Below are 230,686 nucleotides of genomic sequence, written 5' to 3'. Positions count from 1 at the left end.
GTATTAAGCCTATATTCAGTTCTGGTAACGCCGTCTGTAATTGAGCAACTGTATCTACGGCAGTTTGCAATTGCAGTACTTCAGATTCTTCAATTAACGGACAGACCCAGTATACCTGCCGGCCTTGTGCACAGGTATGCTTTACCAGTTTTTCAACTTCCTGACGGCGGGCCGTGTTTACCAGACGGGTTATAACAGGTGTTCGTCCGGGAGGCAGTTCATCAATGACAGAAACATCCAGATCGGCAAAAAAACTCATTGCCAGTGTGCGGGGTATTGGTGTGGCGGACATCATCAGCTGATGTACATCTTCACCTTTATTTTTTAATGCCAGACGCTGGGCAACACCGAATCTGTGCTGTTCATCAACAATAATCAGACCCAGATTATGAAAAGTAACATCATCCTGAAATAGAGCATGCGTACCTATTGCCAGCTGAGCAGTACCATCTGCCAGTTCTTTCCGTGCTTCATCACGGGCTTTTTTGCGCATACTGCCTGAAAGTCTGGCAATCTGGATTCCTAAAGGTGAAAACCATTGTGTAAATTTCAGATAATGTTGTTCAGCCAGAATTTCTGTGGGCGCCATGACCGCTACCTGAAAACCGGCTTCTATTGCTATTGCCGCTGCCAGAGCACAAACAATGGTTTTACCGCTGCCCACATCTCCCTGTAGTAAACGGTGCATCGGGTGTGTCTGGGCTAAATCATCAGTGATTTCAGCAAGAGCACGCTGCTGAGCTTCTGTTAAGGTAAAACTCAGATTAGCCAGTAAATGCTCACTAATATGGCCGTTACCAGTTAAAGCTTTTGCATGCCCGTTTAAGCGTTGCTGGCGTGCCAGCCTCATGGATAACTGCTGAGCCAGCAATTCATCAAATTTCAGCCTTTGCCATGCTGGTAAAGTACCTTCATGTAAATCACGCGCAGTGTACTCTGGCGGTGGGGAGTGCAGAAAAATCAGGCTTTCCAGCAGAGGAGGTAATTGTAACTGCTGTAATAATTCAGCCGGCAGTGTATCATCTGCCGGCAGATGCTTGAGTGCAGCCTGAATCAGCCGGCGAAGGGCAGGCTGGTTTAGTCCGTTAACGGTGGGATAAACGGGAGTGAGGCTTTCTGCCAGTCCTTTATCAATATCAGTGCGAATTTTTGGGTGCACCATTTCATCGCCAAAAAAACCATGTCTGATTTCACCCAGAGCCCGAATCACATTACCTTCTGCCAGTTGTTTTTGCTGATTAGGATAAAAATGCAAAAATCGCAGGTACAAGACATGTCCGGATACGTCCTGAACTTGTACTACCAGCTGTTTACGCGGACGAAATTGTATTTGCTGATGAATAACAGTCGCTTCAATCTGTACCGGCACCCCGTTCTGTGCATCAGCAATCGGCGTAATATGTGTCTCATCTTCATAGCGTAACGGTAAGTGTAAAGCCAAATCCCAAATATTAGTAATATTAAGTTTGGTCAGTTTGGCAAGCGTATTGGCACTTACTGGAAAGGGAAAATCAGCAGCAGACATAGTGACAAACAGTAAAAGCATATTACAACATGGTTACGATAGCATGTTTGCACATATAGCGCTAATCTGACCACTTTAATCATATTTAAAGAATTGATCAGAATATCAAATTAATACACTGTGTATTTTGATTAAAAAATAAACCCGTTTCGCTATCCAGACAGCGAAACGGGTACTCTGACAGAATGAATTAATCTTGTCGCTCTACCTGTGTTACATCACGTACAGCACCGGTATCAGCACTTGTAGTCATGGCTGCATAGGCACGTAAAGCAACAGAGACATGACGCTGACGTTTAACAGGTTTCCATGCACGAGCACCACGACTTTCCATTTCTGTGCGGCGTTGTACCAACTCTGCATCAGATACAGCCAGATGTATCCGGCGTTCAGGAATATCAATTTCGATAATATCTCCTTCCTGTACCAGCCCGATATTGCCGCCTTCGGCAGCTTCAGGAGAGGCGTGGCCAATCGAAAGCCCCGAGGTGCCCCCGGAAAAACGACCGTCTGTAAGCAGAGCACATGCTTTACCCAAACCTTTAGATTTCAGATAACTGGTCGGATAAAGCATTTCCTGCATTCCGGGACCGCCTTTAGGACCTTCATAACGGATAATAACCACATCACCAGCTACTATTTGATTACTTAGAATGGCTTCAACAGCCTCATCCTGACTTTCAAACACCCGGGCGCGGCCGGTAAATTTAAGGATACTATCATCTACCCCAGCCGTTTTAACTACACAGCCGCGTTCTGCGAGATTACCGAATAACACAGCCAGACCGCCGTCCTGAGAATAAGCATGCTGTTTATCACGGATACAGCCATTTTCACGATCCAAATCCAGAGAAGGCCACATCGCGTTTTGTGAGAAAGCCTCAGTTGAACGGATGCCGCCCGGTGCAGCCCGATATCGTTGTATTGCCTCAGTATTGTTCTGATTGCTTACATCCCAGTGCTTAATCGCATCTGCCAGTGTAGGCATATGTACAGTATGTACACTGGTATCTAGTAAACCGGAATGATTAAGCTGGGATAAAATGGCCATAACACCACCGGCACGATGCACATCTTCCATGTGATATTTCTGTGTAGCCGGAGCCACTTTACACAGGCAGGGTACATGGCGGCTTAACTGATCAATATCAGCCATTTTAAAATTAACACCGGCCTCGGTGGCGGCTGCCAGCAAGTGTAATACCGTATTGGTAGAACCACCCATAGCAATATCCAGACTCATAGCATTATTAAAAGCTGCCTTAGTTGCAATACTGCGCGGAAGCACACTACAGTCATCCTGTTCATAATAGCGTTTGGCTAATTCAACAATACGCCGGCCTGCTTCAAGAAAAAGTTCTTTACGTAATGCATGAGTAGCGAGTAAAGAACCATTACCGGGTAAGGATAAACCCAGAGCTTCAGTCAGACAGTTCATTGAATTAGCTGTAAACATACCAGAGCATGAACCGCAGGTAGGGCAGGCACTACGCTCCACTTGTGCAACCGTTTCATCGCTGATTTTATCGTTACCAGCCTCAATCATTGCATCAATCAGATCCAGCTTGCGGATTTGTTGCTCACCATTGGTGGCAGCGATAATTTTACCCGCCTCCATCGGACCACCGGAGACAAAAATAGTCGGAATGTTCAGGCGCATAGATGCCATCAGCATTCCCGGAGTAATTTTGTCACAGTTGGATATACACACCAGTGCATCAGCACAATGTGCGTTGACCATATATTCCACACTATCCGCAATCAGGTCGCGTGAAGGCAAGCTATAAAGCATTCCTTCATGTCCCATAGCGATGCCATCATCAACAGCGATGGTATTAAATTCCTTGGCAATACCGCCAGAACGTTCAATTTCACGTGCTACCAGCTGACCTATATCGTGCAAATGCACATGTCCGGGAACAAACTGGGTAAAAGAATTGGCTATGGCAATAATCGGTTTACCAAAATCACTATCAGCGACACCTGTTGCACGCCAGAGCGCACGTGCACCGGCCATATTGCGCCCATGTGTAGAAGTTTGTGAACGGTATTGTGGCATTATGCATTCCCTTGTATTGGTTTTTATCTGTAAATGTAAAACAACTGCCAGCATGGTACGCAGGCAGTTGATGTTTGTAAACTTAGAACTGAATTGATTATATAATTTTAACAAGTTAATTTCAGACTACACAGAAATTAATATTGCTGAAACGACATATCAGTATGTAATATTCTTAAGTATATAAAATTATTTTTTTATGACAATTGTTTTGGCCAAATAATCTTGGAGAGTACGACGATTGGCCTCTGTTCTGAACAGCATAAAAAAACAAATAAATGTAATTAAATAGTTAAATATTTTCTCAGTAGATTCAGGATTAAGGTTGAAAATTTCAATCAATAAGTATGAAAAAATAATGATAATTGTTTGAAACAAAATTTCACGAATTAATACAGTACCGACAAATCCCGGATTGCGTCCGTCAAGGTTAATAACTTTAATTTTCATAATGCGCTTACCAAATGACTGACCAGTTTTACTCATCATAATCCATTGTGCTGTGATAAATGGTATTGAAGGTATTAAAATACATATGATCAAAGCTAGGTAATCTAGGTAATTTATTTGCATAGATACTGACTGGGAACCCTCATGAAATACATATAGCAGTGCAGCCAAAAATATACATAGAGAATATAAAACAGCGTTAATTATATACGCAGCGCTCCTTTCCCATGGACTGGCAAGTTCAACTTCTATTTCCGAATCATGAAAATCATCATAATCATAATTATTCTTTGAAAAATTCTTCTGAGTATTGGGCATAGTGTATTTCCTTAAAATTTGTTAAAAAAGTATTAAAGAAATGTATTGTTGCTCAAACATTAGTCGTAAGTACTTTTATAAAAACAAATTTAAATAATATTAAATTATAAATAGGTTAAATGTAGTAAATTATTTTATTTTGTTCCCTGTCAATCGTCAATCATTTGTTTTCAATATTTATTTTTCTATTTGTCATGAAAAAATATTCAATTAGTGAATTTTTAGCAAATTTTTTAATAATATATAAATATTTTATTTATTATTTTAAAATATTCAATTTATATCAATATCAAATAAAATGAATTAATTTGAGGTTAGCTTGAGTAAGATACAGGATTTTACAAAAATACAAGGTTTGAATGAAAAAGATGATATTTCTACACAAGATTATCTTGTTGCAACTTCATTACAACACGTGATAGCAGGTATGATCAATATACAATTATTTCTCGCTCCTGCAATTGTCATGTATATTATTTTATATATTCGTCCTTATTCTAATATTTTTTTCTATATTACTTTTGTTTGTATTATATTTTTAATAATTTTTCCAGCCTGGGAGAGTTACCGGATGCGGACACAGTGGCAGTTTATAGGTAAAAAGATAATGGGTTCAGGGTAATACGCCTTAATAATAGGTCGTCTGATTTTTGGATTAATGTGATAAAAAGGGAGATCATTTATTATTTATATATATTTTTTCTTGTAATAACTATTTTTTATTTACCAGGTCTGCATAATGAGGGTTTTTGGACCTTTTTCTTAGTGACGTTACTTAAGCTATGGTCATCAATAACGACACTTCCGTTATTATTTATCATTCTTTTGGTAAATATATTCAATTTGACGTGTCTATATCGCTTATTTCAGAATAGCTTTATAAAAAAATATATTAATATTATTTGAATAGTTTTAAATTTAGTCAGCCTCAAGAAATTTTAATTTTTCCCGAGGCTTCTTAGTTATTTAATTTTTACAACGATTGTATTAGCCAAAAAGTCTTGCAGTGTACGATAATTTGATTTTCTTATAAATAACATAATTATACAAATAAAAAGAAATAGAGTTGAAAATTCAGTGAATATACTTAAAATCCTATATAAATAATCTAAAAATTTATCAATAAAATTCAGATAAATACCAACATTTTTAGCAGATTCCATTTCACTGAAATATACATATATTCCTACTAATTTAAACAAAAGGATAAGAGTTATGAATGTATAAAAAATTTCACGGACTAATACTGCATTGAAAAAGCCAGCTTTCTCACCATTCTTTTTAATAACTTTGATTTTCATTAATCGCTTACCAACAGATTGGCCTGTTAGACTCATTTGTATAAATTGAAATACAACATAAATGAGTAAAGGTAATATGATATATAAGAATATTCGTAATGGTTGATGTACACCTCCCTCAAAATTATCATCCATAAATAAGAATGAAAAAATAGATCTTATTGGCTTATCAGTTTCATAATCTGCAAAAATCCATAATTCAAAAGGATTTATAATATTTTGTGAATAATTTGATTCATAATCAGTTTGAAAATTATAAACATGTAAAGAAATGTAAAATATAAAATAATATATTACATAATTAATCAGATATGCTGTAACTCTTTTCCATGGCGGAGCCAGTTCAACCAGGCCGCCTTTTTCTGTCATTAAGAAATTATGTTTATCATTTAATGCTGAAGATTGTTGAGTACGGGACATAAATCTATAAATCTCTTAGTGTGAAATCAAATTCAATATGCTTATAAATCAGAAATATTTTAAGTTAATTTTTATAAAAAATAATATTATATATTTACATAATATTATCTGGTAATAATATCAGGATTTATTTATATTTCATTAGATTTATTTGGTAAATATGGTTTTTTATAAATAAAAACAGATATTTTTAAATAAAATATCTGTTTTATGATATAGCTAATCCGTTTTTATATCATGCAGGTGTTCTCAACTCAGCTGAGAGTTTATCCAGAATACCATTAATGAATTTATAGCCATCGGTACCACCAAAGGTTTTAGTAATTTCGATAGCTTCATTGATAATTACCGGATGGGGTGTTTCCGGCATGGCAGAAAGTTCATGGCAGGCCATCAGCAGTACAGCCCGTTCAACCGGATTAAGCTCATCTTCGTGGCGGTCCAGCAGAGGACGGATCCGTTTCATGTAATCACGCTGATTGTTATAGGCACCAAAAAATATCTGGGTAAACAATTCTTCATCAGCTTTGGCGAAATATTCATTATCACGAATATTCTGCGCAATAATAGCAGCTGATTCTTCGTTATTCAGTTGTGCCTGATATAAAGCCTGAACAGCAAACTGACGGGCACGACGACGTGGTGTAATCATTGACATGTATACAATGTCCTTGTTTAATAAATAATCAATATTGAATTTTAAGCAGATTGGCCATTTCTACTGCAACTATAGCCGCTTCACTGCCTTTATTGTGCATACGCGCCAGTGCCTGAGCATCGTTCTCGGTAGTCAGTATGGCATTGGCAATGGGTATATTGTGATCCAGACTAACTCGGGATACACCTGCGGCAGCTTCGTTGGACACCAGCTCAAAATGATAAGTCTCACCGCGGATAACCACTCCGATGGCCACCAAAGCATCAAATTTGCCGCTACCAGCCATGCTTTTCAATACCAGAGGTACTTCTAAAGCACCCGGTACAGTAGCCAAAGTTATATCGCTGTCTTTAACCGCCAGTTTAATTAAGCGGCTGCAACAGGCTTTGACCAGCTCTGCTCCGATAGGATTAGTAAAGCGTGCCTGTACAATGCCTATACGCAGGCCAGAGCCGTTATGTTCCGGGGTGATGGTATTCATTCAGTTTCCTTTTTTCATCTGTTACGCCTCAAGCACCATTGCATTGTCCGGAATAAAATACTTACATCACAGACACACAAGTATTTATGCTTAGCATTCTGATTTTACCGAATTTGCCAATAGGGTGGAATGTTTAAACCGTTTTTTTCTGTTTGTGTCTGGGCTTAAGTGAGCCCAGATAAATGGCCAGTAAGGTCAGTGCAGTACCAGTCCATTGCACAGTATTTATCGGTTTATTCAGCAAGAAAAAATCGATCAGAATCGCAGCAACAGGTTCACTTAATAGTAATAAACCGGTTAAAGTCAGTGACAGCAAAGGTACGGCATAAGCAATTAACCCCCAGGCAAAACACTGCATGACCACACCGTAAATCATGATCAGAAGAATGTCTTTTGTGTTAGTAGGCCAGAAATGACCTGAATCAATGAGAATACTTGGCACAATTAATGCACCGACTGCTCCGACACTGACCAGCAGCATTAGCGGAAATAATGCAACCGGCTCTGCCAGATGTGCCTGACGAATACATGCCATGGAGGCAGCCATTGCTGCACCGGAAATCAGACCGATAAAAATACCATAACCACCATGTGAATTGTGTCTGAGTTCAGGGTGGGCGATCAGTAAAATACCGATTACAGACAATATCATGCTGAATAGTTGTAATTTGCTCTGTCGTTCACCGAAGAAAAACCAGGCAATTGCCGCCAGAAAAAAAATCTGCATACTGTTGAGCAGAGTAGAAATTCCCGGACCTACTGCATGAATGCTTTCATGCCAGAATGCCAGATCAAAACCTAAAAATACACCTGATAGCATACAAAACCGTTTTGCTTTATTGCTTTCAGGCAGTTTCTGACCAAAATAGCGACTTAAAAACAGAAAAACGATACCACCAATGAATACACGCCATAATGCAATGGCATAAGAACCAATAGATACAAATTTAACAATCAGACTGCCGAGTCCGAAAACAATGCAGCCGAAAGTTAAACCGGAAGCAGCCCATTTTTGCGGGGTCAGTTGCATTAGATACCATCCTTAAATAACAGCCATTACAATAGGCTGTCGGAAAATACCCGATGCCGGTATTCCATGGCAACAGATAATTCAGACAGCCTGAGGTGGGGTATTGTATTTAATTGTGTTACTAAAATATATACTTGTTTAGTAAAGAATTATTATCGGGATGGTTCTTCAAACCCAGTAACTTCCAGACCAAATCCATTCAGGCCGGTAAAGGCAGAAGGCTTACCCATTACCCGCATGCGTTTGACTTTTAAACCAGCCAGTATCTGAGCACCGATACCATAAGTTTTACTATCCCACTGTCTGGTCTGATGAGTGCCTTTGGGTAAGGTGCGGTCTAATAAAGTGGCTCCGGTTTCAGTACGGTGCATCAGTATAATTATACCGGCATCAGCTTGCTGTATACGTGCCATAGCTTCAGGTAGTGGCCATGTATGCAACTGATCCGGTTGCAGAAAATCCATGGCGCTAAATGGTTCATGTACTCTTACCAGTACTTCACCGGCAGTTTCCGGATCGCCTTTAACCAGTGCCAGATGGGTTTCACCGGATAATTGATCAACATATACATGCTGAGTAAAATCTCCCCATGTTGTATGGATAGTATTTACTCCCAGTTCTTCTATCAGACTTTCGTGACGGCTGCGATATTCAATCAAATCAGCAATAGTGCCAATTTTAATATCATGTTTTTCAGCAAAAACCATCAGCTCCGGCATACGGGCCATAGTGCCGTCGTCATTAATGATTTCACAGATAACGGCTGCCGGAATCAGGCCGGCCAGTTTGGCTAAATCAACGCTTGCCTCAGTGTGTCCGGTACGAACCAGAACGCCGCCTTTTTGTGCACGTAATGGAAAAATATGACCCGGCTGGACAATATCTTCTGCTTTGGCTGTAGGGGAAACTGCTGCCTGTACAGTATGGGCTCGGTCTGCTGCGGAAATACCGGTAGTAATACCATGTGCTGCTTCTATGGAAACCGTAAAATTAGTACCATACTGAGCGCCGTTATTCTGTGTCATCAGTGGTAAGCGGAGGCGATCTACTATTTCCTCTTCCAGAGGCAGGCAAACCAGACCCCGAGCATATTTAATCATGAAATTGATGGCTTCAGGTGTGACAAACTGTGCAGCCATGATTAAATCACCTTCGTTTTCACGGTTTTCTGCATCAGTAATAATAACCATTTTACCGGCTTTTATGTCGGCAATAATTTCAGGAATGGTGGCAATACTCATGATAGTAAACAACGCTCCCTTAATAAAATAAGGGTTATTTTACTCTGGATTACCGGGTCTGGTGCGCTTTTATCTTGGCGTTATTCGAATGCCGGCTACGAAATTACCGGAATAAAAAAATTAAAATAAACTGATTAAGCTGCAATATCATTAATCAGGCAGGAAATTATATAAATAATAATGATTTTTTGCTCAAGTTACAGAATAGATAGTGAGATAATAAAATTTTACTCGCAGGCATTATTGATGAATAAAACATGAGTCAGTCGCTTGCTTTATTTATTCAGGTACTGGCAAGTTGAATTTTTGAAAAAGGTAAGGTTCAGTCAGTTAGCGAATTTTTCTCACAAAACTTGCCCAAACTAACCAACAAAAATTATTCTGTCAGTCATAAGATTGTAAAATCTGCTATAAAGCAGATTCATAAAATAATTCTGCATGTTCAGATTAAAGTGGAAATTTCTTTGAAAGTAACAACAGAATAGTATGGTAAATAATATTACGTAGTATATAAAAAAATGTTTATAAAGGTTTCTGTTTCAGATTAAGTGAGTATATAGTGAAACATAGCAGTAAGCCGTTTTGAAAATAGATTAAATGTAGAAGGGGGATAAATAAAGACTTGGCGGAACAGCTTTTATCATCGAGATAAAATAATATTTAATTATATTTTCTATTCTTTTAATTAAATACCTTGTAGACAAGAATTTTTTAATCAGCTGCACTTTATGGAAAACATTTTCGGGAATAAATTTTGAGCCGGATTTTACCTGATAAATATCTATACAAAGCCAGTGATTGGCTCATCTGATTTGATTCGATATCAATATTATTCCTGAACTTTAATAGTATAGATTTTTTAAATTTGCTTCCCGTACACATCGTGCCGTAAGCCATATCTGCAAGCTCAATGGTGATTGTCCCGGTCATTTCTTATTTATATAGTCAGAATAAATAAATCTTATAATTACAAAAATAAAGTATCCGATAAATTTGTTAGCTATTAAATTCAATTTTTTATTAAAAATTTCATTCCAGATATAAATTTGTCTGAATAGGATAGTATTGCCTTAAATACCTTATGAATTAAACTTAGAAGACATAATGTTATATATCAATTGATGTCTGAATATATGTATGTATTTAAACAAATTAATCTGGATTTGTCTGAAATAATAAAAAATTAAATTGTAGTTTTTAGAATAAAAAATAATATTGAAAATCCAAGTTATTAAAGTTATAATTTGTTTATAAATGTAAATAAAAGTTTATTTATGAAAATATAGGAATAGTAATGATCTCTTTTACACCAACAGTATTTTTTCGCGTTTATGTTCTTCTTTAGCAATTATAATTTGCTATGAATATCCAATATTGTTGTATATCGGATTAATTTATAAAGAAAACAAAAATAATGATTTAATTCTGCTTTTGTTATCAGTCTACTTTATACTTACTATACTTGTTTTAATGATTTTAGGATGGGCTCTTAACTGTAAATCAAATATTTGGATTAAGACAGTTGTCATCTTCGCGTCATGTTGTGCTATTCCTCATTTATTATTCAGTTTGGTATTTCTGCTAGGTATTTTCAGCCTCCCTTTATACATATTTACTTATTACCTAGCTTATTGGTATTTGAAAGGTGGTGCAAATTACCAGCCCACAACAAAGCCAAAGAGAATTAGGTTAAAGGTAATCAGCTAAAATATGTCATCAATAAAGTTATAGTATGATTTAGTTTTTATATTTAAAAAATATCTATTAAAAAAATATCTATTAAAAAAATATAAAATATCAGTATGATAACTGGCCGTGAAATATTTCATTAATTAAAACTAATGGCCACATCTGCTGCTCGTATTGAGTTTGTTAAATAAGTTAATAAATTTAATAGATGTATTACATTTTTAATCAATATTATTACAGAGGATAACTACTATGGATAAAGAATATACTATGGCTACATTTCTGCGGCGTTTTATTATTTCTGTCATGTGCCTGATTATAGGATCACCATGTTTCTTTCTAGGTATTGTAGGTGATGATAAAGCATTTCCTTTTTTACGTTTATTGCATATTATGCCTATGCCGGAAAATATGAGCAGTGATGAAATTTTTTATTTCACATTGGGAGTAATGGCTTTTTTAGCCACAGTAATATTATTAATTATGATGTTTGTATGGATATTTGATATTTCTACTAATCGTTTTCTGAAAATATTGGTGCTTATTGGCTGTTGCTGCGGTTTTCCTAACGCTGCATTGTGTTTGAGTTTTGGTGCCCTGATAGGAATAGGATTATTAATTTTACCTGCGACAATATTATCTATATATCTGTCACTTAGGTACTTTAATATTTTCGATTAAACTCAGTTTAAAGATAAAATTAATAACAAATAATTATTTATAGCCGAATATTTTGAAACTGATTATTACTTATTAGGATAAATAGTAATCAGTTTCTGTATATTTATATAACATATTTTATATATAAGCAAATTTATAATTAATTTTTTACTTTATTTATATACTGTTGCATATATTTCTGCACAGTATCAACGATTGCCTGTGTCTGAGCATCCACTTCAAGATTGATGCGATCATTTACCTGACAGCGTCCAAATAAAGTCCGGTTCATGGTTTCGGGAATCAGATGAACGTTAAATTCAGTAGCGGTTACCTCGCCGATCGTCAGGCTGCAACCGTTCAGCCCGATAAAACCTTTAGTAAGGATATAAGGGGCTGCACTTTCAGGGAGATTAAACCAGACAGTACGATTATCAGGGGTGTCTTCAATTTTATTAATGGTGGTCGTAGTAAAAATATGACCACTCATAATATGACCGCCAATTTCATCCCCATAGCGTGCAGCCCGTTCAATGTTTACCGCATCACCTACTTGTAGTTGTCCTAAATTGGTTTTGGCCAGACTTTCCGCCATGACATCAAAACATACTTCATCACCTTTAATAGCTGTAATGGTCAGGCAGCAGCCATTATTGGCAATAGAAGCACCGATAGTCAGGTTGTCACAGGCTCCCTCAGGGAGACGTACCTGTATTGTGCGCAATTGTTCATACTCTTGAATAGAGGTAACGGTACCTAAACCGCAGACAATTCCTGTAAACATTTATAATCCCTTTAAACAGATCAGGCAGATTGTGTATGTCCGGTTTTTGCAGCCTTTAACCGGGCTTCTTTGCGAATGGCTCCTTCCTGAAAACGGCGAGCCTCTTCTTCGCTGGCAATACACAGCGGCGGTACAACTGTAGGTTTGCCGTTTTTGTCTACAGCAACCATGCTGAAATAACAGCTATTAGTGTGACGTGCACTGCGATGCTGGATATCCTGTGCTTCCACGCGAATACCAACTTCCATAGAAGTTCGGCCGACATGGTTGACTGACGCATAAAAAGTAACGAGTTCGCCCACGTGAATTGGTTCTTTGAATATTACCTGATCAACTGATAATGTTACTACATATTCGCCAGAATAACGACTGGCGCAGGCATAGGCTACCTGATCCAGTAGCTTGAGTAAATCTCCGCCATGTACATTTCCGTGAAAATTTGCTAATGCCGGAGTCATAAGTACAGACATGGAAAGCTGATGCTGCGCACCTTGCGGTGGTAAAGGTGTAGGTTTCATGGAATAGCCTCTGATGTGTGTTTCTGTGTTAATTATTGTCTTTCTATGAAGACTGGTTGTTATTATAGAATCTATTGATAGTTATAACCAGCGCCGTCTGTAAAAATAAATTAATAAGCTAATAATTATAGTCGCCATAAGGCCGAGTACCACAAAATAACTATAATGCCAGTGTAATTCAGGCATGTTATCAAAATTCATCCCATAGATACCGGTAAGGACATTCAGTGGCATGACGATGATAGTGATAACGGTAAGCATGCGCATTTGTTCATTCAGATGGTTTGACTGATAGGATAAATGCACATCCATCATGCCCATTACAGTATCTCGTGCACTGTCGAGCGTTTCCATTAATTGCTGGGTATGGTCATACACGTCAAGTAAATAAACATGGGTATTCTGACTGAACATGGAAAATTCACCATGTACAATTCGGCCGACAATATCACGGATGGGGGAAAGGGTACGGCGCAGATTGCTGGCATCACGTTTTAACTGGTGGATTAAAATCAGTAAGTTTTTATTACTGTTGCTAAACAGACGTTTGTCTACACCTTCAACCCGATTGTCAAATTCATCTACAGTAACGAAATAATCATCAATGATACGATCCAGCAATGAATACGCCAGAAAATCAATTCCTTTGCGGTAGATATCGCTGTAATTATGCTGAATATATTTACGGATAATATGCAGTAATCCGAGCGGTTCAAACTGGAAAGTAATAATATAATTCTGACCAATGATGATATAAATCTGGTTATATTGCAGTTTTTGTTTTTTATAAACAAAAACTCGTGCGGCTACAAACAGATAATGTCCGTAGTCTTCAATTTTCGGACGCTGCTTGCGACTAAGCATGTCTTCCATGGCCAGTTCATGGATATTAAAAGGCTGTAATAGCTGATGCAGCTGTTCGTTATCAGTAATACCAATCAGGTGAATCCATGTAAGACAGTCTGTATCAGGTGCCGGTATGTTTTTACTGCATATATCGTCGCCGGTGAAGCTATGATTGATTAGTTGCTTTTCTTTAATCCGGATAATAGTCATGGATTGTGCCGGCATGTTGCTGACATTGCTGCGATGTACCAGACTAGGCAGATTATGGGTCTGAGCCAGTTTGTTACTGGAAACATTCGGCGTTGTACTCATGGGACATCCTTGACTGATTTCTGGTTTACATGGCTTTGATTTCTAACTGTAATCCAATTTTCTGCCATAAAACAGATTCCTGCAATAAGACACTGTCAGTAAGCGGATTGTGTTTTAACCATTCTTTACCCAGGCTGATGGTCAGTTTCCTTAACTGTTGGTCATAGTGAATGTCACAATGATTCACCGGTATCTGAATGTCTTGCCGTGCCCGGCAGAACAGTGCAGCCAGCCGTAGTGACAATATACCCAGCCAGAGCATTTCCTGCTGACTGAATTCGGCTATTTTGCGCAGGTCGCCGCGCTGTCCTAATACCATTGTGGCCAGAATATGCTGTTCTTTACGTGAAAAACCGGGCATATCAGCCTGATCGAGAATATAGGCTGCATGCTTATGAAAACCAGTATGGGAAATATCCAGACCAATTTCATGTACCAGCGCAGCCCAGTGTACATATTGCTGCCATTGTTCCGGATGATCAGGAGAGACAGAGGCGGACAGATGATTAAATATCATTTGAGCCAGCACGGCTACCCGTTCTGCCTGGATGGTGTCAACATGATATCGCTGCTGAAAATCAGCTATAGTCTGGTTGCGCATATCATCACCAAGTTGTCGTCCGATCATGTCGTAAAACACACCATCCCGCAGTGCGGCATCGGTTACTGTCATTTCGCTGATATTCAGTTCGGCAAAGGCGGCAATCATTACAGCCAGTCCGCCGGCAAAAACCTCTGTCCGGTCTGATTTTAAGCCTTCCAGTTTGGCTTTTTTGGTGCTTCCGGCTGCAATAATATGATTGGCAATTTTGTGCATTTGTGTTGCGGTAATTGCATCAATGGTTGTGTCGCCGGCTGCAATCACATCGCGAATAGAGCGGGCAGAGCCGGAGGTACCAATAGCGTGATGCCAGCCAATATTTTTGAGTGCGACGGAAATACGCTGAATTTCTGCCCGTGCATTGTTGACTGCGGCCTGAAAATTTTTATGGTGTATTTTACCGCGCGGGAAGAACCGCATACTGTAGGAAACACAGCCAAGATTCAGGCTTTCAGTAATGGCAGGCTGTAAATCCTGTCCGATAACAAATTCAGTAGAGCCGCCACCAATATCTATTACCAGCATGTTTTCACCCTTAGGCGGTAAGGTATGAACCACACCGGTATATATCAGTCTGGCTTCTTCGCGTCCGGCAATAATATCAATCGGAAAACCCAGTCTGGCTTCGGCAAGCGGTATAAACTGGCTGATATTTTTAGCAACGCGAAAAGTATTGGTTGCAACAACTCTTACCTGATCGAGATTGAAACCACGCAGCCTTTCTCCGAATCTGGCCAGACAATCCAATGCGCGTTGCTGAGAATCCTGATCAAGATTTTTTTGTTCGTCCAGTCCTGCTGCCAGTCTTACCATTTCTTTGATGGAATCAATGACCTGTAAATGGCCGTTCTGATTGTGGCAAATCTGGAGACGAAAACTGTTAGAGCCTAGGTCTACAGTAGCGAGCATGTCTTGCGTGGTCATAATAAATATTTTTTTAGTTCAGATAGACACAATGTTACCGTATCCCTACCGTAACTGCCATGAATGGCTGTTTTACAAAATGCTGCCGGCGAAAATGATACACAAGTAACAGTGAATTTTATTTTTGGATAAAAATAAAAGGGGAAATTTGCGATTAAATGTACTTAAGTATTTTGGCAGAGCTGAATACTTTTCACTTTACGCCCAAACAAATATAACCATCCTTTACCAGTTTAGTTTAAAATAAGTGAGATCCATTACACAGACAATAATAATTTTCAAATTACCATGCTTGTTAGTTTTTTTGGAAAATCATGTTTTGAGTAGTATATGAAAATAAAATTATTAATTAATGATATTAGAGGCTTCAAATTAAGCCCCAATAAAGGTGTTAGTTTTTATATTGAAGATGATAATACAAAAATTCTAATGGATTGTGGATCTGAATGGAGTGAGAATTTAACTCTAAATAATATAAATTATATAGTTTTATCACACGGTCATTATGATCATTCTGGTGGAATAAAACATGTAAATATAAATCAGGATGTATTAGAAAAAATAACGCTGATAGCACATCCTGATGCATTAGAAAAAAGATATGCCATCAATCCATTAAAAACTCGATCGGATGGCAGGTTATCTTTGGAAAAATTGAAAACAAAATTTGATATAAAGTTAACAACAGAAGCTATTTGGTTAACAAAAAAAATGGTATTTCTTGGTGATGTTGGTGGATGCAAATTACCCACAGGAATTATTAAAACTGATAATAAAATAAGGTTAGACTATATTAATGATGATTCTAGTTTAGTTTATTGTTCAGAAAAGGGATTAGTCATTATTACCGGATGCAATCATGCTGGTTTGAAGAAACATATAAATAAAGCTATCAGAATAACTGGGGATAAGAGAGTTTATGCAATAGTTGGTGGATTACATTTTAATGGGCTTTCGGTATTAAAATTACCATTCGTGCTTAGAATTTTAAAAAAAACAAATACGACTAATTTTTATACATGTCATTGTACAGGTAAAATTGCAGAAAAAATATTAAATTCAAAAAAAATGTCTACTGGTGATATATTAGAGTTTATATAATCTATATTTTTTGTCTTAATGATAGTGCTGTTATGTTAAAAACTTTAAATATGTGATGGCTTGTTTGTCGACCAATATCATAGAAGAGACATCTGCCCACTTTTTTGGCGAAGATCGCTTAACACTAGGATATTGGTGTACCAGTGAGGTCATAGAAAATGACGGCATGATGTATTACTCTCTCAAAAGAGAATAAATGGGCAAGAAATGGTACAAAGGGTATACTAATCATATTTGCAAAATTGAATATGAAAATTTTTTCATTCTTAAAGACTTAACATTTGCTATTATGCTGACAGATTGCAGAAGTGTATAAAGCTTGAGTCAGTTAAAATCCGGATACAATTCAGACCGCTTTATCCTACAGATAAAGCGGTCTGAGAATCAGCTTGATACTAATATCTTATAGACTGTAATACATTTCAAATTCAAGCGGATGTGGTGCCATACGGATGCGTTTTACATCATCGCTCTTGAATTCAATATAGCTGTCGATCCAGTCCTGACTGAATACGCCGCCACGGGTTAAAAATTCGTGGTCTGCTTTCAGTGCTTCCAGTGCCTCTTCTAAAGAAGCACATACAGTTGGTACCAGAGCATCTTCTTCCGGTGGTAAATCGTACAGATTTTTATCTGAAGGATCACCCGGATGAATTTTATTCTGGATGCCGTCCAGTCCCGCCATTAACAAAGCGGTGAAAGCCAGATAAGGATTAGCGGTTGGATCCGGGAAGCGAGCTTCGATACGGCGGGCTTTTGCACTGGCAACGTACGGAATGCGGATAGAAGCTGAACGGTTTTTGGCAGAGTAGGCCAGTTTGGTCGGGGCTTCAAAATGCGGTACCAGACGTTTGTAAGAGTTGGTTGACGGATTAGTCAGCGCATTCAGTGCTTTAGCATGTTTAATGATACCGCCGATGTAGTATAAAGCCAGATCAGACAAGCCGGCGTAGCCGTCACCGGAAAACAGATTTTGTCCGTCTTTCCAGATAGACTGATGTACATGCATACCGGAACCATTGTCACCCAGAATAGGTTTTGGCATGAAAGTAGCAGTTTTGCCAAAGTTGTGCGCTACATTCTGGATGACATATTTCATATCTTGTGTCCAGTCAGCACGGCGCACCAGTGTATTGAAGCGGGTACCGATTTCCATCTGACCGGCTGTGGCAACTTCGTGGTGATGTACTTCTACCGGAATGCCGATCGCTTCCAGTGTCTGAGTGCAGGCAGAACGTAAATCCTGACCGGAATCAACAGGTGCTACAGGGAAATAGCCGCCTTTAACGCCCGGGCGGTGTCCGGTATTCTGACCGTCATATGATTTACCGCTAGACCATGCGGCTTCTTCAGAATGAATTTTGTAACGGGTACCGCTCATATCGGTTTGCCATTCTACGCCGTCAAACACGAAAAATTCCGGTTCCGGACCAAAGAATGCAGTATCACCGATACCGGTTGATTTCAGATAAGCTTCGGCACGTTTTGCGATGGAGCGCGGATCACGGTCGTAACCCTGACCATTAGCCGGATCGATAACATCACAGGTTAAAACAACTGTGGTGTCATCATAGAAAGGGTCAATAAATGCTGTCGATGCATCTGGTCTCAGAGTCATATCGGAAGCCTGAATTCCTTTCCAGCCGGCGATGGAAGAACCATCAAAAGCCTGACCGTTTTCAAACCATTCTTCAGGGTCTTCCAGCACAATTCTGGCTGGTACGGATACGTGCTGCTGTTTGCCTTTTGTATCGGTAAAGCGCAAATCAATGAATTTGGCATCATTTTCTTCAATCAGGCTAACTACTTTTTTTATTGACATATTTAAGGCTCCCATTAAGGTCTGGAGAGTGACAAACTCTCCGGCAAGTTAAGGTGATTCTGCCACATTCAATTTGTAAAAAAAACGCATTGATGTAAAAAAAGCCGGTTTTTTATAACGGATTAAATTAATTTATTTAAAAACATGTTGTTATATATATCTATTCTGGTTTATATCAGAATTTGTGAACTATCAGATTTAGATATTCACTACAGAAAAATTTAATAAATCAAATATTGTCAGGAAATAAGGAAGAGCCAGGTTGATGTATCAGGCAGAATATTAACGGTAAATAAAAGGCGTTATTTCAAATTTTCTTATGTTATTGATTCGGAATGCTGATATTTGAATCGAATTGTATTGATTTGTTTCAGCCCGTAAGTTATCTATCAACTCATAATTAACGGGCTGAAATGAATAAATATTAATTATTTATTTGATTTTTCCGTATTTTTTCAAAATAGCTAACAGTTGATCCTGCGGTAGTGCCTGAACCAGATTGTGGTCACGACCTTCCATGGTTTCAGCTGCACATAAAGCATTTAATACTGCTTCTTCAACTGCTTCTACTGTAGCAATATAAAGCGGATCAATAATTTCATCACTCAGCATATCAATTTTGCTGATGCCCAGACTGTAAGCATTTTCATTAGCGGTAGAGAAAGCCAGAAAAATGTCGCCGGAACCGTTATCACCATAAGCACCGAGTAAGCCGATGCCAATAGGGACACGTTTGGTGAGTTTACTCAGTTGCCAGGGAAGTAACGGGGCGTCGGTAGCCAGAATCACAATGATAGATCCTGTTCCCGGTTTGGGGGCAAAAGTATTAATTACTGGCATGGTTTCAGGGCCAAATTCATCTTTCAGCGGAATACCGCAAATTTGAAAAGTATCACGCATCCCATGGTTGGCCTGTACCAGTACACCCAGAGTAAATTCACCGGCTTCTGTGCTGACTATACGTGATGCGGTGCCGGTACCGCCTTTGAAATCATGGCAGATCATGCCGGTGCCACCACCGACGTTACCTTCAGCAATGGCACCTGCGTGTGCATTATTTAAAGCCTCAAGTGCATGTTCAGGTCTGATATGAAAACCATTAATGTCGTTTAATAACCCGTCCCATGTTTCGCCCACTACCGGATAAAAATATCCTACGCCGTCTACAGGCTGACCATTGTTAATATATGGAAAATAAAAGTGATTATCTATCATCCATTTGCTGGTGGTATCACGAACAATACCTACGCTGTTAGTATTGGTTGGGCTATTTATTTTTTATGATTTTGATTATTCCAAGTCAACTATATTGTTATACTTATATGAGTAAACTCACATGCAGTTAATTTGTATTTTCTATATCCAACATCTTTAGGAGATTATAATGAATAGAGAAACATTATTTAACTATGCCAAAAAACATTTTCATTCAGAACCTAACTATCTTTGGGAAAATTTACCTAACTATGCAGTATTGCGCCATCATCAGGATGGTGATAAATGGTATGCTATTGTTATGAATGTATCTGGTTCAAAACTTGGACTAAAAGACGATAAAGAGATTGATGTTCTGGATATTAAAGCAAGACCTGAACATATAGGCTCTTTAAGGAAAAAAGAAGGTATTTTGCCTGCATATCATATGAATAAAGAACATTGGATCAGCATTATTCTTTCTGGACATTTATCAGATAAAGAAATATTCGATTTACTGACTGAAAGTTATCACTTAACTTCAAAGTAATTTTAGCCTTAGCCTTAATATATTTGTTTATTTCCTTAAGCATCTATTTTGTTTAATACAAAAAACCGCCAATCAGGCGGTTGATATATTGATTATAACTTTAACGAAATAATTCACGTTTAAAGATATCTAGTATTTCAGCTTCTACATCTTTGAAGCCCTCATTTAGAAAATCTTTTTTAGCAGTAGGGCGCTTAAATTTCATTTTTATAGATGGGTCTGCAACATAAGCCGCGTAATTTGCAGTGTAACCAACTCTACCAGTGATACGAGTGCTATTAATGACGACCTCCCGATATTGTGAGTTAATTAATGTTGATGTGTCTATAGGAGTGTAGATTGCCGCTTGTGTAGCTCCTACAATCATTGACGCGTGCATCGCTCTAACCGCATTTTTTGTTGTTCTGTTTATAGTTTTATCAAAGCTCTTTATGCATCTATCAATGCCCGTTACTTTTATTCCCATATTAGCCCTATTTTATTCTTGTGCAAATAGCCTCTGCTTTTATTCGTAATGCCTCAATATCATCTTCTGAATCATATTGTTCATAATGAGTACCGGACCATGCATTAAACCTGAATCATCCAGCCAGTGCGTGCCGGTTAATTCTCCATTACCGTTTAAATCATGCCTGCCGACGAATACAGCACTGCGTTGTTTACCTCTGGGCAAAATAGCGGTTACGCCAGTACGGGCAAAGGCTGAACCAGGACCTGTATAATCATCTGGTGTACCATAGATAACGGTACTGTAGCCAACTTCAATGCCGCATACATCGGTTATCGCATTGTTTTTGCCAGCGGTGCCGGTTAGAGGAATTCCTAATTCCCGTGCACGTTTCTTAGTCATAATATTTCTCCTTTTTTACATGTATCATGTTGTTTATCTTGATTATATTGTAAAAATCAACTTTTGCAGTATTTTTACAATAGTTGTTTGAAATTACTGGTGGTGTACGGCTGCTGCTCTTTTTTTGCTTTAAGAGCGGTAAGTAATGCCTGATAACGGCTGCGGGTCAGTGGATAACCAATGGCACACAGTGCAGCAATAATACCGGCTAATGCATGAATCCATGTGTTTAATTCCAGAATAGCCTGTTGTGCCAGTGGTGGCTGAATAATGGTTTCCTGACCTGTGGATGATATATATCCATGTTTCTCCAGATAAAAACCAATAAACCAAATGGCCAGTGCACTACCGAATTTTTGTAAGAATGACATCAGGGCTGTAATTGCTCCTTCTCTTCGTTTGTTGTTAATAAAATCATCCAGCTCACTAATGTCGTACATCATGGAATAATATATAGTCCAAAAATAACTATTACCAAGTTGCAGCAGAATTAAAAAAATTATCAGCATAGTTCTGTTAGGAAATCCGCAAAAAAAGAATACGCCTGTGCCTATTGAGCTGATGAGCATAGACAGATAATAGACATTTCTTTTATCAAATTTCTGTGCGGTATAATTTACAGCGGGGAGCCAGGCAAGAGCCAGTAAGCTGTAAATCAAAAAACAGATCGCAGCATCTTTTTCGCTGTATGCCATGTTGTTTAAGAATAAATAATATAAGGCTCCGGTACTGAGCGCGTAAGCAGCCGACCAGAAAAAAACTGATGCGCCAAGAAATTTACTTGATGAAAGACGCCAGATTTCAATCATATTACTGATAACTTCGCGAATAAAAGCCAGAAGCCGGTTTCTGCTGTGTATTCGGCTTGTTTTTTGCCGGACAGGCAGTTCATAACCACGAGTCAGAAACCAGCAGGTGAGTCCGCTCAGTAAAGTCAGAACAGCAAATATCACACTCACGCCGTGCCAGCCGCTGCTGACACTGAATCCATGATCTACAATCCATTTAACAATCAGCGGCGGAGCGCAAGAAGATACAAGAACGGCTGCATTAAGTGCATAACCCGCCCATACCCGAACCGAAGTACGTTCATCAAAGTTATTGGTCATTTCTGCACCTAAAGTGTAGAAAGGTATGACGTAAATTTTGTAAGCAGACCAGAACAGAATGGCAATTATGGTGAAATAAACCGTTTTCTGATTGGTGCTGAGAGATGAAATATCAGTATAGAGCAGTAACAATAGCAGGGTATATGGCAGAATAGCTGCCAGCATTAATGGTCTGCGCCGCCCCCAGTGTGAACAGATATTATCTGAAAACTGACCTACCAGCGGATCAGCTACAGCATCCCAGATAACAGCAATCAGAACAATGGTACCTGCCTGAGCAGCAGGAATGCTGGCAACGTTTGTCAGAAAAAAAAGATAAAAAACATAAAAAAGATTATAGGCAAGTGAATCAGCCATTTGTCCGATGGCATACCCCAGTTTAACGTGTAAGGGTAATTTATTGAATGTGTGAAGAAGTGACAGGCCGGCGAGTATGCATGATTCATCCTGATAAAAACTATATCAATTGGCATTGCAATATGCATTGCATAAAAATTTTTGCTTCAGATGCTGGCCTGATATCAAATTATTTTTTGAACGTGCTGATTGATTAAATGCCAGCTGATTGATAAGTAGTTTTGTGTTTACCTGGATGTAATCAGGTTTTATTACAGCTAATCGATAATCCGAAAATTAAAGAGTAAGCGTGGGTAAATCATACGGTAAATTGAAGTTAAATAAAAATAAATTTTTACAATTGTTGCTAATTGGTCTGGTTTTCAGGCTAAAAAACTAATTTTATTCAGTCAGTAATTTATTTAGTGGCCAGATATGCATGCGTATGAAAGTCAGAGTCTGCTTATCATGAAAGAAAAATTAATGGTTTTATGATAGGGTTTTGCCTTTGACCGGTGTAGTCTGGATAATGGCAACAGTTATTTACATCGCAGAGGGGAGTCAATGAGTATATTTGCAGTATTAGGTAATCCTGTAGCGCATAGTCGTTCTCCGCAAATTCATCAGGCTTTTGCTGCTCAGCACAGTCAAAAGTTAATTTATGAGCGGCGTCTGATTGCTTTAGATGATTTTGCTGCACAAGCCAGAGAATTTTTTAAAGCTGGCGGAACCGGGGCTAATGTTACTGTGCCTTTTAAACATGAGGCTTATATTCTGGCTGATGTGCTGACTGAACGGGCTAAAGCAGCAAAAGCTGTTAATACCTTATTCTGGCGCAACGGACAGTTGCTGGGAGACAATACTGACGGTATCGGTCTGGTGCGGGCAATTGAAGAATTATTGTCTTTTTCTCTGAGTAATAAACATATATTACTGCTGGGAGCGGGTGGAGCAGCATGTGGTGTCATTCAGCCGCTTTTACAGCAACTGCCGGCTTCACTGACCATTGCTAACCGTTCAGTTGAAAAAGCGCAGCTGCTTGCTCAGGAGCATAATGTAAACTGGTGTGCGGTAACGCAGATAAAACCGGAATATGATGTCATTATCAATGCTACCTCAGGTAGTTTACACGGACAGAAATTATCTGTGTCTGCGCCAGTACTGGCAAGAGCGCAACTGGTTTACGATATGATGTATTCGGCAAAGCTCACCCCTTTTTTGCTTCAGGCTCATGAAGCAGGGTGCCGGAATCTGGCTGATGGTCTTGGTATGCTGGTAGCGCAGGCAGCAGCATCATATGCATTGTGGCATGGTTTTAATCCTGATATCCGGCCGGTAACCGAGCAGATACGTAAAGAAATGGAACGGTCATGAAAATCGTGCGTAATTTGTTAATTGTGCTTGTTACGCTGTTTTTGCTGTTTAATGTTTATATTTATGGCAGTCTGTTAATCTATCGGACAGTGGCGCCGCACCGTACCATGTTTATGTTGTTACGTATGCATGAGCTGGCTGAAACCCGTCCGGATACGCAGTTGAATTATCAGTGGGTAGCTTACAACCGTATTTCGCCCAATCTGAAAAAAGCGCTGATTGCCTCAGAAGATGCGCGTTTTGCCGAACATGATGGTTTTGACTGGAATGGTATCCGTACGGCAATTAAAAAAAATGAACGTCAGGGTAATATTAAGGCTGGCGGGTCAACCATCAGTCAGCAGCTGGCTAAAAATCTGTTTTTATCTGAAAGTCGCAGTTACTGGCGTAAGGCAGAAGAAGCAGTGATTACTTCGCTGCTTGAAGCTACAACCAATAAAGACCGGATTTTTGCGATATATCTGAATGTAATTGAGTGGGGATATGGGGTATACGGTGCCGAAGCGGCCAGTGAAACGATTTATGGACGAACCGCCATGCAGTTGTCTCCGCAGCAGGCAGCCAAACTCGCTGCGCGTGTACCCAGACCGCTGTATTACATTGATCATCCGCGAGATAAAGAAATCCGCCGTAAAGCCAATGTTATTTTACGGCGAATGGGTTCTGCACAATTGCCGGATAATGACCAGTAACTGCAAAGAGTATTGGTTAATTACTCACTCCGGATTAACCGCGTCGGCGTAAATCTTCTACTTCATCCAGTAATTGCAGAATCAGTGCAGTGGCACTCGCACTGGCATCAAAATCACGATGAATACGCCATGCGCGGCGGGCAATAGCCATATGGTAGCCACTATAGCGCGCCAATTGCGGTTCTTGTTCAACAGGAATAACGCTTTCAGCAATCAGGCTTAATATCCAGTTACTCTGATTGTCACAGGCACGAACCAGATCATCAAAGCTTAATTCAATATCTTGTTGATTTTTATTCATTCTTCGCTCCTGTTATCAAACATGATTCTGTGGTTTAAAACCGGCGTAATGCGTGGCAAGTGCCTGCCATGCGGCACGGTCTGCTTCGTTACTGGCTTGTGGCAGCACAATATTTATCAGCAGATACAAATCACCGGTTGCTTTTGCCGGTATACCTTTACCTTTCAGGCGCATTTTCTGCCCGTTGTAGCTGTTGGCAGGAATATTGACACTCAGTTTGCCGGCCGGAGTAGTAATATCTGTTTTACCGCCCAATGCAGCAGTCCAGGGAGCAACGTTGATACGCTGGTAAACATCTTTACGGTTCTGGACATATAAATTATCCTGATTACGGAAACTGATTTTTAAATATAAATCTCCGGATGAACCACCGTTAAAACCAGGTAATCCCTGACCGCTAAGCCGGATTTGCTGACCTTCAGTAATCCCTGCCGGAATTTTTACATTGAGTGTTTTACGCTCATAAGCCATTTGCCCCTGAGCATTCAGTGTAGGCATATCCAGGGATAAATTACGCTGTGCTCCCTGATAGGCTGCGGCAATATCAATAACCAGCTCAGCATGCTGGTCTTCTCCGCCTACCGGACCGCTTCGGCGTTGTTGAAAGCCTTGTCTTGCACTGCTGCCGAAAGCAGAGAATAAGTCGTCAAAACGAAAATCGCCATTGCCAAAGGCTCCGTTCTGACCAAAGTGACTTGGGTCAAAATCATACTGCTGATAACTGTAATCACCCTGGCTACCTCCAGCCTGCCGGCTGCTATGCCGGAACGGATTGTCCAGCATTTCATCATATTCAGCCCGTTTTTCCTTATCATGTAAGGTTTCATAAGCAATATTGATTTCACTAGTTTTGGCTACGGCATCAGGATCTTTACTCACGTCAGGGTGATATTTGCGAACTAGTTTACGATAGGCTTTTTTGATATCGTCTTCGCTGGCCTTTCGATCAACACCGAGAATTTCATAATAATTGCGTTCAGCCATATTTTATCCTTTGCTGAAATTTCTATTCGTTTTCAAAATACTATTTAAATCAAAATAAGGTCAAATGATTAAGATTTAAAGTACTTATTTTAGGTAGTAAAAACAATTAATAAAATGTATATTTGTGTTTTAATTATAGATAAATAAAAATGAAATGATTAATTTTTGAAGTCTGAAAGAAATTAAAACTTGATTTGATAATGCGGTAAAGAAAAATTGTAATAATCCAGCTAATATAATATTGATTAGATTAAATAAATTATAAATTGAGATTGAAAATAACAGAATGTGAAATAATTTTATGGGATCAATTTATGATAATTATTTAACATTAAACTATAAATAAAATTCTAAAGAATTAAAACTAAGATAAAAAATAAAGAAAATTTCATTTGTCTGAGTAAAACTGATACTGATAACTTGATTTAGGTTTGGTTGTTTAAAGCAGCGAATAAACAAATTGATTACTCAGTAATAGCGTTTGTATAAAATAAAATTTATTAGTTAATAAATGTCAATTAATGTGCGGAAGTTCAAAAATAATTTCAATTCTGAATTTATTAATAAAAAATAGTTTTTGTTAATGATAATTACGTATTTGGTATTAATATAACTTATTATATTTACTTTTGTTTTATATAATTACCTGTTTTTGGCATAGTAAAAATCATTTACCACATTCTGATAAACTTTCTGTGATGATTTGTTTATTTGTTTTAAATCAGAAAATTGGTGTAAAAATACATTGCTGTTTAGGTATTACGCTGGTACGATTTAAACGAAAATACAGTATGTTGCATCACAATAATATATGCTTTTATTCAACTAAGATTATGCAGATTTATTGTAAGTTATTTGAATTTATTTGTATTTCTTTTAATTAATTTGGTAAAGCATCTGGTTAATAAAGAAAATAATAAATGAAATAGCAACAACATAAAGTGTTTTGTTCATGACTCAATCCCAAATGAAAGAGGATATTGCTATGTCTGCTGACTTCCATGATCAAGATATCGATCCGATTGAAACCCAGGAATGGCTGGATTCACTCAGCTCGGTGCTGAAAGAAGAGGGACCTGAACGTGCGCATTATTTAATGGAAAGCCTGGTGCGCTATATCCGCCGCCGAGGCATTTATATGCCGTTCAGTGCCACAACAGCCTATCTGAATACTATTCCTGTTGGTAAAGAAAAAAAATCACCGGGTAATCATGAATTAGAGCACCGAATCCGATCACTGGTGCGCTGGAATGCAGCAGCACTGGTATTAAATGCCAGCAAAAAGAATCTTGAGCTGGGCGGGCATATTGCCAGCTTTCAGTCTTGTGCTACTTTATATGATGTTGGTTTCAATCACTTCTGGCATGGTAAAACAGATAATCAGGAAGGCGATCTGGTATTTTTCCAGGGTCATAGTGCACCTGGTTTCTATGCACGTGCATTTGTTGAAGGCCGCTTAACTGAAGAACAGATGAGTAATTTCCGTCAGGAAGTACATGGTAATGGTCTGTCTTCTTATCCGCATCCGTGGCTGATGCCTGACTTCTGGCAGTTCCCGACAGTATCTATGGGTCTGGGACCAATTCAGGGTATTTATCAGGCCCGTTTGCTGAAATATCTGGAATCCCGTGGTCTGGCGAAAACTCAGGGCCGTAAAGTATGGGTATTCTGTGGTGACGGCGAAATGGATGAGCCGGAAAGTCAGGGCGCAATTGCACTGGCTGCCCGTGATGGTCTGGATAATCTGATTTTTGTTGTTAACTGTAACTTGCAGCGTCTGGACGGGCCGGTACGCGGTAACGGTAAAATTATTCAGGAATTGGAAGGCAATTTCCGCGGTGCCGGCTGGAATGTACTGAAAGTAATCTGGGGCAGTAAGTGGGATGCACTGCTGGCTCAGGATAAAGATAATTTGCTGAAAAAACGCATGGAAGAATGTGTTGACGGTGATTATCAGATGTATAAATCACAGAATGGCGCATATGTGCGCGAACATTTCTTCAATACGCCTGAACTGAAAGCCATGGTGGCTAATATGTCAGACGATGAAATCTGGTCACTGAACCGCGGTGGTCACGATCCGCATAAGGTGTATGCCGCTTACTATGAAGCTGTTAATAATCCGGATGGCCGTCCGACTGTAATTCTGGCCAAAACCATTAAAGGTTATGGTATGGGTGCTTCTGGTGAGGCACAGAATACTGCTCACCAGGCTAAGAAAATGGATATGAAATCTTTGAAACAGTTCCGTGATCGTTTCCAGATTCCGGTAACTGATGAAGAGATGGAGCATACTCTGCCATTCTTCCGTCTGCCTGAAGACAGCGAAGAAATGAAATACATGAAAGAGCGCCGTGCTCAGCTGGGTGGTTTCCTGCCTTACCGTCATCCTGATTCTGAGCAACTGACAATTCCGCCATTAAGTGAATTTGAAGCTCAGTTGCAGGATAGCGGAGACCGTGAATTCTCTACAACAATGGCCTTCGTACGTATTCTGAGTACACTGCTTAAAGATAAAAATATCGGCAAGCGGATTGTGCCGATTGTGCCGGATGAAAGCCGTACATTCGGTATGGAAGGTTTGTTCCGTCAGTATGCTATCTGGAATCCAAAAGGTCAGATTTACACCCCGCAGGATCACGACCAGCTGATGTTCTATAAAGAATCTAAAAATGGTCAGATTTTCCAGGAAGGTATTAATGAGCCGGGTGCAATGAGCTCATGGATTGCTGCTGCAACAAGCTATTCCAATAATGATTGCCCGCTAATCCCATTCTATATTTATTATTCAATGTTTGGTTTCCAGCGTATCGGCGATCTGGCCTGGGCTGCCGGTGATCAGCGTGCCCGCGGCTTTATGCTGGGTGGTACTTCCGGCCGTACAACTCTGAACGGTGAAGGCTTGCAGCATCAGGATGGTCACAGCCATATTCAGGCTGAGCTGATTCCGAACTGCATTTCCTATGACCCGTCCTTCTCTTATGAAGTTGCTGTCATTATTCAGCATGGTCTGCAGCGCATGTATGTAGATCGTGAAGATGTGTTCTATTACATCACTCTGATGAACCAGAACTATAAACATCCGGCTATGCCGCAGCGTGAGGGAATCGAACAGCAGATTCTGAAAGGTATGTATCTGTTGCAGGAAGGTAGCAGCGGTAAACTGAAAGTGCAGTTAATGGGTTCCGGTGTTATTTTGCAGGAAGTGATTGCTGCAGCAGAATTGCTGAAACAGGATTTCGATGTTGATGCCAATATCTGGAGTGTGACTTCATTTAACGAACTGTACCGTGATGGTATTGATATCGAACGCTACAACCGTCTGCATCCGACCGATACTCAGAAAGTACCTTATGTGACTCAATTACTGTCTGGTCATGAAGGTCCGATTGTGGCTTCAACCGATTATGTACGTCACTTTGCTGACCGTATTCGTGCTTATGTACCACAGGATGTGTTCACAGTTCTGGGTACAGATGGCTTTGGTCGCAGTGATTCCCGTGACAATTTGCGTGAGTTCTTTGAAATCAACCGTTACCACGTGGCTGTAGCTGCTCTGAATGGTCTGGCTGATGAAGGCAAGATCAGTAAACAGGTGGTACAGGATGCCATCAATAAATATGGTATCAAGGCTGATGTAGAACCGAGCTGGGCACGTTAATAAACCCAATGCCTGAAGTTCATTCGGATTTCAGGCAGGTTTTGCTGGCTGTGCAAGCTAATGATTGTCGGACGCAGGCTTAAGCCTGCTGTCATCAAAGGACATAATGATGAGTCAGATTGTAGAAATAAAAGTGCCTGATATCGGTAATTATACCGGTGTCGATGTTATTGACGTGGCGGTCAAAGTTGGCGATAGCATTGCGGTAGACGATACCCTGATTACGCTTGAAACAGATAAAGCCACTATGGACGTTCCTGCTGATAAGGCTGGTGTGGTGAAAGAAGTCTTGGTTAAAGTAGGTGATAAAGTATCTGAAGGTAATGTGATTGTGAAAGTAGAAACTTCTGCTGCCGCAAGTGCATCTTCATCTGCTGGTACCACTACTGAAGCTCCGGTTAAGGCAACAACTACCGAAGCAGCCGGTACAGCTGCTCAGTCTGTTGCTGTGAACGTACCGGACATCGGTAATTTCTCGAATGTTGATGTAATTGAAGTAGATATTAAGGTTGGTGATGATGTGGCTGTTGATCAGACACTGGTTACCCTGGAAACTGATAAAGCGACGATGGATGTACCGTCTACTGTTGCCGGTAAAGTAACGGCTGTACATGTAAAAGTTGGCGATAAAGTATCAGAAGGAAGTGCTCTGATTGAAGTGTCTGTTGCTCCGGCAAGTGCTGCTGCACCGTTAACACCGGAACAAAAAGAAGCTTCTGAAATCAAAAAACAGGTTGCTGCCACACCATCTGCTGAAAATAATGAATTACGTGCCGAAATTAAAAGCCACGTGCCTCAGGCTTTTGGCAGCTCTGATATTGATGAGAAAGGTTTTGAAAAAGCCCATGCCAGCCCGTCTGTACGCAAACTGGCTCGTGAACTTGGCGTAGATTTAGGACGTGTGAGTGGTAGTGGACGTAAAGGGCGCATTACCCCTGTTGATCTGCGTGAATTTGTTAAATCGGTTATGCAGAAGGTTGAGCAGGGTGGTAGTGGTGCTTCTCTCGGAGGCGGGCTGGATTTATTGCCATGGCCTAAAGTAGATTTCAGCAAATTTGGTGAAATTGAAGTTAAAGAACTGTCACGAATCAAGAAAATCTCCGGTCAGAATCTGGCTCGTAACTGGGTAATGATTCCTCATGTTACCTTGCATGAAGATGCAGACATGACAGATCTGGAAGCTTTCCGTAAACAGCTGAATAAAGAATGGGAGCGTGCAGGTATTAAAGTATCTCCGCTGGCTTTCATTATTCTGGCCTGCGTGAAAGCATTACAGGAATTCCCTGAATTTAATTCTTCGCTTGATGGTGATAACCTGATTCTGAAGAAATACATTCATATCGGCTTTGCCGCTGATACGCCGAATGGTCTGGTTGTGCCGGTTATTAAAAACGCTGACCAGAAAGGTCTGAAAGAAATCACGCAAGAACTGGCTGATATGAGTAAGCGTGCCCGTGAAGGCAAGCTGAAACCTCAGGAAATGCAAGGCGCTTCTTTCACCATTTCTTCTTTAGGCGGTATTGGCGGTACAGGCTTTACGCCTATTGTTAATGCACCGGAAGTGGCTATTCTGGGCGTTTGTAAATCACAGATCAAACCGACCTGGAATGGTAAGGAATTTGAGCCGAGCTTACAATGCCCGCTGTCTCTGTCTTTTGACCACCGTGTGATTGATGGTGCGGCCGGTATGCGTTTTCTGGTATTTATCAGCCAGCTGCTGGCTGATTTCCGCCGCGTATCTCTGTAAGTTTTTAAATAACAGGCTGCCTGAAAACAGATTGGTTTCTGGCAGCCTGTATACATGAAATACAGGCAATTACTGTTGTATCTGATGCAACAGTCAGGCAAAAGGTAAGACCATGAGCTTAATTGAATTGAAAGTACCGGATATCGGCAATTATAAAGATGTCGATATTATTGCGGTAGAAATCAAACCGGGCGATACCGTTGCGGTAGATGACACACTGATTACGCTGGAAACAGATAAAGCCACGATGGATGTACCGGCAGAAACAGCCGGTGTGGTGAAAGAGGTTAAAGTTAAAGTTGGTGATAAAATTTCTGAAGGTGGTGTGATTGCAGTAGTAGAAGCTGCAGCTAAACCTGCAGCAAGTGCTCCTGCAGCTGAAAGTGCACCGATAGCAGCACCTCAGGCAGCCAGTTACTCCGGCAGCAGTGATGCTGAGTACGATGTTGTTGTACTTGGCGGCGGCCCGGGTGGGTATTCTGCAGCTTTTGCCGCAGCTGATGAAGGCCTGAAAGTTGCCATCGTGGAACGTTATGCAACTTTGGGCGGTGTTTGTTTGAATGTTGGTTGCATTCCATCCAAAGCTTTACTGCATAATGCAGCTGTAATCGATGAAGTTAAAGAACTGAAAGCCAATGGTATTGAGTATCCGGCACCAAAAATTGATATCGACCAGTTGCGCAGCTACAAGGAAAAAGTAGTAGCGAGAATGACCGGCGGTCTGGCCGGCATGGCTAAAACCCGTAAAGTTGATATTATTCGCGGTAATGGTCGTTATATTGATCCGCATCATATTGAAGTCAAACTGACTTCAGGTGAAGGACGTGTTGAAACCGGTGAAACCAGAACACTGGCTTTTAAAAATACCATTATTGCTGCCGGCAGTCGCGTAGTTAATTTACCGTTTATTCCTGAAGATCCGCGCATTGTTGATTCAACAGGCGCTCTGGCACTGAAATTTGTGCCGGAAAAAATGCTGATAATCGGCGGCGGTATTATTGGTCTGGAAATGGGTACAGTGTACAGCACACTGGGCGCACGTCTGGATGTGGTAGAAATGATGGATGGTCTGATGCAGGGTGCTGACCGTGATATGGTCAGAATCTGGCAGAAGAAAAACGAACATCGTTTTGATAATATTATGCTGAATACCAAAACCACAGCTGTTGAAGCTAAAGAAGATGGTATTTACGTGACATTTGAAGGCGCTAAAGCTCCGACACAGCCGCAACGCTATGATCTGGTTCTGGTTGCGGCCGGTCGTGCACCCAATGGCAAACTGATAGGCGCAGAAAACGCTGGAGTGGCCGTTACAGAACGCGGATTTATTAATGTAGATAAGCAGATGCGTACTAATGTACCGCATATTTTTGCCATAGGTGATATTGTGGGTCAGCCGATGTTAGCGCATAAAGCTGTACATGAAGCCCATGTGGCTGCTGAAAATTGTGCCAGTCATCAGGCGTATTTTGATGCACGTGTTATCCCCGGAGTGGCTTATACCAATCCGGAAGTTGCATGGGTAGGCATGACAGAAGATCAAGCGAAAAAAGACGGGGTAAAAATCACTAAATCTGTATTCCCTTGGGCTGCTTCCGGCCGTGCTGTAGCCAATGGTTGCAGTGAGGGTGCAACTAAGCTGATTTTTGACGCCGACAGTGGACTGATAATCGGCGGTGCAATTGTTGGTCCGAGTGCTGGCGATATGATTGGTGAAATCTGTCTGGCTATTGAAATGGGTTGTGATGCAGATGATATCGGTCGCACCATCCATCCTCATCCGACGCTGGGTGAATCAATAGGTATGGCGGCTGAAGTCGCTATGGGTACGTGTACTGATCTGCCACCACAGCGTAAAAAGTAAGAACTAAAATTCTTATGTCACAAGCTGTCCGATTTTTCCGGACAGCTTTTTTATTGGAAAAAGGGTAAATTCGGAAACAATTGATTAAATCAGCTGGTTAAATTGAATAATATTTGCAAAAAAATATCAGTATCTGATACGTAAGTTACATTTAGACATTCCAGTACTGCGCTTATTCAGCTATTATCAAAATAAATATGCTGATAAATCACTATCCGTGTATTGCTGTGAGCTTATATTTTTATTAATCAGTATGAGTGTAATTGAATGAATATGAACAGCAAAACCTCTTCTGGTATTGCCCCCTGGATTATAGGAGGGTTGGTACTGCTGGCAACCATCGGTCTATTTGTAGGGCTAAAACCGATTTTAATGCCTTTTGCCGCAGCCGGAGTACTGGCCTATATTTTAAATCCGCTGGTAGTAAAACTGCATAGTCTAAAAATTTCCCGCTCGCTGGCAGCAATGCTGGTGATGTTTCTGGGACTGAGTGTTATTGTGATTTTGCTGCTGATTGTGATACCGATGCTGATTAATTTGCTGGACAGTATTTATGAGAAACTGCCCGCATTTCTTGACTGGGTGCATCACCGGCTTGTTCCATGGCTTAATCAGACATTTCATATCCGTATCCGCTGGGATGCGGATTATATGTCCAAGTATGTAGCACAATGGATTCAAACTCATAATGCCAGTATTAAAGATGCCGCTTCCAAAGTTTTACCTGTAGTATGGCAGCATAGCAGTGGTATGGTAGAGTGGGTGACCAATCTGCTGTTACTGCCTTTTCTTTTATATTATTTTCTGCTGGACTGGAATCGCTGGACCTCCGGTATCCGGCATCTGATTCCGCGCCGTGCCTTACCTACTTATAATCGTATCGCTACCAATATGGATACGGTACTGGGCGAATTCCTTCGCGGCGAACTGCTGGTAATGGTAATTATGGGCATGGTTTATGGTCTGGGGCTGGCATTGGTAGGGCTGGAATCCGGATTTGCCATAGGTATGATTGCCGGTTTGCTGGTGTTTGTACCTTATCTGGGTGCTTTTACCGGTTTGCTGCTGGCCACGCTGGCAGCATTGTTGCAGTTTGATGGCTGGACAGGACTGTTACTTGTCTGGGGTGTGTTTGCCATTGGTCAGTTTCTGGAAAGTTTCTTCGTCACTCCGAAAATTGTAGGCGACAGAATTGGTCTGTCTCCGTTCTGGGTTATTTTCTCATTGATGGCATTCGGGCAGTTACTTGGTTTTGTCGGTATGCTGCTGGCGTTACCACTGGCTGCAATATGTCTGGTATTGATTCGGGAAGGAACTCAGGCGTACTGGAGAAGTGATTATTTCCGCAAATTGCCGGAAAATAGCATAATCAAGGATGAAAAAACACAGCAGGACAGGTAATCTTGGCTTCTTGTTTTTATATGTTGCCTGCTGAAAAAACAACACCGGTACTTGCATTTATGCTGTGAAGTCATTAAAATTCTGCGTTTCATGATTTGTATATGTATGTTAGGAGATATTGATGGCCAATAGTGCACAATCTCGTAAGCGCGCCCGTCAGGCACTGAAACAACGTGCCCATAACGCTAGCTTGCGTACCGCTTTTCGCACTGCGGTTAAAAAAGTATTGAAAGCCGTTGAAGCTGGTGATAAAGCAGCTGCTCAGGTTACCTATAGCGAGAGCGTTAAAGTGATTGATCGCATTGCTGATAAAGGTGTTTTCCATAAAAATAAAGCTGCACGTCATAAAAGCCGTCTGGCTGCCAAAATCAAGGCTATGGCTGCTTAAGCTGATTTTTGTCATTGCATGAGACGATTCTCATGATTGCTATTATCACGAGGCTGTTCCCATTGTGGGCAGCCTTATGTTCTATCTTTGCCTATTATAATCCTGCCGTTTTTATTCCTCTGAAATCTTATATTTCTGAAATGTTGATGCTGGTGATGCTATCCATGGGCATGACGCTGAGAATTGAGGATTTTACCCGGGTATTGAAGCGGCCGGCGCCTATTGCGGCAGGTATTGGTCTGCATTATCTGATTATGCCACTGGCCGCATGGCTGATTGCCAGATTGCTGAACATGTCGCCAGAATTGCAGGCAGGAATGGTGCTGGTAGGGTGTGTGGCCAGTGGTACTGCTTCGAATGTGATGGTGTTTTTATCCAAAGGTGATGTTGCACTGTCTGTCACAATCAGTGCCTTGTCTACTGTAGTGGGCATTTTTGCTACACCACTATTGGCAAAACTTTATATAGCAGCATCAATTGAAGTACCTGTCGTAAATATGCTCAGGGAAATTTTGCTGATTGTTGCCTTACCTATTGCTATAGGGGTAAGCATTAATTATTTTGCGCCGAAACTGGTAAAAAAAATTATACCTTCACTGCCACTGATAACGATGTGTATGATTATTATTGTGCTATCAACTGTGGTGTCATTAAGCAGCGATAAAATTGGAATAAAGACGGTAATTGTTGTTATTGGTGTGATTTTGCATAATGCTTTAGGGCTGATTGGCGGTTACTGGGGGGGACGGTTGTTTGGTTTTGATAAATCCATCTGTCGCACACTGGCTCTGGAAGTAGGGATGCAGAATTCTGGTCTGGCAGCAGTATTGGGATCTAACTTTTTTGGTTCTATGGCTGCTTTACCGGGCGCAATATTTTCATTATGGCATAATATTTCCGGTTCATTTCTCGCCAGCTATTGGTCGGGAAAGCCTACAGGTACAAGTAACGACCATGTGAAACGTGAAGATGTTAGTTTACATTAATTAATTTGATATACCAAAAAGCCCGGTTATTAGTCCGGGCTTTTTTATTGAATAATGCTTTGCTGAATTAAGTGTACAGGTATTGATTTTGTATGTATATAGACGAAATTTTGTATTTTTAGGATGTGCAGTCAGTACCTGGCATTATAATCAGTATTCATCTTCGTCAGGCAGCGAAGTATCAGCCCACGCCTGGCGGATAGCTGAGTGAATAATATCCATACTAAAACCGCGGTAAGCAAGAAAATGCATACATTTATGTTTTTCTTTTAAGTCAGCGGGAGGCTGACGATATTTTTTTTGCAAAACAGCTATAGCATTATTTATCTGTTGTTCTCTGTCTGGTAAATAATCTGCAATCAGAGCTGCATCCACACCTTTTTGCTTCAGGCTTTGCTCTAAACGCAGATTACCATGCAGCCGGCTTTTACTATTGATATAAGTTTCCGTATATCGCTCATCTGATTGCCAGTGCTTTTGTGCCAGTTCATCCAGTAATGCTTCAAGATTGTCGTTTTCATCTGCATAAGGATGCAGTTTACGTGCCAGCTCAGCTCTGCTGATTTCCCGCCGTGCCAGTAGGGCAATGGCACGGGCACGTAAACTGATTTTTTGCTTCATGCACGGATTTCGCTGTTAGCATGATGACGTATGCCATCATCAATCTGAGGCAGATGATCAACAATAATGTCCGGTTTAGTCTGTGTGTTTTTTGCCAGCTGTGCCATATCTGCATAACCCCATGTGACGCCACAGCTTAAAGCTCCGGCTGCTTTAGCTGCCAGAATATCATTAGCAGAGTCACCAACCATCAGTAAATTTCCGACGGGTACGCCTAATACTTCTGCTGTGTGCAATAAAGGCATAGGAGAGGGTTTTTTTTCAGCCAGTGTATCACCACCCACAACCAAACTGAATGAATCAGCCAATCCAAGCTCACATAATAATTCCACTGCCAGAATTTCATTTTTATTTGTGATTACTGCTAAAGGCAAACCACGGGCACGGAATAATGCCAGTGCGGTTTCTACTTCAGGATAGGGGCGGGTGTGAACACTCAAATGAGTACGGTAATAGGAAATAAAAGCAGTAAATCCCTGTGTCCAGATTGTTTCATCCACCAGACCGTCCCGATCACCACTGAGAGCCCGGTGTACAAGGCTGGATAAACCGTCACCTACATAGGTAGTCAGTTCAGATTCTGGCAGTGGTGACAGTCCTAGTTCCGCGCGCATATGATTGGCAGCAGCACATAAATCGGCGATTGAATCGACCAGGGTACCATCCAGATCGAATGCTATGGCATGAATATCATTCCATTTCATGATTGGCTTATTGATTGGGTAAAAGACATGTTTATTTTATCATGTTCAAATAACCAGTAAGGCTGCCGGTAGCAGTATATTTACTCTGTTTAGCAATTCGGTATTATTTAGGTTCAGACATAGCTGGATAAAACTACAGGCAATTCATCCGGTTGCAGTTAGTTTATAACTGGCTGAATGGGATCACGGCTGAATATATAAGCTATATGCTGTTTAAACTTTGTACCGGCATGCAGAATATTATTCGGAAATGCATGGTGATTCGGAGCATCTGTATAGCCTTGTGGTTCAAAACAGATTGCTGCAAATGGCAGAAGTGATTTACGTGCCGGTATTTGCTGCTCAGGCAGATTTTGGGCATTATAGACCACCATTACAGGCGCATCTGTTTTTACCGCCATGGACAAACCGGTATCCGGAGCACTTAAGCGCGCAACAATGTTGTTTGCTGAATTTGGAGGTAATACATACGCAGTATCAATAATACTGCTGCCTATGGGACGTGCTGAATGGAAATCAAGCGTTGCCGGTGCTTTATGAATAACACCAGTTGGTATCATATCTTTATCAGTCACAATGATTTCTTGCGGTAACAGCCATAACTGATGTTCGCTGATCGTGCTTTCTCTCAGAGCCAGATTAAAATAACTATGCTGAGTCAGATTAATTAAAGTATCACGATCTGATTCAGCGCTGAAATCAATATTCAGTTCGTTATTTACTGTCAGGGTATAGCATACCTGTACATTCAGGTTACCCGGATAGCCTTCTTCACCATCGGCACTAAAAAGATGCATGGTAACCGAAGCGCAATGTTCATCATTGTGGGTAGCACATACTTTCCACCATTTCTGATCAAAACCAGTATATCCGCCATGCATATGATGTTCTCCCTGATTAGCAGTCAGGTGGAGCAGTTCATGGTTGAGCGGTGCATGGGCAAAGCTGATGCGTCCGGCATGCCGTCCGATTACAGCGCCCAGATGGGGATTGTTGGTACGATAACTGGTGCTGGCATAATCCTCAGCATTATTGAAACCCAGAACACATTGCACAGGATTACAATCTCTGTCAGACATGATGATCGAGGTAACTATGGCACCGAAATCCATAACAGATACCTGCATCCCCTGACTGTTTGTCAGTGTCCACAATGTGGCACTTTCACCGTCTACCAAACCGAATGGCTGAGTACTAATCGTACATAATGAATGATCATTTGATTTCATTCTGTCCGGCCTCTTCATCAAGATTATGTAAGAACGCCAGTTTTTCGGCGATTTTAATTTCCAGCCCGCGAGTTACCGGCTGATAGAATGCCGGTTCATCCATCCCTTCAGGCATGTAGGTTTCTCCGGCCGCATAGGCATTAGGTTCATCATGGGCATAGCGGTATTCACGCCCGTAGCCCAGCTCTTTCATTAACTTAGTCGGTGCATTGCGTAAATGAACCGGTACTTCATTGGAAGGGTGTTTTTTGACAAAAGCACAGGCTTCGTTATACGCAAGATAACCGGCATTGCTTTTTGCCGCACACGCCAGATACAGTACTGCCTGTGCCAGAGCCAGTTCCCCTTCAGGGCTGCCAAGTCGTTCAAAAGTCTGCGCTGCATCATTGGCTATTTGCATCGCTCTTGGATCAGCCAGACCAATATCTTCCCATGCCATACGGATTATACGTCTTGCCAGATAGCGGGGATCAGCACCACCATCCAGCATCCGGGTAAACCAGTACAGAGCGGCATTTGGATGAGATCCGCGTACTGATTTATGCAGTGCAGAAATTTGTTCGTAGAAGCTGTCGCCGCCTTTATCAAAACGGCGTAATTGCGTGCCAAGACTGCCGGCAGTTAACTCTGCGCTAATTTCAGTTTGCTGCTGTGCTTGTGCGGTATGAATCAGTTGTTCCAGTAAATTCAGAAAACGCCGGCCATCACCATCAGCGCTGTTAAGGATTAATGTCTGTGCATCCGAACTGATACTGAATGAGTGAAACTCAGGCAGGCTGAAAACTTTATTTTGCAATTGTTTCAGTTCTTCAATGCTGAGTGAGTGCAGGGTATACACCTGTGATCGGCTTAGTAGTGCCGGATTAACCTCAAAAGAAGGATTTTCTGTTGTAGCGCCTATAAAAGTAAATAAGCCGTTTTCGACATAAGGTAAAAATGCATCCTGCTGTGATTTATTAAAGCGATGTACTTCATCGACAAAAAGTATGGTGCGTTGTCCCTGTTGTAAAGCCAACTGAGCTTTTTCAACCGCAGTACGGATTTCTTTTACTCCGGAAAAAACCGCTGATAAAGGAATAAACAGAGCATTAAAGCTTTGTGCCAGAATCCGTGCCAGAGTGGTTTTACCCACGCCGGGAGGACCCCATAACAGCATGGAATGCAGATGTCCGGTTTCTACAGCAACACGCAGAGGTTTACCTGCACCAATCAGGTGTTGCTGCCCGATTACTTCGTCCAGATTTTTCGGGCGTAACTGTTCTGCCAGTGGTGGTAAAGGTTTCTGATTAAATAAATCCATAACGTGTCATTCAGTACACGATAATTCGTGTAATATATTGTACCTGATTATGAAAACTTTGCAGGGCTGGTAACCATTGGATTATAGGTATAATCAGTATGGTTATATATTGTATAAATAAGAAAAGTTGTATTCTAGACTTAAATTTAATCCAACTGAAGAAATTGTATGAGTAAAATATTGTTTTTTCTGGTTTTTGTAGTTGTAGTGATAGGGGCTTATATAAATTATGACAGAAAATCAGAATACGGGCTGATATCTGGTATTGGCAGATATATGATCGATCAGGAATGTCAGCGTCAGTTTGGTCAATCGGTAAATAAACAGTTGACAGAATTATTTATCATCAAAAGAATCAGTCAAAAGGATTGTAACTGTATTGCAGTACATGCAAGTCGAAAACTCAGCATTAAAGAAATTGCAAAAATGGTCGATCCGCAGGTTCGTCAGCAAAGAGTGCGTGAATTTACTGTATCTCAGGCCAGAGTATGCAGGATAAGATTCCAGCGTTATTAACTATAGCTCAAATATGATTAAATCATACGGGAGAAACAATGAAATACATTAGTACCAGAGGGCAGACCGCGCCAAAAAGTTTTAGTCAGGCATTAATGGCAGGTCTGGCAGATGACGGTGGTTTATTATTACCACAAAGCTATCCGCATATTGATACATTTACTCTTCATGAGTGGCGGTCATTAAGTTATGCTGAACTGGCTATGCAGATTATCAGTCTGTTTGCTACTGATATTCCTAAAGCAGATTTACAGAAGATAGTTAATAAGACATATACAAAAGAAATATTCGGAAGTAATGAGATTACTCCGGTCAGAACTTTGCATGATGGAATTCTGATTGAAGGACTTTCAAATGGTCCGACGCTGGCATTTAAAGATATGGCCATGCAATTATTGGGTAATTTGTTTGAGTATGTGCTGGAACGTGAAAACCGCTTTCTGAATATTATCGGCGCCACCAGTGGCGATACCGGTTCTGCTGCTGAGTATGCTCTGCGCGGCAAAAAGCGGGTAAATGTATTTATGTTGTCGCCATATGGAAAAATGAGTGATTTTCAGCGTGCTCAGATGTATAGCCTGAAAGACAATAACATTTTTAATATTGCTGTTAAAGGCATGTTCGATGATTGCCAGGATATTGTAAAAGCGCTGCAGAATGATCATGCTTTTAAGGCATACTATCATTTAAGTACAGTTAATTCTATCAACTGGGGTCGTATTGTTGCGCAGGTGGTGTATTACTTTAAGGGCTATTTTGCGGCTACCAGCACAAATGAACAGAAGGTTTCATTCTGCGTACCCAGTGGTAATTTTGGTAATGTGCTCGCAGGGCATATTGCCCGAAGCATGGGGCTGCCTATTCATCGCCTGATTGTTGCTACAAATGAAAACGATGTGTTGAATGAATTTTTCAATACTGGGCATTATCGTCCCCGTGATGCGGCACATACATTTGTTACTTCAAGCCCGTCTATGGATATTTCCAAGGCTTCCAACTTTGAACGCTTTGTTTATGATTTGCTTGACCATGATGGTTCCCATGTGCAAAAACTCTGGCAGCAGGTTGCAGCTGGTGAGGGATTTGATTTAAGCCATATGCTGAATAAAATTCAGCATCAGTATGGTTTTGCTGCTGGTAAAAGTACTCATGCTGATCGTTTGCAAACCATTGCTCAGGTGTATCGGGAAGACAATGAATTGATTGATCCGCATACAGCAGATGGCGTAAAGGTAGCGCGACAGTTGCGCGAAGCCGGCGAAATCATTGTGTGTCTGGAAACTGCTCTGGCAGCTAAATTTGCACAGACCATTCATGAGGCAGTTGGAAGTGATGTAACCATACCGCGCCCTGATAATCTAGACGGACTGGAAGATTTACCACAGCATGTTACCGTGATGGATAATGATGCGGCTGCGGTTAAACGGTTTGTGGAAAAACAATTAGGTAAATAAAAGTAGATGTAAGCGTTTTTAAATATTAAAGGCCGGCATGGTTATGCCGGCCTTAGTTTTTCAAATTAGAAATTATCCGGATTTTCCAGTTTATCTACTTTCTGTTTTAATTCTTCAGGAGTCAGCGCAATTTCTTCACTTGGATTAGCGGCCGCAGTGGCTACTGCAACAGGATTATAAACAGAAATGTATTCTGATCCGTCAGAACGATCCTCAATAGTGTACATCACTCCGCTGCGGTTGAAACGGTGGCACTGGCGCTGATACCAGCCTCTGAACCCGGTTTTAGGTTCATTCGGGTTGTAATAGAATGCGTTGAGTATTTCAGGTAAGCCAAGGCCACATACCACACCGGAAAGCAATACACAGATAAATGTATAACCAACCAGAATATCGCTGTATTTAGCCAATGCCGGCATATTGGCTACAGCCAGTATCAGGGCGAGAGAGATACCACCGCGTACACCCCCCCAGGACAAAATGGTAAGGCTGCCATGGTAGCTTTTCTTATATACTTTCGGAAACAACATAAATGCCAGTATGTTTCCGGCAAAACGGCTCAGATGCAGTAATACGAAAGCTATAATACCGCCGATAACCAGAGTTTTACTCATATCAACGATAAAGAGTTCCAGACCGATTAAGGTAAACAGAAATGAATTGATGATGCCTTCTACAGCGTGCCAGAAGTTATTAACATCATCTATTTCTTTTTTCTGTAAAACTTCCTGCCATTTATTTCCAACGATCAAACCGCCGACAACACAGGCAATCGGGCCGGACGCATGAGCGAAATAAGCCACCAGATAAGAACCGGAAGCCAGCAAAGCTGTTGTCAGAATCAGTGATTCATTTTCATGTTTGCCATGCAACAGGCGCAATGCGCCAATGCCGAAAATAAACCCGATAATAACGGCAACAACAATTTCATAGAAGAAATTTTCAATAACACCTAAAGGAGATACGTGCTGACCATTAATCAGAGTAAGAATGGTCATAAATACAACGATACACATGGCATCATTAAATAATGATTCACCTTCCAGTTTAACCATTAAATGGCGTGGGGTACGTACTGAGCTCAGTACGCCTTTAATCCCGATAGGGTCTGTTGCACCCAGAGCAGAGCCCAGTAACAGCAGAACCAGCAGAGGAACATGATCGCCGACCAGAAACTGAAACCCATAAAGCAGACCGCCAAACAGCACTGAGCACAGCAATAATCCCAGAGTGGCCAGAATCAGAATTTGTCTCCAGTAACGCTTTAAATCAGAAATCTTAAATTTAAGAGCAGAGGAGGTCAGAATAAAGCAGATTACGCCGTTTACCAGAAAATCATAAAAATTAATATGACTTACGGCTGCCTTTAAGGCCATGATATCTACATGGATAAAATGATTGCGTCCGAATAAATTCATGCCCCATTGCAGTGCAAATACCAGAATGGCTGAAACAATCGGTACACCAATGGCCTGCGGCATATCAAATAAGCGTTTATTTAATAATGTGGTGACAATAGACAGTGAAAAAATAACCGTTATTGCCTGTAAAAAAAGTACACTACCCATGCAAACAGTTTTCCTTTATTTAAGTATTGTAATAAGTTGCTGATGAATCGAATCTGTCGCAGTTTGTAGCAGGTTCCCCTTGAATCAAAACTTGCAATAATAACTTACGAATCAAATTCATCCAGTAAATCAGGTGCTGGAATAAAATAGAGACTGCCGCTTACCGGTGTGCTGAAATCCAGCAGACGGTCTACGTGACCTTCGTCATTTCCGGTAAACATATGCTGCAGCATTTGGCGTGTTACTGCAAATGAACGTGCATAACCGATAAAAAACGTACCGTACTCATTTTTTGACGGATGAGCAAATGCTACATTGGCACGAATAATTTTCAGTTCATTGCCTTGTGCATCATAAGCCTTACTCACGTTACTATGTGCAGTTTTCGGCTTTTCTTCATCAGAAAGCTCAATGTCATTAAAACGGCGCCGGCCAATGACTTTTTCCTGTTCTTCTACTGATAATTGCCGCCATGCCTGCATGTTATGCAGATATTTCTGAGTAAAAGCATAACTGCCGTTGCGAAATAACGGATCTTCATCACCCACCAGAGCATATTCTGCTTTGGATACATCTTCCGGATTTTCGGTACCGTCAACAAAACCGATGATAGCGCGACCATCCAGATAACGGAAACCACTTACTTCATCAATGGAATAAGTCGCATCAGCCAGTAATTCATCAATCATTGCGGCCATTTCATAACAAATATCCTGACGATCGGCACGGATATGAAAGAAAAGATCGCCAGCTGTCGCTACAGCAGTATGTTTTTCGCCTTTAATAGCAGTAAAAGGAGTCAGTTCCTTAGGCTTTGGTTTGCCCGGCCGCAGCCTGTCCCAGGCTTCCGAACCAATCCCCATTAATGCATTAAAATTTTCATCATGAAACCGGCCATGCATACTGCGTACTAACGCTGAAAAACCAGTAATAAATTCGAGTACCTTGGTAATCGCTGCCTGATTATTCTGTATCCCTAACGTAATAAATAAAGCACTTTTACCCGGATAAGCTAATACTGAAGGTGTTCTGTATATTGTCATTAATAAATACTTTCCTAAACCATTATTATAATGAAATCAACGTACATTATTAAGTACAAACTGACATGAATTTAAATATTTTTAACTATGTCATAAAAAATCGCCTGTAAATACGTTCAGCACAGTAAACCGAACCGAGTAATAAATCCGGCTTTTCTCACTGCCTGTATTAGTAACGCAATTAGTAAATGGGGATACTTATACATAAGATATGAAAATTATCGATAAAATATGATAATTATAACCTAAAAGCGTATAAAAGCTTTTATTTGCTGATATTTTTCCGCTAGTATAGATTACTTACTATTATTTACTATTACCCTGAGAAAGCAATGCATCACTCATTTCCATTGGTTGAAACCATCGTAGGTGGTTTATTTTTCGCCTTTGTGCTCGGTTATATCGCACATAAGCTGCGTATGCCCCCGCTGGTCGGCTATCTGCTGGCCGGCATAATTGTCGGACCGTATACCAAAGGATTTACTGCAGATATGCATTTATCACAGCAGTTGGCCGAACTGGGCGTGATTTTGCTGATGTTTGGGGTGGGACTGCATTTTTCCATTCGCGATTTACTTGCGGTTAAGCGGGTAGCAATACCAGGCGCACTTATCCAGATTATTCTGGCTACTTTACTTGGCTGGCTGCTTGCTTATCTGGCTGGCTGGACAACAGGTGCCGGTATCGTCTTCGGATTGGCTCTATCTTGTGCTTCAACTGTTGTCTTAATAGCGGCTTTACAGCGCTGGCATTTGGGGGATTCTACACAGGGGCGAATTGCCACCGGCTGGCTGATTGTTGAAGATATTGCCATGGTGTTTGTGCTGGTGATGATTCCGGCTCTGGCGCCGGTTTTATCAGGAGAGGGAGCTGTTTCCAGTGCAAATTTGCTTTATTTGCTGGGTAAAACCGGAGTACAAATCATTGCATTTATACTGGTTATGCTTTTTCTTGGTCGCAGAATAATTCCATGGTCTTTACAGCGTGTAGTGAGCACCGGAAGTCCTGAGTTGTTTCGTCTGGCTGTCATTGCTATTGCTTTAGGCTGTGCCATACTGGCCAATTATTTCTTTGGTGTGTCGTTTGCTCTGGGTGCTTTTTTTGCCGGAGCCATCATCAGCGAAACCAGTATGAATCACACTGCTGAAGAAGCATCCGGCGGCTTACGTGATTTTTTTACCGTACTGTTTTTTGTTTCAGTGGGTATGCTGTTTGATCCTAGTATTATTGTCCGTAACCCACTATTACTCTTAGCCACTTTATTGGTGGTAGTAATAGGTAAAAGTGCGGGAGCATTTTTGATTGTGCGTGTATTCGGCTATCCGCCTCAAACTGCACTAACAATTGCTGTTGCGCTGGCTCAGATCGGTGAGTTTTCCTTCATGATTGCCAGTCTGGGCGCGGTATACAATATTTTGCCGCAATTAGCCAGTGATCTGATTCTGGGTAGTGCACTAATATCCATAATCTGTAACCCGTTTTTATTTGTCTGGCTGAACCACTATCTGGAAAAACAGTCACAGCAAAAAACTTCTGCTACAACCATTGTGTCCGAGAATAATCGATTATCGGATAAACCTCATGCAAAAGTAGCTGCACCGATTAAGCCGGTTTCAATCTATTTTGTAGATGAAGATATGGCTATTGCTCCTGCGGTGAGCGATCATACAGTGTTGGTGGGTGCAGGCCCGGTCGGACAAGAAATAATCAGACATTTGCACGCACGTAATGAAACAGTCTATGTACAGGAAAATCGTTTAGAAGTTGTTACAGAGTTGCGTGCACGTCAGATACCCGTTGCCTATGGGCATGCATTATCAGATGGGATGCTGGACGCTGTATTTGTTGCTCAGGCTAAAAATCTGATTATTACTATTCAGAATAAAACTGAAGTGATATCAATTATAAAGGCTGCCATTGCACTTAATCCGCAACTGCACATAGTCACATTCAGCAGATATGAACAGGACAAACAGTTGTTTATTCAGGCAGGGGCAACCAAAGTTGTTGACAGTCAGCTCGTGCTCGCCAATGAAATTATGCAAGCATTCGGACAGGTCTGAAAACTGACATTGATTCCAATAGAAAAATATAATTTTTTTATTAGTTTTTAAAAATAATCCAGTATCCTGAAAATGATATTTTCTGAAACAGGCGTAAATCAATAATTATCTAATATTGGTTTGCGCCTGTTTTGGTTTAATTACTTATGGTATCGATGAATACTTCCAGTTGTTCACGGTTAGTAATTTTGCTGTCTATTTTGATATATATACTGTGTTCTTCAGGAATAATCAGTACCTGATGTACACCAGCCTGTTCAAGTAATTGTTGTCGGGCATTGTCAGGTAAAACACGACCTTGTTTCAGGATAATGCGCAGACTGGCCAAATAGGGTGGTTCGTGCATTGTCAGGCTCAGCAGAAGCCAGATAAAAGTTAATCCTGTGCCGAAGATAAAAACACTATGTGCACCGGTATGTGCAGCCAGCCAGCCTCCGATTGTTCCTCCGCAGGCTACGCCCAGAAATTGTCCGGTAGCATAGATGCCCATTGCAGTGCCTTTATAACCTGCCGGTGCTTCTTTACTGACCCATGAAGGCAAGAGTGCTTCCATCAGATTAAAAGCAATAAAGAATAATAAAACACCTGTGACAAGCGGCCAGAAAGAAATATTAGCCAGCCATAATACACTTTCAGCAATTAATAGTCCGGCAACACACAAGATAAACACTTGCTTCATTTGCCGTTTGCTTTCAGCGTATATAATTGGTGGCAGAACAGTAATGAAAGCAATCAGCATCGTGTATAAATAAATCTGCCAATGTCTGGCTGCCGGAAAGCCTGCCTGTTCCAGTTGTATAGGCAGCGCGACAAAAGTCGACATAAGCAGAAAATGCATGCAGAAAATACCGATGTTCAGCTTAAACAGGGCAGGGTTGCGCAGTACAGTACCAAAACTGCCGCGTACAATGCCTGATTCACGGTTAAGTACATGAACAGTACTGTCGGGTACAAAAAACAATGTCAGGCCGATAGCAGCCAGTGCCAGTATCGCAATAACCCAGAATAATCCGTGTAAACCTATTGCATGTGTAATGATAGGGCCGCAGACCATGGCAATTGCAAAAGTGATACCAAAGCTAATACCAATAAAAGCCATGGCTTTGGTGCGGTTTTGTTCGCGCGTCAGGTCAGATAATAATGCCATTACAGCTGCTGCGATAGCACCACTGCCTTGTAATGCACGTCCCAGTATGACTCCCCAGATAGAGGATGTTAAGGCAGCAATAAAGCTGCCCAGAGTGAAAATCAGCAAGCCGCCTACGATTAAAGGTTTACGCCCGAAACGGTCAGACCACAAACCAAAAGGAATTTGCAATATAGCCTGCATCAGGCCATAAATTCCGATTGCCATTCCGATCAGGCTTTCACTTGCTCCCTCTAATTTCATACCGTAAGTAGTCAGAACAGGAAGAACCATAAACATGCCCAGCATGCGTAGCGAAAAGACTGCCCCTAACCCCCAAGTTGCACGCCTTTCGGCAAGATTCATGTGTGTATCGATGTTGTTCTTGGAATTCATGTTTAATACTGCTTAAAAGAAAAACCTGCCTATTGTAAAAGAAACAAAGGCAGGTTGGGTTGGTTTGCGTATTGTTATATATTTATGTCACGGTATCAGCCAGCAAAGCTTAATACAGTTTGTGAGGCCGGAGTCATAAAATCTACCGACATCATTATGCTTAAGGTAGTGATAGCAATAATCGAAAACACAAACAGTTTGCGTGCCCATATACGATCATTATTCTGTGCTTTATAGCCGGATAATGCCATACACAGCCACCACACGCTGACAGCAGCAGCAACGACCAGATATTTGTAGCCGGCGTAGCCGCCTATTGACAGCATCAATGTTGCAAACATAAAGGCAATAATATAAAACGTGATATGGTGTTTTGCTACAGCAATGCCTTTTACTACCGGTAAAACCGGAATATTAGCCGCCTGATAATCCTTAAAGCGGTAAATCGCGATTGCATAGGAATGCGGCATCTGCCAGAGACTAAAAATCGCCAGCAGAATAAGTGCACCTGCATCAAAATTATTGCTTACAGCGCAATAACCGATTACTGGTGGTGCAGCACCCGACAGACTGCCAATTAAAGTTCCGTAAACTGAATGCCGTTTCATATAGAGACTGTAAATCCCTACATAAACCACAAAGCCCATTACAGATAACCACATGGCTAAGGGATTTGCGCCAAAATAAAGCACAACAAATCCGGCAATACCCAGTATCGTGGCCAGTGCAAATGTTACGCGGGCAGATGCTAAGCCCCGCACAAGCACACGATTCTTAGTACGCTCCATTTTCGGATCAATATCACGGTCAATCAGATTATTAAACGCACAGCCGGAGGCTACTACCAAAGACACGCCCAGCAGGGTAAGGATTAGCAGGTAGCCGTTTATGCTGCCTTTTGACGCCAGCAAAAACCCGCCGACAACCGAAATCAGGTTGCCGACGATAATACCTGGTTTTGTTACTTGCAGGTATGGCTTAATCATGAACTGCCTTTAACCTAACACCATGTTTGCGTTCAGGCTCCACATAATCCAAATGGAAAGACCTACTAGCAATACAATCACAATAGCAGTGAAGATAAATGAAATCAGATTCCAGCGTTCTTCAGGGTTACTGCCAAGATGCAAAAAGCATACCAGCTGAACAATAAGCTGCAAAACGGCAGTAATGACAATCACGGCAAACAGAGTTTGTTTATCAGCGGACTGATTCATTACCATCATAAATGGAATCAGAGTTAAAACTACAGACAGGATAAACCCGATAATGTAGTTTTTAGCACTGCCATGTTGTGGGATATGGTCTTGATGGTTTGACTGACTCATAACGCTACCCCCATCAGATATACAATTGAGAACACGCAAATCCACACGATGTCCAGAAAGTGCCAGAACAGGCTCAGGCAGTTGATGCGCATACGGTTAACACTGGTAAGACCGCGTGAAGCTACCTGAATCATCATTACAGCCATCCAGATTAAACCGGCAGTAACGTGCAGACCGTGGGTGCCGACCAGAGCAAAAAAGCCAGAAAGATAACCACTGCGGTCAGGACCCATACCACTTGTAATCAGGTGATGAAATTCATACAGTTCCATCCCGATGAAGCATGCACCGAATACAAAAGTAATCACCAGCCATAATAAAACCTGACTCTGATTATTGCGATTCATTGCCAGCACGGCAAAGCCGTAAGTAATGGAACTCAATAAAAGAGCAAAAGTTTCTACCAGCACAAAAGGCAGCTCGAAAATGTCTTTGCCGCTTGGACCACCTGCTGTGCCCGGCAGGAGCACGATATAGGTGGCAAACAGACAGGAGAACAAAATCAAGTCACTCATCAGGTAAATCCAGAACCCGAATACCTTCAGTGAACCGTTGTCGTGGTGAGCGTGCTCATGCGCACTACCGTGAATCAAGGTTTCAGTTGACATTATTTCAGTCCTGCTTTAGTTAATTCATTAAAACGTTTGCTTTCAATAGCTTCGATTTCAGCAACCGGAACGTAGTAATCCACATCCGTGTCAAAGCTCTTGACAATAATGCTGATAATCATGCCGGCAAAGCCAACGATAGCCATCCACCAGATATGCCAGATCAGGGCAAAGCCGCAAATCATTGAGAACACTGCAATCACCAGACCGGCAGCAGTATTTTTCGGCATATGAATTTCTTCATATTTGGCTGGTTTCTTGTAAGCAATACCTTTTTCTTTCTCATCCCAGAATGCATCACGGCTTTCAACCTGTGGCTGCACAGCGAAATTATAGAAAGGTACAGGGGAAGAAGTAGACCATTCCAGAGTACGACCATCCCACGGATCACCCGTAACATCAAGGTTTTCCTTACGATGCAGGCAGGAAACTACAACTTGAATCACCATGCATACTACACCCAGAGCGATAATGGCAGCACCACTGGCAGCAACGCACAGCAAATTATGGTAAGCCGGATCAATGTGCTGACTCAGACGGCGGGTCATACCCATGAAGCCCAGTGCATATAAAGGCATGAATGCTACAAAGAAGCCGATAAACCAGCACCAGAAAGCCCGTTTGCCCCATTTTTCATCCAGCTTAAAGCCGAATGCTTTCGGGAACCAGTAGTTAAGTGCTGCAAACAATCCAAACACTACACCACCGATAATGGTGTTATGGAAGTGAGCGACTAAGAACAGACTGCCATGCAATACAAAATCCGCACCCGGCACAGCAAGCAGTACACCGGTCATGCCACCTACAGAGAATGTAATGATAAAGCCTACAGTCCACAGCATCGGCACATGGAAGGAAATACGACCTTCATACATGGTAAACAGCCAGTTGAAGATTTTTACCCCGGTCGGGATAGAAATAATCATGGTTGCGATACCGAAGAATGCGTTGACATTGGCACCTGAACCCATGGTAAAGAAGTGGTGCAGCCATACGATAAAAGACAATATGGTGATACACACAGTTGCCCATACCATTGAAGTATAGCCAAACATGGTCTTGCGTGAGAATGTAGCTGTAACTTCTGAATACACACCAAAGATTGGCAGTATCAGAATATATACTTCCGGATGACCCCATGCCCAGATCAGGTTGATGTACATCATCATGTTACCGCCCAGTTCATTAGTAAAGAAGTGGGTGCCGAGGTAACGGTCTAATGTCAGCATGGCAACAGAGGCTGTCAGGATAGGAAAGGAAGTCAGAATCAGAATATTGCTACAGAAAGATGCCCAGCAGAAAATAGGCATTTTCATCATAGTCATGCCCGGTGCACGCATTTTCAGGATAGTAGCTATAAAGTTAACAGCACTAACCGTTGTCCCGATACCTGATATCTGCAAACTCCATATCCAGTAATCAACACCTACCCCCGGACTGAATTCCAGACCAGACAGCGGCGGATAGGACAACCAGCCGGTTTGTGCAAATTCACCGATTCCCAGTGATAAGTTAACCAGTACCACACTTACAGCAGTAAACCAGAAACCCAGATTATTCAGGAATGGGTAGGCCACATCGCGCGCACCCAGTTGCAGCGGGATGACAAAGTTCATCAGGCCGATTACAAAAGGCATGGCAACAAAGAAAATCATGATTACACCGTGAGCGGTGAAAATCTGATCGTAGTGATGTGGTGGCAAAAAGCCGTCACTGGTACCTGATGAGGCTAAAACCTGCTGACTACGCATCATCACTGCATCGGCAAAACCACGAACCAGCATCACAATAGCGACAATGATATACATGATACCGATGCGTTTGTGGTCAACTGTAGTAAACCATTCTTTCCACAGATAGCCCCATTTATGAAAATACGTAATTGCACCTACCAGCGCCAGACCAATGACGATGATAGCTGTAATCGTTACCATGACAATCGGTTCATGGAACGGTATCGCATCTAAAGATAATTTTCCGAACATTGTTTATTTCCTCGCAAGCTTACTCAGCACTGCTGGCTGCACTGGCCTGTAGAGCAGCAGGCATATTGTGATTGGCAAATTTAGCAATCACGTTGCCGTACAAACTCGGATTTGCGCTGGAGAAATATTCCACTTTATGGAATTGACTAGGCGCAGCCAGTTTGTTGAATGAAGCCATGTCATTAAGTGTATTGGGCGACTGTTTCACCTTATCCACCCACTGATTGAAGCTGGCTTCATCCGGTGTCGCAATGGCAGTAAATTTCATGCCAGAGAAACCGGCACCGCTGTAGCTGGATGAAATACCTTTGTATTCACCTGCTGTATCAGCAACCAGATGTAATTTGGTTTGCATACCAGCCATAGCATAAATCTGGCTACCCAGCTGCGGAATAAAGAATGAATTCATCACTGTATTGGAAGTGATTCTGAATTCCACCGGGGTATCTTTCGGAAAAGCAATTTCATTAACAGTGGCAATACCCTGTTCAGGATAAATAAACAGCCATTTCCAGTCTAATGAAATTACTTCGATTACCACCGGTTTTTTATCACTTTCCAGCGGACGATAGGGATCCAGAGAGTGAGTGGTTTTCCATGTGATTGTTCCCAGAATGAGAATAATCAGGATAGGAATACCCCAAACTACGGCTTCGAGTTTGTTGGAATGCGCCCATTTCGGTGAATATTTGGCATTACTACCCTCTCTGAATTTCAGAGAAAATAAAACTGCCATGATAATCACCGGAATTACGACTATCAACATCAAGCCTAAGGCTGTCAGTATCAGTGTGCGTTCTTCCTGACCTATATGGCCTTTAGGGTTTAGCAGAGCTGCATCACAGCCGCTTAAAAAAAGCGAACCGATCAGCATCGTCAATACTATCCCTGAGAGCTTACTTAATTTCATGTAACGACCTCAACATTACGGGAAACACGATTAACGTTTGTAAAAAACGGGTGCTACTATTTTAAGACAATGTAGCTGAACTGTATATTGCAGTATTCAACACATTATTAAAAAACATAGCGGAATAAATAAAAAATTTTTAAAAAATTTTTTATTATTTATTATATAAAACAAATATGTATATTAAAAAATTACTTTATATTTCTTTGTCGTGAAGATAAGAATACTGCTTTGATTTCCGATAAAATCCGTTTATTAACACATAAATGTCATCTTGAAAATTAGTTTAATATTTAAATTTATCATGAATAAACTTAAATTTTTATTAAATATAAAATGCTGATTTATATAGATAAATATAGGGTGTATGTTTTAAGAAAAAAATAGCAAGCTTTTTTTCTGAAAAAAAAGAAGATAAATGTTAAGATTATAAAAAGGTTAATCTGTATCAATTTTGTGTGAATTATTTTAAAAAATAATTTTTTTAAAATAATTTCAACAATAATTAAAAGCCAGATCGTCTAATTGTTGTATTTAAAATTTTGTATTATATGGTTTTTTTATGAACTCGTTTTGAAATAAACAAATATTCGGGTGTTGTAAAGGTATCGACTGAAATAAAATATTGATTGATTTCTTTTTGCAACATGGTTTAAATAATATAACTAAAGTAAACAATATAATTCAAATTAGATAATTATTATCTTTATTGTTTTTATGCTTATTTTCCTTACTTGTTAACATTTGAGTAAATGTTTAGCAATTTTCATACCATTTTGCATATTTTCTGTATTGAATTCATATTTATTGTAATTTCTCAAAATAATCATTAAGTGTTTTAACTATCTGATTATCTATATTGTTAATGATATTTGTATGATGGTATAGAAGAATCAGTGATCAAATTCAAAATAAATCAGCATGCATTCAAATATAAATATATAAATGCATCAGTTTGCTTTCATACCGGCTGGGTTGATTGCAAACTGATGCATTCCTGATGGCTATATATCTTTTTATTCTAGCTATTTTGTTGTAATTGCTGCGCTGCTTGCAAGGCAAAATAGGTCAGAATACCATCTGCACCGGCTCGTTTAAATGCAAGCAGGCTTTCTAAAATTACTTTATCAGCCTCGAGCCAGCCATTACTGATGGCTGCCTGCAGCATGGCGTACTCACCAGATACCTGATAGGCGTATGTAGGAACGCCAAATTCATCTTTAACCCGTCTGATTACATCCAGATAAGGCATACCCGGTTTAATCATTACCATATCTGCTCCTTCAGCTATATCAAGTGCTACTTCATGCAGTGCTTCATTGCTGTTAGCAGGATCCATCTGATAAGTATATTTATTACCTTTACCCAGATTACCGGCACTGCCTACCGCACTGCGAAACGGACCGTAAAAAGCTGAAGCATATTTGGCAGCATAAGACATAATCCGGGTATGAATAAAACTATTTTCTTCCAATGCTTCGCGGATAGCTCCGATACGTCCATCCATCATATCGCTTGGAGAAAGAATATCCGCACCGGCTGCTGCATGTGAAAGTGATTGTTTGATAAGCGCTTCTATCGTTTCATCATTTTTAATATAACCATTTTCATCCGGCAGGCCATCCTGTCCGTGGGTTGTATAAGGATCGAGAGCCTGATCTGCCATTACACCCAGCTCAGGAAAACGGGATTTCAGAGCACGGATAGCACGCTGAATGATACCGTTTTCATCCCATGCCGCCCGTCCGTCAGCGGTTTTGCTATCAGGATTGGGAACACCAAATAAATCCAGAACCGGTACGCCCAGTTTTAAAGCCTGTTCCGCAACTTTTAATAATTCATCAATAGATAAACGTTCTACTCCGGGCATGCTGTCAACAGGCATACGCCCAGTTTGTTCATGCACAAATACCGGCAAAATAAAATCATTGGCTGTCAGTATGGTTTCACGCATCATTCGCCGTGAAAAATCATCACGTCGCATACGCCGCATACGTGTATTGGGCATAATTCGAGGAGGAAAGTTCATAATAGTAATCCTGATTTTTAATAATTACAGCCACCTATAAGCTGGCTAAAATCACGTTCTGTAAAGCTTAGTGAAATTTGGATTGTTATTCTAAACCCTTTCAGGCAGGACTTCTAATGACATAATTCTGTACTGATTATTAATAAAAACTATTAAATTTTGGTTTGTAATTAAAAGTGTATTTATAAGATGTAATTAGGAAAAAGCATAATTGCTTTTAAAATTCCTTCTGTTTAGTATTTAATTAAAATTGATAAGCAGTAAATATTTGAAACAAAGTCTAAATGAGTTAGTTGATAGAATAATTTTTTATTGCTGAAAGAAAGCTGATTTTTCAATGAATTTAGCGTTCAATGTGACTATTTAATGAAAATCAAGCTAAAACTTATACTCCACATAATAACGCCTATAACTAAGTCTAATATCTTCCATGAAAGATTTTGATTAAATAAAGGAGATAAAAATTTTGCACCATAGCCTAATGAAAAAAAGAACAGCCATGAGGCAAGCATAACTCCAAGTGTAAATAGATGAAGATTATCTTTGAATGATACTGATATCGAACCAACTAAAATCACTGTATCCAGATACACATGTGGATTTAACCATGTAAAAGCCAGACATACTCCAATAACTTTCATTAAGGAACTTTTATCAATCAGGCTTGTTTTCAGCGCTAAATTTTGATTCAATGCAGAATAAAAACTTCGTATGCTATAAATAAATAAAAAAGTAGCACCAAAATATTTGGCATAAATAATAATTTCCGGATAGCGGTTAAGTACTTTAGCAAATCCGGTTACCCCTAAATAAATCAGAATAGTATCTGATACTGAGCAGATTAGGCATACCCAGAAAACATATTGCTGCTTTAAACCTTGCTTTAAAACAAATGCATTTTGGGCACCAATAGCTATAATTAATGAAAAGCCAAGGCTTAGTCCTGATAGTAAAGCAAATATTGAGTTTAACCTATTAAACTATTGAAATGTAAAATAATTAACGCAATTTCTATTACTTGTTATATTAAAGTATATTTATATAACAAGTTTATTTTATTAATAATTTTGCTGAAAGCTTTATTAATTCAATAGATACGACGGTTTTTAAAATTATTCGGAAAATGTCTGGATAAAAATAGCTTAGATGAAATCCAGCTTAGGATTAATGATTTAGATTCATTTGAAAACAGGTTATTAAGTTTTACTCAGAGGGCTGACAACTGCGTACAAAGGCAGATGGTCGGAGAGTTTTTGCCATGGCAGACCTGTTAATGGTTTTGCTTCATGTATTTCCAGATGGCGGGTAAAGATTCTGTCGAGACTTAAAATAGGCAGGCGGGCGGGAAAAGTTTTCGGTGCATGGCGATAAGCATAAAATGCATCATGCAAATTTAATTTTAAACCTAAAGTATCGTGGGAACGCTGGCGCCAGTCGTTGAAATCGCCGGCTAAAATTAATGGATTGGCCGGATCTATTTCACTTTGGATATAGTCATAAATAGTCTGATACTGTTTTATTCGGTCTGGTTCACGTAAGTTTAAATGGGCACACAGGCATACCAAAGGTCGTGTCCAGTGCGGGGGCTGTATTTCACAATGTAACAGTCCTCGTTGTTCAACACTGTTTACACTTATATCCAGATTATGACAGGTTACAATTGGCAGCTGACTTAAAATAGCATTACCATGATCGCGGTATTTATAACGAGCATTACGTCCGTAACTGACGTTATAGGCTAACTGTTCGCCGAGTACCTGGTAATGGGGTTTTTTGGGAAAATCCGGCATATTTTCTGCCCGTTTACTATTGATTCCTTGTACTTCCTGCAAAAACAGTATGTCTGGTGCCAGCTGATGCAGTGCTGCCGCCATTTGAGGAAGCTGTACTTTTTTATTAAGTGCTGACATGCCTTTATGTATGTTATAGGAGGCAATAGTGATTTTATTCATGAAAATGGCCGGTGATTTTAAATTACCAGTGTTGGGGTAGTTGCAGTATTGCTGAACGGTTCGATGGCGAAAATACTTTTTCCGCAGCCTGTTCAGGCGAACACCATATATAGTCTATATGTTCGCGTGGAGACAGAAGAATAGGAGTTTCTGCTGCAATACACAGGGAAAAGATATGCTCGGTATTATGAGTAATTCCGGGAGCATAGCGATGACGCCAGTGCGGATAAATTTCGTAGATAGTGGATTGCTGCCAGTTAAGAATATCATTGCTATAAATGCCGGTTTCTTCTGCCAGTTCTCGTTTTGCAGTCTGCTCAATTGTTTCTCCCGGTTCCAGACTGCCAGTTACAGATTGCCAGAAATCCGGCTTATCTGCGCGTTCCAGTAGCAGTATCTGCCGGTTGTTATCATAAATAACAACCAGTACAGATACAGGTTGTTTATATGGTTTATTGTTAATCATGATGCTGTTGATGAGCTGAGCGATAAGATGAAACGCTTAATGCGGTGGGTAAGGGCTCCGGATAAGCTGAAGCAGTTTCAGTTTTTACTGAACTGGTTATGGTATCGCAGGTAATCGGATCTTCTTTATCATTGAGAATACGTATTTCCTGCTGCGGAAATGGAAATTCTATACCAACTTCTTTAAAACGATTCCAGATTTCCAGCAAAATTGCAGAATTGATACTTAGAAAACCATTTTCTGGATCACGAATCCAGTAATTAATATACAGATTAATTCCGGAATCAGCAAAGCCGGTAACATAACTGTTTGGTTTAGGATCATCGCATACTCTTGCCTGTTTGGCTGCAGCTTCTTTTAGTATTTCCAAAGCCTGAGGCAGATCTGTATTGTAGGCTACCTGTAAGGTCAGGTTGTTGGACATAATTTTACTGGAATAAGAATCATTGATAACCGTATTGGAAACAAAGGTATCATTCGGAATCAGGGCTTCTGAGCCATCACTGCTGCGTAGTACTACAAAACGGGCAGTTATCTTGGTTACATAGCCGGTGAAATTATTAATATTCAGCCTGTCGCCAGGACGCACGGAATGGTCTGCCAGAATGATAAAACCGGATACATAATTGCTGGCAATTTTCTGTAAACCAAGTCCGAGACCAACACCCAGAGCGCCACCAAAAACAGAGAGAATAGTTAAGTTAATTCCTACCATTGGCAGGGCAATCAGTACGGCAACCACTACCAGTAATGTTTTGACAATTTTTACCAGTACATAACGCAGATTGACGTCGAGTTTTTCTGCTTTAAGAATACGTTTTTCGGTAAATCGGGACAGCCACATAGCAATAATAATGGCAATCCCGACAATAATACTACCGGTGATTACTGTATACAGGCTCAGACTGGTTGAACCTATGGGCAGAGCCAGTGACTTGAGCAGGCGGATAATAAAAGTATCCAGACTGGTGAGCCATAGAATAAAACATACCCATAGGAATGTGGATAGTGAGCGCTCATAATGCTCATTAAAACGGTTATTCGGGATAGCGTTGTGCAACACGGCCATAATGATGCGAATCATCAGTAACCAGCGCGCAGTAAAAACAGTTATTTGTAACCATAATACCGACTCACCTGTGCCGGCACGCCAGATAATCATTGCAATAATAGTGCAGATAAATAGCAATACGGGCCATAGCAGGCGTGTAAACAGGTGGTACAGAAACGGAAATTTAATGTTGTTCTGGTTTTCAGTACGTTTGGATACGGCCGACAGCATTTGCAGGCTGAGCCAATAAGTACCAATCATAATCACCACTGCACAGGCCAGTTCCAGCCAGCCGGTAGTGGTTTTTAAACTATGTACTATCAGGCGTGCTAGAAATTCTTTGCGGGCAAACATGGAGTCAAAGTAGTTATTCATGGTAGGGCAAAGAAAAAAATTTTAAAATTGACCTAATGGTAGGCGTTCTAATTGGTTTCTGTAAACTGTCGTTATTAAAATTATCAAATATAGATAACTTAATCTGTGCATATGATAGGGGTGAATAATACTTGTAAGAATGATGGTTTATTTAAAATTGTTTATAAAAAACATATTTTTGTTGTGATTTTAATAAATCTGCTTAAGCAGGCAACTTATTATTTGATTCTGAATACAAAGATGCTTATAATAATCGGTTTTCCAACCTTGCCCTTTGCACTTTCGCATGGTAAAGGGATCGATTAGCCACAAGGAGTACTCATGCGTCATTATGAAATCGTGTTCATTGTCCATCCGGATCAAAGCGAACAGGTCGGTGCTATGGTTGAACGTTACAAAACCATGATTACCGAAGCTAATGGTAAAATTCACCGTCTGGAAGACTGGGGTCGCCGTCAGCTGGCTTACCCGATCAATAAAATTCATAAAGCACACTACGTGTTAATGAATATTGAAACCACACCTGAAGTGATTGACGAAATTGAAACAGCATTCCGCTTTAATGATGCTGTATTGCGTCATCTGACTGTAAAAATGGACGCAGCAGTGACTGAAGCTTCTCCAATGATGAAAGACGAGAAGTCTAAAAATCTGTTAGCAGGTAACAGCACTGAAACTGCTTCAGAAGAAGCAACTGAAGCCTGATTAATTTACTGAGGCCGGTTTGCTGAATCAAATATGCCTGTGTGCACAGATTAAAAGTCTGGACAATTTACGCTATACGCCAGCCGGTTTGCCGGTTCTGACCATGTGGCTTACCCATGAGTCATGGCAAACGGAACTGCAACAGCAGTATCTGGCAAAAGTAGAAATTCAGGCGAAAGCACTGGGTGATTTAGCTGAAAACTGGTCGTATCAGCCGGGAAATATGGTCGAAGTCAGCGGATTTCTCAGCCAGAAAGGTATATACCACTCCCGTCCGGTACTGCATATCCAACAAATTCGTGAATATAAAGGTTAAACGACATGGCTCGTCAATCATTCAAACGTAGAAAATTTTGCCGCTTTACTGCGGAAGGTATCAAACAAGTAGACTATAAAGCAGTTGATTTGTTAAAAGATTTTATTACTGAAAATGGTAAAATCATTCCGGCACGCATTACCGGAACCAAAGCACATTACCAGCGTCAGCTGTCTACAGCTGTAAAACGTGCCCGTTTTCTGGCTTTGCTGCCTTACACCGATCAACATAAATAATAAGGAAGAGTTATTATGCAGATTATTTTGTTAGAAAAAGTCGGTGGCCTGGGTAATCTGGGTGATCTGGTTAATGTAAAAAACGGCTATGCCCGTAACTTTTTGATTCCTCAGGGTAAGGCTCAGCGTGCCAATGCTGCCAATCTGGCTGCATTTGAAGAAAAACGTGCTGAATATGAAGCACATCAGGCTGCTGTTCTTGCTGATGCTGAAGCACGTAAACTGAAACTGGATGGTCAGAACATCAGTGTAGCGCAAAAAGCTGGTGTTGATGGTCGTCTGTTTGGTTCTGTAACGACTCATGATATTGCAGAAGCTATTAAAACTGCTATTGGTGTTGAAGTAGTTAAAGCTAATGTGCGTTTGCCTAATGGTCCTTTGAAAGCCATTGGTGAATATGAAATCGAAGTAGCTCTGCACAGTGATGCTGTTGCTGCTATCACAGTAACTGTTGTAGCTGCTGCAGAATAAATATAACTGACACACATCAGGAAAGCGTAAGCTGTTCGGGTTAATCCGGACAGCTTTTTTGTTATTGATGGTAAAATTAGTTTAAACTGTGCATGAAGCATATGCTAGGAACCATAATAATGAAATTAGTCAGGATGATAAGTGCAGCTTTGTTTCTGTCTGCTTGTCAAAGTACCCATCCAATTCAGGAAAAACCACTTCAGCCTACTGCTACAACCAGTGTATCGTCACCAGCTGATAATAAAGTGTTTGCTTTGACGGACAGTGGAATAGATTTACTGAAACGTAATGATGTAAATCGTTTTATTGATTTTGAAGTTAAGCGGGGACAATATAGCAGGGCTCAATTGGAAAATTTTTTCCGGCAGGTAAGCTACCGGCCAAGTATTGTTCGTGGTATGGATAAACCGGGAACATCCTTACCGTGGTATACATTTGTACAGAATAATGCCAATAATGTTCGTATTAATACCGGAAATATCTTCTGGAAAAATAACACCGGAATAATTCAGGCAGTATCAAAACGTTATGGAGTAGCGCCGCAATTGCTGGTGGCGATTGTCGGGATTGAAACCAATTACGGCAATACTATGGGCTCATATCGGGTTGCTGATGCACTGACAACATTGGGCTATCACTATCCACGGCGGGCTGAATATTTTCAGCGTGAGCTATCTGAATTTTTGCAACTGGCTTATGAAGAAAAGCAGGATCCATTAAGCTTTAAGGGCAGCTTTGCCGGGGCAATGGGTATGCCACAGTTCATGCCATCCAGTTTTCGCCAGTTTGCCGTTGACTGGGATGGTGACGGACATCGGGATATCTGGCGTAATTCCGGTGATACACTGGCCTCAGTGGCCAATTATATGAAACAGCATGGCTGGCAGTCCGGAGCGCCGATTGCCGTTCCGGTAAATATGCAGCCAACACCGCGATTACAGCAAATCATTGATGAACCTACTTCGCTTAAATACACCGCAGGTCAGTTGCGTCAGTTAGGCGTAGTCATTCCCGCGCAGATTAAAGATCAGGAAAAGGGTATTTTATATCGTCTGGAAAGATCTCCCGGCGAATATGATTACTGGTTTGGTCTGAATAATTTCTACACTATCTGGCAATATAACCATAGCCGGCATTATGTGGCTGCCGTTCGTCAGATTGCGAATAATTTGGCAGATGCCAATGCTAATTTATAAATGAGTGTTCATTTGCAATCATCAGCCATCTTGTTATACAGATGGCTTTTATTTTGCTATGGTAAGTAGTAATTGATTAAAATAATTATTAAAAAATTTAAATAAAGATGAAACTAATCTGGTGTAATTTTTACCTGTATTAATATTGCAGGATATTCAATTAAACCATAGTCAGATTTATCATTGAAATGAAGATGAATGTCTGATTAATGATTATTAAATTAGTTATAATAGAAGCTATAAATATTAATTTATGTGTTCAAATAAGTTTTTATCTTTCATTGCCGATAACGCTGATTTGAAATTTTATCTAAATATGGCTATTCGTGTTTATTAGATAATGAGTAAACTAGTGATTTACCTGCATTTCCTCGATAACACTTTCTATAATCTGATAAGCCAGTTTAGCTGCATCTAATTTTTGATTGATAGAATTTTGATCATCATTATCAGGATTATTCTTATAATTAATTGTAAAAGAGTATAAGTAGGAAACTTCCCAATTATTAGTAAAATCATGAGTTATATAGCATTTTAAATCATAATCAGTCGGGCAATTAATAACAAGAGGTTCCGTTACAGATGGTAACCAACCGGGATTGGGAACGGTTATGACATTATAGTAGTGATCAAAAAACTTAAACATTTGTACTTGATTATCAAATTTTAAATTTTCAATCAATTCAGTGTGATGATTCACTATTTCATAATTTATTTTTTCTTCTTTAGTATAAATATATTTATTATCCAAATCATGTTGAAATTGTTGCCAGGGACTTTTAGTATTCTTATCTTTTTTTATCAGTTCGAATTTAAGCCATTCAAATTTTATTTGTCTGGTTGCCAGATTTTCGCAATAGCCGGCCATTTTTTTTGAAATCGGATGTTGGCATAAAGTATTTAAATCAATATTTATTTTACCAATGGAGTCGATTAAAGTTGGTTGTGAAGCTGAAAACTGCCTGCAAAAATTCTTTTGAGCGGTATTAAAAATATAATCTTCTAACTTAGGAGCAAGGCTTCTAATCCAAAATGATGGATATTTGGAGATCGGGTAAATACGTAAGTTAATATCTTCTGATAAAGCCACTAATCGGCCATTTTGTTTGCATTCACTGTCTGGACGGTTTTGCCAGTATTCTATTAACGGCGGAGCGACAAGATAGGCTGGCCAGAAAAAGGTACATAAGAATGGCAAAACAATATAAACAATAACAGAATAAAATTTTTGCTTAATGCCTTGAAAATGAGCGGTGAAGGATTGACAGTAGCGAAGAATAACTGGAAAAAGTGCTCCTGTTATTGAAAATAAAAAAATATAGATGTCAGCAAATATCAGGCTGAAAACTAACCATCCGGCAATAATAATGGCAAAGCCTATTTTGATAAATTTATAAATTTTTCCATAAACAATTATCAGGGTAGGAAGAAAAACGATGTAGAAAAAAGGCAGTATAAATATCCATACAAAAACATAACTATCAGTGTGATAATAAGGATGATCCATGTACAGGCTCACTAAAAATATCTTTTTAAAATTATATTGACCCTGTTATTAATATAAATTAATTATTTTATTTAAAACAAATAATATTGATATATTGTGTATTTATATCAAATTATTGGTAGGTTAATTTGTAAATATGAACTCTTTTGACAAGGATAAATAAATCTCTGGTAATTTTTTACTCATCCAAATGCTTAGATTAAGGGTAAAAATATTTAATATTGGAATAATGTGATTGTTAAACGAGGCTGCTCAAGTAATGTTATATATTTCATAAATTAAGATTGATTTATAATTAAGCATACAGACTAAGTGCGTGTTTACATGTATTCAGATAATTTTTCATGTAGCAAATGACTTTTTATTTGTTTTTATTTTCGCGTAGTTATATTTACTAAGAGCGATTTGTGTAAAATATTTGTACTTTAATTTATTATTGATGATTTAAGCATATTAAATATATATTCTGCAATCTTAACTATTTAAAGTAATAACAACAGATGTTAAAGCAAGTTGAGGTTGTTTCATCTGATTGTTTCACCTGGTTTGTGGCTTTGGTATAACCTTTTATGCTGGTTTTTGGTTACAATAAAGTGCTTGTTTAGATTGCACTGAACAAGATTTATTTTGCCTTTAAGTTTTGCTGTGGCTGGCAGTTGCGGATGGTTATGACTTATCAAGTATTGGCACGAAAATGGCGACCAAAAAAGTTCGCCGATTTAGTAGGACAGGAGCATGTAGTCAGGGCATTGTTAAATGCGCTTGATAAAGGACGTTTGCATCATGCTTATATGCTTACAGGGACTCGGGGTGTAGGTAAAACCACCATTGCCCGTATTCTGGCCAAAAGCCTGAATTGCCAGCATACTGAACATGGTGAGCCATGTAACCAATGTGATTCTTGTCGCCAGATTGATGCCGGCCGTTTTGTTGATGTGCTGGAAATTGATGCTGCTTCCAATACAGGAATTGATAATATCCGCGAAGTACTCGAAAACGCACAATATGCGCCAACGATGGGGCAGTATAAAGTCTATATCATCGACGAAGTGCACATGTTGTCGAAAAGTGCTTTTAATGCCATGCTCAAAACTTTAGAAGAGCCGCCTGAACATGTGAAATTTATTCTGGCGACAACAGATCCGCAGAAAGTACCGATTACGGTTTTAAGCCGGTGTCTGCAATTTGTCTTGCGCAATCTGAATAGTACTCAGGTACATGATCATCTGGTTTATGTATTACAGCAGGAACAAATTGCTTATGAAGATCCGGCATTATGGCTGTTAGGCCGGGCTGCTGCCGGCTCAATGCGTGATGCACTCAGTTTGCTTGATCAGGCTATTGCCATTGGTTCAGGAAAGGTAACTGAATCTGATGTGCGGAATATGATTGGTGCGGTTGATAAAAGTTATTTGTATGCGCTTTTGGAAGCCTTGGCTGTACGGGATGGTCAGGCATTACTGGCTAAAGCGGAGGAAATGGCCAGTTGCGCGGTAGGATTTGATAGTGCGTTAACTGAGCTGGCTCTGTTATTACAGCGATTAACAATACTGCAATCTGTTCCGGCAGTCGGCGCTGATGATCCTGAGTATGCGGCTTTAACTCGTTTTGCGGGTTTGTTTTCAGGAGAGCAGATTCAATTATATTATCAGTGTGTATTACGAGGTAAGGCAGATTTGCCGCTTGCTCCGGATGAGAAAGCTGGGTTTGTCATGACCTTATTGCGGATGCTTGCATTTGCACCTCTGGCTGCACTGAATACACAACGTTTGCATGGACAAATCGACGGTACACAGTTGCATGATGTGCCAGTAAACAATAAGCAGATGGATAATATACCAACTGTTTCTGAAGAAAATAGTCCAGCTTTAGTATCTGAAGCACTGTCAGAGACAGCATCTGATGCAACTACTGAAGTACCGGTAACATTAGAAACTGAAATAATCGAAAAAAAATCGTCGTCGATAACAGCTGCTGATAGCAAGATATTAAATGATTCTTCACCTGCTTTGCAGGAATCTCAGTCTGTAACGATTAGTGATGAGCCTCCGCCACCTTGGGAAACAGGTGTTGATGACATATCTTATGAGGCTGTGAGTGTGTTTGAGTCTGTAAAATCAGTCAATGCAAACGCGGCAGAAAAGTATGATGAAAATACGGATATATCCGCAGAAAAGCCCAGAGATGATCAGAATTTAACTCTGGTAAAAAAGGCTTTTCCGCCATTGACGGCAGAGAACTGGCCGGAAATTTTAACTTTGCTGGCACATCGTCTCGGTGCAGTACAGTTGTTCAGTCAGCATACGGCGATTGTTGCTTATGATGAAAATAGTGGTGATTTAACTATTGCTCTGGCTGAGCAGGGTGAGCCGACAGCCAATCGTGAGTTATTAAACCGGCTGGCTGAATCGTTGTCAGAAGTTTATCAACGGCCGATACATCTGCATACCTGTAGCTGGCAGGAGCAGAGTATGCCGGAAACACCGCAAATGCGTCAGCAGCGATTACATGCAGAACAACAACAGCAGGCAAAGACAGTGTTAGAAGCGCAGCCCGCTGTAAAGATGCTGATGGAAACTTTTAATGCAGAATGGATACCGGAAAGTTTACATCTGGATAAAGAATAATTGCCATTATTTGTTTAATTTTTTCTCTCTATTTAATTGACGTGTAAGGAAAATATTATGTTTGGAAAAGCAGGTTTGGGTGGTTTGATGAAGCAGGCGCAACAGATGCAGGAACGTATGAAAAAGGCGCAGGCTGATCTGGCTAATGTAGAGGTGGAAGGTGAATCTGGGGCTGGTATGGTTAAGGTAACCATGAATTGTCACTATGGAGTAAAACGTATCCATATTGATGACAGTTTGCTTGCAGATGCTGCTGATGACAAAGAGATGCTGGAAGATTTGATTGCAGCTGCGGTTAATGATGCTGTACGTAAAGCTGAATCAACTTCTTCAGAACGTATGAGTCAGTTTACTCAGGGTATGAATTTACCAGCAGGTATGGGAGATTTATTTAAATAATTACGCCAATAAAAAAGGTAACGGTTACGTTACCCTTTTTTATTGTTTTTAGTTTAAGTTGTTATCATTAAAACCTTTGTTTTCTGCTTAGTTATGAAACTAAGCAGATAAAATGTTATATTGAAGTTCAGAAGTCAGTATGATAAGTGATCCGGATTAGTCTGATGGTAATCTTACATGGTATACAAATGTTAGGTTGGGTAAGGTAAAGATATTTTGTCTGAGTTGGTGAAGCCAGTTCCGTTTCTTCTGGTTTGATGTGAGTTTAATTACCTGAGAGCTATATAAAATAGTCTATAGTTTTTATGGAATAGCTTCGGGCAGTCAATCAGTGAAAACGGGCTGGTTTTATGTATGACTTAAGAGTTTGTTACAGGTAAAGAATGAGTACAAAACAAGTGGACGCATTTAGCCGCTTAACCAATGCATTAAAAGTATTGCCTAATGTTGGCCCTAAAACAGCGCAGCGCATAGCTTATGAATTATTACAGCACCAGCGTCAGGGCGCAGAAGAGCTGGTGGAAGCAATTCAAGCTGCTTTATTACAGGTACAGCATTGTCGTTTATGTAATACTTTCTGTGAAGGTGAATTGTGTGCAATTTGTTCTGATGAGCAGCGTGACACTAGGCGATTAATGATAGTACAAATGCCGGTGGATGTAGCCAGTATGGAATCAGCACATTGCCATGATGGTATGTATTTTGTATTGATGGGACAGGTTAGTCCGGCTCAGGGAGCAGATTTGCAGGCCATTGCTTTGGATAAACTGGTAACGCGATTACAGCATCATGAAGTAGATGAGATTATTATTGCTACCAATTTTACTGCTGAAGGAGATGCTACTGCGTATGTGCTGGCACAATTACTGGCTGAGTTTCCGGCAAAAGTTACGCGTCTGGCGCGAGGTATGCCACTCGGAGCAGAACTGGAATACATAGATGCGGGTACTCTGGCTCAGGCTGTTTATGAACGCCGTAATGTAAAGTAAACAGTATAATTTACAGATAAAATCGGCTTAATTGCAGAATGGAGAATAAAAATATTACTAGGAAAGATTAAGCCAGTTACAGATTCATTTAAGAAATCAGACAGAGTAATTTTAGCAATTACTCTGTCTGTTGTTTTGTGGTTGTATTTCTGATTAATTATCAGGGGGTGGGGGATTCGCTCAGAAATAGCTGATAAGCGGCATTGTGAGTTTGTTCCTGATAGATATAACCCACATTATCCAGAAATGCATAAAACTTTTCTGTATCAGCCGGGGGAATATTCAAACCAACCAGTACGCGGCCGAAATCGGCTCCGTGATTGCGATAATGAAACAAAGTAATGTTCCAGTCGGATTGCATATGTATCAGAAAACGTCTCAGGGCACCCGGTCGCTCAGGAAATTCAAAACTAATCAGACGTTCATTAGCCACTTTGCTGGTACGACCACCTACCATATACCGGATATGCAGTTTGGCCATTTCGTTATGAGTGAGATCCAGCGCCGGCAAACCATTGTTGTTCAGTTCCTGTACGATAGTCTGTAAATCAGCGGTATCATTGCTTTGAATACCAACAAATATATGGGCTTTCTGGTCATCACCATAGCGATAATTGAATTCGGTAATATTTCTGTTACCGATTAGATCAATGAAAAAACGAAAGCTACCGGGTTTTTCCGGGATGGTTACCGCAAAAATTCCTTCATGTCCCTCTGTCAGTTCACAGCGTTCAGAGACGTGGCGCAATTGATGGAAATTCATATTTGCACCGCTGGTTACTGCGATTAGATTTTGATGCTGACATTGATTCCGGGCAATATAGGCTTTTAATCCGGCAAGAGCCAGTGCACCGGAGGTTTCAGTAATACTGCGGGTATCATCGAAAATGTCTTTAATTGCAGCACAAATACTATCGGTATCTACAATAATAATGTCATCCAGTAAGTCTTTGCATAGTGTGAATGTTTCTTCACCTACCAGTTTAACTGCAGTACCATCCGCAAACAGACCTACTTCTTTAAGTTCTATGCGTTTGCCGGCAGCAATAGATTGCTTCATAGCACAGGCATCTTCAGTTTCTACGCCGATTACTTTGACCTCCGGACGTACATTTTTAATGTACGCCGCCACTCCTGCAGCCAACCCGCCGCCACCAATAGCAACAAATACAGCATCAATAGGTTTCGGATGCTGACGTAATATTTCCATACCGATGGTACCCTGTCCGGCAATGACATCCGGATCATCAAACGGTGGAATATATGTGAGGCCACTTTGGGCAACCAGTTGCATAGCATGGTTGTAGGCATCATTATAGGACTCACCAGCTAGTACTACTTTGCCACCGCGTTTTTTTACAGCATCGATTTTAATTTGTGGTGTGGTTTGTGGCATAACGATAGTTGCTTCACAACCCAGTTTTTGTGCTGAAAGCGCTACGCCCTGAGCATGGTTGCCGGCCGAGGCCGTGATGACACCTTTTTTCAGGGCATTTTTATCTAGTTTGGCCATTTTGTTATAGGCCCCGCGGATTTTGAAAGAGAATACTGGTTGTAAATCCTCCCGTTTCAGCCAGATGTGATTGTTGAGTCGATCTGACAGATTAGCAGCATAATCCAAGGGTGTTTCAATGGCCACATCATATACTGCGGCAGTAAGAATGCGGGTAAGGTAGTTTGTGTGATTGTTCATAATGTAGAATGAAAAGACTGATTTTATTTTGCAGATTATCTGCTTAACTGAATTAATCAAAATTTAACGATAACGCGGCTGTTTTTTTTATGCAAGTAAATTTGCCAATATTGCTTCTCTTGTGCAGACTACTGTTTATAATAAGCGGTTATGGAAGTAGTTAATCGCGGTTAATTCAGATTTAAATTTGATAATAGAAATGATGAGAAATTTTTTTCGCTGGTTCATTACAGCTGTGCTGATGGGTGTTTTGCTACCGGCACATGCTGTAACTATGCCTGAAATTAATGCTGCTGCATATGCAGTGGCAGATCAGCAAAGTGGTACAGTTCTGGCTAGCCGTGATAAGGATGCCCGGATTGAACCGGCAGCACTGACAAAGCTAATGACAGCTTATCTGGTATTAGATGCTTTGCATACGGGTAAACTGAAAGCGCAGCAACCGCTGAAAGTTTCCGCTACCGGCTGGCAGGCAGACGGTAGCCGGATGTTTTTACAGCAGGGTGTTCCGGTAAATGTGGAAACCGTTGTGCAGGGTATGCTGGTTATCTCAGCTAACGATGCAGCAATTACGCTGGCTGAGGCTGTGAGCGGAAACGAAAAAGCATTTGTGCGCAAGATGAATGCTGAGGCGCAAAAAATGGGACTGACAAATACCAATTTTGTCAATTGCACCGGATTACCGGCAGAGGGACAATATAGCAGTGTGGGGGATCTGCTGCTGCTGGCTCAGGCTTTGGTGCGCGATTTTCCGCAATATCAGAGCTGGTTTGCTAAAAAATCTTTTGCTTATAATGGTGTTACTCAGTTAAACCGTAATTTGCTCCTATTCAGAGATGATCAGGTAGATGGTCTGGCAGTCGGCTATACTATACATGGTGGCTACAATTTGGTTGTAAGCAGTAAACGCAATGAACGCAAAATTGTAGCTGTACTGGTAGGAACTGACAGTAGTGAGGCCAGAGCAGCAGAGGGAAGTAAATTATTAAGCTGGGCTCTGACTAATTTTAATACGGTCAGATTATATCCGGCCGGACATAAAGTAAGTGATATTACTGTTTATAAAGGTGCACACAGGAAAGTAGCAGCAGGTTTTTTAAGTGATGCTTATGTCACTTTACCTTCTGGTAGTGCTAAACAATTATCTGTAGAGCTGGAAGCTGTTCAACCAGTGGTAGCACCGGTGTACAAAGGTCAGAATATCGGAACTTTAAAATTTCTGTCAGGTAAACAGGAAATTGCCCGACAGAATGTTGTGGCACTGGAGAATGTGGGCGAAGCAAGCGGGTTTGGTCGCTGGCTGGATGGTATCGCCATGTGGTGGCATAATCTTTTTAACTGATAAAGCCGGCTGTTTTTTGAGTGATAAGCATTTATCTAAGCGACTAATTAATCAGTTTAAAGGTAATATGTGCTGAATTGATTGATTTGTTTTAAAAATAAACCCATCAGCTGATGGGTTTATTTTTAATTTCAGTTATTCATATGGATGACGGAGCAGAATAGTTTCTTCCCGATCAGGACCGGTAGAAATCATGGCAATCGGAGCACCGCAAATTTCTTCAATACGTTTCAGATAGGCTTTAGCATTGTCTGGTAGTGCGTCGTATGATTTCAGACCAAAAGTGCTTTCCTGCCAGCCCGGCATTGTTTCATAAATAGGCGTACAGGCAGAAACGGCGTCGGAACCACAAGGCAAAATATCTATTTTTTGCCCGTTATAATCATAACCGACACAAATATTGATGCTATCCATGCCATCCATAACATCCAGTTTAGTTAAACATAAGCCGGAAATACCATTGACCTGGATAGACCGTTTCATCAGAGCAGCATCAAACCAGCCGCAGCGGCGCGGACGTCCGGTTACTGCACCAAATTCATTGCCGCGTTCTGCCAGACCTTCACCCACACTATCAAAAAGTTCGGTCGGGAATGGTCCGGAACCAACTCGTGTTGTGTATGCTTTGACAATACCCAGTACGTAATCAAGTTTAGTCGGTCCTACACCAGAACCGACAGCTGCCGCTCCGGCAATGCAGTTAGAGGAAGTAACGAAAGGATAGGTACCGTAATCAATATCAAGGAAAGTACCCTGAGCACCTTCGAACAGCAAGGATTCACCACGGGCATTCATGTCGTTCAGTTCACGGGAAACATCTCCGACCATTGGTTTTATCTGATCGGCCAGTTCCAGAGTCTGCTGGTAAATTTTTTCAGCATCAAGTGCTTCCTGACCATACAGGCCGGTAAGCTGGCAGTTATAAATGGCTACTGCATCTTTAATTTTCTGCTGTAAAACATCAGGATGGAATAAATCCATAATACGAACTGCACGCCGGGCAATCTTGTCTTCATATGCAGGTCCGATACCGCGACCGGTCGTACCGATTTTCTTATCGCCTTTAGCTGCTTCACGGGCATGATCCAGAGCGATATGATAGGGAAGAATTAAGGGACAGGTCGGTGCAATAGTTAATTGTTTGATTACATCAATACCAGCCTGCTGTAATTCAGCCATTTCGCTAAGCAGAGCTTCTGGTGATACGACAACGCCAGAACCAATAAAACAACGTTTACCTGTATGTAAAATACCACTGGGAATCAGACGCAAAACAGTTTTTTTGCCATTGACCACCAGAGTATGCCCTGCATTATGTCCGCCCTGATAACGTACCACGCCGGAGGCACGTTCAGTCAGCCAGTCTACAATTTTACCTTTGCCTTCATCACCCCACTGGGTGCCGACAACAACGACGTTTTTTGCCATATGGTTTTACCTGCTCATACTAAGGGTTAATTATTGCTACAAAGGAATCAGCTGCCAATGTTGGTTTTGCCATACCAGCTGGCGGTCGCATCCTCTGATATCGTTACATTCGGGAGTGTAATCAATAATGACACACTCACCGGCTGAACGCAGTTGCTCTATTTCGGTTTTTGCAGCAGAGGCATCTTGTACGCTGACTTTTATGCCGCGCAGTTTTTCTACCGGAGGCAGATGCCCGATTAAATCACGTAAATCAAAACTAAAACCGGAAGCAGGGCGGTTACGGCCAAAATATTTACCCAGACCATTATAACGTCCGCCTCGTGCCAGTGCGTCCGGCCAGTCTTCGCTATAGGCGGCAAACAGCAATCCGGTATGGTAGTTGTCTACCCGCAATTCACTTAAATCAATAAATATATTATGGTTTGCAAATGCTGTGCAGATTTGCCGGAGCTGCTGTAATGCTTCACTTATTTCCGGCAGGTCTGGCAGACAGTCTGCGGCAGTCTGCAATACTGTCTGGGTTCCATATAATGCAGGTAAAGCGACGAAAGCTTTAATCCACTGCTCAGAAAGCTGCCATTGTTGTACACACTGCTGAACTGCGGCTGCATCTTTAGCCTGCATCAGCTGTAATAAAGTTGCCGCTTGTTGTGTAGTCAGGCTGGCAGCATTAGCCAGTGTATGAAAAATACCGATATGTCCAAGTGAAAGTGTTGGTTTGGGTACTTTGACAATGGCCAGGCTTTTGAGCATTAAATCAATAAGTTCGATATCGGCTTCGATACCCGCATATCCATATAATTCAGCGCCGATCTGTAAAGGCTCCCGGGTACTTAAAAAGCCGTCAGGTCGTGCATGTAAAACCGGACCGGCGTAACACAATCGGTTAATCCCGCTATTGGCTGACAGCAGATGAGCATCTATACGGGCAACCTGGGGTGTGATATCTGCGCGCAGACCAAGCTGCCGGCCACTAAGCTGATCGACAACACGGATGGTTTTTAGTGACAGCCCTTCATCAATACGGGTAAGTAAGGACTGGCTGTATTCAAGTAAAGGGGGGCTGACAAGTTCGTAGCCATGGACGCGATAAAGTGCTAACAGCTGTTCTTTGGCGCTTTCAAGCTGGCGCGCCGCTGAAGGTAGAATGTCGGCAATATATTCGGGCAATTGCCAAGACTGCATTGGGATTCCTCACAAAATACAAGCCACACTGACCCTGACGGAACAGTGTGACGTGGACGTGGAAAGGCAGCTGAATGCTGTGCCTGAGGTCTTTTAAAATATCACTTTATCACAATTTAACGTTTTTATACCAGAGACAATTAGATTCTGATTACCATTTTACCCAGCCTGTAGCCCAGGTAACTAAAATGATACCGCCAAATACAATTCGGTACCACGCGAAAGGAATATAATTTTTATGGGCAACAAAACGCAATAAAGCTTTCACTGCAACCAGAGCAGAAAGAAATGCGGCAACAAAACCAATTGCAATCAGCAATAGATCATCCCGGGTAAATTCATGTAGATGTTTAAGCATGTCGTAACCGGTGGCAGCAATCATTACTGGTACGGCCAGAAAAAAAGAAAACTCTGTTGCTGCTTTGCGCTCAATTCCCCAAAGCATGCCGCCCATAATTGTACTTCCAGAACGAGATGTACCGGGAATTAATGCCAGAATTTGCGCCAGTCCGACGATAAGTGCATCGCGAGGCCGCATGTCCTCAACAGTTTTAACTTTTGGTTCGGTACGGCTCTGACGTTTTTCAATCCAGAGAATCAGTAAACCGCCTATTACAAGTGCCGTAGCAACAGTAATTGGATTAAACAGATAATGCTTGATTTGTTCACTGAACAGTAAGCCCATGATGGCAGCGGGAATAAAGGCTATAGCCAGATTGAGAACAAAGCGGTTGGTAGCCGGTTCTTTACCAATATGGGTAATGATATGAGCAAATCGGTGTTTATATTCAAAAACAATGGCAAGAATTGCACCAAGCTGAATCGTAATGTCGAATACTTCACCTGTAGTCTCAAATTTCAGCAGATTACCGACTACTATCAGATGTCCGGTACTGGAAACAGGCAGAAATTCGGTCAAACCTTCTACAATGCCCAGAATCAGGGCTTTTAAAAACAAGACAATATCCATTTTATTTACTGTATTTGTGTATTTAAGCCATGAAATTTATACAAAACAATAGTGTGTTTAAGGTTAAACACACTATTGTTTTGATCGAAGACCAGAGTCTATCGATTGGCAGAGGCTGCTAGTGAGGCACCTATGCTTTTGGGTAGTTTACGTGTGCTTGCAGCATGTGCGCTATTTTCATTGCGTACTTTTTCAATTAGTTCATTCATTGTTTTCATTCCTGCTGCAAATCCTTTCGGAAATTTAAGTACGTATTTGCCGCCTACAATAACAGTGGGTGTTGACGTAATATTGTATTTTTCGCCCATTTTACGCATGCTGGTGGCCGTAGCTGAATTTTCCAGACTGTTATAGGCTTTTACCAGTTTTTGCCCGTCAAAAGCAGTCTGTTCTACTGCCCATTTATTGAATACGTTAGGTTGCCATAATTCGATGTGTTTATTAAAAATAGCATCAAAGATTAATGGGTCTGCCTGTAATTTCATGCCGGTACTGTTTACTGCTGCAGCTACACGGGCAAGATTGAAATAAACGTCATCATCCCAGACAACATGAACGGGACGCAGATAGGTATCAGGCGCAAAAGACTGCATTTCTTTAAGCATAAATGGCTCAAGATGTGAGCAGTGGACACAGCTGTAGGAAAAAAATTCCAGAACTTCTACTTTGTCTTTATGCAGTTGCGGAATGGGTTTATCCAGTACATCATAATCTATTTTTACTATTGCTGCCTGTGCTATGCCAGTGACAAAAGCCATTGCTGTCACCATGGTAGTAATGATTTTTTTTAGCATGTTAATTTCCTGTTATGAAACTGACTGACTCAGGATGCTGTTCTGGTCAGGCTGTCGATATTGTGCTGCTGTAAAGTTTGTTTAATCTGTTTTGCCTGATTCTGACTCAGATTATCAGTCTGAACACGATATTTGATTGTACCGTTCACTTTAGCACTATGCACGCTGCTGTTAATTCCCAGCATCACTAGTTTGGCACGCTGGGCATCAGCATCAGTACGGTTGTTATATGAACCGATTTGTAAAAAAACTTTGTCTTCACTATGCTGCTTTGCTGCAGCACGCTGAGCTTTTTCAAGACTGCCGTTATTCAGAATTTGTTCCGGAGTTATATCTGTATGACTGACTGCGGGTGCTTTTCTGGGTGTTTTTTCTGGTGTTTTATGTGGTATGGGTGGTTGTGTTGTCGGTGTGTGTTCAATAGTAATGTCATTTTCAATCCCTCCCATATTGACCGGTTGTGAAGCCGGTATAGTCTCCGGAGTTTCAACGGTGGTTCCTGAAGATGCAGGAGTATCAGGAATGAAAATTTGGGAAGATGCTGTTGTACTATTAGCCGGAGTAAGTATTTCCGGTTGTGGCGGAACAGAAGCAGCGGGGTTATCAGGATTTTTAAAATCTGATTTGCTTTTATTCAGGAAGAACAGGATACAGGCAATGATTAAGGTTGCCAGAAGCAAACCTATTATAAAGCTGACAAGCCCCTTACCTGCCTGACGAAGTGGTGTGTACATATGCATGTTAAAAGCCTTTATGTTTGGCATTATATACGGCAAATTCTGTTCAGAACCGGAAGTTATCTGTATAGATAACATTATCAATTTCAATTCTGCTGATATTATAAAGCACGGCGGAAGCTTATGGCGCGTAAAATGTGACTGGCTTCAACATCATGTATATCATTCATATCTGCTAATGTACGTGCAATACGTAAAATACGATGAAAACTGCGTGCTGACAGCGACAATTTTTCCATCACACTGGCCAGGGTTTGTTTGGCTTCAGGGGTGATTCGGGCTATATCATCCAGTTCACGGTTGCTCAGTTGAGCATTGATTTTACCCTGACGCTGATACTGGCGCGAGCGTGCTGTTCTGACACGCTCACGAATACTGCTGCTGTTTTCGCCGTTTGCCTGCTGTAACAGATCACTGGCTGGTAAACTGGGCACTTCAATGATCAAATCTATACGGTCAAGCAACGGACCGGAAATTTTATCACGGTAACGGGTTATGGCTTCGGGTGTACAGCGACATGGTTTAACAGGATGTCCGAGATAACCACAAGGGCAGGGGTTCATTGCTGCTATCAGCTGGAATTCAGCCGGATAAGTAGCCTGACGTGCTGCGCGTGAGATATGAATTTCTCCGCTTTCCAGTGGTTCTCGCAGAACTTCAAGAACTTTCCGGTCGAATTCCGGCAGTTCGTCCAAAAATAAAATACCATGATGTGCCAGTGAAATTTCACCAGGTCGGGGATCGGAACCGCCACCTACCAGAGCAACAGCTGAAGTACTATGATGGGGCGAGCGAAATGGCCGGTTCAGGCGGTATTTTTGCTGTCCGTGAGGCAACAGTGACTGTAATGACCAGACACTGACGAGTTCTTTGGCTGTAAGTGGCGGTAAGATACCGGGTAGGCGCTGTGCCAGCATAGATTTACCGGTTCCAGGCGGTCCGGACATGAGGATGCTGTGACCGCCGGCTGCGGCGATCTCCAGTGCCAGTCTGGCTGTTTGCTGCCCGCGGACATCGGCCATATCAGGATAGTTTGTTTCATCAGGTTGTTGTTGTATATGTTGTACATCAACAGGGGAAAGTGGTTGATCCTGATTAAGATGAGCTGCTACTGCCAATAATGTATCAGCGCCATATACATGCGCATCAGGTAACAGTGCAGTCTGAAAAGCATTATCTGAGGGCAGAATAAATGAACGCTGGTGCTGTCTGGCTGCTTCTGCCATGGCGATAGCCCCGCGGATAGGCCTGATCTGACCGGACAGGCCAAGTTCTCCGGCCAGTTCATACTGATCCAGATTAGTACCATCAATCTGACCGGATGCTGCCAGTATGCCGATAGCTATCGGTAAATCAAACCGGCCTGATTCTTTGGGTAAATCAGCAGGTGCCAGATTAACGGTAATTTTTTTAGCCGGAAAGTCAAAACCGGACTGAATAATAGCCGCTCTTACCCGATCTCTGCTTTCTTTAACTTCTGTATCCGGCAGACCAACAATGCTGAATGCAGGTAAGCCGTTGGCCAGATGAGCTTCTACCTCTACGAGTGGTGCTGCCATGCCAGCCAGAGCACGACTATAAACAACTGCCCATGACATGGCGTAATTCCTTAGTCAGACAAATCAGTATGATTATCTGTCGGAGCGACCGGATCGGTGGTTTCATGGTTGTTATTATTTTGTGCTAACAACGCTTCCAGCGCGATCACTCTGCTTTCCAGCTCAGCCAGTTTTTCCCGGGTTTTTAGTAAAACCTGTTGCTGAATATCGAATTCTTCACGTGTAATCAAATCCATCCGGTTAAAAGCACTGCCAAGCATGGATTTAACATTTTTTTCCATATCTTTAATGGGACTGTTACTGATGGTATCGCCGAGTTTATCGCTGATGTCTTCAAAAAATTTTTTGCTGATCATGACCTGAATCCTTTTAATGGCAAGGTAATCAATGTCTGTGATTGTACGGGTGAAACAGTCTGAGATGCAATGCTTATATGCTGTGCTGTTTACGGTGCAGTGAACACAATATTGTAATGCTTGCCGTCAACAGTTAAATCACCAAGAAAGTCATTACGTTCGTCAACACATACGGGCAATACGGCACGGTAAGCTGTCCATACCCCCTGTCCCTGCGGTTTGAAGTCGGTACGATTAAAACCCAGACTCATATTGCGCATGGTGAAATGTATGCTGATTCGTTTTACAGAAGCAGGTACTTTACGCATGCTGATATCAAAAGGTTTAGTGATATCTGCCGGAGGCGTAAATTGAATGACAGCTCCTCCGGGTAATATGCAGCCGGTACGGACATTACAGTTACTGAGTGTGCTCAAAGCATCGGTACGGGTGTTATGCCAGAAAACTATGCCAATAATAAGCGGAACAGCTATGATAAAAATAAGTAGTCCGATGATAACAGCAGTTGATTTTTTTGCGGGCTGATTCATAAGATTAGCTGACCAATATAAATTAAGAAAAATTATCTGGTAATTGCAGTACAGGTGGTCGTGAATACACAGAGGTTGTAATACTTATTATTGTTGTTCCAGTATGATGCCATGAACACCCAGAGTCATCCAGTCTGGCTGTGCGATGAGCTGAGCGTTTGTTTGCTGTAAAACCATAACGGGTACAGAGGAAGGCTGATTATGCAGCAGATGAAGCAGCAGCTGAATATCTTCATGCTGGCCAACCGGCCAGATTATCGCTGCAGCTGCTTGTGCCTGTAGCCACTCTTCACTGTTATGACATATAGCCCAGATGGCGCTGACAGGATGCAGATTCGCCAGTTGCTGTAGCTGATCTGCTGGTGTGTAAATAATTGATCCTGCTGCTATTCCTGAGTGATAAGGGTATATTTTTAAGGCAGGTTCCTGCTTTGCCGCGGTATGAAAACCTGTATTTAAATTTCCGCTCATATGAGCAGGAATGGCTAATGCGGCCAGAATAGGTGCATTAGCAGGTAATATGGGGGTAACAGTAAGACAACCTGGCTGCTGCCAGCTCCAGCTTTGCTGTTCTCGTGCAGTTAGTTGTCCCTGCCACTGATCGGCTGCAATGCGATAAAATTGCAAATGTACGTGGGCATGTTCGTAACGATGAGTTTTGATTATCCATGGTGTAGCTGAATTAACGGTTATGCCTAGTTCTTCGGCAAATTCCCGCTGCAATGCCGCCAGCGGACTTTCCCCTGATTCTACTTTACCGCCTGCAAATTCCCAGTACCCCGCATATGCTTTACCTGCCGGACGTGAACTAAGCAGAAATTCACCGCGCTGGTTATAAAGGACACCGGCAACTACTTCGATGAGATTATCCTGCGTCATTTAGCATACTCTGCTACAGCAAAAGCCACTATGTAGTCGTCTTCATCTGTGAGACTCAGATGGATACGGCCAATGTTTTTTTGTTTGAGCCATTGTGCTAATGGCTTTTCAACAATAAATTCAGGCCGGCCCAGTTCATTATGACCAATTCCGATATTGCGTAGGGTCACCGGACTGCGCAGACCGGTATGGACAGCTTTGGCAAAAGCTTCTTTAGCGGCAAAGCGTTTGGCCAGAAACTGTACAGGATGATTGGCTGAAGGCCACTCTAGTGCTTCAATCCGTGACAGCATTTTTGCTGCTACGGCATTAGCACCATAGGTTTTACACATTTTGGCAATACGTTCAATTTTAACTAAATCTGTACCTATGCCGTAAATCATGTTGTTCCTTTTGCTGGTAAAAGGTTAGGTTAATAAGGAAGGCTGCGTGCACGGAAAATAGTGGTCTTCATTTGTTCAATGGCTTGTGGTAAGCCGATGAAAATAGCCTGAGCAATCAGGGCATGACCAATATTCAGTTCGTTTATAGCCAGAATTTTAGCAATAGGGGTGACATTGTGAATATTCAGACCATGGCCGGCATTAACAATTATGCCCATTTCACTGGCCTGATGAGCTGCTTCTTCGATTCGTGCCAGCTGCTGCCGGCGCTGATGCATTTCAGGTGCATCAGCATAAGCACCGGTATGCAGCTCAATAACTGGTGCACCGACTTCCTGACAGGCCTGTATCTGCCGGCTATCAGCATCAATAAACAGTGATACGCGTATCCCCGCAGCTGTCAGTTTCTGGACATATTCTGCTACTTTATCCTGTTGTGACAGAACATCCAGTCCGCCTTCTGTGGTAATTTCCTGTCTTTTTTCCGGTACGATACATACGTCGGCAGGCTGAACAGCCAGAGCGTTGTCAAGCATTTCCGGGGTAAGTGCCATTTCCAGATTAAGACGGGTGCTGATGGCATTTTTTACGGCAAATACATCAGCATCATGAATATGGCGGCGATCTTCACGTAAATGCATGGTAATCAGATCGGCACCATGTGTTTCGGCAAGCAGTGCTGCTTCCAGCGGGCTGGGATAGATACTGCCGCGAGCGTTACGTACTGTTGCTACATGATCTATGTTTACGCCAAGTAACATAAGTTTTTACCTAGTGCTGAGTTAAATGGATGTCACGATACTTTATCTTTTTCCGGCGGTAAAGATAACCGGTTTAACTTTATTTATCTGCAAATAAATCGTTGTCAAAAAGGTCTGGATTGTGTTCCGGTGTATCGGTTCGAAGATGGCAGACCAGATGCAAATCGGTTTTTACCTGACAGCAGCAGGGAAGTATCTCTCCCGGGGCGATAAAGGCCAGCGGCTGTTCTGCATAACTGACCTGCCCGGATAGCAGTTTGAGCCGGCATGAACCACAATAACCGCTGCGACACTGATATTCAACTTCATGTCCGGTACGTTCCAGACCTTCCAGCAGGGTTTCATCCTGCTGAAGAGTGAATGTTTTGTCGCAGGTGGTGATTAAGCTCATTTTAGCTGAAGCTGCTCCGGTAGATTTTGTTGAAAACTGAGTTCAGACAGAAATTTTAAAGTTCAAAATCGCTTAAGTCGTCTTCATTAAGTTCGGCATCAATCTGACCAACCAGATATGAGCTGACTTCTACTTCTTGTGGTGCTACCTGAACATTGTCGGAAGACAACCATGCATTAATCCACGGAATAGGATTTTGTTTGGCGTGTTCAAAAGCCGGCGGTAAGCCTACAGCCTGCATACGCAGATTGGTGATATATTCGACATACTGACCAAGAATATCTTTGTTCAGACCAATCATGGATCCGTCTTTAAATAAATATTCTGCCCAGTCTTTTTCCTGTATGGCAGCACGACGGAAAAGCCGGAAACATTCCTCTTCTGTTTCAGCCGCTATCACCGCCATTTCCGGATCATCTGCACCGGTACGCATCAGGTTAAGCATTTGCTGGGTACCTGTGAGGTGTAAAGCTTCATCACGGGCAATCAGTTTGATGATTTTGGCATTGCCTTCCATCAGTTCGCGCTCAGCAAAAGCAAAGGAGCATGCAAATGAAACATAAAAGCGGATTGCTTCCAGTACATTGACACACATCAGGCACAGATACAGCTTTTTCTTCAGCTCATGTAAATTGATTACAATGGTTTTACCGTTAATCTCATGTTCACCTACGCCCAGTAAGTTGTAGTACTGGGTATATTCGATTAAATCATCGTAGTAACAGGCAATTTCTTCAGCACGGGCAATAATGTGCTTGTTTTGTACAATATCATCAAACACAACCGAAGGATCATTCACGATATTGCGGATAATGTGAGTGTAACTGCGTGAATGAATGGTTTCAGAAAAAGACCATGTTTCAATCCATGTTTCCAACTCAGGAATAGATACCAGAGGCAGTAAGGCAACATTAGGACTGCGCCCCTGAATGGAATCAAGCAGAGTCTGATATTTCAGATTACTGATAAAAATATGCTTTTCATGCTCTGGTAAATTGGCATAATCGATGCGATCACGCGATACATCTACTTCTTCAGGGCGCCAGAAGAATGAAAGCTGTTTTTCAATCAGTTTTTCGAATATATCAAATTTCTGCTGGTCATAACGGGCTACATTAACCGGCTGTCCGAAGAACATCGGTTCTGTCAGGGCATTATTCGGTTTTTGACAGAATGTACTGTAATTCATAGACAGATGTTCACAGGCCATGGCGATACTCTTTATTTAATTAATGTAGAAAAAGGAGATAAGGGTGCTGATGCACCCTTGTTTAATCAGATTTTGCAAGCACCGCTGGCGCAACCGTCATCCTGAATACTGGTTTGCATATCATCGGCACCATCACGGGTATTCTGGTAATACAAAGTTTTCAGACCAAATTTATAGGCGGTCAGCAAATCTTTGATTAATTGCTTCATCGGGACTTTTTGTCCTTCAAAACGCTGCGGATCGTAATTGGTATTGGCAGATATCGACTGGTCGATAAATTTCTGCATAATACCGACTAAATGCAGATAACCTTCATTATTCGGCATATCCCAGAGCAATTCATACTGGTTGTGCAGACGTTCGAATTCCGGTACTACCTGTTTAAGAATACCATCTTTGGACGCCTTCACCGATACCAGCCCACGCGGTGGTTCAATACCGTTTGTAGCATTGGCAATCTGGCTGGATGTTTCTGATGGCATAAGTGCCGTCAGAGTGGAATTGCGCAGACCGTGTTTAACTATATCGGCACGCAATGATTCCCAGTCCAGATGCAGAGGTTCCTGACAGATTTTATCCAGATCTTTTTTGTATGTATCAATCGGTAATAAACCCTGAGCATAAGTAGTATCGCTGAATTTAGGGCATGCTCCCAGTTCCTGTGCCAGTTTGACAGAAGCTTTCAGCAGATAATACTGAATGGCTTCAAAAGTCCGGTGGGTAAGGTTTATGGCAGAACCATCACTGTATTTAACGCCATTTTTAGCCAGATAGTATGCAAAGTTAATGACACCGATACCTAATGTCCGCCGGTTCATGGTAGCCAGTTCAGCTGCTTTGATAGGGTAGTTCTGATAATCCAGTAAAGCGTCCAAAGCACGGGTAGCCAGCTCGGCCAGTTCTTCGAGTTCTTCCAGACTTTCCAGTGCACCCAGATTAAATGCTGAAAGGGTACAGAGAGCTATTTCTCCCTCAGGGTCTTTAATGTCATTTAACGGACGGGTAGGTAAAGCAATTTCCAGACACAGATTTGACTGACGAACCGGAGCCAATTTCGGGTCAAACGGGCTATGGGTATTACAATGGTCGACATTCTGAATGTAAATGCGTCCGGTACCGGCACGTTCCTGCATTAATAATGAAAATAAATCCACGGCCGGAATACTGCGGCGGTTGATGCTGTTGTCTTTTTCGTATAAAACATAAAGACGTTCGAATTCGTCCTGATCAGCAAAAAATGCATCATATAACCCCGGGACATCTGAAGGCGAAAACAGACTGATATTTTCACCTTTAATTAGGCGGGTATACAGCAGGCGATTAATTTGTACACCGTAGTCAAGATGTCGTACGCGGTTTTCTTCAACTCCACGGTTGTTTTTCAGTACCAGCAGATTTTCTACTTCCAGATGCCACAAAGGATAGAACAGGGTAGCAGCACCACCGCGGACACCGCCTTGTGAGCAGGATTTCACAGCTGCCTGAAACATCTTATAAAATGGAATACAGCCTGTATGCTGTGCCTCTCCGCCACGGATTTCGCTGCCCAGTGCACGGATCCGGCCAGCATTAATGCCAATGCCTGCGCGCTGAGATACATACTTCACAATTGCACTGGTAGTTGCATTGATGCTATCAAGACTATCATCACATTCAATCAGTACGCATGAAGAAAACTGACGGGTCGGGGTGCGAACACCTGACATAATTGGTGTTGGCAGGGAAATTTTAAAAGTACTGATGGCATGATAGAATTTTTTTACATAAGTCAGTCTTGTAGCCTGAGGGTAACGGGCGAACAGGCACATTGCTACCAGCATGTATAAAAACTGCGGACTTTCAAAAATTTGTTTGGTAACACGGTTCTGAACCAGATATTTGCCTTCCAGCTGTTTAACTGCAGCATATGAGAAAGTTAAATCACGGTTATGTTCGATGCAGTCATTCAGTTCATCAAATTCAGCACGAGAATAATCTTCTAAAATATGTTTATCGTACTTACCTGATTCTGTCAGCTTACTCACATGATCATACAGGTGAGGCGGCTCAAACTGGCCGAAAGCAATTTTACGCAGATGAAAGATAGCTAAGCGGGCTGCCAGATACTGATAATCCGGTGTTTCTGTGGAAATCAGGTCGGCTGCTGCTTTAATAATGGTTTCGTGAATATCGTCAGTACGAATACCATTATAAAATTGAATGTGTGAGCGCATTTCGACCTGAGATACGGATACATTATCCAGGCCTTCTGCAGCCCAGGTAACGACCTGATGAATTTTATCCAGATTGATGTCTTCCAAACTACCATTACGTTTGGTTACTTTAAGGTTGGCAACCGCATTCATGAGTTATTCTTTCTAGCATAATTAACGCAGAAAAAAACAGTGCCAACACAAAATGTAGTGGTCAACTGTTATTCCAGACACAATATACTGGTTTTTTGCTTTAAAAAAAAGACTTGTCAAAACTGACTATATCCGCTTCTTGATAATGGTTGGGTTAAGTGAAGTAATGATTTTTGTTGATTGACAAGTAGTTTGCTTTGATTTGTCTCAATTTGAATAAAATTGTAAAAAAAATTATTAATTTTTTTGTTTTATTAGTTTTTTTATATCAGGGGATAAGTTTATGCTGTATATATCTACATTTACAGGAAAAAAGAAAAACTGCCTAAAATATAAGCTCAGCACAGCTTCGTTTAATTTCAGGCAGCAATGACAACGATTAGTATCTAGTGTTGCAATAGTGACTCATCTAGTTTTAAGTCATTGTTGTAATTGATACTAATCTGACTTTCAAGAACTGTTCGGGCAATGGACTTGGCTTCTTCGAGTGAATGCATGGTATAGCTGCCACACTGATAGCGGTTAAGTTCAGGTATGCGGCTCTGATCAGTTACCGCAAGCACATCCTGCATAGATTCCGCCCAGGCTTTGGCCACAGTTGCTTCATCAGGTGTTCCGATTAGACTCATATAAAAACCGGTGCGGCAGCCCATTGGTGAGATATCAATAATTTCTACTTGATCACTGTTAAGATGGTCGCGCATGAATCCGGCAAACAAATGCTCAAGAGTATGCATGCCTTTTTCAGGCAGTATAGTCTGATTCGGTTTGCAGAAGCGTAAATCAAATACAGTAATGTCATCTCCTTTGGGTGTGGTCATATTCTTAGCCACACGTACCGCCGGAGCATGCATACGGGTATGGTCTACAGTAAAACTGTCGAGTAATGGCATGATGATTCCCTCGCAATTATCAGTTTAAAATTTTTCGTGCATTGGCAAACAGACGGTACCAGCCGGACATTTCCGGCCAGTCACGCGGAGCCCAGCTCATTTGCGCTGTCTGGAATACCCGTTCAGGATGCGGCATCATAATGGTGACGCGACCATCCGTACTGCTGACACCGGCAATACCGGCCGGAGAGCCATTCGGGTTGAGCGGATATATATCCGTTACCTGATTTTGACCATCAACATACTGGAGCGCAACAGAAAGATCTGCCGGTATGGTTTCATTGGTCAGGTGAGCAAAATCTGCACGTCCTTCTCCATGACTCACTACTACCGGTAAACTACTGCCGACCATATCAGCCAGAATTAATGATGAGGAAGCCGGAATAGTGACCATACTCAGGCGAGCTTCAAACTGTTCGGAAATATTGCGCCGAAAGCGTGGCCAGTTATCTGTACCCGGGATGATTTCAGCCAGATTACTGAGCATCTGGCAGCCGTTACACACGCCTAGTGTCAGGGTATCCTGTCTGTCAAAGAATTCTGCAAACTGTTGTCGCAGCTGTTCATTAAACAGAATACTTTTTGCCCATCCTTCTCCGGCGCCCAGTACATCACCATAGCTGAATCCGCCACAGGCAGCCAGCAGTTGAAAATCACTTAATTTAACCCGTCCGCTTAGTAAATCACTCATGTGAACATCGTAAGTTTCGAAATTAGCGCGGGTAAATGCAGCTGCCATTTCTAATTGTCCGTTGACGCCCTGTTCACGAAGAATGGCAACTTTAGGCTGTTGATGTCGATGAATATAAGGTAAAGCAATATCTTCTGCCGGGTTAAAGCTCAGGCTGGCAAATAATTCTGACAGCTGTTCCTGCTCCAGTAAGGCAAATTCACTGTCTGCACAGCAAGGATTATCGCGTAAGCGTTGCATTTGATAGCTGGTTTCACTCCAGCTCTTTTGCAATTCAACCCGGTTTTCATTGAGTAAAACAGTATTACCATGCTGAACCATTAACCGGTCAGTTGTATTGATGTGACCAAGCACATGTAAAGTTTCAGCCATGCCGGCAGAGGCAAAAGCATTCTGAATGCCGGCAAGGTCATCATTGTGTACCTGAATAACCGCACCAAGCTCTTCTGTAAACAGACTGCGTACAGCGGCATCTTGCAGCTTCTGATTCTGGCTGTGCTTATTGGTTTGCCGGATGAGAGATGCAATATCAATAGTCACCCCGATATGGGCAGCAAACATCATTTCAGCCAGTGTTACTACCAATCCGCCATCACTGCGGTCATGATAGGCCAGAATTTTATTTTCCTGAATCAATGATTGAATAAGGGTGAAAAATTTAGAAATGATTTCGGGATTGCTGATATCCGGAGCTAAGCCGCATAGATTTTTCCATACCTGCTGCAAGGCACTGCCACCCATTCGGCTGTATCCCTGACCGAGGTCAATGGCCAGCAGGGTAGTATCTGCAATATTCTGTAGCTCAGGTGTCACAGTGTTGAGCACATTCTGAACCGGTGCAAAGGCTGTGATGACAGCAGATAAAGGCGAAACTACCCTTTTTTCTTCACCGGCATCATGCCAGCGTGTTTGCATTGATAATGAATCTTTGCCTACAGGTATACTGATTTGCAGTTTCTGGCACAGTTCGGATACGGCTTTGACAGTCTCATACAGACGGGCATCTTCTCCGGCAAAACCACAGGCAGCCATCCAGTTGGCAGAAAGTTTAATTTTGCCCATTTCTCCGATGTCTGTGGCAGCAATATTGGTTAATGCTTCACCAACTGCCATACGCCCTGAGGCTGCACCGGAAAATAAAGCTACAGGTGATTTTTCACCCATACTCATGGCTTCGCCACGTAAGGTATTAAAGCCCATTTTGGTTACGGCAACGTCTGCAACCGGTGTCTGATATCTTCCAATCATCTGATCGCGATGCGTGAGGCCGCCAACACTGCGGTCGCCAATAGTAATCAGAAATTGTTTGCTGGCTACAGCAGGCAGACCTAATACTCTGTACAGACTTTCACGAATATCCAGTTTACTTCCGTCAAAAGGAGGAATCTCTTCAATAACGGCAGAATCTGTACGGGTCACTTTAGGTGGTTTGCCCAGTAACACGTCCAGAGGAATATCTACCGGATTGTTATTGAATAATTCATCATGTAATTGCAGCTGGCCATCATTAGTAGCTGTGCCGACAATAGCAAACGGACAACGTTCACGCTGGCATATGGACTGAAATATTTCCAGATTTTCAGGCTGTACTGCCAAAACATAGCGTTCCTGAGCTTCATTACACCAAATCTGCAACGGATTAAGGCCATGTTCTTCAAGTGGTATGCAGCGTAACTGAAAGATTGCCCCGCGGCCGGCATCGTTGACCAGCTCCGGAAAAGCGTTAGATAAACCACCTGCACCAACATCATGAATGGATATAATCGGATTTTCTGAGCCAAGTTGCCAGCAGCGGTCAATAACTTCCTGTGCACGCCGCTCAATTTCAGGATTACCACGCTGTACTGAGTCGAAATCCAGATCAGCATGATTTGCTCCGGTACTCATGCTGGAGGCTGCTCCGCCACCCAAACCGATCAGTAAGCCCGGTCCGCCCAACTGAATAAGTAATGCACCTGCGGGAATATTGTCTTTGAAAACCTGCTGTGCCTGTATATTACCTAGTCCGCCTGCAATCATAATAGGTTTATGAAAGCCGCGCATAGTACCACTGAATAATTCTTCAAAGGTACGGAAATAGCCGAGCAAATTAGGACGACCAAATTCATTATTAAAGGCCGCGCTACCGATTGGGCCATCCAGCATGATATCCAGCGCACTGCTAATATGTGCTGGCTTACCGTACTGATTACGTGTAGTTGTATATTGTTCCCATGGCTGAGTAAATTCGGGAATACATAGATTAGAAACACTGAAACCGCTTAAACCTGCTTTAGGACGTGCGCCTTTTCCTGTAGCGCCTTCATCACGGATTTCCCCGCCGGAACCGGTAGCAGCGCCGGCAAATGGTGCGATAGCGGTAGGGTGGTTATGGGTTTCCACCTTCATCAGAATATGTGTTTCTTCAGTGCTGAATTGATATTTCTGTTGTTGATTTGCCTGTGGGTAAAAGCGTTCTATACTGGCCCCGGCAATGATTGATGAATTGTCTTTGTAAGCGACCAGTGTACCTTCAGGGTGCGCCTGATGCGTAGCCCGAATCATGCCAAACAGAGATTCAGGTTTGGCTTCATCATCAACAATAAATTTGGCATTAAATATTTTGTGTCGACAATGTTCTGAGTTTGCCTGAGCAAACATCATCAGTTCTACATCGGTAGGATTACGTTGCAGTTGCTGATAATTTTCAACCAGATAATCTATTTCATCTGCGGATAATGCCAGCCCCATTTGCTGGTTAGCTGCTTGCAGAGCGGTTTTGCCATTTGCCAGTATGTCAATACTGGTAAAACTTTTTGCCGCAGTTGTGTGAAACAGTTGTGTAGCGTCCGCTACAGCAGTTAGTACACTTTCTGTCATGCGGTCGTGTAGTATGGTTTGCCAGCTATCCTGTTCCTGCTGACTAAGCTCGCGCGAAAATGAATACAGGATGCCGCGCTCAATGCGCTCAATTACGTTTAGTCCGCAATTGTGAGCAATATCGGTTGCTTTGGATGCCCACGGTGAAATAGTGCCCAGACGGGGTGTAACCAATAATTGCGTGCCTGTCAGAGTATTGCTGTTCTGATGGGTAGCACGTAAAAGTTGAAGCAGTTTTTGCTGTTGACCAGAATCAAGTTCGGTAGCTGAAGCCACAAAATAGCGATATTCGCTGTTGATCTGAATATTACAATCCAGTTGTAATCTGGCTGCCTGCTGTAACAATTTTTCGATACGAAACGGGGATAGTGCGGCCTCGCCGCACAGTGACAGAACAACTGACATGATGAGAGTAGCTCACTTTAGTAGTGGGTTTTGGCTGAAACGCAATTTTACGCGAAAAATAAGTGCTTTGCTTAAATTTATGTTATTAAATCATGGTAGTTTGAGTTTCAGATAAGGATATGGTAGTTTTTAGCACTGTAGATACAGTAAAAAGGAACATGGCGGCATGAAAAAAATTGAAGCAATTGTTAAACCGTTTAAGCTGGATGATGTACGTGAAGCTTTGTCTGATGTAGGTTTCAGCGGAATGACTGTGTCTGAGGTAAAAGGTTTTGGTCGGCAGAAAGGACATACAGAAATTTATCGCGGCGCTGAATATGCAGTAGATTTTCTACCCAAGGTAAAAATTGAGCTGGTATTACCGGATGACAGAGTAGAACAGGCGATTGAGGTAATTATTGCCGCTGCTCATTCCGGCAAAATCGGAGATGGTAAAATTTTTGTATTGCCGGTAGAAAGCGCTATTCGTATTCGAACTGGAGAGCGGGACGATACGGCAATTTAAAAAAATAGTCAGAATAAATAGAAAACCGTCTGAGAATAGCAGTAATAACATAACTCAAGTATGTTAGTACAATATTTTAGTACGGTTTTCTTATCTTTAAGATATTAGCTTGGCTTTTTACCAAATTGCCACAGAGTGAACATAATAGCCGCAGCAATAAAAAATTTTAGTAAATCAAAACCGGCAAATGGCAGATAGCCTAATTGCAATGCATGATAAATACTGGTATGCAAATAAAAAGCCAGATAAAAAACACCAAAGACAAATATAATCTGATGAGCAAGTGCAAAGGCGCATAATCCGCTGAAAAAATGTCGGTCATAGCCTCTTTCAGCAGCCCAGCCGGCGATATACGCACTGAATATGAAACCGTACAGATAACCGGCAGAGGCTGATACCAATACATTTATTCCGCCATGCCCGCCCGCAAAAAAGGGCAGACCGCAGGCGCCGAGCAGCAAATATTCAAGTAAGGCTAATACAGCGAGCTTTCGCCCTAAAAATGCACCGAGCAGTAAAACTGCCAGTGATTGCAGCGATAAAGGGACGGGGTGCAGAGGAATGCTTATATTGGCTGATATAGCCATTAATAATGCTGCTAATGTAGTTGCAAGTAATTGGTGCGACCACTGGGTTAACCTATAGTGCTGCAAAAGATAAGGCTGATAGGTTTGCGATAAAATTGAGGTCATGGATTGGTTATATTTAGTTGAATATCAGGGAGAAAAAAGAGGTTCGCAATTAATAAAATAGCGGCCGAAGCCGCTTGAATATAGTATTACAATACGTAACGAGCCAGATCCTCACGTTCAGCTATATCCTGTAAACGTGCATCAACGTAAGCTGCATCAATGGTTATATCGCCGGCTGGCGCATCAAAGGAAACTTCTTCAAGTAATTTTTCCATAACCGTATGTAATCGGCGTGCACCAATATTTTCAGTTTTTTCATTAACCTGAAAAGCGATTTCAGCAATACGGGCAATGCCGTCATCAGTAAATTGCAGATTGACATCATCAGTAGCCAGTAAAGCGGAGTACTGTTCAGTCAAATTAGCATGGGTCGTTGTCAGAATGGCTTTAAAGTCGTCTACACTCAGATTATCCAGTTCAACACGAATCGGAAAGCGCCCCTGTAATTCAGGGATTAGATCACTAGGTCGATTAAGATGAAATGCGCCAGATGCAATAAATAAAACATGATCAGTTTTAATCATGCCATACTTGGTTTGTACAGTTGTCCCTTCAACCAGCGGCAGTAAATCACGCTGCACACCCTGACGTGAAACATCTCCGCCATGGCGACTGCTGTCAGTAGCAATTTTATCGATTTCATCCAAAAATACGATGCCATTTTGTTCAACTGACTTAATTGCCTGTTCACGTAATTCTTCTTCGCTTACCAGTTTAGCTGCTTCTTCATCCAGCAGTAATTTCATGGCAGCGTTTACTTTCATTTTCTGAGCTTTGGTTTTACCATGCCCCATGCTGCTGAACATATCTTGCAATTGATTCGTAAAGTCTTCCATTCCTGGAGGACCCATAACAGACATGGTCGGAGAAGGATTAGCGGCAACCTCAATCTCGATTTCCTTATCGTCAAGCTCGCCTTTACGCAGCATCTGACGGAATTTCTGCCGGGTATGATTTTCCGGTTGAGCTTCCTGTGGCTCACCAGCAAAACCGACACTGCGTGGCGGAGGCAGCAGAGCATCCAGAATACGGTTTTCTGCGGCATCCTGAGCACGGTCGCGGTTTTTAGCGATTGTCTGGTTACGAATGTTTTTCAGGGCAATTTCAATCAAATCGCGAATAATACTGTCAACATCACGGCCTACATAGCCTACTTCAGTAAATTTGGTAGCTTCTACCTTAATAAAAGGTGCGTTGGCCAGACGGGCAAGTCTGCGGGCTATTTCAGTTTTACCTACACCAGTAGGCCCGATCATCAGAATATTTTTCGGAACGATTTCGCTTTGTAAGGGTTCGGCAACGCGACTGCGGCGATAGCGGTTTCTCAGCGCTACTGCTACTGCACGTTTAGCCTGGGTTTGCCCGATAATATGATTATCTAATTCATGAACGATTTCGCTCGGGGTCATTACAGATGTACTCATCTTGTTCCAATCTTGAGATATGACCGTTTTAAAATACAAATTAAACGGCCAATAAAATTACAAGGTTTCAATAGTGTGGCTCTGATTTGTGTAAATGCAGATGTCACCGGCAATCTCGAGGGACTTTTTAACTACCTCAGCCGGTTCAAGCTCGGTATTTTCCATTAATGCACGTGCTGCCGATTGGGCAAAAGCACCACCGGAACCAATAGCTGCAATGCTTTGTTCCGGTTCGAGCACATCACCATTTCCGGTAATTACCAGTGTGTTTTTTTTATCTGCCACAATTAACATTGCTTCCAGACGGCGTAATGCGCGATCGGTACGCCATTCTTTAGCCAGCTCAATTGCAGCCAGCATCAGTTTACCCTGATGTTTTTGCAATTTACTTTCAAATAGTTCTATCAGGGTAAATGCATCGGCGGTACCACCGGCAAAACCCGCCAGCACCTGATTGTTATACAGTTTGCGCACTTTGCGTGCAGTCCCTTTAATAATGGTATTACCCAGTGTCACTTGACCATCTCCACCGATGGCGACGTTTTCACCGCGGCGAACGGAAATAATGGTTGTACCGTCGAATTGTTGCATGTCTCGTGATCCTTTGCTGACCAGCAGCCGGATAGCTGCCGGAGAAAATAACTGCATTTAAATAAGGGCAGTTATTACTGCTTTCAAGTTAAACCATGATTTATTCTGATTTATTAGAATTTGTCTGTTACTCCGACTGGCTAGTGCAGATACGAAGTAGAAGAGTTTTTTATTCATATATAAAATAAAAACGGCAACCTGAAAGGTTGCCGTTTTTCAAAATACAATCAATTATTTTTTGCGTTTGTATACTTTTTTGGTAGTAACAGTTTTGGTGGTTTTAACAGTTTTGGTTTTAGCCGGAGCTACTGCCACTGTACCATTATCTATTACGCAGTTCTGGGTAACGATTTGCGGAACAATTTTTTCCTGACCGTTAATCACCTGTTTGCTTGGCTGTAACAGACCCAGAGCACCAACTTTATCTACAGTATCGCTGTTGGCAATAGCGGTTTTCCAGGTAATGCCTTCGGGAGAAACGAAAGTATTGTAGTTAACATCACGTGCATCACGCATCATTACAGGAGAAAGTCTGCCCTGATAATTTACCTGAGCTGCCACGACATTCTGACCTTGCAATCCGTACATTACAGTCAAACGGTTTTTGGCTGCTCCAGTACCGCATAAATAAGCTACTTCTTTACGTGCATCTATCTGTACATTCGCTGTAGTTGCAGCAGGTACGACTACTTGTGCAGAAGGTGCTTTATGATGATGTTTTGATGCACAGCCGGTAACAGCCAGCATCAACAATACAGCCGGGACAAGAACTTTTTTCATGACAACTCCTTATAAGCATTTATGAATAAATCTTCTGATAACATAAACCATCATACTTGGCTTAGGTAAAGATGCAATAGCTGTATCTTAGTCTTTTTTAGCTAATGTAGGGTAGTATTAAATAATACAGTTTAAACGTTATCGTTACTATGTTAATAGTACATGAATAAAAAATTCTTCACAACAACATGTTTCAAGTGAAATATTTGCTTTCAAGGTCAACTGTTAGTATGTGAAAGTCATTATTTTAACTGTATTTAATTTTCAATATTTAACTTTATTTCACTTGGTATCTGTACCACGCTTCTGTCATTCAGATTAAAAGCTGTCAGGCTACCCCCCCATAAAGCACCGGTATCCACACACACAACATGATCGGCCTGATAAAAACCTAATGCCGACCAATGACCGAATAGAATGGTTTTATCGATATTTTGGCGGTGTGGCGCCTTAAACCATGGAATATGATGCGCTGGTATATTAATGAGCGTCCCTTTATAATCAAAATCCATTGCTCCGTCATCAGTCAGTGCACGCATCCGGGTAAAGCTGTTAGTGATAAAACGCAATCTCTCATCGCCACTGAGATTATTGTTCCAGCGAACAGGTTTATTTCCATACATTCGGGAAAAAAATTGTTCCGGTGTATTTTGCAATACGGTTTCCACTTCCTGAGCCAGTAGCTGTGCCTGATCGCATGTCCATTCAGGCCAGATCCCTGCATGTACCATGACATAATTGTCCTGCTGGCGATATAAAGGCTGTCGGAGTAACCAGTCAATTAATTGTTTTCTGTCGGGCGCATTCAGAATGTCACTGATTGTATCTGCACGTTTGAGTTTGCCATAACCATAATGCAGTGCAAGTAAATGTAAGTCATGATTTCCCAGAATAGTCTGCATACAGCCATCATGCTGTTTTACCAGACGCAATGTGGCCAGTGATTGCGGGCCCCGGTTTACCAGATCTCCGGTAAGCCATAAGGTATCAGTACCGGGATTAAAACTCAGTTTATCCAGCAGTTTTTTAAACTCTGTCAGACATCCCTGTAAATCACCAATCACATACTGTGCCATATTCATCTCCTGAGAAATCGGGATAAACCTAATCAAACTGGTTTGTCCCGATTTGTCTGTTTACTTGTCCAGTACCAGAATGGCTTCAGCTTCAACCAGAGCACCTTTAGGTAAAGCAGAAACTTCAACAGCAGCACGAGCTGGATAAGGGGTTGTAAAGTATTGCGCCATAATCTCATTAAACGTAGCAAAATTACTCAAATCAGTCAGATAGGCATTTACTTTTACCAAATCATTCAGACTGCCTCCGGCTGCTTCTGCAACCGCCCGGAGATTTTTAAACACCTGATGTGCCTGTTCAGCAAAACCACCATCAACGATTTGCATTGTTTCAGCTACTAACGGAATCTGACCGGAAAGATATACTGTATTGCCAGCACGCACTGCTTGTGAATAAGCACCGATAGCAGCCGGTGCTTTCTCAGTATGAATAATATTTTTTCCCATGTTTTTACTCCTTGGTATGAAAAGGGGTTATCAGTCTTTCAAAAATAAAGCCAGTAAATCGTTCAGAAAAGTACGTCCGAGTGCAGTCGGACGTAAGTTTAACGGATCTGCGTCCATTAAACCTCGCTCTACGGCCTGAGTAATTGCACATTGAATGGAGGCAACAGGCAAGCCGGTACGCTCGCTAAACCATGTAGTAGGAACTCCATCAGTTAATCTCAGAGCATTCAGCATAAATTCAAAAGGTAAATCCTGTGCAAAAATTTGCCGGCGGACAATAGCACACTGAGGTTGCTGCTGCATCGCTTGCAGATAATCTTTCGGATGCCTGCACCGGGTAGTGCGCTCAATTGCCTGAGCACTGGATATCTTACCATGAGCACCAGCTCCGATACCGATATAATCGCCAAATTGCCAGTAGTTCAGATTATGCCGGCATTGCTGCTGAGGGTGGGCGAAGGCAGACGTTTCATAATGATGAAAACCTGCCTGTGACAGTGATGTATGTACAGCTTCTTCTATATCAGCAATATGGTCATCATCCGGTAGCTTCGGAGGAGGTGAATGGGCAAAAGGTGTATTGGGTTCCAGTGTAAGCTGATAAGCACTAATGTGCCTTACGCCAGTTGCAATTGCTGTATTAATATCTTCCTTTGCCTGTTCGACAGTTTGTCCTGGTAAGGCGTACATCAAATCAATATTGAGTTTAGGAAACAGGATTAAGCCTGATTCAATGGCATTTAGTGCTTCTTTGCGGTTATGAATTCTACCCAGTGCAGCCAGTTTGTCATTGGCAAAACTTTGTACTCCGATGGAAAGCCGGTTTATACCAGCTGCTGCATAGTCTGCAAAACGATCGCGTTCAAATGTGCCCGGATTGGCTTCAAGGGTAATTTCTGCTGTGGGTATCAGATTAACCCGTGCACGAATGCCGCTTAAGAGCTTTTCAAATGCAGATGCGGAAAACAGACTGGGTGTCCCTCCGCCGATAAAAATTGTGTGAACAGACCTACCCCAGAAATAAGGCAGTTCAGTTTCCAGATCAGTTAATAAGGCAGCAATATACTTCTGCTCATCCAGTTCCTGCTTAAGCTGATGCGAATTGAAGTCGCAATACGGACATTTGCGAACACACCATGGAATATGAATATACAGAGATAGTGGCGGTAAACTGGTCAAAGCTGGCGTAACAGAATGCGGTATTCGCAGAGAAACGGGAAACTCAGACATGAGTATTCAGACCATACTGCTCACGCAGTTTATCCATTAAAATATTTAATGCCTGAGCACGATGACTTATCCGGTTTTTTTCTTCCTGACTCATTTGTGCAGCAGTCAGTTTCTGGTCTGGAACATAAAAATGCGGATCGTATCCAAAACCATTGCTTCCTGCAGCAGAGGATTGCCACAGCCCAGACCAATTGGCTTCAGCAATTAATGGCTGTGGATCATCAGGATGACGCACTAAAACCAGTACGCATACATAAAACACACTTTTGTCATCACAATTGCGTAATTCATCATCCAGCTTGGCATTGTTGGCTGTATCTGATTTTGGTTCTGTACCTGCATAACGTGCTGAATGGACGCCAGGTTTGCCATGCAGTGCATTGGCACAAATACCAGAATCATCGGCTAATGCCGGTAAGCCACTATAACGGCTGGCATGACGTGCTTTAGCAAGTGCATTTTCAACAAATGTGACATAAGGTTCAGGGCACTCAGGAATATTAAATTCAGACTGCGGAACAACTTCGATATTTAAAGAATTAAACAGGCGGCTGAATTCAGCCAGCTTGCCCTGATTATTACTGGCAAGAACAATTTTATTCATGGTTTACATCATTTGAGGATAACACTTGATTAATTTGCCGGTATGCACGTTCACGCAAAGTAAATGCCAGCGCAGCAAATTGCCCCAGTACACTAATGAAAGCGAGTAAACAGCAGATTATCGCAATAGTGTGCTGTTGATGTACCCAATAATAACAGCCCAGCACAACCCAGCCAATAAACATAAATGTACATGAAGCCAGAATGAGTAATAAAAGTTTGAGTTTCGTCATTCGTAAATGCTTTAAAAAGATATAAATTGGCTGGACAGATTGGTTAATTAAGAAAGATACAGCTATTTACGATTATTACTTACAGCCGGAATAAAATAAATCAGTTTATAAATCAATTTTAAGTAAAAAAATATGAGTTATTTATAAAATACAGATTAATATTAATTATAGTGATTTCATAAACTGAAAAATTTTATTTTTTCCCCAATGAAGTAAAATCTGTAGTTGTTTCAGATTTCTGCTGATTCTCTTGTTTCATTTTGGTTAGTTTAAGGGTCAAAGGCATTTCTGCAATGGCCATAATTGCACCTAGGATAAAAAATGTTTTACTATAAATTGTCAGTTGCTGATCTTTATTATAGAGAAAAAATCCGATACCGAGAAAGATTACAAACATAAGGCTTGTGCAGATATGCATTATAATTAATTTTTTCATTAGTCTGACATTATAAAAGGTTAAAGAAGAAATTCCAGCCAATTATATACAGAAAATCTGTTAAATGAAAACTATTGTAAATATTTAAATAATAAATATTTACAACTTATAGTTAAAAATATGCATATAAAATAAATTAATATTATTGAAAATGGATATTGAATTAATTTAAGTTTCGATTAATTTTAATTATTTTAATGGTAAATGGCGTTAGTATTATTAAGCCGAAAGCAGCAATAACAAAGCAGGTAATACTATACCATAATGGAAAGCGTATATCCGCAAAGAATATTGTACCGATAACTAAAGCTCCAATTTCGGTCATTGAAAGAACACAATAACTAACAATTAATTTTTTCATATTTGACACTTCAGAATTTTTTATTTTCTATCTTTAGAATCTGTTTATCTGTCTAATAGACAAGAAAACCGGTTTTATAATAAACAGATTGAACAGTAAAAAAGATTGTATAAAAATAATTTTATTTTTAAAAGATATAAATATTAAATCGTTAGTATGTAATTTAAAAAAGTATTTGATAAGTAATTTAATCGAATCCTGAAAACAGCATAAAACAAAAATCCCGTGTCAGTTAAGTTAATCTTAAAGTAATTAATTAGCTCTGATTAGAAATCAAACAATCCATTTAATCCAAATTGATTCTAATTATTTAATTAGGCGACCTGAAATAAAAGTCTGGGTAGTTGTTTGGTTTAAAAAAGCCTGCATAAGCAGGCTTTTTTAAAGTTAGCGTAATTGCTGATCCAGTTGCTGAAGCCATTTTGTGGCATCTTTTCCGGTATATATTGTGCCATCTTCATTGGCCAGAGTGACACGTGTTCCGCCATCCTTGAGAGGTATTGCCAGTACCATCAGACGAGGTTGCTGTTTTGGCTGTTGCTGTTGTTCAGCTTTTTTGCTACGTCCGAACATACGTCCGAATAATCCTGGTTTTTTATTAGAAACAGAAGAGGCTTCTGCAGCAGCTACTTCAACCAGATAAGCATATTGACTCTGGTTTTCGCCAATTACATTTAGACCAACACGATCCAGAGCCAGTGCAACACGGCGCCAGTTACGTTCCTGAGGTCCAAGCAGGTAAATACTATTGCCATCAATTTTGGCTAGATTGTATTCATTCGGGTTTTGTTTTTGGGCAGCTATCTGTTGCTGTACCTGTTTGGCGTCTGCACCAAGATATTGCATAAAGCGCGCAAGAAATGCTGCTTCCAGCTCAGGCTCATTTGGTCTTGGCTGCCATGCAGTGCTGTCACCATCTTTGCTGGTATAGACTTCTTTCATACCTTTCTGGCTGAAGAATACATCTGTACCGCCTTTGCTATTACGTTCCAGACGGATAGTAAACATATCCCGCTCGCCGCTGGAGTAAACACCACCCAGACCTACTTTTTCGAATATACCGCGAATCACATCAGATGGCAGTTTGGCACGGTTTTCCGCCCAGTTGGTTTGCATTAGACCAATGGATGGTTCTTCACGCTCGATGGTAAAGCCCTGTTCCTGCCAGAATGCTCTGAGCAGCGGCCATAATTCAGCAGCTTGCTTGTTATCGATAGTCAGCCAGCGAATACTGCCATCACGTTGTAAATGAATATTTGGTACCTGAGTCAGTACCTGTGCATTCGCATTATTCTGAGTTTTGCCTGCTTTCTTGTTCATGTCACTGGCACGTACAGCCCCATTAATCAGTGTACTGCCAGGTGCACTAAAGCGGTTCCCCTGATTCGGATCAGTCAAATCAGGAGGTACATCCAGCTGAACAATTTTTTTATTGTCAGACTGATAATCCAGTTTAGGCAGGTTATCTTTTTTGCTGGCACAGGCGGCAAGACTGGCTGCCAGCAGGGTTAGTGCAACGGTTTTACTTATATTCATATCGGCCACTTTCAGTGTGCATTACAATGACAATGTAGGCTTGTGTTTAAATTAATTCGGCTTCCTGCATGGCGGCTAACACGACAGCCTGTCCGGCAGGAGTTAATTCAGTAATAGGCAGTCGGCAAACCGGATTGATTTTACCCAGTTTAGACAGTGCCCATTTCGTTGGTGCAGGGCTTGGTTCACAGAAAAGATCACCATGCAGACGCTGTAATTTATCATTTAAAGCGCGTGCACCGGTAATATCTCCGCGCAAAGCTGCATGACACATATCTGCAAACAATTTCGGAGCAACGTTAGCAGTAACGCTGATCACACCATGACCACCGCACAGTAAAAATGCCAGGGCAGTAGGATCATCACCGGAATAAACTGCAAAATTTTCAGGTACGTGCTTAAACAGATAACATGCACGGCCAATGTTGCCAGTGGCTTCTTTAATACCAACAATATTGTCAATTTCTGCCAGACGTAAGGCTGTGTCCGGTTGCATATCGGCAACAGTGCGACCCGGGACATTATACAAAATCATGGGGATACTGGTTGCTTCGGCAATAGTTTTAAAGTGGCGGTAGATACCTTCCTGATTCGGTTTATTGTAGTAGGGTACTACAGACAAAGTCATATCTGCACCAGCCTGCTGAGCCTCCTGAGCCAGATAAATTGCTTCATGAGTATTGTTGGCACCAGTACCGGCAATTACTTTCACACGTCCGGCTACATGTTCTACAGCAGTTTTGATGACATTCAAATGCTCATCCACGCTGAGTGTGGCTGATTCACCGGTTGTTCCCACGGCGACAATGGCATCGGTTCCGGACTCGATATGCCAGTCAATAAGCTGTTTGTATTGTTCATAATCAATACTGCCATCTTCATGCATAGGCGTTACGATGGCAACCAGGCTGCCTGTCAACATAATTCTACCCTTTACAGGTGAGCTAAAAATGTGATGATTGTAGCGTATTTTTTGCTTACATGGAAAACTGCCGGTATTCGAACCACTTTTGATAAAAGTAGTTTGCTTGTGTTAAAGATTCTATTCCTCAATAGTTTGCTCTAGATTAAACAGTGCCGTATCGCTTAAAATACGCTGCTTTATATACATTTCACACATGCATAAAGCAAATAAGGAAGGATGACATGGCCGATAATTCCTCTGTTCGTAAGCAGAATGAACACTCTGATTTGGTCTATGGTCTGGAGGAAAAACCTCCTGTTTTAAATGGTTTGCTCAGTGCATTAACCCATTTACTCGCTCTTTTTGTTCCTATGGTGGCGCCGGCTCTTGTGGTGGGCGGTGCGCTGAAACTGCCGGCTGACATGACTGCTTATCTGGTCTCAATGTCTATGGTAGCTTCAGGTGTAGGTACTTATATTCAGGTACACCGCTTTGGTGTTATTGGTTCGGGGCTGTTATCAATTCAATCAGTTAATTTTTCATTTGTCACTGTCATGATTGCGCTGGGGCTGGGCATGAAAGAAAGCGGGATGAATGAAAATACTATGATTTCAACTTTACTGGGCGTCTCATTCGTGGGCGCCTTTTTAGTAATCGGGGCATCATGGCTGTTACCTTTTCTGAAAAAAATCATCACACCTACTGTAAGCGGAGTTGTGGTATTGATGATAGGCCTGAGCCTTATTCATGTCGGTATTACTGACTTTGGCGGTGGTCTTACTGCAAAAGCAAATCATACTTTCGGTTCATGGTCTAATTTGGCTCTGTCTACATTTGTACTGTTTACTGTATTGTTATTTAACTGTTTTAAAAATGCATGGTGGCGTATGGCCGGCATTGCAGTAGGTTTAATATCAGGTTATGTAATTGCAATTTTTATGGGCATTGTAGATTTTTCCAATCTGCACGATTTACCCTTAATTACAATACCAATTCCATTTAAATACGGCTTTGCTTTTGACTGGCATGCCTTTATGGTGGCCGGTACCATTTATCTTTTAAGTGTATTTGAAGCAGTAGGTGATTTAACTGCTACCGCCATGATTTCTAATCAACCGGTAGATGGTCCGTTGTACACAAACCGTTTACGCGGCGGGGTAATGGCTGATGGTCTGGTATCCGTAATTGCTACAGCACTGGGTTCATTGCCGTTAACCACTTTTGCCCAGAATAATGGCGTAATTCAGATGACGGGAGTTGCTTCCCGGTATGTCGGTAAATATATTGCTGCTATTCTGATTATACTTGGCTTATTTCCATGGGTTGGTGCTATTTTTACCACTATTCCCAGTCCGGTTTTAGGTGGCGCCATGGTGGTTATGTTCGGTTTGATTGTCACCGCCGGTATCAGAATTATTATTACTGCTGGTATCCGACGCCGTGAAGCAGTTATCTGTGCCACATCACTGGGGCTTGGTCTGGGTGTGGCTTTTGAACCGGAAGTATTTGCTCAGTTACCAATATTGTTTCAAAATCCGATTTGTATGGGCGGAATTGTAGCGATTATTCTAAATATAGTGTTGCCACATGATAAAAGTGAACCGGCTGTTTATTTAAGTGACGACATTCCACATTAATTAATATCTGAAAAAGGCTGCCAAAAATATTGGCAGTCTTTTTTTATAAATTTAAAATAATAATTTTAAATAGTAAGTTCTACTGTAATTAATGAGTACTATGAATTACATGGAAAAGTTTAATTATTTGTAATTCTGAATGGTATTAGTTTTGTATTAAAAATTACTTTTAGTTTGATATTATCCTTTGATTTAATAACAATATCAGTCAGATAAGTAATTTTTTTGTCAGAATTCAGAAAATTGTTAATCTATGCTTTTTCCTTTGAAAGCAGATTAGCACCGTCAGTTGAATGCAGACGGGCAAATATCCAGCTTGAAAGCAGAGTGAATACGCCGAGAATAATAAAAGTAATGCGAAACGCGGTAGTAATATTATGATTGATAAAGCTGGCACGACTGAAAGATTGTAAAAGTAATGCGCCAATTGCTATGCCGAAACTTAATGCCAGTTGCTGGTTAACAGCCATCAGACTGGTGCCGCTGCTAACCTGATTAGGACGTAAATCAGCCAGTGTAATGGTATTCATACCAGTAAACTGCAAAGAGTTGCAGGCGCCCAAAATACACAGATGTAATAATATCAACCATTGCGGTGTACTGGCACTGATTAAAGCGAGTGACATAATCAGTATACCGATAATACGTGTGTTCCAGGCAAGTGTATTACGATAACCAAAATGATTCATTAAGGGCTTAAGAAAAGGTTTGGCAAATATAGCCGCCAAAGCAAGAGGCATCAGCAGCCAGCCTGAATTTACCGCATCATAGTTAAAAGCAACCTGAAATAATAAAGGCAATAATAAAGGCAGGGCGCTCATGCCAAGGCGGCTTACTAAATTACCTGCCAGCCCTAGGCGAAATGTACGCACCAGAATTAAATGCGGAGGATACAAAGCACGGTTGTTCTGACGTGCATGAGCAAGATAGGCAAATAAAGCGCCAATACCTGCAATAGCCATCATACAGCCAAATAAAATATTGTTAGCATGTGACATGGTTTCAAAAGTAAGCGTCATGCAAAAAGCAGATGCTGAAAACAGAAAGAAACCTAATCCATCAAAGTAATTTGCCGGACGGTTAAAATTGGGCATGATATACCAGGTAACCAGTAATCCTAATAAACCTATCGGTACATTAAGCAAAAATATCCAGTGCCAGCTGGTATATACCACAAGATAGCCACCAATAATCGGCCCCAGTACTGGGCCGATCAGTGCCGGCATGATGGCATAATTCATAACAGTTATGAGTTTAGAGCGGTCGTAAGCTTGCATCATGGTTAAACGGGCTACCGGTGTTAACATTGCGCCACCCAAACCCTGAATGATTCTGGCCAGTACTAGCAAAGCCAGATTATTACTTGCAGCACACAGTACAGATCCAATAATAAATATGACCATAGAACCCATAAAAAGTTTACGAGTTCCTAATTTATCCGACAGAAAACCAGACAGAGGCATCATTATTGCTAGCGTTAGCGCATAAGCAATAATTGCAGATTGCATATTAAGCGGTGACTGCCCCAGATCGGCAGCCATTGAGGGCAGAGCAGTATTCAGGATAGTAGCATCCAGCTGCTGCATAAAAATGGCTATTGCCAACAAAATGGGCAAAAAGCGTGAGGGTTTACTGTCGTTAATAGAAGCCATAATTGTTGTTTATCAATAATGGATTCATTTATTATAACAGACTCATGTAATGCATTATTTTGTTAATATAAAAGCATAAATTTATGAAAGTATATTTTTTATATTCATAATTTTAAGATAATAAATGTATATAAGAAGTGTTTATGCTTTAAGGTTGATATATGTTTTATTATGGTAGATTAATAATGCGAAGCAGGCATGCGTTACCAAATTCTGATAAGTAATTTTTTATAAAATATAGGTTTGTTGAGTTTGTTTATAATGTTCGGATAATTGTATAGATAGATATTATTTTATTTTTTCTGAATCATATTTAAGCTTATATAAAAGTCTGGTGAAAAATGCCAGTATGTGGATAATTTAAGGTATATCTGTTTTTTACATTTATTAAACTTGTTTACCAGAAGACACATTGCTTCACTACAATGGAAAAAGCTAACAAACATACAAAGTAATCATTATAAATTTAGAAAAATATTTAGATGTTTTAAATAATATTCATTGTGTACATGTATCATTATGAATATTAGATAAATTTATTATTGCAGATGCTGGTAAGTACAAGCTTGCTTTTGGTATCCGGCTTATAAAAAAATTTTTCAAATAAGGTGGATAATTAAAAAATGAGAAAGTATTGAATAAATCTCAAAAAAATTGATATATGTTTCACATAAATAATATCTACTCTGTTTATATAAAACAAAAAGGTTAGATATAAAATAAACCGTATTAGCTTAATAAAGCTAACACGGTCTAGAATGCAGTAATAGACTTACATACGTAATGTGTCTACAACATCAATCATAAATTCCATATCTTCTTCAGATAACTCGGTAAAGCCTTCTGGAAAACTTAATGCTTTAACAATAGTAGCGCCATCAGAATCGTCTGCCATTTTGCATAATATCTCTCTCAACGGCTCTGCTTTATCAGCTATATCTTTATGATATAACATGACATGAGATACTTCATTAATCCGGCTTTTCAGTAATACTTTTAACTGATCTTTGGTAACAGAGTTAAAGCTGTCATATACTTCAGCTTGAATAATGCCAATTTTTGCTTGTTGGCGGATAACACTGGAAGCTACCATAAGGAAGTTATCTTTACGATTGATAACCAGCTCATCATCGCTCAGATTAGCTGGTTCAAGCAAACGCAAACCAATAAAGTTGGCATCTTCATTATTGGAAAGAGCCAGTTCAACAGTACCTTTGAGCTCTTCAATAGCATTAATTTCCGAATCAGCCGCAGTAACAATTACAATCTCATCTGGTTGATTTTTAGGTTTAACCAGTGGTAAATAACCTTGTTCACGTACATAATTACCGGCAGCAAACGGATTAACAAAAAGCATAGAGACTTTTTCTTTATCTTGCTGTGCTTTTACTTCATCAAATGAAGGAGGCATAATCAGAGAAATATTCTGATTGCTTTTCTTTTGCAGGTAATTATTTAGCAAATACCATGTGCTGAACTGATCAGGCAAATAATCGGGTACAACCATTAAACTCAGCATATTATTTTCCTTCCTGTTCAGTTTTCAGCATTTCTATATACTTGGCACTCATTTCGTTAACACGTTCACGGCTTGGTTTGCGACGAATTGAGCTATAGCCAATCACTTTGCCTTGACGTAAGTTCGGAATTACAGTGGCGTATACCCAGTAATGGCCGCCATCTTTTCGTAAGTTTTTAACATAACCGTACCAGCGTTCGCCTCTTTGCAAGGTTTCCCACATATCGGCAAATGGAGCTTTTGGCATGTCAGGATGACGTAAAAGGCAGTGTGGAGCACCAATAATTTCATCACGTGCCCAGCCACTGATATCAACAAAGACGTCATTGGCATGCGTGATAATACCGTTAAGATCTGTACGTGATACAATTAAAGCACCATCAGGATAAGGAAATTCCTGATGAGTTACATATACTGTTGATTCTCCGTCTTGCTGATAATGCTTAATTTTATACTCTGAAAATTCACCTTCAGGCTTTGGCTGAATCCAACGACTCATATCCATATTTATCTGTCCTTCAATTTTGGTTTAATCTGATAAAGAATGAGTGTGCTTAATAGAAATGCATTTCAGATTTTTTATTTTTCTTACAGTAGTTTATTCTTTCTACTTTAATAAATTTACTGCTAATATAAATTTCTGGAAATGCATACAATCGGGATTTTAAATATTACCCAATACATATATGCGATGCGTTTCAATATAGTTATAAAACATTTAAACGCCCTTTCATGCAATAAATTTAGTTTTAGCTTTAGTTTTCTTTAGGTTTGACTAACAGCAATTTAGTCAGAATTCAGAAAATATCCGAATACAAGAGTACTGCCTGATTTTAAAGCTTATTTTTACAGTATTATAAACTGCAATAAAACGTGTTAATTTCAAATTTGCATGAGCGGGTATTTAAATAGCATTGCATATTTCAGATCAAGCAAATTGATTATTAACTAAAATGGTCAGCTAATTCTTTCAATGCCCGTTTAGCTTCAAACAGAATCAGACCTAATTTGGCTTCATGAGTGGTAGTAATGGTTAACAGAATAGCTTCAGAGGCCTGAAACAGCAGCATGTAGCCTTTATCAGTATGAATAATGGTATTGTCCAGAGTACCTTTTAATACCTCTTTTGCAGAACGATTACCCAGAGACAGTAATGCTGCAGCCATTGCACCAATACGGTCTTCATCCATGCCACTCTGCAAAGCTGAAGCAATTGGCAAACCATCAGTTGAGATAACTGCTGAAGATGTAATGTCGGGTGTACTGTTCAGGGTTTTCAATACGCCGTCGATAAAATCATATTTCATGGAAATTCCTCTTAAATTGACTGTAACTTTGTCAATTATAAAGATGGGTGAATGTTTTTGCAAAAAAATGTTATTAAATTTTATTAATTATCTTTATTTAAGCTTTCTATTTTATTTACATTTCTTTATTTTTTAGTTTATCTATAATTATTCAGAACCAATGAAAGCTATTGTTACAGTTTATTGAATTCTATTGAAATGTAAATGAAATTGTAGCATTTTAGATAGTAGATTGCGTAATATAATCCTGTCAACTTAGCTAAAGTTTGATATTTATCAAATGTTATCTCATTTTTTATATTTTATATGCTATTGAGACTGCGAATATATGTTTAATTCTATGCTTAACTAATGGTAAATGAATTGTTTTAAATATTAAAATCTTACTTTTTTAGTGCATATTAATATATAAATTAATAGTGTGTTGTAAGTTTGCTTATATATTTTACAAATTTAAATTAATGTTATTTATTAAAAAGACAATTAAGTGAAATTAGTGCCCTTATAGTTTGATAATGTTAATTATGTTTATTTTGTTGTTTAATATATAAATTAATTTAAACAGGTTGTTCTCAATATGATAAACAACCTGTTTGTTAGGTTAATTTCAAATATCGGCTTCTACTTTATCTCCTTCAGCTTCCATCCATACTCTTCTGGAAGCTGCTTCACCTTTTCCCATTAATTTGATAAAAATATTTCGGGTTTCACTGTTTTCTTCATCGGGAATATGTACTTGCAACAGACGGCGTGTATCCGGATTCATGGTAGTATCCTTGAGCTGATCAGGATTCATTTCGCCTAAACCTTTAAAGCGATTTATGTGATAAGTACTTTTTTCTAGTTGCAGTCTGTCTTTAATGCTTTCCAGTTCTGCCTCATCCTGAGCATAAATCTTGCGTGCAGGTTTGCTTTTACCCTGTGCATTTACATCTATACGAAAAAGTGGTGGTTGGGCTACATAAATGTGTCCGGTCTCTATCAGTCGCGGGAAATGGGTATAAAACAAGGTGAGTAATAGAACCTGTATATGAGCACCATCAACATCAGCATCTGATAAGATGGCTATTTTTCCATAGCGTAAGCCAGATAAATCAGGATTATCGTTTCTACCGTGGGGGTCTACTCCGATGGCAACAGAAATATCATGTATTTCTGCATTACCAAACAATTGGTCGCGATGAATTTCAAAACTGTTTAAAACTTTACCGCGCAATGGAAGAATTGCCTGAGTATTTTTATCCCGGGCCAGTTTAGCTGAGCCGCCGGCTGAATCACCTTCTACCAGAAACAATTCATTTTCTCGGATGTCTTCACTTTCGCAGTCAGTAAGTTTGCCTGGTAAAACAGCTACGCCAGAACCTTTTTTCTTTTCAATTTTTTTAGTTGAACGCATTCGCGCCTGAGCCTGACTAATAGCCAGTTCAGCTATTTTTTTACCTGTATCGATATTCTGGTTTAACCAGAGTTCTAATGGATCACTACATACTGCAGCTACCAGTTTGAGTGCATCACGACTGGTTAATTTGTCTTTTGTCTGCCCTTGAAACTGAGGATCGAGCAACCGTGCTGAGAGAACGAAGGCGACGCGTGAAAAAACATCATCTGACTGTAGTTTTACGCCGCGCGGAAGTAAATTATGATGATTGATAAAGTTGTTTACAGCGTGAAAAACTGCCTGTTTCAGCCCGGCTTCATGAGTGCCGCCTAACGCGGTAGGGATCAGATTAACGTAGCTTTCACTTGGTGTATGTCCGTCTTCCAGCCATGTCAGAGCGAAAGCTGCACCTTCACCCTGATTAAAGTCAGTTCCATGATTTGAGTTTAAATAATTTTCACTTGAGAAAATGGGTGTGGCAGTCTGGCTATCTGAAAGTAAGTCAAGTAAATAGCTTTTCAGGCCATTCGGATAATGCCAGTTTTGTGTCTGAGCTTCATCCGTAGCATTCTGGTAGCGGGTAAGGGTAACATTCACGCCGGGTAATAAAACAGCTTTAGCACGTAAATTGCGTTCCAGTTCCGGCAGATTGTATTGCGGATTATCGAAGTAATGTCCGTCAGGCCAGATACGAACTTCGGTACCACTGTCTTTAACGGCGCATTTGCCGGTTACAGACAAAGGTTTAATGACGTCACCACCAGCAAAGGCAATATGGTAAATATTTCCGGCTCTTTTGACAGTAACTTCAAGCCGGGAAGACAGTGCATTGGTCACGGAAACGCCTACACCATGTAAGCCACCTGAAAAAGCATAAGCACCGTCGCCGCTTTTTTTATTGAATTTACCACCAGCATGTAGTTGGGTGAAAACCAGTTCAATTACGGGTACTTTTTCGGTTGGGTGTAATCCGGTGGGAATACCGCGACCATTGTCTCTGACGGTAACGGATCCATCGGGATTCAGAGTAACATCGATATTTTGTGCATAGCCGCCCAGAGCTTCGTCTGCGGCATTATCAATTACTTCCTGAATGATATGAGTAGGGCTATCCGTTCTGGTATACATCCCAGGGCGTTCTTTAACCGGTGCCAGACCCTTCAGAACGGTGACACTGGATTCATCATAAGTTGTGGATTTGCTCATAATTTATTTTTAGATAAGTATTAATCGCAATATAAAACAAATTACCGTAAAAAATTTATTTTTTCGGTAATTTGTTTCAGATTCAGAATTTTGGCGGAATCTTCAATACAGAACTATTCACAGGCAATCATTCTGCCAGTGAGTATTTATCATCATGATTTTGTCGAGTTTGAACAAATTCAGTCCAGCTGGGCAGTTCGTGTAAAAAGCGTGAAAGCTCGTGTAATGCATTCAAATAGACATTTCTTTTGAATTCAATAACTTCATCAACTGGAGCCCAGTATTGGTGCCAACGCCATGCATCAAATTCAGGATGATGGGTTGCTCGCAGATGAACATCACTTTCACGTCCGGTTAGACGCAGCAAATACCAGATCTGTTTTTGGCCTTTATAAGAACCCCGCCATTCGCGTTTGATCCAATGTGTAGGTACATCATAACGTAACCAGTCCCGGGTGCGTCCGATTATTTTGACATGATGCGGCAGCAGGCCGACTTCTTCCATGAGTTCACGATACATGGCGGCTTCCGGGCTTTCACCCGGCTTAATACCGCCTTGCGGAAACTGCCAAGAGTGTTCATGTACACGCTTGCCCCAAAAAACCTCGTTATGGTCGTTAGTAATGATTATCCCGACATTGGGGCGATAACCTTCTCTGTCTAACATGGTAGTTCGCCCAATAAATAAATTGAATTTTCGCACAAATCAGGCAGTGAGACTAGTAAGGATTAAATGTGAAATATCAAATTAAATTAAGTAAATTTTTATATTATATTGGCATATGGAAATTTTCAGTTAAAAATCTGGATTTAGCTATAAATAATATTGGTGAAATCTATTATTAATGATTAATTAGATATCTGGATGAGTTTTAATCATTCAGATTGGGTATTTAATTAGTCTTGTTATTAATTATTATGATTCAATTCGAACTGATGCATGAAAAATCCGGCGAAGTTTATTATTCATATAGAGTAGTGTATTTGTTTTATATTTTATTTATGGTTTTCAGAAACCAGATAATTGTGTAAATATTAAATCAGTTAAAAGCGTAAAAAAAACGTATCTTTCTTTATCTATCAATAGAATATCATTGGGATTATGTGGTCGTTTGGAATAAACGATATACGAAAATTATTTTTCCAAATATTTTCTCATTTCCAATATTTTAGACGAAAGATAAACTTTATGCTGATAAACAGGTAAATTATTATTTCTAATATTCTGCTTATTTTCATTTTGATATTTTAAAAAAGACAATTCTGTTAAATCTATGAATGATTGAACAGTTGGTAAGGGTATATATTAAATTGAAAAAATTATTAATATTAAGCAATTATCATAAAATTAATTGTCAAAAGAAAAGCAATATTGTAGTGAGGATAGTTGAATCTATACTATAGTGACTGGTATAGCTGATGATAATTAATATCGCCCTTGGGGCTTAATCCTGAAAAGGTTGAGATTGTGGGACGGTATATAAAAGATAAAAATGTCTATCTGGTCAAACTAAAGTCATTTACAAAATGAATGCAGATGCAGAGAAATTTAATATTTTTATTTTAGCGCAAAGATATTTAATTTTTGGACTGGGATATCTTGATATTTATTGTATTGTCAATCGTTTGATTTATAAAAAATTTTATTTAATTTAGTGTGGTTAAATATACTAAGGAATAACTGATTAAAAAATATTTTCATACCGATTTATAATAATTGAATCTGTACTCAATAATAGAATTAAAACAAATTCAGCTGAAAAAATCCACATTACTGCAATCTTTTTGTATTTGAAATTTTATTATAAATAAGATGTAATGAGTTTATAGGTATTTGATACTGGTAATAACTTTTCCGAAAATATTATTTATAGTTTTTATTAAAGAGAGCATATTTAAAAAGAGCCCTATCTCTGCAGATAGGGCTCTTTATTAGCAAAAATTTTATTGATGAACAGGTTCGAAATTGTGAATGGCTTTTTCATTTTCAGGAGTTTGCTCTTTGCCATTTACAGCCTGAGTATGTTGATAAAAAGCAGCGCGTTTAGCTGCCTGAAAAATTTGTAATCTACGACGATGTTGCATAGTTAAATCCTTTCTCGCTTGCTGGTGTGGGGCACCAACTGTTGTCATTTATAACTTGGAAGTATAAGTTTACTGATAAATTAATAATGCAGATCAGTTATCAGTTCGGATATTGTTTTTAACGTAATAATTTATTAGTTCATTAAACAATATATAAGATATAACAGAATATTGCAAGACAGTGATGTATGTTTGTCTTTAAATTGAGAGGAAATGATAAATAGAAAAACCGCAGAATTGTTAAAAGGTCAGGCCTGAATCAGTAGCCTGACCTTTTATTACGATAAAGTGAGGAGCTTATTGCTTGGGTTGGCTATTACTACGTCTGTTTGGCTGACTGTTTCTCTGACGGGCAGCCGGAATGTTCTGGCGGGAACGGTTTGGTTGCTGTTCGCCAGACTGACGGCGGTTTGCATTCCAGTTACCATTTTTGTTGTGATTACCATAGGAGCGGCGACCTTTATTCGCTATTTTACCAGCACGTTTACGTGTCGGTTCCATACCGGCAATAGTTTGCTCAGGTAGTTTGCGGTTTAGGTAGCGTTCAATTTTATGTACTTTAATATACTCGTTTACTTCAGCAAAAGTAATGGCCAGACCGGTTCGGCCAGCACGGCCTGTACGACCGATACGATGTACATAGTCTTCAGCCTGCTTAGGTAAATCATAATTAATGACATGTGTAATGGTTGGTACATCAATACCACGTGCGGCAACATCAGTAGCCACTAGTATTTTAATCCGGCCTTTGCGTAAATCCATTAATGTACGGTTACGCCAGCCTTGTGGCATATCGCCATGCAGACAGTTAGCCGAAAAGCCTTTTTCATAAAGTTCATCAGCCAGCTGTTCAGACATAGCTTTGGTGGCAGTAAATATTACTGCCTGATCGATACTGGTATCACGCAACAGATGATCAAGCAGACGGTTTTTATGCCGGATGTCATCACAGTAATACAGTTTTTCATCAATTTTGCCTTGTTTTTCTTCCCGGGCAATATCGATTTTTTGCGGTTGATGTGTTAATTTTTCGGCAAGTTTACCTACCATACCATCCCAGGTAGCTGAAAATAACAGGGTCTGACGTTCAGCAGGAGTTGCGGCAACTATGGTCTCAATATCATCAATAAAACCCATATCCAGCATTCTGTCTGCTTCATCCAGAATAAGCACTTCAAGCCGGCCAAAATCAATGCGTCCCTGACGCATGTGATCCATCAGACGTCCCGGAGTAGCTACGATAAGATCAATCGGACGGGATAATGCACGGATTTGCTGACCGAAAGCTGTACCGCCTACCAACGTTACTGTGCGCAGCCAAGGCATGTTTTTACCATAAATCTGAGCGTTTTTTTCTACCTGTTGAGCAAGTTCGCGTGTAGGTGTTAATACAAGAGCACGCGGGCCTTTGCCTGGTTTTTCACTGCGTTTGAGCAGTTTTTGCAGTGTTGGTAATAAAAATGCGGCTGTTTTTCCAGAACCAGTTTGAGCGGAAACCATTAAATCCTGGTTATCCAGAACTGCCGGAATAGATTCAAGTTGTACTGGTGTTGGATTTTCGTAGCCGGCAGCAGTGAGTGCATTGGTGAGTTGTTTGTCTAGTTTTAAATCTGAAAAAGACAATGTCATGATTTTCCTTTGGTTAAACGACCAACCAAACGTGATAATCTAGTTTATTGATGTGAAATTAGATTACAGGGAACTGTTGCTAGCTTAAGCCAAAAAGAAAATAACAAAGGAAAGATAGCAATTGGTTGTCGTAAGCGTGTGTGTTTAGGTATTTTATACATCGACAACAACCAGACAACGTACGCATTGCTGCGAGTGTTGGGAGAGCGGCATTACATAACTATTAAAGTAATAATGAATTCGCCGTATTTAATAAGGTTGCAAACGATGGTTTCAAATATTATCTTTTTAATTATAAGAGATATGGTCTTTTTAAGCAAGAGCACTATTATATCTATATATGTAAATGTGCGAAGGTTTCTGTGGTTTTTTCCGTTACAATGTGACTGTTAGTGTATTTATTGCAGAAATGTAAAATTTTATTTATGAGTGAAGATATTGGTGCTTTTGTCAATCGTATGGGCAAAAATATTAAGCATTTACGTAAATGGGCACAACGTCAGGATATAGAGGCATGGCGTATGTATGACCGGGATATTCCACAGTATCCATTTGCTGCTGACATTTATGCCGATCATGTACATTTACAAGAATATGATACGGGCTGGTTGATGCATAAGACAGACTATGAAAAATGGTTGGCTGAAGTAGTGGAGGCTGTTTTATTTGTGACTGGTCTGCCGAAAGAACATATTCATGTGAAAAAAAGACAAAGGCAAAAAGGTAAAGATCAGTATGAAAAAACTGGTGTTACGGGTACGGATTTTGTAATTCATGAGCATGGGCGTGCATTCTGGGTGAATCTGGATAAATATCTGGATACAGGTTTATTTCTTGATCATCGTAATACTCGCCAGAAAATAGGCAATATAGCGGCGGGAAAACGATTTTTGAATTTATTTGCTTATACAGGCAGTTTTTCAGTATATGCTGCAACTGGCGGTGCTTTATTCAGCGAAACTGTAGATCTCTCGAATACTTATCTGCAATGGGCACAACGAAATTTTGAATTGAACGGGCTGGATATGCTGGCTCATCAGATTGTTCGTGCTGATGTATTTCAATATTTGCAGAAAGCTGTTGAAGATCACAAACAGTTTGATTTGATTGTAATGGATCCGCCAAGTTTCTCAAATAGTAAGAAAATGCTGGATATTCTGGATATTCAGCGGGATCAGGAAAAACTGATAGATGGTGCAATGCGTTTATTATCGAAACAGGGTAGTTTGTATTTTTCAAATAATCTGCGTAGTTTTACTTTAAATCCGGTTCTGGAGCAACGTTATGATGTAAATAATATTTCCAGAAAAACAATACCTGAAGATTTTCGCAATACTCGTATTCATCAATGTTGGGAAATCCGGCATCGTTAATCAAAAGGTCAATTTGCGGGAGATAAAAATGATTCGGGCTATACAATTATTTTTAGTTTTTGGTGTATTGAGTTTGTCAGAGTGGTTATTTTCTGTAGCTGAGGCCGCTGTTATCTACCATTCAGGTCGTGGCGAACGTCATGTTTATGTCGATTTACCCGTTTCATCAACTACAACCATTAATAAAACAGTACATATTAATGCTCCTGCCGGTGCAACAGTGATTTATACGGATACGCCGGTTTATCCTGCTGCACTTCCGTATCCTCCGGTTTATCCTATTGCATCCAGTATTAGTTTACGGCCGGTAAGCCATGGCTGTCTGCGTAATGATGGCATGTCTTCGGTCTGGCAGTCGGTAGCACTCGATTCCTGTGCCGGCGGTGAAATCAGCGAGGCTTTTTATTTTCATCAGGGGCAAGTGTGGCTGAATAATCGTTGTCTTGCGGTGAAAAATCATTCAGTAGGGACAGTTTTCTGTGAACCGGACAGGAACAATAATTGGTTGCTTACAGGCAGACAGATTCGTGACAGAAACAGTAATTTATGTGTAGATGGTTCACAAGGACATTTACAATTGCGGCCTTGCAGTAATGATAAAAGTCAGCAGTTTCATTAAATCTGTTTACAGATTTGTTAATATAATAAATATATCCAATAAAAATTATTGTTATATTTTATAATGCGAATCTATGTTTGTAATCTTTTGTTTAATGGATAAGTTTAGTAAAAGTAAACAATTTTAACTTAAATATAATTCTGCATGTTTATGTAATGTTATATTTTATTATGTTAAGATAATGCTTGATGAAATTGCTTTAAATTTTTGGAAAAATTTGTTTTTATATTCATAATCATAAATACGGACATTAGTTTTATTTATGTTTTACCTGTGTAAACTTTGCCTGTTTCAGTGTTTTCACTGGTGGAATAATAGCTGTTAAATAAGTAGTAATTAAGCTATTAATCTGATTTATCAGGTAGAAATATAACGAATATGTATGAGAAAAGGCGATTTCATACTGATGACTTTCATTGCAGGAATTTTTGATTTCAGCTAATTTTATTTATATTCTTGGTAAGGTAATTTAATACCACTATGTCTCGTTTTTCTTCCTGTATTCTGCCGCCGGCGATGCTGGGTATTCTGGGCGGCGGCCAGCTGGGTGCAATGTTTACGGTAGCTGCTAAAACAATGGGTTATCAGGTAACGGTTCTGGATCCTGATCCGAATGCGCCAGCAGCACAGTTTGCTGACAGACATTTATGTTCTGCATTCGATGATATTGATGCTTTGCAGCATATGGCCAAATGTGCTGCTGTTACGACTGAATTTGAAAATGTAAGTGCTGATTCAATGCGCTGGCTGGCACAATCTACGGTTGTGTCGCCCTCGGGTGATTGTGTTGCAATTGCTCAGGACAGGCAACAGGAAAAAGAATGGATTGACCGCGCCGGTCTGGTTACCGTGCCTTATGCTGTTATCAGCACGGAATCTGATATTAATGATTCTCTGAAAAAATTGTTACCGGGTATTCTGAAAACAGCCACTTTGGGTTATGACGGAAAAGGACAAAAAACAGTTGATTCTATCGCTGAATTGCGTGAAGCTTTTACTCAATTGCAGCATGTGCGCTGTGTGTTGGAAAAAAAAGTAGATTTACGTGCTGAAATATCAGTAGTGGTTGCCCGTCTGAATAATCAGTATGCAGTGTGTTTTCCGCCTGCAGAAAATCAGCATAAGAATGGTATTCTGGCGTACTCATTAGTACCGGCAAGGCTACCTCAGGCTATATTAAAGCAGGCTGAAAATATGGCTTTTAAGCTGGCTCAGGCCATGAATTATCAAGGGGTACTGGCAGTTGAGATGTTTGTTGTAGGCAATGATATGCAGTTGATTGTTAATGAAATTGCTCCCCGGCCGCATAATTCAGGTCATTACACTTTAGATGCCTGTATTGCTGATCAGTTTCAGCAGCAGGTAAGATTAATGTGTGGTTTGCCTCCGGCAGCCTCAGATTTATTAAAGCCCTGCTGTATGGCGAATATTCTTGGTGATGTCTGGCCTGAAAACGGCGAACCGGACTGGAATGCTGTTCTGAATCATAAAACTGCCTGTTTACATCTGTATGGAAAAAAACAGGTGAGACCCGGCCGTAAAATGGGACATTTTACTGTTCTGGCTGATAACCCTGATCAGGCATGGCAGACAGCACGCAATCTTCATCTTCACTTGCAAAACTCAGCTCAAAATTCTTGCTCGACTGCTTTAGATAAATCCTGTTGATATGGACAAAAGGATAATACCTTGAAACTGATGAGCACAAAACTGTCTCCATTGGCGTGGTTTTCTTCTGGCTGGAAATTATTGGGATATGTCCTGCCAATGGCTCTTGCCTGTGCTGGTATTGCCGGTTTACCTGTTTCTATGGCAATTGCAGGTGTGATGTGTGCTTTGTTATGCAGTCTGCTTTTGGGTGGTAGTAAAAAAATATTATTAACACCATCACCTTTTTCCGCACTAATGCTGATGGCGGCAATAGCCTATTATGCAGGTGTAGTCAGTGAACGTATTACTGTGGCCAGTTTACTTACGCTGTTTACCGGTGGCTGGTTAATATTGATGTCACTGATATTACCCAAACATTGTCTGAACTGGATTGCACGGCCAGTCTGGCATGGTATTGGTTTGGGTATGACGCTAACTCTGATTGTCATGCTTTTTCCGGTCATTTTAGGTGTGCAGGCCAATAATAGTTCATGGCAGGGAATGTGGGAACTGCTGATTAATTGGCAAAGCTGGAATTGGCCAAGTGTGGTTTTGGCCGGTTTATCATTTGCCTTGCTGGTATTATGGAGAAGCAAAACTCAGCCCAAGGCTTTATGGGTATTATTACTGGTATGGATTCTCAGTTATATATGGCCGTTTGCGCTAGTCGGAATTGCTACTCCGGTTCAGCAAAATGTTCAGCTCTGGCCATTTATGAATTCCGTACATGCTGACTGGCCATTATTGTTTTTTTTAAGTGCCACAATAGCACTATTAATATATATGGAAAGTTGTCAGTATTTATCTAATCAGTTCAGGCGTAATGTTGGTCTGGTTGGTTTTAATAATATTCTGGCAGCATTCACCGGAGGTATGGTAATCAGTTTAAGCTACATAGCTGATGAGGTTCTCAGGATTAAGCGTAATACGCTGATAGCAATGTTATTGCTTATGGCACTGATTTTTTGCTGGTCATGGCTGGCATATGTACCATTACCTGTGCTGGCAGTAATTGCGTTATATGTTATTTGTGTTCAGATTAACTGGTGTGAATTACGTTTATATTGCTGGCAATGGAGCGATTTATTGTGGCTGTGTATATCTGCCATACTGATTATTCTGTTTGGTGTCTGTACGGGTTTGTGGCTGGTGATTTCTTTTGCTCTGATAGTAATGTGCTGGTATTCACTCCGGATGCATGCCTGGCCGGTTTTATTGCCTGAAGTTCAGATTATTGCGCAAGAAGCGGTTATCATTTTACCGCAGATATTATTGTTTGCTAATGTCAGCACGCTGCTGAATAAAAGCTATCTTCTTATTAATACGCTGGATATTAAAAAAATATATCTGGATATGAGTGCAGGCTGTCATGCTGATGTGACTGTATTTTTTCATTTACAGGCTCTTGCCCGTAGATTGCATCAGCAGGAAAAAATGTTATTTGTATGTGGTCTGAATGAAAAAACATACCGTATACTTATTGCTAAAAAGCTGGATTATTTATCAGCCGAGCAATTCAGTACCCTCAGTGCTGAATCTTTGTTAATATGTCATAAGTATAATAATGGTCCTGTAATAGCATGATTTGCTCAATATGATAATTGTCGATATGAGTGTCAGTTCTGAGATTTTAATACTGAATATTTTATTCAGGCTGGAGAGAAGATGAGTAAATTCTGGAGTGAGAAAACCAGACAGCTGCAACCTTATGTACCCGGAGAGCAGCCCAAAATAGCTAATCTGGTTAAACTGAATACCAATGAAAATCCATTTCCGCCTTCTCCATTGGTATTAAAAACAATGCAGGCTGTTACTGAAGATTTGCGTTTATATCCTGATCCGAATGCAGATAGATTAAAACAGACCATTGCTGATTATTATGGTTTGTCCAGAGAGCAGATTTTTGTGGGTAATGGTTCGGATGAAGTACTGGCTCAGGCATTTGCTGCTTTTTTTCAGGGAAAACAACAATTATTATTACCCGATATCAGTTATAGTTTTTATCCGGTCTATTGTCAGTTATATGATGTTGAGGCCCGTTATATTCCGCTTGATGAGCACTTCACTATTAATCCGGCCGATTATTATGGTGCTCAGGCCGGAGTTGTTTTTCCTAATCCGAATGCACCTACCGGATGTATTTTGCCTTTGGCTCAGGTTGAACAGATATTACAAGCCAATCCGGACTGTGTGGTACTGGTAGATGAGGCCTATATTGACTTTGGCGGTGAGTCTGCGGTGGCATTGATTGCTGATTACCCTAATTTGCTTGTGGTGCAGACACTTTCAAAATCTCGTTCGCTTGCCGGTATGCGGATTGGTCTTGCACTAGGGCAGGCAGAGCTGATTGAAGGACTTGAGCGGGTTAAAAACAGTTTTAATTCTTATCCGCTTGATCGTTTAGCACAAGCTGGCGCTATTGCGGCATTCGAAGATGAAAATTATTTTCGCTCAACTTGTGCCAAAGTTATTGAAAACCGTATCTGGCTGACTAAACATCTGTCTCAGCTCGGATTTGAGGTTTTACCTTCGCAGGCCAATTTTGTCTTTGCAAGTCATAAAAATAAAACAGCTGTGGAAATTGCTGCTGAGTTACGCCGGCATGGTGTAGTGGTTCGGCATTTTCCTCAGGAAAGAATCAATAATTTTTTACGAATCAGTGTCGGAACACAGCAACAGCAGCAAAGGCTGATTGAAGTATTGAAAGAAATGCTGAATCCATAGACAAATATACATTTTGATTTTGCTAGTCTGGAAGATGCAAATTATCATCTAGAGGTATTTGTTTGATTGATGCAGTTAAGAATAGCTGATGAGCTGATAATCATCTGCTGTTAATTCAAATGTGAAATGCTGATTGGATTGAATGATTATTTTTTTATCCCGTGTTACGAATATGACTCCGATATTTTGCTTTTTTTTCAGTTCACTCAACCCTTGTCTGATACCTAAGCCATAAAAAATAGTTGAATAAATATCTCCTGTTAATGAGTTATCAGAAATGATGGTTACACTGTGCAACTCATTGTTCAGAGGATAGCCGGTGTTCGTATCTAGGATGTGATGATATAGCTGGTCGTTAGAAATGAAATAGCGTTCATAAATGCCGGAAGTGACTACTGATTTGTCTTCGACATGTATGATTCCGAGCAGATTGTTTGCCTCGGCAAAAGGGCGTTTCAAACCAATATGCCATTGCTTGTCAGCAGTAATTGGTGAATAGCCGATTGTTAGTACATTACCTCCGCAATTGATAATTGCCTGAAAAATGTTATATTGAGCTAAGAGCAATTTGATAATGTCCGCAATATAGCCTTTGGCAATGGCTCCTAAATCAATTTCCATACCAGCTTTAGCCAGATATACAGTTTGATTTGTCCGGTTCAGCTCAATGTGATGCGGGTTAGTCAATGTTAGTCTACGGGCTATTTCATCTTTTTCGGGAATACTGTGTCCGTTAAAACCTATTTTCCATAATTTCACCAACGGACCAATTGCCAGATTAAACTTGCTGTCAGGTAACAGGCTGGCTGCTTTAGCCTGACTGATTAAATCAAAAACCAGTTTGCTTACTGCTACCGGCTGTTTGCCGGCAGCATGGTTAATGCCCATCACCTCTGAGTGGTAGCGGTTTACCGTTAACTGAGCTTCCAGTTGCTCTATAGCGTTAAAAACGGCAGAAACTGCGGTTAGGTTTTCAACGAACAGTTTCAGGGAAACCGTTGTCCCCATTAACTGTTGGCTATAGGTGTAACTTGTACCAGACATAAGTGATGAGGTATTTATCTGTAATTAATGATTTTTAGCATATGCAGCAGCCTGATCACCGGCCTGAATACCAAAAATAATGATATCGGCAATGGCGTTCCCTCCAATGCGGTTGCCCCCATGTACACCACCGGCAACTTCACCTGCGGCATAAGCACCTTTAATAATCTCTGCATGAGTATCAAGAACTTCTGTTTTCGTATTAATGGTTACACCACCCATAGTATGGTGAATGCCTGGTGCAATGCGGATAGCGTAAAAGAATGGCTGGTTCAACTGGTGACGCATGCCGGTAGTACGTCCGAAATCTTCATCATGCTGTTGTTTTACAAAATGATTGTAACGCTCTACTGTGGCGATGAGAGAATCCGGATTAATATTCAGCTTTTCTGCGAGTTCCGCCAGTGAGCTGGCTTTTACCGCAAGACCTTTGCTGATGTAGGTTTCTGCTGCTTTATTTTCAGCACAAATCTGTTCATCAAAAAATATATAGGCATAATGTTCAGAAAGGGCAATGATGCTGTTGGATACTTTGTCACGTGTGTCCAGCTCATTGACAAAGCGTTTGCCTTTTTGCGATATCAGAATAGCACCTCTGCCACGGATGGATTCTGATATCAGATAAGCGGTATTTTGCTCTACTGTGGGATGAATCTGTATTTCGTTCATATCAACAGTGCCGGCACCAATTTTTTGTAATAAAGCAATGCCTGAACCGGTTGCTCCTTTATGATTGGTGGTGACAAAATCAGCTAAATCAGGGCGGTAATGGGTGACCATTTGTGCATTGGCTCCAAAGCCACCGGTTGCGATAATGATTGCTTTGGTGCTGATGCGTTGTTCATTTCCTTCTTCGTCGCGCACGATTACTGCGTTAATGTGCCCGTCCTTCATTTCAATATCCGTTACAGAGGTTTCCAGCATTACCTCTATCCCGCGGTCATTAATATTTTTCAGCAGACCGCTAATCAGAAAACCGCCGACTGCTGCACCATTATCGGGACGATGAGTGCGGTCTACACTCATACCGCCTGTGGTAGTCAGGTTATTTAACCGGATTCCTTTTTCATCCAGCCAGTCTATTGCAGTGGGAGCATGCTCGACAAAGTAGTGTAATAATTGCGGGTTATTTTTATTTTTACCGCCTTTTAGGGTTTCGTTATAAAACCATTCTTTATGGTCGGTAATTCCTGCCTGTTGCTGAAAGCGGGTTTCAGCCGCATTCATACCTGCGGATGCTTTGTTGGTATTGCCGCCGATAACCGGCATTTTTTCAATAATAATGACTGAAGCCCCTTTATCATGTGCTTCAATGGCTGCGGCCAGTCCGGCACCGCCGCTTCCGACGACGATTACGTCACAGGATTTATCATCAGCATCACCGCCTTCTACAATTGTCGCTACTTTATATGAGGTTGAAATGGCTTTGGTTACAGCTTTTTTAAATGCATCACATTGTGAAGTAGCTCCACTGATTGCATCTACATAAGGGCTGTTGGCTGCCAGAATCCGTTCTTTAATTTCATTGAAATTACGTACAGAAACATAATCCAGTTTTTCGGCATTGACTAAAGACAAATCTTTGATAAAGTCTTGCCCCAGTTCAACATTTATGACAAATTGGTTATCAAAATCGTCGCTGACAGTTTGCTGATAGGTGCCGGCATGGAATTTTTTGGTATTAATTTCTCTTACCATGCTATGAATAAGCGGAAAACGCCATAATGGTTCAGGAATGTTCAGGTTAGTACGCTGATCGCTGTTCATGGATAGCTGTAAATCATTATGTGTCTGAATGCGTTCAGCCCAGTCAGGATAGGCCACACAAGCGCGCCCTGCAGCGATGAGATCATAGCCATGTGCCATTGCTGTTTCTGCATCAGTTTTATTCACGACATTACCGACGCCGATAACCGGTATCTTAGCCAGTACGGCAGAGCGTAATTGTATGTATTTATCAATTAATGGTGTTTCATCATTGCTGTCAATAATGGATGGCCGCAGTGTGGCAGCCATTGAAAAATGTATATAGTCCAGACCAATTTGAGCGAGTTTGTCGAGCAGGAATAATGAATCGTCAAAAGTAATGCCCGGTACTTCGAGTTCTTCCGGTGAAAACCGGTAACCGATAATAAATTCATCAGATGCATATTTTTTAGCTATTTGCCGGCTGATTTCAAGTATGGCGAGCGGGAAGCGGGCGCGGTTTTCGCGGCTGCCGCCCCATTTATCCTGGCGCTGATTAGCGTGTGGTGAAAAAAACTGCTGGATAAGATAAGTATTGGCGCCATGTATTTCGATTCCGTCAAAACCCGCGGCAATTGCGCGCCTGACAGCTTCGCCGAATTTCTCAATCATATCTTCAACTTCGCCGGCTGTCATTGCTACAGGAACCGTTGCATTCGGACGCGGAATAGCAATCGCACTGGGGCAGACAGGTGTCTGACCGCCGATTAATTGTGGTTCAACCATTCGCCCGCCATGATAGATTTGTATAACAGCTTTGGAACCACGCTCTTTTATGGCTGTGGCTAACAGGCTCAGACCTTCGATACAATCATCATTATGAATGCCTATTGCTCCCGGAAAAGCCGGTCCTAAAGTATCAACATACGCGCATTCAACAATTACTGTGCCAATACTGCCGGCACGTTCACGATAATAATCAATCAGATTATCTGTTACAGTTCCATCATAAAAACCACAGCAGGTTGTCATTGGAGCCATAACTAAACGGTTTTTTAATACAGTACCATTCGGTAACGTCAGCGGATTGAAAAGGGGCGAAGATAGCTTATTCATATTTTGATACGAGTTCATCAGAACGGGATAAAAAGACTTAAATATATGGTAGCGTAAACGCTAATAATCATCTATTAAGCAAAAGGATTATATATTACAATGACATATATATAATATATTGCATTGATGTTTATCAAATTAAGCGGGTTAAATCGGGTAAATAATTTGTTTTGGGTCAGTTTTAAATACTTCTTTAACTATGAGTGAGATTGTTCACTACCACTCTTATATTAAACAGTTTGTACTGCATACTGATTCATACGAGCCACATCCGGCTTTGCGGTTTTCATTATTGAACTAGATATTATCAGCAGAGCATAATTAGGATTGGTTCTGCATATTATTTAACGTGCTGAAAAGATAAAAATTAATTTTTTACAAATATTAATAATCAGGTATTTGCTGTATAAGCATGACTTTGTCTGCTGCGCTCAGGTACAATCTGTTTTTTCTATTGAAATACAGTACTCATGGCATCTCTGGAAACATGGATTGGTTTACGTTATTTACGTGCCAGAAAACGTAATGGGTTTATGTCATTCATTACAGCAGTATCAATAGTTGGGATCGCATTAGGAGTGACAACATTAATTGTTGTTTTATCTGTTATGAATGGTTTCCAAAAAGAAATCCGCAATCAGCTCTTGAGTGTTGCTCCTCATGCTGAAATGGGTTTCTATGAAAATAGTCTGGACCAGCACTGGCAGGATTTGCAGAAGCTTGTTAAAGGTAATCCGCAAGTACTGGGCTCAGCTCCTTATGTGGCTGATCAGGCTTTGCTTGCTAATGCCGGCGAAGTTCGTGGTGTGCAAATACGCGGAATAGATCCGGCACTGGAGGGTAAAGTTGCAGATTATGGTCAGGGTATGCCCAAAAATGGGTTTGCTGATCTTAAGGCGGGTGAGTTTGGTATTCTTCTGGGAAAAGATTTAGCCGATGCACTGGGTGCCAATATCGGAGATAAAATAACCGTTATAACCCCTGATGGCAATGTTACGCCGGCTGGTATGGTGCCACGGCTGAAGCAGTTTACATTAGTAGGTGTAGTTAAAACCAAAATCTATGAAGTGGATAATACACTTGCTTTAACTCATATTACTGATGCACAGAAATTGTACCGGCTGGGAAATAATGTAAGCGGATTGCGTTTAAAGCTGGCTGATCCGCAGAATGCACCGTCTGTCATTCAAAATATTGTGCCGGCAAAACTTCACAATGAAATCTGGATTCGCGACTGGACTTTTCAAAATCGCAGTTATTTTGATGCAGTGCAGATGGAAAAACGGATGATGTTTATTATCCTGTTATTGATCATTGCTGTAGCTGCCTTTAATCTGGTTTCTTCTTTAGTAATGGCAGTTACCGAAAAACAGGCTGATATTGCTATATTGCGTACACTCGGTCTTTCGCCGGGCGGCATCATGCGTATTTTTATGATTCAGGGTGCCATAGCCGGATTCTTCGGTACGTTTTTCGGTGTGTTTTTTGGTGTAACACTCGGGCTGAACATTGGCCGGATCGTTGCCTTTTTTGAACATCTGACTGGTAAGCACCTGATTCCTTCGCAAGTGTATTTTGTAAGCTATCTGCCTTCAGATGTGGAATTTTCTGATGTTTGTATGATTGCTGTTATTTCATTATTACTGGCTTTCGTTGCTACTTTATATCCAAGCTGGCGTGCCGCCAAAACTCAGCCGGCGGAGGCTCTGCGCTATGAATAAACCAGAGTATGTTCTTGAATGTGAGCATGTCAGCAAAACTTATGATGACGGACATTTACAGGTATCTGTACTGGAGGATTTAGATTTCAAAGTCAGATGCGGTCAAAGTGTGAGTATAGTTGGTGCGTCCGGAAGCGGAAAATCTACTTTGCTGCATTTACTTGGCGGACTAGATACACCCAGTAGCGGTACTATACGTCTGATGGGACAAGATATTACTCGTCTTGGGCAGAAAGCCATAGGTCAGTTGCGTAACCAGTATCTGGGCTTTGTTTATCAATTCCACCATTTGTTGCCAGAGTTTACTGCGCTGGAAAATGTAATGATGCCTTTACTGATTGGACGTATACCGAAGGCTCAGGCAGAAGAACGTGCTAAGAAAATGCTGGATAAAGTAGGGCTTAAGCAGCGTATGATTCACCGCCCCGGCGAATTGTCTGGTGGTGAGCGGCAACGGGCTGCTATTGCACGTGCGCTGGTTACTCATCCCGCCTGTATATTGGCTGATGAACCTACGGGCAATCTAGATCGGAAAAATGCCGGCAATGTACTGGATATGATGCTGGATTTACAACATGAACTGAATACAAGTCTGGTAGTTGTTACCCATGATGATGAGCTTGCTCAGCGTTTTGATGAAGTATTGACGGTAGCAGATGGCAAATTATTACCATTCAATGTTCGTTGATGTATGAATGTATAGGTTGTATTGATTGATTAAATATGGCTGAAGCTATCAATCCGGCAGAAACTCAGGAACAGTCTGCACATCCGGCACTTGCTGCAATTGAGCATGTGCTTCGGGTGGTTGCCCAGCATGAGTGGGAAATTATTCAGCCATGGGCAGATAAGCTGTTATGGGCGCTTAATCGTGGCGACAGTTATATTATTGTTCCCCGACAGCATTCGGAGGCGCTTCGTAAATGCAGAATTCTTGTTGGAGCTGCTGGTACTTATACGCCATTTATTTTGCAAAGCAATCATTTATTTTTAGGAAGAATGTGGCAGCTTGAGCAGGATATAGCCGAGTCTATGCTGGCATTGGCCAGTATTCCGCCTGTTCATTTGAATGTGGATGTAGCCGCTGATCTGGCGGACTGGTTTCCTGATGCCGACAGTACCCAGCAACGTTTTGCTGCGGCACTGGCTCTTATTCAGCATTTTGTAGTGATTAATGGCGGGCCCGGAACTGGTAAAACGACTACTGTAGCCAAAATACTGGGTTTATTGCTGAAACATACCTGGCATCTATCGCGCCCGCCGCAAATTGCACTGGTAGCACCAACTGGTAAAGCAGCGGCACATATGGCGAATGCTTTACAACGAGCATTGGATAAGCTGCCATTATCTGATGACAGCAGACAATTGCTGGCGGATTTATCAGGTCAGACGGTTCACCGCCTGTTACAGTTACAGCCTCCATTATTAACAGGCCCATTTGATGCAGAACATCCTTTACCGGTTGATATACTGGTGGTGGATGAGTCTTCGATGCTGGATTTGTCTCTGTTTCGTGCACTGTTGCGTGCTTTAAAGCCTGATGTTCGTATCATTTTGCTGGGAGATGCTAATCAGCTGCCTGCTGTAGGCGCAGGAAATGTGCTAGCTGAATTATCACAGCCGACAGTACTGTCTTCTGAACTGAAAAAACAGCTAACGGCTTTATTGCCCGAACAGTCTTTGCCTCCTGTCAGCGATAATGCCGGTATGGCTCAATACGTTGCTACCTTAACTCACAGTTACCGATTTGATGCGACACAGGGTATTGGTGCTCTGGCCTCCGCTTGTATCAATGGTGACGCGACGGCTGCACTTAATGCAGTAAGCAGTTTTCCGGAGCAGTTACAACTGTACCAATTTGATATACAAGTACTGTGTCGCAAATTATATTCACAGCAACAGCTATGGTGGCAGGCAGTGGCTGAAAATAATATTACTCAAGTATTCAGCCATCTTACCGATATTATGGTGCTGACTGCATGGCGTACTGATGCAGAAGCATTTAATCAGCAATACCGAAGCTATTTACGGACTCAGTTACATCAGAATACAGATAGCTGGTTTGCTGGTGTGCCGATTCTGATTACTCAGAATGATTATGGTGTGGGTTTGTTCAATGGTGATATCGGCGTGATTCTTCCTGAACAGAATAATAGCGGGCATTTACTCGCTTATTTTGCTGAAGGGACAAATTATCGCTCAATTTCCCTCAGCCGCTTACCACAGCATGAGGCAGCCTTTGCCATTACGGTACATAAAAGTCAGGGATCAGAATATGATGATGTCTGGTTGCTGGCTCCGCAGTTGCGCGCAGCAGCTGATGATTCGTTGTTTAACCGTTCTCTTTTGTATACCGCATTAACCAGAGCCAGAAAACAGTTTACTTTTTGCGGTACGGCCAAACAGCTAGTACAAGGTATAAAAAATAACCAGCAGCGGCATAGCGGATTAGGTGCAGCTCTGGCTCAATTATTGAGGAAACAGACACAATTGTCTTTATTCTGAATTGGCGGAATTTGCGTCGCTGATTGGTTGTTTTGTTCAAATAATCTATTTGTTAAACATTAAATTTTTGTGTCATTACATCCGCGTGGTGAATAAAATAAGATTATGCTATTCTGTTTATTCTATTACAGAATAAAGTTTCAATTATGCAAAAACCTTTAATTGCCATTATTGCGGCGATGCAGCCTGAGCTGGATTACCTGCTTGAACAACTGGATAACCGGCAGGATAGTCAGGCTGGTGCTGTTTATTTTCATCGTGGTGAAATTAAGGGCGTACCAGTGATACTTGCACTGAGTGGTATTGGTAAAGTCAATGCAGCGCTGACAACAGCAGTAATAATTGAAAGATTTACACCTGATTATGTTATCAATACTGGTAGTGCCGGTGGTTTGAAAGCTGGTATTCAGATTGGCGACGTTGTTGTTGGTTGCGAAATAGCTCATCATGATGTTGATGTAACTGTTTTTGGTTATGTACCGGGTCAGGTACCACAATTACCGGCACGATTTAACGCTAACCAGTATCTTGCTGATGCAGCCAGAAAAGCCGCACATGTATTTACAGGTGCAGAAATCTATACTGGTTTAATTGTCAGTGGTGATCAGTTTGTTGGTACTGCTGAACAAAATCGATTGATTAAAGAAAAATTTTCTGATGTTGTGGCTGTAGAAATGGAAGCCGCTGCCATTGCGCAAACTTGCTATCAGCTTAATATCCCTTTTGTGATTATTCGTGCTATTTCAGATAATGGTGATGCAAATGCTTCTGTCAGCTTTGATCAGTTTCTGCAACAGGCTGCCGGTAATTCTGCACAAATGGTAATCAACTTAATTACTTCAGGATTGAATAAATCTGCCTTTGAAAACAAGTAAATTAGAGTAGTGATACTGAAAACAGAGTAGATATTCAGATAAATAAATATTCTGATACTGCTCTGTTTTTTTATTTCTTGCTCTGAATTGTCTTAATATAGTGTTGGGTACTGTCAATCTTTTGACATTTATTAGTCTTGGCAGAAAATAATAAATAATTTGGATTATCTGTGATTGAGCATGTTTATGCAGAAAATTTTCTTACAAGCATGACATTGCTAAAATTTAATTTTGCCGGTTTCTCAGATATCGAATTTGATACAGGTGCTGTGTGATTACATTAAATTTTTGTTTGAAAAAATTTGATTATAAACAATTTAAATATTATTAATTGACTTTGTAGACAAGCCACTATTTAATAGCTTCTTTACAATATAGCTGGTTATGTAATAACTGTATTTACTGTGCTGCCCGCAGCTATAGAAAATTAAGACTAATAATAGCTTATTTTTAACCGGCATTTATTTCATCAGGATGAGATTGTGTTCCATTCATTTTTTCCAAAGCCACGTTGGTTTTTTCCGTCTGCCATATTGTGGATAGGCCTAAATATTGCCCTCTGGTATTGTGGTGGGGAGAGTGCCGGAGAGTGGTTTGGCTGGCCGCAAGGCTATGCGGACAAACCTCTGACTATTGGTCTTTCGCGTTTCTGGTCGCCGGCATTTTTGTGGTTTTATCTCTGGTTTTTGCTGGCTACAATCATTTTTGCTGTTTTCTGGTCAGTAGTAGCAAAACATCCGTGGCAGCGCTGGTCAATATGGGGTTCTGCTTTAATTCTTTTTAATATCTGGTTTAGTGTACAGATAAACGTAACGATTAATGCCTGGTATGGTCCTTTCTGGGATATGATTCAGAAGATGCTCAGTAATGGGGGTGGGCCGATCAGTGATTTGTATCAGAATATACTAACATTTTTGCAGATTGCGATGGTTGCAGTAACAGTATTTGTATTAAATACTTTTTTTGTCAGTCATTATGTATTTCGCTGGCGTACAGCCATGAATTATTACTATATTGAAAACTGGTCGAAACTGCGTACTGTTGAAGGGGCTTCTCAGCGTGTTCAGGAAGACACCATGCGCTTTGCCACTATTGTAGAAGAGTTGAGTGTCAGTCTGGTTCGGGCGGTTATGGTATTGATTGCATTTTTACCTCTACTGTTTCAGTTATCCAGCCATGTGCCGGCATTACCAATAATTGGTGAAGTAAAATATTCACTGGTTTGGGCAGCACTGGGCTGGTCCTTGTTTGGTACAGTTTTATTAGTTGCGGTCGGTATTAAATTACCCGGACTTCAGTTTAATATTCAAAAAGTAGAAGCTGCATATCGTAAAGAGCTGGTATATGGGGAAGATGATAGTGAACGTGCTCAGCCGGCGACATTGAAAGAGCTTTTCGAACGGGTAAAGGTTAATTACTACAGACTGTATTTTCACTATGCCTATTTCAATATGGTGAGTATATGGTATTTACAGCTGGATGGTATATATGGGCTTGTTATGTTATTTCCATCCATTGCAGCGGGTACCATGACTCTGGGCTTAATCAATCAAATTCTTAACGTATTTAATAATGTTCGTGAATCATTTCAGTATCTTATTAATTCATGGAAAACCATTATTGAATTGCTGTCAATTCATAAACGTTTGAAGGCTTTTGAATCTATACTGAATGACAAAAATTGATATCTGATTGTTTAGAAAATTCTATAGGTATCCGGCTCTGACCGGATACCCATAGAATTTTATCATTTTGCTCCGATTTCGATAGAGAAAGATTAGTGATAATGTAACCAAGAGTTACATGAGATTTTTATTGGATATTTCTCAAATTTAAATTTACAAGTTGTAATTAAGCAAAATAAATCTTGATTATATTTGCAGAGTTTTTTTATTGATAATCCAGTGCAATCAATTTTTTATCAATAGCTGTTGCTGGCTGAAATTCAGAGCTGATGATATACAAAATGTTATTTTTATCCTGTAAAAAAAGCGGAATAGCCTGCGGATGATCATGACAATACTGGTGATAATCATAGGTAGCGGTAATATTGGTAATTTTAATTTTTGTCTGCTTACCAAGCATATTTTCCAGCCTTCTGAAAGTCACATCTTTGCCAAAAAGCTGGCGGGAAACATATTGATACTGTTTTTGTGCACGCGAAGTTAAATCCTGTTCTTCATTAAAACGGATGCGATATATATTCTGTTCGCCAAAATCATGCCGAAATTGCAGTTCACATAATGTATTCAGTTCTTTATCTCGGCTAACAGCAAACAGATAGCCAATACCTATCAGGTCAAGCTCAGTTTGTGCATTTTCTGAAACAGGGTTGCCAAAATATGTACGCAAACCCTTCATGCGCGCACGGGCAATTTGTACATAGTGATAATCGGCAACTAAAACATCAATATTAAGCTGCTTAAGTGTTGTAGCCAGCATCAGGGCTACTTCATTACTGCCTACAATCAGTACACCGTTATTACCGGGTTCACGGACTTTTAGTATACCGGCAACGGTTTTGGCACCAAGTCCCTGTATCAAGACAGTGCCGATAATAATCAGAAAAACCATTGGTGCCAGTAGCTCAGTTCCGGATAAATGTTGATTTTGCAGGCGTAATGCAAACAATGAAGCAATGGACGCAGCGACGATACCGCGCGGACCTATCCAGCTAATCATTATTTTTTCCTGGATACTTAGGCCGGAATTAAAAGAAGAGAACCATACAGCCAGAGGGCGTGCAATAAACATTGCGATAAACAGCAAAGCCAGCCCACGCCAGCCTAAACCCAGTAACGCAGTAACGTCCATACGGGCAGCAAGAATAATGAACAGCGTGGGTATAAATAATAAAGTTAAAGATTCATTAAATGCGAGAATACTTTGGCGGGGAAATTGCGGCCAGTTTGCCAGGGCGAGTCCTAAAATAGTAACGGTTAACAAACCAGACTGGCTTTCGAGATAATTGGATACGGAAAACAAAATTAAAACAAAGGCAAATGTTACGACATTGCGCATATATTCAGGCAGCCAGTAGCGTTTGATGGCATTGGCAAGAAATACTGCACCGAGACCCCCGCAAATAAATGCTACCAGTACAATTTTGCTAAAAAGCAATAGAGAATTTTCATGTCCGTCAGAAACGATATATTCGTATACCAGTACAACTGCAATGGCACCTACTGGATCAATAATTATCCCTTCCCAGCGCAGAATATTGGCAATTTTCGAACGAGGACGCACACTGCGCAGCATGGGTGCAATGACAGTAGGACCAGTTACACAGACAAGTGCACCAAATAACAGAGCTACCCGAAAATCCAGATTAAACAGCCAGTATGCCGCCAGCGATAATAAGATAATAGTTATCACTGCTCCAAGCGTTACCAGATTCTGCACAACTCGCCCGTGCTGGCTGATTTCATGAAATTGCAGGGTCAGTGCGCCTTCAAACAAAATAATGGCAACGCCAAGTGAAATAGAAGGAAAAAGTAGACTTCCCAGCACTGTATCAGGATGAAACCAGCCCAGAACCGGACCAATCATGATTCCGGTAAACAACAAAAAGAGTACGGACGGTTGTTTTAAATACCATGCCAGCCATTGAGCGCCCATGCCCAGAGCCAGTAATATCGATAACTGAAAAGCGATATCCATTGCTTATATTTGTGTAGTTCTCAGAATTGCTATTCTGCCACAAACTTGTTTCGCTATTATTATTTTCGATGAAGTGACGATTATGTATTAACTAAATGATATTTATATTGACAGATTATCAAACTTAGACTGATTGTTTGGCAGGCAAATACATATTAATGGAAATTAACATGTATATCTTTAGGTTATATTAATTTATGTTTATAAATACAATTAATTTGTAGCTAAATTGGTTGAATCGCTGCACAATTATGCATGTTTATAATGGGAATTAAGTATATTCCGGATTTCTGTGAATGTAATTAATGCCTGACTTGTGCGCAAATTATTGTTTTTATTCAATAATGCAAGCACGCAATCATGGAGACGATATGAATACACGTATTGAACATGACAGCATGGGTGAAATCGCTGTATCTGAAAATGTTTACTGGGGTGCGCAGACGCAGCGCAGTCTGCAGAATTTTGATATTGGCGGCGAAACTTTGCCTCCGGCAATGATACAGGCAATGGCTTTGGTGAAAAAAGCAGCAGCTTTAACTAACCAGCAGCTTGAGCGTATCAGCGGAGAATGTGCCGGCTTAATAGTACAGGCTGCTGAACGTGTTCTGGCTGGTGAACTGGCAGACCAGTTTCCATTGGTAGTATGGCAAACTGGCTCTGGTACGCAGAGTAATATGAACATGAATGAGGTTCTGGCTAATGTGGCCAATGAAATAGCCGGTCAGCCACGGGGCAATTATAAACCAGTACATCCGAATGATCATGTTAACCATGCTCAGTCTACCAATGATTCATTTCCGACTGCTATTCATGTCGCTACAGCGATTCAGATTAATAAGCATTTGATTCCCGCTGTGCAGGCTTTACGTGACACGCTGGCTTCTAAAGCAGAAGCCTTTAAAGATATTGTTAAAATTGGTCGTACACACCTGCAGGATGCAACACCGCTGACACTGGGTCAGGAATTCAGTGGCTATGTCAGCCAGCTGGATCATGGACTAGAGCGTTTGCAGCAGGCATTACACTGGTTATATGAATTGCCATTGGGTGGTACGGCTGTAGGCACTGGTTTGAACAGTCATCCGCAGTATGCAGAAAAAGCAGCAGCTAAACTGGCTGAGTTAACCGGTTTACCGTTTGTTAGTGCACCTAATAAATTTGAAGCACTTGCCGGACGTGATGCAGTGGTATTCGCTTCTGGAAGCCTGAAAACTCTGGCGGTTAGCCTGAACAAGATTGCCAATGATATTCGCTGGCTGGCCAGCGGACCTCGCTGCGGTATCGGAGAAATTACTATTCCGGCAAATGAACCTGGTTCAAGTATTATGCCGGGTAAAGTGAATCCGACACAGTGTGAAGCCATGACTATGGTAGCTGCTCAGGTAATGGGTAATGATACGACTATTACAGTAGCGGGTGCTTCGGGTAATTTTGAACTGAACGTATTTATGCCTGTACTGGTGTTTAATATTCTGCAATCAGTACGTTTACTGGCTGATGCATGCAATAGTTTCAATCTGCGTTGTGCACAAGGAATTGAACCTGTAAAAGAAAAAATTGATGCCAATTTACATCATTCACTGATGCTGGTTACTGCGCTGAATCGTCATATTGGTTATGAAAAAGCAGCTAAAATTGCTAAAACTGCTTATGCACAGAATACAAGCCTGAAACAGGCAGCAATAGAGCTGGGATTTCTGACAGCAGAAGAGTTTGATAAATGGGTTATTCCTGAAGATATGATTGCACCACACTAATGGTGTAATCTGATTAAAAGCCGCATCGAATTAATTCCATGCGGCTTTTTGATATTAAACTCAGTATTATCGGTTGTATGATTAAGCTTTTAAAATTGATTACAATCTGATAATAAATTTTTTGTATATTTTAGTTAGTTTGCTGTATTTTTAATTAAACGCGCTTCTAACCTTACATAGCGGTGTTTGTCCAGTAATTGCAGACGTACACCAGTAGTATCATTGATTATACGCCATGATTTAACAAAACCTAATGTACCGGTACCAGTCCGTTCATCTTCTATATTGGCACATAGTTTAGTGATGCCGAAAGGCTTACTTAATCGCAATGTATGACGATAGTCGCGATAGGTTCCGTTTATATGATTACAGCCGAAATAAGCAAAATACTGGTGTGTATTCGGATCAAAACGAATGCGAGAAGAAGTATCTGGTGTGGGTTCTCCATTCAGAGAACGGATTTCCCAGTTACCGGATAAAAATCTGGTATCAGGCTTATCTGCAAAAGCACAGGCATTAGTTATAAGCAAAACAGCCATACAACCCAGAAAGAATGTTAGTTTCTTCATCTTTTTAATTTCATTTACTTATATAGCCAATTAATTTTGACATATTTTAGTATTTTAGCATTTTTATTCAATTTTGTCAGATTTTGCGCATTATTGTTCGGATTCGCGTTGTTGTTTATACAAACGTAACCATTCAAGAGCTTCTGTTTTTTGCTGATCATTTCCATATTGTAAATCTCGCATGGCGCGGCGGTAACCAGCCTGCTCCTGTGCCTTGGCAATTTGCTGCTGCTGAAAAGAGTCTTGATTATCAGGCACTCTTCTGTGTATCTGTTGCGTTTGTGCTTTAGCCATTGCTTTTGCAATCAGGGCAGCCGGATTAATTTTGCCGGCAGACTTTGCTGCAGAAGTTGTGGTTGTTGCAGGTTCTTTAGTTTTGCGTGCATGCAGTTGTTTCTCTTTTAAACGCTGCAGGCGTTGCAGACGTTCGGTACGATGCTGAAATCGCAGACTTGCCTGAGTAGCAGCAGCAAAACGGTCACTTTCCTGCCCATCGGTCAGTGTTCTTGACCGTGGTAACCAGTGTTCAAGTACCGGCTGCATATCGATACAATCAACCGGGCAGGGGGCAATACATAATTCACAACCACTGCATTCAGTGCTGATTACTGTATGCATTTGTTTGGTTGCGCCCATAATCGCATCTACCGGACAGACTTTAATACATGCCGTACAACCGATACACTCGGTTTCATCAATTACAGCTATTGCTTTAGGGAGGGCAGCTTTAAGCGCATCAGCCGGAGGAAGAACCTGCACTTTTAACAGTTTAGCTAAATCACTGATGACAGCAGTACCGCCCGGTGTACAAAGGTTAATTTCAGCTTCTCCGCGACTCAATGCCTGAGCATACGGCAAACAACCCTGATATCCACATTGCCTGCACTGAGTCTGAGGTAAAAGCCGGTCAATGTGTTCAGAAGCAATAGACATGATAAAACTACGTAGTTTTTAATACTTAAAGAACTATTCTAACATAAAGCTAAAACAGCAAATTTATACATATAAGCAGACTTTATTAAATATTATAGTCTGTTTATTCTGCTTTGTATTCAATCCTGTGCGGTTGTGGCTGAAATTATTTACCTGCAGGTGCTGTCCAGCCTCCGCCAAGAGCCTGATAAAGTGAAACCTGTGAATTCAGATAATCTGCTTTACTCTGAATCAGCTGACTTTGTACGCTTAGTAAATTGCGCTGGCTGTCCAGAACATCAAGATAAGGAGAATAACCTGCACGATAACGATTTGTTGCATGGTGCAGGGCATTCTCCAGTGCATCTCGTTCCATTTCCAAAGCTTGTTCCTGTTCCTGCAGGCGATAACTGCCGGATAATTGGTCTTCAACTTCCTTCAGAGCAGTCAGCACAGTTTTGCGATAGTTCCAGACAGCTTCATTACGTTTAGCTACATTCAGATCAAAATTTGCTTTTAATCGTCCGCCTTCGAATACAGGTGCCAGAATACTGCCGCCTATACTCCATAAATTAACCGGTTCTTTAATTGGTGAAGTGGTAAACAGACGGCCGAATGTAGCGCTGATTTTCACGGAAGGTAAAAATTGTGCCTGAGCCGAAGCCAGACTGGCATCACTGGCAGCTATTAATAGTGCTGACTGAACTATATCCGGACGATTTTTCATCAGATCAGAAGGCAGTATGTCAGGTATAGCCGGTGCATGCAGTTCCGATAAGGATAAACCGCGTTCAATGGTACGGCTGCTACTGCCTGTCAGCATACTCAGAGCATGTTCCTGCTGGCTGATACTGGATTGAACTACTGGAATCTGTTGCAGTGTGGCTGCATATTCAGCCTGTGCCTGATTCAGTTCCAGCTTGGATGTATAGCCGACATTAGCTTTAGATTGAGCAATTTTTAGCTCTCGCTGACGCGCTTCCAGAGTTTTTTGCAGTAAATTCAGCTTTTCATCAAGTGCACGCAGAGTGACATAAGATTTAACCGTAGTTGTGATGACACTCAGACGGGTTGCTTCTTCGGCAATTTCACTGGCCTGCCGGTTCAGACGACGTGCTTTCCATGCATTACGGTTTTGACCAAAAACATCCAGTTCGTATGCAGCCTGAAATGTTGGCTGTTCTACCCGGTTAATGGTAGCAATACCAAAAGCATTCAGGCTTTTTTGCCGTGAAGTACCGCCGCTGGCTTCCAGACTGGGTAGTAAGGATGCGCGCGAAGCATGTTCCTGAGCGAGTGCTTCCTGTATTCGTGTTTGTGCCAGAGCGATATCAATGTTATTAGCAAGTGCTTCACTGATAAGCCGGTTTAAAACCGGATCATTAAGCTGAGTCCACCATTGTGCATCTGCATGTTGAGCGGAGTGATGATACTGTTCATGCCACTGTACCGGAACGTCGACCCGCGCAGCTGCCGGAATGTTCGGAATTCTGGGAATACAACCACTGGCACTGACTGATAGGGCGATCAGGGTAAACAGTCTGATTAAAGGTGTTTTCATGCTTTCACTCTGGTTGTATCTATACTTACTACCACAGACATGCCCGGGCGCAGACGTTCAAAAAGATCATTACTGGTATCAATGCGTATGCGGACAGCGATACGCTGTGGTACTTTAACGAAGTTACCTGTAGTGGTATCTGGTTTGATTGCAGAAAATTCACTGCCGGCAGCCGGAGAAATTTTTTCTACGGTACCTTTGACTCTGGCTCCGTTCAGGGCATCCACTGTAAACCATGCTGGCTGACCAACGCGGATATTGGCTGTCTGTGCCTCTTTAAAGTTAGCGACTACCCATTTGCGTGCGGGTACCAGAAACATTAATTGTGTTCCGGCATTTACCAGCTGACCATTTTTGACGCTGATTTCACTTAGCCGGCCACTTTCAGGCGCCCGGACAACGGTATTGGATAAATCAATCTGAGCCAGTCCGAGCTGTGCATGTGCATTATCAACGTTTGCTTTCAGGCCGCTCTTGTTAACATGAGTGCTTTTCAGATCTTCCTGAGCAACCCGATATTGTGCTTTAGCTTCCGCAACTCCGGTTTGAGCCTGTTTTAACGCAGCTCTTGTCTGGTCACGTTCACGTAAGGAAAGCGAACCATCCGTAACCAGAATATTTACCCGGGCCATATCAGCCTGAGCTTTTTCCAGTTGCGCCTGAGCATTGGCAATATCTGCCTCACGGGCTGCCAGAGTTGCTTCTTTACTGCGGCGATTCTGTTCGTAATTGGCTAAAGAGCTATCCTGTAAACCAATTCCGGCTTCAGCGGCTGCAACTTTTTGTTTGTAGATGCGGTCATCAATCTGTATGAGTGGCTGTCCAGCCTTAACGTCGTCAAAATCCTGAACATATACCTTAGTAACGTAACCAGTTACTTGAGGACTGATTATGGTAGTCTGACCACGTACATATGCATTATCAGTTGATACCATTGAGTTGCGGAATGGTGGTAATTTCCATGCACATAAAATCATCAGGACACCAAGCATTAATACCAGTACCAGAATAGCTGTTACAAACCATTTACGTTTAGGAGGCTGCCACTGACTGGCTGCCGGCTGGGCAGGTGAGGGATTAGCCTTACCGGCAGAAGCGGATGAGCTGTTTTGCTGGTTCGTGCCCGCCTGATTCGTATTTGGCTGAGCAGATGTCTGTTCTTTAGCGGTTTTGTTTGCTGCCGGAGCAGACTGTACAGTTTGATTGCCGGTTGTTTTCTGATTTTGATCCGGATTGTTTTGTTGTGTGTCAGTCATTATTGTCCTTCTTTATTTTATTGTTTTGGCGGTTCTTGCATTGCACGCTGGCGGGCAGCCGCATAGTTTCTCAGTTCACGCCCGATAGGGTTGGTACCGTGTATCTGATGCCACCAGCGATGTGCGCCGACAACCAGAAAGCAGATTAACGAACCGATTCCCACCAAAACAAATAAATCATTGTAAGCAGCTATTTGTGCCAGCATGGTGTCCTGTTGAATCAGTTTACTGACACCATAGGCATGATTCCAGCTGCTATCAAAACTAAAGCGCTGGCTGGCCAGAGCATTCTTCTGAATTGCCTGATTGACTAGCGGGTCTGTCAGGTATGCACTGTCTGCGCTGTTAATCAGATGAATGCGTGTTCTGATCGTAATGAAAGCATTAAGTAACGCTGAACCGATTAGTCCACCGACAGTTTGTGAAAAACCGAATACTGCCGAGAAACTCATGATGTATACAGGGTCTTTGGAAAGAGCCCGTATCAGTCCTTCCATCATAACCGGCCCGAAAAAAAACAGCGAAGCAAAGGCAATCATAAACTCGGGAATATAGAAGTTAACCGGCCGTGACCACTGATTCTGTCCAACTTCCATAAAACTGGCCATAGCAATAATGGCAAATGAAATGACCAAAGGTAATTTAATATCAAGAGGATTGAATGTTAATACACTAGTAAGCAATCCGAGTACAGCACCGCAGGAAACAACAGCATAAAAATGTATCATCTGGTCATTACTCAGACCTAAAACTGTCATCAGACCGGCCGCACCCATATTTTGTTCAGATAAGGCAACCCGTATCAGTGAACCGAAAATCAGTATCTGGAGCATACCGTTGGTATGCATCATCCATTTGATATCCAGCATCGGGTGTTTGCGGTTGTATTCAATAATCACGGAAAGCATACAGCATACGACGCCGGCTACAAACAGCCAGCCAATCCAGTCTTTGTCCCACCAGACAATCCTGCCTTGTACCGCTCCTGCAGAAATAAAGGCAATTCCGGCAGCCAGCAAAGGGAAGCTTATCAGATCAATTTTTTCGAAAGATTTTTCCAGATAGCCAGAGGGAATAGGTAACAGCCATACTGCACCGCATACCAGTAATGCCATACCTAGCTGAAAGCTGAATACAAGCTGAAACTGTTCGTGCTGTAAAAGCAGGGGAGAAATAAATCTGGCCAGCGGCTGGCTGAGCTGAGTAAGCCCCAGCCCGAATATCATGCCTTTACCACGATGAATAGCCGGCATCGCCTGCATCATGTAATACATGGCTACACTGTTTAAGCTGCCGCCTACCAACCCGCTCATACCACGGGCGAATAATTCCATATAATAATCATGGAAAAAAAACTGAAGGCAATTAGTCAGTATCAGCCCAAGAATGATATAGCCTACATAACGCGGCAACCCGAAATTCTGGCGGATTTTAAAAAGTAATACACTGATAATGGCGCTGAACATGTAATAAGATACCTGTATCCAGCCGCCCTGTTCAGGTGTCAGTCCCAAGTAGCCCTGAATCTGGGGAATGTTGGCCAGCATCATGCCATTGGTAAATCCGGCAGTTAAGCCAACGATTGTTCCAATGATGCCGTAGCATAAACGCCTTTTCCACGGATGGTCGGGAAATGACGGTGAGCCCGCCATCATGGGGCGTTCATGCGGTTTTAACTGATAGATATTTTGAGACATGGATTTTTTACTGCAATATACATATGCTGAAGCCGCTACAATTAAAAATGCCATCCAGTAATCCTGATTAACTCAGATGGATGGGCGATAAACGTTCAGCGTGTAATTATTCTAAAACAAATTTTTAGTTTCTGCTAACAATATTTTAATATCTGTGATAATAACTCTGCTTTAGAATAACGGATATAAATTGTTAATTTTTAAAAGTATTTATCATTGTATAAATATAAAACTATTGTGTCTGTCAATAAATCTCAAGTGATAAAGATAAATTACGATTACATAAATATACGATAATTAAAACAGACAAGGCCGCATATTAGTTTAATGTAAGATAGGACGAAAGTTCAGTAATTACTGATTGATTTTTTAGAGACAGGCATAAGTGATAATCACTCATAAGTATTAACTTATTTTGTTAATAAAAAATCCAGAAGAGTAGATGGTCGTTAAAAACAAAAAAGCATAATCCTGAGATTATGCTTTTTTGTTTTTAACTGGTGCCGGCACCAAGAGTCGAACTCGGGACCTTCTGATTACAAGTCAGCTGCTCTACCAACTGAGCTATGCCGGCGAAAGAGGAGCGCATTATGCGCAATAAAATTAAATCGTGCAAGCCTTTTTGGTGATTATTTTTTAAATTTACAATTAAACTGCTGTTTTAACGATTAAATAAAATATTCAAGTTTTAGCCTGATGGCGACAAACTATAACTATTTTTTATAACGTCCTATATTATAATACTGGGTTTTGTTTATTTATCGGGAGTGTCAGGGTGGGACACCATTTGAAACTCGCGCTTGCCGGCGCGCAAATTCTGTTTGTAGCATTTGGTGCTATGGTTCTGGTACCGTTGCTGACAGGGCTGAATCCGGCACTGGCATTAATGGGTGCAGGTATAGGTACTTTATTATTTCAACTTTGTACTAAACGTAAAGTACCGATTTATCTTGGTTCCTCTTTTGCGTTTATTGCACCGATTATTTATGCCATGCAGGAATGGGGACTTGGTTCAACTATGTTTGGTCTGTTTGCTGCCGGCTTTATGTATTTTGTTTTTGCCGCATTAATTAAATGGCGCGGTCTGGCTTCAGTACATCGTTTACTGCCACCAGTGGTCATTGGTCCGGTGATTATGGTGATAGGTTTATCGGTGGCTGTGGTAGCGAGCAGTATGGCTATGGGCAGATCCGGTGATAAGCAGGTGGTTGATTACGCTCATTCATTATTTTTGTCCGGTTTCACATTTGCTGTAACGGTTATTGTTACAGTATTCGGCAGCAAAATGATGCGGCTGATTCCGATTCTGATCGGTGTGGCTGCCGGTTATATTATGGCCTTATTTACCGGTATGGTAGATACCAGTGCCATGGCAGCGGCACCCTGGTTTGCTGTGCCGCATTTCGCTACACCTGAGGTTAACTGGCAGGCTGCACTGTTTATGCTGCCCGTAGCTATCGCACCAGCTATTGAGCATATTGGCGGAATCATGGCGATTGGTAAGGTAACAGGCCACGATTATGTAAAAGACCCCGGTTTGCATCGGACTTTGCTGGGTGATGGTTTGGGTGTATGTGTGGCCGGTCTGATTGGCGGCCCTCCGGTTACTACTTATGGAGAGGTTACCGGCGCGGTGATGATTACTAAAAACAGTAATCCGGTAATTATGACCTGGGCAGCCGTTTTTGCAATTTTTATGGCTTTTTTTGGTAAGTTTAATGCATTTCTCAGCTCTATTCCGTTGCCGGTAATGGGCGGGATTATGTTGTTGCTGTTTGGTACTATTGCTTCATTAGGTTTGAAAACGCTGATTGATGCCAAAGTGGATTTGATGGAACCGCGTAATCTGGTGATTGTCAGTTCCGTACTGACTGTCGGTATCGGCGGTATGGTTGTGAAGATTGGTACGATGGCCTTTGCTGGTGTGGGTTTGTGCGCTTTACTGGCGATTGTGCTTAATTTGCTGTTACCGGCTAAATCATCTGTTCAGTCCTGATAGATTATTTAAACGATTTATCCTGTAAAAAACCGCAGCTTGTTTATTGCTGCGGTTTTTGTATTTGGATATTAATTCTGTCTTTTAAGATAGTTTCAGTAAGAAATATATCAATTCAGATACAGGAATTTCAGGACAAATTACGTGCAGGAATATTAACTGTCTGAATATCAACGGCCAGTTAAATAGAGATTAATGATACAGATAAATATTTAGGTCATTATCCTGCAAAAGACAATTTCTTCAATTTCAAACAGAAAATAGCGGCTTTTGCCGCTATTTTAGACTAACCGGACAACCGGCTAAGATTAAGCTGCCTGAATATTAGCCGCTTGTTTACCTTTTGGACCGGTGGTCACATCAAAAGATACACGTTGACCTTCTTTCAAGGTTTTGAAACCATTCATGTTGATTGCAGAGAAATGTGCAAACAAATCTTCGCCACCTTCATCTGGGGTAATAAAACCAAAACCTTTAGCGTCGTTAAACCACTTAACAATACCAGTTGCCATGAAACTTCCTATACATAAAAAACAAAATAAAGAACAAGTTTACGACACAAAAAGGCCAAAAAAATAGTGAACGACTGTACAACAGTTTGTCTGGCAGTCTATGTCTGACTTGTTAAGTAGTCTTTTTACATAGGTTAAGAACTAACGTCAAGCAAGCTTACCGAAAAATGATAAAATTATTAAAACCGTTACTAAAAACCCACAGATACATGTAGATTAATAGACAATGTCAAATTCGAAGATACAAATTGTTAGCCAGAGCCAGAAATCCATGATAATGCCGCCAAAGCGCTATAAAGTGGTTTTGCTGAATGATGATTACACGACAATGGACTTTGTAATTGCAATTTTAATGGATGTGTTTCATTTACCACATACGCAGGCCATAGCTATTATGCTGATGGTGCATGAATCAGGCAGCGGGATATGCGGTGTGTTTCAAAAAGATATTGCAGAAACAAAATGTAATCAGGTTTTGTCACGCTCGGAAGCAGCCGGTTTTCCTTTACAGTGTTTGGTAGAAGAGGCCTGAATTGCCTGTTTGGGTAATTACGGGTGAAATATTAGTTCTGCGGGCGCTACTTGAATTTTATCGTGTATGCTTCATGTTGTTTATACAAGTGAATAAAATTGGTTGCAGTCGCTATTGATAACGTTACTTTGTCAGGAGGTCGGATATGATTTCGGCACAGCTTGAAAAAATTCTGCAATATGTTTATGCCGAGGCTCGTAGCCGTGCCTTCGAATTTATTGGAGTGGAACATTTATTGCTCGGCCTGTTGCAACAAAGTGAAGATGTTAGTGAAGTATTACAGGCTGTGGGTGTAGACAATCATTTGCTGGCTAAACAGTTACAACAGAGTATTTATGAAAACACTCCGGTTTTGCCGGATAATGAGCTGGAACAGTCTGAATTACAGCCTACACTGGGTTTTCAGCGGGTTTTACAGCAGGCTATCGTGCATGTACGTGCGGCTCAGGCAAAAGGAGAGGTAACGCCGGTTGATGTATTGGTTGCGATAATGTCGGAAAAAGACAGTCATGCTGTCTATTTTATTGAATCGCAATCAGTAACCCGTCTGGATGTGCTGCGATATCTGACACTGGGTAATCATCGTTTTTCTCAGGATAAAAATACCGAGCAGAATAATGAAACAGAAGCAGCCAAAGCAGAGGCAAAAGCACTCGAACTGTATACAGTGAATCTTAATATGGAGGTAATGGCCGGACGTATTGATCCCTTAATCGGACGCAATGAAGAAATGCAGCGTCTGATTCAGACATTGTGTCGACGGCGCAAAAACAATCCATTACTGGTAGGTGAGGCTGGTGTAGGTAAAACTGCTCTGGCAGAAGGACTGGCCTATCTGCTGGTGAATGAAAAGGTACCTGAATCTATTAAGGGGTCAGTAGTTTTTTCTCTGGATATGGGCGCACTGCTGGCCGGTACCAAATATCGTGGTGATTTCGAAGCACGCCTGAAAGCAGTAATCAAAGAATTAAGTGAGCTGGATAAAGCTGTGTTGTTTGTTGATGAAATTCATACCATCATCGGAGCTGGCAGTGTGTCCGGCGGGACAATGGATGCATCCAATCTGCTTAAGCCCGCGTTAGCTAAAGGAAGTATGCGCTGTATTGGTGCCACTACGTATCAGGAATACCGTACTATTTTTGATAAGGATCATGCATTAAGCCGGCGTTTTCAGAAAATAGATGTAGTAGAACCTTCCGTACCGGAAACGGTACAGATATTGCAGGGCTTACGTCCGGCATTTGAGCACTTTCATCAGGTACGTTATACCCGTGCAGCATTACAGGCTGCTGCTGAGTTATCCGCACGCTATATAAACGAGCGATTTCTGCCTGATAAGGCGATTGATATCATTGATGAGGCAGCTGCTGCACAAAAAATTCAGCCGAAATCCAGACAGCGTAAAGTTATCGGACGGGCTGAGATTGAGGCTATTGTCGCTAAGGTGGCACGTATTCCGGAAACTGCTGTTTCTCATGATGATAAGCAGGTATTGCGTTTTCTGGCCGATAACCTGAAAGTAAAAGTTTTTGGACAGGATCAGGCTATTGATGTACTGGCTGCATCAATAAAAATGGCTCGTTCCGGTTTGAAACCGGCTGATAAGCCGATTGGCAGTTTTCTGTTTGCCGGGCCTACCGGCGTCGGTAAAACTGAGGTTGCCAGACAGCTGGCGCAGTTGCTGGATTTACCATTACTACGCTTTGATATGTCTGAATATATGGAACGGCATGCAGTTTCGCGTTTGATTGGTTCACCGCCGGGCTATGTTGGATACGAGCAGGGTGGATTGTTAACTGACGCGGTGAATAAACAGCCGTATTGTGTGTTACTGCTGGATGAAATTGAAAAAGCCCATCCTGATGTATTTAATGTGCTGTTACAAGTGATGGATTATGCCAAACTCACAGATAATAATGGACGTAGTGCGGATTTTCGTAATGTAATTGTCATTATGACCACTAATGCAGGTGCTGCCGAGCTTGCCAGACCGAATCTTGGATTTACCGGTCAGCGTAAACAGTCTGACAGTTTGATTGCTATTAAGAATACTTTTACTCCTGAATTTCGCAATCGCCTGGATGCTATTGTTCCATTTAAGGCATTGGATGAACAAATTATTGCGAAAGTGGTTGATAAGTTCTTGCTGGCTCTGGAACAGCAGTTATTGTCTAAACAGGTTGTGGCTGAATTTACACCGGCTCTGCGTGTTTTTCTGGCTAAAAATGGTTTTGATGCAGCAATGGGTGCGCGTCCGATGCATCGTCTGATACAGGAACGTATCCGTAAATTGCTGGCAGATGAATTGCTGTTCGGAAGGTTAAGTGAGGGCGGTGCTGTGCTTATAGATTATCTTCCGCAGTCAGATGAAGTAGTACTGGATTTTGCGGATTCTCAGGAAGCTGATCAGAACAAATTTGAATCAGTAACAATTGAATAATTATGTTAAGAATGTCAAAATTAAGATAAAAAAAAGTGTGGCGAAGAGCCACACTTAAACACACACATCAAGAGGAAACCAATCAAAGTAAATTCATTATAATGTTTTTGTTCAGAAGTGTTTTGATTCATATCAAATGTAAAGCTTTAATCTGAAATTATTTGAAAAATTTAATCTCTCTGCTTTGTAAAAAAACAGAGAGATTGTTTTTTTATGTAATTGTCACTGCAATTGTGCAGGGAGAGGATCGTTTTGCAGCTTATCTACAGGTTGTAACCGCTGATTGAGATCCAGAACCTCTAGCTGAGTACTGTCCGTTTCACTGAAAAATTGTTTACTATACGGCAGTTGTGGGGTGCTGATTCCCAGCCATTGTGCAACTCCATCCAGCAATTCTAAACCGCTGCGCCGTGCTTTGTTACGTAATTGTCCAGTTTGATTACTGCTGATAATCACTAATGGAACATGATAGTTCTGATAGAAGTGATCATTATGACGAAGAATACTTTCAGAACGCACGATGCTGTTTTTTTCATAACTGTTTTTATCGTGACTTAAACCGTGATCGCTGAAATACAACATACTGAATGGCTGACCGCTGTGCTGTAATGCACTATATATCTGACTTAGTAAATTGTCTGTCTGCCGGATAGTGTCAATATAGCAGTTACTGTTGTTATTATCGACATAGTGATGCGCTGGTTGTGGAAGACGGTCGCACGGATTAGGATGAGAACCCATGATATGCAGCACAATCAGCCGTGACCGATTCGCAGGCAGTGGCTGATTTAAAACTTTTTGCAGCGGTGCAATAAGTTGATCATCAAAGCTGCGTATACCAAAATCGTATCCGGTTGTTTTCAGAAAAGTCACCTGATTTGCCTGATGAGCAATAGTGGAAATTGATGTATCGTATTGTCCGAGAGCCCCCTGATTAGATAACCAGACAGTATCCATACCGGCTTTCTTAGCCAGAGTAATAACATTATTCTGAATGCTGAAAGGTTTGCCATGGCTTAGCGTTAAGCCGTGTAATAATGAAATAGGCGTGTTGGGGCCGGCAGACAGCATATTATCCATAACAATATTGGCATGTTTATCCAGAAATGGTGTATCTGCATATTTAAAGCCATACAGATGCATATAGTCTGCACGTACACTTTCACCGATAATTAGTACATAGTTACGATAAATCTGATGGCTGCTGCTGATTTGCCAGTTGTCAGGTTTGGCTAAATCCTGCTTCATTTTTGCCAGTGCAGCAAAATAGGCTCGTGGTTGCAGATAGGCATCTGCTAAAAATTCCACTGGTTGTGCGCGCAACGCAAAACCACCGGTTGTATAGCCCTTACGTGCTGTCTGTACTGTCATTACTATTAGAATCAGTACCAGCGGAATACTCCAGTAAAAGCGCCAGCGAGGTGCTGCGGCTTTACGATTAAAACGTACAATAAACAGCGGAACGACAGCCAGTAAAATAGTAGCAAGGTAGGTGTGCCATGGAATAGCACATATATATTCACTTGCTTCACTGGCGGTTGTGCTTAATAACGAAGCAACAATACCAAAACTTGGCCGGCCGTACAGAGTAGCAGTAGGGTGGTATAAAAGAATAATAATAGCACTTAACCACATCAGCCAGCGCCATACGCTCGGGAAGAAACGCTGTAAAAGCAGCATAAGCAGCCAGGTTTCAATAATCCGGTTAGGATTCGGCGGATAAGCCAGCGCATAAATCATTACCAGACTGTAAATAAGTAATAACAAAATCATCAGCAGATAATGTTTACGAGGTGTCAGTTTCATAAATAACTCAGGATGCAGGAGTAAAATTATCGGCAAAGAAAGCTGTTTCTGCCAGAGCAGCCTGTTTGAAGAATAAGGATTGTGCGCTGGCAATCATTTGCGGATGTCCGCATGCATATACTTCATGGTTGCTCATGTCAGGATAATCATTTAAAGCGATATCCTGTACATACCCTCGAGCTCCTTTCCAGGCTGATTCCGGACGGGACAGTACCGCTGTCCACTTTGCCTGAACCAATTTGGCGCAGAGTTTGTCCAATAAGGTAGCATCGTACAAATTTTCTTCTGCGGCTACTCCCCAGTATACATGGATAGCCTGCCGGTATTGTTGTTCAGCCAGAGTATTCAGCATAGCTTCAATTGGCGCAATACCAGTACCAGATGCCAGCATAATTAATGGTTTTTGCTGTTTACTCAGTTGAAAGCTGCCTAAAGGTCCGTGAATGTGAATAATATCTTTTTGCTGAAGCCGTCCGTCAAATAATTGTTCAGAAAAAACACCACCTGTATGGCGGCGGACATGAATAACCAGCTGACGAGTATCAGTATTAAAACCGGCGATAGAGTAACTGCGGCGTAAATTATCAGCAAGAACAATATCGACATATTGTCCGGCTGTAAAGTTAAACTGTTTTTTTAGCGGCAGTTTCAGGGTAACAATGGCTACATTGGCACAATAGCGAATATCATCAATCCTCGCATTCAGTGTTTGAACCGGCTGATTATTTTTACCCAGATAATTGGGTAGATAAAGTGTTATATCACTTTCAGCACTCTGACAGCATAATAAAATATCCTGCTGATTGCTGTCTTTACTGTTCAAGGCCGCCTGTGAATTGATTTCAGTAGTTTTGCCCTCGGTCAGTTGCGCCTTGCAGGCACCACAACAGCCACTTTTACAGGCATGCGGCAGCATAATACCGTTTTCAATAGCCGCATTAAGCAGTGATTCCCCTTGTTTTGCGTAAAAAGTTTCACTTGCCGGTAAAACAGTTATCCGATAACTCATATCTGTTTTATATTATTTTAAAGAAAACGGCTATTTTAGAACCTTGCCAGATAAAAGCCAAATCAGGAGGTAAAAAGTGATAATAAATGCCGCAGCGCAGATTACATTATTATTTAATGAAAAAAGCCTGTTATGTTAATAACAGGCTTATCATGAATACTGCCTGAAAAGGCAGGGAAAGATTTAATTAGAAAAGTATTTGGCGTAGATTTTGTCGTACTCGCCACTGGCACGAATTTTTTTCAATGCATCATTCAGTTTTTCTACTGTGGCTGTATCACCTTTGCGTACCACGAATCCATAATGGTCTACACCAAATTCCGGTACCTTATTAATAGTAAATTTATCAGCACCGTTGGCTTTAACATAATTACTGATAACAGCACCATCTGAAACCATGGCCTCAACTCCACCATTTTCCAGCTCTTTAATGGCTAAAGGTACACTATCAAAACGGGCAATTTTGGTACTTTGGGCACCAAGTATTTTCTGAACGGCCAGATCACCGGTCTGACCACTTGCAACAGCTACCCGCTGCATATTATTTAACTCTGCCAGAGAATGAAAGGTTTTTGCTTTCGGTGTCAGTACCATCATAGAAATATCAAAGTACGGATCGCTGAAAGTCATACTTTGTTTACGTTCATCAGTAATGGTTACCCCGGAAGCTACTATATCTAAATCGCCATTATTTAAACTGGCAAACAGACCATCCCAGGGCTGGTCTTTAAACTGTATTTTGAAATTACCGGCTTTAGCCATTGCGGTAAGCAAGTCAATATCAAAACCGGTAAGTGAACCATTAGCGGTACGTGACTCGAAAGGGGCAAATTCGGCATTTGTACCCACAATATAAGTTTTATCGGCACTAGACTGTGCAGGTGCAGGTGCAGGTGCAGATGCAGATTCTGAATTATTTTTACTTCCGCCACAGGCTGTTAGCACCAGTGCAGAGCACATGGCCGCAGCGGCCAACCAGTGTTTGATTTTCATAAATGCTCCTTAAGTTCAGATGGGTTAATTGGCTAAGGAAGATGTTCTATACAAAAATTTACATTTGATAATATGCATCCTTACTGCCATGTCTGGTTTGATAGTAACATATTTAAATGATGACACAAGCTTTACAGATACTCTGTAATGTAGGTTTGCAGTGTTATAATTTCACTCTCACATATACAAGACATTTATTAACAGTATATAAATTATGTGTGTTTTAGTTTTACAGGATAATTTATGCATATAATACATACCATTGCTGAAATGCGTTCATGGCGCAGGCAGGCTAAACGCGTAGCCCTGGTACCGACTATGGGTAATCTGCATGAAGGTCATTTGTCACTGGTACGTACAGCTAAAGCTTATGCAGATTCAGTGGTAGTAAGTATATTTGTTAACAGGATACAGTTTGGTGCCGGAGAAGATTTTGATAAATATCCGCGTACTTTAGAGCAGGATGCAGAAAAACTTAAAGCAGCTGGTGCTGATGTGGTATTTGCACCTGATGAAAGCGAGCTTTATCCAAATGGTGTGCAGAGTTATTTTGTTGAACCGCCGGCAATCCAGAATGAGTTATGCGGGCGCAGCCGTCCGGGTCATTTTCGCGGGGTGGCGACAATAGTAACTAAATTGTTTAATATTGTTCAACCTGATGTAGCCTGTTTTGGTAAAAAAGACTATCAGCAACTGGCTGTGATAAAAGGCATGGTTCAGGATCTGAATATGAATATAGAAATCATTCCGGTAGAAATTGAACGAGCACAAACCGGTTTGGCTTTATCCAGCCGTAATGGTTATCTTTCGGCACAGGAGCATGTACAGGCAGCACAGTTGTTTGCACAGTTACAAAATATTGCCGATGCAATTAAGCTGGGAAATACTAACTTTTCGGCTTTGGAAAATAGTGCCGCAACGTATTTGCAACAAAATGGATGGCAGGTTGATTATATTGAAATCAGGCAGGCACAAACGCTGACAAAAGCTCAGATATCCGATAAAAATCTGGTTATTCTGGCTGCTGCAATCTTGGGAACTACCCGTTTAATTGATAATATAGAAGTCAATTTGTCGCATTAATAATAAAAATAGTCTGTTAACCAGATATTAACCATAAGGCAGCGTGAACACGTATGTGGTGGATTGTATTAATACTGTTAATTATTGCTATAGGCGCTTTATTCTGGTGGCGTAATATTCAGGAACGCAAATGGCAACTGGAATTGACCTATCTGACTCGCTATGAAAACCGGTTTCAGGCAGGTCAGTTTCCGGTATTGAAGGTTGCCAGACCTTCTTTGAAAAGCCGTATTTCTTATCTGGCGCAAAAGCTTGTACAGCGCAATCAGACAGTTCAGAGTTCAGCGCAACAAGAGCAACCGTCAGAATCAGAACTGCAAAAGACTGAATCTGAAGCAATAGATACTGTAAATAATCATGAAGAAATTCACCCGGCTGTACCGGCTAATAGTACTGGTGAGAGCTGTCAGCCAGAACAACAGAATGAAAAATCGGAATCTGAACCGGTTACTCCTCAGATTACAGTTATTGAATCCGCCCCTATACCGGTAAAAAGTGAAACGGAAAAAACAGTCAGTGAAAATGAAGATAGTTTACAAGACACAGTCGAAACTGATAATGAATTGCCGGTAATAAAGGATAACCCTTTGTTTCCGGTTAAATTGTTTAAATCTTTAAAAGAAGATACTGCCGAAAAAGAAGATGCTGCCGATGGTAATGATATTCATGCTGAAGCTGTGGCCGAAGAAAATATTTTGCCGGATACAGACGAAGAGACTGATATCGATAATGATGATCAGACAGATCAAAACATACTGATTACCAGTGATGAGCATGCTGAAACCGCTGTGGTGTTCCCTCCGGATAAAAATCTGGAAGTAATTACTCTGGCAGAAGCTACCCGTAAAGTGGCAACTCATCCGCTTACTGATACGGTTAGTGAACAGGCGCCTGCTCTTGAAGTTATTCAGCTTAAATGGCAGTACAAACCTTTAAACAGTCAGAATCAGCAGCGCAATCGCAATGCGAAAGAAATTACTGTCGATGATCCGATATTAAATAAAGTTCGTTCGCGTACTAAAGCCGAACAGGCTGCTTTGTTAAAAGCCCGGGCATTAAAAAATTTTGATTTGGATGATTTACAACAGGCTACCCATCACAAACTGGGTAATTCTGTTGGTGCTCCTTCGCACCTGCCGCATTCTGTAACTACTATTCCTGAGCAGTCAGTTCATGAGCATAGACTCGGGAGAGAACATAATGGTGTGCAAATTATTAACGAAGAAGATATTCGTTTGAATCTGCTGCGTCAGCGACTGGCAAGACAGCGCCATCACGAAAATGCCCAGCAGTTTAATTCTGGTTATAGCATACCAGTAATAGCTGAAGATGAAATATATGCGAATCTGGCCAAAACCGATTCACCGGTGAACAAACAGAAATTTCAGCGACCGGTAGTCAGAGAAAGTGTTATTCCGGCAGCTGCACGTATCGGTAAAAGCCATACAGTAAAAATGACAGCACCAGTAGCTGATATGTCTGCAGACAAAGGTTTTACAGATGCCGCCGGCAGTGCACAGGCACCACTGTCAACCAGATTTACACCTTTTCATTCCATGCCGCCAACATCTATTACTACAGTTGCGGCTGGAAATGCTCCTGTAGCAGAAAATTACACCAGCAGTAATGCTGACTATAGCGATTCTTTTAATCGGCAGCCAGTACAGCAGAATGAAAATTTCACTGAGAATCTGCGCCCGAGAAGAAGTCAGTTTCATTATTCTCAGGATATGCCAACAGTAAAGCAGGCAGTAACTGTCAATAATAATTCAGAAAATTCTTATTATGAGAATTCTGATTTTAGTATTGGAAACGCTTCCTATCTATCTGATGATAGTGATGGAGAGGTTGCTGTGGTGGAAACTCCGGTATTGGCTACAGAAGATCCGTTTTTCGCTGAAATTGAAGAGCAGACAGAAACGCCAGATTATTTCCCTTTGCATGAACATTACAACGAAGAAGAAGCTAATACAGATATATCTGCATTTTTGCCAAAGGTTGAAACTCAACCGCAAGGCAGTTCGGAAGTTGTTAATCATGTCGAAGTCATTGAAAAAGATGAACAACAAACTGAATCAGTACCGGTTGTCGAAAGCGCCGGAGTAGTTATCCGAAATAACCGGCAGTCACTACCCACAGAACAAAAAAACTATAGTGCTCAGCCATCGCAAACTGCTATCGGTATGGCACTGCAAAAAGCTTTGCATAAGACAGCGGTCGTCACACCGGTGCATAAACCACAGTTAAAACCTATGCTGCCGGGGATGGATTTATTATTACCACCATATTATGATCCCGCGGCACAACAAAGTGAAGAAACCTTGCTGGAAAATGGTATCACCATCGAAGAAAAACTGGCTGAATTTAAAGTTAAAGTTCGTGTAATCGATGCATTTGCCGGCCCGGTCATTACTCGTTATGAAATTGAACCGGCACAGGGCGTTCGCGGAAGTCAGGTAGTTAATCTGGAAAAAGATTTAGCACGCAGTCTGGGCTTTGCTTCTATCCGGGTAGTCGAAACGATTCCGGGCAAAACCTGTATGGGGCTGGAATTACCTAACCCCAAACGACAGATTATCCGTCTTAGTGAGATCTTTTCAGCTTCGGTATTTCAGCAATCCCGTTCTAAATTGACGCTCGCTCTTGGTCAGGGTATTACCGGTCAGCCTGTGGTAACAGATTTGGCTAAAGCACCACATCTTTTGGTAGCCGGAACAACAGGTTCTGGTAAGTCGGTAGGTGTTAATGCCATGATACTGTCTTTGCTGTTTAAAGCCACACCTGAAGATGTACGCCTGATTATGATTGATCCGAAAATGCTTGAATTGAGCATATATGAAGGTATTCCTCATCTGCTGGCGCCTGTGGTTACGGATATGAAGCTGGCTGCCAATGCGCTGACCTGGTGCGTAAACGAGATGGAAAAACGCTACCGGCTGATGAGTCATGCAGGTGTGCGTAATCTGGCCGGATTCAATCAGAAAATTGCTGAACTGGGTGCACGCAATCAAAAACTGTTTAATCCGTTCTCACTTACGCCGGATAATCCTGAACCACTGGAAAAATTGCCTTTTATTGTTGTGATTGTTGATGAATTTGCCGATTTGATGATGACAGCCGGCAAAAAAATTGAAGAACTTATTGCGCGTCTGGCGCAAAAAGCCCGTGCTGCCGGTATCCATTTGATACTGGCTACCCAGCGTCCCAGTGTAGATGTTATAACCGGACTGATAAAAGCCAATATTCCAACCCGTATTGCTTTTCAGGTATCCAGTAAAGTAGACAGTCGTACCATTCTTGATCAGATGGGTGCTGAAAACTTGCTCGGACAGGGTGATATGCTGTTTTTACCACCGGGTACCGCCTATCCGGAGCGTGTGCATGGGGCCTTTGTCGCCGATGAAGAAGTGCATCGGGTAGTACATTATCTGAAACAGTTTGGTGAGCCCCAATATATTGATGATATTTTAACTGCTGGGGTCAGTGATGATGATATGTTCAGCAATGCATCGTCACGCAGTAGTGATGATGAGCTTGATCCTCTGTATGATGAAGCAGTGGCGCTGGTAATCAAAACCCGTAAGGCAAGTATTTCTTCTGTGCAAAGACAGTTGCGCATCGGTTATAACCGTGCTGCGCGCTTGGTTGAGCAGATGGAAGCAGAAGGTATCGTGTCTGCTGCTGAAGGTAATGGCAATCGCACTGTACTGGCTCCGCAAAATAGCCATCTGGATGGATAGTCTTTTCAAATAAGTTTATTGAATAGATTTCTTAAACGCATATTTGTATATGCGTTTTTTTATATCAATATGAAATGTACCTTTTAGTATGTACTAGTATTTTATTAAAGTGATGATTTTAAAAAAACAGTATTGCTGCATAATAGTTGATATCAGTATTCAGCATCTGATGAAAAATTCAATAAAATAATATTCGGTAGTACGGTATGTTTAATATCAATTTATAGTATTGAATTTTTTCAATTACTGATATATAGATATTTATAAAAAAAACGATAAATAGAAGATTTAAACTAAATTTTTCAGTCTGAATATTAAACAAATTAAGTATTTGAGTTAATTCTTTGTATTTATTTGTATGATAAAAATGAATTGATTGTAATAATGTTGTTTAATTTATACATTTTACAGCTTTTTTTAATAAAATGTCATATTTATTAAGAATTGTCTGCTACGCTGAAATGCGGTCTATGCTTAAATAATGTCAAACAAATAATTAATTTTGATTTGTACGTATAAAAACGCAAATAAATATACAAATATATTAATTAAAGTATATAAATTCTCATAATTGATAAATTATAAAAAAAATATATATCAATTTTTATCAATAAATAAATATTGTAAGTAATTGTTTTTAAAGTTAAGTTGTTTGAATCGTTTATAGATAAGTCTTAAGATAATTTGGCAATGTTTGAAATATAAATCCTAATTTTAAAATTTATATAAATGTAAATATATTAATTATCTGGAGATGAATTTATGATTGAATCTTACAAACGGTTCTGGCATAACATTCTAAATTTTTCAGGGACTTCTAATCGTGCTGATTATTGGTGGCCGATTGTGATTAACTATGTTCTTGGAATAATTTTGACGTATGCAGTTGAAAAAATGCTCGGACATCCGATTAATGATATCTATACATGGGGCGACTGGACGATTGATTTTGTCTTTCTGGTAGTCTGCTTTGCTGTGTGGATAGCGACTTTGTCACTTCAGTTCAGACGGCTGCATGATACAAACCGTTCTGCATGGTGGATTCTGATTACTCTTATACCGGTCATCGGGCAAATTTGGTTTATTATACTGATGTTGTTGCCAGGTAGGCCAAACCGTTTTGAGCAAAGGTTATTCTAGTGCTTTTTGGCAATTTGGTTTGTAGTAATAGCTCAGTATTACTTAAATTGGCTGTTTGATAGCTTAGTTTTATTTTTTCTTTTTACCAGCAGCTTATTTCACTTGAAATTAAGCTGCTGGATAAATATCTTAATTGCTATTGCTAAAAATATATTATTTATTGATTTAAATAATTTTTTGATACTGGATATCTACAGTACTCATTCTTCATATTCTGCGTTGGCTCATTAACACTGAATCAAATATTTTCCATTGCTGAATACTTTTATCAGCCAATATCAATAATGTTAATACTTTCAGAACAATAAAATATGGCGGTTCCATAAGCAGACCAGTCTGTTTGCTCAATATCAAATTCGGAGATGCAATACTTAATAAAATCCAAAATTAAACAATGTATAAATTTACTCTTATCAAAGTTTAAATAAATATCAAAGATATATTTTGACTTTTGCGTTATAGTGCTGCCAGTTTTCTGATTGGGGTGTTATGAAAAATCTGTGGCAAAAGTTTGATCGGTCGTTTTTACGCGGACAGAAGTTATCAAAAGTCCTGGTTGTGCTGATTGCTGTGTGGCTGTTTCTGGCTACCAGTCTGGTAGGGTTGTCGCTGAATACCTCATGGCGGCTGGAAGAGCTGGGAATGGCAATCAATGAAGCCGGCAGTCTGCGCAAGCGGGTGTTTTATATGGTACTGGTCACGAAAACACCGGGTGCAGAGCAGCAGTTTGCGGATGAAAAGCGTCAATTTAAGGAAATACTTGGTCATTTATACGAATTGCATGATACCGGGGTTATGAACGGCCAGCGCCATAAACAGTTATTAACTCAAGTTCAGGAAATTGAGGAGCAGTTGCAGGATTTTCTTGCTGACCGTGAAGCTTATTTACAGGGCAGACTAAGCGGAGAAGCTTTCCTTGCTCAGGCCAGAGAATTCACTGCGGTAATTGACCGGCTGGTTTTGCTTATTGAGCAAGATAATACGCACAATATTAGGCTGTTGCGCTGGCTACAGGCGCTAGTATTAATGATGGCTGTACTATCTGCGATTGTGTCTTTGCTGTTACTGCATCATTTGGTCATTTCGCCGCTATTACGTCTGAATCAGGGCATCAGTCAGATTGGTAAGGGTTATTTTGATACACGCCTGAAAGTGGGTACGGCCAATGAGTTCGGGCAGGTAGCACAGGGTTTTAATCTGATGGCCGCCAAATTGTATGAAGTATATGACACGCTGGAAAACCGGGTCGCTGAGCAAACGCAGGCAGTGGTTAAGCGTAATCGTGAGCTAGCGGTATTATATGCTATGACCTCATTGTTTCAGGAACAGCATGATCTGACGGTGCTGGTACAAATATTTATGCATAAAATGAAGGCATTCAGTGGTGCGGATGCCTGTGTGGTGCAGTTAAAAAATCGCCATTCACAGATGCTTGAAGTAGCCGGTTCGGACGGGCTGACAGAGGAGCAGGTAGATATGTTCCGTGATTATCGCTGTGATGGCGGGCGCTGTGTGCGGTTGCATCAGTCTGTGGTTAATTACAATAATCAATCGCTGGTCATTCATGAGGAAAATAATCATTGCTGTCAGATGCAGCAGGTTCTGCCGTTTTGTCTGACTTTTGCAGTGAAATCAGTAGATGATGAAATCGGTATGCTGCACTTGTTTGCACTGAAGCCGTTTGCGCTGAGTGAAGAAAATCAACGTCTGATTTCAACTGTTTGCAGCCAGTTCGGGATAGCAATTGAGAGTATGCGCCTGAATGAACTGGATAAGCAGATGGCGATACTGGAAGAGCGTAACCTGATGGCACAAGGATTGCATGATAGTATCGCGCAGTCGCTTTCATTTATGAATATGCAGATACAGGTACTGGAAAAATCTCTTGCAGAGCAGAAACAAGAGCAGGCTAAACAGACTCTGGATTTTATTCATGAGGGTATTCAGCAATGCTATGATGATGTACGCGAATTATTGTCAAATTTCCGGGTACGTCTGGTTTCAGAAGGGCTAATCAGTTCGTTGCAGGAAGTGATGAAAAGATTTGAACAACAAACAGATATTGTTGCGGATTGGTCGGTAGAAGGCGATGTGTATGAGGTAGAGTCGGATGTACAATTGCAGGTAGTGTTCATTGTGCAGGAAGCATTATCAAATGTACGTAAACATGCGCATGCCGATGCTGTGCGTGTGAGGCTGGTATATCTGGCTGATCGCCTGAATCTCTGTATTGAAGATAACGGAATAGGTTTTGCCGAGGATACGCTGATTCAGAAGGGGCTGCACGGGCATGTGGGTGTGCATATCATGAAAGAACGAGCCGGCAAGATTAATGGAGAATTAAAAATATTTGCACGTGAAAATAACGGGGTCTGTGTAGAGTTGATGGTGCCGCGTCAGTATATTCATGCGCAGGAATAATTTTGGGAATTTAATAATGCTTAATGAAAACAAGTACCGGATTCTGATTGTTGATGATCACACTTTGTTTCGGCGTGGTTTGCGTGCACTGATTGATAGTTGTGAGCGTTTTGAGGTGGTGGGTGAGGCCACAGACGGGCTTGAAGGGGTAAAAATGCAGCAACAGCTTCAGCCGGATGCTGTACTTCTGGATCTGGATATGCCTGTAATGAGAGGACTTGAAGCACTACCGCAGATGATAAATCATAATCCGCAGCAGGTGGTGCTGATGCTGACAGTATCTGAAGACGGTAGTGATTTACTCGAATGTATGCGGCTGGGCGCCCGCGGATATCTGTTAAAAAATATTGATACAGAATTTTTGCTGGATAGTATTGAAAAAGCGATTAGCGGTGATAGTGTGTTATCGCCTGAAATGACAAGTAAGCTGGTAACAAGGTTGCGCAGGCAGGAGCAGGCTGACGAGAAAATTACTGAACCACTGACACCGCGCGAACGGGAAATTTTGCGCTGGCTGGCAGGTGGGAATAGTAATAAGGTGATTGCGCGTAATCTGGATGTAACTGAAAGCACTATAAAAGTGCATGTTCAGAATATTTTACGCAAATTAAATGTAGCCAGCAGGGTGCAGGCTGCTGTTTATGCTATTGAGCATGGTTTGGATAAATAAACAAGTGAGTTGAGTATCGGGTAATAATTACTGAATATCAGAATTTGATAAAGGCCTATTGAGTTTGTCAATAGGCCTTTTTGCTTATTTGGTGTTGTGCTTTCTGGTTAATGATTTTGCTTCGGATGACTAATTGGATATGAAAAGGTGATTACGTACACTAAAGAGAATTATTAATGGGGGTACAGAATGGATTCTGGTGTTAGAAAATCGGTAACAGTGCTTACTTCCAGCACGATTGCATTTATTGTCTGTTTTATGATCTGGATGATATTTGCTGTTTTGGGAATACCTATCAAAAAACAATTACAACTTAGTGAAGCTCAATTTGGTTTGCTGGTAGCGATGCCTGTACTGTCCGGATCACTTATCCGGGTGCCTTTAGGTATCTGGACTGACCGTTTTGGCGGCCGTATTGTATTTTTTCTGCTGATGCTGTCATGTGTTCCGGCAGTCTGGCTGCTTGAATATGCACACACATACAGTCAGTTTCTCTGGATTGCGCTGTGGCTGGGATTAGTAGGCGGCTCATTTTCTGTTGGTACTCCTTATGTGGCCAAATGGTTTCGTAAGGAACGTCAAGGTTTGGCAATGGGTATTTTTGGAGCCGGTAATGCTGGTTCTGCCGTAAATAAGTTTCTGGCACCTGCATTGATTGCAGCATATGGCTGGCAGGCTGTACCCCGCGTATATGCCGTAATTTTGCTGGTTATTACAGTGCTGTTCTGGTTTTTCAGTTATCCGGAGCCTAAAGCAGCTTCTGCTAAACAGCCAAGTCTGAAAGCTCAGTTGTTATTAATGAAAAATCCGCAAGTGCTGAAATACAGTCAGCTGTATTCGGTAGTGTTTGGTGGCTATGTGGGTATTTCGCTGTGGATGGTGAATTACTATGTTAACGAATATAACTTCGGCTTAGCACAGGCCGGGTTGCTGGCTGCATGCTTCTCTCTGCCGGGGGGTGTACTGCGTGCGTTCGGTGGCTGGCTGTCTGATAAATACGGTGCCTATAAAGTTACCTGGGCTGTAATGTGGATTTGCGCAATTGCATTCTTTCTGTTGTCTTATCCGCAAACACAAATGTCTATTCGTACAGTGAATGGTCATCTGGATATGCATATTGGTTTAAATGCAACGATATTTACTGTGCTGCTGTTTGTGGTCGGTGTGGCTATGGCAATTGGTAAAGCTTCGGTATTCAAGTTTATTTCTGATGAGTTTCCGGATGATATGGGTACTGTTTCTGGTGTAGTGGGTCTGGCCGGGGGACTGGGCGGTTTTCTGTTGCCGATTATGTTTGGTCGGTTAGTAGACTGGACAGGTGTACGTTCTACCTCCTTCATGCTGATGTTTGGCACGGTATGTATCAGTTTAATCTGGATGCATTTTTCTCTGAAAAACCCTAAGCACCAATAAAGTGAGTTTGATATGGGTAAAGTTTTAAAAGATTGGCGGCCGGAAGATCAACAATTCTGGCAGTCAGGTGGTCGTGCAATAGCACGCAGAAATTTATGGATTTCCGTTCCTGCATTGTTGCTGGCGTTTGCCATCTGGCAGGTATGGAGTGTGACGGTGGTAAAACTGCCACTGGTTGGATTTAAGTTCAGCAGCAATGAACTGTTCTGGCTGGCGGCCTTGCCGGCATTATCAGGTGCAACTTTACGAATTTTCTATTCATTTGTGATTCCGATTTTCGGTGGCCGCAAATGGACGACAATTTCTACAGCCAGTTTGCTGATTCCTGCGCTGGGTTTGGGCTTTGCTGTACAGAATCCGAATACTTCTTATACAACGATGTTCATTCTGGCGCTTTTATGTGGTTTTGGCGGAGCAAATTTCAGTTCATCTATGTCCAATATCAGTCTGTTTTTCCCGAAATCGGAAAAAGGTCAGGCGATGGGGATTAATGCCGGTTTGGGCAATCTGGGCGTATCCGCAGTACAGATTGCTGTGCCACTGGCGATTACTAGCTGCCTGTTTGGTGCAATGGGCGGTGAGTCTCAGACAATTTCTACGCCACAGGGTTCTGCACAGGTTTGGTTGCAGAATGCTGGTTTTATCTGGGTACCGTTTATTGTGCTCAGTACGCTGGCTGCATGGTTTGGGATGAATGATATTGGCAGCATGCATTCCTCACTAAAGGAACAGTTTGTCATTTTCAAGCGGTTGCACAACTGGATTTTATGCTGGCTTTATGTGGGCACGTTTGGTTCGTTCATCGGTTTTTCGGCTGCTTTCCCGTTATTAATCAGCCATTCTTTTCCGCATCTGGATGCAGTTAAGTTTGCCTTTTTAGGTCCGTTTGTAGGTGCAGTACTGCGTGTTGTGGGTGGCTGGCTGTCTGACAAGATGTCTGCGGCAAAACTTACTGAAATCAGCTATGCCATGATGATTGTCGGGGTTATTGGCGTTCTGGTATCTCAGCCTATTGGCGGCAATGAAGGCAGTTTTGTTGGTTTTTTCTGTAGTTTTATGTTGCTGTTTGCCTTTAGCGGTATTGGTAACGGTTCAACTTACGCGCAGGTGCCGCGGATTTTCTCTCAGTTCCATCGTCATCTGCATCAGGGCGATGTTAAGACCTCAGAAGCTCATGCCACTAAAGAGTCAGCTACGGTATTAGGCTTTATGGGCGCAATCGGTGCTTATGGTGGTTTTCTGATTCCGAAAAGTTTTGGTTCTTCGATTGAGGCGACAGGCAGCGCATCAGTGGCTTTATGGGGCTTTATTGTTTTCTATGTAAGCTGTCTGATAGTTAACTACTGGTTTTATATTCGCAAACAATCAGTTACGAGTTGTTAATTTGAAGTGATCGCACCATTGTCATAGATAATGGTGCAGAAAAAATATAAATCAATAAGAAACTGTTTGAGGCTTTTGCCTCTATGGAGCACAAATTCATGAGCCATTTTTTAGACAGACTGAATTTTTTACGTAAAACCAAAGAAACATTTTCTGCCGGACATGGGGCAGTGGTGGCTGAGAGCAGAGAATGGGAAGATGCTTACCGCCAGCGCTGGCAGCATGACAAAATTGTACGTTCAACTCACGGAGTAAATTGTACCGGTTCTTGTAGTTGGCGCGTTTTTGTTAAAAACGGTTTGATTACATGGGAAATGCAACAGACAGATTACCCGCGTACTCGTGCCGATTTACCCAATCATGAACCACGGGGCTGTCCGCGCGGTGCATCATATAGCTGGTATGTTTACTCTGCTCAGCGGGTGAAATATCCAATGATTCGCTCTTCTCTGCTGCGTATGTGGCGTGAAAAACGCCAGACTCTGAATGCAATTGAGGCGTGGCAGAGTATTACTCAGAATCCGGAACTGGCAAAAAAATACAAATCTGAGCGTGGTCAGGGCGGTTTTGTCCGTCTGGACTGGAAAGAAGCTTATGAAATTATTGCTGCTGCCAATGCATTCACAATTAAAAAGTTTGGTCCGGATCGTGTAATTGGCTTTTCTCCGATTCCAGCAATGTCGATGGTGAGCTATGCTGCCGGTTCGCGTTATCTGAGTCTGATTGGCGGTGTACCGCTGTCATTTTACGACTGGTATTGCGATTTACCGCCTTCCAGCCCGCAAACATGGGGTGAACAAACCGATGTTGCAGAATCTGCCGACTGGTACAACGCCAACTATCTGATGGTATGGGGCTCTAATGTACCCATGACACGCACTCCGGATGCGCACTTCTATACTGAAGTGCGTTATAAAGGTACAAAAACAGTAGCAGTTTCATCTGATTATGGTGAAATGGTGAAATTCAGTGATATCTGGATGGCACCAAAACAGGGCACGGATGCTGCACTGGCAATGGCAATGGGGCATGTGATTCTGAAAGAATTTCATCTGCAGAATCCATCAGAATATTTTATTGATTATTGTCGTCGTCTGACAGATATGCCTAATCTGGTGGTGATTAATCAGGAAAACGGCAAACTGCTGCCGGGCTACTTCCTGCGTGCAAGCCAGATAGCAGGCGGACTGGATGAAAGCAATCATCCTGAATGGAAAACACTGGTTATCGACGAAAATACCGGTGATATTGTTGCACCGAAAGGATCGATAGGCTTCCGCTGGGGTGAGCAGGGTAAATGGAATCTGCTGGCACAAAAATCTGACAGTACAGAAATCAAAGCGCTGATATCACTCAAAGATAATCATGATGCCATCATGGGTGTGTCTTTTGATTACTTCGGCGGGGATGATGCAGCAGAAGTAATTGTTAAAAATATTCCGGTTAAGCAGATAATTAATGCAGATGGCGAAAAAATACTGGTAACAACAGTATTTGATTTGATGTGTGCTAATTATGGTATTGACCGTGGTTTTGGTGGTGATGGCGTTACCGATGATTATCTGGCTGATGTGCCTTATACACCATTGTGGCAGCAGAAACATACCGGCGTGAAGCCAGAGCTGGTGATTCAGGTGGCACGCGAATTTGCCCAAAACGCACATGAAACACATGGTCGCAGTATGGTAATTGTGGGTGCCGGTCTGAATCACTGGTATCACATGGACATGGCGTATCGTGGCATTATCAATATGCTGATGATGTGTGGCTGTATCGGTCAGAGCGGCGGCGGCTGGTGTCATTATGTCGGTCAGGAAAAATTACGCCCGCAAACCGGCTGGGCACCTCTGGCTTTTGCTGCAGACTGGAACCGGCCTTCACGCCAGATGAATGGTACTTCTTTCTTCTATGCACACACCAGCCAGTGGCGGCATGAAAAACTCAAGATGTCGGAAGTCATTGCGCCTACTCATGCCGGTCAGATGGCTAATATGAGTCAGCTGGATTTCAACGTTAAAGCTGAACGAATGGGCTGGCTGCCTTCTGCTCCGCAACTGGGACGTAATCCGCTTGATGTGACCCGTGATGCAGAAGCACAAGGTAAAGATCCGATTGCATTTGCTGTTGAGCAGATGAAATCGGGCGCACTGGATATGGCTTGTACTGATCCGGATAATCCGCAGAATTTCCCGCGTAATCTGTTTGTCTGGCGTTCCAATATTCTTGGTTCATCCGGTAAGGGGCATGAGTATTTTCTCAAGTATCTGCTTGGCACACAAAATGCACTGATGAGTGATGAAACTGATGCTATTAAACCGATTGATGTACAAGTCCGTCCGGCAGCAGAGGGTAAGCTGGATTTACTTACCGTACTGGATTTTCGTATGTCCACTACCTGTCTGTATGCAGATATTGTGCTGCCTACAGCCACCTGGTATGAAAAAGATGATCTGAACACTTCGGATATGCATCCTTTTATCCATCCGCTTAGCGAGGCAGTAAAACCGCTTTGGGAAAGTAAAACTGACTGGGATATTTATCGTGGTCTGGCGAAAGCATTTTCCGAAACTGCCAAAGATTATCTGGGAGTACGTAAGGATCTGGTATTAACACCATTGATGCACGACAGTCCAGAAGAGCTGGCACAGCCGTTTGACCCGAAAGACTGGAAACTGGGTGAATGTGAACCGGTACCGGGCAAAACCATGCCGAAAATGACCGTGGTTGAACGTGATTATGGTGCTATTTATGACAAGTTCACATCTGTAGGACCGTTGCTGGAAAAAATCGGTAATGGTGGTAAAGGTATTAGCTGGCAGACTGGTGCAGAAGTAGATTTACTGCGCAAACTTAACAATACCCATTCCGAAGGTGTGGCCACAGGCCAGCCGAAACTGCACACAGCTATTGATGCTGCGGAAATGATTCTGACACTGGCTCCGGAGACCAATGGCCATGTGGCAGTTAAGGCATGGGAAGCTTTATCAAAAAATACAGGTATCGACCATACTCATCTGGCCATTGCCCGTGAAGACGATGCTATCCGTTTCCGCGATGTGCAGGCACAGCCGCGCAAGATTATTTCATCACCCACATGGTCTGGTCTGGAAAGTGAAAAAGTCAGCTATAACGCTGGTTATACCAATGTGCACGAACTGATTCCATGGCGCACCTTAACCGGCCGGCAGCAGTTTTATCAGGATCATCAATGGATGCGGCTGTTTGGTGAGGGACTGGTTTCCTATCGTCCGGCTGTAGATCTGAAAACCACGCTGAACGTGAAAGGCCATCAAAGCAACGGCAACCCTGAAATCGTACTGAATTTCATCACACCACATCAGAAATGGGGTATTCACAGTACATATTCAGATAATTTACGCATGCTGACCTTATCACGCGGTGGTCCGCATGTGTGGGTTTCTGAAATTGATGCTAAACGTGCCGGTCTCGAAGATAACGACTGGGTGGAAGTATTCAATGTGAATGGTACGCTGACCGCACGGGTAGTGGTAAGTCAGCGAGTACCTGAAACCATGATTCTGATGTATCACGCACAGGAAAAAATTGTCAATGTGCCCGGTTCAGAGCTGTCCGGTAAACGCGGAGGTATTCATAACTCAGTCACTAAAGTAGTTATGAAGCCAACGCATATGATTGGTGGTTATGCTCAATTATCATGGGGCTTTAATTATTACGGTACGGTAGGTACCAACCGAGATGAGCTTGTCGTAGTACGCAAAATGAACAGAGTGGAATGGCTGGATCAACCGGCCAAAACACCGGTGACAGAATAAAAAGGACACAATCATGAAAATTCGTGCACAAATCGGAATGGTGTTAAATCTGGACAAGTGTATTGGCTGTCATACCTGTTCTGTTACCTGTAAAAATGTATGGACCAGTCGTGACGGGGTCGAATATGCCTGGTTTAATAATGTAGAAACAAAACCCGGTATCGGCTATCCGAAAAACTGGGAGGATCAGGAACAGTATAAAGGTGGCTGGATACGTGAAAATTCAGGCAAGCTGAAACTGAAGCAGGGTAATCGTCTCAAAGTACTGGCCAATATCTTTGCCAACCCTAACATGCCGGCTATTGACCAGTATTATGAACCGTTTACCTATGATTATGAGCATCTGCAAAATGCCCCGCTGATGCAAACACCGCCTACAGCACGGCCTGTTTCGGTATTAACTGGGCAGAAAATGGACAAAATTCACTGGGGACCGAACTGGGAAGATGATTTAGGCGGTGAATTTGCCAAGCGTTCTAAAGATAAACTTTTTGATGGCATTCAGAAAGACATCTACGCTGCTTTTGAAAACACATTTATGATGTATTTGCCGCGTCTGTGTGAGCATTGCCTGAATCCAGCCTGTGTGGCCAGTTGCCCGTCCGGTTCAATATACAAGCGTGAAGAAGATGGGATTGTCCTGATTGATCAGGATAAATGCCGTGGCTGGCGTATGTGTGTCTCTGGCTGCCCTTATAAAAAGATTTACTACAACTGGGTAGCAGGCAAAGCGGAAAAATGTATTTTCTGTTATCCGCGCATTGAAGGCGGTCAACCGACAATTTGTTCAGAAACCTGTGTTGGCAGAATACGTTATCTCGGTGTACTCCTCTATGATGCAGACCGGATCAGTGAGAGTGCTGCGATAGAAAATCCTCAGGATTTATACGAACAGCAACTGGATATTTTTCTTGACCCGAATGATCCTGAAATTGCCAAAGAAGCACTGGCTCAGGGAATTCCGGCAGACTGGATACAGGCAGCTCAGAATTCGCCGGTTTATAAAATGGCGGTTGAATGGAAAGTGGCATTTCCGTTGCATCCAGAATATCGTACTTTACCGATGGTTTGGTATATTCCGCCGTTATCACCAATTCAGTCTGCGGTTGAATCCGGTGTTATTGGTCAGAATGGCCTGATTCCGGAAATAAAAGATATGCGAATTCCGATTGAGTATCTGGCCAATCTGCTGACTGCCGGTAAAACCGAACCAATTATTAATGCGCTGCAAACCATGATTGATATGCGTAAATACATGCGCAGCAAAAATATTTATTCTGAAGAGCAGGCATTACAGGAATTGTCCGGACATCGTTTGAGTGCTGCACAAATTGAAGAAATGTATCAGGTAATGGCAATTGCCAATTATGAAGACAGATTTGTCATTCCAAGTGCACATAAAGAACTGGTCAGCAATACTTTTGAGGAAAAAGCCAGTTGCGGATTTTCTTTTGGAGATGGCTGCCATAACGGCCACAGCAAAGAAAGCCTGTTTGGTACACGTAAAGCTTCACCGATTATTTTTCATGGACTGCGTAAGAAAAATAATCGTCAGTCGGCCTCATAGGACAGACAAATGTATAAAATTTTATCCATTTTACTAAGCTATCCAAGGCAGGAATGGTTAGACCATACGGATGAATTGCATTCAATTCTGGCTGATCAGTTATCTGCTAATCAGATTTCAGTATTACAGCCATTTTTTGAACATTTACGCACGCATGATGAAATCGATCTTCAAGAAGTATATGTAGCTACTTTTGATCGCAGTCGCAAACATGCTTTACACATGTTTGAACATCTGCATGGAGAAGATCGCATCCGTGGTCAGGCGATGGTCGATTTACTGGCAGAATATCAGAAACACGGCTTTGAACCTGCCGATAATGAATTGCCGGATTATCTGCCTTTATTTTTAGAATTTTTGTCTCATGTTGCCGAAGATGAAGCCCAAAATTTACTTGCTGATGCAGTACATGTGATTGGCTATATAGCTGACAACCTGCATCAGAGTAAATCAGTGTATGCACCGGTTATGGATGCAGTTGTCGCTTTATCTCCAGTTAAACCACAGCCATTACAGGCTGCACCAGTACGCAATATGGACGAAGCTCTGGAAAAATTCGGACCAACAGCAGAAGGGCTCGAACCATTATTAAATCAGCCGTCTGTGCAGGAAGTGCAATTTTTCCGCAATAAAAAATTCAGTTAGCCGGGAGACAGCATGTATTACCTTAATCAATTTATTTTCGGCATTTTTCCTTATATTGCCGCCAGTATTTTTTTTCTGGGCAGTTTGATTCGTTTTGATACAAATCAGTATTCATGGAAATCTGAATCAAGCCAGTTGCTTTATCCGCGTCTGCTGCGAGTTGGCAATATTCTGTTTCATATTGGTGTACTCGGACTGTTTTTCGGACATCTGGTCGGTTTGCTTACGCCTGTAGTAGTTTGGGATACACTTGGTGTCACTCATGAAGCCAAACAACTGACAGCAATGATTGCCGGCGGAATAATGGGTACCCTTGCTTTAATCGGATTATTAATGCTTATTTACCGGCGTTTCAGCTGTGCACGTTTGCTGGCCAATAGTAGCTGGCGCGACAAACTGGTATTAATCTGGTTGCTGATTACGCTTTGTCTGGGGCTGGGTACTATCCATGTTTCCGCTCATCATCTGGACGGAGCAGAAATGATTAGCCTCATGCAGTGGGCTCAGCATATTGTGACATTCAGAGGCGGTGCAGCAGATATTATTGCGCATGTCAGCCCGATTTTTAAATTACACCTATTTATGGGTATGAGTGTATTTGTAATCTTTCCATTTACCCGTTTGGTGCATATCTGGAGCGGATTTGGTACTTTAGTCTATCTGAAGCGTAAAGCACAGCTGGTCAGAAGCAGACGTTATTAAATAGTATCTAAAAAAGAAAAAGGCAGTACTGGTATTCAGTACTGCCTTATTTATAATTTAAAAATCAATCTAAAATTTAACCTGCTCATTTGCCTCTACAGCTTAAATTTCATTTTCAGAAAATCTTTGGTTTTTCCAGTCTTCTTACTATTGTTAAAATTTACCTATATTTTTAAACTGTTGGATAGAATTACTAAATCAACATTTTCGCCTGAAATAAACTTACTCGCAAAAGAATCATTTAACCATATAATTTCAGCAACGTGAATATCGGTGTCAGCTACACCCAGTCATTAAATTAATAGCAGATTATCGCCGCAATAAAGCCAGAACGGATGCATTGAAAACACAGCGTAAAAATATTTGGCAAGTAATTTTACTGCGATATATCTGGCAGCTTGAAGAAATTGCCGGTAACGACACATAAATAAAGATTAATAAAGTAAATATTGACGAAAAACAAAGTTAATTCATTTTTATAATAATAGGATATTGATAGATAAAATTTGTACAATTCAACAATAACTATAAATATCAAAAAGGTTAGGGTGATGAAAAAAACATGGGCATGGCTGGCAATACTGGCAGCAATCGAATTAACCGGTTGTACCAGCCATTTCGAACCCTTTGTCGGCATAACCTCAGGTAAAAACCGCATGTATGCCGCACCGGTAGAAGCAATTGAATACAATTATGAAAATATAAGCGGGGGTAGTATTGGCGGAGGCTGTATACCTAACACTCCGGGAATAGATGATTATGAAGTAGGCAAAAAACGCTATGGTGGTGGTTCAACCTGCGGTGCAGCGGCACTTAGGGCTAAATGGACACCGGGTATGACTATGAAGATTTATTGGGAAGTGACACCTTATCCGGGATGGCGACCGAGAATTTTAAAAACAGCCGGAGTAAATATTGATCGTGCAGAAGCTGATATTATTCATCAATATGATGAATATTATTCAGCAGAAATACCTTTACCGCCGCCGCCACCCTCAGCCGGTGATGATTTTGGTCAGGTAGCTAATATTACAGTACATTTCCTGCCATGTAATCAGTTATTTATTACATATGGAACAATAGAAGAAGGGCGTAATCCGGTACACTGGAAACTGTTTGCCGAAAGCCAGAAACTGTGTACGCCACGCCCAGTTGTTAAATCGATGGCAGATTATCGCCGTAACAAAGCCAGAATGGATGCAGTGAAAGCGGAGCGTGAAAATATTCCGCAGGTAATCTTACCGCGTTATATCAAACAGCTGGAAGCAGAAGGTAAATTGCCGGTAAGTACCACTAAATAAAGAATTAATAATTGGATAAATGTTGATAATAAACTAAAATAAATTCTTATTGATAATAATGGTTTACAGATAGTTAATATTTTAAAAAGTTAACAGTAACTATAAATACCAAAAAGGTTAGAGTGATGAAAAAAACATGGGCATGGCTGGCAATACTGGCAGCAATCGAATTAATGGGTTGTACCAATCATTTTGAACCTTTTGTCGGCATAACCTCAGGTAAAAACCGCATGTATGCCGCACCGGTAGAAGCAATTGAATACAATTATGAAAATATGAACGGGGGTAGTATCGGAGGAGGATGTATTCCGGGTACACCAGGTGTTGATGATTATGAAGTAGGCAAAAAACGCTATGGTGGTGGCTCGACCTGCGGTGCAGCGGCACTAAGGGCAAAATGGACACCGGGTATGACCATGAAGATTTATTGGGAAGTATTACCTTATCCGGGATGGCAAGCGAGAATTTTAAATACAGCCGGAGTAAATGTTGATCGTGCAGAAGCTGATATTATTCATCAATATGATGAATATTATTCAGCAGAAATACCCTTACCACCACCACCATCAGCCGGTGATGATTTTGGTCAGGTAGCTAATATCACAGTACATTTCCTGCCATGTAATCAGTTGTTTATCACATATGGAACAATAGAAGAAGGGCGTAATCGGGTACACTGGAAACTGTTTGCCGAAAGCCAGAAACTGTGTACACCACGCCCGAGCGTTAAATCGATGGCAGATTATCGCCGTAACAAAGCCAGAATGGATGCAGTGAAAGCGGAGCGTGAAAATATTCCGCAGGTAATCTTACCGCGTTATATCAAACAGCTGGAAGCAGAAGGTAAATTGCCGGTAAGTACCACTAAATAAAGAATTAATAATTGGATAAATGTTGATAATAAACTAAAATAAATTCATATTGATAATAATGGTTTACAGATAGTTAATATTTTAAAAAGTTAACAGTAACTATAAATACCAAAAAGGTTAGGGTGATGAAAAAAACATGGGCATGGCTGGCGATACTGGCAGCAATCGAATTAATGGGTTGTACCAATCATTTTGAACCTTTTGTTGGCATAACCTCAGGTAAAAACCGCATGTATGCCGCACCTGTTGAAGCTTATGAATACAATTATGAAAATGTGAGCGGGGGTAGTATCGGAGGAGGATGTATTCCGGGTACACCAGGTGTTGATGATTATGAAGTTGGTAAAAGACGTTATGGAGGAGGAGCTACCTGTGGTGCAGCGGCACTGAGAGCAAAATGGACACCAGGCATGACTATGAAAATTAATTGGAAAATATTACCTTATCCGGGATGGGTGCCAAGAATGCTAAATACCGCAGGAGTGAATTTAGATAAAGAAGAAAAACGAATAATTGATCAGTATGATGAATATTATTCAGCAGAAATACCCTTACCACCACCACCACCATCAGCCGGAGATGATTTTGGAAAAGTAGATAATATCACGGTACATTTTCTTGCTTGTAATCAGTTATTTATTACTTATGGGACGATAGAAGAAGGTCGTAATACACCAATGCATTACAAATTGTTTGCCGAAAGCCAGAAACTGTGTACGCCACGCCCGAGCGTTAAATCGATGGCAGATTATCGCCGTAACAAAGCCAGAATGGATGCAGTGAAAGCGGAGCGTGAAAATATTCCGCAGGTAATCTTACCGCGTTATATCAAACAGCTGGAAGCAGAAGGTAAATTGCCGGTAAAGAGTAGTCAAAGATAAATTTTTGTTTAATAAAGGGAGAATATCATGACCGATAAAACCGATAAAACCGATCAGCCAAGCGATGAACAAGCGGATACAGGTGGTACTGGCAAGCAAATTAATATAGTCAATGTGGGAAAAGATTTACTAGGTTTAGATCATTCGGCTGTCAATACGCATGAACCGAAGGATAAAAAACCACCCAGCAGCGGCTTAGGAAAAATAATTAACAAAGCCGGTAAAAAGTTAGAAAAGATTGGTTCTGGCATTGGCAAACTGGCTAAAAAAGGTACGGATGCGGTTCAGGACCTGTGGGATGACATACCTGCATTGAAGGGAATTGATTTTGACTGGCCGGTAACGCATAAGCCACAGGTTTTTCCGACAGAGCCAGGCGGGCGCCTGCCAGCCTCTATTGAGGAAATTCAGGAAAATAGAGGTGATTGTTTTTACAAAGGTCCGAAAGAGGACAAGCCGTGCCAGAAAATCATTAAAATCAGCTTTTTCTTTGATGGTACCAATAATCATGAAAAGGCAGATAAAGTGGTCAGTGGTGCCGAAGCACCTACTGAAGAGGAGCTGAAAAAACAGGATAAAGCAGCACCGCAAGCCAAAATGATTGCTGCGTATACCTATCCGCGCACCAGTAATGTGGCGCGTCTATTCCATGCTTGTATGGGAGCAGGAGGAACACCAGGTGAGGTTAGCTATACCTCGCCTATGATAGAAAATGGTTGGTTTAAACATTATATTCAGGGTGTGGGAACGCGCTTTGAAGAAATCGGTGATTTGGATCCGGGTTTCCGGGGTGAGGCCTTTGCCCGCTTCGGGCAGTCGCGAATTAACTGGGCACTGACACGTTTATGTGCCACACTGGGTAAATCCAAGATTTTTGCGGATAAAGGTTTGGATTTAGGTACTGCCCAAAAAATGATTAAAGGCATGGATTCAAAAATTGGCCGTAAAAATCAGCTTGATGAGTATATAGAATCGCTGGTTTTGGCTAACAGTAATCAGCCATTACCACAGGCAATCAAATTGTATGTAATCGGTTTTTCACGCGGAGCGGCAGAGGCACGTACCTTTATTAACTGGCTGCTTGAATACTTGCTGGAGCGTCCGGAGAATGCCGGAGCAAAAGAACAGCTGGAAAAATTGATGGAACAGCGCCGCCAGCAACGAAAAGAGTTACGCGAATATTATCGCAAGTATCCGGAAGCAAAGGCTAAGGCTGACAAGGAGGCGATAGAACAGGAAAATAAAGCCAGTGGCAATGCTGATCAGCAGGCAGCACAGAACGGAGCCCAGCCGGCGCAAGGACAGCAGCCGGCGCAAGGACAGCAACCGGCGCAAGGACAGCAACCGGCGCAAGGACAGCAACCGGCGCAAGGACAGCAACCAGCAAAAGGACAGCAACCGGCGCAAGGGCAGCAACCGGCGCAGGGACAGCAACCAGCGCAGGGACAGCAACCAGCACAAGGACAGCAACCAGCGCAAGGGCAGCCTAATGCCTCGGGCAATAATACGCCTAATCAGAAAAACAATTCAAAAAATGGTAACCAGACTGGTCCGGTTAACGGCGCCAGTACTACGGTCAGTCTGAATCAGTCTGCCAATATCAATGCCAATCGTCAGGATGACAAGGAAAGTGAACCTAAACAATCTGAATTTATCTATCTTAAGCTCAGAGATATCCCGATTTATATTGAGATGGCCGGGCTGTTTGATACGGTAGCCAATGTAGGCATGTCTCCGCTAACTTCCTTTATTAGTGGTCATTTCGGCTGGGCGCACGGCACCATGTCGCTGGAGCAGGCTGCGGCTGCGCGCTTTGTAAAAAGCTGCTATCACTTTGTGGCCGGACATGAACAGCGTAAAAGCTTCTCTGTTGAAAGTATCTGTATTGACGGCGGCTATCCGCGCGGAGGTGGCGCTGAGTTTCGTGAATATACCTATCCGGGTGTCCATGCGGATATAGGCGGCGGCTATCCGCCAGGTGCACAGTTCAAAAGTAACTTCGGGATGGGGCATGTGATAGCTCAGATAACCTTGCATGATATGTATGCACGCTGTTGGCAGCACGGGATGCCTTTAAAAGTGATGCATATACATCCTTTATTAAAAGCTCAATTGAAAAAAACACCAAAATTTAAGCTGCAAAACTATGAATTAATGGATAAAGATGTTAGTGATGAGTTTGATATACAACCAGATATGGTGAAGCGATTTAATGCCTGGCTGGAAACAACAGTTCTCGACAATATCACTAAGAGTTTACAGCAGCAGGTTCATCATATTACGGCCTGGCGGATTCTGCGTTGGGTTAAAGACGGGATAGATGGCTATGCGACATTTCTGGGGCTGGCTATTACCCGTAAAAAAGGCACTGCCGGAGAAAAGGAAAATGCCGAACAGGTTAGCGCACGGGAAAAGATTATCTCACAGGGGCGCAAAGAAGCTAATGATAAGCTGTCCAAAGCATCTGGAGGCTTGGTGCCGGCATCATCTGATTCAGTTGCAAATAATGATAAATTATGGCAGCAGGCCGGTTTGGGGGATATACCGGCAAATAAACGCGATGATTTTTTAAATGGCATGATTAATAAAAATTATGATCCGGTAAATGATGGTTGGGATATGCTGGAGAGTGCCAAAGAATTCAAAGCAGATTATCTGCATGAATTTCGTTTTGAATCTTTCTTGTCACTGGGATTCTTAATGAAAACTTTTGCCGGCAGTATTTATATGCTTAATAATGAGGACGAAGCGGCTGAGTTTAAAGATATCCATGAACAAGGTGATGCTTTATATTTTGGAGAACCTGCGGAAGAAGAAAAAAAAGATCCGCCGCCACCGCCCACGCAGGATGATGGTTTCAAAGGTGATCCGGCAACAGCAGGTGCTACACCGCCAATAGTATCATCAGGTAAAAAAGATAAATCTAAAGGTTCTATCTTTGGCGATCTGTTTGAAAATCTGGATATTGGTGCGATAGCAACAGGTATTTTACTCGACAGAGTAAAAGATAAAATTGAAAAAGAGAAGAAAAAAGCGGAAGCTGAAAAAAATCCGACCGATGAGAATCAGCAAAAGCTGTCCGGATGGGATAGTGCACTGGCAATTGCTTCCAGTGTCTGGGAGAGGCTTAAATCCAAAGATAAGCGTGATATGACTATATTAATGGATAAAATTAAAAAAACACCGGAACAATATTCCAAAAATTTCGGGACTATGGTTACGATGTTTGACGAACAGATCCATGATTCGCGCGCTATGTACATGCATTCTATACTGAACGACCGTGAACCGTTTACCAGTTATTTTGCACACCGGCTTGTATTCAGTGGTTCGAATTCCAACAAGCCGATTACCGCACTGTCATTGAAGGATAATCTTATCGGTATAGCCGGTATTGCCCGTGGTGCCTATATGACTATCCGTTATGGTAATCCGGCCTATATTCTGTTAGGGCTCAATAACCCTGAATTTTTCATAACAGAAGAAGAACGTAAAGCTTATCAAGCTTTGATTGACGGATTTGATGCGATTGTTGTCAATCCTGATACCGGTAAAATTGTGCTTAGTGGTGAAAATATTAAGAATATATATGCTTTGTATGAGAAGACGAAGGAATCAGTTGACAAAATCAAAGAGGCACAAGATCAGCTGACAGAATGGAACGGACATGATTTTGCCGATAAAATTGCTCAGGAAGTAGCAAAATATGGTGATGAAACAGTGAAAAATCTGGAGGAGATTCGTAAGTTGCTTGAAGAGCAGCGTAAAGCAGCTAAAGAGGCTGCTGAAGCTGAAAAAAACAAAGAAAATGCAGATGCCTTGACTCCTGGTGAAACGGAATCATTGGAAGGTGCAAATGAAGCACTTGCCAATGAGGCCGAAGCTGGTGGGGTAGAAACCGCTGCCGAGCTTGAAGAGCAGCTAAATACAATGATTGGCAAAATTGATAAAAATATTGAGCAGCTGCATGCATTACTGGACTCGTCAGGTACGAGCGGGGATGCCAATGCGCTGGAGCATGCTCAGGAAATACTCAAGCAGCTTGATCCGCAACTGGTGAAAGGATTAAATATAAACAATCTCAGTAATCTGGATAAAGCCCGTCAGGCTTTAAGCGGAACTCAAAATGCAATACAAGCCGGAAATATAACGGTTCCGAATGGCAGTTTAGTAAATGTATTACCGGCGCAACAGCAACTGGCAGATATTAATCCGCAATCTATGGCAGATTATCTGAATAATCAGATTGCCCAATATCAGCAAAACCTGCTGCAGCAAACTCAGACTGCCGTGTCGCTTATGCACAATGGCGTCAATGACCCGCAGACACTTGCACAGGTATTTTACCGAAATGCGCAGGGTGATATTGCTGACCAAGTAGTAAATAACATCAGCAAAACCACACTAAACAGTGTGGGAATGTCGGATCTGGAGCTGAATGAATTCTTACCGGAAAATATTGCTAACCGCAGCCAGACTGAAATTGTTCAGCTGGTACAGCAACTGCGCAGCGGGGATATTCCGACTGAACTGCAATCATTACCGAAATACCGTTTGCAGCTAATGGCCAAAGTGCTGGAAAGCTGGCTTGTCTGAGGCTTACGACCGGCGTGATTATTTCTCTGCCGGTCTGATAAAACTGTGCAAAGGTGAAAGTATATTATCTGATTTGGTTTTGAATCATAAGAAGCAAAAATGATGAATAGTGTTGCACAAATAACTGAAAAGTTGATTTATATATAAAATAAGTATTTTTGTGTTAAAATTATTAAATCAGTTATATGTAAATTTCAAAAATATTTACATCTTATAATCCTGAAAAGTGATTTCAGATTCAAATCGGATTTGGCTGGCTGCTGTGAAAACTAACCGAATCTGTGAACAAGTGTAGATTGAATCTGATATTATATTTTTGTTTTGCTTTTAAATTTTATGCGGGAATAAAGTTGGCAGTATACGGCAGACTGGACTGTATATAAATTGAGTAAATATATATTTTCAATTGTATTGATTTTTTAAATTTTGTAGTCAGTAACCTGTATGCGGGAATATTTTTCCGTATCAGCACTATATCGGCTGATACGGAAACAGAACTGTCAGTCATGTATAAAGGTTTGATAAAGGGTGATTAAATGCAACAGCGTTATTATCTGAAACTGAACGCAAATCTGGCTAATTTTGACCAGTTTTCGGTGCGAAGATTCAATCTGGAAGAAAAGCTGGATGATTATTACGTGTTACAGCTTGAAGCAACGCATATGGCTGCTGACTTACCTCTGGAAAATTTTATTCATCAGCGTGTAATGTTTGAGATGGCTCCGGATATTGACTGGAGCGGAGTGATGCAGGTGTCTCGGCAGCAGCTCGATGATTCTGACAACCGGCGCTGGCATGGTGTTATTCAGAGTGCGGAACAGATAGCAACCAGTGCTGATGAAACCTGCTATCGATTTACTATTGTGCCCCGCCTGGCTTTACTGAACCGTATTACTACCACAAGGCTGTTTCAGAATGAGACGGCACTGAGTATTGTTGAGAAAATTCTGCGTCATCATGGTTTTGCCAGTGAAGATTTTCTGCTGAAATCATCCCGTTCGTTACCGCGCTATGAACATCGCATGCAGTATCGGGAAACCGATTATGCATTTATTAAGCGTGTACTGGCTCGTGAAGGATTATGGTTTACCTTTACACAAACGGCTTCCAATGAGGTAATTTCCGTATCTGATGATGTAAGCCATTATATCCAGCTGCGGCAGCAGGCGTTACCATTCAAACCGGATGCTGGTTTAGAAAGTGATCTGGACGGGCTGGAGAGCAAACTGGAAGTGCAGCTTTCATTTGATGTGAATGCTACGGCACAAGGTATCAGGGATAATCTGAAACAGCAGTTAATGCAGGGGCTGACAGCAAAATATTCTGTTTCCGAATTTCATGTAAGCTATAAAGCTCAGTATGAAAGTGTACAGATTAAGGATTATAACTACCGAGATGCCAATAACAGTCTGCTAGGCAAAGCCGGTTTTAATGAGCAGCAGCCTGCTGCATTTGGTCAGCCCTATATCTACGGATTTTTTCATCATAAAGATAGCGGGCAGGCGCAGGAATATGCCCGAATTCTGCATGAGCATTCTGTATCCCGCCATATTCTGGCCACTGGTAAAAGTAATGTTCAGAGCTTTACTCCCGGTTTTACCATGGGATTTTCCTCTGATGCCAGAGTAGGCAATATTCGTCAGTGGCTGCTGGTCAGTGTTCACCATTCTGGTGCGCGCGATGAAGATTACATTAATTCATTCTCCGCTATACCCTCAGACAGCCAATGGCGTCCGGAGCCGATTAAGCACCCGATTATAGACGGGACAATACCGGGAACCATCTGTGATGCCGGCCAGGGGCCATATGCTTGGGTTGACGAGATGGGCCGTTATATCGTTAAGTTTAATTTGGATATGGATGGCTGGCAGCCGGGTGGTGAAAGCAGACCCATTCGTCTGGCTAAGCCTTATGCGGGCGGGCAGTACGGGCAGCATTTTCCGCTGCATGTAGGTACAGAAGTACAGCTGGCTTTTCAGAACGGTGATCCCGACCGGCCGTATATTATTGGCGTTTTACATACCAGCACTCAGCCGGATCATGTTCCGAATACATGGCGTACCCGTAATGTAATTCGTACCTGGGCAAATAATAAAATCCGCATGGAAGACCTCAGCGGTCATGAACATATCAAAATGGCTACTGAGTACCATAAAACCCAGCTTAATCTGGGGCATCTGGTAGACAGCGGACGGGATAAGCGTGGAGAAGGTTTTGAGCTGCGAACTGATGGCTGGGGAGCTTTGCGTTCTGCACGAGCATTATATCTGACTACTGAAAATCAGGCTGCCGCCAACGGCATGCAAATGGATCGTACGGTAGCAGTCAAAGAAATTGAAGGTGCACTCAGTCAGGCCAGTCATCTTGCCGACGTGACAGCCAAGCATACTTCACTCAAACCCAGATTAGAGACATTATCTGATTTAGGTGAAAACTGTGCTTATCTGGAAAAACCGGTTATTTTAACCAGTGCAGTTGCCGGAATGGCGCAGGTTTCACCAAAATCTATTCTTAACAGTGTTGGTCAGGATATTCATCAGCAGGCGGGTAAAGATGTATTTACCGGTGCCGGTGAAAACATTACACAAACTGCTGTCAAATCTGTACAGGTATTGGCTCAGACAGAAGATTTAAATCTGGTAGCCGGCAAGAAAACTGCGCGTCTGGCTTCACATGGTAGCGCAGTGGAAATTACTGCGGCGAAAAAAATCTCTGTTCAGTCTGTAGGTGATGAGGTACTGGTTAATGCAAAAAGCGGTATCAAGCTGGCCAGCGGTGGTGCTTATATAGAAATTAAAGGCGGAAAAATCAGCCTGTATAGCCCCGGTCCGATTGAATATAAAGGTAATCATCAGTTTCAGGGGCCACAGGGCGGTAATTTCCCGTTACCGGAATTACCTGGTTCAGTTTGTCTTGAGTGCTTGCGCAAGGCACGTGCACAAGGTGTTGGCATTGTAGAGAGATAATCAATGAATACTTATCGTGACGTGCTGGCACAATTTATCAATTTTACTAATGAGACTGATGAGAAAACTCTTTTTCTGATTATCGATTTATGTACTTGTGACTATCCTCTTCTGGCTGCCATAGAAAACTGGCAGCCGGCATTGCAGTATTCTCTGCTATTTGAGCAAACACCCGAATCTCATATCAAGGAAGAAGGGCCGCTGTTGCTGGCACTTGATATCAGGAATGAAAACCATCGGGAAATACTGGAAAAAATATGTGAAATTACTCATATGAATAATCGCTTGCTGGCTTTCAACAGCAACTATCCTTTTGGTACCTTAGAAGTTCATCTTCGCCGTGCCATGCAAGTGAAATGGGGTAAAAAAGAGGGATTACTTCGATTTTATGCACCAGATATGTTTGATCCGGTTAACATGGTGTTAACAAATTTACAAAAAAACTGGCTGCATCAATATATGTTGCGCTGGTTTTTTGTTGATGATTCCGGAGAGTGGGTAATTTATCAGGCCGATTATCCGCAGTGTGATCAGAATGAATTTGATGTAAATGGTTTTGTTTTTACTGAAAAACAGTATGATACTTTGTTGTTATGGGCTGATGCATATAATTACCGGCGTAATTATGGTATTGCTTTGGATGCAGATGAGTATGGCGGTGAAAGGATGTTAATTAACCAGCTATATGTCCTTGCTGCGGAAGCTGATACCAGATTGATTTTAAGCCAGGAAGAACGTGTTCAGTTTTTTAGGAATAATTTGCAGAAAATTATATAGGAAAGGCTGAAAGATGTTACGACGTATATTGACAGCATTTTGTTTATGTTTTGCTTTGATACAAATGGCCTGGGCGGGTACATATGATGATGCCGCTGCTGCTGCTCAAAACCGGCAATATGATAAAGCCTTAGTTTTATTTCAGAAAGCCATTAATGAAAATGATGATGCACGGGCATATAACAGTTTGGGTACGCTGTATGAAATGGGTTTGGGTGTACCGCAGGATTATGCTACCGCAGCAAAATATTATGAACAGGCTGTAAAAAAAGGCAATGTAAAAGCCAATGGTAATCTCGCCGTATTGTATGAGCGCGGATTAGGTGTAAAAAAGGATTGGGGCAAGGCGATGGGCTATTATTTTAATGGTCTGAACAGAGGTGACGGCAAATCCATGAACAATCTGGGGGTGATGGCCCTTAATGGCGAAATTCTGCCTAAAAATATTTCTGTTGCATGGGCTTTGTTTGCCAGTGCTGCGATTCTTAAAGACAGAGAAGCACCGCATAATCTTGCTGTAGTTGAAACCAAAATGACCAAAGCGGAAATTGAGCAGGGTAAAGTGGTTTTTAAAGCCCTGCATCAGGTAAAGAGTAAAAAACCGCCTATGGATATTATGTTAGATTATTTAGGCTGGCATGATTACGAATAGTATACAACGTCAGACTACATGGCTGCCGCCAAGACCAGTTCGCTGGCTTGCGTGGCTGGCCTTATATGCTTTGGCAATTGGTATTAATAAAAAATATGCAGATTCAATTATTACCCATTTCGGACTGGAAATCACAGTACACTGGCAAAAGTGGATGATATCTGTAATGCCGGCAGTTGTAATAGTAACTTTACTTCTGCTGGTGCGCTGTATCTGGTATCAGTTATGGTTAATTTACCAGCGTAATAATCAGTTTGTTTATAATGAAAAAATTTTGAATAATCAAAAGTACTGGTCGGAATATATGGTACTGGAAGAGGTAATATTGCACTGCGGCCAGTTAAATCATGCTTCCGATTTTTATACGTATCTAGGGCTGTCTCCAGAAGAGCGGAAGAAATCTGTATTCGAATCAATGAGTATGGAAATACCGGTTCAAAGCAATTCTTCTGTTTATTCTGACCGTTTGCATATCGTTTTATCACAACTGGTTCAGATATTATCTTCAAAAGAATATTTTACTGAACAATATACACAGTATTTATGGCTATGGGCAGCAGACAGAGAAAGCTGGCTGGTATTTAGGGAGCTTGTTATTGCTGAAGGCGGATATTGTCCGGCGGTACCGGATTATTATGTTAAGTTTGAGGATTTAAACTGGATTATTGACCGTTTTCAGGAAGAACTTTATCAAAAAATTCTATTACTCGGGTTTGAGTGTCAGCCTGAGTTTGAATTGTATCTGGCAATGATTTTTGCCCGAAAAGGAAAAATAGCAAAAATACAGCGAGCTTTTGATACACAAATGTGGCGTATGGATCAGGATTATTTTTTTACAGCCATGACTGAAAAAGTTTCTGGTTTCCAGATTGAAAGCCATGCACAAGAAGTAACTCAGCCGGAAATAAAAGAATTGACTGAAGATTTAACTGCAAAAGATTATGAAATCTTGCCGTATAGTATAGATAAACCGGATTTTTTTCAAAAATTACAGTATACGAGTGACTGGATGCAATTGCTGCTGGCAGTTTATCAGGCGCATAAACATTCCTATGTAGTACTATTTAATCATAAAGAAAAGATAATACCTGCTTCCCAGGTTAAGTAAAATTCAATTACAGGCGCGTTTATGTTAAGGTGGAACCCGTTAAGACAATTCAGTTCACGTGTAAATAGCCAATTATCCAAATTAGCGCAGGTGAATCAGAAAATTACCCAGCGCCCTAAAATTCTCAAATTATGGTTATTATGCAGTTTCCTCTGGTTGATACTTATCTGCGGATTAACTGCATTTTTATATTGGTATTATGATAAAAAATGGCTGCAAAATCATAAATTTCATTTGATAATACTGGCACTGGTCGGTTTATTTCTCTGCATTATACTGCCATTATTCTGGCGTATTTTTGTGGTTATTGACGGGCAGGAACGGACAATCCGCTTTATTGAGCGTTCGAAATATACACGTGAAAGTCCTGCACAGCAGAATTTGGTGGCTTTTCAGAATTATTTGGATCAGAAATATCCTTTATCTATTTTAAATCGCTGTTATATTCTTGCAGTACATGGTGAACCGGATGCTTTCAGCGACGTGAGTGAGCAGCTACAGCGTACAGGGTGGGTACAGGTTGACAATGTTTATCTGGTATTGATTAATGATGTGGATGAAATTGAATCCATACCGGCTTTTCGCGGCAAATATCATTGTCCTTTTGATGGATTAATAATATTGCGTGATATGAAAAGTAACAAAACTCCGGTTACTCACGATACTACTTCAGTCTGGCTGGAAAAATTTTATCAGCTGTTAAACTGGAAAATTCCGTTTATCCATGTATTTCAAAGTGAGATTGATTTAAATAAATTTCCTCTTAATCAGGTTTTTACCTGGTCATTGCCAACAGAAAATATTGTTTCAGATATCAAAATTAAAGCTGAGGATTTATTTATTCAGGCTTTTTTAAAAAGCCGGGACAGACAGTTTTTATCTCTGATTGATGCTATTGCTTTAACTAAATTAAATCCGGCTGAAAATTACTCTGAAGAGCAGCAACCCTGGTTTACAGGTATGGCTATACAGGCTAAACATAGTAACTGGTGGGAAACATGGGCGATGGTAGCAGAGCAGTTATATCAGCACCCTGCTAAATTGATTTTACAGCCCAGTAGTCAGCGGCTGGCTAAAGCCGGTCTGGTAATCAGTACTGTAATTTTTATAATGATTCTGTATGCTTTTACCAGTAATTACAGGGAAGCACAGTTATTCCGAAACCAAATCACCAGCGTGAATAAATCTTCGGGCAGCAACAATGCGATTAATTCTATACTCAGTTTACAGCACCATATTGCATTGATAAATAATGTTCCGCAACCATTTTACCGTCGTCTTGGATTCAATCATGATGATATTTTGCTGAATAAAGCATTTGTAGCTTATGGTAATGCTGCAAAAAAATGGCTGATAAAACCCGCTGATCAACAGATTATTCTGGTTCTGAATTCTTTACAGCAACTGCAGACTTTACCTAACGTAATTGAAACAAATGCAGCGGAAACAGAGGAAATAGCAGAGCAAACCAGTAATGCAGTTGCATTAGATGAAGGTTTTAATGCTCTGAAAGCATATTTAATGTTACGTCGTCCTAAACGTCTGGATAATATTTTTCTAAGTGATTATTTATCACGCCTGTATCGGACACAGGGCTTACAAAAAGCCGATGCTGCTCAGAATATATTCAGATTTTATACCCGGAATATGATGAAGCATCGAAGCTGGTTTCTGAGTGAAGATTCTGCTTTGGTGGCAGAAAGTCGGGGAGTATTGAATAATATTGTTAATCAGCAGCAGGAAGATGTCGTTATTTATCAGAATTTGCTGGATTCTGCATTAGAGAAATATAGGGATATTGATTTAGTGCAGCTGGCTGGCAAAGATAGCACTCAATTCTGGACAAATAAGAATAAATTGCATGGTGCATTTACTGCACGTGCATGGAACGAATGGTTTAAGCCGGAAATTGATAAACTTAATCCTGAACATTTTAAAAATGGTTCATGGGTGCTGAATGAGTCTGAGGAAAGCAACGAAAATACGGATATCCGTAAACAGATAATGGCATTGTACAAGCAGGATTATTTTGAAGCATGGACACAATTTTTATCTGGCATACAATGGGTACCGGTTACTGGTCTGAATAAACAGATGGATCGTTTGAAAAAATATTCAGATAAAAAGAATTCAGTACTTGTTAAGTTACTAACAGCCATTCAGTTTAATGCCAGTATCGGATATCCCGAAGACCGGACTGAAAAAGGTAAAGGAGTTTTACAGGAATTTGAACCAATTGTAGATTTGATTAAAACAGTTGAAGACAGGAATAAACAACCCAGCCGTAAACTGGATCAGTATCAGGAAAATCTGCTGGCTATGTATCTTGAAGTACAGAAAGTTCAGGGAGCTAATAATCAGGCCTCTGCTTCACAACTTTCTTTCAATACTATTTTGAATAGTGATGATGGTTCTAATCTGGCTAAAGCTGAAGAATCTATTAATTTACAAGTAGCTAATCTGGGAGAAGAATGGCAGGATATCGGGCACACTTTGCTTACTTATCCTTTTGCTGATGCTAAAAAAGCAATTTTGCTTCCGGCTTTAAACAATATTAATGCCCTATGGCAGCAGATGGTGGTTTCTCAATGGAATTCTCGTTTTGCTAATCGTTATCCACTGAATCCTTCCAGCAATCTCGATGTTTCTTTGCCTGAATTACAGAAATTTATAGATCCGCAAAAGGGTGTTGTTGCTCAGTTTAATCAGCAATATTTAAATAAAATTCTGAATCTTGTTGGTAATCAGTGGATTGTTAATCCTGCTGTAATGGATCAGGTTCAGATTGATGATCAGTTTGTAACTGGTTTAAATGAATTAAATCAGTTACTAGAATTTGTTTCAGATGGCTCAAATACCGCTTCTTTTGAAATAATGCCATTGCCAACTCCCGAAGTTAAACAGATTACATTTAATTTTAATAAACAGAAAATTCAATTTTATAATGAAAAATCTTTCTGGCATAAAGTGAATTGGTCTGTTAGTGATAGTACCGATAAAAAGGCTTCAATTCAGTGGTCTGATGTGACAGATAAGACTGCTCAGCTTGAAGTAGTTGGTGATTTGAGCATTTTGCGTTTACTTGAAAAGGCTCAGGCACGCAAAAATGATGATGATACTTATCATCTTAAGTGGACAATAAAAAATAGGGTTGTAGAAATGAATTTAAAGAATTTACAAACTAACGACCTGATTACATTATTGAAGTTAAAAGGGGCGAGTTTGCCGCAACAGGTTTTCAAGGTGGATCAAGATGCAAATTAGTGCAGCACTGAAAGTTCTCCAGAAGCGGAAAATCTATGAAGATATAAAACCTTTATGGGATAGTATTGAATATCTTCTTGTTCCTGTGGAAGGTGAGATGGAAGATGTTACACATCACGATTCTTTTCTGGATATCCGACAGGAATTGGAAAAGGTCAGTGATATTCAGCTGGGTAAAATTGAAGACGCGGCCAATTATCTTTGCCAGAACGTAGGTAAGGATATTCGCGTAGCGGTATATCTGACTTATGTATTGTTTCGTCGTGAAGCCTTTCAGGGACTGATTAAAGGTTTATTATTAATATATGGAATGCAGGCAATATATACGCCTATTTTTCAGCCCCAACGTATCACCCTTATTAAAACGATGCTTCGCTGGCTGGGCGGCACAAAAATGGAAGATGCATTTTTATTGTGCCAAAGTACATTATCATCAAACGAATATCAGGTAATTACCATATTATGTGAGCTGATTCAGGAAAATTTTTCTGCACAATTTGAAGCGACAGTAGATGAGCTCAATGGCTTGCTCAGCTTATTACCTGTGCCTGTTGGTGAAACTCAGGCAGCTATTAATCAAGCTGATTCACTAACTACTGATAATAATTCAAACCAGAGTAATAGTACTGATAATGATGAAGTAATTTTACGTTCTTTTCAGGATTTGATGCAGACAATGAAAACTGTAGGGCAGTTCATTGCCGATAAAGAGCAGAAACCCTATGCATCATACAGATTGTTGCGTCAGTTCCGGTGGGATATGCTTGAACAGTTACCTTTGCATCAGGACGGACTGACAAAAATTCCTCCTCCGAGACAGGAACTGATAAACCGCTTACAGACATTGTATCAGCGTAAGGAGTGGAGCGGATTATTAGAACAATGCCATGCTGGTTTTATGGAGGCTTCCAATCATTTTTATTTTGATTTGCAATATCTGAGCTGGAATGCAATGCAGCATTTGGCACCTGAAGCAAATGTATGGGCTGATATGCTGTGCAGTGATATGGCTTTTCTGCTTAACCGTGTACCCGGACTCGAAACATTATCATTTAATGATAATCATCCTTTTGCTTCCGGCGAGGCTTTAGACTGGATTGCCGTTCATGCACGTTTTCAGCAACAAAATGTAGAAGAAATGCAATTGTCTTCCGATAATAAGCTTACATCAACCGAAGATATTGACGCACAGGCATTTGTAATTCTGGCAGAGCAGGGTTTTGATAAAACTATGGAATGGCTGTCTACTGTGCAATTTGATGAAGGGCTTGAGCAGTTATATTACAAACAATTTTTACTTGCCCGATTAGCTATTAAAAGTGGCAAATCAGAATTTGCAATATCTTTGCTGGAAAAGCTTAATCAGCCTTTTTCACAGCAACCTTTATTTGAATGGAATAAAAAATTAACATTCCAAATTAAACAAGAGTTATTAAAACTTTTACAGCAGAAATTTATTACTGTAAAGGGGAGTAATAAAGAGTTTATAGCTGGGCAAGTTGAAGAGCTGAAAAAAGAGCTGGTATTACTCAATCCGTTTCTGGCGCATCAATTATTGTATAGGTAAGTGAAAAATATGGAAAAAAAAGACAATATTCTGCGTTATTATGAAGCGGAAATGCGTTATCTGAAAGAGGCTGGACAGGATTTTGCAGAGGTTCATCCTGATGCAGCACAGTATTTAAAAATGCAGGATTCTCTTGAGCGGGATCCGATGGTTGAGCGGCTATTTGAAGGATTTGCTTTTTTAACTGCAAAATTGTATCAAAAAATTGATGATGATATGCCTGAGTTAACTGAAAGCTCATTAGCATTGCTGTGGCCACATCATCTTCAGCCTATTGCCTCCATGTCGATAGTGCAATTAATGTTAAATGAAGAGATTTATACGAATGATCAACATATTCCCGCAGGTTTAATATTGCAGACTGCTGTTGATTCTGATACAGGTATATCGTGTGAGTACCGGACAACTCAATCAGTTGATATTTATCCTGTTGAAATAAATGATTTCCGTCTTGTTCACAATGATCTCGGGCAATCAGTTATTCAGTTACGTTTGCAGCTACGTCAAACAGACGCGGGTCAGAATATTCGCTTACCGGATAATTTTTCCCTCAAATTTCATCTTGTTGGTGAAATAGAAACCAGACTGAGTATTTATCATTACTTAATAAATTATTTGTCACATATTACTGTTGATGAAAATTTAAACATTATCAGCGATAAAATAAAACTGCATCGAACAAATTTTAATTATAATTCAGTTACATGGTTGCAGAACTATCAGGCAAATGAACATAATTTATTGATGGAATATTTTCTCTTTAAAGAAAAGTTTCTTTTTTTTCAATTAAATAATCTGAGTGGAAAAGATTTCAATAATGATAAACATGAATTATTGATAAATTTTCATTTAAATCGCGATTTTCCTCTGGAGCTGGTATTTAACCGCAATTATTTAAAATTGTTTTGTGTACCTGTAATTAATCTGTTTGATTTGGAGGCAGAACCGGTTGTGCGTTCTCCTTTGCATACTGAGTATAGGCTATCACCTATGTTTTCAGTTCCAGATCAGGTAACTGTGTGTGGGGTTACCGAAGTGGAGTCATTTAGTCAGATAAGTGGTAACAGAAAGTATTATTTGCCCTTTAATGAGTTTAAGCACGGCAAACGTCAGCTAAGTATTCTTGAAAAGGACAGACCTTATTATTATATCCGTACACGTCAGGGAATCGGTAATAAATATGATAATTTCATTACTTTTAGTGGTGAAATGCAATCCGGAGAAGAAGAGATTTTTTCTATCAGTATTCTTGGTGCTAATGGTAATCTGCCTCGTCAGATAACTAAATATAATAAAATACTAAGCCTGCATTCACCTGTGCTAGGCGTAAAAAATGCTCAGATGGTAATGATACCTACTGCTTTACATTATCCGCCTGATTATAAAAATCAGCAATGGCAGTTATTGTTTGAGATGAGTAATAATTATCTGGCTACCTTAGATACCGGCACCCTGAAAAATAGCTTGCGCTTATTGAACTGGTCAACAGCAGCAGCAAATGAAAAAAATATAGCAGCTATTAGCTCTGTTCAAACTGAAATTCAACATATTATGCATCATGGTATGATGATTAGATGCCTAGTAATTGATATCGAACTGGATAGTACCGGATTTATCAATGAAGCAGATGCTGCTTTATTTGCTTATGTACTGAACTGTTATTTAATAGCTTATGCACAATTAAATCTGGCTATAAAGGTAAATGTCATATTGCAGCCAGAAGCAATGATTTTTAGCTGGCCAGTAAGCGTGGATGAAAAAATTTTATGAATGCCAGTTTATTCAATCGATTAATGCTGGCGCCAGAAGCCTATAATTTTTTTCAGTTTTGTCATTTACTGGAGTCGCATCAGGTTAACTTACGCGTACCTGATTTGCAGAGTGATAGTGAACTGACGCTGCAATTTTGTGCATGGCCTTATCTTGGTTTTCCTGCCAGTGAATTAAAGCATGCTTTGCCTGAATCTGTATATGATTACAAGCTACCAGTAGTCTTTACTACTTTCATGGGATTAATCGGTACTGACGGTGTTATGCCAAACTGGTTGATAGCAGAAGGTGCTGAAAAAAAAGATGGTATGGAAAATCTAGTAGCTTTTCTGGATATGTTCCATCACCGTATGATGACTATATTTTATCAGATATGGAAACGTTTTCATTATGAATTTCAGTTTCAACCTGATGCTTCAGATAGTCTTTCTCGGGCATTTCTGACATTAATTCACGGTAAGAGCAAATTAGATATTGACCCGCGTTATTACCTTGGTGTTATAAAAAATTTAAATAAAAAAAATAAAAATATTTTTGGTTTAAAAGAAATTGTTCATTATGTACTTCCTGCCGCCAGTGAAGTAGTTATAGATGAGTTTATTGCTGTTAGATATCCTGTACCGCAACGATCCATAGGTGAGGGAATAGCTTTTGATACAGCAGTGCTGGGCCGCTTTTTGTACGATGCCAACAGCCGAATAAGAGTATCTGTACAACTTAATGATTATGCAATATTAAATTTACTTTATGAAGATCAGCCTTTGAGAACGGTTTTGAAGACCTTAATCAGGAAATATGTGGGATGTACTCTGGATGTAGAGCTGGTAGCGAAAATCAATGCCGACTTATTACCACAGGCACAATTAAATGGTAGTAATCCCCAGCAACTCAGAGCTGGTGTTACTGCTGGTCAGCCAGAAACCGGTATGCTATTTTCGATTTTTCTTGGAGTGTTATAGATGAATTTTCGTTTCTTGGCTGTATTAATTTTACTAGCAGGATTATCTGGTTGTGGATTATTGCAACAAGGCTATGAGGATGCACGCAAGGTAGGTAAAGATGCAGTTGAGTTAAAACATTATCATTATGATTTCAGGGTGGTTTCTGCGCATCTTTTAAATCAGACCGATAATTCACAGCAAAATACTTTCAGAATGGCAATCTTTCAGTTAAATAGTGATAATCTATTTAATCAGGCAAGTTATTATGATTTACTTACTAATTCAGACAATGCTCTTGCTGACGAACTGGTAAAAAAAGATATACGTATGATTTATCCTTTTGATACACAGAATATAAAAGGAGATATAGATAGTAAAACACAATATCTTGGATTAGTGTTTTTCTTTAATAAACCAGAGTCTGATAATAAAACATGGAAAATACTAATTCCTATAGATAATTTAAAATTATTTAGAAATAATTATATTCTGGTGGACGGTGCTCAGGCTCAGTTAAAATCTAAAAAACAGGTTAAGGATTTACTTAAGCAGCAAAAAAAAGCAGAGAAAGCACAGAAAAAAACAGAGAAAGCGGAGAAAAAAGCATCAAAAGAAAAGAAAAAACAGGAGGAGTTGGCCAAAAAAGCTCAGCAGGCTATGCAGGAACAGCTGGATAAATTGCAACAGCAGGGTAAACAAAAAGCTCAGGAAAATATAGGGAAGAAGGTGCAAAAAATATTACCTGATGTCAAGAAGTAGTGTGTAGTATGTCATAAATAATTGATGTACTAATAGTAAAATATTCTGATGGTTATTTATTAAATAAACCTAAATAATTATTTCATATTATGAAAGCGTAAATAAATTTATTATGATTGATGCGTCTTTATTGGAAAAAATTACTTTAAATTTTTCTGGAGATGTTCCGTTTGATAGTCTGGATCCTAAAGAACGCTATATTTATAGTGTTATGAATAATATCGAGCGCATATTAAATACGCGTCGAGGAAGTGTGAAACATATACCTGATTACGGGTTACCTGATTTAAGCATTATTTATCGTCATTTACCCTCCAGCTTGTCTGTATTGCAGAAATATATCACTTTAACTTTATTAAAATATGAACCGCGTGTACAGGCTTTGCAAATTCAGATGGTTGAAAATAAATCTTCGGATTTTATTATTGCCTATGAATTATTATGTCAATTAAAAGAGGTTGGTTATATTCGGTTTTCTACTACATTTGATGGTGATGAGGCGGTTAGAGTATTTCGATAATAAATTTATTCAGTATCGAACGATATGTGAAATTGTTAAAATAAAAATACAGCCTGACTGGCTGTATTTTTATTTATTTTGGTCGGAGTGAAAGGATTCGAACCTTCGACCCCTTGCACCCCATGCAAGTGCGCTACCAGACTGCGCCACACTCCGACTTTGTAAAGGAAGCGATTATAAAAGTAATCGTATTACTTAGCAAGTACACTATTCAGGTTATCTACTACTTTTTCAATTTGCTGACGGGTTTCCAGTGCATTAATGACGGGATTACCATCAGCATCTACCTGATTACGTGTAAATGGGTCTATATATGGTGTAAAGCTGTCGCGCAATTGTCTGACTTTAATCACATCAGCACGGGTATAGTGCTTACCGCCATAGCCTACAATAATGCCATGTGTCTGTTGCCAGACAGAGAATTGCTCGGCACTGATGTCTGCAAGGCGGCATAGCTCTTCGAGAGTAAAATACCGCTGTGCTGGTATGGGTAACAACTGCTTAGGCTTGTTTTCCATTATAGTGATCAACCATACCCTTTAATTTTTGTGATGCGTGGAAAGTAACAACGCGTCTGGCAGAAATAGGTACTTCTTCCCCAGTTTTGGGATTGCGTCCCGGGCGTTGCGGTTTGTCACGCAACTGGAAATTACCAAAGCCGGAAATTTTAATTTGTTCGCCCTTTTCAAGAGTACTGCGAATTTCTTCAAAGAATAGTTCAACAATTTCTTTGGCATCATGTTTGCTCATGCCGGCAACTTTTTCAACTAGAATATCAGCAAGTTCAGCTTTTGTCAGCGTCATATCAGAATTTCTTTCATTAAAGAGGGCATTATTATCCCTAAATTAGTTTTTGTTTTCAAGTATGTAAATTTTTAACTAGGCTAATTGCCCAGTTTGAATTTTTTAAGTACGTAATTGTGCACCAATTGTGGCTGCTGTATCAATGAGTTTTGTCATTATTTCTTCAACTTCTTCATCAGTTAGGGTTTGTTCTGTACTTTGTAAAATAATTTTGACCGCCAGACTTTTCGTATTTTCCGCCATACCTTTACCGCGATAAACATCAAAAACAGATATTTCCTGAATGGCTGGATGTTTCACAGTAGACAACACATTGATCAGCTCTTCAGCAGTAGTTTGTTCGGAGATGATAAAGGCCAGATCACGCCGTACCGGTTGGAATTTAGATACTGGCTGATAAGTAATCCTGGCTTGTGCCAGAACAGCACTTAAATCAAGCTCAAATAAAATAGGCGACAAGGGCAGGTCGTATTTCTGTGTCCAGCGCGGATGCAATTCACCAATAACACCAACTACTTTATTATCAATGATAATTTCAGCGGTTCTGCCCGGATGGAGTGCAGGATGCTGTGCCGCGCGATAATTTACTTTATGCGCACTTAACAGGCCTGCAACATCGTTTTTGACATCATAGAAATCGGTGTTGCGAGTGGGTACTGCCCATTGCTCAGGAAAGACAGAACCATAAGCCAGACCGGCAATTTTTGTGGTTTGTGTATATTGCTGGTTTTGTTTTTGAAATACACGTGCTACTTCAAATAATCGTACTCTGTTTTGTTTACGGTTCAGATTATTGTGTAATATTTCAATCAGGCCGCCAAACAGAGTAGAGCGCATAACGCTGAGCTGACTTGCTATCGGATTTAGTAAACGAATCGGATCAGTATTACCGGCCAGATCGCGTTCCCATGCTTCTTCTACAAATGCGTAGCTGACTACTTCCTGATAGCCGCTATTAGCCAGTTGATGGTAAACACTAAACAGTGGCTTTTGTGTTTCCGGCAAAGCTACCATATTCAATTTGCCATTGGTATGATCATTGGGGATATTTTCATAACCATACACGCGGCCAATTTCTTCTATCAGGTCGGCTTCGATTTCAATATCAAAACGGAAGCTGGGTGAGGTAACAATAAAGCCATCTTCACAAGCTTGTGGCTCCAGTCCTAAATGCTGCAGGATAATGGCAATTCTGGCTGAATCAATGGCAACGCCTAATACTTTTGCTACTCTTGCTGTACGTACTTTTACCTGTTTAACTGCAGGCAGATTACCGGTTGCTTCTGTAATTGCACCAATTTCACCGCCACAGATTTCTTTTATCAGCGTAGTTGCCCGTTCAATGGCTTGTTGTTGTAAATTAAAGTCTACTCCGCGTTCAAAACGGAATGATGAATCTGAACCGAACCCATACTGCCGTGCTTTTCCGGCAATGATATCCGGGGTAAACCATGCGCTTTCAATCACAACATTACGCGTACTGTCTGTTACTGAGCTGTCAACACCACCCATTAATCCGGCAATACTCAGAACCTGTTTTTCATCAGCTACTACCAATGTGTTACTGCTTAGAGTTACGGTTTTATCATTGAGACATTCCAGTGTTTCACCTTCATGGGCACGGCGCACGATCAGTTTGCCGGAGATTTTATCTTCGTCAAACATATGCATTGGCTGACCCAGCTCAAGCATGACATAGTTACCTATATCAACCAGAGGATTAATGCTGCGCAGGCCACTGCGTTCGAGCCGCTGTTTTAACCATGCAGGCGTTACAGCATTAATATTAATTCCGCGAATTATCCGGCTAATAAAGCGGCCACAGTCTTCCGGTGCTTCGATGGTGACAGGCTGGCTGGCATCCAGTGTTGATGGATTAGTAACAATCTCTATTGGATTTTGTGGTTTCTGGGTTAAAGCACCTACCTCACGTGCTATGCCTTTTATACTCAGGCAGTCTGCTCTGTTAGGTGTGATTTTTAAGGTTTGCAGAACATCATCCAGATTGAGATAATCGCGGATATTATTGCCGACTGGTGCATCGGCAGGCAGAATCAGTAAGCCGTTTACTTCATCTTGTAAACCTAATTCTTTAGCAGAACACAGCATTCCGTTAGAGACTTGTCCGCGCATTTTTGTTGGTTTGATTTTGAAATCACCCGGTAAGACAGCACCAGCTAATGCACAGGGTACTTTGATTCCCGGTTGTACATTAGGAGCACCGCAAACGATTTGTATCAGTTCTCCTGTGCCGGCATCAACCTGTGTAATATTGAGACGGTCTGCATCTGGATGTTTGATTACAGATTTAACTTCGGCGATGACCACTCCTTGAAATGGAGGGGCAGCCAGGGTGGTTTCTTCTACTTCCAGTCCGGCCATGGTTAATAAATGTGCCAGCTCTTGTGCAGATAATTCAGGGTTAATCCATGAATATAACCAATTTTGAGAAAATTGCATGATGCTTCCAGTATATATTCTGTTTCGGTTTAATCCAAAAGTTCGGAGGCTGATTCAGGCATGCTCAGTGACACGATTATAAAGCCTTACAAACGCTTTTTTTACTTTTGGAATTAATATCTTTGATTAATGAAATTAGTTCAGGTTACTTAATTGGACTAAATAATTTTCTGGCAGTTTCCGGTCGGTTAAATCTGAGAAATTCATTTTTAATGCGCTATCCGATGTTCTGTACAACCAGTTATTGATAACTGGCTGAATGTAAAATCTAACTACTTAATCGCTATATTTACGGGATTTAGTCCGCTCAGTATTACCTGTCAGTTACATGATCAGTAATCTTAATCCTGAAATTGTTTTAGAAAATTCAGGTCATTATCAAAAAACAGGCGTAAATCATTAATGCCATAGCGAAGCATGGCAAAGCGATCCAGACCAATGCCAAAGGCAAAACCTGTATATTTTTCTGCATCTATATTGACATTTTTTAATACATTGGGGTGTACCATGCCGCAGCCGCCTACTTCCAGCCAGCCGCGTTCGCCCATGATGTCAATTTCTGCTGAAGGTTCTGTAAACGGGAAGAAGGAAGGGCGAAAACGTACCTGTAAATCATCGCGCTCAAAGAAACGGCGGATAAAGTCTGTAAAGACTGCTTTCAGATCGGCCATAGTAACGCCTTCTTCTATCCATAATCCTTCAGCCTGATGGAACATGGGAGAATGTGTTGCATCTGAATCGACACGGTATACACGTCCGGGAGCAATAATGCGAATCGGAGGCTCTTTTTTATCCAGCATGTAACGAATCTGGATAGGAGATGTATGGGTGCGCAGTACGTTACCATTTTCTACATAAAAAGTGTCCTGCATAGCACGAGCCGGATGATTTGGCGGAATATTTAAAGCCTGAAAGTTATGAAAATCATCTTCTATTTCCGGTCCGTCTGCTACAGTAAAACCCATGCTATGAAACAGTTCTACTATACGCTGCAAAGTAAGGGTAATCGGATGCAAACCCCCGAGATTTTGTCCGCGTCCGGGCAGGGTGACATCCAGCGCTTCTGCCGCCAGTTGCTGCTGAAGTTTTGCCTCATTTAATGCATCACGTTGTCGGTTGTATGCATCCTGAAATTGGTTTTTACACTCATTGATATGTGCGCCAGTTGTTTTGCGTTCTTCTGGCGACATTTTACCCAATGTTTTTAATAAAGCATTCAGTTCACCTGTTTTACCGAGATAGCGGGCTTTTACTAATTCTAATGCAGGTAAATCAATGGCTGAATTAACAGCAGCGATGCCTTCGGCAACGATGCGGTTGGCATTTTCCATAACAAGATTCTTTACTTAAAATATAATGAAAATATGTTTTGATGCTCTTTAGTTTTGCTGAATATGGCAGCTGTATTTTATCGATTACCGTATATCAGATCTTAAATGAGCTATATAACAATTTATAATAAAATATGTACTAAAAGATTATTTTAGCGCGAAATTCATCTGTTCAACAATGCTAAATATTGATGGAACAATGATGGAAATTTTTTTACTAAAGCAGAAATACAAAAAAAGGAAACCGAAGTTTCCTTTTTGCTAAGCTTTTTGTCTGTTAGGCCAAAGCAGCTTTTGCCTGTGCTGCCAATTGAGCAAATGCAGCCTGATCGAATACAGCCAGATCAGCCAGTACTTTGCGGTCAATAACAATGGCAGCTTTTTTCAGGCCATTCATGAATTTGCTGTAAGACAAACCATTCTGACGGGCTGCTGCATTAATACGAACGATCCACAACTGACGGAACTGACGTTTACGCTGACGACGGTCACGATAAGCATACTGACCGGCTTTCATTACTGCCTGTTTGGCAATGCGATAGACGTTTTTACGACGACCACGATAGCCTTTGGCTAACGCTAAAACTTTTTTATGACGTGCACGAGCGGTAACACCACGTTTTACGCGAGGCATAATTTAAACTCCTTAAGCGTAGGGTAACATTTTATGAACAGAAGCCATATCGCGTTCATTCACCATAGAGGTGCCACGCAATTGACGTTTGTTTTTGGTGGTTTTTTTCGTCAGAATGTGACGTTTGAACGCATGAGCGCGTTTTACACCACCGTTACCCAATACTTTAAAGCGTTTTTTCGCGCTTGATTTGGATTTCATTTTCGGCATGGGAAAACTCCATTGTTGTTTGATCAGGCGAGGGGTGGCTGAATTCAGCACTTTAACCCGCACACCACGGTTTTTGCCGCTTAAAATTTGATTCATGCACAGCGGCGATGCACAAGAAGCGGATTATAATATACCTGTACTGCTAAGACAATATAGCGATAATAACTTATAGCCAGGCACACCTGAATTTGTTAAGTTATTATTTGTGTTTTTAATAAAATGAAAAGTCTCATTTTACTGAGATAAAATGAGACTTTTTTAAGACAGGCTGAAATTCCGGTTAATGATTATTTTTTCTTCGTTGCAATAATCATTACCATCTGGCGACCTTCCATTTTTGGAAACTGCTCAACGGTACCAATTTCGATTAAATCAGCCTGAATACGCTTGAGTAGTTCTGCGCCCAGATGCTGATGTGCCATTTCGCGTCCGCGGAAACGTAAGGTAACTTTTACTTTATCACCGTCAGTCAAAAAGCGAACAATGTTACGCAATTTAATCTGATAGTCACCTTCATCGGTACCAGGCCGGAATTTAATTTCCTTAACCTGTACCTGTTTCTGCTTTTTGCGTTGCTCGTCGCGTTTTTTGGATTGCTCGTATTTGAATTTACCGAAATCCATTAATTTGCAGACGGGCGGTTTGGCTGTGGGGGCAATTTCCACCAGATCTACATCGTGCTCTTCGGCCAGTTTCAGGGCTTGCTGAGTCGATACTACACCCAACTGTTCGCCAGTTGGACCAATCAAACGCACTTCTTTAATGGTGATTTCACCGTTGATGCGTGCTTCGCGTTCTTGAGCGATGGTCGTACTCCTTATTCACGGTTTAATGAAGAGACAAGGCTTCTTGTTTCAGCTGGCTAATGAATGTTTCAATATCCATCTGACCAAGATCTTCACCGCCGCGTTTGCGAACGGCAACCTTGTTGTCCTGTTTTTCTTTTTCGCCTATAACTAGTTGATAGGGTAGGCGTTGCGTACTGTTATCTCGGATTTTGTATCCAATTTTCTCATTACGCAAGTCTAAATGCACGCGGAATCCTTCTGCGGTTAATAGCGTGGCAAGTTGCTGACAATATTCGGTTTGTGCTTCAGTAATATTCATAATTACCATTTGTACAGGTGCCAGCCACAGTGGAAATGCACCTGCATGATGTTCAATCAGGATGCCGATAAAGCGTTCCAGTGAACCTAGAATGGCGCGATGCAGCATTACCGGACGGGCTCGTCCGTTTTCTTCTGTTACATATTCTGCACCCAGACGTTCCGGAAGAACGAAATCCAGCTGAATGGTACCGCATTGCCATGAGCGGCCTAATGCATCCTTAATATGGTACTCTACTTTAGGTCCGTAGAAAGCGCCTTCTCCGGGCAGTTCTTCCCAGGTTACACCACAGGCTGTCAGTGCATCACGCAGTCCTTGTTCAGCTTTGTCCCAGATGGCGTCAGAGCCAGCGCGCTTTTCCGGACGCAAGGATAATTTAACCGCTACATCATTGAATTCGAACTGACGGTAAATACGCATTACCAGCTCATTGAATGCTTTTGCTTCACTGACAATCTGATCTTCGGTACAGAATATATGCGCATCATCCTGAGTAAAGCCGCGTACGCGCATCAGACCATGCAGGGCACCGGAAGGTTCATTACGATGGCAAGAACCAAATTCAGCGAGACGCAGCGGTAAATCACGATATGAGCGCAGCCCCTGATTAAAAATCTGGATGTGACCAGGGCAGTTCATGGGTTTTACAGCATAAACACGTTTTTCTGATTCAGTAATAAACATGTTTTCTTTGTAGTTATCCCAGTGACCGGATTTTTCCCATAATGTGCGATCCATAATCATGGGTGTTTTGATTTCCTGATAGCCGGCAGCAGACAGCTCGCGACGCATATGCTGTTCAATAACCTGCCACAGTGACCAGCCTTTGGGATGCCAGAATACCATACCCGGTGCTTCATCCTGCAAATGGAATAAATCCATTTGTTTTGCCAGTTTGCGGTGATCGCGTTTCTCTGCTTCCTCAATACGCTGGATGTAAGCATTCAGATCTTCTTTACTGGCCCAGGCTGTGCCGTAAATACGTTGCAGCTGTTCATTTTTAGCATCGCCGCGCCAGTAGGCACCTGAAAGCTTGGTCAGTTTGAAATTCTTGAGGAAGCGAGTATTAGGGACATGAGGTCCGCGACACATGTCTACATATTCCTGATGGTAATACAGACCCATAGCTTTTTCATCGGGCATATCTTCAATCAGGCGCAGCTTATAATCTTCATGACGCTGCTTAAATACATTAATTACCTCTTCGCGCGGGGTAACTTTTTTAATTACATCATAATTTTGTGCAATCAATTCTTTCATGCGAGTTTCAATTGCAGCAATATCTTCGGGTGTAAATGGGCGCTCGTACCAGATGTCATAATAAAAGCCGTCTTCAATTACCGGCCCGATAACCATTTTGGCTTCCGGATACAATTGTTTTACAGCATGACCAACCAGATGTGCACAGGAGTGACGAATGATTTCGACACCTTCTTTATCTTTGGCTGTAATAATGCTGACTTGTGCATCTTCTGTTACCTGATCACATGTATCTACCAGTTTACCGTTAATTTTACCGGCAATTGCGGCTTTGGCTAAGCCTGCACCTATGGAAGCGGCAATGTCAGCTATGCTTAATGGCGCTTCAAACTGACGGACAGAACCGTCAGGCAGGGTGATGTTCAGCATGCATACTCCACAAACAACAGACCAGACTCGCTTGATACAAGTGAGAAAATCAAATGGCTGCTTTTGATTATATTTATAAGGGTAAATAGAAGCCAAAGTTACTTAAGTGCACTTTTGCTTCTGTCAAATAATTTATTTTAGCGATTTGGATTTTGCTTGGCAATGCTTGGTCGGCGAAATGTGGTGCTTTAGGCTATAATAATATATTCTGTCATAATTTTTGCCTCTGAATTATTTAATATGCTGAAATTTTCTTTAAAGCGCACGGATGGCTTTGCGCGTCGTGGTACTCTGGAGTTGAATCATGGTACGGTGGAAACACCAGTATTTATGCCGGTAGGAACATACGGTTCAGTTAAGGCTATGTCGCCGCGTAATCTGGAAGAAATCAAGGCACAGATTATTCTGGGCAATACTTTTCATCTGTGGCTCAGACCCGGACTCGATGTTATCCGTGATTTTGGCGGGTTACATGATTTTATTGGCTGGAACCGGCCAATACTGACAGACTCCGGTGGTTTTCAGGTATTTTCACTGGCACAAATGCGTAAGTTAACAGAAGAAGGCTGTACTTTCCGCAGTCCTATTAATGGCGACAAGCTGTTTTTGTCTCCTGAAATTTCTATGCAGATTCAGACGGTACTCAATTCAGATATTGTCATGCAGCTGGATGAGTGTCCTGACGGAAATGTAGATGCCAGAGAAGCCGAAAAATCTCTGCAAATGAGTTTGCGCTGGGCTGAACGCAGTAAAAATGAGTTTGAACGCCTGAATAATCCGAATGCTTTATTCGGTATTGTTCAGGGTGGAATGTACGAGGATCTGCGCGAACAATCACTGGCCGGACTGGAGGAAATCGGTTTTCCCGGATTATCTGTAGGCGGGCTGTCTGTGGGTGAGCCAAAACCTGAAATGTACCGTATTTTGCGTGCTATCGGACCTAAACTTCCGGCACATAAACCACATTATCTGATGGGAGTAGGTACACCTGAAGATTTGGTATACGGTGTGGCATGCGGCATTGATATGTTTGATTGTGTTATGCCTACCCGCAATGCGCGTAATGGCTGGCTGTTTACCCGTTTTGGTGATGTAAAAATCCGAAATGCCATATACCGGCATGACCAGCGTCCGCTGGACGAAAGCTGTGACTGTTACACATGTCGCAATTTCAGCAGGGCTTATCTGCATCATTTACAGCGTGTGGGTGAGATTTTGGGTGCACAGTTAAATACGATACATAATTTGCGCTATTATCAGATACTGACTGCAGAAATGCGTCTGGCTATTGAAGCTGGTAAATTCGAAGATTTTCAAACACGCTTTCATGCTGAGCGTGCCCGGGGTGTATTGTGATCAGAAAAAGCACGGTAGCGACTATTGTCTTTATATGATAGAGGCAAATGATGTCAGGCTAGTGGTTATAATCTGCAGTTAGTAAATTTTTTGAATATTGTTGAGTTATAGTGGAGAGCAAGTATGAGTGAAAAAGCCTGGTCAGGCCGTTTTCATGAACCGGTAAGTGAACTGGTTAAACAGTACACAGCATCAATAACTTTTGATAAACGTTTGGCACAATGTGATATTCAGGGTTCTCTGGCGCATGCACAGATGCTGCATCAGTCTGGCGTGCTTAGTGCAGAAGATCTTGCAGCAATTAAAACCGGTATGCAGGAAATCCTGGCAGAAATTGCTGCCGGTAAAATTGACTGGTCAGTAGATCTGGAAGATGTTCATATGAATGTGGAACATTTACTGACTCAGAAAGTAGGGGATGCCGGTAAACGTTTACATACTGGACGTAGTCGTAATGACCAGGTTGCTACAGATATTCGTTTGTGGCTGCGTGATGAAATAGACAGTATTGTTCTGTTAATTAAAGATTTACAATCTGCTTTGGTTGATCTGGCCGATAAAAATGCAGAGGTGGTGATGCCGGGCTTTACTCATATGCAGGTAGCTCAGCCTGTAAGCTTCGGCCACCATATGCTGGCATATGTGGAAATGCTGGGGCGTGATAGTGAACGGATGCTGGACTGCCGTCATCGTGTAAACCGTATGCCATTGGGTGCGGCTGCTCTGGCCGGAACGACATTTCCTATTCAACGCGAGATAACTGCTCAATTACTTGGTTTTGAAGAAATTTGCCAGAATTCTCTGGATGCAGTGTCTGATCGCGATTTTGCCATTGAGTTTACTGCTGCAGCATCCATTCTGATGGTACATCTTTCCCGTCTGAGTGAAGAATTAATTTACTGGATGAGTCCGCGTTTTGGCTTTATTGACATTGCCGACCGGTTCTGTACTGGTTCCAGTATCATGCCGCAGAAAAAGAATCCTGATGTACCTGAGCTTGTACGTGGAAAAAGCGCAAGAGTTGTAGGACATCTGATGGGGCTGATTACTTTAATGAAATCACAGCCACTGGCATACAACAAAGATAATCAGGAAGATAAGGAGCCGCTTTTTGATACAGTTGATACTTTGACAGATACTTTGCGTATTTACGCAGAGATGATGCGAGGTGTTAGCGTTAAACCTGCAAATATGCGTGCGGCAGTTTTGCAAGGTTTTGCAACAGCAACAGACCTGGCTGATTATCTGGTTAAAAAAGGTTTACCTTTTCGCGATAGTCATGAGGTCGTTGCACGTGCTGTCCGACTGGCAGAAGAGCAGCAACGGGAATTAAGTGAGTTACCGCTGGATATATTACAGTCTTTCTCCGGCTTGATAGAAGAAGACGTTTATCAGGTACTTTCTCCTGAGGGCAGTCTTCTTGCCCGTAATCATATTGGCGGTACTGCGCCGGTTCAGGTACGCGCACAGGTTGCTCGCTGGCGTCAGTATTTGCAGGCGGTTTAGCGTTTGTTAAACCAGCTTAGCTGGTTATGAGGATATTAAAAAACGGGTCAGATATTTTTGTCTGATTTATATTATTGGATTTAAATTCAGATTATCTCCTCTGAATAATTTGTCAGGATCAAACAGCCGGTATGCAGTGCATACCGGCTTAAAGTATTAATTCAGATAATTATATTTTTTTGGCTCTGAATACTATTGGTACAATTATTTTTATTGGTTTGTTTATATTTTTGATTTCTATTTGAATCTTAATACGATAGCTTATACTAATGAATTTTCCGTTTGAATCAAAATAGAAATCGCTTACCATTGGAAGAAATTGATATTCGAATTGATCTGAGTTATTTATAAAAAAATTATTTCTATCAGATAATGAAGCAGCTATATTCTTTACAGCAGCGTCTAACTCAGGTTTATATTTACTATCAGGATATGCTTTGTATAACCTTTCTTTTAATATCGTAGAAATATTCAGGTTATCAAGATATGTAGTATTATGTTTCAAGCTTGCAATATTATCTGTATTCAGCTTGAGCTGATATTTTGCCTTTAGCCTTTTGCCGTACTTGTCAACATTTACCTTTTTGAAAGCATTGGGATTAATTGCTGCATAACTGTCATAAATATTTACTTTTTTGAAGACACCTCGATCGGCGGCGTAGCTATCAGATGTATAATCGGGTAAATTTTTTAATAAATCTGATACAGAGATATCAGATATGGTTTCCTGTGAAATTGGTGGTTGAATATCCTTGTTATTTATCATCCGTTTATTGTCAGGTATGGTATCTGATGCATGAGTAGATGATTTTGTATCTGGTGAGTTTTCAATTATATGGCTACATGAAGTAACTATTTCTACAACTGCGAATATTAAAAAACATTTTTTAAATTTCAGCCACATAGAAATTCCTTTAAATTAAGAAGAATTCTGACAATTAATAAAACATATTATCATTATTTATATAAATTTTGCTTATATAATTTATTATTATATTTAAGATCAACAGTAATTAGTCTTATATCATGGATAGCATTTAATCAGTTGGGTTTATTTCATAGAAATTTACGATTATGTCATAAAGAATTTTAGTAGCTGATACAATGAATGTATTCATATATCTTTTTATTTATTTTATTATTCAATATTAGGGTAAAAGTAGTTGCGTAGTCGGGCAAGCATATCCAGATCTGCTATTAAAGCACTACAATCTGCATAGCCATATTGCTGTAATAGCAGCGGATTTATCCAATTCAGACGATTATCCAGGCGTTTACAAAGTTCTGTTTCTAAACAGGTGTTGGTAAATTTTTCACTATTTTGCCATACATAGTTAATCAGTTCCTCGTCTTTAAAATGGAGTAAAGTTATTTTATTGTTAATCATTACTATGCCTCTCATATAACAGCGCTTATAAGATTATATTCTTTACTGTTCATAACTTTTTTCTTATTTTTTCCTCGTTTGATTTCCTCATGTTTCTCTTTATTAAATACTGACTATCACAATTTTTCAGATGATTAAAAAAATTTGATACTGATAAAGGTAGTCAAAAAATTAACCTGCATGATAATCAATAATTTATCAATGTTTCTCCTTTGTAGACCTGCTTATGTGTTTTGGCAAATATACTATTTCATCATGCTTTTATTAATTAATAAATTAATATTTTTATGTATTTATTTAAATTCTTATTTATGTTTTAATCAAAATAAGGTAAGTGTATTAATTTTATTCAAATCTATTTTTATTATGTTCTCAGTACTTATAACGGTTGATTTTAGCCAGAAATGGTTATATCGATTGGTTCCCAATCATCACTATTTTTACAAGATAACCAACTAAGAGATGTGTCGCCGATGTTGTACTCATTTTCTTCAGTTGTAGAAATAACTACTCCATGGCTTTCAGAAAAAAATAAAACAATAAATCCATATTCCGGATCTCTGCGAGCTACCGGATATGTAATTCTCTCGCTTGAAGGTTTGACAATTTCCAACATAATTAGCTCCTTGAAAATATGATTAAGTGGTAGTAATAAAAATTTGCTATTACCAAGTTCTAAAAACTGAAACATACTTATATGTGACAAATATGCTGTAGTTTTTAAACTCACTTTAATTCTGTTTTGGCTAAAGTCTATTTAGAAAATAATTAACAAATAAAATATACGAAAGTTATTTAAGCTAAGTTTATGAAAAAGAGTAATTAGTTCCGTCATAAATTTCTTCCTTTTTAAAGTTTTGTTTAATGTTAAAGCCATTGGTTTCATAAATTTTTCCATGTGTATATATTACAATTGTAATTAAATATTTGCAATCATTTTTGTGATAATTTAAGTGTAAATATTATAATTATTTGATTATTATATGTTTTAAAGATTAATTTTGTGATTGAATGACGTAAAAAAAACCGCTATTGGATAGCGGTATGAATTTAGACTTTTAACCTCCCCGCCAGACCATCTTACCAAGCACTTTGAATTGATCATATGTTTCCTGTGTAACATGCATAGTTTCATAGTCACGATGATAGCTAATAATATCTATACCATTTTCTGTGTTGCGTAATTCTTTTATATATAATCTGTTTTTATAGATTATTGCATATACACCGCCATCTACAATTTCCAGATCATTTATGTTTAACAAAATTGTATCCATGTCATAGAGTAATGGCTCCATAGATTCGCCACGGACATACATTGCTTTAAGAGATGACTCATCAAGCCCCTTTCTTTGTAACCAGCTTTCTCTGAAAAGCAATTTATCTTGAGTATCACGAACTATCCAGGTTGCGTTACCCATACCTGCAGATAAACTAATATCATAATATGGAATCTTCACATATGCCCCAATACTGTTACTAATATTTTTGTCAGAATAACTACCAATTTCAGAGGATAACGGAACGACGCTTAAGTCCTTTACACCGTTTAATAAGTAATTCGGTGTGGTATCAAGAACCTCTGCAAGCTCTATGATTTTTTTGGTGCTTTTATTTCTGCCTGTTTCAATTTGAGCTATTGTACTTTGTGGAACGCCTGCCATTTTTGCTAATTTAGCCTGTGAAAGATTTTTACCCTCACGAAGCTTAGCCAGACGTTCGCCGAATGTGGTCATGGATCACTTTCTGAATAAAAGTCAAAATTTATCACATTTGTAATAATGCTTCAATAGCCTAATTTTATCATTTATTTAATATAAATTTATATAAAGATTTGTTTATAATTCATCATAAATGAGCGGTTATATTATATTTTAAAGTGTTATCGAATTTATTATAGGCTTCAGATTTGTTATCAAATATTGGCTTAATTATAATCCCATCACATTTTATTAAAAAATAGTAACAACTATGCTATATGCTACTATTAATATTTAGAGCTATATATTAACTAGTAAAGTATTAAGAGTTAATCAGAGCTAGTATGGTCATAATTACCAATAAAAAACGCTGCACAAATTTGCTATTAATAGTTCAATTCTTAAGTGATAATTGATTCATCCATTTTGCTATAAAAATAATATTTTGATTTTAAATATTTATTGTAAAATTAAAATTTATTAACACATAATAAGACGGAATTAATTTTACGCATTGTGCTGATTTATATTAAACTGATTTGCAGAAAATATGAATTTATATGAATAAAATTCATTTTAATTAATCTTGATTTTTTCAGATTGGTAGGGGATAATTTCCTTGGTTCCAAAATATCTAAGCTAGTAATAAATATTTTTCTATGTTTATTCATTTAATGCTATAAGTATTCAAAAATTAGCAATAAACAAGTCAAATTTTTAGATATATATTTTAAATTTTTCTATGACAACCCCGCAAATATAAAAGTTATCAGACATTTTAATAATCGGGTAGCGATTATTAAGTGGTTTCAAATAATGATAGCTACCCTCACTGATATACTGCTTAAACATGGCTTCGCTGTCATTTTCACGCACAATAACAAAACAGCCATTTTTTACAGAATGCTCTGGATCAACAATAATTCTGTCGCCTGTAGTAAATTCAGGTTCCATGCTATCACCTTTAACTTCAAGTGCAAATGCTTGGTTTCCAGGTTTGCGTAGTGTTGGTACCCAGATAATATTGCTTTCTGTTAGAGCATTTTTGTCCAGCTGTTTGTTAGCATCTACCCATGATAGTAAGGGCACTTTATAACCATTAAACAAAATTTCGTTAGTTTCAAATGAACCAATACCAAAATGCTCAGGTTGAACAACATCGGCAAAATATGAAACCAGCTTGTCAATATGTGTTTTATCTACACGACCAGTCTGGATCCAACTAGTTACTGAAGGCGGCTTGATTCCAAATGCACGAGCTACATCCGCTTTGCGGACGCCTTTGAGTTCAATCGCCGATTTAATTGCCTCACCTAATTTTTTACCAGTATACATAATTAACCCTTAGTTTATACCTAATCTTATTTAGTGGTTTCATAATTAGGCAATGATTTGCATTTTATTAGTTATAGACTTATTATTATGACAATTTTAATAGATAATTATGGCTTCTATTAATTATAATCAATTTTATTTAAGGCATAAGTAAAGATATATTTATTAAATTATATGATAATACAAATGCATAATTTAATTTATAAGGAATATCTATTATATAAAAAAGGAATCATATGATTTTACAAAAAAATATTTAACCAATATTAATCTGAGTGTATATTTTAAATATTAATTCCTAATTGAAAAATATAATAAATTAAACCATTTATTGTAAAATAAAATCAAATAGCATATTTATTAGATTAAGGTATATCTATGAAAGACTATAAATTTGAAGTAGATCTGGCGGAAAATGTATTGCGCGCTTATGAATATTGCATGAGAGACACAATCAAAAAAGGGCATTGCCGAAGTATAGAGTGGAAATATCAGGCACATACACCGGAAAAAAAAGTTCAGCAGACACTTTATCCTACTTATCAGCCAGAAGTGTATGATATGGTAAAAGCATCTATGGGAAATCTGTTTTACAAAAATCGTGAAGCTTTTGCTTTATTATCCAGTAAATACTGTAAATTAAGTCCTTTATATAAACGTCAGAACCAAAATACAATCAAACGTAATCAGCGTAGACGTTATTCCAGTAAGGACTGGAATGAGTCAATTGAACAAAGTTTGTGGCTCTTTTGGCAAGAAATGAAAACACAATCAGATTTTAAAAAATATTTTCGGTTTTCTTCTTGACAATTAGTTTACAATGATTATAATACATTTATATTTTATAGGTATGCTTAACCTTAAACAGCTGATAATTAAAGTTCCCGAAAGGGAGCTTTTTTGCGTCTTGAGATAGCGTTTTCACTTCCTTTTGCTATTAAGTTAAATTTTTTATTTCGTTATTGAATGAGTAAAATTAAAGCAGGTTTATAGCTCAGCTTATATTTTATTTTTAAAGTAGTATCAAATTAATTATTTTATATTTAATTTTAGTTTAATATTTATATATTAATAAATTGAAATTGAATATTTATAAAATAGATTAAATATTTGTATTTTAAAATATAAGATATATAAATGTTGAAATTTTCAAATTGACAGTAATTCATAAAAGTCAATTTATTAATATTTTTTAGAATTTTATATTTATATATTAAGTCGAATGCACATTTCTAGTACTCGGCTCAATATCTCATGAAAACATTTATTATAAATATTGAGGTTGTAATTAAAGAGTCTATAAGAAGCCTCCTCTGTAAATGATTTGGCCGATTAATTCAATATCATTTAATGATACAGATTTCATCTGGATATTCATAGAAGTTATAGCTTTTAAATGGTTATTTTAATAACCAATTAAGTTTATATTACCTTAAACTTACATAAAGTTAAAACAGCTAATCAACTTATTATATAGTTTGTAAATATATTTTATTAAATATTGGTTAATTTGTATAAGGTTAAAATTGAAAAACTAAAATTTAGATACATAGAATTTATTTTTAAAAAGGAAATACCTCAAAGGCTGCCACCTATGAGGTATTAAATAAACAAAACCCAAGACTAATTTAAGGAGTTTTGAATGGATAATGATATCACATTTGTTTCTTTTCATGGGAGTAGTTTGGCTACTGTCAAGGTCAAAAATACTATTTACGTTTGCATGAAATCCGTGGTGCAGGGGATTGGACTGGATTGGTCAACCCAGCATCGTAAATTAAAAGGCTGCTACCAAAAATATGGTTGTGGATTTTTATCTATACCAAACAAAAGTGGCACTAAAAAAATTCTGGTTATTCCGTTAAAAAAACTGACTAACTGGTTGCAAAGCATTAATCCGAAAAAAGTAAAAGACAGTTTGAAGGAATTGGTTGGGGTGTATCAGAATGAGTGTTCTCAAGCCATTCATTCACATTGGCGTAAATCAAGAGTAGCTAAAAAGCGTGGCCGACCTGGATTAGTTAAAGAAAATGGCGCTTCTGGATTGTTGCCGGCACAGATTACCATGATCAAGACTTTGCACAAACAGCTGGTAATGTCTGTAGAGCCTGAAAAACAGACTGAACTGGCTATGACATTATGGCAGGCTGTACGCACACGTTATGGTGTCAGCTATGAAAAAGTTCCGTCATCTAAATTTATTGATGTAATTTGCCTTTTAAGCCGGGTCGCTGTTAAAAAAGTTAATTTTAACAGTAAGGAAGTTACTAAAAACTGTTCAGACGAAATTCATGTTTCGGTGCAAAGTCTGATAAATTTATATGAATCATTTGTTTGTTCTCAGAAAATGCGGTTGATGTATGAACATTTATTACCTGCTTTCCGTATCCTGGGTAGTAAATATGAATCTCAGATTCATGAATTTGGCTATGGTATGGATAGCATTTTTAATAAATGTCATAAAGCTTTCTTACCTTTATTTGAAAAAATACCGGATTCTCCTGCCAAGGAATCAGCACGGGAATACCTGGCTAAATTGATGTAAACATTCAGGCTGAAAAAGTATTTTAATTTTTACTGAGTTTTAGCCATGCTTTATAAAATTAAAGGTATGGCTAATTTGCTGTTAAAGATATCTCGCAATATTACAAACGATTTAAATCAGAATTATGAATATAAAATATAGTTTTATATTATTTAATTGTATTTTAAATTTCATAAAAGATTAAAAATATATTGGAAGATATTTGTTTATATTTATGATTATAAATAGATATTTATAATCTATTGGTATTAAAGCCGGCTTTCAGCCGGTTTTTTTTGAGGATTTGATGGAAGATTTATGAAAAATGTGGAATTGGTATTTCAATTACTTTATTCACTGCTGGATTTAAGATTTTTACCAGATAAATTACAAAGATGGTTGTTTGATACTGGTACAAGAGTGATTACTGTTACCAGTGCGATGGTTATGATTGGTTTTGCTGGCATATTTATTTTGGGTGGCAGCGAAGTTTTTCATCTGAAACTATATAAAGGTTTTTTGCTATTGCATCCTTTAACACTGTCTGTGTTACTGATAGGTGTGGCTTTAACACAGCTGGTTATTGCAATATTTAAGTCTAATCGATGCAGTGTATTGTCTGGATATTTGCTGATTTTTTCAGCATTGATATGGGCTGTAATTTCAGCTACTTTCTGGGCCTCTTATCCACCATTAACAACCGGAATGACAACTTATCCTGTGCTGGCTGTGGTATGTGCTCTGGCCGGGAGAAATTTGATCAACTACGCTAAACGGATTGAAGATTCTAAATATAAAGGACGATAAAGTATGGAGTTTTTAAAAGATGCTTTTTCCGTCTGTATTTTATTTGCGCTGGTAGGTGGGCTGGCTGGTTCTTTACTGGTTACAGATTACAAACGCTATGGTTGGTTTATGACAATTTTATTTGTCTTGTTGGGAATGATTTTTGCTGCGGCAATAACTGATTATTTTTTCCCACAGAATCATCCATGGCTTTTTGCCGGAGTTGGTGTATTTGCAGGAATGTCAACTACATCGTTTCTTGATGCATTTAAAGCTGCTGCACCGAAACTGGCACAACGCATAATGAATATTGTAAGTAAAAAAGCAGAAGAGTTTATTGATAGTGATAAATCAACAAAAGAATAAATATAAATATAAATCAAGCAGCCTTTGGGCTGCTTTTTTTTGGGGTGATAAATATGTATAAATTAAGTAACCGATCCTTACAGCGTTTGTATGGAGTCAATTGCAGCCTGGCCAACGTGGTAAAGCGGGCTATACAGATAACAAATCAGGATTTTATGATAACTGAAGGGGTGCGTTCCCGTGAGCAATGCTGTATTAATTATGGTAAGGGGCGAACGGCACAACAATGCAGCCAGAAAGGAATACCGGTAAAATATGCTCAGCCAAATTTAAGTAAGGTGACCTGGTTAAATAATCCTTATGCCAGTAAACATGTTACAGGCAAAGCTGTGGATCTGGTTCCATATCCTGTTGACTGGACTGATTTGAATAAATTCCAGACTATTGCGCTGGCAATGAAGCAAGCGGCTGCTGAACTTGGAGTGAAGATAATCTGGGGCGGAGACTGGAAAACCAGTAAGGATTATCCTCATTTTGAAATTTTATAAATATTTTTATAATTATAGCGATAATTTATCTGATTTAAATTATTTTTTTGCTTTTTTCAAGCTAAAAAGATCAGATTAAATCAGTTGATTAAAGTCTTTTATATATAAAAATAATTATAAAACGATATATTTTTCTGGTAACAGTATGTCTATTTTTGTTTAATAATATAATTTTGATTATTAGTTTATTGGATAAAAGTCTAGCAAGATTAATTATATAATATATTTTTTAAATATTATTGACTAAATCATAAAATATGTTATAATTCTTAAAAATTAACAGGTATGCTTAACCTTAAACAGCTGATTACACAAGTTCCCGCAAGGGAGCTTTTTTGCATTTCAAAGAAATGAAACTTTATATTTATAATTTTTGACAGGTTGTAATATATAGATATTTAGAAATTAGAAAGAATTTGAAATAAAAATAGAAAGACTGGTGGAGGCGGGGGGAATCGAACCCCCGTCCGAAAGTCCTCTACAGAGCGATCTACATACTTAGTCTTGCCAACTTCGAATCTTATTCACAAACCGCCGACAGACAGGCTGTTTGTAAACCAGTTGCCATAAATCTTGTTTAATGCCAGACAACACGACATTAAACCAGCCAATGTAAATGTCGTTGCGGTGAGTTGCCTCACACGGCCCACTGGCGAACCGCTGCAACGTTTAGCCTTAAGCGGCTAAAGCGTAAGTTTCGTCGTTTGCGACTATATAAATTCAGTGTTTAACGGGAATCTGAGACCCCGGTATGCACGCATCTGCTTTGCAACCCCCGTCGAAACCAAGGTCGCCCCCAGATGGTCTGGCAATTATACTTTTTTTTGGTGATTTTGCATAGTTATCTATGCTACCGGCTCTTTTCCCAGAAAAATAATCTTCACTTCCGAAGAAAATGATAAATTATTATCAATTGAGGAGTTTAAAGAGCATGGAATTTGGATTGGAGAATCACATGCATGAATGTGTTGCTATAGTCAAATATTTTGCAAAAGCACTACATACTTCTCTTTGGAAAAAAGGTGCCAGAATTAAAGGAAACACTAGTATTAAACCCGTTACTGCTATAGCAACATTTAATAATAATGGTAAATATCATGGTCATACTGCAATTTATATTAGTCGAACAGCTGCCGCTATAAATGTTTATGATCAATGGAATAGCGTACCTTTACATTTTCGCTCAATCCAATTTAAGGGTCATGGCTACGTTTCTAATGATGGGGATCAATTTTATGTTATTGAATAATCAGAAAAATGCGATATTATTTTCAGTCTATTTTCTTGGACTAATTTCATTTAATTGCTATGCTCAGACACCTGTTGTGAGTTGTCCACCAACATTTTCTGACGGACATGGTATTCATAAACTTACTGAAGTCATGGTATATGATGGTCCAGTATGTATGAAAGCATCATTAGTATCTGAGTATAAAAAAAACAAAGAAGTATGGGTTCTAGATACATTAAGGGATCCATCAGTAGTTTGTGCGTATGAGAAAATCCCTCATTACATTGTTCTTAATGCGAAGGGGGCAGCTTATTGTGAAAGAACAACGGCACCAGTACAGGTAAAATGTATGCCATAGCCATTTAGTGCAAACAGTTATCTCATATCGTAAGTTATTTGCCAGCTTTTTATAAAGTTACGGTACTGGCAATCTGATAATGCCAATTGATAGGATGAGTCTGGCTTATAAGAAGATAAAAAATCTATGATTTGTTTATTATTTCAGCTGCGGTAAGGCTAGCAGTAATTACTGTATACATCAGCTAATTTTTCTTTATTTTGATTGATATACAATTTAATGAATAGTTATTAATGTCCGATTATTAATCCTTTTTGAAAATATGTGCTGTTACAGAAATAAGGATTATTAAGAAGAAACTGGTTGCGATAGAAGTAATAAATTATCAGTAATAAGGTCATTGTTTTATAATTTGCATTATTTTGTCTGCAATGAGTGCTGTTATGTATGATGTCAATACTAATGATGTACGTCATTTTTTTGCGGATGTATGGCGTAAACGTCAGCAGCCGCAGTTGCTGGATGCACTGCAACAAAAAGCGTTAAGAATTATTGCTGCACACTCTGAATATGCACCTTATCTGGAAAATATCGAGCAGTATTTAACCCGGGTATGGCGGCCTGAAGAAGGAGAAACTAATCCGTTTCTGCATTTATCTTTACATTTGTCTGTACAGGAGCAGGTAGCGATAGATCAGCCTTTCGGGATTGCTGCTATTCATCAGCGTTTGTGTCAGCAGTATGCAGGCGACTGGGTAAAAGCGGAACACGATATGATAGAAGTTCTGGCTGAAACTTTATGGCAGGCGCAACGATATGGTCAGGGGCTGGATGTTAATGATTATATGACACGTTTACGCAGTCTGGTCGGATTGGGGCAGGAAGATGAGGCTCGTTTAAACCCTCATGAAGTCGGAAAAATTTCTGATATACAAGCATGAATTGCTCAGGCTTTGATTATGGTTTATTGTTTTGTACATTTGTATCAGTTATCCATGTTGTTGCAATGGGATTGATACGGGTATTTATTTTCAATAATCTTAAATCAGGGGATGAATATGTCTTTCTGGGCAAGTAATGCAAATGCTTTGCTGCTATTATTGTTTGTGGCTTTGGGTATTATCGGGCATAACCCTTCTGTAACCATTTCTGCACTGATTATTTTGCTGGTGCAGCAAACGCCTTTGCTTAAATATGCGCCTGTACTGGAAAAATACGGTGTGCAACTGGGTATTATGTTACTTATGATAGGGGTACTGGCTCCTTTAATTACTGGTAAGGTTCAGCCCGCACAAATTGCAGCTTTGGTAACCAGTTGGAAAACCATGGCTGCGGTAGTGGTAGGTATAGTGGTGGCATGGTTGGGGGGACGCGGTGTTCATTTGATGCAGGTTAATCCGACCATTGTCACTGGTTTAATGATTGGCACCATTATTGGTGTGGCTTTTTTACGCGGAGTACCGGTCGGACCTCTGATTGCGGCAGGATTGTTATCGCTGATTTTATAGTAGCCGGATTGCGAAGTTCTTGCCAGAAAGATACGCTCTCGTTATAATGCGCGCAATTCCATTCTCACGGAGAGGTGGATGAGTGGTTGAAGTCGCACGCCTGGAAAGCGTGTATACGTGAATAGCGTATCGAGGGTTCGAATCCCTTCCTCTCCGCCAGATTTTAGATTAAATCCGCTTTGAAATAAGCGGATTTTTTTATGGGTATAAAAATTGCAATTATATATTTATTTAATATTGATAAATTAAGATCAATATTAATAATACTTATTTGCTAAATTGCGGTTTTCGCGTGATTTTATACTCATATTTATGGAGGTTGAAATTTAAATTACATAGCAGATAACTAAGAAAAAATCTTGCTACGTAATTTTAACTAAAACATCCGTTTGAATTTTTATAAAAGGATTGAATTATGGAGAATAAGCTGGACATGACTACCATTATAAATAGTGAAGAACAAAATGATTTTCCAAAACCGGATTTCGAAAATAATTCCACAGGTTATAAATATGGTTATTACAGTATATCTTACAATGATGGAACCACATGGATACAGAATGGCTTTTGGTGGGCACCAATAAGTGGAAATTTTGCATTTCCTAAAGTTGGATCGTTACTTAAGCGAACAGATATTATTGATAAAAATCATAATATTATTTATTCAATTTGTGCAAAAGCAAACGAAAAAATTAGTGGTTTTGGTGGAGGATATCCCTTAACACAAGAATTTTATATTAACAATAAAGATAAGTTTGAACGTAATATTTGTTTATTATCTAAAGCTGAATGAAATTTAATTAGATGTTTTAAAATACAATAGTTTATTGTTGATATGCAAGCTGCCTTGAATTTATGGTAGCTTTTTTTAATTTTAAGATTTTTGATTAATTTTATTTAATATATATAAAACTAACTTTCAATAATTATTCATTGAACATAACTATTCAATATTTTTATATCAATTTAAATGAAATGAACGGGATGAATAGGGAAGATTGCTTAAATTTTGAAGCATGATCATTAAAGAAAGGTATGTCAATGGCTGTAACAAGGGCTCTTCTGAACCATATTCTGATACATATTCAGCAGGCTCTGCCGGATTATTCGGTACAGCTGATGCCAAATAATTTAAAGAATTATCAGTTTGTTCATCCGTTGGGTGCAGTGCTGATTGGTTATCAGCGCAGTAAATTCAGTAAGCCATGCACTACTGACCTGCTTACGCAGGAGCGGCATTTGCAATTGCGTTTTACTGTTTTTGCACGTGCTTTGGATGGTGAAAACGGTGTTCTGGATTTACTCGATTCTTTACGTCTGGCATTAGTGGGATTCCAGCCTGAACATTGCCAGCAAATCCGATTGTTGAGTGAGCGCTTTCTGGGTGAGGCCGACGGAGTCTGGCAATACCGGTTACGCGCTCGCACCGAGACACTTCAGGTAGAGCAGCGTCCGGTGATTAATCAGCAAAATTTGGTCAAGTCTATACCAACTCGTGGTGAGATTAAGGCCAGAGCTATTTCACATTCTGTAATTTCGAAGGAGTAAAAATCATCATGGCAGCAGCCTATTTGCATGGTGTTGAAACAATTCGTATTGATGGTGGCAGCAGCCCTGTCTATACCGTAGACGGGGCAATTACTGCAATTGTCGGTACCGGTATGTCTGGTCCGGTTAATGAGTTAACTGTATGTCAGACTGTTAAAGATTTCAGTCAGTTCGGTTTGCTGACTGGTGCAGGTTTCACTTTACCTGATGCGGCCAATATCTGGACTCGTTATCAGTCTGGTGTTGCTTATGTAGTGAATGTACTGGATCCGGATAAACATAAAACGGTCGTTGATTCTGAGTTACTGGTTATTGACGGTGATACGCTGACTGCGAAAACAGCACATCCGGCTGTACAGGCAGGTTATACAGTTCTGGCTGGTAATCAGACATTATCAGAGGGTACAGACTATGCTTTGAATAATGAAACAGGTGAGCTGACTTTTGTTCAAATGCGTTCAGATGTATCTATTAGTTATGCTTATCTTGATCCAACTAAGGTAACTTCAGAGGATATTATCGGCGGTTACGAGGCAGCTACCGGTAAACGCAAAGGGATGGAACTGCTTACGGAAGGTTTTACCCGGCTGGGAGCAGATGCAAAAATTATTATTGTGCCTCAGTTTGATGCGGAAGCGACTGTGGCGGCAGCTATGGTTACTCTGGCTGATAAGCTTGAAGCCATTGCCTATATTGCTGCACCGAAAGGAACAACGCTTACCCAGGCTGTTCAGGGGCGCGGTTCACTCGGTAATATTAATTTCCAGACGTCTTCGGATCGGGCGCAATTATTTTATCCCTATGTTACCGGTACCAGTGGTGAGCTGGAAAGTCTGGCTACTCATGCAGCCGGTTTACGGATGCGAACTGATGTTGAACAGGGTTATTGGTTCAGTATTTCCAATCGTGAACTGTCCGGTGTAACGGGTATGGAGGTTTCGCTGACTGCACGTATTGATGATCCGCAGGCAGAAACCAATCGTCTGAATGAAAAGGGTATTACGACGGTATTTAACAGTTATGGTACTGGTTTCCGCTTATGGGGTAACCGTCTGGCCTGTTTCCCGACAGTAACACATATTAAAAACTTTGAAACTGCACAGCGTACCGGCGATTTGATTAATGAATCAATTCGCCGTGCTCAGTTACAGTATATTGATTTGCCGATTGATGATGCGCTGATTGACAGCCTTCTGGGTACGGTGCGCACCTATCTGGGTACGCTGAAGAGTATTGTTGGTTTTAGTGTCAGCCTGGATTATGACTATGATCTGGCTGATGCTTTCAGTAAAGGGCAGGTACCAATTAAGTATGACTATACGCCTAAACTGCCTGCAGAACGTATCACTAATACCAGTGTGATGACCCGTACTTATCTGGCTAATTTGATTAGTAACCAGTCTGCCGCTTAGGAAACAGTTATGACAGAATTTAATGCAATTTATAATGCCAATGTTTATGTTAATGGTAATAGTCAGTTAGGGCGTGCCAGCCAGTTTAAATTACCGGATATTTCTGTTGGTCAGACAGAAACTAAAGGTCTGGGTCTGGTAGGTTCAGTAAAACTGCCTAGCGGGATTGAGGCACTGGAAGGGGAAATCACCTGGAATAGCTTTTATCCGGATGTGTTTACAAAAGTATATAACCCTTTCAAAGCTTGTCAGCTAATGGTTCGGGCCAATGTACAGGCATTTAATGCTTCCGGACTTGCAGCTGAGGCTCCGATGGTTGTGACGGTAATGGCAACTTTCAGCAAAAATCCGTTGGGAACTTATAAACCGAAAGAAAAAGCTGAATTCGCCAGCACTTTTCAGGCTACTGAAATTCATCAGACAGTAGCTGGTCGTGAAGTGTTGTATTACAACGCATTTACTAATCAGTACCGGGTGAATGGTGTGGATATGCTGGCGCAGATGCGTGCAAATATTGGTATGTAATTTTTATTTGTATTGATGTATTTGAATGCTCACTCTGATTACCGGAGTGAGCTTTTTTATGGTTGAAATGTTTTTATAGGCTGAATTGATTCAGTAATTATTGATTAGTCGAGGAATAAATATGGCACAAACTGAAGCGCAAAATCTGCAAGAGCAATTGGGTACAGGCAAAGTAATTAAACTGGCGGAACCACTGCAAACACCAAGTGGTGCGATAACGGAGCTGACATTGCGCCGGGTACGGGTTAAAGATTTTAAACGTGCTGCAGAACAGTATCCTGATAATGCAGTATTACAGGAAGCTCAGTGTCTGGCTATGGCATCTGGTTTGCAAAGTGAAGATTTTGATGAGTTGTCATGGGAGGACTACACGCTGGTGCGTCAGTTTTGTCTGGGTACTCACTGATTGGGATAGTTTTTATCAGGCAGCTGCGGATTTAGCGTGGTGGTTTGGTTTTTCTCCGGCAGATATTGATGAAATGTCTCTGGAGGAAATTTTGCAATGGCAGCAACAGGCTAACCGGCAGATTAAAGCCAAATACAGCAAACTATAACTGGTTGCTGTCTGAAGTAACTGTGCTGTTAACTTGTTGTAAGCTTATAAGCGTGGTTATGAAGCGATAATAAGTTGACAGTCACAGTAATCGAAACAACAAATAATATAAATAAGTAGATTCCAATACAGTTTAGGTAATTGGAGAAAAATATATTGGTGCCGTTATGGATAATGGATTCGTTTCTGATTTTGGTGAGGTGCACCGTTCTGTAAAGGCTTTTGGCTTTGCTATCAGTACAGCGACACGGCATGTTGAGGAGATGGGGAAAGCTTTACAAGGTTTACATGGACAAATTCGCTCTATTGATAGTTTTTCAGCAGCGACGGCTAAAGCGGGTAATGCTCAGGATAAATTAACTCAGGCAATTGAAAGACAAAATAAGGTTCTGGAGCAGCGAACTAAAATCGGTAGTGAATTAAGCAAAACTAAGGGCACGCTGCAAGCTTTGATGAAACCGGCTGAAAAGTCTGTAAAAATTTATATGGAGCGCGAAACATCTGAAACCGGGCTGAAGCAGGCTATGATGCAAAATGATGGCAGATTAGGCAGATTTGATCAGATTAATGCCCGAACAGCACAGCTAAGCCTTGAGCAGCGGGGAAATAAAAATGATTTTACCAGTCTTGCCACTAATATGAAGATGGCTAATATGTCTGATGATTCGCTACTTCAGGGAGGTATGAAGTCAATAGCCAGTTTTAATGCATTATTCGGTAAAAAAATTGAGGATATTTCTGTTGCCAAAGGGCTGATGCAAACTTATAAGCTGAAGGATACTGAATTATCAGCCGGTCTGGACGCTGTACAGAAAATGGCTTATTCGACCGGAATGAGTTTGGAAGATATAGAAAAATTTCAAAGTGCTATGGCCTCTCCTCTGCAAAGGCTTCATCTGACCGGTTTACAGAACCAGCAAAAAATATATGCTTTAGAAGGTATGGCAATACAAGGCGGTATCAGTAAAGCTGTGGCCGCAGATGGGATGGAAGAATTTCTGAATAAGCTGGCGCAGGGACCTAAAGCTATGCATCTTGCTACGTCAGCTATGAATGCGGAAATGCGCCAGATGATGCAGAAATCCGGTGTAAAGTTTGATTTATTTAATAAAGACGGTTCACTTAAAGACATGCGTGTGGTTATTAGTGAGCTGGAAACGAACTTTAAAGCTGTTAAAACTAAGTATGGTGAACGCGCTGCACTGAATATGATGGATGCTGTGTTTGGCGGGAAGGGCGGACAAGTTGCTTCAGCCGCTGCTAAAGGTGGCCATACCGGTTATCAGGCCATGCAAACTAAAATAAATCAGCAGCCTTCTCTTGATCAGCGAGCAGAACTGCAGACAAATACGCTGGCTGTCAGTATGGAAAATCTGCAAGATTCGGTTGCTGAAGTCGGGAATGCTTTTGGTGCTATTCTGGCACCGGAGATTAATACTTTCGCTCAGGTGGCTAAAGATGTGCTGCTTAATACTGTATTGCCTTTTATTCAGAAACATCCGACGCTGATTAAATCTGTAGTGGCTTTTGGTATTGGAATGGCAGGCTTACGGATGGTATTACTGACTGTTCGTTATGCGATTACTATGGTTACCGGTCCGCTGGCTGTTCTGCGTACTATTTTTGCCCGTTTTCAGGTGGCACGTGAGCTTAAGCAAAGTGGTTCTGTATTTAAGCGTCTTCGAACTGCAATTTCCTCAGTAGGAAAATCTGCAGGTTCATTGCGTCAGAAACTGATGTCTTTTGGCAGTAAGCTGTCCGGCATTGGAAAAAAGTTTGCTGTTTTTAGTAAAGGTCGCGCTGCATTAGGTTTATTGCAAAAAGCATTTGGTGCAATTGGTCGTGCAGTAATGGCTCCCATCAGAAAAATTGTGCAGTCTTTTGGTCTGATTTCTAAGGCGGTGAGACCTCTGTTTTCGGTTTTTTCGAATTTGGGGAAGGGGTTTAGTGTTTTAGGTAAAGGCAGGTTTGTACTTAATTTGCTGCGTCAGGGAATTATGGCAGTAGGCCGGGCTTTCTTGATGTCACCGATAGGCTGGGTTGCGCTGGCCATTGGTATGGCCGCCTTATTGATTTATAAATATTGGCAGCCAATCAAGAAATTCTTTATTGGTTTATGGGATACGGTTAAGACCAAATTTGAAGCCGGTATGAATTTTTTCAGAGAATTACCTGCTAAATTCAGTGAATTCGGGCGCAATATTATTGATGGTCTGGTCCGAAGCTTTACTGAAGGTATCAGTAAAGCTGTTAATGCTGTAGGTGAGTTTGCCAGTAAAATTATTAATAAAGCTAAATCAGTATTGGGTATTAATTCCCCCAGCCGGGTATTTAAAAGTATAGGCAGCTCGCTGATGGAGGGAATGCATCTGGGAGTTGATCTTGGGGCGGATAAACCTGTTTCGGCGATAGGTCAGGTAGCTGAGCGTTTACAGCAGAAATTTAAAGCCGGTTCCGGAAAGCTGACTGCACAGTTAAATGAAAAAATGCAGCTAAATGCAGCAGAGTTTGCACAGAACCGTTATCCGGCCGGACATGATTCAAGTGCTGTAACCATTAATTTTAATCCAACAATTCAGGTTAATGGTAATGCTGACCGTTCAGTCATTCAGCAGGCGCTTGCACTGAGCCAGCGTGAATTTGAACAGATGTACCGGCGCATGATGCAGGCAAAAGAGTTGAGGAGTTACTGATGTATGCAATGCTAGGGGATATTCGCTTTGAAGTGCTGGATAGTTTCACCAGTTATGAAGAAACGCACAGTGCTGTTTTTGCCAAACATGATGTACTGGCTGGGCGACCGCGCCTGCAGGCTACCGGTAATGATTTGACTACGATACGTTTTGGTATGCTGCTGCATTGGAAACTGGCTAATCCGGATAATGCCTATAATGCGCTGATCAGTGCTAAAGAAGCGCAGCAGGCGCTGGCGCTGGTGTTCGGTTCCGGGCGGTTTGCGGGCTGGTTTGTGATACAGCAATTAAGCAGTACAACTTTAATCCAGGATGCTAAAGGGCGTACGGCGGCGCGCGAAATTAGTGTTGAATTGCTTGAATTTGTTGGTGATCCGAATAATCCGTTACCAACACCGGGAATCATGACCGGACAGAATCCGCTGCTTGCTCTTTTACCGGAGTCGGTTAAAGGCGCGGTTAATAAAGTTTCCGCAGCGGTTCAGACTGGTGTGCGTATTTATCATTCTGTTGAACAGAATATTACTGATATTCAGAACCTGATTACGCGCGCGCGTACTGTTCAGCATAATACTGCCGGCTGGATGGGGTTGATTGCAGATGTATTGTCTGTAGGTGGTCAGACTCTGGATAAACTGAATACTTTACCTGAGATTGGTGAATGGTTCGGAAATCTGGCCGGAGCAGCAGATTTTCTGTCTTACACGGGTCAGGCAGCCTGTCAGCTGCAAACATGTATTAATTTAATACAAACCGGTTACGATAGCGGAGAGTGGGGCGACTGGCTGAATACCAGTGAACAAGTGTTAGCAACGGTAGAAGACAGTATTGGAAATGCGACTGCAGGTACCCAGTCATTGACGGCATGGCTGGCAGCAAGAAAAGATGAGGTCTGATTATGGTTGATTCAGTCTTGCAATATCAGACCAGTGAAGGAGATCGCTGGGATTTGATTGCACATAAATACTATGGTGATGCCACGATGATTGACAGGCTGATTGCGGCCAACCCGCATTTAGCGCTGGCTGAACAGTTTACGGCAAATCTGACTGTACTGATTCCGGTTATCCGGTCTGATACTCATGCTGCTCAGGAGGATATGCCACCATGGATGCGGTAAATATGTTAAAAGGATTATCCGGCTTAAGCAAAACACATCCGGTTACTATGCCGGATTTCACTATCGAATACGAAAAAAAAGACATTACATTAGCAATTAGGCCTTATCTTATCAGTATCAGTTATACGGATTATCTGGGCGAGCAATCAGACGAGCTGTCTGTGTCGTTTGAAGATACAGATGGCAGATGGTTGCGTAACTGGTATCCTGAACAGGGTGATTTGCTGTCGTTTTCACTAGGTGATCAGTTTACCGGTTTAGTAAATCTTGGTAATTTTGAGATTGCGGATATCGATTATGCATTTAAACCAAATGTGATTACTCTGAAAGCGCTTTCTACGGGAATTACTTCGGCCAGCCGGACTTTACAGCCTAAGGCGTATGAAAAAACCACACTGGAAAAAATTGTACAGACAGTAGCCGCACGATTACAACTGGTGGTTAAAAATCCGATTGCCAAGCTGGAAATTGAACGTATCACACAGTATCAGGAAAGTGATGTTGAATTTCTGGCGCGACTAGCAAAACAATTTGGCTATACTTTTAAAATTGTTGATAAGACTCTGGCTTTTATTGCTAATACGGAATTAACTGCACAGGAACCGATACTGGTGTTGCTGCCAGAAGATATTGAGTCAGCCAGTTTTCGCGATCAGATCAAAGGCGTTCCTAATGAAGTTGTTGCTTCCGGCTACGACCCTAAGGCTAAACAAGTACGTACGGTTAAGCGTAAAGGACAGCCGTTACGCCCGCAAAGTAAACAGGGTGCAAGCGGTGACCAGCTGAAAATTGTGGCTAATAAAGGGGAATCACAGCAGCAATTAGCTGCACGTGCAGATGCTGCATTGGCCGATGCACGCAAGTGTCAGGTAACCGGCAGTCTGGATCTTTTTGGTAATGTCAAGCTGGTAGCCGGTCAGATTATTCGTCTGAGCGGTTATGGAAAAATGTCCGGAAATTACCAGATTAAGCAGGCAAGCCATAATTTGAGCCGCAGTTCAGGTTATGTAACGTCTCTGGAAATAAATATGATTGAATATATTGCTGATGACGCAGATGGTGATAAACATGCAGAAACTGTATGAATTTGGTGCGACTTTACAGTTTGGTATTGTTGAATCCATTGATGCCGGACGGCATATGCTTAAAGTCAGTTTACCGGCATTAGAAAATATTCACACTGACTGGCTGCCAATGCTGACTGCTGCTGCAGGCGGAAACAGTTTTTATTCACTGCCTGACAGTGGGGAGCTAGTCGCCTGTATTCTGGATGCACGGGGAGAAAATGGTGTGGTTTTGGGAGCCTTATACAATCAGGCTGATAGCACACCGGTAAATAATAATAATGTCTGGATGAAAAAATTCAGTAATGGTACGGTGATCAGCCATAATCGCAATAGTGGTGAAGTATGTGTTCAGACTGGTGGAGCAGTAATTGTAGAAGCAGATACGGTACTGGTTAAAGCAGGTGATATTACTCTTGATGCACCTACTACTACTGCTACCGGCAGCTTACTGGTACAGGGGCAACTGACCTATCAGGGCGGAATGGCCGGTTCCGGCGGTGGTGGTACGGCAGCCTCAATAACCGGCACAATTAAGGTTGAAAACGGAGATGTGGTAGCCGATGGTAAAAGTCTTAAGAGTCATACTCATCCTGATCTGACTTCAGGTGGAAATACGGGCAAACCAAACTGATAATCAGTGAAACGCTCTGCTAATTCTTATTTTTTATATCCCTGTTCATTCTGACAGGGATTTTTATTTTTGGAACACCGCTATGACCATAACACCGCGTACCCGCCACTGGCAGCTAGCGCCACTGGATAGTGGCTGCGATATTGTTACCGGTATTGATGATATTAATCAATGTATTTTGAATATTTTAATAACCCGTAAAGGGACAGATGTAACCCGGCCGACTTTTGGTTCAGACCATCTGGACTATCTGGATACACCAGAAGATGTCTTTATTCCGGGTGTAACCCGTGAAGTGATTCTCGCTATTCAAACCTGGGAAAAGCGTGTGGTAGTGGAACAGGTCACTTTTACGGGTCACGCACCTGAACTGACGATAACTGTTCATTGGCGGATCGCAGAAGAGGTAGCCGGTGAAATTTATCAAACAAATATTGGGTTGGTACAAAAATGACAGATTTAACTAAGCTTTCACGAACAGATGTAAAAATAGTTGAGGACGATCTGGCAACGATTCTGGCCGATACCATAAATGATTATCAGAATCGTACGGGCAAAACACTACAGCCGGCGCATATTGAACGCTTACTGATTAATACTTACGCCTATCGCGAGGCATTAACCCGTCAACAGGTAAATGAGGCTTACAGGCAGCAACATGTTCGTTTTGCTACCGGCCTGATGCTGGATTTATGTGGTGATGATGTTAACACTCCGCGATTACAGGCCCAGCCGGCACAAACAACACTGCGCTTTCAGGCTGTACTAAAAGGTAAAGAGCAGATTGTGATCCCGAAAGAAACCAGAGTTACAGTGGATTCGCTGATATTTACTACTACAGCAGCAGGTATGCTTACCGCAACCACTCCCAGCATTGAGCTCAATGCTGTCTGTCAGGCAACGGGAATCATAGGAAATGGCTGGTCACCAGGCCAGATAAACACTTTAGCTGATCATTTGACCGATATTACTGAAATTAAGGTCAGCAATGTCACGACATCAAGTGGCGGAGTAGATGTTGAAAGCGATGATGCTTATCGGGTACGTATTCTGCTTGCTCCTGAATCATTTTCAGTTGCCGGACCTGTAGGAGCCTATGAATATTTTGCCAGACAGGTAAGTCAGGACATCATTGATGTCTATGTAAGCAATGATACTGATAAACACGGTACGCCTCTGGGAGGTGTTGTTGCAGTGAATTTGCTTACAAAAACCGGTTTACCCTCAGCAGAACTTGTTAATCAGGTTCAGACAGCTTTGTCTGATGAGCGGGTACGCCCACTATGTGATCAAGTGATTGTACGGGCCCCAAAAACGTTTACTTATCAGGTAAATGCAATATTAACTTTGTATATAGGTACTGACGCACGAGCTGTACTTGCAGCAGCCCGAGCTGCTTGGCAGCAATATCAGATTAGTCAGGAGCAACGACTCGGAGTAGATGTAGTTCCGTTAGTTATACAGTCATTATTAAAAGTTGATGGTGTTTATAACGTTGCCACACCGGATTTGGTGCTGACTAAGGTTGCTGCTGATACATGGGCACACTGTACTGATCTGACCCTGAGCATAGCTGAGGAGGCAGTGGATGGCTAAGCTGACATATGCAGCAGTAATTGAGCGTGATCAGCGTATGCGGGCACTGGCTGCTCTGGGATTACGTCTGGATATGGTGTCTACACCACAGCTTATGCCTCGGCTAGTAGAACTGGTATTGGCGGATCATCTTGAACTTCTGGCTGAAAGCCATTGTATTCTCGGAGTAAACGGATACTGGCTGGCAGAAAGCGATCAGGCCAAACGGCAATTGATTAAAGGTGCATACGAGCTTCATCGTAACAAGGGAACACCCTGGTCGTTACGGGAGATTGTCCGCCGCCTTGGCTTTGGTGAAATAACGATTATTGAAGGGCTCAATCACCAGCGGCACAACGGTAATATTCAGCGCGATGGTATGTATGTACGCGGACATAATAGTTACTGGGCGCATTACCGTATCTTACTGAATAACCCGATTACTAATCAACAGGCAGCTTTATTACGTCAAACTCTGGCTGCTTTTGCTCCGGCACGCTGTGTACTTTCCAGTCTCGACTATACTGCTGTACCACTACAGCATAACGGACAGGCACAGCGGGATGGCTCATTTAACAAAGGAACTGCTTAATGGCAAATTTAAAAGAATCTTCGTTCTGGGAAGAAGGTATTTATCAATGGGAAACATCCGATCCGGTATTGGGTGGGGAAAACGGTATCGATAATGTACCGACACGACAGTTAGCCAACCGAACCAAATGGCTGAAAGACAATAAACTGGATAAATCAGCCACAGCTGCCAGCGCAGATTTGGCTAAAAAAGCACAGGTAGCTGACAAACTTAGCAAAGCCAGAAATGTGGGTGGGGTCGCATTTGATGGTACAGAGGATATTAATTTACCCGGTGTAAATAAGCCCGGAAATCAGAATACTTCCGGAAATGCGGCTACAGCCTCGTATGCAGCTCAGATAGCCGCCAGAAAAATTGGTGGTGTTATATTTAATGCCAAAACAGATATAAATTTACCGGGTGTCAATATTAAGGGTAATCAGGATACATCGGGTAATGCTGCTACTGCTACCAGATTACAAACAATATGTACAATAAATGGTGTGCCATTTGATGGTAGTGCAGATATTAATGCCACGCCAGCTGGAGCTGTTCAGTTTTTCGCCATGGAAACAGCACCTGTTGGCTGGCTAAAAGCTAATGGAACTGCATTGTCTCGAACGGTATATGCAAATTTATTTGCTGCCATTGGAACGATATTTGGAGCAGGTGATGGTAAAACGACGTTTAATTTGCCTGATTTAAGAGGTTATTTTCTTAGGGCATGGGATGATGGAAACAATATTGATTCTGAAAGAGTATTTGGTAGTAAACAAAGTGATGCAATCAGAAATATTACAGGCATCTGTAGTGGAGCCGGAGGTGTAAGTTTTGATACACTTACTGGCGCTTTCTACGATGTAGGCACTCGTTATTCAGCAAACACTAATTTGATGGACAAAAATAACAAGACTGATGATTTTGGTTTTGATGCTAGTAGAGTAGTACCTACCGCAAACGAAAATCGTCCAAAAAATATCGCATTATTAGCCTGCATTAAAATTTAAGGAATGAAAATGGAAATACAAGCAAAAACTATTCCTGTATGCCAGTTAGACGAAAATAATTATTTTGTTGGAATAACTATCGCTGACTTAGACCCTCTGGCAAATAATGGTCATTATTTAATTCCCGCATTATGTATTCAGACTGAACAGCCGGAATTCAAACATGGATTTGTTGCTCAATGGACGGGTAAAACATGGAAGTATATTGAAGATCATCGCGGAGAAACCGTTTATAGTAAGAAAACCGGAGAAATGGTGGTAATCAATGAATTGGGCGTATTGCCAGCTACTGTAACTACAATACCTTGTCCTGATATTTACCATCAATGGTCTGATAAAACAAATAGCTGGATAGAAAAAGCCGATGCTGAACAGTTACGCTTGCAGGATAAACGTAACAATGCCGGTTCATTATCCCGCACACAAATGCTTTCTCAATTGGAAATCACTCTGGGGAAAAATAAAGAAGCATTAGTGAAAGATGCAGAAGATGTGTTAAAGGGAATTGATTTAATCAAGATTCGCAATTACATTCTGGAAACTCAGTTTTTTGCTTTAAACGATGATAACTGGTGGAAATATTTAACTGATGTTTTGCAACTGGGTGAAAAGCAAATATTTGATATATGGCATGAAGCCAGTAATATTTAATTGAATTATTTTTAATAATTTAATCTATAGCTTTGTAATAAGTTCATCGTTATTAATAGCTACGAAATATTATCAAATTTATTAAATAAATTGTTTTTTTGTTATTTTAATAATTAATTAATAATTCTATTAATACTTACTAATTTTCAATTATTACAGAATATTGATTGTTGGCGGAATGAATAACCACAATCAATATCCTGTATTTCTTTTTATCTGATACCAATTTGTTCAAACTTTAAATTTATAAAATAAATTATTTTGATATTTAGGTATCCGATTTGTCTTTATTATGTTTATATAATATTGATTGCTTAAAATTAATATCATTTAGTCATTTTCTTTTTGTTTTTCCGACAATTTTTATCAGCGGCGTGCCAGCACTGCTGTAGACAGATAATCCTTAATCCCGCTACTAATTGAGTTTGCAACTTTTTTTCTGAAATCGCTGTTAGATAGTAAGCGTTCTTCAGTCGGATTGGAAATAAAAGCTGTTTCAACCAGAATTGATGGGATATCTGGTGCTTTCAGGACGGCAAAATTTGCCTGATCGACACTGCCTTTATGCAGGTTGTTGATTTTGGCCAGTTGATTCAGTACGTCTTTACCGAGTTTCAGACTATCATTGATGGTAGCTGTCTGAGTCAGATCAAACAGTGTGTTGTTGACATTTTTATCAGTTGAATAATTTACCCCGCCAATCGAATCAGCTGCATTCTGGGTTTGTGCCAGATATTTGGCTGCTGCACTGGTGGCGCCTTTAGGATTAAGTGCATACACACCAGTACCTTTTGCTGACGGATTGGTAAATGCATCTGCATGAATGGAAACAAAAACATCTGCTCTGAGTTTACGCGCTTTGGCTACACGTACACCCAATGGGATAAAAATATCTTCGTTTCGGGTCATATAAGTTTTGTAACCATACGAATCCAATATTTTTTTTACTTCACGCCCTATAGCGAGTACCACATCTTTTTCACGCAGACCGGAAGGACCTGTGGCTCCGGGATCTTCACCACCATGTCCGGGGTCAATCATAATTACAGGCTGACGATTCAGTTTATTTGGTGTACGTGATGGTTGAGGAGGCTGCTGTGTTACTGGAGGTTTATTTTCAGGCAGTTTTTTTACCGGAGGTGTGGATGCTGTAGCCTGAGGACGAGTAGTGCCGTCACTGTTTACTTTACCGTGACTGTAATCCTGTAATAGAGCCATTAACGGATCGTTTTTTTCTTGTTCCATGGCTACGGTGGCTGTAGGGTATAAATCCACTACCAGTCTGTTTTTAAAGTTGGCAACCGGAGCAAGCGAAAATACCTGAGGATTAACGGTGGTTTTCAAATCCATCACGATACGGATGGTTTCAGGATTAAATTGTCCGACGCGGACACTGGCAATATAGGGATCCATTGGGAGAACTTTATTGCTCAGTTCACGTAAAAACTGATTGGTGGCTGACCCCTGAATATCAATAACCAGACGGTCAGGATTCTTTAGCTGAAAATATTTAAAATGGATGGGTGTTGTGGATTCTAATGTCATCCTAGTATAGGCTGTGGCCGGCCAGATGCGTGAAGCCACAATATCAGCCCCTGTCTGGGCTGCACGTACAAATGGAGTTAGGCTGATTAAAAGCGTGCCAGTAGATGCAATTAATAATTTCCGGCGGCTGATGTGGTTGGACATGGTTTATTCTGTAATTTTATTTAATGTTTTTGTTCCGTTTGTAGTAACGGCATTTATCTGTACTGTGCGGCCACTACTTTTGATGGTGATGTTCAGGATAATATCAGCCGGAGGTGCTAAATCGCCGCCAAGCTGTGGCCATTCCATCAAAATAATACTGTCTGCTGTAATCAGTTCATCCAGCCCTGCATCCAGCCATTCTTCCGGATTTTGAAAACGGTATAAATCAAAATGATGCAGGTTAAAGCCTTTAAACGGATAAGTTTCAACTATATTGTAGGTAGGGCTTTTAACCGCACCGTTGTAACCAAGAGCGTTGAGTAAGCCTCTGGTAAAGGTTGTTTTGCCCGCACCCAGATCACCTTCCAGCCAGATAATCAGAGGAGGGCTGATAAGCTGTGCAAAACGTTCGCCCAGTTTCAGGGTATCGTTTTCATCAGCCAGAAAAATTTCACGGACTTCAGTGGCAGACATGGTGTTTTTAATTAATCAAAACGGGGTTATTATGCGATAAAGTTTGTAATAACGAAAGTAATAAAATTCAGTCTGTCTGTCTTGTTTCCGGATTCAGGCTTCTTTTATGTACATTTGTTGTGTACTAAGCTATGAGTATATTTCCGGGTCAATGCTATAATCACAATAATGACTGATATTCGATTAATTCAGTTTATGCTGAACTGAGTTGTCATGGTCAATGATGAAGAGACAAATGACTGCAATACAACAACCTATAGGTGTATTTGATTCCGGGGTGGGCGGCCTGACAGTGGTTCGCGCATTGATGGAACGGCTCCCTAATGAAAATATTATTTATTTTGGTGATACGGCGCGTGTTCCGTATGGTATGAAATCCAGACATACAATTGAAGTTTATACTGAACAGATTGTATCTTTTCTGCTTGAGCATGATGTTAAGGCACTGGTTGTGGCCTGTAATACTATAGCTGCGGTGGCAAGAGAAAAAGTAAGGCAACTTGCAGGCACAATGCCGGTTCTGGATGTAATTGCCGCAGGTGCACAGGCTGCTCTGGAAACCACTCAGAATAATCACATTGGTGTAATAGCCACCAGTACTACTGTTAACAGTAATGCTTATGCCCGGGCGATTCACAATCAGAATGCACAAACGCGTGTTTTTTCACAAGCCTGTCCGTTGCTGGTGCCGCTGGTGGAAGAAGGCTGGCTGGATCATGAAGTTACCCGCTTGACAGCACGGGAGTATCTGAAGCCGATTCTGGCAGAAGAAGTGGATACGCTGGTTTTGGGATGTACTCATTATCCGTTATTGAAGCCTTTAATCCGTCAGGAGGCTCCTGATCTGAAATTAGTTGATTCAGCGATTACGACTGCTGAAGCCACTGCATTGGCACTGGAACAGCATAATCTGATTAATCCTGATCATTCAGGTGCGCAATACCGGTTTTATGTCAGTGATATTCCGCTACGTTTCCAGACAATTGGTGAGCGATTTCTGGGGCGAAGTCTGGAACAGCTGGAAATGGTTTCTTTGGGCTAGGTATTTTGGTTGACAGGTGAGAGATGAGCGCTAAAAAAAGAATTGTGATTCTGATTTCCGGTCGCGGCAGCAATATGCAGGCTCTTGCAGAAGCCGATATTGCGCAGGCAGAAATTGTGGCAGTAATCAGTAATCGGGCTGATGCAGCTGGTTTACTGTGGGCTGCGCAACACGGGCTGACAACAGAGGCAATCAGCCATCATGATTATCCAGGCCGTGAAGCATTTGATGCGGCATTGATCAAGCATATTGATGCTTATCAGCCTGATTTGGTGGTACTGGCTGGCTTTATGCGCATTTTAACACCTGAATTTTGCAGGCATTATACGGACAGGTTAATTAATATTCATCCGTCATTATTGCCGGCTTTTACCGGACTGCACACTCATCAGCGTGTATTGGATAGTGGCTGTCGGGTTGCAGGTTGTACAATTCACTTTGTCACACCCGAACTGGATTGCGGTCCGATTATAGCCCAAGGTGTAGTACCTGTTCTGAACGGGGATACAGCCGATACTCTGGCACAGCGGGTATTAAAGATTGAACATCAGCTTTTACCAAAAGCAGTGGCTGATTTTGTTGCAGGAAATCTGGTGGTTGAAGGTAACAGAGTTAAAAATCTTGCTGATGCTGTTACGGATAATGTGGCCTGCCTGAAAAACTGAGATGTTATGAGAAAAATATGAAGTTGAAAGTATATTCAGGTTTGTTGTTTGTCTGGATAAATTTGCTGTTTATACCTATGGTACAAGCAGCAGACCTGCCTCAGCAGGCACAATTGCAGTTTGTCGACAGTTATGGTTTGCCGGTAAATATGGATTTTGTGCAAAAGGATGGTCAGTATCAGATTAATACGCAAATTAATTTGATTTTTTACCAGATGCAGTTTGTTTCGTCCGGAACCGTAAAAGACTCAGTTTTAAATCCGTTTTCCTACACTGACAGCCGCTTTGGCAAACCATATGCTCAGGCACGTTTTTCTGAGCATGGGGTTGATTATGGTAAGGTTTCCGAAGCAGTTAAACATATCTCGGTGAACGGACCGGTATATGATATGTTTGCTCTTGGCTGGCAGCTGGGATTTAATCAAGGTAAATTGCCCGCAAATACTTATCTGACTAATGGTAAAAAAGTGTACCAACTGGATGCAGTTAACAGCCGTGGTAGTGATCAGCTGATGTTAAACGGACGGCAAATTGAGATCAGACAGTACAGTATCAGTCGTGGCGATGATGTAGTGGAATATGCATTCGCTCCCCAGCTTGAAAATATTCCGGTACGGATTAGCTATGTGGACAATGGTAAAGTATATACATTGCAACTGAAAGGCGGCCGGATTAACGGGAAGGTTTTTTAAGAAATTATGATAAATGCACAACAACTTGATTTAACTACTTCTGCGCTGGCACAGGTGTTAACATTCAGACAGCCTGCAGATGTTGTGCTCTCAGCTTTTTTCCGGCGTGAGCGCAAGCTGGGTATGCGTGACCGGCAGGAAATAGCTGAAACTGTGTTTGCTACTATCCGCCATTTGCAGAAAATTCAGAAGATGCTGCCAAAACCGCATCAAAAACCACGTCGGGCAGCTTTGGCTGCATTGGTTTTAGGGCGGGGAATAAGTGTACACGGTGTAGAATCACTTTGTGACTCAGAAGAAAAGCAGTGGCTGATTGATGTTAAAGAGCAAAAGTCTGCTTTTGCTTCCGATCTGACAACAGCTGCTGAGCTGCCTCAATGGTTAATTGAGTGTCTGCAACAGCAGGGCTGGGATAATAATCAGATTGCTACTTACGGTCGCAGTGTTATGCAGCCGGCGCCGCTGGATGTACGGGTAAATACTCAGAAAGGCAAACGTGATAAGATTCTGTCTGCGTTACAGGCAGAAGGATTGCGTGCTGAAGCTACGCCTTTTTCGCCATGGGGAATCCGGCTATTTGATAAACCGGCTTTAAACAAGCATCCGCTGTTTTTAGACGGTGTGCTGGAAGTTCAGGATGAAGGCAGTCAGCTGCTGGCGTTGATAACAGGCGTTAAACGCGGTCAGATTGCTGTCGATTTCTGTGCCGGAGCCGGTGGTAAAACACTGGCGATGGGGGCAATGATGGCTGGCAGCGGACGGCTGTATGCTTTTGATGTGGCTGAAAAACGTTTGGCTAATATGAAGCCGAGAATGGTTCGGGCAGGTCTCACTAATATTCATCCGCAGCGGATTGATAATGAGCATGATGCCCGTATTGCCAGATTAAAGCATAAGGCAGATTGTGTGCTCGTTGATGCGCCCTGTTCCGGCATGGGCACCTTGCGCCGTAATCCTGATTTAAAATATCGTCAGAGTAATGACAATATCCGGACGTTGCTCGAGCAGCAACAATCAATTTTACAGGCAGCTTCTGAACTGGTACGTCCGGGCGGAAGGCTTGTGTATGCAACTTGCAGTATTCTGGAAACGGAAAATCAGCAACAGTTAAATAATTTTCTGGCAGCCAATACAGGCTGGCATATAGAACCGGTGCAGACTTTGCTTAAAAGTAATGTCTTACCTGATATGCAGGGTAACTATCTGCAGCTGAACACCGGTGAACATCATACAGACGGTTTTTTTGCCGCTGTACTTACACGCATTAAATAAAGTGATATAAGAAGGAATGTACATGAGTACTCAGGAAAGAATTAAAACGCTTGTTACTGAACATCCGGTTGTGTTGTTCATGAAAGGCACTAAGCAGTTTCCACAGTGTGGTTTTTCATCCCGTGCTGTACAAATATTGCAAGCTGCCGGTTTAAAAGAGTTCTATACTGTTAATGTGCTCGAAGATGAAGATATCCGTCAGGGTATCAAGGAATATGCAGACTGGCCGACAATTCCGCAATTGTATGTAAAAGGTGAATTTGTCGGTGGTTCTGACATTATGCTGGAGATGTACGAAG

The 230,686-nt window shown here is 40.8% G+C and carries 197 protein-coding genes, 3 tRNA genes, 1 other RNA gene and 1 pseudogene (2 of these 202 cut by a window edge); 98 read left to right on the top strand and 104 right to left on the bottom strand.

Features of this window, described 5'->3' with window-relative positions; genetic code table 11:
- The 3 genes from recG to H3U82_RS05490 form a co-directional block, all read right to left on the bottom strand.
- Positions 1-1,525, bottom strand: partial view of an ATP-dependent DNA helicase RecG gene (gene recG, locus H3U82_RS05500; protein ID WP_110414481.1) — the 5' portion only. It extends 512 nt beyond the left edge of the window; 1,525 of the gene's 2,037 nt are visible here — the first part of the coding sequence; it begins with the start codon at positions 1,523-1,525; its stop codon lies off the left edge, out of view.
- A 190-nt stretch (positions 1,526-1,715) separates the two neighbouring features.
- Complete coding sequence (ilvD, locus tag H3U82_RS05495) at positions 1,716-3,584, bottom strand: dihydroxy-acid dehydratase (RefSeq protein WP_198209583.1); 1,869 nt, start codon at positions 3,582-3,584, stop codon at positions 1,716-1,718.
- Positions 3,585-3,773: 189 nt separating this feature from the next.
- Positions 3,774-4,352, bottom strand: coding sequence for an RDD family protein (locus tag H3U82_RS05490; protein WP_084550530.1), 579 nt, complete (start codon positions 4,350-4,352; stop codon positions 3,774-3,776).
- Between the two features lie 319 nt (positions 4,353-4,671).
- Between H3U82_RS05490 and H3U82_RS10870 the strand changes: the two genes are divergently transcribed.
- A complete protein-coding gene (locus H3U82_RS10870) occupies positions 4,672-4,974 on the top strand; it encodes a hypothetical protein (protein WP_084549870.1) in 303 nt (100 codons plus the stop codon).
- Between the two features lie 340 nt (positions 4,975-5,314).
- Here the strand turns inward: H3U82_RS10870 and H3U82_RS05485 are convergent, their stop codons facing one another.
- The 5 genes and pseudogenes from H3U82_RS05485 to ribBA form a co-directional block, all read right to left on the bottom strand.
- The gene (locus tag H3U82_RS05485; RefSeq protein WP_100125295.1) at positions 5,315-6,073 is read right to left on the bottom strand and encodes an RDD family protein; all 759 of its coding nucleotides are present in this window, start codon (positions 6,071-6,073) and stop codon (positions 5,315-5,317) included.
- A 235-nt stretch (positions 6,074-6,308) separates the two neighbouring features.
- Positions 6,309-6,725, bottom strand: a complete 417-nt coding sequence (gene nusB, locus H3U82_RS05480) for a transcription antitermination factor NusB (RefSeq protein ID WP_025330374.1) — start codon at positions 6,723-6,725, stop codon at positions 6,309-6,311.
- A gap of 34 nt (positions 6,726-6,759) precedes the next feature.
- Positions 6,760-7,212 (bottom strand): 6,7-dimethyl-8-ribityllumazine synthase, encoded by a 453-nt coding sequence (ribH, locus tag H3U82_RS05475; RefSeq protein WP_198209581.1) that lies wholly within the window; start codon positions 7,210-7,212, stop codon positions 6,760-6,762.
- 133 nt (positions 7,213-7,345) lie between these two features.
- Positions 7,346-8,242 (bottom strand): DMT family transporter, encoded by an 897-nt coding sequence (locus tag H3U82_RS05470; protein ID WP_198209578.1) that lies wholly within the window; start codon positions 8,240-8,242, stop codon positions 7,346-7,348.
- A gap of 152 nt (positions 8,243-8,394) precedes the next feature.
- Positions 8,395-9,477: pseudogene (gene ribBA, locus H3U82_RS05465) on the bottom strand (bifunctional 3,4-dihydroxy-2-butanone-4-phosphate synthase/GTP cyclohydrolase II); the annotation flags it as partial.
- Between the two features lie 1,947 nt (positions 9,478-11,424).
- Here ribBA and H3U82_RS05460 point away from each other — a divergent pair.
- Positions 11,425-11,853 (top strand): hypothetical protein, encoded by a 429-nt coding sequence (locus H3U82_RS05460; protein ID WP_198209576.1) that lies wholly within the window; start codon positions 11,425-11,427, stop codon positions 11,851-11,853.
- Between the two features lie 139 nt (positions 11,854-11,992).
- On the opposite strand, the gene H3U82_RS05455 is transcribed toward H3U82_RS05460, so the two are convergent.
- From H3U82_RS05455 to ppx, 4 genes are all read right to left on the bottom strand, one after another.
- Positions 11,993-12,616 carry a riboflavin synthase subunit alpha gene (locus tag H3U82_RS05455; protein ID WP_198209574.1) on the bottom strand — a complete coding sequence of 208 codons (624 nt, stop codon included), beginning with the start codon at positions 12,614-12,616 and terminating at the stop codon, positions 11,993-11,995.
- 20 nt (positions 12,617-12,636) lie between these two features.
- Positions 12,637-13,134: an acyl-CoA thioesterase gene (locus H3U82_RS05450; RefSeq protein ID WP_198209572.1), complete on the bottom strand. Its 498-nt coding sequence runs from the start codon at positions 13,132-13,134 to the stop codon at positions 12,637-12,639.
- 81 nt (positions 13,135-13,215) lie between these two features.
- Positions 13,216-14,292, bottom strand: coding sequence for a magnesium/cobalt transporter CorA (corA, locus tag H3U82_RS05445; RefSeq protein WP_084549883.1), 1,077 nt, complete (start codon positions 14,290-14,292; stop codon positions 13,216-13,218).
- 25 nt (positions 14,293-14,317) lie between these two features.
- On the bottom strand, positions 14,318-15,817 hold the full coding sequence (ppx, locus tag H3U82_RS05440) for an exopolyphosphatase (protein ID WP_198209571.1): 1,500 nt from the start codon (positions 15,815-15,817) through the stop codon (positions 14,318-14,320).
- Between the two features lie 330 nt (positions 15,818-16,147).
- On the opposite strand from ppx, the gene H3U82_RS05435 reads away from it, so the two are divergent.
- Positions 16,148-16,918 carry an MBL fold metallo-hydrolase gene (locus tag H3U82_RS05435; RefSeq protein ID WP_198209570.1) on the top strand — a complete coding sequence of 257 codons (771 nt, stop codon included), beginning with the start codon at positions 16,148-16,150 and terminating at the stop codon, positions 16,916-16,918.
- A 403-nt stretch (positions 16,919-17,321) separates the two neighbouring features.
- On the opposite strand, the gene glnA is transcribed toward H3U82_RS05435, so the two are convergent.
- A complete protein-coding gene (gene glnA, locus H3U82_RS05430) occupies positions 17,322-18,740 on the bottom strand; it encodes a type I glutamate--ammonia ligase (protein ID WP_025330382.1) in 1,419 nt (472 codons plus the stop codon).
- 432 nt (positions 18,741-19,172) lie between these two features.
- Complete coding sequence (locus tag H3U82_RS05425) at positions 19,173-20,015, bottom strand: P1 family peptidase (RefSeq protein WP_198209990.1); 843 nt, start codon at positions 20,013-20,015, stop codon at positions 19,173-19,175.
- Between the two features lie 109 nt (positions 20,016-20,124).
- On the opposite strand from H3U82_RS05425, the gene H3U82_RS05420 reads away from it, so the two are divergent.
- The gene (locus H3U82_RS05420) at positions 20,125-20,484 is read left to right on the top strand and encodes an MmcQ/YjbR family DNA-binding protein (RefSeq protein ID WP_037489287.1); all 360 of its coding nucleotides are present in this window, start codon (positions 20,125-20,127) and stop codon (positions 20,482-20,484) included.
- A 100-nt stretch (positions 20,485-20,584) separates the two neighbouring features.
- On the opposite strand, the gene H3U82_RS05415 is transcribed toward H3U82_RS05420, so the two are convergent.
- From H3U82_RS05415 to H3U82_RS05405, 3 genes are all read right to left on the bottom strand, one after another.
- Positions 20,585-20,950 carry a hypothetical protein gene (locus H3U82_RS05415; RefSeq protein WP_198209569.1) on the bottom strand — a complete coding sequence of 122 codons (366 nt, stop codon included), beginning with the start codon at positions 20,948-20,950 and terminating at the stop codon, positions 20,585-20,587.
- A 39-nt stretch (positions 20,951-20,989) separates the two neighbouring features.
- Entirely contained in the window at positions 20,990-21,334 is a 345-nt protein-coding gene (locus H3U82_RS05410) for a P1 family peptidase (RefSeq protein WP_198209568.1), read from the bottom strand.
- A 74-nt stretch (positions 21,335-21,408) separates the two neighbouring features.
- Entirely contained in the window at positions 21,409-22,809 is a 1,401-nt protein-coding gene (locus tag H3U82_RS05405) for an MFS transporter (protein WP_370524559.1), read from the bottom strand.
- 534 nt (positions 22,810-23,343) lie between these two features.
- Between H3U82_RS05405 and aroE the strand changes: the two genes are divergently transcribed.
- Positions 23,344-24,153, top strand: coding sequence for a shikimate dehydrogenase (gene aroE, locus H3U82_RS05400; RefSeq protein ID WP_084563911.1), 810 nt, complete (start codon positions 23,344-23,346; stop codon positions 24,151-24,153).
- The gene (mtgA, locus tag H3U82_RS05395; protein ID WP_198209565.1) at positions 24,150-24,845 is read left to right on the top strand and encodes a monofunctional biosynthetic peptidoglycan transglycosylase; all 696 of its coding nucleotides are present in this window, start codon (positions 24,150-24,152) and stop codon (positions 24,843-24,845) included. Before aroE ends, mtgA begins: the two co-directional genes overlap by 4 nt.
- A gap of 34 nt (positions 24,846-24,879) precedes the next feature.
- Here the strand turns inward: mtgA and H3U82_RS05390 are convergent, their stop codons facing one another.
- Together H3U82_RS05390 and H3U82_RS05385 are read right to left on the bottom strand one after the other, a co-directional pair.
- A complete protein-coding gene (locus tag H3U82_RS05390; RefSeq protein WP_078475325.1) occupies positions 24,880-25,146 on the bottom strand; it encodes a chaperone modulator CbpM in 267 nt (88 codons plus the stop codon).
- A 15-nt stretch (positions 25,147-25,161) separates the two neighbouring features.
- Positions 25,162-26,130 carry a DnaJ C-terminal domain-containing protein gene (locus H3U82_RS05385; protein ID WP_198209563.1) on the bottom strand — a complete coding sequence of 323 codons (969 nt, stop codon included), beginning with the start codon at positions 26,128-26,130 and terminating at the stop codon, positions 25,162-25,164.
- A gap of 952 nt (positions 26,131-27,082) precedes the next feature.
- Between H3U82_RS05385 and aceE the strand changes: the two genes are divergently transcribed.
- From aceE to H3U82_RS05355, 6 genes are all read left to right on the top strand, one after another.
- The gene (gene aceE, locus H3U82_RS05380; RefSeq protein ID WP_370524438.1) at positions 27,083-29,791 is read left to right on the top strand and encodes a pyruvate dehydrogenase (acetyl-transferring), homodimeric type; all 2,709 of its coding nucleotides are present in this window, start codon (positions 27,083-27,085) and stop codon (positions 29,789-29,791) included.
- A 109-nt stretch (positions 29,792-29,900) separates the two neighbouring features.
- Entirely contained in the window at positions 29,901-31,538 is a 1,638-nt protein-coding gene (gene aceF, locus H3U82_RS05375) for a dihydrolipoyllysine-residue acetyltransferase (RefSeq protein ID WP_198209561.1), read from the top strand.
- A gap of 112 nt (positions 31,539-31,650) precedes the next feature.
- Complete coding sequence (lpdA, locus tag H3U82_RS05370) at positions 31,651-33,402, top strand: dihydrolipoyl dehydrogenase (RefSeq protein WP_198209559.1); 1,752 nt, start codon at positions 31,651-31,653, stop codon at positions 33,400-33,402.
- Positions 33,403-33,675: 273 nt separating this feature from the next.
- Positions 33,676-34,803: an AI-2E family transporter gene (locus tag H3U82_RS05365; RefSeq protein ID WP_198209557.1), complete on the top strand. Its 1,128-nt coding sequence runs from the start codon at positions 33,676-33,678 to the stop codon at positions 34,801-34,803.
- 121 nt (positions 34,804-34,924) lie between these two features.
- Positions 34,925-35,191, top strand: a complete 267-nt coding sequence (gene rpsT, locus H3U82_RS05360; protein ID WP_025330392.1) for a 30S ribosomal protein S20 — start codon at positions 34,925-34,927, stop codon at positions 35,189-35,191.
- A gap of 32 nt (positions 35,192-35,223) precedes the next feature.
- Positions 35,224-36,177 (top strand): bile acid:sodium symporter family protein, encoded by a 954-nt coding sequence (locus H3U82_RS05355; protein WP_198209555.1) that lies wholly within the window; start codon positions 35,224-35,226, stop codon positions 36,175-36,177.
- Positions 36,178-36,327: 150 nt separating this feature from the next.
- On the opposite strand, the gene recX is transcribed toward H3U82_RS05355, so the two are convergent.
- From recX to H3U82_RS05335, 4 genes are all read right to left on the bottom strand, one after another.
- Positions 36,328-36,798 (bottom strand): recombination regulator RecX, encoded by a 471-nt coding sequence (gene recX, locus H3U82_RS05350; RefSeq protein ID WP_084547443.1) that lies wholly within the window; start codon positions 36,796-36,798, stop codon positions 36,328-36,330.
- Positions 36,795-37,502 carry a phosphoglycolate phosphatase gene (locus H3U82_RS05345; protein WP_084562610.1) on the bottom strand — a complete coding sequence of 236 codons (708 nt, stop codon included), beginning with the start codon at positions 37,500-37,502 and terminating at the stop codon, positions 36,795-36,797. Before H3U82_RS05345 ends, recX begins: the two co-directional genes overlap by 4 nt.
- A 158-nt stretch (positions 37,503-37,660) precedes the next feature.
- Positions 37,661-38,731 carry an aldose epimerase family protein gene (locus H3U82_RS05340; RefSeq protein WP_198209553.1) on the bottom strand — a complete coding sequence of 357 codons (1,071 nt, stop codon included), beginning with the start codon at positions 38,729-38,731 and terminating at the stop codon, positions 37,661-37,663.
- A complete protein-coding gene (locus H3U82_RS05335) occupies positions 38,718-40,031 on the bottom strand; it encodes a replication-associated recombination protein A (protein WP_198209551.1) in 1,314 nt (437 codons plus the stop codon). The genes H3U82_RS05340 and H3U82_RS05335 overlap by 14 nt, the downstream gene beginning before the upstream one ends.
- A gap of 168 nt (positions 40,032-40,199) precedes the next feature.
- Between H3U82_RS05335 and H3U82_RS05330 the strand changes: the two genes are divergently transcribed.
- Together H3U82_RS05330 and thrC are read left to right on the top strand one after the other, a co-directional pair.
- Entirely contained in the window at positions 40,200-40,547 is a 348-nt protein-coding gene (locus tag H3U82_RS05330; protein ID WP_025330398.1) for a hypothetical protein, read from the top strand.
- 38 nt (positions 40,548-40,585) lie between these two features.
- Positions 40,586-42,001, top strand: a complete 1,416-nt coding sequence (thrC, locus tag H3U82_RS05325) for a threonine synthase (RefSeq protein ID WP_198209549.1) — start codon at positions 40,586-40,588, stop codon at positions 41,999-42,001.
- 65 nt (positions 42,002-42,066) lie between these two features.
- On the opposite strand, the gene H3U82_RS05320 is transcribed toward thrC, so the two are convergent.
- Positions 42,067-43,569: a sodium:proton antiporter gene (locus tag H3U82_RS05320; protein ID WP_078475313.1), complete on the bottom strand. Its 1,503-nt coding sequence runs from the start codon at positions 43,567-43,569 to the stop codon at positions 42,067-42,069.
- Between the two features lie 104 nt (positions 43,570-43,673).
- Positions 43,674-44,612 (bottom strand): Dyp-type peroxidase, encoded by a 939-nt coding sequence (locus H3U82_RS05315; protein WP_078475312.1) that lies wholly within the window; start codon positions 44,610-44,612, stop codon positions 43,674-43,676.
- 332 nt (positions 44,613-44,944) lie between these two features.
- Between H3U82_RS05315 and H3U82_RS05310 the strand changes: the two genes are divergently transcribed.
- Positions 44,945-46,675: a cation:proton antiporter gene (locus H3U82_RS05310; RefSeq protein ID WP_078475311.1), complete on the top strand. Its 1,731-nt coding sequence runs from the start codon at positions 44,945-44,947 to the stop codon at positions 46,673-46,675.
- 136 nt (positions 46,676-46,811) lie between these two features.
- Here the strand turns inward: H3U82_RS05310 and H3U82_RS05305 are convergent, their stop codons facing one another.
- The 11 genes from H3U82_RS05305 to H3U82_RS05255 form a co-directional block, all read right to left on the bottom strand.
- Positions 46,812-48,197, bottom strand: a complete 1,386-nt coding sequence (locus tag H3U82_RS05305) for an MFS transporter (protein ID WP_232336108.1) — start codon at positions 48,195-48,197, stop codon at positions 46,812-46,814.
- Positions 48,198-48,292: 95 nt separating this feature from the next.
- Positions 48,293-49,183 (bottom strand): heme o synthase, encoded by an 891-nt coding sequence (gene cyoE / locus H3U82_RS05300; RefSeq protein ID WP_041880326.1) that lies wholly within the window; start codon positions 49,181-49,183, stop codon positions 48,293-48,295.
- 9 nt (positions 49,184-49,192) lie between these two features.
- Positions 49,193-49,525, bottom strand: coding sequence for a cytochrome o ubiquinol oxidase subunit IV (gene cyoD / locus H3U82_RS05295; protein ID WP_025330405.1), 333 nt, complete (start codon positions 49,523-49,525; stop codon positions 49,193-49,195).
- Positions 49,522-50,133, bottom strand: a complete 612-nt coding sequence (locus H3U82_RS05290; RefSeq protein WP_025330406.1) for a cytochrome o ubiquinol oxidase subunit III — start codon at positions 50,131-50,133, stop codon at positions 49,522-49,524. Before H3U82_RS05290 ends, cyoD begins: the two co-directional genes overlap by 4 nt.
- Positions 50,133-52,118, bottom strand: a complete 1,986-nt coding sequence (cyoB, locus tag H3U82_RS05285; protein ID WP_025330407.1) for a cytochrome o ubiquinol oxidase subunit I — start codon at positions 52,116-52,118, stop codon at positions 50,133-50,135. Before cyoB ends, H3U82_RS05290 begins: the two co-directional genes overlap by 1 nt.
- Positions 52,119-52,137: 19 nt before the next feature.
- A complete protein-coding gene (cyoA, locus tag H3U82_RS05280; protein ID WP_084549971.1) occupies positions 52,138-53,028 on the bottom strand; it encodes a ubiquinol oxidase subunit II in 891 nt (296 codons plus the stop codon).
- 1,021 nt (positions 53,029-54,049) lie between these two features.
- Positions 54,050-55,057, bottom strand: coding sequence for a porphobilinogen synthase (hemB, locus tag H3U82_RS05275; protein ID WP_078475310.1), 1,008 nt, complete (start codon positions 55,055-55,057; stop codon positions 54,050-54,052).
- A 359-nt stretch (positions 55,058-55,416) separates the two neighbouring features.
- Positions 55,417-55,974: a LysE/ArgO family amino acid transporter gene (locus tag H3U82_RS05270; protein WP_280522167.1), complete on the bottom strand. Its 558-nt coding sequence runs from the start codon at positions 55,972-55,974 to the stop codon at positions 55,417-55,419.
- A gap of 279 nt (positions 55,975-56,253) precedes the next feature.
- Positions 56,254-57,009, bottom strand: a complete 756-nt coding sequence (locus H3U82_RS05265) for an endonuclease/exonuclease/phosphatase family protein (protein ID WP_078475308.1) — start codon at positions 57,007-57,009, stop codon at positions 56,254-56,256.
- A gap of 22 nt (positions 57,010-57,031) precedes the next feature.
- Complete coding sequence (nudB, locus tag H3U82_RS05260; RefSeq protein WP_198209547.1) at positions 57,032-57,475, bottom strand: dihydroneopterin triphosphate diphosphatase; 444 nt, start codon at positions 57,473-57,475, stop codon at positions 57,032-57,034.
- Positions 57,468-58,901 carry a mechanosensitive ion channel family protein gene (locus tag H3U82_RS05255; RefSeq protein WP_198209545.1) on the bottom strand — a complete coding sequence of 478 codons (1,434 nt, stop codon included), beginning with the start codon at positions 58,899-58,901 and terminating at the stop codon, positions 57,468-57,470. The genes nudB and H3U82_RS05255 overlap by 8 nt, the downstream gene beginning before the upstream one ends.
- A gap of 321 nt (positions 58,902-59,222) precedes the next feature.
- Between H3U82_RS05255 and rpsF the strand changes: the two genes are divergently transcribed.
- The 5 genes from rpsF (at position 59,223) to mltB (ending at position 61,825) form a co-directional block, all read left to right on the top strand.
- Entirely contained in the window at positions 59,223-59,606 is a 384-nt protein-coding gene (gene rpsF, locus H3U82_RS05250; protein ID WP_198209544.1) for a 30S ribosomal protein S6, read from the top strand.
- Between the two features lie 19 nt (positions 59,607-59,625).
- Positions 59,626-59,922 (top strand): primosomal replication protein N, encoded by a 297-nt coding sequence (priB, locus tag H3U82_RS05245; RefSeq protein ID WP_025330415.1) that lies wholly within the window; start codon positions 59,626-59,628, stop codon positions 59,920-59,922.
- A gap of 5 nt (positions 59,923-59,927) precedes the next feature.
- Positions 59,928-60,158 carry a 30S ribosomal protein S18 gene (rpsR, locus tag H3U82_RS05240; RefSeq protein ID WP_025330416.1) on the top strand — a complete coding sequence of 77 codons (231 nt, stop codon included), beginning with the start codon at positions 59,928-59,930 and terminating at the stop codon, positions 60,156-60,158.
- Positions 60,159-60,173: 15 nt separating this feature from the next.
- Complete coding sequence (gene rplI, locus H3U82_RS05235) at positions 60,174-60,629, top strand: 50S ribosomal protein L9 (protein ID WP_025330417.1); 456 nt, start codon at positions 60,174-60,176, stop codon at positions 60,627-60,629.
- A gap of 116 nt (positions 60,630-60,745) precedes the next feature.
- Positions 60,746-61,825, top strand: coding sequence for a lytic murein transglycosylase B (gene mltB, locus H3U82_RS05230; RefSeq protein ID WP_370520372.1), 1,080 nt, complete (start codon positions 60,746-60,748; stop codon positions 61,823-61,825).
- 349 nt (positions 61,826-62,174) lie between these two features.
- Here the strand turns inward: mltB and H3U82_RS05225 are convergent, their stop codons facing one another.
- The gene (locus H3U82_RS05225; protein WP_198209541.1) at positions 62,175-63,332 is read right to left on the bottom strand and encodes a hypothetical protein; all 1,158 of its coding nucleotides are present in this window, start codon (positions 63,330-63,332) and stop codon (positions 62,175-62,177) included.
- A gap of 668 nt (positions 63,333-64,000) precedes the next feature.
- Between H3U82_RS05225 and dnaX the strand changes: the two genes are divergently transcribed.
- The 3 genes from dnaX to recR all read left to right on the top strand — a co-directional run bounded on the left by dnaX (position 64,001) and on the right by recR (position 67,347).
- A complete protein-coding gene (gene dnaX / locus H3U82_RS05220) occupies positions 64,001-65,959 on the top strand; it encodes a DNA polymerase III subunit gamma/tau (RefSeq protein ID WP_198209539.1) in 1,959 nt (652 codons plus the stop codon).
- 57 nt (positions 65,960-66,016) lie between these two features.
- Complete coding sequence (locus H3U82_RS05215; protein WP_025330421.1) at positions 66,017-66,358, top strand: YbaB/EbfC family nucleoid-associated protein; 342 nt, start codon at positions 66,017-66,019, stop codon at positions 66,356-66,358.
- A gap of 383 nt (positions 66,359-66,741) precedes the next feature.
- Positions 66,742-67,347: a recombination mediator RecR gene (gene recR / locus H3U82_RS05210; RefSeq protein WP_198209537.1), complete on the top strand. Its 606-nt coding sequence runs from the start codon at positions 66,742-66,744 to the stop codon at positions 67,345-67,347.
- Between the two features lie 160 nt (positions 67,348-67,507).
- Here the strand turns inward: recR and ilvA are convergent, their stop codons facing one another.
- On the bottom strand, positions 67,508-69,040 hold the full coding sequence (ilvA, locus tag H3U82_RS05205) for a threonine ammonia-lyase, biosynthetic (RefSeq protein WP_198209535.1): 1,533 nt from the start codon (positions 69,038-69,040) through the stop codon (positions 67,508-67,510).
- A 199-nt stretch (positions 69,041-69,239) separates the two neighbouring features.
- On the opposite strand from ilvA, the gene H3U82_RS05200 reads away from it, so the two are divergent.
- Positions 69,240-70,382 (top strand): D-alanyl-D-alanine carboxypeptidase family protein, encoded by a 1,143-nt coding sequence (locus H3U82_RS05200; RefSeq protein WP_232336107.1) that lies wholly within the window; start codon positions 69,240-69,242, stop codon positions 70,380-70,382.
- A gap of 135 nt (positions 70,383-70,517) precedes the next feature.
- On the opposite strand, the gene H3U82_RS05195 is transcribed toward H3U82_RS05200, so the two are convergent.
- The 16 genes from H3U82_RS05195 to purL all read right to left on the bottom strand — a co-directional run bounded on the left by H3U82_RS05195 (position 70,518) and on the right by purL (position 88,761).
- Positions 70,518-71,810, bottom strand: a complete 1,293-nt coding sequence (locus H3U82_RS05195; RefSeq protein ID WP_100125312.1) for an adenylosuccinate synthase — start codon at positions 71,808-71,810, stop codon at positions 70,518-70,520.
- Between the two features lie 36 nt (positions 71,811-71,846).
- The gene (locus tag H3U82_RS05190; RefSeq protein ID WP_100125313.1) at positions 71,847-72,998 is read right to left on the bottom strand and encodes an ATP phosphoribosyltransferase regulatory subunit; all 1,152 of its coding nucleotides are present in this window, start codon (positions 72,996-72,998) and stop codon (positions 71,847-71,849) included.
- A 151-nt stretch (positions 72,999-73,149) separates the two neighbouring features.
- Positions 73,150-73,968 (bottom strand): undecaprenyl-diphosphate phosphatase, encoded by an 819-nt coding sequence (locus H3U82_RS05185; protein WP_037394066.1) that lies wholly within the window; start codon positions 73,966-73,968, stop codon positions 73,150-73,152.
- A gap of 98 nt (positions 73,969-74,066) precedes the next feature.
- The gene (locus H3U82_RS05180; protein WP_078475302.1) at positions 74,067-74,762 is read right to left on the bottom strand and encodes a thiol:disulfide interchange protein DsbA/DsbL; all 696 of its coding nucleotides are present in this window, start codon (positions 74,760-74,762) and stop codon (positions 74,067-74,069) included.
- 29 nt (positions 74,763-74,791) lie between these two features.
- Complete coding sequence (locus tag H3U82_RS05175) at positions 74,792-75,496, bottom strand: SPOR domain-containing protein (RefSeq protein WP_198209533.1); 705 nt, start codon at positions 75,494-75,496, stop codon at positions 74,792-74,794.
- A gap of 104 nt (positions 75,497-75,600) precedes the next feature.
- Positions 75,601-77,097 carry a YifB family Mg chelatase-like AAA ATPase gene (locus H3U82_RS05170; RefSeq protein WP_198209531.1) on the bottom strand — a complete coding sequence of 499 codons (1,497 nt, stop codon included), beginning with the start codon at positions 77,095-77,097 and terminating at the stop codon, positions 75,601-75,603.
- Positions 77,098-77,108: 11 nt separating this feature from the next.
- Positions 77,109-77,414, bottom strand: coding sequence for an accessory factor UbiK family protein (locus tag H3U82_RS05165; RefSeq protein ID WP_078475299.1), 306 nt, complete (start codon positions 77,412-77,414; stop codon positions 77,109-77,111).
- 89 nt (positions 77,415-77,503) lie between these two features.
- A complete protein-coding gene (locus tag H3U82_RS05160; protein WP_078475298.1) occupies positions 77,504-77,944 on the bottom strand; it encodes a hypothetical protein in 441 nt (146 codons plus the stop codon).
- An 87-nt stretch (positions 77,945-78,031) separates the two neighbouring features.
- On the bottom strand, positions 78,032-78,823 hold the full coding sequence (locus H3U82_RS05155) for an NUDIX domain-containing protein (protein WP_198209529.1): 792 nt from the start codon (positions 78,821-78,823) through the stop codon (positions 78,032-78,034).
- The gene (gene acpS, locus H3U82_RS05150; RefSeq protein ID WP_025330433.1) at positions 78,820-79,206 is read right to left on the bottom strand and encodes a holo-ACP synthase; all 387 of its coding nucleotides are present in this window, start codon (positions 79,204-79,206) and stop codon (positions 78,820-78,822) included. The genes H3U82_RS05155 and acpS overlap by 4 nt, the downstream gene beginning before the upstream one ends.
- Before the next feature lie 29 nt (positions 79,207-79,235).
- On the bottom strand, positions 79,236-79,967 hold the full coding sequence (gene pdxJ / locus H3U82_RS05145; protein ID WP_084563445.1) for a pyridoxine 5'-phosphate synthase: 732 nt from the start codon (positions 79,965-79,967) through the stop codon (positions 79,236-79,238).
- Between the two features lie 79 nt (positions 79,968-80,046).
- Positions 80,047-80,358, bottom strand: a complete 312-nt coding sequence (gene yfaE, locus H3U82_RS05140; RefSeq protein ID WP_025330435.1) for a class I ribonucleotide reductase maintenance protein YfaE — start codon at positions 80,356-80,358, stop codon at positions 80,047-80,049.
- A 55-nt stretch (positions 80,359-80,413) separates the two neighbouring features.
- A complete protein-coding gene (gene nrdB, locus H3U82_RS05135) occupies positions 80,414-81,547 on the bottom strand; it encodes a class Ia ribonucleoside-diphosphate reductase subunit beta (RefSeq protein WP_025330436.1) in 1,134 nt (377 codons plus the stop codon).
- 86 nt (positions 81,548-81,633) lie between these two features.
- On the bottom strand, positions 81,634-83,913 hold the full coding sequence (gene nrdA, locus H3U82_RS05130) for a class 1a ribonucleoside-diphosphate reductase subunit alpha (RefSeq protein ID WP_084551630.1): 2,280 nt from the start codon (positions 83,911-83,913) through the stop codon (positions 81,634-81,636).
- Positions 83,914-84,299: 386 nt separating this feature from the next.
- Positions 84,300-84,806, bottom strand: coding sequence for an S-ribosylhomocysteine lyase (luxS, locus tag H3U82_RS05125; protein ID WP_174833152.1), 507 nt, complete (start codon positions 84,804-84,806; stop codon positions 84,300-84,302).
- 19 nt (positions 84,807-84,825) lie between these two features.
- Positions 84,826-88,761 carry a phosphoribosylformylglycinamidine synthase gene (gene purL, locus H3U82_RS05120; RefSeq protein ID WP_198209527.1) on the bottom strand — a complete coding sequence of 1,312 codons (3,936 nt, stop codon included), beginning with the start codon at positions 88,759-88,761 and terminating at the stop codon, positions 84,826-84,828.
- A gap of 166 nt (positions 88,762-88,927) precedes the next feature.
- On the opposite strand from purL, the gene H3U82_RS05115 reads away from it, so the two are divergent.
- Positions 88,928-89,266, top strand: coding sequence for a P-II family nitrogen regulator (locus H3U82_RS05115; RefSeq protein WP_078475291.1), 339 nt, complete (start codon positions 88,928-88,930; stop codon positions 89,264-89,266).
- Positions 89,267-89,370: 104 nt separating this feature from the next.
- On the opposite strand, the gene H3U82_RS05110 is transcribed toward H3U82_RS05115, so the two are convergent.
- From H3U82_RS05110 to dapA, 12 genes are all read right to left on the bottom strand, one after another.
- Positions 89,371-89,958 (bottom strand): biotin transporter BioY, encoded by a 588-nt coding sequence (locus tag H3U82_RS05110; RefSeq protein WP_198209525.1) that lies wholly within the window; start codon positions 89,956-89,958, stop codon positions 89,371-89,373.
- Between the two features lie 86 nt (positions 89,959-90,044).
- Entirely contained in the window at positions 90,045-91,382 is a 1,338-nt protein-coding gene (gene hslU / locus H3U82_RS05105; RefSeq protein ID WP_198209523.1) for an ATP-dependent protease ATPase subunit HslU, read from the bottom strand.
- A gap of 57 nt (positions 91,383-91,439) precedes the next feature.
- Positions 91,440-91,973, bottom strand: a complete 534-nt coding sequence (hslV, locus tag H3U82_RS05100) for an ATP-dependent protease subunit HslV (RefSeq protein ID WP_025330443.1) — start codon at positions 91,971-91,973, stop codon at positions 91,440-91,442.
- Positions 91,974-92,204: 231 nt separating this feature from the next.
- Positions 92,205-92,753, bottom strand: a complete 549-nt coding sequence (locus H3U82_RS05095; RefSeq protein WP_078475288.1) for a hypothetical protein — start codon at positions 92,751-92,753, stop codon at positions 92,205-92,207.
- 257 nt (positions 92,754-93,010) lie between these two features.
- Positions 93,011-93,829 (bottom strand): symmetrical bis(5'-nucleosyl)-tetraphosphatase, encoded by an 819-nt coding sequence (locus H3U82_RS05090; RefSeq protein WP_084564907.1) that lies wholly within the window; start codon positions 93,827-93,829, stop codon positions 93,011-93,013.
- 60 nt (positions 93,830-93,889) lie between these two features.
- Positions 93,890-94,276 (bottom strand): RidA family protein, encoded by a 387-nt coding sequence (locus H3U82_RS05085; protein WP_025330446.1) that lies wholly within the window; start codon positions 94,274-94,276, stop codon positions 93,890-93,892.
- Positions 94,277-94,306: 30 nt separating this feature from the next.
- Entirely contained in the window at positions 94,307-95,506 is a 1,200-nt protein-coding gene (hemW, locus tag H3U82_RS05080; protein WP_198209520.1) for a radical SAM family heme chaperone HemW, read from the bottom strand.
- Entirely contained in the window at positions 95,499-96,110 is a 612-nt protein-coding gene (gene rdgB / locus H3U82_RS05075; RefSeq protein ID WP_198209518.1) for an RdgB/HAM1 family non-canonical purine NTP pyrophosphatase, read from the bottom strand. The genes hemW and rdgB overlap by 8 nt, the downstream gene beginning before the upstream one ends.
- Positions 96,103-96,342: an NGO_0222 family membrane protein gene (locus tag H3U82_RS05070; protein WP_025330449.1), complete on the bottom strand. Its 240-nt coding sequence runs from the start codon at positions 96,340-96,342 to the stop codon at positions 96,103-96,105. Before H3U82_RS05070 ends, rdgB begins: the two co-directional genes overlap by 8 nt.
- Before the next feature lie 193 nt (positions 96,343-96,535).
- On the bottom strand, positions 96,536-96,778 hold the full coding sequence (locus H3U82_RS05065) for a hypothetical protein (protein WP_144340636.1): 243 nt from the start codon (positions 96,776-96,778) through the stop codon (positions 96,536-96,538).
- Between the two features lie 748 nt (positions 96,779-97,526).
- Positions 97,527-98,675, bottom strand: a complete 1,149-nt coding sequence (gene bamC / locus H3U82_RS05060; RefSeq protein WP_078475284.1) for an outer membrane protein assembly factor BamC — start codon at positions 98,673-98,675, stop codon at positions 97,527-97,529.
- Between the two features lie 46 nt (positions 98,676-98,721).
- Positions 98,722-99,597, bottom strand: a complete 876-nt coding sequence (gene dapA / locus H3U82_RS05055; protein WP_025330452.1) for a 4-hydroxy-tetrahydrodipicolinate synthase — start codon at positions 99,595-99,597, stop codon at positions 98,722-98,724.
- A 224-nt stretch (positions 99,598-99,821) separates the two neighbouring features.
- Here dapA and H3U82_RS05050 point away from each other — a divergent pair, with 224 nt between their 5' ends.
- The gene (locus H3U82_RS05050) at positions 99,822-101,216 is read left to right on the top strand and encodes a nucleobase:cation symporter-2 family protein (protein WP_084551624.1); all 1,395 of its coding nucleotides are present in this window, start codon (positions 99,822-99,824) and stop codon (positions 101,214-101,216) included.
- A gap of 251 nt (positions 101,217-101,467) precedes the next feature.
- On the opposite strand, the gene H3U82_RS05045 is transcribed toward H3U82_RS05050, so the two are convergent.
- The 8 genes from H3U82_RS05045 to H3U82_RS05010 all read right to left on the bottom strand — a co-directional run bounded on the left by H3U82_RS05045 (position 101,468) and on the right by H3U82_RS05010 (position 111,992).
- Positions 101,468-102,868, bottom strand: a complete 1,401-nt coding sequence (locus tag H3U82_RS05045) for a DHA2 family efflux MFS transporter permease subunit (RefSeq protein WP_100125326.1) — start codon at positions 102,866-102,868, stop codon at positions 101,468-101,470.
- 772 nt (positions 102,869-103,640) lie between these two features.
- The gene (locus H3U82_RS05040; RefSeq protein WP_078475282.1) at positions 103,641-104,387 is read right to left on the bottom strand and encodes a phosphate/phosphite/phosphonate ABC transporter substrate-binding protein; all 747 of its coding nucleotides are present in this window, start codon (positions 104,385-104,387) and stop codon (positions 103,641-103,643) included.
- A 1-nt stretch (position 104,388) separates the two neighbouring features.
- Positions 104,389-104,886 (bottom strand): PAS domain-containing protein, encoded by a 498-nt coding sequence (locus H3U82_RS05035; RefSeq protein ID WP_078475340.1) that lies wholly within the window; start codon positions 104,884-104,886, stop codon positions 104,389-104,391.
- A 445-nt stretch (positions 104,887-105,331) separates the two neighbouring features.
- The gene (locus tag H3U82_RS05030; RefSeq protein ID WP_078475281.1) at positions 105,332-105,694 is read right to left on the bottom strand and encodes a roadblock/LC7 domain-containing protein; all 363 of its coding nucleotides are present in this window, start codon (positions 105,692-105,694) and stop codon (positions 105,332-105,334) included.
- Between the two features lie 607 nt (positions 105,695-106,301).
- On the bottom strand, positions 106,302-108,278 hold the full coding sequence (locus H3U82_RS05025) for a DNA topoisomerase IV subunit B (RefSeq protein ID WP_078475280.1): 1,977 nt from the start codon (positions 108,276-108,278) through the stop codon (positions 106,302-106,304).
- Positions 108,279-108,405: 127 nt separating this feature from the next.
- Positions 108,406-108,945 (bottom strand): RNA pyrophosphohydrolase, encoded by a 540-nt coding sequence (locus H3U82_RS05020; protein WP_025330459.1) that lies wholly within the window; start codon positions 108,943-108,945, stop codon positions 108,406-108,408.
- Between the two features lie 1,277 nt (positions 108,946-110,222).
- Complete coding sequence (locus tag H3U82_RS05015) at positions 110,223-110,363, bottom strand: hypothetical protein (RefSeq protein WP_157785008.1); 141 nt, start codon at positions 110,361-110,363, stop codon at positions 110,223-110,225.
- Between the two features lie 297 nt (positions 110,364-110,660).
- Positions 110,661-111,992: a DEAD/DEAH box helicase gene (locus H3U82_RS05010; RefSeq protein ID WP_198206625.1), complete on the bottom strand. Its 1,332-nt coding sequence runs from the start codon at positions 111,990-111,992 to the stop codon at positions 110,661-110,663.
- Between the two features lie 425 nt (positions 111,993-112,417).
- Between H3U82_RS05010 and H3U82_RS05005 the strand changes: the two genes are divergently transcribed.
- From H3U82_RS05005 to hisC, 5 genes are all read left to right on the top strand, one after another.
- Positions 112,418-113,365 (top strand): class I SAM-dependent methyltransferase, encoded by a 948-nt coding sequence (locus H3U82_RS05005; protein WP_198209516.1) that lies wholly within the window; start codon positions 112,418-112,420, stop codon positions 113,363-113,365.
- 28 nt (positions 113,366-113,393) lie between these two features.
- Positions 113,394-113,984 (top strand): ricin-type beta-trefoil lectin domain protein, encoded by a 591-nt coding sequence (locus H3U82_RS10960; RefSeq protein ID WP_198206623.1) that lies wholly within the window; start codon positions 113,394-113,396, stop codon positions 113,982-113,984.
- A 480-nt stretch (positions 113,985-114,464) separates the two neighbouring features.
- Entirely contained in the window at positions 114,465-115,652 is a 1,188-nt protein-coding gene (locus H3U82_RS04995) for a 5-(carboxyamino)imidazole ribonucleotide synthase (protein ID WP_198209514.1), read from the top strand.
- A gap of 30 nt (positions 115,653-115,682) precedes the next feature.
- Complete coding sequence (locus tag H3U82_RS04990) at positions 115,683-117,218, top strand: SulP family inorganic anion transporter (RefSeq protein ID WP_198209512.1); 1,536 nt, start codon at positions 115,683-115,685, stop codon at positions 117,216-117,218.
- 81 nt (positions 117,219-117,299) lie between these two features.
- Entirely contained in the window at positions 117,300-118,358 is a 1,059-nt protein-coding gene (hisC, locus tag H3U82_RS04985; protein WP_198209509.1) for a histidinol-phosphate transaminase, read from the top strand.
- A gap of 75 nt (positions 118,359-118,433) precedes the next feature.
- Here the strand turns inward: hisC and H3U82_RS04980 are convergent, their stop codons facing one another.
- On the bottom strand, positions 118,434-119,402 hold the full coding sequence (locus H3U82_RS04980; RefSeq protein WP_198209507.1) for an FAD:protein FMN transferase: 969 nt from the start codon (positions 119,400-119,402) through the stop codon (positions 118,434-118,436).
- A gap of 24 nt (positions 119,403-119,426) precedes the next feature.
- Complete coding sequence (locus tag H3U82_RS04975; RefSeq protein ID WP_198209505.1) at positions 119,427-122,204, bottom strand: flavocytochrome c; 2,778 nt, start codon at positions 122,202-122,204, stop codon at positions 119,427-119,429.
- Positions 122,205-122,674: 470 nt separating this feature from the next.
- On the opposite strand from H3U82_RS04975, the gene H3U82_RS04970 reads away from it, so the two are divergent.
- The 5 genes from H3U82_RS04970 to sbmA all read left to right on the top strand — a co-directional run bounded on the left by H3U82_RS04970 (position 122,675) and on the right by sbmA (position 128,990).
- A complete protein-coding gene (locus H3U82_RS04970; protein WP_078475273.1) occupies positions 122,675-123,925 on the top strand; it encodes a lipoprotein-releasing ABC transporter permease subunit in 1,251 nt (416 codons plus the stop codon).
- Positions 123,918-124,613 (top strand): lipoprotein-releasing ABC transporter ATP-binding protein LolD, encoded by a 696-nt coding sequence (lolD, locus tag H3U82_RS04965; RefSeq protein WP_025330469.1) that lies wholly within the window; start codon positions 123,918-123,920, stop codon positions 124,611-124,613. The genes H3U82_RS04970 and lolD overlap by 8 nt, the downstream gene beginning before the upstream one ends.
- Before the next feature lie 35 nt (positions 124,614-124,648).
- Positions 124,649-126,430, top strand: coding sequence for an exodeoxyribonuclease V subunit alpha (recD, locus tag H3U82_RS04960; RefSeq protein ID WP_198209503.1), 1,782 nt, complete (start codon positions 124,649-124,651; stop codon positions 126,428-126,430).
- A 146-nt stretch (positions 126,431-126,576) separates the two neighbouring features.
- Positions 126,577-127,305 carry a 5'-methylthioadenosine/adenosylhomocysteine nucleosidase gene (locus H3U82_RS04955; RefSeq protein ID WP_198209501.1) on the top strand — a complete coding sequence of 243 codons (729 nt, stop codon included), beginning with the start codon at positions 126,577-126,579 and terminating at the stop codon, positions 127,303-127,305.
- 482 nt (positions 127,306-127,787) lie between these two features.
- Positions 127,788-128,990: a peptide antibiotic transporter SbmA gene (gene sbmA / locus H3U82_RS04950; RefSeq protein ID WP_100125337.1), complete on the top strand. Its 1,203-nt coding sequence runs from the start codon at positions 127,788-127,790 to the stop codon at positions 128,988-128,990.
- A gap of 205 nt (positions 128,991-129,195) precedes the next feature.
- Here the strand turns inward: sbmA and H3U82_RS04945 are convergent, their stop codons facing one another.
- Complete coding sequence (locus H3U82_RS04945) at positions 129,196-130,965, bottom strand: sodium:proton antiporter (protein WP_084551611.1); 1,770 nt, start codon at positions 130,963-130,965, stop codon at positions 129,196-129,198.
- Positions 130,966-131,336: 371 nt separating this feature from the next.
- Between H3U82_RS04945 and fumC the strand changes: the two genes are divergently transcribed.
- Positions 131,337-132,725: a class II fumarate hydratase gene (fumC, locus tag H3U82_RS04940; protein ID WP_084551610.1), complete on the top strand. Its 1,389-nt coding sequence runs from the start codon at positions 131,337-131,339 to the stop codon at positions 132,723-132,725.
- 134 nt (positions 132,726-132,859) lie between these two features.
- On the opposite strand, the gene H3U82_RS04935 is transcribed toward fumC, so the two are convergent.
- From H3U82_RS04935 to H3U82_RS04910, 6 genes are all read right to left on the bottom strand, one after another.
- On the bottom strand, positions 132,860-133,294 hold the full coding sequence (locus tag H3U82_RS04935) for an META domain-containing protein (protein ID WP_078474818.1): 435 nt from the start codon (positions 133,292-133,294) through the stop codon (positions 132,860-132,862).
- 90 nt (positions 133,295-133,384) lie between these two features.
- Entirely contained in the window at positions 133,385-134,227 is an 843-nt protein-coding gene (locus H3U82_RS04930) for an RnfABCDGE type electron transport complex subunit B (RefSeq protein ID WP_198209499.1), read from the bottom strand.
- A 145-nt stretch (positions 134,228-134,372) separates the two neighbouring features.
- Entirely contained in the window at positions 134,373-135,767 is a 1,395-nt protein-coding gene (locus H3U82_RS04925; protein ID WP_084551608.1) for an efflux transporter outer membrane subunit, read from the bottom strand.
- Positions 135,764-137,023: an HlyD family secretion protein gene (locus H3U82_RS04920; protein WP_198209497.1), complete on the bottom strand. Its 1,260-nt coding sequence runs from the start codon at positions 137,021-137,023 to the stop codon at positions 135,764-135,766. Before H3U82_RS04920 ends, H3U82_RS04925 begins: the two co-directional genes overlap by 4 nt.
- A 17-nt stretch (positions 137,024-137,040) precedes the next feature.
- Positions 137,041-138,774, bottom strand: a complete 1,734-nt coding sequence (locus H3U82_RS04915; RefSeq protein ID WP_198209495.1) for an MFS transporter — start codon at positions 138,772-138,774, stop codon at positions 137,041-137,043.
- Positions 138,775-139,218: 444 nt separating this feature from the next.
- Positions 139,219-139,294 (bottom strand) — tRNA-Thr (locus tag H3U82_RS04910).
- A gap of 201 nt (positions 139,295-139,495) precedes the next feature.
- On the opposite strand from H3U82_RS04910, the gene H3U82_RS04905 reads away from it, so the two are divergent.
- A complete protein-coding gene (locus H3U82_RS04905) occupies positions 139,496-140,716 on the top strand; it encodes a uracil-xanthine permease family protein (RefSeq protein WP_078474813.1) in 1,221 nt (406 codons plus the stop codon).
- A gap of 308 nt (positions 140,717-141,024) precedes the next feature.
- On the opposite strand, the gene H3U82_RS04900 is transcribed toward H3U82_RS04905, so the two are convergent.
- Complete coding sequence (locus tag H3U82_RS04900) at positions 141,025-141,228, bottom strand: cold-shock protein (RefSeq protein ID WP_025330479.1); 204 nt, start codon at positions 141,226-141,228, stop codon at positions 141,025-141,027.
- Between the two features lie 226 nt (positions 141,229-141,454).
- Here H3U82_RS04900 and clpS point away from each other — a divergent pair, with 226 nt between their 5' ends.
- Both clpS and clpA read left to right on the top strand, forming a co-directional pair.
- Positions 141,455-141,760: an ATP-dependent Clp protease adapter ClpS gene (clpS, locus tag H3U82_RS04895; RefSeq protein ID WP_025330480.1), complete on the top strand. Its 306-nt coding sequence runs from the start codon at positions 141,455-141,457 to the stop codon at positions 141,758-141,760.
- A 145-nt stretch (positions 141,761-141,905) separates the two neighbouring features.
- The gene (gene clpA, locus H3U82_RS04890; RefSeq protein ID WP_198209493.1) at positions 141,906-144,200 is read left to right on the top strand and encodes an ATP-dependent Clp protease ATP-binding subunit ClpA; all 2,295 of its coding nucleotides are present in this window, start codon (positions 141,906-141,908) and stop codon (positions 144,198-144,200) included.
- A gap of 222 nt (positions 144,201-144,422) precedes the next feature.
- On the opposite strand, the gene H3U82_RS04885 is transcribed toward clpA, so the two are convergent.
- The 3 genes from H3U82_RS04885 to H3U82_RS04875 all read right to left on the bottom strand — a co-directional run bounded on the left by H3U82_RS04885 (position 144,423) and on the right by H3U82_RS04875 (position 148,008).
- The gene (locus H3U82_RS04885; RefSeq protein ID WP_198209491.1) at positions 144,423-146,006 is read right to left on the bottom strand and encodes a phosphoethanolamine transferase; all 1,584 of its coding nucleotides are present in this window, start codon (positions 146,004-146,006) and stop codon (positions 144,423-144,425) included.
- 7 nt (positions 146,007-146,013) lie between these two features.
- Positions 146,014-147,015, bottom strand: a complete 1,002-nt coding sequence (locus H3U82_RS04880; RefSeq protein ID WP_084551604.1) for a 2Fe-2S iron-sulfur cluster-binding protein — start codon at positions 147,013-147,015, stop codon at positions 146,014-146,016.
- Between the two features lie 183 nt (positions 147,016-147,198).
- The gene (locus H3U82_RS04875; protein WP_198209489.1) at positions 147,199-148,008 is read right to left on the bottom strand and encodes a basic amino acid ABC transporter substrate-binding protein; all 810 of its coding nucleotides are present in this window, start codon (positions 148,006-148,008) and stop codon (positions 147,199-147,201) included.
- Positions 148,009-148,251: 243 nt separating this feature from the next.
- Here H3U82_RS04875 and panC point away from each other — a divergent pair, with 243 nt between their 5' ends.
- The 25 genes from panC (at position 148,252) to tssE (ending at position 188,540) form a co-directional block, all read left to right on the top strand.
- A complete protein-coding gene (panC, locus tag H3U82_RS04870) occupies positions 148,252-149,091 on the top strand; it encodes a pantoate--beta-alanine ligase (protein ID WP_037391876.1) in 840 nt (279 codons plus the stop codon).
- 53 nt (positions 149,092-149,144) lie between these two features.
- A complete protein-coding gene (locus H3U82_RS10855; RefSeq protein ID WP_232336106.1) occupies positions 149,145-152,831 on the top strand; it encodes a DNA translocase FtsK in 3,687 nt (1,228 codons plus the stop codon).
- Between the two features lie 762 nt (positions 152,832-153,593).
- Positions 153,594-153,971, top strand: a complete 378-nt coding sequence (locus H3U82_RS04860) for a DUF805 domain-containing protein (RefSeq protein WP_100125346.1) — start codon at positions 153,594-153,596, stop codon at positions 153,969-153,971.
- A 489-nt stretch (positions 153,972-154,460) separates the two neighbouring features.
- On the top strand, positions 154,461-156,392 hold the full coding sequence (locus H3U82_RS04855) for a histidine kinase (RefSeq protein ID WP_198209487.1): 1,932 nt from the start codon (positions 154,461-154,463) through the stop codon (positions 156,390-156,392).
- 16 nt (positions 156,393-156,408) lie between these two features.
- A complete protein-coding gene (locus tag H3U82_RS04850) occupies positions 156,409-157,062 on the top strand; it encodes a response regulator transcription factor (RefSeq protein ID WP_084547296.1) in 654 nt (217 codons plus the stop codon).
- 189 nt (positions 157,063-157,251) lie between these two features.
- Positions 157,252-158,475: a nitrate/nitrite transporter gene (locus H3U82_RS04845; RefSeq protein ID WP_198209485.1), complete on the top strand. Its 1,224-nt coding sequence runs from the start codon at positions 157,252-157,254 to the stop codon at positions 158,473-158,475.
- 12 nt (positions 158,476-158,487) lie between these two features.
- A complete protein-coding gene (locus H3U82_RS04840) occupies positions 158,488-159,858 on the top strand; it encodes a NarK family nitrate/nitrite MFS transporter (protein WP_198209483.1) in 1,371 nt (456 codons plus the stop codon).
- 98 nt (positions 159,859-159,956) lie between these two features.
- Entirely contained in the window at positions 159,957-163,652 is a 3,696-nt protein-coding gene (locus H3U82_RS04835; protein ID WP_198209481.1) for a nitrate reductase subunit alpha, read from the top strand.
- A 13-nt stretch (positions 163,653-163,665) separates the two neighbouring features.
- Positions 163,666-165,219: a nitrate reductase subunit beta gene (gene narH, locus H3U82_RS04830; protein WP_198209479.1), complete on the top strand. Its 1,554-nt coding sequence runs from the start codon at positions 163,666-163,668 to the stop codon at positions 165,217-165,219.
- A 9-nt stretch (positions 165,220-165,228) separates the two neighbouring features.
- Positions 165,229-165,864, top strand: a complete 636-nt coding sequence (gene narJ / locus H3U82_RS04825) for a nitrate reductase molybdenum cofactor assembly chaperone (RefSeq protein WP_084586762.1) — start codon at positions 165,229-165,231, stop codon at positions 165,862-165,864.
- 12 nt (positions 165,865-165,876) lie between these two features.
- Entirely contained in the window at positions 165,877-166,566 is a 690-nt protein-coding gene (narI, locus tag H3U82_RS04820; protein ID WP_037391857.1) for a respiratory nitrate reductase subunit gamma, read from the top strand.
- Between the two features lie 551 nt (positions 166,567-167,117).
- Positions 167,118-167,867 (top strand): DUF3304 domain-containing protein, encoded by a 750-nt coding sequence (locus H3U82_RS04815; RefSeq protein WP_198209476.1) that lies wholly within the window; start codon positions 167,118-167,120, stop codon positions 167,865-167,867.
- Positions 167,868-167,992: 125 nt separating this feature from the next.
- Positions 167,993-168,739 (top strand): DUF3304 domain-containing protein, encoded by a 747-nt coding sequence (locus H3U82_RS04810; protein WP_198209474.1) that lies wholly within the window; start codon positions 167,993-167,995, stop codon positions 168,737-168,739.
- Positions 168,740-168,864: 125 nt separating this feature from the next.
- Positions 168,865-169,620, top strand: a complete 756-nt coding sequence (locus tag H3U82_RS04805; protein WP_198209473.1) for a DUF3304 domain-containing protein — start codon at positions 168,865-168,867, stop codon at positions 169,618-169,620.
- A 27-nt stretch (positions 169,621-169,647) separates the two neighbouring features.
- Positions 169,648-174,216: a DUF2235 domain-containing protein gene (locus tag H3U82_RS04800; RefSeq protein WP_198209472.1), complete on the top strand. Its 4,569-nt coding sequence runs from the start codon at positions 169,648-169,650 to the stop codon at positions 174,214-174,216.
- A 536-nt stretch (positions 174,217-174,752) separates the two neighbouring features.
- A complete protein-coding gene (locus H3U82_RS04795) occupies positions 174,753-177,182 on the top strand; it encodes a type VI secretion system Vgr family protein (RefSeq protein ID WP_198209471.1) in 2,430 nt (809 codons plus the stop codon).
- Positions 177,183-177,185: 3 nt separating this feature from the next.
- Positions 177,186-177,959: a DUF4123 domain-containing protein gene (locus tag H3U82_RS04790; protein ID WP_198209470.1), complete on the top strand. Its 774-nt coding sequence runs from the start codon at positions 177,186-177,188 to the stop codon at positions 177,957-177,959.
- A gap of 13 nt (positions 177,960-177,972) precedes the next feature.
- Complete coding sequence (locus tag H3U82_RS04785) at positions 177,973-178,611, top strand: tetratricopeptide repeat protein (RefSeq protein ID WP_025330509.1); 639 nt, start codon at positions 177,973-177,975, stop codon at positions 178,609-178,611.
- Entirely contained in the window at positions 178,598-179,719 is a 1,122-nt protein-coding gene (locus H3U82_RS04780; protein WP_078474587.1) for a hypothetical protein, read from the top strand. Before H3U82_RS04785 ends, H3U82_RS04780 begins: the two co-directional genes overlap by 14 nt.
- A gap of 21 nt (positions 179,720-179,740) precedes the next feature.
- Positions 179,741-182,983 carry an ImcF-related family protein gene (locus H3U82_RS04775; protein ID WP_198209468.1) on the top strand — a complete coding sequence of 1,081 codons (3,243 nt, stop codon included), beginning with the start codon at positions 179,741-179,743 and terminating at the stop codon, positions 182,981-182,983.
- Positions 182,973-184,550: a TssA family type VI secretion system protein gene (locus tag H3U82_RS04770; RefSeq protein ID WP_198209466.1), complete on the top strand. Its 1,578-nt coding sequence runs from the start codon at positions 182,973-182,975 to the stop codon at positions 184,548-184,550. The genes H3U82_RS04775 and H3U82_RS04770 overlap by 11 nt, the downstream gene beginning before the upstream one ends.
- 9 nt (positions 184,551-184,559) lie before the next feature.
- On the top strand, positions 184,560-186,320 hold the full coding sequence (gene tssF, locus H3U82_RS04765; RefSeq protein WP_174830033.1) for a type VI secretion system baseplate subunit TssF: 1,761 nt from the start codon (positions 184,560-184,562) through the stop codon (positions 186,318-186,320).
- Entirely contained in the window at positions 186,317-187,279 is a 963-nt protein-coding gene (locus H3U82_RS04760; RefSeq protein ID WP_084585984.1) for a type VI secretion system baseplate subunit TssG, read from the top strand. The genes tssF and H3U82_RS04760 overlap by 4 nt, the downstream gene beginning before the upstream one ends.
- Positions 187,280-188,020 carry a type VI secretion system lipoprotein TssJ gene (gene tssJ / locus H3U82_RS04755; protein WP_078474582.1) on the top strand — a complete coding sequence of 247 codons (741 nt, stop codon included), beginning with the start codon at positions 187,280-187,282 and terminating at the stop codon, positions 188,018-188,020.
- A gap of 112 nt (positions 188,021-188,132) precedes the next feature.
- Positions 188,133-188,540: a type VI secretion system baseplate subunit TssE gene (tssE, locus tag H3U82_RS04750; protein ID WP_084550793.1), complete on the top strand. Its 408-nt coding sequence runs from the start codon at positions 188,133-188,135 to the stop codon at positions 188,538-188,540.
- A 79-nt stretch (positions 188,541-188,619) separates the two neighbouring features.
- Here tssE and H3U82_RS04745 read toward each other — a convergent pair.
- From H3U82_RS04745 to thrS, 9 genes are all read right to left on the bottom strand, one after another.
- Positions 188,620-188,696, bottom strand: a tRNA-Pro gene (locus tag H3U82_RS04745).
- 35 nt (positions 188,697-188,731) lie between these two features.
- The gene (locus tag H3U82_RS04740; protein ID WP_078474580.1) at positions 188,732-189,058 is read right to left on the bottom strand and encodes a hypothetical protein; all 327 of its coding nucleotides are present in this window, start codon (positions 189,056-189,058) and stop codon (positions 188,732-188,734) included.
- A complete protein-coding gene (locus tag H3U82_RS04735; RefSeq protein ID WP_025330518.1) occupies positions 189,042-189,344 on the bottom strand; it encodes an integration host factor subunit alpha in 303 nt (100 codons plus the stop codon). Before H3U82_RS04735 ends, H3U82_RS04740 begins: the two co-directional genes overlap by 17 nt.
- A 102-nt stretch (positions 189,345-189,446) precedes the next feature.
- Positions 189,447-191,804, bottom strand: coding sequence for a phenylalanine--tRNA ligase subunit beta (gene pheT, locus H3U82_RS04730; RefSeq protein ID WP_198209463.1), 2,358 nt, complete (start codon positions 191,802-191,804; stop codon positions 189,447-189,449).
- A 341-nt stretch (positions 191,805-192,145) separates the two neighbouring features.
- A complete protein-coding gene (pheS, locus tag H3U82_RS04725; protein ID WP_198209461.1) occupies positions 192,146-193,135 on the bottom strand; it encodes a phenylalanine--tRNA ligase subunit alpha in 990 nt (329 codons plus the stop codon).
- A gap of 277 nt (positions 193,136-193,412) precedes the next feature.
- Positions 193,413-193,769: a 50S ribosomal protein L20 gene (gene rplT / locus H3U82_RS04720; protein WP_025330521.1), complete on the bottom strand. Its 357-nt coding sequence runs from the start codon at positions 193,767-193,769 to the stop codon at positions 193,413-193,415.
- A 12-nt stretch (positions 193,770-193,781) separates the two neighbouring features.
- Entirely contained in the window at positions 193,782-193,979 is a 198-nt protein-coding gene (gene rpmI, locus H3U82_RS04715; RefSeq protein WP_025330522.1) for a 50S ribosomal protein L35, read from the bottom strand.
- Between the two features lie 287 nt (positions 193,980-194,266).
- On the bottom strand, positions 194,267-194,785 hold the full coding sequence (infC, locus tag H3U82_RS04710; RefSeq protein ID WP_110414147.1) for a translation initiation factor IF-3: 519 nt from the start codon (positions 194,783-194,785) through the stop codon (positions 194,267-194,269).
- Between the two features lie 22 nt (positions 194,786-194,807).
- Positions 194,808-196,715, bottom strand: coding sequence for a threonine--tRNA ligase (thrS, locus tag H3U82_RS04705; RefSeq protein WP_198209453.1), 1,908 nt, complete (start codon positions 196,713-196,715; stop codon positions 194,808-194,810).
- Between the two features lie 240 nt (positions 196,716-196,955).
- Between thrS and tgt the strand changes: the two genes are divergently transcribed.
- On the top strand, positions 196,956-198,071 hold the full coding sequence (gene tgt / locus H3U82_RS04700; RefSeq protein ID WP_084585980.1) for a tRNA guanosine(34) transglycosylase Tgt: 1,116 nt from the start codon (positions 196,956-196,958) through the stop codon (positions 198,069-198,071).
- Between the two features lie 123 nt (positions 198,072-198,194).
- Entirely contained in the window at positions 198,195-199,577 is a 1,383-nt protein-coding gene (gene argH / locus H3U82_RS04695; protein WP_084552748.1) for an argininosuccinate lyase, read from the top strand.
- Positions 199,578-199,746: 169 nt separating this feature from the next.
- Here argH and H3U82_RS04690 read toward each other — a convergent pair whose 3' ends face one another.
- The 5 genes from H3U82_RS04690 to H3U82_RS04670 all read right to left on the bottom strand — a co-directional run bounded on the left by H3U82_RS04690 (position 199,747) and on the right by H3U82_RS04670 (position 203,999).
- Complete coding sequence (locus H3U82_RS04690; RefSeq protein ID WP_198209451.1) at positions 199,747-200,481, bottom strand: hypothetical protein; 735 nt, start codon at positions 200,479-200,481, stop codon at positions 199,747-199,749.
- Positions 200,482-200,715: 234 nt separating this feature from the next.
- Positions 200,716-200,964, bottom strand: a complete 249-nt coding sequence (locus tag H3U82_RS04685; RefSeq protein WP_198209448.1) for a hypothetical protein — start codon at positions 200,962-200,964, stop codon at positions 200,716-200,718.
- A gap of 394 nt (positions 200,965-201,358) precedes the next feature.
- The gene (locus H3U82_RS04680) at positions 201,359-201,580 is read right to left on the bottom strand and encodes a hypothetical protein (protein ID WP_078474571.1); all 222 of its coding nucleotides are present in this window, start codon (positions 201,578-201,580) and stop codon (positions 201,359-201,361) included.
- Between the two features lie 442 nt (positions 201,581-202,022).
- Positions 202,023-202,700: a LexA family transcriptional regulator gene (locus tag H3U82_RS04675; RefSeq protein WP_078474570.1), complete on the bottom strand. Its 678-nt coding sequence runs from the start codon at positions 202,698-202,700 to the stop codon at positions 202,023-202,025.
- A gap of 681 nt (positions 202,701-203,381) precedes the next feature.
- Positions 203,382-203,999 carry a LexA family transcriptional regulator gene (locus H3U82_RS04670; RefSeq protein WP_174830037.1) on the bottom strand — a complete coding sequence of 206 codons (618 nt, stop codon included), beginning with the start codon at positions 203,997-203,999 and terminating at the stop codon, positions 203,382-203,384.
- Positions 204,000-204,377: 378 nt separating this feature from the next.
- Here H3U82_RS04670 and H3U82_RS04665 point away from each other — a divergent pair, with 378 nt between their 5' ends.
- From H3U82_RS04665 to H3U82_RS04645, 5 genes are all read left to right on the top strand, one after another.
- Complete coding sequence (locus tag H3U82_RS04665) at positions 204,378-204,806, top strand: hypothetical protein (RefSeq protein ID WP_110414151.1); 429 nt, start codon at positions 204,378-204,380, stop codon at positions 204,804-204,806.
- A gap of 835 nt (positions 204,807-205,641) precedes the next feature.
- Entirely contained in the window at positions 205,642-206,544 is a 903-nt protein-coding gene (locus H3U82_RS04660) for a phage antirepressor N-terminal domain-containing protein (RefSeq protein ID WP_198209446.1), read from the top strand.
- Between the two features lie 297 nt (positions 206,545-206,841).
- Positions 206,842-207,330 (top strand): hypothetical protein, encoded by a 489-nt coding sequence (locus H3U82_RS04655; RefSeq protein WP_084563694.1) that lies wholly within the window; start codon positions 206,842-206,844, stop codon positions 207,328-207,330.
- A gap of 3 nt (positions 207,331-207,333) precedes the next feature.
- Positions 207,334-207,675 carry a hypothetical protein gene (locus tag H3U82_RS04650; RefSeq protein WP_198209444.1) on the top strand — a complete coding sequence of 114 codons (342 nt, stop codon included), beginning with the start codon at positions 207,334-207,336 and terminating at the stop codon, positions 207,673-207,675.
- Between the two features lie 53 nt (positions 207,676-207,728).
- A complete protein-coding gene (locus H3U82_RS04645; RefSeq protein ID WP_084563706.1) occupies positions 207,729-208,163 on the top strand; it encodes a M15 family metallopeptidase in 435 nt (144 codons plus the stop codon).
- 437 nt (positions 208,164-208,600) lie between these two features.
- Here H3U82_RS04645 and ssrA read toward each other — a convergent pair.
- Positions 208,601-208,961: a transfer-messenger RNA gene (gene ssrA, locus H3U82_RS04640) on the bottom strand.
- Between the two features lie 133 nt (positions 208,962-209,094).
- On the opposite strand from ssrA, the gene H3U82_RS04635 reads away from it, so the two are divergent.
- The 21 genes from H3U82_RS04635 to H3U82_RS04535 all read left to right on the top strand — a co-directional run bounded on the left by H3U82_RS04635 (position 209,095) and on the right by H3U82_RS04535 (position 224,553).
- Positions 209,095-209,412: a BPSL0067 family protein gene (locus H3U82_RS04635; RefSeq protein ID WP_198209442.1), complete on the top strand. Its 318-nt coding sequence runs from the start codon at positions 209,095-209,097 to the stop codon at positions 209,410-209,412.
- Positions 209,399-209,752: an STY0301 family protein gene (locus H3U82_RS04630; RefSeq protein WP_198209440.1), complete on the top strand. Its 354-nt coding sequence runs from the start codon at positions 209,399-209,401 to the stop codon at positions 209,750-209,752. The genes H3U82_RS04635 and H3U82_RS04630 overlap by 14 nt, the downstream gene beginning before the upstream one ends.
- Positions 209,753-210,135: 383 nt before the next feature.
- Complete coding sequence (locus H3U82_RS04625; RefSeq protein ID WP_078474954.1) at positions 210,136-210,633, top strand: DUF1841 family protein; 498 nt, start codon at positions 210,136-210,138, stop codon at positions 210,631-210,633.
- A gap of 111 nt (positions 210,634-210,744) precedes the next feature.
- A complete protein-coding gene (locus H3U82_RS04620) occupies positions 210,745-211,200 on the top strand; it encodes a DUF441 domain-containing protein (protein ID WP_037475441.1) in 456 nt (151 codons plus the stop codon).
- A gap of 68 nt (positions 211,201-211,268) precedes the next feature.
- Positions 211,269-211,359: transfer RNA gene (locus H3U82_RS04615), tRNA-Ser, on the top strand.
- A 256-nt stretch (positions 211,360-211,615) separates the two neighbouring features.
- Entirely contained in the window at positions 211,616-211,993 is a 378-nt protein-coding gene (locus tag H3U82_RS04610; RefSeq protein ID WP_100114514.1) for a hypothetical protein, read from the top strand.
- Positions 211,994-212,241: 248 nt separating this feature from the next.
- The gene (locus tag H3U82_RS04605; RefSeq protein ID WP_198209438.1) at positions 212,242-212,748 is read left to right on the top strand and encodes a Gp37 family protein; all 507 of its coding nucleotides are present in this window, start codon (positions 212,242-212,244) and stop codon (positions 212,746-212,748) included.
- 8 nt (positions 212,749-212,756) lie between these two features.
- The gene (locus tag H3U82_RS04600) at positions 212,757-214,160 is read left to right on the top strand and encodes a phage tail sheath subtilisin-like domain-containing protein (protein WP_198209436.1); all 1,404 of its coding nucleotides are present in this window, start codon (positions 212,757-212,759) and stop codon (positions 214,158-214,160) included.
- Between the two features lie 9 nt (positions 214,161-214,169).
- Complete coding sequence (locus H3U82_RS04595; protein ID WP_037475438.1) at positions 214,170-214,685, top strand: phage major tail tube protein; 516 nt, start codon at positions 214,170-214,172, stop codon at positions 214,683-214,685.
- Positions 214,686-214,806: 121 nt separating this feature from the next.
- Positions 214,807-215,091: a phage tail assembly protein gene (locus H3U82_RS04590; protein WP_084554391.1), complete on the top strand. Its 285-nt coding sequence runs from the start codon at positions 214,807-214,809 to the stop codon at positions 215,089-215,091.
- Positions 215,033-215,239 carry a GpE family phage tail protein gene (locus H3U82_RS04585; RefSeq protein WP_198209433.1) on the top strand — a complete coding sequence of 69 codons (207 nt, stop codon included), beginning with the start codon at positions 215,033-215,035 and terminating at the stop codon, positions 215,237-215,239. The genes H3U82_RS04590 and H3U82_RS04585 overlap by 59 nt, the downstream gene beginning before the upstream one ends.
- 166 nt (positions 215,240-215,405) lie before the next feature.
- Positions 215,406-217,931: a phage tail tape measure protein gene (locus H3U82_RS04580; protein ID WP_198209431.1), complete on the top strand. Its 2,526-nt coding sequence runs from the start codon at positions 215,406-215,408 to the stop codon at positions 217,929-217,931.
- Positions 217,931-218,827: a phage tail protein gene (locus H3U82_RS04575; protein ID WP_198209428.1), complete on the top strand. Its 897-nt coding sequence runs from the start codon at positions 217,931-217,933 to the stop codon at positions 218,825-218,827. Before H3U82_RS04580 ends, H3U82_RS04575 begins: the two co-directional genes overlap by 1 nt.
- 2 nt (positions 218,828-218,829) lie before the next feature.
- Positions 218,830-219,051: a tail protein X gene (locus tag H3U82_RS04570; RefSeq protein ID WP_025330549.1), complete on the top strand. Its 222-nt coding sequence runs from the start codon at positions 218,830-218,832 to the stop codon at positions 219,049-219,051.
- Positions 219,039-220,136 (top strand): phage late control D family protein, encoded by a 1,098-nt coding sequence (locus H3U82_RS04565; protein ID WP_198209426.1) that lies wholly within the window; start codon positions 219,039-219,041, stop codon positions 220,134-220,136. The genes H3U82_RS04570 and H3U82_RS04565 overlap by 13 nt, the downstream gene beginning before the upstream one ends.
- Positions 220,120-220,749, top strand: a complete 630-nt coding sequence (locus tag H3U82_RS04560; RefSeq protein ID WP_037392279.1) for a phage baseplate assembly protein V — start codon at positions 220,120-220,122, stop codon at positions 220,747-220,749. Before H3U82_RS04565 ends, H3U82_RS04560 begins: the two co-directional genes overlap by 17 nt.
- Before the next feature lie 82 nt (positions 220,750-220,831).
- Entirely contained in the window at positions 220,832-221,203 is a 372-nt protein-coding gene (locus tag H3U82_RS04555) for a GPW/gp25 family protein (protein ID WP_025330552.1), read from the top strand.
- Positions 221,200-222,345: a baseplate J/gp47 family protein gene (locus H3U82_RS04550; protein ID WP_198209424.1), complete on the top strand. Its 1,146-nt coding sequence runs from the start codon at positions 221,200-221,202 to the stop codon at positions 222,343-222,345. Before H3U82_RS04555 ends, H3U82_RS04550 begins: the two co-directional genes overlap by 4 nt.
- Positions 222,338-222,916, top strand: coding sequence for a phage tail protein (locus tag H3U82_RS04545; RefSeq protein ID WP_198209422.1), 579 nt, complete (start codon positions 222,338-222,340; stop codon positions 222,914-222,916). The genes H3U82_RS04550 and H3U82_RS04545 overlap by 8 nt, the downstream gene beginning before the upstream one ends.
- Positions 222,916-223,902 (top strand): phage tail protein, encoded by a 987-nt coding sequence (locus tag H3U82_RS10850; protein WP_232336105.1) that lies wholly within the window; start codon positions 222,916-222,918, stop codon positions 223,900-223,902. Before H3U82_RS04545 ends, H3U82_RS10850 begins: the two co-directional genes overlap by 1 nt.
- A 9-nt stretch (positions 223,903-223,911) precedes the next feature.
- Positions 223,912-224,553 (top strand): hypothetical protein, encoded by a 642-nt coding sequence (locus H3U82_RS04535; protein ID WP_198209420.1) that lies wholly within the window; start codon positions 223,912-223,914, stop codon positions 224,551-224,553.
- 366 nt (positions 224,554-224,919) lie between these two features.
- Here the strand turns inward: H3U82_RS04535 and H3U82_RS04530 are convergent, their stop codons facing one another.
- The gene (locus H3U82_RS04530) at positions 224,920-226,242 is read right to left on the bottom strand and encodes an N-acetylmuramoyl-L-alanine amidase (protein ID WP_198209418.1); all 1,323 of its coding nucleotides are present in this window, start codon (positions 226,240-226,242) and stop codon (positions 224,920-224,922) included.
- Between the two features lie 3 nt (positions 226,243-226,245).
- On the bottom strand, positions 226,246-226,716 hold the full coding sequence (tsaE, locus tag H3U82_RS04525; RefSeq protein WP_198209416.1) for a tRNA (adenosine(37)-N6)-threonylcarbamoyltransferase complex ATPase subunit type 1 TsaE: 471 nt from the start codon (positions 226,714-226,716) through the stop codon (positions 226,246-226,248).
- A gap of 235 nt (positions 226,717-226,951) precedes the next feature.
- Here tsaE and murI point away from each other — a divergent pair, with 235 nt between their 5' ends.
- The 5 genes in view from murI to grxD are tightly spaced (at most 23 nt apart) and all read left to right on the top strand, a layout consistent with a single transcriptional unit that may run on beyond the window.
- A complete protein-coding gene (murI, locus tag H3U82_RS04520; RefSeq protein WP_038648809.1) occupies positions 226,952-227,758 on the top strand; it encodes a glutamate racemase in 807 nt (268 codons plus the stop codon).
- A gap of 23 nt (positions 227,759-227,781) precedes the next feature.
- Entirely contained in the window at positions 227,782-228,423 is a 642-nt protein-coding gene (gene purN / locus H3U82_RS04515) for a phosphoribosylglycinamide formyltransferase (RefSeq protein ID WP_198209413.1), read from the top strand.
- Positions 228,424-228,440: 17 nt separating this feature from the next.
- Positions 228,441-229,115 (top strand): DUF3108 domain-containing protein, encoded by a 675-nt coding sequence (locus tag H3U82_RS04510; protein WP_198209411.1) that lies wholly within the window; start codon positions 228,441-228,443, stop codon positions 229,113-229,115.
- Between the two features lie 9 nt (positions 229,116-229,124).
- Complete coding sequence (locus H3U82_RS04505; RefSeq protein WP_198209981.1) at positions 229,125-230,387, top strand: RsmB/NOP family class I SAM-dependent RNA methyltransferase; 1,263 nt, start codon at positions 229,125-229,127, stop codon at positions 230,385-230,387.
- Positions 230,388-230,409: 22 nt separating this feature from the next.
- A protein-coding gene (grxD, locus tag H3U82_RS04500; RefSeq protein WP_025330563.1) for a Grx4 family monothiol glutaredoxin crosses the window boundary here: on the top strand, positions 230,410-230,686 show its 5' portion. It continues 35 nt past the right edge of the window; 277 of the gene's 312 nt are visible here — the first part of the coding sequence; the start codon lies at positions 230,410-230,412; its stop codon lies off the right edge, out of view.

The sequence above is a fragment of the Snodgrassella sp. W8132 genome (genome assembly GCF_016100865.1).
In the GTDB taxonomy this organism is placed as follows: domain Bacteria; phylum Pseudomonadota; class Gammaproteobacteria; order Burkholderiales; family Neisseriaceae; genus Snodgrassella; species Snodgrassella alvi.
Note: the sequence above shows the minus strand (reverse complement) of the source record. Positions and strands in the feature narration are given on the sequence as shown.

Coding starts and splice junctions, on each gene's coding strand:
- H3U82_RS04775 (WP_198209468.1), top strand. CDS start 179,741: ATGTTAAGGTGGAACCCGTTAAGACAATTCAGTTCACGTGTAAATAGC.
- acpS (WP_025330433.1), bottom strand. CDS start 79,206: ATGATTTACGGCATAGGTACAGATTTAGTTAAAATTGAACGTATTGCC.
- H3U82_RS04650 (WP_198209444.1), top strand. CDS start 207,334: ATGGAGTTTTTAAAAGATGCTTTTTCCGTCTGTATTTTATTTGCGCTG.
- purN (WP_198209413.1), top strand. CDS start 227,782: ATGAGCGCTAAAAAAAGAATTGTGATTCTGATTTCCGGTCGCGGCAGC.
- H3U82_RS04810 (WP_198209474.1), top strand. CDS start 167,993: ATGAAAAAAACATGGGCATGGCTGGCAATACTGGCAGCAATCGAATTA.
- H3U82_RS04630 (WP_198209440.1), top strand. CDS start 209,399: ATGTTATTGAATAATCAGAAAAATGCGATATTATTTTCAGTCTATTTT.
- H3U82_RS10855 (WP_232336106.1), top strand. CDS start 149,145: ATGTGGTGGATTGTATTAATACTGTTAATTATTGCTATAGGCGCTTTA.
- rplT (WP_025330521.1), bottom strand. CDS start 193,769: ATGCCTCGCGTAAAACGTGGTGTTACCGCTCGTGCACGTCATAAAAAA.
- H3U82_RS04575 (WP_198209428.1), top strand. CDS start 217,931: ATGTATGCAATGCTAGGGGATATTCGCTTTGAAGTGCTGGATAGTTTC.
- tssF (WP_174830033.1), top strand. CDS start 184,560: ATGGAAAAAAAAGACAATATTCTGCGTTATTATGAAGCGGAAATGCGT.
- ppx (WP_198209571.1), bottom strand. CDS start 15,817: ATGACCACGCAAGACATGCTCGCTACTGTAGACCTAGGCTCTAACAGT.
- H3U82_RS04945 (WP_084551611.1), bottom strand. CDS start 130,965: ATGGATATCGCTTTTCAGTTATCGATATTACTGGCTCTGGGCATGGGC.
- rpmI (WP_025330522.1), bottom strand. CDS start 193,979: ATGCCGAAAATGAAATCCAAATCAAGCGCGAAAAAACGCTTTAAAGTA.
- H3U82_RS05165 (WP_078475299.1), bottom strand. CDS start 77,414: ATGATCAGCAAAAAATTTTTTGAAGACATCAGCGATAAACTCGGCGAT.
- H3U82_RS04900 (WP_025330479.1), bottom strand. CDS start 141,228: ATGGCAACTGGTATTGTTAAGTGGTTTAACGACGCTAAAGGTTTTGGT.
- tsaE (WP_198209416.1), bottom strand. CDS start 226,716: ATGTCTGCCACTGAAGTCCGTGAAATTTTTCTGGCTGATGAAAACGAT.
- H3U82_RS04800 (WP_198209472.1), top strand. CDS start 169,648: ATGACCGATAAAACCGATAAAACCGATCAGCCAAGCGATGAACAAGCG.
- aceF (WP_198209561.1), top strand. CDS start 29,901: ATGAGTCAGATTGTAGAAATAAAAGTGCCTGATATCGGTAATTATACC.
- H3U82_RS04690 (WP_198209451.1), bottom strand. CDS start 200,481: ATGTGGCTGAAATTTAAAAAATGTTTTTTAATATTCGCAGTTGTAGAA.
- H3U82_RS04835 (WP_198209481.1), top strand. CDS start 159,957: ATGAGCCATTTTTTAGACAGACTGAATTTTTTACGTAAAACCAAAGAA.
- hemB (WP_078475310.1), bottom strand. CDS start 55,057: ATGAACTTTCCTCCTCGAATTATGCCCAATACACGTATGCGGCGTATG.
- H3U82_RS04930 (WP_198209499.1), bottom strand. CDS start 134,227: ATGTCTATTGCTTCTGAACACATTGACCGGCTTTTACCTCAGACTCAG.
- H3U82_RS04620 (WP_037475441.1), top strand. CDS start 210,745: ATGAATATGTCTTTCTGGGCAAGTAATGCAAATGCTTTGCTGCTATTA.
- dnaX (WP_198209539.1), top strand. CDS start 64,001: ATGACTTATCAAGTATTGGCACGAAAATGGCGACCAAAAAAGTTCGCC.
- H3U82_RS04780 (WP_078474587.1), top strand. CDS start 178,598: ATGATTACGAATAGTATACAACGTCAGACTACATGGCTGCCGCCAAGA.
- H3U82_RS05385 (WP_198209563.1), bottom strand. CDS start 26,130: ATGGCTGAACGCAATTATTATGAAATTCTCGGTGTTGATCGAAAGGCC.
- H3U82_RS04760 (WP_084585984.1), top strand. CDS start 186,317: ATGAATGCCAGTTTATTCAATCGATTAATGCTGGCGCCAGAAGCCTAT.
- H3U82_RS04675 (WP_078474570.1), bottom strand. CDS start 202,700: ATGACCACATTCGGCGAACGTCTGGCTAAGCTTCGTGAGGGTAAAAAT.
- H3U82_RS05040 (WP_078475282.1), bottom strand. CDS start 104,387: ATGCTGAGTTTAATGGTTGTACCCGATTATTTGCCTGATCAGTTCAGC.
- H3U82_RS05450 (WP_198209572.1), bottom strand. CDS start 13,134: ATGAAACCTACACCTTTACCACCGCAAGGTGCGCAGCATCAGCTTTCC.
- H3U82_RS04655 (WP_084563694.1), top strand. CDS start 206,842: ATGAAAAATGTGGAATTGGTATTTCAATTACTTTATTCACTGCTGGAT.
- corA (WP_084549883.1), bottom strand. CDS start 14,292: ATGAGTACAACGCCGAATGTTTCCAGTAACAAACTGGCTCAGACCCAT.
- H3U82_RS04555 (WP_025330552.1), top strand. CDS start 220,832: ATGACCATAACACCGCGTACCCGCCACTGGCAGCTAGCGCCACTGGAT.
- H3U82_RS05195 (WP_100125312.1), bottom strand. CDS start 71,810: ATGGCAAAAAACGTCGTTGTTGTCGGCACCCAGTGGGGTGATGAAGGC.
- H3U82_RS04850 (WP_084547296.1), top strand. CDS start 156,409: ATGCTTAATGAAAACAAGTACCGGATTCTGATTGTTGATGATCACACT.
- H3U82_RS04855 (WP_198209487.1), top strand. CDS start 154,461: ATGAAAAATCTGTGGCAAAAGTTTGATCGGTCGTTTTTACGCGGACAG.
- H3U82_RS05190 (WP_100125313.1), bottom strand. CDS start 72,998: ATGCAGTCTTGGCAATTGCCCGAATATATTGCCGACATTCTACCTTCA.
- mtgA (WP_198209565.1), top strand. CDS start 24,150: ATGAAAATCGTGCGTAATTTGTTAATTGTGCTTGTTACGCTGTTTTTG.
- H3U82_RS05470 (WP_198209578.1), bottom strand. CDS start 8,242: ATGCAACTGACCCCGCAAAAATGGGCTGCTTCCGGTTTAACTTTCGGC.
- H3U82_RS05305 (WP_232336108.1), bottom strand. CDS start 48,197: ATGAATTCCAAGAACAACATCGATACACACATGAATCTTGCCGAAAGG.
- H3U82_RS04595 (WP_037475438.1), top strand. CDS start 214,170: ATGACAGAATTTAATGCAATTTATAATGCCAATGTTTATGTTAATGGT.
- cyoA (WP_084549971.1), bottom strand. CDS start 53,028: ATGAAATTAAGTAAGCTCTCAGGGATAGTATTGACGATGCTGATCGGT.
- H3U82_RS04530 (WP_198209418.1), bottom strand. CDS start 226,242: ATGTCCAACCACATCAGCCGCCGGAAATTATTAATTGCATCTACTGGC.
- H3U82_RS04610 (WP_100114514.1), top strand. CDS start 211,616: ATGGAGAATAAGCTGGACATGACTACCATTATAAATAGTGAAGAACAA.
- H3U82_RS05170 (WP_198209531.1), bottom strand. CDS start 77,097: ATGTCATGGGCAGTTGTTTATAGTCGTGCTCTGGCTGGCATGGCAGCA.
- H3U82_RS05180 (WP_078475302.1), bottom strand. CDS start 74,762: ATGCTAAAAAAAATCATTACTACCATGGTGACAGCAATGGCTTTTGTC.
- H3U82_RS04975 (WP_198209505.1), bottom strand. CDS start 122,204: ATGAATAAGCTATCTTCGCCCCTTTTCAATCCGCTGACGTTACCGAAT.
- H3U82_RS05155 (WP_198209529.1), bottom strand. CDS start 78,823: ATGACGCAGGATAATCTCATCGAAGTAGTTGCCGGTGTCCTTTATAAC.
- cyoE (WP_041880326.1), bottom strand. CDS start 49,183: ATGATTAAGCCATACCTGCAAGTAACAAAACCAGGTATTATCGTCGGC.
- H3U82_RS05175 (WP_198209533.1), bottom strand. CDS start 75,496: ATGTACACACCACTTCGTCAGGCAGGTAAGGGGCTTGTCAGCTTTATA.
- H3U82_RS04955 (WP_198209501.1), top strand. CDS start 126,577: ATGCAAAAACCTTTAATTGCCATTATTGCGGCGATGCAGCCTGAGCTG.
- ilvA (WP_198209535.1), bottom strand. CDS start 69,040: ATGAACAATCACACAAACTACCTTACCCGCATTCTTACTGCCGCAGTA.
- H3U82_RS04735 (WP_025330518.1), bottom strand. CDS start 189,344: ATGACGCTGACAAAAGCTGAACTTGCTGATATTCTAGTTGAAAAAGTT.
- H3U82_RS05030 (WP_078475281.1), bottom strand. CDS start 105,694: ATGAAATATGATTTTATCGACGGCGTATTGAAAACCCTGAACAGTACA.
- H3U82_RS05085 (WP_025330446.1), bottom strand. CDS start 94,276: ATGGGAAAAAATATTATTCATACTGAGAAAGCACCGGCTGCTATCGGT.
- H3U82_RS04920 (WP_198209497.1), bottom strand. CDS start 137,023: ATGACTGACACACAACAAAACAATCCGGATCAAAATCAGAAAACAACC.
- H3U82_RS05090 (WP_084564907.1), bottom strand. CDS start 93,829: ATGGCACAGTATGTGATTGGTGATTTACAGGGATGTCTGACAGAGTTT.
- H3U82_RS04845 (WP_198209485.1), top strand. CDS start 157,252: ATGGATTCTGGTGTTAGAAAATCGGTAACAGTGCTTACTTCCAGCACG.
- rpsT (WP_025330392.1), top strand. CDS start 34,925: ATGGCCAATAGTGCACAATCTCGTAAGCGCGCCCGTCAGGCACTGAAA.
- H3U82_RS05335 (WP_198209551.1), bottom strand. CDS start 40,031: ATGGATTTATTTAATCAGAAACCTTTACCACCACTGGCAGAACAGTTA.
- H3U82_RS04925 (WP_084551608.1), bottom strand. CDS start 135,767: ATGAAAACACCTTTAATCAGACTGTTTACCCTGATCGCCCTATCAGTC.
- recR (WP_198209537.1), top strand. CDS start 66,742: ATGAGTACAAAACAAGTGGACGCATTTAGCCGCTTAACCAATGCATTA.
- H3U82_RS05035 (WP_078475340.1), bottom strand. CDS start 104,886: ATGAGTCGTTGGATTCAGCCAAAGCCTGAAGGTGAATTTTCAGAGTAT.
- H3U82_RS05065 (WP_144340636.1), bottom strand. CDS start 96,778: ATGAAAAAATTAATTATAATGCATATCTGCACAAGCCTTATGTTTGTA.
- H3U82_RS05290 (WP_025330406.1), bottom strand. CDS start 50,133: ATGTCAACTGAAACCTTGATTCACGGTAGTGCGCATGAGCACGCTCAC.
- panC (WP_037391876.1), top strand. CDS start 148,252: ATGCATATAATACATACCATTGCTGAAATGCGTTCATGGCGCAGGCAG.
- murI (WP_038648809.1), top strand. CDS start 226,952: ATGACTGCAATACAACAACCTATAGGTGTATTTGATTCCGGGGTGGGC.
- thrS (WP_198209453.1), bottom strand. CDS start 196,715: ATGCTGAACATCACCCTGCCTGACGGTTCTGTCCGTCAGTTTGAAGCG.
- H3U82_RS04795 (WP_198209471.1), top strand. CDS start 174,753: ATGCAACAGCGTTATTATCTGAAACTGAACGCAAATCTGGCTAATTTT.
- aroE (WP_084563911.1), top strand. CDS start 23,344: ATGAGTATATTTGCAGTATTAGGTAATCCTGTAGCGCATAGTCGTTCT.
- ilvD (WP_198209583.1), bottom strand. CDS start 3,584: ATGCCACAATACCGTTCACAAACTTCTACACATGGGCGCAATATGGCC.
- H3U82_RS04585 (WP_198209433.1), top strand. CDS start 215,033: ATGAGTTGTCATGGGAGGACTACACGCTGGTGCGTCAGTTTTGTCTGG.
- H3U82_RS05455 (WP_198209574.1), bottom strand. CDS start 12,616: ATGTTTACAGGAATTGTCTGCGGTTTAGGTACCGTTACCTCTATTCAA.
- thrC (WP_198209549.1), top strand. CDS start 40,586: ATGAAATACATTAGTACCAGAGGGCAGACCGCGCCAAAAAGTTTTAGT.
- rdgB (WP_198209518.1), bottom strand. CDS start 96,110: ATGAATAAAATTGTTCTTGCCAGTAATAATCAGGGCAAGCTGGCTGAA.
- H3U82_RS04995 (WP_198209514.1), top strand. CDS start 114,465: ATGTCTCGTTTTTCTTCCTGTATTCTGCCGCCGGCGATGCTGGGTATT.
- H3U82_RS04550 (WP_198209424.1), top strand. CDS start 221,200: ATGACAGATTTAACTAAGCTTTCACGAACAGATGTAAAAATAGTTGAG.
- clpS (WP_025330480.1), top strand. CDS start 141,455: ATGTCAAATTCGAAGATACAAATTGTTAGCCAGAGCCAGAAATCCATG.
- H3U82_RS04840 (WP_198209483.1), top strand. CDS start 158,488: ATGGGTAAAGTTTTAAAAGATTGGCGGCCGGAAGATCAACAATTCTGG.
- H3U82_RS04880 (WP_084551604.1), bottom strand. CDS start 147,015: ATGAGTTATCGGATAACTGTTTTACCGGCAAGTGAAACTTTTTACGCA.
- rpsF (WP_198209544.1), top strand. CDS start 59,223: ATGCGTCATTATGAAATCGTGTTCATTGTCCATCCGGATCAAAGCGAA.
- H3U82_RS05115 (WP_078475291.1), top strand. CDS start 88,928: ATGAAAAAAATTGAAGCAATTGTTAAACCGTTTAAGCTGGATGATGTA.
- H3U82_RS05460 (WP_198209576.1), top strand. CDS start 11,425: ATGGATAAAGAATATACTATGGCTACATTTCTGCGGCGTTTTATTATT.
- H3U82_RS05005 (WP_198209516.1), top strand. CDS start 112,418: ATGAGTGAAGATATTGGTGCTTTTGTCAATCGTATGGGCAAAAATATT.
- H3U82_RS05200 (WP_232336107.1), top strand. CDS start 69,240: ATGATGAGAAATTTTTTTCGCTGGTTCATTACAGCTGTGCTGATGGGT.
- H3U82_RS05110 (WP_198209525.1), bottom strand. CDS start 89,958: ATGACCTCAATTTTATCGCAAACCTATCAGCCTTATCTTTTGCAGCAC.
- H3U82_RS05330 (WP_025330398.1), top strand. CDS start 40,200: ATGAGTAAAATATTGTTTTTTCTGGTTTTTGTAGTTGTAGTGATAGGG.
- tssE (WP_084550793.1), top strand. CDS start 188,133: ATGATTGATGCGTCTTTATTGGAAAAAATTACTTTAAATTTTTCTGGA.
- H3U82_RS05050 (WP_084551624.1), top strand. CDS start 99,822: ATGGCCGATAATTCCTCTGTTCGTAAGCAGAATGAACACTCTGATTTG.
- ribH (WP_198209581.1), bottom strand. CDS start 7,212: ATGAATACCATCACCCCGGAACATAACGGCTCTGGCCTGCGTATAGGC.
- H3U82_RS04805 (WP_198209473.1), top strand. CDS start 168,865: ATGAAAAAAACATGGGCATGGCTGGCGATACTGGCAGCAATCGAATTA.
- H3U82_RS04685 (WP_198209448.1), bottom strand. CDS start 200,964: ATGATTAACAATAAAATAACTTTACTCCATTTTAAAGACGAGGAACTG.
- H3U82_RS05160 (WP_078475298.1), bottom strand. CDS start 77,944: ATGAATCAGCCCGCAAAAAAATCAACTGCTGTTATCATCGGACTACTT.
- H3U82_RS05310 (WP_078475311.1), top strand. CDS start 44,945: ATGCATCACTCATTTCCATTGGTTGAAACCATCGTAGGTGGTTTATTT.
- H3U82_RS05255 (WP_198209545.1), bottom strand. CDS start 58,901: ATGAATAACTACTTTGACTCCATGTTTGCCCGCAAAGAATTTCTAGCA.
- H3U82_RS05015 (WP_157785008.1), bottom strand. CDS start 110,363: ATGCAACATCGTCGTAGATTACAAATTTTTCAGGCAGCTAAACGCGCT.
- tssJ (WP_078474582.1), top strand. CDS start 187,280: ATGAATTTTCGTTTCTTGGCTGTATTAATTTTACTAGCAGGATTATCT.
- hisC (WP_198209509.1), top strand. CDS start 117,300: ATGAGTAAATTCTGGAGTGAGAAAACCAGACAGCTGCAACCTTATGTA.
- H3U82_RS04560 (WP_037392279.1), top strand. CDS start 220,120: ATGCAGAAACTGTATGAATTTGGTGCGACTTTACAGTTTGGTATTGTT.
- rplI (WP_025330417.1), top strand. CDS start 60,174: ATGCAGATTATTTTGTTAGAAAAAGTCGGTGGCCTGGGTAATCTGGGT.
- H3U82_RS05185 (WP_037394066.1), bottom strand. CDS start 73,968: ATGGATATTGTCTTGTTTTTAAAAGCCCTGATTCTGGGCATTGTAGAA.
- H3U82_RS04510 (WP_198209411.1), top strand. CDS start 228,441: ATGAAGTTGAAAGTATATTCAGGTTTGTTGTTTGTCTGGATAAATTTG.
- H3U82_RS05415 (WP_198209569.1), bottom strand. CDS start 20,950: ATGGGAATAAAAGTAACGGGCATTGATAGATGCATAAAGAGCTTTGAT.
- recX (WP_084547443.1), bottom strand. CDS start 36,798: ATGAAGCAAAAAATCAGTTTACGTGCCCGTGCCATTGCCCTACTGGCA.
- narJ (WP_084586762.1), top strand. CDS start 165,229: ATGTATAAAATTTTATCCATTTTACTAAGCTATCCAAGGCAGGAATGG.
- H3U82_RS04875 (WP_198209489.1), bottom strand. CDS start 148,008: ATGAAAATCAAACACTGGTTGGCCGCTGCGGCCATGTGCTCTGCACTG.
- H3U82_RS05390 (WP_078475325.1), bottom strand. CDS start 25,146: ATGAATAAAAATCAACAAGATATTGAATTAAGCTTTGATGATCTGGTT.
- H3U82_RS04535 (WP_198209420.1), top strand. CDS start 223,912: ATGGAAATACAAGCAAAAACTATTCCTGTATGCCAGTTAGACGAAAAT.
- H3U82_RS04600 (WP_198209436.1), top strand. CDS start 212,757: ATGGCAGCAGCCTATTTGCATGGTGTTGAAACAATTCGTATTGATGGT.
- H3U82_RS05420 (WP_037489287.1), top strand. CDS start 20,125: ATGAATAGAGAAACATTATTTAACTATGCCAAAAAACATTTTCATTCA.
- hemW (WP_198209520.1), bottom strand. CDS start 95,506: ATGTCTGAGTTTCCCGTTTCTCTGCGAATACCGCATTCTGTTACGCCA.
- H3U82_RS05320 (WP_078475313.1), bottom strand. CDS start 43,569: ATGGGTAGTGTACTTTTTTTACAGGCAATAACGGTTATTTTTTCACTG.
- H3U82_RS04935 (WP_078474818.1), bottom strand. CDS start 133,294: ATGAAGAAACTAACATTCTTTCTGGGTTGTATGGCTGTTTTGCTTATA.
- H3U82_RS05070 (WP_025330449.1), bottom strand. CDS start 96,342: ATGACGAAACTCAAACTTTTATTACTCATTCTGGCTTCATGTACATTT.
- cyoD (WP_025330405.1), bottom strand. CDS start 49,525: ATGAGTCAGTCAAACCATCAAGACCATATCCCACAACATGGCAGTGCT.
- pheT (WP_198209463.1), bottom strand. CDS start 191,804: ATGCAATTTTCTCAAAATTGGTTATATTCATGGATTAACCCTGAATTA.
- H3U82_RS05410 (WP_198209568.1), bottom strand. CDS start 21,334: ATGACTAAGAAACGTGCACGGGAATTAGGAATTCCTCTAACCGGCACC.
- pheS (WP_198209461.1), bottom strand. CDS start 193,135: ATGGAAAATGCCAACCGCATCGTTGCCGAAGGCATCGCTGCTGTTAAT.
- H3U82_RS05265 (WP_078475308.1), bottom strand. CDS start 57,009: ATGAATAAAATCACTATTGCCTCCTATAACATACATAAAGGCATGTCA.
- pdxJ (WP_084563445.1), bottom strand. CDS start 79,967: ATGTTACTTGGCGTAAACATAGATCATGTAGCAACAGTACGTAACGCT.
- H3U82_RS05485 (WP_100125295.1), bottom strand. CDS start 6,073: ATGTCCCGTACTCAACAATCTTCAGCATTAAATGATAAACATAATTTC.
- nudB (WP_198209547.1), bottom strand. CDS start 57,475: ATGATTAACAATAAACCATATAAACAACCTGTATCTGTACTGGTTGTT.
- H3U82_RS04970 (WP_078475273.1), top strand. CDS start 122,675: ATGGCATCTCTGGAAACATGGATTGGTTTACGTTATTTACGTGCCAGA.
- H3U82_RS04740 (WP_078474580.1), bottom strand. CDS start 189,058: ATGGAAAACAAGCCTAAGCAGTTGTTACCCATACCAGCACAGCGGTAT.
- H3U82_RS04915 (WP_198209495.1), bottom strand. CDS start 138,774: ATGGCATTTTTAATTGTAGCGGCTTCAGCATATGTATATTGCAGTAAA.
- H3U82_RS04565 (WP_198209426.1), top strand. CDS start 219,039: ATGGATGCGGTAAATATGTTAAAAGGATTATCCGGCTTAAGCAAAACA.
- narI (WP_037391857.1), top strand. CDS start 165,877: ATGTATTACCTTAATCAATTTATTTTCGGCATTTTTCCTTATATTGCC.
- hslU (WP_198209523.1), bottom strand. CDS start 91,382: ATGAGTACATCTGTAATGACCCCGAGCGAAATCGTTCATGAATTAGAT.
- nrdA (WP_084551630.1), bottom strand. CDS start 83,913: ATGAATGCGGTTGCCAACCTTAAAGTAACCAAACGTAATGGTAGTTTG.
- nusB (WP_025330374.1), bottom strand. CDS start 6,725: ATGATTACACCACGTCGTCGTGCCCGTCAGTTTGCTGTTCAGGCTTTA.
- H3U82_RS10850 (WP_232336105.1), top strand. CDS start 222,916: ATGGCAAATTTAAAAGAATCTTCGTTCTGGGAAGAAGGTATTTATCAA.
- H3U82_RS05010 (WP_198206625.1), bottom strand. CDS start 111,992: ATGACATTGTCTTTTTCAGATTTAAAACTAGACAAACAACTCACCAAT.
- H3U82_RS04770 (WP_198209466.1), top strand. CDS start 182,973: ATGCAAATTAGTGCAGCACTGAAAGTTCTCCAGAAGCGGAAAATCTAT.
- H3U82_RS05315 (WP_078475312.1), bottom strand. CDS start 44,612: ATGACAATATACAGAACACCTTCAGTATTAGCTTATCCGGGTAAAAGT.
- lolD (WP_025330469.1), top strand. CDS start 123,918: ATGAATAAACCAGAGTATGTTCTTGAATGTGAGCATGTCAGCAAAACT.
- H3U82_RS04645 (WP_084563706.1), top strand. CDS start 207,729: ATGTATAAATTAAGTAACCGATCCTTACAGCGTTTGTATGGAGTCAAT.
- H3U82_RS05025 (WP_078475280.1), bottom strand. CDS start 108,278: ATGAGCAAATCCACAACTTATGATGAATCCAGTGTCACCGTTCTGAAG.
- H3U82_RS05215 (WP_025330421.1), top strand. CDS start 66,017: ATGTTTGGAAAAGCAGGTTTGGGTGGTTTGATGAAGCAGGCGCAACAG.
- glnA (WP_025330382.1), bottom strand. CDS start 18,740: ATGTCAATAAAAAAAGTAGTTAGCCTGATTGAAGAAAATGATGCCAAA.
- aceE (WP_370524438.1), top strand. CDS start 27,083: ATGACTCAATCCCAAATGAAAGAGGATATTGCTATGTCTGCTGACTTC.
- H3U82_RS04590 (WP_084554391.1), top strand. CDS start 214,807: ATGGCACAAACTGAAGCGCAAAATCTGCAAGAGCAATTGGGTACAGGC.
- H3U82_RS04670 (WP_174830037.1), bottom strand. CDS start 203,999: ATGTATACTGGTAAAAAATTAGGTGAGGCAATTAAATCGGCGATTGAA.
- H3U82_RS04790 (WP_198209470.1), top strand. CDS start 177,186: ATGAATACTTATCGTGACGTGCTGGCACAATTTATCAATTTTACTAAT.
- recD (WP_198209503.1), top strand. CDS start 124,649: ATGGCTGAAGCTATCAATCCGGCAGAAACTCAGGAACAGTCTGCACAT.
- H3U82_RS05340 (WP_198209553.1), bottom strand. CDS start 38,731: ATGAAATCAAATGATCATTCATTATGTACGATTAGTACTCAGCCATTC.
- H3U82_RS10960 (WP_198206623.1), top strand. CDS start 113,394: ATGATTCGGGCTATACAATTATTTTTAGTTTTTGGTGTATTGAGTTTG.
- H3U82_RS05490 (WP_084550530.1), bottom strand. CDS start 4,352: ATGCCCAATACTCAGAAGAATTTTTCAAAGAATAATTATGATTATGAT.
- H3U82_RS05095 (WP_078475288.1), bottom strand. CDS start 92,753: ATGAAAAAAGTTCTTGTCCCGGCTGTATTGTTGATGCTGGCTGTTACC.
- cyoB (WP_025330407.1), bottom strand. CDS start 52,118: ATGTTCGGAAAATTATCTTTAGATGCGATACCGTTCCATGAACCGATT.
- lpdA (WP_198209559.1), top strand. CDS start 31,651: ATGAGCTTAATTGAATTGAAAGTACCGGATATCGGCAATTATAAAGAT.
- H3U82_RS05365 (WP_198209557.1), top strand. CDS start 33,676: ATGAACAGCAAAACCTCTTCTGGTATTGCCCCCTGGATTATAGGAGGG.
- H3U82_RS04990 (WP_198209512.1), top strand. CDS start 115,683: ATGAGCACAAAACTGTCTCCATTGGCGTGGTTTTCTTCTGGCTGGAAA.
- nrdB (WP_025330436.1), bottom strand. CDS start 81,547: ATGAATTACAGTACATTCTGTCAAAAACCGAATAATGCCCTGACAGAA.
- H3U82_RS04545 (WP_198209422.1), top strand. CDS start 222,338: ATGGCTAAGCTGACATATGCAGCAGTAATTGAGCGTGATCAGCGTATG.
- dapA (WP_025330452.1), bottom strand. CDS start 99,597: ATGTTGACAGGCAGCCTGGTTGCCATCGTAACGCCTATGCATGAAGAT.
- narH (WP_198209479.1), top strand. CDS start 163,666: ATGAAAATTCGTGCACAAATCGGAATGGTGTTAAATCTGGACAAGTGT.
- H3U82_RS04785 (WP_025330509.1), top strand. CDS start 177,973: ATGTTACGACGTATATTGACAGCATTTTGTTTATGTTTTGCTTTGATA.
- argH (WP_084552748.1), top strand. CDS start 198,195: ATGAGTGAAAAAGCCTGGTCAGGCCGTTTTCATGAACCGGTAAGTGAA.
- H3U82_RS05345 (WP_084562610.1), bottom strand. CDS start 37,502: ATGAAATGGAATGATATTCATGCCATAGCATTCGATCTGGATGGTACC.
- H3U82_RS04665 (WP_110414151.1), top strand. CDS start 204,378: ATGAAAGACTATAAATTTGAAGTAGATCTGGCGGAAAATGTATTGCGC.
- H3U82_RS05020 (WP_025330459.1), bottom strand. CDS start 108,945: ATGTTAGACAGAGAAGGTTATCGCCCCAATGTCGGGATAATCATTACT.
- H3U82_RS04885 (WP_198209491.1), bottom strand. CDS start 146,006: ATGAAACTGACACCTCGTAAACATTATCTGCTGATGATTTTGTTATTA.
- tgt (WP_084585980.1), top strand. CDS start 196,956: ATGCTGAAATTTTCTTTAAAGCGCACGGATGGCTTTGCGCGTCGTGGT.
- H3U82_RS04625 (WP_078474954.1), top strand. CDS start 210,136: ATGTATGATGTCAATACTAATGATGTACGTCATTTTTTTGCGGATGTA.
- clpA (WP_198209493.1), top strand. CDS start 141,906: ATGATTTCGGCACAGCTTGAAAAAATTCTGCAATATGTTTATGCCGAG.
- H3U82_RS04980 (WP_198209507.1), bottom strand. CDS start 119,402: ATGTCTGGTACAAGTTACACCTATAGCCAACAGTTAATGGGGACAACG.
- purL (WP_198209527.1), bottom strand. CDS start 88,761: ATGTCAGTTGTTCTGTCACTGTGCGGCGAGGCCGCACTATCCCCGTTT.
- H3U82_RS05045 (WP_100125326.1), bottom strand. CDS start 102,868: ATGGCTTCTATTAACGACAGTAAACCCTCACGCTTTTTGCCCATTTTG.
- H3U82_RS05355 (WP_198209555.1), top strand. CDS start 35,224: ATGATTGCTATTATCACGAGGCTGTTCCCATTGTGGGCAGCCTTATGT.
- bamC (WP_078475284.1), bottom strand. CDS start 98,675: ATGAATATAAGTAAAACCGTTGCACTAACCCTGCTGGCAGCCAGTCTT.
- H3U82_RS04680 (WP_078474571.1), bottom strand. CDS start 201,580: ATGTTGGAAATTGTCAAACCTTCAAGCGAGAGAATTACATATCCGGTA.
- H3U82_RS05435 (WP_198209570.1), top strand. CDS start 16,148: ATGAAAATAAAATTATTAATTAATGATATTAGAGGCTTCAAATTAAGC.
- H3U82_RS04605 (WP_198209438.1), top strand. CDS start 212,242: ATGGCTGTAACAAGGGCTCTTCTGAACCATATTCTGATACATATTCAG.
- H3U82_RS04815 (WP_198209476.1), top strand. CDS start 167,118: ATGAAAAAAACATGGGCATGGCTGGCAATACTGGCAGCAATCGAATTA.
- luxS (WP_174833152.1), bottom strand. CDS start 84,806: ATGCCATTACTCGACAGTTTTACTGTAGACCATACCCGTATGCATGCT.
- fumC (WP_084551610.1), top strand. CDS start 131,337: ATGAATACACGTATTGAACATGACAGCATGGGTGAAATCGCTGTATCT.
- H3U82_RS04570 (WP_025330549.1), top strand. CDS start 218,830: ATGGTTGATTCAGTCTTGCAATATCAGACCAGTGAAGGAGATCGCTGG.
- hslV (WP_025330443.1), bottom strand. CDS start 91,973: ATGCAACAATTCGACGGTACAACCATTATTTCCGTTCGCCGCGGTGAA.
- H3U82_RS04635 (WP_198209442.1), top strand. CDS start 209,095: ATGGAATTTGGATTGGAGAATCACATGCATGAATGTGTTGCTATAGTC.
- yfaE (WP_025330435.1), bottom strand. CDS start 80,358: ATGAGCTTAATCACCACCTGCGACAAAACATTCACTCTTCAGCAGGAT.
- rpsR (WP_025330416.1), top strand. CDS start 59,928: ATGGCTCGTCAATCATTCAAACGTAGAAAATTTTGCCGCTTTACTGCG.
- H3U82_RS04860 (WP_100125346.1), top strand. CDS start 153,594: ATGATTGAATCTTACAAACGGTTCTGGCATAACATTCTAAATTTTTCA.
- H3U82_RS04580 (WP_198209431.1), top strand. CDS start 215,406: ATGGATAATGGATTCGTTTCTGATTTTGGTGAGGTGCACCGTTCTGTA.
- H3U82_RS05225 (WP_198209541.1), bottom strand. CDS start 63,332: ATGGATCATCCTTATTATCACACTGATAGTTATGTTTTTGTATGGATA.
- H3U82_RS04660 (WP_198209446.1), top strand. CDS start 205,642: ATGGATAATGATATCACATTTGTTTCTTTTCATGGGAGTAGTTTGGCT.